Below are 228,300 nucleotides of genomic sequence, written 5' to 3'. Positions count from 1 at the left end.
CCGGTGGCGCCAGGCATGGCCGGTCCGTTACTGCGCTGGATCGTGTTGCATGAACCGGAGTCCGCGCGCCGCACCCGCTGGGCACTTCAACCAAAAGACTGGTTGCGCGTCGCGCTGGGCGGGGCGGTCGCAACCGATCCGTCGGACGCCTGCGCGACTGCGCTCGCCGATCCGGATGGCACGTGGGACGCGGCGCTGACCGAACGGCTCGGCATTCCGCACGAGTGGTTGCCGCCGTTGGGGCCGTCTTATGCCGCCGCCGGCGTGTTGTCGCAGAACGCGGCGCAAGCCTTGGGTTTGCGCGCGGGGATCGTGCTTGCTACGGGTGCCGCCGACACCCCATGCGCTGCGCTCGGCAGCGGCATTGCACGCGACGGCGACGCGCTTCTGACGACGGGCACCGGTGGCCAGATCGTCGTACTCGCCGAACATGAGCCGCAGGCGGCTAAAGGCTTGCATCGTTATCGCGCGGCGAGCGATCACTGGTATCGGATGGCGGCCATGCAGAACGTAGGCATTGCACTCGAGCGCGCGCGCGGATGGCTATGCTACGAATGGAGCGACGCCTATGCCGAAGCCTTCGGCGAGCACGCGAACCACGGCTCGCAGATCAACGTCAACGCCGCCTCAGCGGCAGCGCCGCTGACCTTTCTTCCGTACCTCACAGGCGAGCGCACACCGTGGCTCAATCCCGCGGCGCGCGGCGGCTGGCTCGGCCTTGCTCTCGATCACACGCGCGGCGCGATGATGCGTGCCGCGTTCGAAGGCGTCGCTTTTTCGCTGCGCGCCGGGCTCGATGCGATCCGCGCGAGCGGCGCAACAGTGACGTCGTTGAAGCTCGCGGGAGGCGGTTCCGTTGATGCCCGCTGGCGCCAGTTGCTCGCCGATGCGCTGGATGCGGAACTGCACGCGGTCGATTGTCCGAATGCCGCCCCGCGCGGCGCGGCTATTCTCGGTGGCATTGCAAGCGGTCACTGGCATGTGCACGATCTCGCTGCGCTCGCGCCCGGTGCGACACACGTGGCGAGCCCGCGAGGCGATCGCGCGCTCGCTGAACGCTACGCACGTTTTCTCGATCTATATGGTCGCGTCGAATCATGGTTCGACGCACCCCCCGGTGCCTGATGAGCAGAGCGGTAATGTCACCTGCTGACAATGCCGCGACGCACTTTGCAATACCATGACGCTTTTCATGCGTTAGCCTGTAGCTCGCGCGGCGCAGGCATTGGCCGCAGCATGATCCCCGTATATTCGCGCGTCGCCATGTTGCAGGCGGCGACTCGCGTCGCATTCACAGACTCACAGGAGCATTCACGATGAAGACCAAAGCAGCAATCGCATGGAAAGCCGGCGCACCGTTGACGATCGAAGAAGTCGATCTCGAAGGACCGCGCGCAGGCGAAGTCCTGATCGAAGTGAAAGCGACGGGCATCTGCCACACCGACTACTACACGCTCTCGGGCGCCGATCCCGAAGGCATTTTCCCGGCGATTCTGGGCCACGAAGGCGCGGGCGTGATCGTCGATACGGGTCCGGGCGTCGGCACGCTTAAGAAGGGCGATCACGTCATTCCTCTTTACACGCCGGAATGCCGTCAGTGCAAGTTCTGTCTGTCGCGCAAGACCAACCTGTGTCAGGCGATCCGCTCGACGCAAGGCAAGGGCCTGATGCCCGACGCCACGTCGCGTTTCTCGCTGGACGGCAAGCCTTTGTTCCACTACATGGGCACGTCCACCTTTTCGAACTACATCGTCGTACCGGAGATCGCGGTTGCCAAGGTGCGTGAAGACGCGCCGTTCGACAAGATCTGCTATATCGGCTGCGGCGTGACGACGGGTGTCGGCGCGGTCGTGTATTCGGCGAAGGTGGAAGCGGGCGCGAATGTGGTCGTATTCGGGCTCGGCGGCATCGGTCTGAATGTGATTCAAGGCGCGAAGATGGTGGGCGCGGACAGGATCATTGGTGTGGACATCAATCCGGGTCGCGTGGAACTCGCGAAAAAATTCGGCATGACGCACTTCATCAACCCGAACGAAGTCGAGAATGTGGTCGATCACATCGTGCAGCTTACCGACGGCGGCGCGGATTATTCGTTCGAATGCATCGGCAATACGAAGGTGATGCGCCAGGCGCTCGAATGCACGCATAAGGGTTGGGGCCAGTCGTTCATTATCGGCGTGGCGGCGGCGGGCGAGGAGATCAGCACGCGTCCGTTCCAGCTCGTCACGGGCCGCGAGTGGAAGGGCTCCGCGTTCGGTGGCGCGCGTGGTCGGACCGACGTGCCGAAAATCGTCGACTGGTACATGGAAGGCAAGATCAATATCGACGACCTCATCACGCACCGTCTGCCGCTCGAGCGCATCAACGAGGGCTTCGACCTGATGAAGAAAGGCGAGTCGATCCGCTCGGTCGTGCTGTATTAACTCCGGCTCAATGAAGGCGACCTACAAGGAGCTAGACGATGCTTGAGCTACTGTCGTCGCACGCCTGTCATGGCGGCGCGCAGCGCTTTTACCGGCACGAGTCGCAGACCGTCGGCCTGCCCATGCGCTTCTCGGTGTATCTGCCGCCGCAGGCCCTGCAGCCAGATGCGAAGGTGCCCGCGCTGTTTTATCTCGCGGGGCTCACCTGTACCGAAGAGACCTTCCCGATCAAGGCCGGCGCGCAGCGCTTCGCCGCGCAACATGGCGTTGCGCTCGTCGCGCCGGATACGAGCCCGCGCGGCGCGGGTGTGCCGAATGAGAGCGCCGCATGGGACTTCGGCGTAGGCGCGGGCTTTTACGTCGATGCAACGCAGGAGCCGTGGGCGCGGCACTACCGGATGTACTCGTACGTGCGCGACGAGCTGCGTGAAACGGTGTTGAAGGAACTGCCCGTCGACGGTTCGCGGCTCGGCATCTTCGGGCATTCAATGGGCGGCCACGGCGCGTTAATGATGGCGCTGCGCAATCCGGACATCTATCGCTCGGTGTCGGCCTTCGCGCCGATCGCGGCGCCCACGCGTGCCCCTTGGGGCGAGAAAGCGTTTAGCGGCTATCTGGGTGAGAACCGCGAGACGTGGAAGGAATACGACGCAAGCGAACTCGTGCGGCGCGCATCGCGCCAGTTCGCGGAGGGGATTCTGGTCGATCAGGGACTCGCCGACCAGTTTCTCGCCGAGCAGCTGTACCCGGACGTGTTCGAAGCCGCATGCCGTGAGGCGGGCCAACCGCTGACGTTGCGCCGCCATGCGGGCTACGACCACGGCTATTACTTCATCTCGACCTTCATTCAGGAACACATCGCGCATCACGCGAAGGTCCTGGTCGGCTGAATCTTTTGTGCCGATGGCGGCGCCGTTGCGGGCCGCCATCCCATCTAGCGCCCTTGCGTTTAGCGGCGCTTCAGCAGACTTCCGCCATACACCACCGCCGACAGCGCAGTGATCCAGAAGCTGGTCGGCCAATCGGTATAAAACGCGAGCGTCACGCCGAGCCACGCCTGCAGCAACGCGAACGCGGCGGCGAGCACGAGGCCGGCGGAAAGCCGCGTCGTCATGTTTTGCGCGGCGGCGGCCGGTCCGACCATCAGCGTGAAGACCAGCAGCACGCCGACGATCTGCGTGCACGCGGCCACTGCGAGCGCGGCAATCGCGAGAAACAGCACCGACACGAGACGCAACGACACGCCTTTTGCTTCGGCCAATTCAGGCTGCAGCGAAGCAAACAGCAACGGGCGCATGATCGCCGCGAGCGCGAGCAGGCTGACTACGCCCAAGGCCGCCAGCACAGCGAGCGTCGACTCGTTTACGCCGAGCACGTTGCCGAACAGCAGCGCTGTGACCTGCGTCGCGTAGGCGGTGAAAAAGTGCAGAAACAGCAGGCCGAAGCCGAGCGACAGCGACAGGATCACGCCGATCGCCACGTCGCGGCCGGCAAGGCGCTCGCCTAGTGCGCCCATGCCGACGCCGGCCGCGAGCGTGAAGCCGACCATGCCCCAGATCGGCGAAATGCCGATCAGCACGGCGCCGGTCGCGCCAGTGAAGCCGACGTGCGAAAGCGCGTGGCCGGCGAAGGTCTGTCCGCGCATCACGAGAAAATAGCCGACCACGCCCGCGAGCACCGCGACGATTCCCGACGCGGCGAACGCGTTCACCATGAAGTCGTATTCAAACATCGTGCTTATGTCCGTCGCGTGAGTCGTGCTGGTGTGAGTGGCCGTGCGCGGGTCCGTGCGAGGTTCCGTGCGAATGACCATGGGAATGCGAGTGGCCGCCGTTCCCGTCGTGTTCATGTTCGTGATCGTGCTTTTCTACTTCGACGCCGCCCGACATCACGAAGATGCGGCCGTTCACGCGCATCACGTCGATGGGCGAACCGTAGAGGCGCGACAGCACGGGCCGGGTGATGACCTCGTCGACGGTGCCGAGCGCGGCCACGCCGCTGCCGAGATACAGCACGCGATCGAGCGAGTTGAGCAGCGGATTCAGTTCGTGCGCCGAGAACAGCACGGCAATGCCGAGTTCCTGCTGCACGCGCCGCACGAGTTCGACGACGCTCTTCTGATGATGCGGGTCGAGGCTGATGAGCGGTTCGTCGAGCAGCAGCAGTTTCGGCGCGCCGAGCAGACATTGCGCGAGCAGCAGGCGCTGCCGCTCTCCGCCCGAGAGTTCGGACAACGGGCGCTCAGCAAGCTTTCGGCCGTCGACCAGTTCGAGCACGCGCTCGACGTCCGCGCGCGTCCTGGCGTCCGCGTGCGGTAGTCCCCAACGGTGGCCGTCGGCCGCCATTGCCACGAAATCGCGGCCACGCACGCGCCGTCCGGCGAGCGCGCTGCGCGTTTGCGGCATATAACCGATCGACGCGTTGCCGCGCTCCACCGGCTGCCCCAGCACGCGGATCGAGCCGCTTGCAGCCGGTACGAGGCCGAGCACCGCGCGCATCAGCGTGGTCTTGCCGGCGCCGTTCGGCCCCAGTACGCCGATGAATTCGCCCTGATTCACGACGAAGCCGGCATCGCGCAAGATCGTGCGGTCCCCGAGTTCGAGCGTGACGTGATCGACCTCGAGCACGGGCGCGCGGCTCGTAGCTGCGCTTGCTGACAGATTGGCTGGCGTGCTGCGGCCAGTGACATTCATTGCGTTTTTCCTTTGACGCTGGCCGCCGCCGCATTCGCACCGGCCGCGTCGCCTTGGGCGAGCGCTGCGCCGAGCGCGTCGAGCTGCGAGAGCATCCACGTCTGATACGTCTTACCCGCGGGCTCGGTCTCGGTGACGCTCATGGTCGGCACCTTCGATTGCTGCGCGAGCTTCAACATGCGTTTGGTCAGTGCCTCGGTTGCCTGGCTGTTATAGATCAGCACGCGCACGCGCTTTTCACGCAGATCGCGTTCGAACGCGGCGATGTCGGACGCGCTCGCTTCGGTTTCGTTCATTGCCGCCAGCTGAAAGCGCATGTTGCGCATGCTCAGCCCGATTGCGTCCGACATATAGCCAAACACCGGCTCCGTTGCCGTGACCGGCGTGCCCGTGTAACGCGCATGCAACTCGGCAACCTTCGCCTCCACCGGTTTCAGCGAATCCAGAAACTTCGCGAGATTCGCATCGTACGCCGACTTGTGCGCCGGGTCAGCCGCGACGAGCGCCTCGTTTACCGCGCGCGCCACCTTGGGCATGGTCGACGGGTCGTACCAGAGATGCGGATTGTCGCCGCTCTTCTTGCCGGTAAGGTCGGCCGCGACGATCGTCGCGCGCTTCGTGCCTTTCAAAGCCGCGAGCAGTTTCACCATCCACGGATCGTAGTCGGCACCGTTGTAGACCACGATGCTCGCGTGTTGCAACGCGCGAGCCGTCTTCGGGCTGGCTTCGAACAGATGCGGGTCCTGGTCCGGATTGCTGAGAATGCTGGTCACGTCGACGCGCTCGCCGCCGAGTTGCTGCACCACGTCGCCATAAAAATTTTCTGCGGCGACCACCGGGATTTTCGCATCCGCGGCAAATGCTGCCTGGCTTAACGCGAAGGCGGCTGTAACCGCGGCGACATACTTCGAGAACAACCTCGTGCCGGTCTTCTTCATTATGTGTCCTGCTGCGTGAGGGTTGAATGAATTGCAAACGTGAAGCGTTGGCTCATGTGGACGCAGTGGCGCGCGACGCGCGTGCGCACCGTGCGCAAAGACCGCTCAATTCGACGACCGCTCGGTGTACCTCGAAGCCGTGTGCCGGGGCGCTATGCGACAGCTGCCCGGTGAGGGCGTCGCCCGGAATCTCGACGGTCGCGCCGCAGCGGTCGCACATTAGAAACTGGCTGCAGTGCGGCACGCCGACCTCGCAGCAGGCGACAAACGCATTCTTCGACTCGATGCGATGCACGAAGCCATGCGCGAGCAGAAAATCGAGCGCGCGATAGACCGTGGTGGGCGGCACGCGGCCGCGCTGCGGTTCGAGCGCGGCAAGCAACTCGTAGGCGCCGACAGGCCGTTCGCTCGCGACAATCGCGGCATACACCTGACGCCGCAGCGGGGTCAGGGCCAAGCCATGCAACGCGGCATGCGCTTCGGCATGCGCGAGCCGCACAGCATGATGTTCTGCAGTCGAGGTAGCCATCAGCGCGAATCTCCTTATCGGTGACGTCAGGCGGATGTAAGGGCGGCTCGTGACGCGAGGTCGCAATGATATAACGTATCTAATTTTTTTGTCACCGGTCGGACGCAGGAGCGCCGCAACTGTCGGACGCGCTCGTTCCGCGCTGCACCATCGAAATCTGAGAGAGCGCCTTGACATGACCCGGTGCGTATCCGATCATTCGATCACAAACAGAGCAATTGATCGCGCAATGAGCGTTCGCTCACCGCGCCTCCAAAAAGCGAAACGAATCGGAGACAAAGCGTGTCGGCACGATTGCAAGACAAGGTGGCCATCCTCACAGGCGCAGCAAGCGGAATCGGCGAAGCCGTGGCGCGGCGTTATCTGGACGAAGGCGCGCAATGCGTGCTTGTGGACGTGAAGCCGGCTGACAGTTTCGGCGACACGCTGCGCGCCGCATACGGCGAGCGCGTGCTCGCGGTCAGCGCGGATGTCACTCGCCGCGAGGACATCGAGCGCATCGTGGCGAGCACGCTGGAGCGCTTCGGCCACGTGGATATCCTGTTCAACAATGCGGCGCTGTTCGATATGCGCCCGATCCTCGACGAATCCTGGGACGTGTTCGACCGCCTCTTCGCGGTCAACGTGAAGGGCATGTTCTTCCTCATGCAAGCCGTTGCACGGCAGATGGTCGAGCAAGGCCGCGGCGGCAAGATCATCAATATGTCGTCGCAAGCGGGGCGGCGCGGAGAAGCACTCGTGTCGCATTACTGCGCGACGAAAGCGGCCGTCCTCAGCTACACGCAATCTGCTGCATTGGCGCTCGCGCCGCACAAGATCAACGTGAACGGCATCGCGCCGGGTGTCGTCGATACGCCGATGTGGAAAGAAGTGGACGCGCTTTTCGCCCGCTATGAGAACCGGCCGCTCGGCGAGAAGAAGCGCCTCGTCGGCGAAGCGGTGCCGCTTGGGCGCATGGGCGTGCCCGACGATCTGACCGGAGCGGCACTATTCCTCGCATCCGCGGATGCAGACTACATCACTGCGCAAACCCTGAACGTCGACGGCGGAAACTGGATGAGTTGAGCGGCTGAACCCGCGTTATCCAGCGTCATTTTCGTAGAACAAACGCAGCATCACATAACGCACGAGAAAGGAGACAACACATGAAACCAGCCCTCAAATCCGCGCTCAAGGCGGTTAGCGCAGGCGCCGCTGCATGCTTCGCGCTGAGTGCGTCGGCGGCCACGGTGACGATCGCGACGCTGAACAATCCGGACATGATCGAGCTGAAGAAGCTGTCGCCCGAATTCGAAAAGGCGAATCCGGACATCAAGCTGAACTGGGTGATTCTCGAAGAAAACGTGCTGCGTCAGCGCGCCACGACGGACATCACCACCGGCAGCGGCCAGTTCGACGTGATGACGATCGGCGCGTACGAAACACCGCAGTGGGGCAAGCGCGGCTGGCTCACGCCGCTCACGAACCTGCCCGCCGATTACGATCTGAACGACGTCGTGAAGACGGCCCGCGACGGCCTCTCTGCCGGCGGCCAGTTGTATGCGCTGCCGTTTTACGTCGAAAGCTCGATGACGTATTACCGCAAGGACCTGTTCGCGGCGAAGGGCCTGAAAATGCCTGACCAGCCGACCTACGACCAGATTGCGCAATTCGCCGACAAGCTCACCGACAAGGCCAACGGCATGTACGGCATCTGCTTGCGCGGCAAGGCCGGCTGGGGCGAAAACATGGCGTATGGCACGACCGTGGTGAACACGTTCGGCGGCCGCTGGTTCGACGAAAAGTGGCATGCGCAACTCACTTCGCCGGAATGGAAGAAGGCGATCACGTTCTATGTCGATCTGTTGAAGAAGAACGGCCCGCCGGGAGCGAGCTCGAACGGCTTCAACGAAAACCTGACGCTGATGTCCTCGGGCAAGTGCGCAATGTGGATCGACGCGACGGTGGCCGCGGGCATGCTGTACAACAAACAGCAGTCGCAGATCGCGGACAAGGTCGGTTTTGCCGCGGCGCCAATCGCGGTTACGCCGAAGGGTTCGCACTGGCTGTGGGCGTGGGCGTTGGCGATTCCGAAGTCCTCCAAGCAGGCTGACGCAGCGAAGAAGTTCATCACGTGGGCCACGTCGAAGCAGTACATCGAGCTCGTCGCGAAAGATGAAGGCTGGGCGTCAGTGCCGCCTGGAACGCGCCAATCGACGTACGCACGCCCCGAGTACAAGCAGGCCGCGCCGTTCGGCGACTTCGTGCTCAAGGCGATCGAAACGGCCGATCCGGAGCATCCGACGGCGAAGCCCGTGCCGTACACCGGTGTGCAATTCGTTGGGATACCTGAATTCCAGTCGTTCGGCACCGTGGTCGGTCAAAGCATCTCCGGCGCGATTGCCGGTCAGATGACGGTCGACCAGGCGCTGGCGGCAGGCCAGGCCACCGCGGATCGCGCGGTGAAGCAGGCCGGGTATCAGAAGTAACGAAGAGTAGATCGGAAAGCTCGCCACTGGAGTTACGTGGCGCGTGCCGGCTGACGCCCGTCAGCCGGCTCACGCAGCACAGCGGGCCGTCACGGCCGCGCATACGCCGCAACGCCGCCTCGTCTTCATAGCGAAATGGCGATTCATGCGGTCCGTGCCGCCCGCGCATTACCGAACAGGTGGTCAATCATGCGTCCTCTGCGCCTGCCTCTCATGCATGCCCATCCCCAGACAGAAAAAGAACGCGAAGTCCGCAAAGCCAATTCCGCGCGCTGGCTCGTGTCGCCGTCGGTCGCGGTGCTGTTGCTGTGGATGACGATTCCGCTCGCGATGACGATCTGGTTCTCGTTCTCGCGCTACAACCTGCTGAATCCCGACCTGAAGGGTTTCGCCGGTTTCGACAACTATCAGTTTCTGGCCAGCGATCCGTCGTTCGGCCCGTCGATCGGCCATACGTTGCAACTGATCGTGTCGGTGCTCGTGATTACGGTGGTCGGCGGCGTGCTGATGGCGATTCTGTTCGACCGCAAGTTCTACGGGCAGGGCGTTGCGCGGCTGCTGGCTATCGCGCCGTTCTTCGTGATGCCTACGGTCAGCGCGCTGATCTGGAAGAACATGATCCTGCATCCGGTCTACGGCCTCGTCGCGAGCGGCATGCGCGCGATCGGCCTGCAGCCGATCGACTGGTTCGCCGAGTATCCGTTGACTGCGGTCATCATGATCGTCGCGTGGCAATGGCTGCCGTTCGCGTTTCTGATTCTCTTCACGGCGATCCAGTCGCTCGATCAGGAGCAGAAGGAAGCGGCGCGCATCGACGGAGCGGGTCCATTCTCCATGTTCTTCTACATCACGCTGCCACACCTGAAACGTGCGATTGCCGTGGTGGTGATGATGGAGACGATTTTCCTGCTGTCCATCTTTGCTGAAATCTATACGACGACCGGCGGCGGTCCCGGCACTGCGACCACCAACCTGTCGTACCTGATCTATTCGCTCGGCCTTCAACAGTTCGACGTCGGTCTCGCCTCGGCGGGCGGCATTCTCGCTGTCGTGCTGGCCAATATCGTGTCGTTCTTCCTCGTGCGGATGCTCGCGAAGAACCTCAAAGGGGAGTACGAAAAATGAGCCAGGTTGCCTCTACTCCGGCGTCTACCACGGCGCCCATGACCGTGCCGGCGAAGTCGCCGTTCGCCGCGATCCGTCGCGGCATTCCCGGCGTGCTCGCCTGGTTTGTCGCGCTGCTACTGTTTTTCCCGATCTTCTGGATGACGATCACCGCATTCAAGACGGAACAGCAGGCGTACTCGTCGTCGCTATTTTTTACGCCGACGTTCGACAGTTTTCGCGAGGTATTCGCGCGCAGCAATTACTTTTCGTTCGCATGGAATTCGATCCTGATCTCGGTCGGCGTGACGGTGCTGTGCCTGATTCTCGCCGTGCCGGCCGCCTACGCAATGGCGTTTTTCCCTACGCGTCGCACGCAAAAAGTGCTGCTGTGGATGCTCTCGACCAAGATGATGCCGTCGGTCGGTGTTCTCGTGCCGATCTATCTGCTGTGGAAAAACAGCGGCTTGCTCGATACGGTTTCCGGTCTCGTGATCGTCTATACGCTGATCAATCTGCCGATTGCGGTGTGGATGTCTTTCACGTACTTCGCCGAAATTCCACGCGACATTCTGGAAGCGGGCCGTATCGACGGCGCGGCGACCTGGCAGGAAATCGTCTATCTGCTGATGCCGATGGCGCTGCCGGGGCTCGCTTCCACCGCGCTACTGCTCGTGATCCTTTCGTGGAACGAAGCATTCTGGAGCATCAACCTGTCGAGTTCCAACGCAGCGCCACTCACGGTTTTCATCGCGTCGTATTCCAGTCCTGAAGGCTTATTCTGGGCCAAGCTGTCCGCGGCTTCGCTGCTTGCGGTCGCGCCGATCCTGATCGTCGGCTGGCTCTCGCAGAAGCAACTCGTGCGCGGCCTCACGTTCGGGGCGGTCAAATGACGGCAGGCACCAGTGCAGGAAATTTCGCGCTGATCTGCGATTGCGACGGTGTATTGATCGACAGCGAGGCGGTGGCTGCGCGCATGCTCGTGCATGAGCTCGAAGCGCGCTGGCCAGGCGCGGATATCGAACCGGTCGTGCTGCCGTTACTTGGATTGCGCATCGAAAAAGTGCTGGAGGGCACGGCGATGCAACTCGGCAAAAGCCTCGGTCTCGACGACATCGACGCGATTCGCCGCTCCGTGGAAGCGGCGGCGATGCAGGCGCCGGCAGTGCAGGGCATCGAGCAGGCGCTGGCGCAGGTCCCGCTCATCAAAGGCTGCGCGAGCAATAGTTTTCGGCCTTACGTGCAGACTGTTCTTGCGCGTACGGGACTCGTGAGATTTTTCGGCGACCGTCTGTTTTGCGCCGACAGCGTGCCCAATCCGAAGCCCGCACCCGACGTCTATCTGGCCGCGGCGGAAGGTTTGCGGCTCGCGCCGTCTGCATGCCTCGTGGTCGAAGACAGCGTGACCGGTGTCACGGCGGCGAGCGCGGCGGGAATGACGGTGCTGGGATTCATCGGCGGCGGTCATGCGAGCGACGCGCAAATCGACAAACTGCATGCGGCCGGTGCCCGGCATGTATTCGACGACATGCATCAGCTGCCGGAACTGGTCGCGCAGTGGACGTTGAGCGCGACGGCCGCGGCGCCGTAAGCGCGGGCGGCTCGGCGCACGATGCACGACGAACGTGCGACCAGCAAAGCTGGCAACGCGCAAATGCAACGCAAGCGCAAACGCAAACGCAAGCGCAAACGCAACGTGGCAACACACGAGCAACACACAGCATTACACGGAGACACATCATGGCAAGCGTAACTCTGCGCAATATCCGGAAGGCCTACGACGACACCGAAGTGATGCGCGACATCAACCTCGACATCGCGGACGGCGAATTCGTCGTGTTCGTAGGTCCGAGCGGTTGCGGTAAATCGACGCTGATGCGGATGATCGCCGGCCTCGAAGATATCAGCGGCGGCGACCTCACCATCGACGGCACGCGCATGAACGACGTGCCGCCTGCGAAGCGCGGTATTGCGATGGTGTTCCAGTCGTACGCGCTGTATCCGCACATGACGCTGTACGACAACATGGCGTTCGGCCTGAAGCTCGCCGGCACGAAGAAGCCGGAGATCGACGCGGCCGTGCGCAACGCCGCGAAGATTCTGCATATCGATCATCTATTGGACCGTAAGCCCAAGCAGCTATCGGGCGGTCAGCGGCAGCGCGTCGCAATCGGCCGCGCGATCACCCGCAAGCCGAAAGTGTTTCTGTTCGACGAACCGCTGTCGAATCTCGACGCCGCGTTGCGCGTGAAAATGCGGCTGGAATTTGCGCGCCTGCATGACGAACTGAAGACCACGATGATCTACGTGACGCACGATCAGGTCGAAGCGATGACGCTCGCCGACAAGATCGTCGTGCTGTCTGCGGGCAATCTCGAACAGGTCGGCAGCCCGACCATGTTGTATCACGCGCCGGCCAATCGTTTCGTCGCGGGTTTCATCGGCTCGCCAAAAATGAATTTCATGGAAGGCGTCGTGCAATCGGTCACGCACGACGGCGTGACGGTGCGCTATGAAACCGGCGAGACGCAACGCGTCGCGGTAGAGCCTGGCGCGGTCAAGCAGGGCGACAAAGTGACGGTGGGCATCCGCCCCGAGCACTTGCATGTCGGTATGACGGACGACGGTGTATCGGCCCGCACGATGGCCGTCGAATCGCTCGGCGACGCAGCGTATCTGTACGCGGAGTCGAGCGTCGCCCCGGACGGTCTGATTGCACGCATTCCGCCGCTTGAACGTCATGCGAAGGGCGAGACGCAAAAGCTCGGCGCGACGCCCGAGCATTGCCATCTGTTCGATAGCGAAGGCAAGGCGTTCCAGCGCAAGATCGTCGAAGTATTGGCGGCTTGACGTGGCGGGAAGGCGCGAGTGCGACCTTCCTGCTGTTTGTTCCAACGATACGGCGGCCTGCGCATGTGGGTGCGCGCTGAGCTAACGCCCCGCTCAAATACGCCGGGCGCTCTTTTAAGCTTCGAGAGCCGCCCGCGCGCACAGTTCGTCGGTAACGAGCCCCGACAGCCAGCCGCCCTTGAGCACTGCAATCAGTGCTTCACGCTTGCGCTTGCCGCCCGCAAAACCAATGGTAGGCCGCAGCGGCGGCGAATCGATTTCAATGCTCGTCACGCGCCGGCCAGTCGGCGATTCGACGCGGGCACCGGCCGCGTCGATGGGCAGCCCGAGCATTTCGGCCACCGCGCCGTTCTGCATCAGTTCCTTCACTTCCGCCGACGTAATGAAGCCGTCCTCGTGCAGCGGGCATTTCGGCCCGATATTGCCGATGCCGACGAACGCGACGTCCGCTTGCGCCGACAGCGATTCGACGATCCGATAGAGCCGGTGATTGCACCACTGCGCACGTTCGGCCTCGGTATCGGCAATCAACGGCGCGGGCAGCAGAAAATGCTTGCCTCCGGTCTTCTCCGAAATGTGCAGCGCGACGTCATAGCGGTTCGAGGAGCCGTCCTGAGCGATGGCTCCGACCATCGACACCAGCCGATGCTGCGGACGGTCTAGCTGGGCGATCTGATCGACCGCGGCTTTGAGTGTCCGGCCGCTGCTCACCGCAACTACCATCGGCTTTTCTTCGGCGAGGTAACGTTCCATGACCTGCGCGCCCGCGACCGCGAGTTTGCGATCGACTTCATCGGGCGTGTCGCTGTCGATCGGCACCACCTCGCACATGGCGAGACCGTAGCGTTTCGACAGCTGATCGGCGAGCGACAAACAATCCGCCAACTGGTGATCGACACGTACGCGGATCAGATTTTTTTCCACCGCGAACGCGACGAGCCGTTGCGCGACCGGGCGCGACACCTGCAGCTTCTCGGCGATCTCGTTCTGGGTATTGCCCGCGACGTAGTAAAGCCACGCGGCGCGAGTAGCAAGATCTAGTTTTTCTGTGGACTTGGGCACGGTGACGATTCGCTTGAAGGGCGCCGATAGTGGCAGCCGGCGCTCGCCTTCAGGCGCCGCCGGTTGCGGTTTGCGCTGTTGCTATGCGTTCAGGCGAGCCGCTCGCGCGCGGGGTCGAATAGCGGCCGCACATGACGGTACAGCGCACGATATGCATCGAGTCGCGTCCGCAATTCAGCGTGGCGGCGCGGGTTCGGTGTGAACTCCTTTTCGATCGGCGGTTTGCTGAGCACGGTCGCCGGATCGCCGCCCGCCGCGAGCCAGCCGAGACGCGCCGCGCCGAGCGCCGCACCCGTCTCGCCGCCGCCATGCTTGCGCGTGGCGGTGTCGAGCGCGTCGGCGAGCAGCTGTGCCCAGTAGTCGCTGCGTGCGCCGCCGCCGAGCAACGACAGCGCCTTTGCTTCGGTGCCGGCTGCGCGCAGCGCGTCGAGACCGTCGGTGAGTGCGAGTGTCACGCCTTCGAGCACCGCGTAGCCGAGCAGCGCACGATCCGTTGCGTGGTTCATGCCGAAGAACACGCCCTGCGCATACGGGTCGTTGTGCGGCGTGCGCTCGCCGGACAGGTATGGCAAGAAGAGCGGTGCGGTGGTGAGCGCTTCTGCGGGCAGTGCTTCTATTTCAGCGAGCAGCGTGGGTTCGTCGGTCGAGGTGAGCTTGCACACCCAACGCAAACAGCTTGCCGCCGACAAGACCACGCTCATCTGATGCCAGCGGTCTGGAATCGCGTGGCAGAACGCGTGCACAGCGGAAGCAGGATTCGGCCGGAAGCTGTCGCCGACCACGCACAATACGCCAGACGTGCCGAGCGATACGAAACCGTCGCCCGGCTGCGTCGCGCCGATGCCGATTGCGCTGGTTGCGTTGTCGCCGCCGCCCGCCGCGACGATCACGCCGTCGGCCAGACCGTATTCGCGCGCGAGTTCCGGCAACAACGTGCCGGACGGCGCACTGCCTTCGGCGAGGCTCGGCATCTGCGCGCGTGTCATGTTGCACGCTGCAAGCAGCGAATCGGACCAGTCGCGTTTTGCGACGTCGAGCCACAGCGTGCCGGCTGCATCCGACGGGTCGGACACCTTGCCGCCTGTCAGCTGCAAACGCAGGTAGTCTTTCGGCAGAAGCACGCACGCGGTGCGTGCAAAGATGTCGGGTTCGTGACGCGCGACCCACAACAGTTTCGGCGCGGTGAAACCCGGCATGGCGAGATTGCCTGCGACGCTATGCAGGTCGGGCGCGCGTTCCGTGAGTTCGGCGCACTCCTTGTCGCTGCGCATGTCGTTCCAGAGAATCGCGGGCCGCAGCACGCGGTCTTCGGCATCCAGCAGCACGGCGCCGTGCATCTGCCCGGAAAGGCCAATGCCGCGAATCTGGGCGAACTCGTCCGGATGTTTCGCGCGCAATGCGGCGAGCGCACTCTGCGTGCCGGCCCACCAGTCTTCGGGATTCTGTTCCGCCCAGCGTTGATGCGGACGCGAAACCGTGAACGGAGAGCCTGCGGTGCCGATCACGCGTCCGTTGGAGGCGAGCAGCAGGACTTTCACTTCGGACGTGCCGAGGTCGATGCCGAGATACATGGGCGGAAAACCTTCGTCGTAAGAGATGCGCTACTTTAGCCGCACACGGCGCGCGGTGCCATGCGCATTAAGCCTGGCACCGCGCGTGAATTCGAACGTGGATGTACGGTGTTTCTTACGCGTGCGCACGTTTGGCGAGCCAGACGTCGACACGCGCCAATGCACCGGCCAAAGCAGATTCCAGCTCCGGCGTTTGCGCCATGCTGCCCCACAGCAGGCGATCTGCCGCGAATGCCTGCAAAGGATCGGGAGCGGCGAAGAAGCCGCGCGCGACGCGCTCGTCCATCACGCCGTCCTGATACGTGTAAGGCAGCGTGCCCGCCTGCCAGCGCTCCAGGAAGCGGAAGAAGAGTGCCGGCAGCATCGCGGTGGCTGCGGGCGTTACGCCGCGCTCGAAACATTCGGCAAGCGTCGGCGCGATGAAGCCAGGCAGTTTGGAAAAGCCGTCGGCGGCGACGCGCTGGTTGGTGTCCTGGATATAAGGATTGCCGAAGCGTTCGAGCACGACATCGCGATAACGCTCCAGGTCGAGCGGACTCGGCGACAGGCAGGGAATCACGTCTTCGGTCACGTAGTCGAACGCGAACTTGCGAATGTCTGCGTCTTGTGTGCCTTCGTGGATGTAGTTCAGGCCCACCAGCGTCCCGGCCCACGCGATGCAGCTATGTGTCGCGTTGAGTATGCGGATCTTCGCTTCTTCGTACGGCAGTACCGAATCGACCAGTTCCGCACCGACTTTCTCCCATGCCGGGCGGCCCGCTATGAAGCGCTCTTCGATCACCCATTGAATGAACGCTTCGCCCATTACCGGGCACGCGTCGTCCACGCCCGTCGCGGCCTTCACACGTTCTCTCACGTCAGGTGTCGGGCGCGGCGTGATGCGGTCGACCATCGAGCTTGGACACGCGGTATTGTCGTCGAACCATTGCGCCAGTTCGCCCGCGCCGCGTAGTTCGAGAAACGCGCTCATGCCCGCATGAAAACGCTCGCCGTTGCGCCGCAGGTTGTCGCAGGTTTGCAGCGTGACCGGACCCGCGCCGTTTTTCATGCGCGCTTCGAGAATCGCCGCGAGCGCGCCGTAGATGGTGGTATGTCCGCCTTTGAGGTCGGTCGAGAGATCGGGGTTGGCCGTGTCGAGCTGGTCATGTTCGTCGAGGTAGTAGCCGCCTTCGGTCACCGTGAACGAGATGATCTTGCAGGCCGGATCGGCACCGGCTTCGATCAGCGCGTCGAGGCTTTCGGTCCACGGCACGACGCGCTCGATCGAGCGGATCATCTCGTACGCGCGTTCGCCCTGAGGCGTGACGGTTTCGAGTGTATAGACGCCATCTTGTGCTGCGAGCGCTTCGAGCACCGCGTTCATGTCGCTGCGGATATTGCCCACGGTGAGCGACCAGTGCGGTTCGCCCGGCAGTTTCGCTTCGTTCAACCTGTGGAGATACCACGCCTGATGCGCGCGATGAAACGATCCCGCGCCGATATGCAGGATTACGTGTGCGGCCGCGCCGCTATCTTGCCCGCTGCTCATGTGCGTCTCCATGTATCTGGCTCGCGCGGCTTGTCGCGCGCGTCTTTTCTTCAGTTAGAGCATTTGCTCTGTATGTGAGCGAATGATCGTACCCAGCGAAATGAAAGTCAAGGCGGCTGCACAGGGTTTTCGTGGCGCAGCGCGGCGGCGCGTGGCCGCCCGAAACGTTGAATGTCCGGGCGACGCGCTTCGTCGCGCGTTTTTGCATTGCATCATTCTTGACGTTGAACCCGCCAGGACTTACCCGAATGCAAAAAAGTATCGGTCCGCAGTCTCATTTTTAGTGGTGGCTTACGCGTTTGGAGGCTACTTTTCGCTGTACACGAAGAAGACGAGCGGCATCCTTGTGAGCCGCATCATGGAGGCAGACAGTGCAACCCGATCTGGAGATCGTGGCCGTACGCCGCGACGAGTCGTTCAAAGTGTGGTCGCACGGCTATCCGTATCGCACGGTGCGCTGGCACTTTCACCCGGAGTACGAGATTCATCTGATCGTGGCGACCACGGGCAAGATGTTCGTCGGCGATCACATCAGCAGCTTTGCGCCGGGCAACCTCGTGTTGATGGGCCCGAACCTGCCGCACAACTGGGTGAGCGACGTGCCCGAAGGCGAGAGCATCGCGCAGCGCAATCTCGTCGTGCAGTTCGGCCAGGAGTTCGTGTCGAGCTGCCTCGAAAGCTTCCCCGAGTGGCGTCAGGTCGAGGCGCTGCTCGCCGACTCGCGCCGCGGCGTGTCGTTCGGCGCCCGCACGAGCGCCGCGATCCAGCCGCTCTTCCTCGAATTGCTGGCGGCGCGCGGACTGCGCCGTCTCGTGCTCTTCATGTCGATGCTCGAAATCCTGATGGGCGCAGAAGATCGCGAGACGCTTGCGAGTCCCGCGTATCAGGCCGACTCAACGGGCTTTGCATCGACGCGCATCAATCATGTGCTCTCGTATATCGGCAAGAACCTCGCGAACGAGTTGCGGGAATCGGATCTCGCACAACTGGCGGGTCAGAGCGTGAGCGCCTTTTCCCGTTATTTCCGCCGGCATACGGGCTTGCCGTTCGTGCAATACGTGAACCGCATGCGCATCAATCTCGCATGCCAGTTGCTCACCGATAGCGAACTGAGCGTCACCGACATCTGCTTCAAAGCGGGCTTTAACAACCTGTCGAATTTCAACCGGCAGTTTCTCGCGGTGAAAGGCATGGCGCCTTCGAGGTTCCGCCGTTATCAGCAACTGAACGACGCGAGCCGCGATGCATCCGAAGAAGCCGCGGCACGCGGCGCGGGCATCGACGATGCGCCCGCCATCGTGCTCGCGCCGGGTCTGCCGCGTCCTGCCGCCTCTGCGTATCCGCCAACGTAACGCCTACGTTGTTCATACGCCTCGCTTGCCAGCAAGGCGTTCTGCTTCACCTGTGTTTCAACACGTATCGCGCTGCCCGACGGCAGCGTGACGGACGTGCTCACTTCAAGAACGGAGACAACCATGACGCAAACCACCTTCAAACACGCATCGTTGAACACTTTCGCGCGGCGCGGCGCGTTGTTCGCGAGCCTCGCATTCAGCCTGTCCATGATCGCGGCGCCTGCCGCGCAGGCCGCGCCGCTCAAGATCGGCATGACGTTTCAGGAACTGAATAATCCGTACTTCGTGACGATGCAGAAGGCGCTCAACGACGCGGCCGCGTCGACCGGCGCGACGGTGATCGTGACCGACGCGCATCACGACGTGAGCAAACAGGTGAGCGACGTCGAAGACATGCTGCAGAAGAAGATCGACATTCTGCTCGTGAATCCGACCGATTCGACCGGCATTCAATCGGCGGTGACGTCGGCGAAGAAAGCGGGCGTCGTGGTCGTCGCGGTGGATGCGAACGCTAATGGTCCGGTCGACTCGTTCGTCGGCTCGAAGAACTTCGACGCTGGACAGATGGCCTGTGAGTATCTGTCGAAGTCGATCGGCGGCAGCGGCGAAGTGGCGATTCTCGACGGCATTCCGGTCGTGCCGATTCTCGAGCGCGTGCGCGGCTGCAAGGCCGCGCTTGCGAAGTCGCCCGGCGTAAAGCTCGTGGATACGCAGAACGGCAAGCAGGAACGCGCGACGGCGCTCTCGGTGACCGAAAACATGATCCAGGCGCATCCGAATCTGAAGGGCGTGTTCAGCGTGAACGACGGCGGATCGATGGGCGCGTTATCGGCGATCGAGTCGTCGGGTAAAGACATCAAGCTGACGAGCGTCGACGGTGCGCCCGAAGCGATTGCCGCGATTCAGAAGCCGAATTCGAAATTCGTCGAGACGTCTGCGCAATTTCCTGCTGACCAGGTGCGTATCGCACTGGGCATCGCGTACGCGAAGAAGTGGGGCGCCAATGTGCCGAAAGCGATTCCCGTCGACGTGAAGATGATCGACAAGAGCAATGCCAAGGGTTTTAGCTGGTAAGCCGAATGCCCGCTGCCGCGCTTCGATTCCTGATGCGCGCGGTGGCGGGCAGTGATGGAGCACCCGATGGACACGATACTCAAGCTCGACAACATCACCAAGAGCTTTCCCGGCGTGAAAGCGTTGCAAGGCATTCACCTCGAGATCGCACGCGGCGAGATTCATGCGCTGCTCGGCGAGAACGGCGCGGGCAAATCGACGTTGATGAAAATCTTGTGCGGCATTTATCAGCCGGACGAAGGCACGATCACGATCGAAGGCGAGCCGCGCCACTTCGCGAACTATCACGATGCGGTGGCTGCGGGCGTCGGCATCGTATTTCAGGAGTTCAGTCTGATTCCGTATTTGAACGCCGTGGAGAACATGTTCCTCGGCCGCGAAATGAAGAATGGCCTGGGTCTGCTCAATCGCGGCGGGATGCGGCGCGCGGCTGCGGAAATTTTCGGGCGGCTTGGCGTTTCGATCGACCTGTCGGTGCCTATTCGCGAGCTCTCGGTCGCGCAGCAGCAATTCGTCGAAATCGGCAAGGCGTTGTCGCTCGAAGCGCGCATCCTTATTCTCGATGAGCCGACTGCGACGCTCACGCCTGCCGAAGCGGAGCATCTCTTTGCAATCATGCGCGACCTGAAAAAGCAGGGCGTCGCGATGATCTTCATCTCTCACCACCTCGAGGAAATTTTCGAAGTATGCGATCGCATCACGGTGTTGCGCGACGGCCAGTATGTCGGCATGACGGAAGTTGCGCAGTCCGACGTGGGCCGTCTCGTCGAGATGATGGTGGGGCGCCGCATCGAAAGCAGCTTTCCGCCAAAGCCGCCGTTGCGGCCCGACGCGAAAGTCGTGCTGGACGTGCAGAAGCTGCAGCTGCTGAAAGACAGCCCGATGCTGCAATTCACGCTGCGCGAAGGCGAGATTCTCGGCTTCGCCGGACTGGTCGGTTCGGGCCGCACCGAAACCGCGCTCGCCGTGATCGGCGCAGATCCGGCCTACGTGAAGGAGATTCGCATCAACGGCGAGGCTGCGAATCTGTCCGATCCGGCCGACGCGTTGCGCGCGGGCGTGGGGATTCTTCCTGAAAGCCGCAAGACGGAAGGGCTGATTACGGACTTCTCGATCAAGCAGAACATCTCGATCAACAACCTCGGCAAGTATCGCTCGCTGCGGTTCTTCATCGATCAGCGCAGCGAAGCGCGCGCCACCGCCGACATCATGAAGCGCGTCGGTGTGAAAGCGCCGACCATGCACACCGAAGTCGCGACGCTCTCGGGTGGCAACCAGCAGAAAGTGGTGATTGCGCGTTGGCTAAACCATCACACCAACATCCTGATCTTCGACGAACCGACGCGCGGCATCGACGTCGGCGCGAAGGCGGAGATCTATTTGCTGATGCGCGAACTCACTGCGCGAGGCTATTCGATCATCATGATTTCGTCCGAACTACCGGAGATCGTCGGCATGTGCGACCGCGTCGCCGTGTTCCGCCAGGGCCGCATCGAGGCACTGCTCGATGGCGACCAGATCGACTCTAACGCCGTGATGACCTATGCAACCGCCGGCACTCGTGGAGCCCAGCATGAACACGCCTAATCCTTCTTCTTCGCCGAAAACATCGACTGTCAGTAGTGACACGCCCGGCGCGCCGGTGCGCTTTACATGGGCCGCGTTGAAGCGCTCCACGCTGTTCTATCCGTTCATCGGCTTGCTCGTTGTCTGCATCGTCATGGTGTTCGCGAGCGATAGCTTCCTCTCGGGCGCGAACATCGAGAACGTGCTGCGTCAGGTGTCGATCAACGCAATCATCGCGGTCGGCATGACGTGCGTGATTCTGACTGGCGGCATCGATCTGTCCGTGGGCTCCGTGATGGCGCTGGCCGGCACGCTCGCCGCCGGCTTGATGGTGGCCGGCATGAATGCGCTCGCTGCGTTGGCGGTGGGCGTTGCGGTCGGCCTCGGCTTCGGCGCGGCCAACGGTTTCTTCGTCGCGTTCGCCGGCATGCCGCCGATCATCGTGACACTTGCGACCATGGGCATTGCGCGCGGTCTGGCGCTGATCTACACAGGCGGCTATCCGATCGACGGTTTGCCCGACTGGGTGAGCTTTTTCGGCAGCGGCAAGATTCTCGGCATTCAGGCACCTGTGGTGATCATGGCGGTGATCTATGTCATCGCGTGGGTGTTGCTGGAGCGCATGCCGTTTGGCCGCTACGTGTATGCCATCGGCGGCAATGAACAGGCGACGCGTCTATCCGGCGTGCGCGTAGCGCGCGTAAAGCTGATCGTCTACACGATCGCAGGTTTGACGTCCTCGTTCGCCGCCATCGTATTGACCGCACGTTTGATGAGCGGCCAGCCGAATGCGGGCGTGGGTTTCGAACTCGACGCCATTGCCGCCGTGGTAATGGGCGGTACTTCGATTTCCGGCGGACGCGGCTCGATCATCGGCACGTTGATCGGCGCGCTGCTGCTCGGCGTGTTGAACAACGGGCTGAACATGGTCGGCGTGAATCCGTATGTGCAGAACGTGATCAAGGGCGGAATCATTCTGCTCGCGATTTACATCAGCCGTGACCGTAGAAAGTAAGGCTCGAATTTCCATCTGATCTCCACTTCAGGCAGGATTTGCAATGACGAATCAATCTACTTCATCCGACCAGCAGAACATGACAGCGATTGTTTGCCACGCACCGAAGGACTATCGCGTGGAACAGGTAGCGAAACCGCGTGCGGGAGCGCACGAACTGGTGATCCGTATCGCCGCGTGCGGCATCTGCGCGAGCGACTGCAAATGCCATTCGGGCGCGAAAATGTTCTGGGGCGGTCCAAGCCCGTGGGTCAAGGCGCCGGTGATTCCGGGCCACGAGTTCTTCGGCTTCGTGCAGGAACTCGGAGACGGCGCGGCCGAGCATTTCGGCGTCAAGGTCGGCGACCGTGTGATCGCGGAACAGATCGTGCCGTGCGCAAAGTGCCGCTATTGCAAGTCGGGCCAATACTGGATGTGCGAAGTGCACAACATCTTCGGGTTCCAGCGCGAAGTCGCGGACGGCGGCATGGCCGAGTACATGCGTATTCCGCCGACTGCAATCGTCCACAAGATTCCCGACGGTATCTCACTCGAAGACGCTGCGATCATCGAGCCGCTCGCGTGCGCAATTCACACCGTCAATCGCGGCGAGTTGCAGCTGGACGACGTCGTCGTGATTGCCGGCGCGGGGCCGCTCGGATTGATGATGACGCAAGTCGCGCATCTGAAGACGCCGAAGAAGCTCGTGGTGATCGACCTCGTGGAAGAACGCCTCGCGCTTGCGCGCGAATACGGCGCGGATGTCACGATCAATCCAAAAACTGACGACGCGCTCGCGATCATCCATTCGCTTACCGACGGCTACGGCTGCGACGTATATATTGAAACGACCGGTGCGCCGATCGGCGTGAATCAGGGCATGGATCTGATCCGCAAGCTCGGGCGCTTTGTCGAGTTCTCGGTGTTTGGCGCGGATACGACGCTCGACTGGTCGGTGATCGGCGATCGCAAGGAACTCGACGTGCGCGGCGCGCATCTCGGGCCGTATTGCTATCCGATTGCGATCGACCTGCTCGCGCGCGGGCTCGTTACGTCGAAAGGGATTGTCACGCACGGCTTTTCGCTGGAAGAATGGGATGAGGCGATCAAGATCGCCAATTCGCTCGATTCGATCAAAGTACTCATGAAGCCGCGCGCCTGAGCCTGCGCCTGGGCGGAAACCGGAGCGGCATATAAACGGAGACTGTATGGATTACGTCATCGGCGTGGATATCGGCACGCAGAGCACGAAGGCACTGCTCGTGGATCAGCATGGCGCCATCGTCGCGCACCATGCGTCGAGCTATCAGCCGGATACGCCCAGGCCGCTATGGGCGGAACAGTGGCCCGCCGTGTGGTTCAAGGCGGTCACGGAATGCATTGCCGCGTGCGTTCGCAAGGCAAAGGAGGCGGGCGTCGCGGCAAATTCCATCAAGGCCGTGTGCGTGAGCAGTCTGTATGGCGGCTCGGGCATTCCTGTCGATAGCGATATGCGTCCGCTCTATCCCTGCCTGATATGGATGGACCGGCGTGCGACCGATCAGGTCGAGTGGGTGCGCAACAACGTCGACCTCGATCGGCTTTATACGATCACCGGCAACGGCGTGGACAGCTATTACGGCTACACGAAGATGCTGTGGCTGCGCGATCACGAGCCGGACGTATGGGCGCAAACACGTTATTTTCTTCCGCCGAATGCGTATGTGATCTACATGCTGACCGGCGAGATTGCCGTCGATCACAGTTCCGCGGGCAATATCGGCGGTATTTACGACATCGCGAAGCGCGACTGGTCGGACGAGGCGCTCGACATGCTCGGCATTCCCGCAACGATGATGCCGGAGCGCCTCGTTGAATCGTCCGAAGTCGTCGGAAGCCTGCTGTCGCAGTGGACCGAAGAACTGGGACTCGCCGCAGGCACGGCGATCGTCGCGGGTGGTGTGGACGCAGCCGTCGCAACGTTCGCGGCCGGCGTGAGCCGCGCGGGGCAGCATGTGGCGATGATCGGCACCAGCATGTGCTGGGGATACATCAATCAGACGGTGGACGCCCGCCACGGATTGATCAGCATGCCTCACGTTTTCAACGGCCAGCGCGACATTTATGTATTCGGCGGTGCGATTACCGCCGGGGCGTCCGTGACCTGGTATCGCGATCAGTTCTGCCACGCGGAGATCGAAGCCGCGCGCGCGACGCCTCACGGCGATCCGCATCGGCTGCTAGAAGACAACGCCGCGAAGGTGCCGGCCGGGTCCGACGGCGTGATGTTTTTGCCGTATCTGATGGGCGAACGCAGTCCGGTCTGGGACGCGAAGGCGAGCGGCGCATTCGTCGGCCTCAGTCTGTTCCATACGCGCGCGCATCTTTATCGCGCGGTACTGGAGGGCGTGTCGTTCGCGTTGAAGCACAACATAGAGGCAGGCCGCAAGGGCGCGCAGTCGCTGGAAGACAAGCTGGTGGTGGTCGGCGGCGCGGCGCATTCCGACTTGTGGATGCAGATCATCGCCGACATCACCGGCTATCCGGTCTACACCATCGAGCAGGAAGTGGAGGCGGCCATGGGCGCCGCATTGCTCGCGGCGCTGGGCGTCGGACTGGTTTCGCAGGAAGCGGCGCAGGGAGGATGGGTCACGCTGGTCGAGCGTGCGCAACCGGACGCCGCGCGAATGGCGCTTTACGAACAGCGCTTCGGCATCTACACGGATCTCTATCCGGCATTGAAGCCGGTCATGCATCGCTTGCAAACATCATGAATGCTACTTTCGATTTTTCTGGCCGCTCGATACTGGTGACGGGCGCTTCGAGCGGAATCGGCCGCGCGACGGTCGAGATGTTGTGCGCTTGCGGCGCGAACGTGGTGGCGGCGGCGCGCAATGTCAGCGAGCTTGCGCGCCTCGCTGAAGAGACCGGCTGCGAGCCGTTGATGCTCGATGTAAGCGATGAAGCTGCAATCGACGATGCGTTTGCGTCGCTCGGTCCCTTCGACGGTCTCGTGAATTGCGCAGGAATCGCGTTGCTCGAACGGGCAGTGGATACCACGGCCGCGAGTTTCGATCGCGTGATGGCAGTGAACACGCGCGGCGCAGTGCTGGTTGCGAAGCATGTCGCGCGAGGAATGATCGAGGCAAAGCGGGCTGGCAGCATCGTCAACGTGTCGAGTCAGGCGGCGCTCGTCGCGCTCGACGATCATCTGAGCTATTCGGCTTCAAAAGCGGCAATGGATGCGGTGACGCGGGCCTTGTGTATCGAATTGGGGCCGTTCGGAATTCGCGCGAATAGCGTTAATCCCACTGTGACGTTGACACCTATGGCCGTGCAGGCCTGGAGCGATCCTGTGAAGCGCGAACCTGCTCTCAAGGCTATTCCACTCGGACGGTTCGCCGAGCCCGCTGAAGTGGCTTCGGTCGTGGCGTTCTTGTTGAGCGATGCGGCTTCTATGGTGAGTGGGGTTTCGTTGGCTGTCGATGGGGGATTTACTGCGAGGTGATTGGGGGCTCGTGGCAATTGTTGTTCTTCAACCCTTGGCCCTTCCTTGATGTCACCGTGGTTTATGTGCGCTGCCCCGTGCGGGGCAGCGCACAGCGCCTACAACACAACTACAACATAGTCCTGACATGCCAAAGCTCAGGAAACAGCACCACGTCGAGCATTTTGCGCAGATACGGCGCCCCACTAGTCCCGCCCGTGCCCTGCTTGAATCCAATGATCCGCTCGACCGTAGTCACATGCCTGAACCGCCACTGCCGGAAAGCATCCTCGAGATCGACCAGTTCTTCGGCCATCTCGTACAACTCCCAGTGCTTCGAAGGATTGCGATAAACCTCCAGCCAGGCCGCTTCAACGGAAGCATCATGAACCGTCGGCTGCGTCCAGTCGCGCGCGAGCCGTGAAGGGGAGATCGCAAAGCCGCGACGCGCCAGCAGCTTCACTACTTCATCGTAGAAGGACGGGGACTCGAGAGACGCCTTCACCTCGGCGAGCACTTCAGCACGGTGCGCATGCGGCTTTAGCATCTGCTCGTTCTTGTTGCCAAGCAGAAACTCGATCTGCCGATACTGGTAAGACTGAAACCCCGACGAACTGCCCAGATAAGGACGCATCGACGTGTATTCGGAAGGCGTCATCGTTGCAAGTACGCTCCAGGCTTGCACCAGTTGCTCCATGATCCGCGAGACGCGGGCAAGCATCTTGAACGCCGGAGGCAACTCATCGCGATGCACAGCGCCCAGCGCGGCGCGCAACTCGTAGAGCGCGAGCTTCATCCACAGTTCGCTTGTCTGATGCTGAATGATGAACAGCATCTCGTTGTGATCGGGCGACAAAGGATGTTGCGCATCCAGCACCGTGCCGAGCGACAGGTAATCGCCGTAACTCATCGACTCGGAGAAGTCGAGTTGTGCGTCGTGCCAGCCATCGGCTGAAGCAGCTTCTGTAGCCGGCCCGTCAGCGGAAGCGGACGCAGCGCGCCCATGACCGAACGGGCAACCTTGCGCAGGTTTTTCTTCGGGCAAGCCCGGTGTTTGCATGTGATCGTTCATCGCGCGCTCCTCAGGTCACCGCGCCGCGCGCGGCGAATTCGGGTGCTCGCCAGGTCTCGCGCACGAGCACCTCGCGCAACGTTTCGACGGCATCCCATACATCGACGAAGCGCGTATACAGCGGCGTGAAGCCGAAGCGCAATACGTGCGGCTCGCGATAATCGCCGATCACGCCGCGCGCAATCAACGCCTGCATGACCTCGTAACCATGCGGATGTTCGAAGCTCGCATGCGAGCCGCGCTGTGAATGTGCGCGCGGCGTGACGAGCTTCAACGGAAATTCGCTGCAACGTGTCTCGACCAGTTCGATGAACAGATCGGTCAGCGCAAGCGACTTGCGGCGAATCGCCTGCATGTCGGTCTGCAGGAAAACATCGAGTCCGCATTCGACGAGCGCCATCGAGACCATTGGCTGCGTGCCGCACAGAAAGCGGCCAATGCCGTCATCGGGCTGATACGCGGGGTCCATTTTGAACGGCGCGCGATGCCCCCACCAGCCGGAGAGCGGTTGCGCAAACTCGTTCTGATGGCGCTGCGGCACCCAGACGAATGCGGGCGAACCCGGTCCGCCGTTCAGGTATTTGTACGTGCAACCCACGGCATAGTCGGCACCCACGCCGTTCAGATCGACCGGCACGGCGCCGGCCGAATGCGCGAGATCCCACAGCGCCAGCGCGCCCTGGTCGTGGATCAGTCTGGTCAACGCGGCCATGTCGTGCATGTAGCCGGTGCGGTAGTTGACGTGAGTGATCATCGCGAGCGCGGTGTCTTCGCCGATCGCCTCGGGTAACTCGGACGGGTCGTCGACGAGTCGAAGTTCATAGCCGCGGTCGAGCTGCTCGATCAAGCCCTGCGCGATGTAAAGGTCCGTGGGAAAGTTAGAGCGCTCCGAGACGATCACGCGGCGCTTCGGGTCGCGTGCGTTCGCGAGCCGCAGCGCGGCCGACAGCAGCTTGAACAGATTGATCGAAATCGTATCGGTGACGACCACTTCGTTTTCAGCGGCGCCGATCAACGGCGCAAGCTTGTTGCCGAGGCGCCGCGGCAACGCGAACCAGCCCGCGGCGTTCCAGCTGCGGATCAAACCCTCGCCCCATTCGGCGGCGATCACGGTTTGTGCGCGTTGCGCCGCTGCGGCGGGCGGCACACCCAGCGAATTGCCGTCGAGGTAAATAGTGGTCGCAGACAACGCGAACTGGTCGCGTAATGTTGCGAGCGGGTCGGCGCTATCGAGCGCCAATGCTTCTTCGCGGTGTTTCATGGTGGTCTCGTTCAGTCGGATGATGCGGATTCAACAATCAGTGCGCGTCTGGGAGCGCGCGAAGCACTGCGCGCACGGGGCTTGCGTCGAGCGTGGTCAGTTTCAGCGGCAGCGCGATCAGCTCGTAGTCGCCGGGAGCGACGTCGTCGAGAACGATGCCTTCAAGAATGGCCATGCCGTGCGCGCGAACGCGGTGATGCGCGTCCATCGTTTTCGATTCCTGTGGATCGAGCGAAGGCGTGTCGATGCCGATCAGCTTCACGCCGTTCGCCGCCAGCAGGTCGATCGTCTCAGGCGCGACGGCGCAGAAGCCGCTGTCCCACGCCGCAGTCGGCGCATTTCTGTAAGTTCGCAGTAAGACTCGCGGTGGCAAGTCGCCCTGCAAACCATCCAGGTGTTGTGGCGTCACAACAGGCGAGGCGCCGATGCAATGAATCACGCGGCATCGTCCGAGGTAGATGTCGAGCGGTACATGGCCAATCGCGGCGCCTGCTGCGTCGTAGTGCAAGGGGGCGTCGGTATGGGCGCCGGTGTGCGGCGAGAGAGTCAGGCGTGCGACGTTTACAGGCGACCCGGCCTCGATTCGCCAGACGCGCTCGATGCCAACGGGGGTGTCGCCAGGCCAGACCGGCGTTGCCGTATCGACGGCGGGGGTGATGTCCCAGAGTGTCTGCATGTCTCCATCTGCGGTTGATGTCTATAGGGAATGATAGGTGTCTGACCGCGAAATGTGATTGCGAAAAAATCTCCTTCCGAGCCGTGTCTTGGAACATAATTTGAGACAAATGGGAAAGGGAGACCGAATATGAACGCGATCTCGCTCGACGCCACCGATTGCCGTATTTTGGCGGTGCTCCAGCAAGAAGGACGAATCAGCAATCTCGATCTCGCGGAGCGCATCTCGCTGTCGCCGTCGGCGTGCCTGCGGCGCTTGCGTCTACTGGAAGAGCAGGGTGTCATCGAACACTACCGCGCGTGTCTGAACCGCGAGGTGTTGGGGTTCGAACTGGAAGCGTTCGTGCAGGTGTCGATGCGCAACGACCAGCAGAACTGGCACGAGCGCTTTGCCGATGCGCTGCGCGATTGGCCGGAAGTGGTCGGCGCCTTTGTCGTGACGGGGGAGACGCACTACCTGCTGCGCGTTCTTGCGCACAACCTCAAGCACTATTCGGATTTCGTCCTGGAGCGTCTCTATAAGGCGCCGGGAGTGATGGATATTCGCTCGAATATCGTGCTGCAGACTTTGAAGGAAGATTCGGGCGTGCCGGTGTCGCTGGTCACGAAAACCGGCGGGCACGGCGCGCCGCACAACGACCGTTGAGGCGCTGCCTCGCGTTGGCGCCGTTGCAGGCGCTAAAAACGGTTACAGCGGTTTGAGCCCGTGAAACTGGCCGTTCTGAAACACGAGCGGCGCGATCTCCGCCGCATTCTCATGCACCCCGCAACGCTCCACCTCGCCGACGAAAATCACGTGGTCGCCTTCTTCGTAACGGCTGCGGTTGTGGCACTCGAACCAGGCTAGCGCGCCGTCGAGTACCGGCATGCCCGTGTCGCCCGCCGCGTGCGATACGCCTTCGAACCGATCGCCTTTGACGGTGGCAAAGCGCTTGCATAGATCCAGTTGCGACGAGGCCAGCACATTGACGACGTAATGGCTGTTCGTGCGGAACACCGGCATGGACGCCGAGCGCGTTGCGAGGCTCCACAGCACGAGCGGCGGGTCGAGCGAAACCGAATTAAACGAACTGGCGGTGATGCCGATCAACTGCCCTGACGCCGCACGCGTTGTGATCACGGTGACGCCGGTAGCAAACTGGCTGAGCGCCTGCCGGAAGGCGGCCTGGTCGAAATTGGGCGGGCTGGCTCGCTTCATTGCGCGCAGGCCGTGGATGCACGTAGACGGGAGGCCGCGTTAAAGCGCTTGCCCGCACAGCGGGAAACAGATAATTCGAAAGTCATAGTGAAAATCGTCGATTTGCCCCAATTTTAACTGCAATCGCGATGCACCGGCCGGACACAGAACGGCGCATCGCAAAACCCGCTAAGCTGAACACTGCGCCGGCACCATAAGCGCTGTGGCGAAGCGGAAGCGGCATAGGCCGATCACGAGCTTGAAGGAGCGAGCAGCATGAGTCAGACAGGCGAAGTCGCCACCTTGGGTGGCGGGTGTTTCTGGTGCCTCGAAGCGGTTTATCTGGGCGTCGAGGGAGTGAACTCCGTGGAGTCGGGCTATGCAGGCGGCGAGACGCAGCGTCCGACATATGAACAGGTGTGCGATGGCGCGACGGGCCACGCCGAAGTCGTCAAGGTGGACTTCGATCCGGCGAAGATCGGCTATCGCGAGATTCTGGATATATTCTTCGCGATCCACGATCCGACGCAGTTGAACCGTCAAGGTAACGACGTCGGCACGCAATACCGCTCAGTGATCTTCACGCACTCCGACGCGCAGCGCGAGACGGCTTTGCAGGCAATCCGCGAGATCGGCGAGCAGGGCATCTACGACGGCCAGATCGTCACGCAGGTACTGCCGCTCGACGGCAACTACTGGCCCGCCGAGGCCTATCATCAGAACTATTTTGCGCAGCATCCGAATCAGGGCTACTGCTCGTTCGTGGTCGCGCCGAAGGTCGCGAAGTTCCGTCAGAAGTTCGCGCACCGCATCAAGGCGAGCTGACGGGGAGTGCGCCGAGATATTCGTGCTCGTGTGCAAGCCGCGCACAGGCTTCGACGATCTCGCGCGCCAGTTCCACACAACTGAGCGGCGCTGAGCCTTCAGCCTTGTTGTTGACCGCGATCACCACCGGCTGTCCGGCAAGCGCATAACGCGCGGCCAGTTCGGCGAGCGACGCGCGCGTCGCAGGGTCCTGATCGACGAGCCGGTCGAACGGCTCGTACTTCGCCTTTGCCTGCTCATACTTGAATCCGCCATGCAGGCTCCAGCGAACGATTAGCGGCCCGGCCGGTTCGCCGTCCAGCAGCGCGAGCGCCGCCGCCTGCCGCAGAGGGTCGGGCATCCGCGCATGGATGCCCACGCAGTAGCGCACGCCCGCCGCTTTGAGCGTACGAATGAAGCGAGGCGTGAGCAGACTGGCGTCGCGGATTTCGATTGCATAGCAGGTGCCTTGCGGCAGCTTCGGCAGCGCCATCAGAAAGTCGCCGAGCCGTTCTATGAACGCGGCCGGCTGCGCGAGCATCTGGTCGGGCAGCGGCGACAGCTGGAACACCAGCGCCCCGGCCTTTTCGCCGAGACCTTCCAGACACGGCGTGACGAAGTCGTCGATCGCCATCTGCGCGTTGAGAAAGCATGGGTTCAGCGATACCGGCTCGCCGCGTTCGGCGCGCACGGTTGCGTCGGTGATCGTCATCGGCGCTTTCACGATAAAGCGGAAATGCTCGGGCACCTGCTGCGCGTAGCGCAGGTATTCGGTGACCGTGAGCGCCTGATAGAACGACCGGTCGATGCTGACTGTCTTCAGCAACGGATGCGCGCCGTAAGCGGTGAGGCCGTCACGCGAGAGCTTGCTGTTGCTGTACTCATCGCCGTAGACAATGCCGTTCCAGCCGGGAAACGACCATGTCGATGTGCCGAGGTGCACTTGCGGCGGCAGTTGCGCGGCGAGTGCGAGCACCTCCGGCGAGGGCGGGGCGGCGAGGATCTCCTTCGTGCGCCGCTTCTTTGGCGTATCGGCTGGCGGCGGGTTTGCAGCGGCGGATGTCGGCGCTTCTTCCTGCAGCCGGTCCTGCAGCCGGTCCTGCTGCTCGTCCTGCTGCCAGAGCGACGCGGCGGCGGCTTTCTCCCGCGCACCGCGCCGGCTCGCGGGCTTCGGCACGGGGGCGGAGTTGGCGGCCGGAGACTGAGAGGCGGCCTCTTGCGCGTGTGGCAATGGATCGCCGGACACAGTGCGCGAGGACTTCGCCCGCGCTTCGGTTTCCGCCGATGCAACCGCCAATGCGACCGCCGGTTCCACCGGCATTCCGAATAGATCGAACTGTACCGCTTCGCTTTGCACGTCCGCCTGGAGTGGCGCTTCCGGCTCGCCCGGCGCCTGTTCCACTTCGCTTGTCCCGCTCTGGCCCATCGAGATTCGACCTGCTGTTCAGTAGTTTGCGCCGCGGCGGCACGCTGGTGCACGACGCTGCGGCGCTCACGTCACAGCGGCTTCTCGTACATGTAGCGGCGCGACCACGGCAGGGTTTTAGCGCTGCGGCCGGCCTTCCGGCATACGACCTGATAGATGGAGACGTCGTCGTTTTCGAATGCGTACGCACAGCCGGCCAGATAGACGCGCCAGATGCGGAATTTTTCGTCGTCGACGAGCTTGCGGGCTTCTTCCGCATGCGCCTCGAAATTCTCCGCCCAGATGTCGAGCGTGTGCGCATAGTGACGGCGCAGGCTTTCGACGTCAACCGCTTCGAGCCCGCCGCGCTGCATCGATTCGAGCGCGAGGCTGATGTGCGGCAACTCGCCGTCGGGAAACACATAACGGTCGATGAACTCGCCGCCGCCAAGCGCTGTTTCGCCACTATCCGAGTCGCTCGACGTGATGCCGTGGTTCATCGCGACGCCGTCGTCGGCGAGCAGGTCGTGCATCTTCCTGAAATAACCCGGCAGATTTTTGCGTCCGACGTGCTCGAACATGCCCACACTCGTGATGCGGTCGAACTGCCCTTCGACGTCGCGGTAATCCTGCAGACGAATCTCGATCTGATTTTCGAGGCCCGCAGCTTTCACACGCGCCGTGGCGAGATCGAACTGGTTCTGCGACAGCGTCACGCCCACGCATTGCGCACCGAATTTCTGCGCCGCGCGCAGCACCAGCGCGCCCCAGCCGCAGCCGATGTCGAGCAGGCGCTGCCCCGGCTGCAACTGGATCTTGGTGAGGATGTGGTCGATTTTCTTGATCTGCGCGGTCGCCAGATCTTCATTGCCGTTCTCGAAGTACGCGCACGAGTACACCATGTTCTCGTCGAGCCACAGCTTGTAGAACTCGTTCGAGACGTCGTAGTGATACTGGATCGCCTTCCGGTCCGACGCTTTCGAATGCTGGAAATAGCGCCGCATGCGTGCGAGTTTGCTCGCACTCGTGACGGTATTGCGCGCGAGCTGATAGCCCACGTTGATGATGTCCGAGAGCTTGCCCTCGATGTCGATCTTGCCCTTGACGTACGCCTCGCCCAGATTGTCGAGGCTCGGTTCGAGCAGGTAAGGCAGCGCCGTCGCGCTTTTCACATGCAACGTGACCTGAGGCGCGGCGAACCGCCCGAAGTCGTGTTGCTGGCCGTCCCACAGCACGAGCCGTGCTGGTAAGTCAGCCTTGGTCTTTACTTCTTCCACCCACTGCGCCAGCTTTTTCTCCCAGAACATGCGATCTCTCCGTGTCCGTTGAACTAAAGCGAAGCTTGTGTGGAGCGCAAATCAATGCGGCGCGACTCCCATGCCGCGAGATGCGATCCGTGCGCCGCGCGCTGCTGCGTTGGCTGCGCGCTGGCGGCATTGTTTGTGTCGATTCACGGCGAGAGACGGGAGATCTGCCAGTTGCTGTTCTCGCTTACGCGCGTGTAAAGCAGGCGGTCATGCAGACGCGACGGCCGACCTTGCCAGAATTCGATTGCTTCGGGCACCAAACGATAACCGCCCCAATGCGGCGGACGGGGAGGTTCATCGCCATATTGCAGGCGCATTTCGCGTTCGCGCGTTTCGAGCTGCGATCGGCTTTCAATCACCTGACTCTGATTCGATGCCCATGCGCCGATTCGCGAACCGGCCGGACGAGACGCGAAATACGCGTCGCTTTCTTCCGCGCTCGTTTTGGCGACGCGCCCTTCGATGCGCACCTGCCGCTCGAGCTCGATCCAGTAGAACAGCAGGCTCGCGTACGGATTGGTGGCTAGCTCGCGGCCTTTGCGGCTTTCGTAGTTGGTGAAGAACACGAAGCCCCGTTCGTCGACGCCCTTGATCAACACGATGCGCGCCGAAGGCCGGCCGCGCGAGTCGACGGTGGCGAGCGTCATCGTGTTCGGTTCGGGCAGCTTCGCGTCGACAGCCTGTTGAAACCAGACGTCGAATTGCCGGAACGGGTTGCGATCTGCGTCGCCGATGTCCAGAGAACCCAGCGAATAGTTTTTTCGAAGTTCGGCGAGTGAGGTCATGTTGTTATGCGAACGCTACAGTCAGGGCAGTATAGCTAAGGCATTAATTTTTTGCGCGCGACTGGGTCAAGCGCGACGCAGGCCCGGCGTGCATGATCGGGTAATGCCCCGGAGCGCGACAGGGTGATTGCGGCGGCAATGCTCATGCAGGCGTTCAGGCAAAATACGGCTGCGCGATCTAGAAGCGCGTCCGTTTCCTGCCTGTTCAATGAGTCCCATCATGTCGACCACCGCGCAATCTGATCTTACTACCAGCCTCGACGGGAGTGAAACCGCCGACCGTGCGCGGCGCTTCGGCGGCATTGCGCGTCTGTACGGCGCGCCGGCGCTCGCCGCTTTCGAAAGCGCGCATGTCGCGGTGATCGGCATCGGCGGAGTCGGGTCGTGGGTGGCCGAAGCGTTGGCGCGCAGCGCTGTCGGCACACTGACGCTGATCGATCTCGACAATGTCGCCGAGAGCAACACGAACCGGCAGATTCACGCGCTTGACGGCAACTACGGAAAACCGAAAGTCGAAGCGATGGCTGAGCGCATCGCGGCAATCAATCCGTTCTGCGACGTGCGCCTCGTCGAAGACTTTGTCGAGCCCGACAATTTCGCGGCGACGCTCGGCGGCGGCTTCGACTATGTGATCGACGCGATTGACAGCGTGCGCACCAAAACCGCGCTGATCGCGTGGTGCGTCGAGCGCAAGCAGCCGTTGATCACGATTGGCGGCGCGGGCGGCCAGCTGGATCCGACGCGCATTCGCATCGACGATCTTGCGTTGACGATTCAGGACCCGTTGCTGTCCAAGGTGCGTGAGCAGTTGCGGAAACAGCATGGGTTTCCGCGCGGGCCGAAAGCGAAATTCAAGGTGAGCGCGGTGTATTCGGACGAGCCGCTCATCTACCCGGAGGCGGCGGTCTGCGATATCGATGCGGAAGCGGAGCACGTCACCACGTCGCCCGGTCATACGGGGCCGATCGGCCTGAACTGTGCGGGCTTCGGTTCGAGCGTTTGCGTGACGGCGAGTTTTGGTTTCGCCGCCGCCGCGCATGTGCTGCGTGCCTTGGCGAAACAGGCGGGGTGATGCGTTTCTGGCGCGGCAAGCGGCGTGCGGCACGAGCCGGAATTCAGCCCGACGCCGCACGCGAGGTGCGGGTGCCTAGACTCGCTTCAGTACAGCGCCGCGCTTAGCTTGCGCCGCCATTGCGACACCAGCTCCGGCTGATGCGCGGCGAGATCGAACACGGAGAGCATGGTCTTACGGCCAATGTCGTCGCGGAACGTGCGGTCGCGCTGCACGATGCCCAGCAGATGTTCCAGCGCGCCCTCGTATTTGCGGCGTGCGATCAGCGCGCTTGCCAGATCGAAACGCGCCTCCAGATCGTCCGGATGACTTGCGACGCGCGCTTCCAGTGCGTCGGTGGGCGGCAGGTCGGCTGCGGCATCCACGGCGTCGAGCCGCGTCTTGATCGCGTTGAAGCGCGCGTCGATGCCTTGCGTGGTTTTCGGCGACAGCAGATCGACTTCGTTGCGCGCCTCGTCGATGCGGTTGTCGTCGAGCAGCATCTCGATGCGATCCATGCGTGCTTCGTCGAAGCCCGGGTCGTAGGCGAGCGCGGATTCCAGCGCATCGTAAGCGTCTTCGCGGCGACCTTCTTCGAGCGCGGTCTGCGCCTCGAGACGCGCGGCATCCGCGCCTTGCGGCACGAGCCGCTCGATGAATTCGCGCAGCTGGCCCTCAGGCAGCACGCCGATGAACTGATCCACCGGTTGGCCGTCGGCAAACGCCATGACGTGCGGGATGCTGCGCACCTGGAAGTGCGCGGCGAGTTCCTGATTCTCGTCTACGTTCACCTTGACGAGCTTCCATTTGCCGGCGGCTTCGGCTTCGAGCTTTTCCAGCATCGGGCCAAGCGTCTTGCAGGGGCCGCACCACGGCGCCCAGAAATCGACCAGCACAGGGGCCAGTGTCGACGCCGTGATGACGTCCTTTTCAAATGTGGCCAAAGTGGTGTCCATTGCGTCCTCGTCGATAAAAACGGTTTGTCTGCTAGTTGGGGCCGAACGGCGTGGATTCAATGTTCAATGCGCGCCGCGCCGTCGCCGGGACTGGCCGTCATTGCTTTTGCGGCAGCGGAATCCATTCGGTTTCGCCCGGCACTTTGCCCATCTCCTGATTGGTCCATGCCACTTTCGCGGCTTCGATCTTCTCGCGCGAACTCGCGACGAAATTCCATTCGATAAAGCGTTCACCGTCGAGTTTCTCGCCGCCCAGCACCATCACGCGCGCACCGTGCGTGCTCGCGAGGGTGACGGTCTCGTCGAGCGCGAGCACTGCCATCTGGCCGACTTCGAGCGGCGTGCCGTCGATTTCCAGATCGCCGTCGACAAGATACACGCCGCGTTCCTCGTGCTCCGGTTCCAGCGCGAAGGCGCTGCCCGGCGCGAACTCGCCGGCGACATACAACGTGCCGGAAAACGTCGTGACAGGCGAGGTTTCGCCGAAGGCCGTGCCGGCGATCACGCGCAGCGTGACGCCGTTGCGCTCGACCACCGGCAGCGTGTCGGCGGCGTGATGCGCGAACGACGGCTCCACCTCTTCGTCTTCGAGCGGCAGCGCGACCCACGTCTGAATGCCGTGGATGGTCTGGCCGTTCGCGCGGTCCTCGGCGGGCGTGCGCTCGGAATGGACGATGCCGCGCCCGGCCGTCATCCAGTTGACGTCGCCGGGGATGATTTTCTGCTCGGAGCCGAGACTGTCGCGATGCATGATCGCGCCTTCGAACAGGAAGGTCACCGTGGCAAGGCCGATATGCGGATGCGGACGAACGTCGAGGCCGACGCCCGGTTCCAGCGTCGCCGGTCCCATGTGGTCGAAAAAGATGAACGGTCCGATCAGCCGCGCGGCCATTGCAGGCAGCACGCGCCGCACAGTCAGACTGCCGACATCGCGCAGATGCGGTTTGAGAACTGCTTTGATCGAAGAGGACATGGCGGGCTCGGCTGAATAAGGAGGAAGAAATTTCTCAATGGACGATTCTACTGCGGAGGGCGCAACGACGACGTTTCGCAGCACAGTCCTGCTCCGAAAATCCGTAGCACGAACAATCACGTGTCCCGCCACCCTCCGCTAAACTGGCAGGTTCAATAATCAATTGGAGACTGGGATGTCACCCAGGGACCTGCTGCTCGCGCTGATCGTGGTGATCGCGTGGGGCGTCAATTTCGTTGTAATCAAGGTGGGCTTGCATGGCGTGCCGCCCATGCTGCTAGGCGCGCTGCGCTTCATGCTCGCCGCGTTTCCGGCGATATTTTTCGTCAAGCGTCCGCAATTGCCGTGGCGCTGGCTGCTGGCATACGGCGTGACGATCTCCTTAGGGCAGTTCGCCTTCCTGTTCTCGGCCATGTACGTCGGCATGCCTGCGGGGCTCGCGTCGCTCGTATTGCAGGCGCAGGCATTTTTCACGCTGATCTTTGCGGCGTTTTTCCTGCACGAACGCTTCCGCTTGCCGAACGTCGCCGGTTTGCTGATTGCAGCTGCCGGGCTCGCCGTGATAGGCATGCAAGGCGGTCACGCCATGACGCTCGCCGGTTTCCTTCTCACGCTGTGCGCCGCGTGTTCGTGGGCGCTCGGCAACATCGTCACGAAGAAAGTCGGCAAGGTGGATCTGGTCGGCCTCGTGGTGTGGGGCAGCCTGATTCCGCCGCTGCCGTTCCTGGCGCTGTCGTATGCGTTGGAGGGCCCGCAGCGAATCGCTGCGGCGCTGTCGGGTATCAGCGCCATGTCGATCTTCGCGATCGTTTATCTCGCGTTCATCGCCACGCTGATCGGCTACGGTTTGTGGAGCCGTCTGCTGTCGCGCTATCCGGCGAGCCAGGTCGCACCGTTTTCGCTGCTCGTGCCGATCGTCGGCCTGGCGTCTGCATCTCTCTTTCTCGATGAACGGCTTTCCGGCGCGCAGATCGCCGGCGCGGTACTGGTAATGGCAGGTCTCGCGGTCAACGTGTTCGGCGGATGGGTCGCTCAGCGCCTGTCGCCGGCGCGTTGAATCGCGCTACTGAACGAGAAGGGAAGGAAAAACGGCCGCATTGCTGCGGCCGTTTTTTTTCGTCGTCGTATGCGTCGTCGTATGCGTCGTCAAATGACAGCGCACTATACGCGCGTCACGTCATGCGGTTCTTCGCGAGCGGCGGGTTCGCCGCAAAGTAACGCTTGATGCCCGTCATGATCGCGTCCGCCATCTTGTCGCGGTACGCGTCGTCGTTCAGGCGGCGTTCTTCGTCCGGGTTGCTGATGAACGCGGTTTCCACGAGGATCGACGGAATATCCGGCGCCTTCAGCACCGCAAATCCCGCCTGTTCGACCGAGCCCTTGTGCAGCTTGTTGATTCCGCCGATCTCCTTCAGCACGAAGTTGCCGTAGCGCATCGAGTCGCGAATCTGCGCGGTGGTGGACATGTCGAACAGTGCGCGGTTGACGGTCGCGTCGGCGGACTTGATGTTGATGCCGCCAATCTGATCCGACGAGTTCTCCTTGTTCGCCATCCAGCGCGCGGCTGCGCTCGACGCGCCGTGCTCCGACAGCGCAAACACCGACGAGCCCCGCGCCTCGGGCGTGGTGAACGCGTCCGCGTGGATCGACACGAACAGGTCTGCGCCAACGCGCCGCGCCTTTTGCACGCGCACGTTCAGCGGCACGAAGAAGTCGGCGTCGCGAGTCATCATGGAGCGCATGTTCGGCTGCGCGTCGATCTTCGCGCGCAGCTTCTTGGCGATGTCGAGCGCGACGTGCTTTTCGTAAGTGCCCGAGCCGCCGATTGCGCCCGGATCTTCGCCGCCATGTCCGGGATCGATCGCGACAGTCAGTAGGCGGACCGTGTTGCTCTTGCCCGGCTTCGGCGTGGTGAACGCGTAGGTGTCGTCGCTCGCGTCGTCGTCGTTGCCGAGGCTGCTAGCGCTGTTGCCACCGTTACTACCGTTACTACCGCTGCCTTTATTGCGCGCGATTGCGCTGGGCGGTGACGCGGGAGCGCCCGGTGTCGCCGGCTTCGCGATGATCGGCGGGATCGGCGGCAGTGGCGTGGGTGCGCCGTGCGCGGGTGGACGTGGCACGCTCGGCGCCGACCCGCTGCCGCCGTTTTGCGCATAACGCTCGAAGAACGCTTCGCTGTTGTCGGCGACCGGCGGCGTCGTGCCCGGGCCGCTCAACGTGGCCGGCGGCGCGTTGTTTTCTTCGTTCAGCGTTTGCTGCTTGCGCTCGCTCTGCGCGAGCAGTTCCATCAGCGGATCGGGTGCGACGGCGGGATACAGGTCGAACACGAGCCGGTACTTGTACGCGCCGACAGGCGGCAGTGCGAACACCTGTGGCTTCACCGAGCCCTTCAGGTCGAACACCATACGCACGACGTGCGGCTGAAACTGGCCGACTCGCACCGACTGGATCTGCGGATCGTTCGGCGTGATCTTCGAGACGAGGTCCTTCAGCGCCTGGTCGAGATCGAGGCCGCTGAGATCGACCACGAGCCGGTCCGGACCCTGAAGCAACTGCTGCGCGTTTTGCAGCGGCTGATCGGATTCGATCGTCACCCGCGTGTAGTCGCGCGCGGGCCATACGCGCACGCCGAGCACCGAACTGGCGAGTGCAAGACGCGGTGCGACGAGACCGAGCACAAGCGTGGATGCGCCCGCGCACAGAATCTGCCGGCGCCGCCAGTTATGCGTTGCGGTTGCCGCTGATTCAATCGAGCGGAACGGTTTGATCAACATCTTTCGAGACATGCCTTTCCTGTTTCGCTGTATGCCCGTGCGACGAGTACGCGGCCGTCGCCCTCGCTATCCAGGTCGAGCGAGAAGACGAGATCCGGCACGCCGAGAAGACGCCCCGCGCGTTGTGGCCATTCGACGAGGCAGACCGCGCCGCTGTCGAAATACTCGCGAAAGCCGGCGTCGGCCCATTCGGCCGGATCGGTGAATCTGTACAGATCGAAGTGATAAAGCGCGAGTTCCCCGGTGGGTCGCTCGAGCACGTAGGGCTCGACGAGCGTGTACGTGGGACTGCGCACGCGGCCCGTGTGACCGAGGCCGCGCAACGTGGCGCGCACGAGTGTGGTTTTGCCGGCGCCGAGATCGCCGACCAGTTGTACTTGTAGACCGTGGAATGCCTGAGCAGCCTGGCCGCTGACCTGGCCTTGTGCTGCGACGGCGACGCTTTCGATGGCCCGTGCGAAGCGCTCGCCGAATGCGAGCGTGGCGGCTTCGTCCGCGAACGCGAAGGCGCGTTCGAGCAGAACTTCGGCGGGCGGCGCGATCGCGCGATCGGGATGGTCAGGCATTCTCGTAAAATGGCGTGATGAACCGAAGTCCGGAGTCTCCCGTGTCCCCTGCGCCCAATGCGCCGACGTCTTGCGACGAGGCGCGCGCCGAGCGTCAATTCGATGAAGCGGCGCTGCGTGCGCTCGCGCGAAACATCAAGACGTGGGGCCGTGAACTGGGTTTCGGGGCGATCGGCATTAGCGACACCGATCTCTCCGCTGCCGAAGCGCCGCTTGCAGCCTGGCTGGAAGCGGGGTGCCACGGCGAGATGGATTATATGGCGAAACACGGTATGAAACGCGCGCGGCCTGCCGAGCTTGTGGCCGGCACGCTACGTGTGATTACCGCTCGCATCGCCTATTTGCCCGCCCATGCAATGAGCGGAAAGCCGGACGAAAGCGAACCGCAGGAAGTGCCGCCCAGCGAGGACTGGCGGGCTGTCGAGCACGCGCGCCTGGCCGATCCGTCGGCCGCGGTGGTGTCGATTTATGCGCGCGGCCGCGACTATCACAAGGTGATGCGTAACCGTCTGCAACATCTGTCAGAGAAAATTCAGGTGGAGATCGGCGCGTTCGGTTATCGCGTGTTTACCGACTCCGCGCCGGTGCTCGAAGTGGAGCTTGCGCAAAAGGCCGGCATCGGCTGGCGCGGCAAACATACGCTGCTGTTGCAACGCGATGCGGGTTCGCTGTTCTTCCTTGGCGAAATTTATGTCGATGTGCCTTTGCCGACCGACGCGGAGACGTCGCCGGAGCACGCGCCCGAAACGCCGGGCTCGCATTGCGGCAGTTGCGCGCGCTGCATCGGCGCATGTCCGACAGGCGCGATCGTCGCGCCTTACAAGGTGGATGCCCGCTTGTGCATCTCTTATCTGACCATCGAACTGAAGGGCAGCATTCCCGTCGACATGCGTCCGCTGATCGGCAATCGCGTTTACGGCTGCGACGATTGCCAGCTCGTGTGTCCGTGGAACAAGTTCGCGCAGGCTGCGCCGGTCGCCGATTTCGACGTGCGGCACGGGCTCGATCGCGCGTCGCTGGTGGAACTGTTCGGCTGGAGCGCAGACGAGTTCGACACGCGCATGCAGGGCAGTGCGATCCGCCGTATCGGCTACGAAAGCTGGCTGCGCAATCTCGCCGTGGGCATGGGCAACGCGCTGCGTGCACCGCGCGAGAGTTTGAGTGCGGACGCCCGCAAGGCGATTGTAGAGGCGCTCGAGCGCCGCGCCGACGACTCGTCTCACGTGGTGCGCGAGCACGTGCAATGGGCGCTCGAAGCGGTATGAAAAGCGGCGTAAAGTATCGGCAATCCGCGAGTCTGTTGTACGTCTCGAATCATCGTCGCGCGAGTCAGGAGGCGCCATGTTCAACGCAGTGATCGACGCGCCGTTCGGCAAGGTCGGCATTCGCCTCGAAGGCGAGGCCGTGCGCGAGATCGTCTATTTGCCCGAGTCGATGCAGAACGTCGCGCCTGACACGCCGTTGGCGCGACAGGCGGTCGAGCAGATCGAGCGGTATTTCAGCGAGGCGTCGGCGACATTCGAACTGCCGCTCGCGCCGGTCGGTACCGCTTTCCAGCGACGCGTGTGGCAGGCAATTTGCAAGATTCCGCCGGGTGCCGTGGTGACCTACGGCCAGCTTGCCCGGCAACTCGGCAGTGTGCCGCGTGCGGTCGGCCAGGCGTGCGGCGCCAACTACTTTCCCATTGTCATTCCATGTCATCGCGTGGTGAGTTCGAGCGGCATCGGCGGATTCGCGCATCACGCCGAAGACGGTTTCTTTCGCAACGTCAAGCGTTGGCTGCTGACGCATGAAGGCCTTCCCTACGCATGAGCGATACCCTGGTTGAAGACGCGAGCGCGCAATCGCCGTCGCCGCTATCGTCGCCTTTGTTCGCGACGAGTTCCGCGTCGATCGACGCATTCTGCGACGCGCTCTGGCTCGAACACGGTCTGTCGCGGAACACGCTCGACGCATACCGCCGCGACCTGCGTCTCTTTAGCGAATGGCTCGCGCAAACGCGCAACGCGTCGCTCGACACCGCCAGCGAGGCCGATCTGAACGCGTACAGCGCCGCGCGTCAGAAAGACAAATCGACGTCGGCGAATCGGCGACTCTCGGTGTTTCGACGCTACTACGGGTGGGCCGTGCGCGAGCATCGCGCGAAAGTCGATCCGACGTTACGCATCCGTTCGGCGAAACAACCGCCGCGTTTTCCGTCGACGCTCAGCGAAGCGCAAGTCGAGGCGTTGCTCGGCGCGCCCGACATCGAGACCGCCCTGGGTCTGCGCGATCGCACGATGCTCGAACTCATGTACGCGAGCGGCTTGCGTGTTACCGAACTCGTCACGCTGAAGACGGTGGAAGTCGGTCTGAACGAAGGCGTGGTTCGCGTAATGGGTAAGGGCTCGAAAGAGCGGCTGATTCCGTTCGGCGAAGAGGCGCACGCCTGGATCGAGCGCTACCTGCGCGACGCACGACCGGCGCTGCTCGGCGCGCGCGCGGCAGACGCGCTGTTTGTCACGAGCCGTGCCGAGGGCATGACGCGCCAGCAGTTCTGGAACATCATCAAGCGACATGCCGCGGTGGCCGGTGTGCACGCTCCGTTGTCGCCGCACACGTTGCGGCATGCGTTCGCAACGCATTTGCTCAATCACGGCGCCGACTTGCGCGTGGTGCAATTGCTGCTTGGGCACACCGATATTTCGACCACGCAGATCTACACGCACGTGGCGCGCGAGCGGCTGAAGTCGCTGCATGCGCAGCATCATCCGCGTGGGTGACCGTGGTTATGCGCCGGCCGTTGCCGCTGTCGCTGTCGTCCGTTGCGGCTTCAGAGGAATTCGCGCAGCCGGTGCTTGAGAATCTTCCCCGTCGATGCAGCCGGTAACGCGGCAAGCACCTTCACTTCGGCGGGCCGCTTGTAGGGCGCGAGGCGCTCGACGCACCAGGCAATCAGTTCAGCCGGCGTCACGCTTGCATTCGCCGCCAGTTCGACGAACGCAATAACCTCTTCGTTGCCCTCGACGGGGCGTCCGATCACCGCCGACTGAACGACCTGCGGATGCGCGTTGAGCACGTGCTCGACCTCGGCGGGATACACGTTGAAGCCGGAGCGAATGATCAGATCCTTGCTGCGTCCGACGATATGCAGCGCGCCGTCGGCGTCCTGCCGCGCCAGGTCGCCGGTTTTCAGCCAGCCGTCCTGGGTCACGGCGGCGCGCGTTTGCTGCGGGTTGCGATAGTAGCCGAGCATCACGTTCGGGCCGCGCACCCACAGCTCGCCGGTTTCGCCGACTGCGACATCGGCGCCGTCGAGGCCGACGAAACGCACTTCAACGCCCGGAATGACCTGGCCCACCGAGCAGTCGCGGCGCGGCGCGTCGAGCATGGTCTGTGAGACCGTGGGACTGCTCTCCGTCATGCCATAGCCGTTATGCAGCGGCAGACCGTAGACGCTTTCGACGTGCGCTTTCAGCGCGGCGTCGAGCGGCGAGCCTCCTGAATAGATGAAGCGCAGATGCGGCGCGTGCCACGCATGCCCGTGCGTCTGCAAATGTTCGATCAATTTCGCATGCATGGCCGGCACGCCCTGGAAAATCGACACGCGTTCGTCGGCAAGCGCGCGCCGCACCGCTCCCGGCGCGAAGCGCGGCGCGAGGCGCAAGGTCGCGCCAGCGTACAGGCTGCCGAGACACACAGACGCAAAGCCGTACACATGCGAGATCGGCAGCACGGCGTAGACGACATCGTCGGGACGGACCTGGCGCAGGCGGCTCGATACCGCGGCGATGAACAGCAGATTGCGATGCGAGAGCATCACGCCTTTTGGCGCGCCGGTCGTGCCGGTCGTGTAGATGAGCGCCGCGCATTGACGGCCGTTCGCGGCTTCCACCGGTTCGGCTTGCGCGGACGTGTCCACCGTGAAGGACCACGCGCCGATACCCGGCGCGACGTCTGGCGCTGCGCTTGCTCCATGACGCTGCGCGTGCTGACCGGCGTCGGCTGAGCTTTCCACCACGTAGGCCGTCACGCGCGGCTGCGCGTGCGCGCGAATCGCATCAAGCTCGGACGCCGACAGGCGCGCATTCGACACGAGCGCCCAGGCGTCGAGCCGCGCGGTCGCGAAGAGCAGCACGATCTGCGCGATGCTGTTTTCCGCCACTATCATGACCCGGTCGCCGCCACGCACACCCCAATCGCGAAGCAACGCAGCGGTGGCCTCGACGGCCTGAACCAGTTGGGCGTTGGTGAGACGGCGTCCGTCTTCGATCAACGCGACGTGTTGCGGATCGCGCCCGGCCGCCAGCGCGGGAATATCGGAGATGCGCGCGGGCAGGGCAGCCAGCAGAGCGGGAACGTCGATCGTGGAGCGTAAAGGCGAAGCGGTACTCAAGGGCGTCTCCTGAATGCAATTGCGCGCCCGGCGTGCATCGCGCCGGAAGATTTTCGAACGATCGTGCCACAATGCATCGAGCCGCACAATTGACCATTCGGCAAATAGCCGTTGCGCAAACTCGCCATTACAATGCGCCGATGAGCAAATCCAGACACGTATCCGAAACGCCTGCCACGCAGTTCCTGCGCCGTCACGGCGTCGTTTTCGGCGAGCATCCATACGATTATGTCGAGCATGGCGGCACAGGTGAATCGGCGCGCCAGCTGGGCGTGGACGAACATCATGTGGTGAAAACGCTCGTCATGGAAGACGAGCATGCCAAGCCACTCATCGTCCTCATGCATGGCGACCGTACTGTCAGTACCAAGAACCTCGCGCGGCAGATTGGCGCGAAGCGCGTCGAGCCGTGCAAGCCCGAGGTGGCGAATCGTCATTCCGGCTATCTGATCGGCGGAACCTCGCCGTTCGGCACGCGCAAGCAGATGCCGGTGTACGTGGAGTCGAGCATTCTCGAGATGGAAAGAATCTGGCTGAACGGCGGCCGGCGCGGCTTTCTCATCAGCATCGAGCCGAAGGTGCTCACCGACCTGCTGGCAGCGAAGCCGGTGCAGTGCGCGAGCGTCGATTGACGTTTGCTTGAATGTTCGTAGCGAGCGCGCGTTCGGTAGAATGTGCGCCGCTCGGTCCGCCTCTTTGGTCCGCTGCATTGCGTCACGTTCCGTTGCGATTTTCGTTCCCCGAGCGGTTGAGGTATCCAGTTGCAGACCGCCGATCCTTTTAAGAGTCACAGATGCAAAACCTGATCGTTGCTGTCGTTGCCTACCTGATCGGTTCGGTGTCGTTCGCCGTGATCGTGAGCGCCGCGATGGGGCTCGACGACCCGCGCTCCTACGGCTCGGGCAACCCCGGTGCGACGAATGTATTGCGCAGCGGCAGCAAGAAGGCCGCGATCCTGACGTTGATCGGCGACGCCTTCAAAGGCTGGCTGCCGGTGTGGTTCGTCGTGCATTTCGGCGCCCATTACGGGCTCGACGATACGTCGGTGGCGATTGCGTGCGTCGCCGTGTTTCTGGGTCACCTGTATCCGGTGTTCTTCCGCTTCAAGGGCGGCAAGGGCGTGGCAACGGCAGCCGGCGTGCTGCTCGCGATCAACCCGATCCTGGGCGTGGCAACGCTGCTGACGTGGCTGATCGTGGCGTTCTTCACGCGCTATTCGTCGCTCGCCGCGTTGGCAGCGGCAGTATTCGCGCCGATCTTCGACGGCTTCCTGTTCGGGCCGCACATCATTGCCCTGGCCATTGTCGTGATGAGCTCGCTGCTCGTGTGGCGTCATCGCGGCAACATCGCCAAGCTGATGCGCGGCGAGGAAAGCCGCATCGGCGACAAGAAAAAGGCGGCTGCGGCTGCGAGCGCAGGGGCGGGCGAGGATCGTTGAGCGGCTGGGTTGCGGCCGCGCGCGGCTGCGTCCTGCGGGTGCCATGCCTTTGCAACTGTTGCTTGCGTTTGCAATGCGCTCGCTCGCCGCTGCAGCGCCCGCCAAGGCTTACGCGCCGTCGCGCTTCTTGAACAAACGCTCAGTCGCGGAAGTTGTTGAAATCGAGCGGCGTGTCGGTCACGTCCTTGCGCAACATCGCGATCACGCTTTGCAAATCGTCGCGCTTTGTTCCGGTGACGCGAACCGCGTCGCCCTGAATGCTCGCCTGAACCTTGATCTTGCTGTCTTTCACGAGTCGCACGATTTTCTTCGACAGATCGCCGGACACGCCTTTCTTGATCTTGATGACCTGCTTGACCTTGTCGCCGCCGATTTTCTCGATCTTGCCGTAGTCGAGAAAGCGCACGTCCACGTTGCGCTTCGCCATTTTCGACAGCAGCACGTCTTTCACCTGGCCGAGCTTGAAGTCATCGTCCGCGTAGGCGGTGATTTCGTTTTCCTTGTGTTCGACGCGCGCGTCGGACCCTTTGAAGTCGAAGCGGGTTGAGATTTCCTTGTTGGACTGCTCGATCGCGTTCTTGACTTCGATCATGTTCGCTTCGCAGACGACGTCAAACGATGGCATTGCATTCTCCCAATAGTGCGGCGGTGCGCGACGCAGCCGGTCGGCTCGTCGTGTGGCACTCGCTATAATCACGGACCGATGTCATTTTACCGACGCCGCCCCCATTTGCCTAAGGCCGCCGCGCGGCCGCAGCCCGAAGCCGTTTTCGGCTCGTCGCCCGATAGTTCTCATCCAATGTCTCACACCGATTCCGCCGATTCCGCCGAGTTCGTTGCCGGCTATCCGCTCAAGGCCCACAACACTTTCGGCTTCGATGTCCGCTCGCAGTGGGCTTGCCGCATCGAGCGCGAAGCGCAATTGCTCGCCGCGGTGCGCGACCCGCGCGCGGCCGGCTTACCGCGTCTCGTGCTCGGCGGCGGCAGCAATGTCGTGCTGACAGACGACTTCGCTGGACTGGTGCTGCTTGTGGCCTTGCGCGGGCGCCGGATCGTGCGCGAAGACGCCGACGCCGTGTATGTCGAAGCGGCGGCCGGCGAACCGTGGCACGACTTCGTTGCATGGACTCTCGCTCAAGGGCTACCCGGTCTCGAAAATCTTGCGCTGATTCCCGGGACGGTGGGCGCGGCGCCGATCCAGAACATCGGCGCGTACGGCCTCGAGATGTGCGAGCGCTTCGCGTCGCTGCGGGCCGTCGAGCTTGCGTCGGGTAAGACGGTCGAGTTCGATGCGCAGGCCTGCGCGTTCGGCTACCGCGACAGCTTTTTCAAGCGCGAAGGGCGCGATCGTTTCGTCATCACGTCGGTCGTTTTCCGCTTGCCGAAGGCGTGGCAACCGCGCGCGGGTTATGCAGACCTGGCGCGTGAACTCACCGCGAACGGCTATGCCGCCAATGGCGAGCAGCCCGACGCAAAGGCGATCTTCGACGCCGTCGTCGCGGTGCGGCGCGCCAAATTGCCCGATCCGCTTGAACTGGGTAACGCAGGGAGCTTCTTCAAGAATCCGGTGATTGACGCCGCGCAGTTCGAGGCGCTGAAAAGCAGCGAGCCGGACGTGATTTCGTACGCGCAGCCCGACGGGCGCGTGAAACTTGCGGCAGGGTGGATGATCGACCGTTGCGGGTGGAAGGGCCGTGCGCTGGGCGCCGCCGGCGTTCATGAGCGCCAGGCGCTCGTGCTGGTCAATCGTGGCGGTGCGAGCGGGGCGGATGTGCTGGCGCTTGCACGAGCAATTCAACGCGATGTGCAGGCGAGATTTGGCGTCGAACTGGAAGCCGAGCCCGTTTGCGTGTGATTACGGGCGGCGCGTCGCTGGCTTAAGTGGCCGGCGTGAGCCGGTCTGACAAGCCGCTGACTGTCTGACGGTAAGGAAAAAATAAAGGCGCCGGGGCTTTTTGGCCCCGGCGCCTTTTTGTATGCCTGCGTTGCGGCGTCAGCCGCGCTTTCAGCACATCATGCGTCGATCGCGGCTCAGGTCGTCGCCGTCCGCTACCGTGCGCCGCGCCGAGTGCATGTCTCGGCGCTGAACTTCACACGGCGCGAAGTGGCCCTCGCCGAAGCTTCTGGCTTAGCCGCGCTGACGGCGGGCGTTCTCCGCGATGCGCATACGCAAAGCGTTCAGCTTGATGAAGCCGCCAGCGTCGGCCTGGTTGTAGGCGCCGCCGTCGTCGTCGAACGTTGCAATGGTCTTGTCGAACAGCGTTTCCTTCGAATCGCGAGCGACCACCGACACGCTGCCCTTGTACAGCTTCACGCGCACCCAGCCGTTGACTTTCTCCTGCGTGTGGTCGATCAGCACCTGTATCGCGCGACGCTCCGGGCTCCACCAGTAGCCGTTATAAATCAGCGACGCGTAGCGGGCCATCAGGTCGTCTTTCAGGTGCGCGACTTCACGGTCGAGCGTAATCGACTCGATGCCGCGGTGCGCCTTCAACATGATCGTGCCGCCCGGCGTTTCATAGCAGCCGCGCGACTTCATGCCGACATAGCGGTTTTCCACCAGGTCGAGACGGCCGATGCCGTGCTTGCCGCCGAGACGGTTTAACTCGGTGAGCATTTCCGCTGCCGAGAGGCGCTTGCCGTTCAGCGCGACCGGGTCGCCGTGCTCGTATTCGATATCGACGTATTCGGCCTGATCCGGCGCCTGTTCGGGCGACACGGTCCAACGCCACATGTCGGCTTCGGCTTCCGCTTTCGGGTCTTCCAGATGACGGCCTTCGAACGAGATGTGCAACAGGTTCGCGTCCATCGAGTACGGCGCGCCGCCTTGCTTGTGCTTCATTTCGATCGGAATGCCAGCTTTTTCCGCATAGGCGAGCAGCTTTTCGCGTGACAACAGATCCCATTCACGCCACGGCGCGATCACCTTGATGCCCGGCTCGAGCGCGTAGTAGCCGAGTTCGAACCGAACCTGGTCGTTGCCCTTTCCGGTTGCGCCATGCGATACCGCCTCCGCGCCGGTGGCGCGCGCGATTTCGATCTGACGCTTGGCAATCAGCGGACGCGCGATCGACGTGCCCAGCAGGTACTCGCCTTCGTAAATCGTGTTCGCGCGGAACATCGGGAACACGAAGTCGCGCACGAATTCTTCGCGCAGGTCTTCAATGAAGATGTTTTCCTGCTTGATGCCGAGTTGCAGTGCCTTCTTGCGCGCCGGTTCCAGCTCTTCGCCCTGGCCGATGTCGGCCGTGAACGTGACGACTTCGGCGTCGTAGTTGTCCTGCAACCACTTCAGGATGACGGAGGTGTCGAGGCCGCCCGAATAGGCGAGCACGACTTTCTTGATATCGCTCATGGTGAACTCGTAGCTGGAAAAAGCGGGAAAACAAGGCGCGCCGGCGGTCCCGGAGCGCGGAAAACAACTATTTTGACACTAAACGGCTGCGTGGCCGCATTTTGCGGCTTCTGCGACAGAGTGGCGGCGCATTTGCGCGCTCACTTGCGGCCTGATTGTCGACTGGAAGTGCAGCGGCGCATTGGGTGCTGTGCGAGGCCCCGGCGCCGATGCCTTGCCGCTCAGTCGACGCCCGGCCGCGCCTCACGCAGTGGCTGCAAAGCGGTCGGCTCAGTGATTGAGCTTGCCCAGCAGCAGATATTCCATCAACGCCTTCTGCACGTGGAGACGGTTTTCGGCCTCGTCCCACACGACGCTTTGCGGGCCGTCGATCACTTCCGCGCTCACCTCTTCGCCGCGGTGGGCTGGCAGGCAGTGCATGAAGAGGGCGTCCGCATTGGCGCGCGACATCATCTCCGCGTCGACGCACCAATCGGCAAAGGCCTTCTTGCGCGCTTCGTTTTCCGCTTCGAAGCCCATGCTGGTCCACACGTCGGTAGTGACCAGATCGGCACCTGCACAAGCTTCGTTCGGATCGTCGAACTCCTGGAAGAACGGCGCGCTCTCCGCTGCGACCAACGCGCGGTCGAGCTTGTAGCCCGGCGGCGTAGACAGGCGCAGCTTGAAGCCGAGAATCTGCGCGGCTTCAATCCATGTGTACAGCATGTTATTGGCGTCCCCGACCCACGCAACCGTTTTTCCGCGAATCGGACCGCGATGCTCGAAGTACGTGAAAATGTCGGCCAGCACCTGACACGGGTGATATTCGTTTGTGAGACCGTTGATCACCGGCACGCGCGAATTTTCGGCAAAGCGCTGAATAATGTCCTGACCGAACGTGCGGATCATGATGATATCGACCATGCGCGAGATCACTTGCGCTGCGTCTTCGATCGGTTCGCCGCGACCCAATTGCGTGTCGCGCGTGCTCATGAAGACGGCATGGCCGCCCAACTGGAAAATACCGGCTTCGAACGAGAGGCGTGTGCGAGTCGAATTCTTTTCGAAGATCATCGCCAGCGTGCGGTCGTGCAGCGGATGGTAAGTCTCGTAGTTCTTGAACTTGCGCTTCAGAATTCGCGCGCGTTCCAGCACGTACTCGTAGTCGTCTAGCGAGAAATCCTTGAACTGCAGATAGTGGCGAATTTTCTTGGCGGTCATGAAACAAATACGGCGGTCTCACCCGGCAGGATTGCCGGACGGCGCCGCCGTCGTTATGTGGTAACTCAATGCAGCATAAAGGATTTCGCCTCGTTTGACGAGTCGGCGAAAAGGCCGGAAAAGCGCTTTGAAAGGTTCGGTGTGCTGTCGGACCGAGCTTGTGTGCAGTGCGGAAAAAGGCCTGCTGCGCTATAATCTGCGGGTTATTCCAAGGCCCAGCAGGCCGGTGCTTCGCTTCGGCGGGGGCACGGCTCGTATGGCTCGCGCGGTTCGGAAGGGCAGTTCGCGGTGCGCAGTCTCCACGTGCGTCACAGCGGCTCAACCCGCCTCACGGTCTCCGCCGGCGCGGCGCTCTGGAGCGGCTCACACGCGAGGCTCAGGGTTTCAAAATCCGTTTTCGCTTGCTGTCGCCGTCGTCCGCTGGGCAGTCACACAGGTATTCCTACATGGCCGAAGCAGCTCCAACCGAATATTTCATTCAGGGCATCACGTCGACGGGAAAGAAATTCCGGCCGAGCGACTGGTCGGAGCGGCTCGCGGGTGTGATGTCATCTTTCGGGCCGGGCGCGCGGAAAGGTCCGCACGCCTACATGCAGTACTCGGTGTACGTCCGGCCAACCATGATTGGCGACCTCAAGTGCGTGATTCTCGATTCGCGCTTGCGGGACATCGAGCCCATGGCGTTCGACTTCGTCATGAACTTCGCGAAAGACAACGACCTCGTGGTGACCGAAGCGTGCGAACTCGAACTCGAGCATGCTCCGCCGCCGCAAACCAAGCGACACTTCATTTGAGGCGCGCTGCGCTGGCTTTTCAGAATGCAAAAAACCCGCTGCTCGCGGGTTTTTTTGTGTCGGCGTTGGGGCAGAGCCGCGAGCCCTTCTCTAGTCTCGCGCAGCCAACAAAAAAGCCCGCCAAAGCGGGCTTTCATGCGCAGCGGAAACAGGAGGTAGCCCGCCGAAGCGGGCTGACCGGAATTACTGTGCTGCGGACGCCTGCAGACCCTTGATGGCTGCGGCGAGGCGGCTCTTATGGCGAGCTGCCTTGTTTTTGTGAACGATTTTCTTGTCGGCGATGATGTCGATGGTCTTCGACGATGCCTGGAAGATTTCAGCGGCCTTGGCCTTGTCGCCGGCGTCGATCGCCTTGCGCACTGCCTTGATAGCCGTGCGGAACTTCGAGCGCAGTGCCGAGTTGTGCGAGTTTGCCTTGGCGGCCTGGCGGGCGCGCTTGCGTGCTTGTGCGGAGTTAGCCATGACGGTTCCTTATCCTGTTCCTGTTTCCAGTACCTGACCTTCAAGTGGTGAGGCGCTGCTTTTAGATCCGAACTCTTGGAAGCGATTGCCCAAGAGCGCAAAAGTGTCGAAAAACGGTCGAACTACGCGAAGGCGGGCCGATGTTTGCGGCGCCATGTTCCGGCGTATTGCAGACTGGTAGCAGATAACCTGGTGCCAGCCTCAGCCCTATCCGGAAGCCGTCCGCGAACTGAGCGAGCTTCGAAACCGGCGATTATAGCAACAAAATCATGGACGTGGCAACGGGAATGCGCTGCCTGCGTGCCGCGCCTTGGTCGGCAGGATTTCGTGACCCGAGGCCCCAACGCTGTCCGCGGACGTACGTCATTTGCAACCGCCCGTGCGCGACGCAACAAAAAACGACGCAATTCGCCGCCGCGCCGCGAACGTCTGCCGGGTAAATCGGTCCGAATCGCTTCCGGCTCGTCGTCCGCATCTGCGGCACCCTTATAATAAGCGCCCCATGAATCTATTCCGAGCCCTGCTGACGGTCAGCGGCTTCACGCTGTTGTCGCGCGTGACCGGACTGGCCCGCGAAACGCTGATCGCCCGCGCGTTCGGCGCCAGTCAATACACTGACGCGTTCTACGTCGCCTTCCGAATTCCGAATCTGCTGCGCCGCATTTCCGCCGAAGGCGCGTTCTCGCAGGCCTTCGTGCCGATCCTCGCCGAGTTCAAGAATCAGCAGGGGCACGACGCCACCAAGGCGCTCGTCGACGCCACTTCGACGGTGCTCGCCTGGGCGCTCGCCGTGCTGTCGCTGATCGGCGTCCTGGGCGCGTCGGGCGTCGTATTCGTGGTTGCCTCGGGTCTCGCCCACGAAGGCCAGGCCTACGCGCTCGCCGTAACGATGACCCGCATCATGTTCCCGTACATCATCTTCATTTCGCTCACGTCTCTCGCGTCGAGCGTTCTGAACACGTACAAGAACTTTTCGCTGCCCGCGTTCGCGCCGGTTTTGCTCAACGTCGCGTTCATCGTCGCCGCGGTGTTCTTTGCGCCGCGAATGCACACGCCGGTCTATGCGCTCGCGTGGGCCGTGATCGTGGGCGGTCTGTTGCAGTTCCTCGTGCAGTTGCCCGGTCTGAAGAAGATCGACATGGTGCCGCGCATCGGCCTCAATCCGGTTCGCGCGCTCGCGCATCGCGGCGTGAAGCGCGTGCTTTCGAAGATGGTGCCGGCGATGTTCGCTGTGTCCGTCGCGCAGATCAGCCTCATCATCAACACGAATATCGCGTCGCGCATCGGGCCGGGCGCCGTTTCGTGGATCAACTACGCCGACCGGCTGATGGAGTTCCCCACGGCGTTGCTCGGGGTGGCGCTTGGGACGATCCTGCTGCCGAGTCTCTCGAAGGCGCATGTCGACGCCGACCCTCACGAATATTCGTCGCTGCTCGACTGGGGCTTGCGCGTCACGTTCCTGCTGGCCGCGCCAAGCGCAGTCGCGCTCTTCTTCTTCGCTGAGCCGTTGACGGCCACGCTGTTCCACTATGGCAAGTTCGACGGCAACTCGGTCGTCATGGTGGGGCGTGCGCTCGCCGCCTACGGCGTCGGCCTGATCGGCCTGATTCTGATCAAGATTCTCGCGCCGGGCTTTTACGCGAAGCAGGACATCAAAACGCCGGTGAAAATCGGCATCGGCGTGCTGGTCCTCACGCAGTTGAGCAACTATGTGTTCGTGCCGATCTTCGCTCATGCAGGCCTCACGCTGAGTGTCGGGCTCGGGGCTTGCGGCAACGCGCTGTTGCTGTTTCTCGGATTGCGTAAGCGCGGTATCTATACGCCGTCGAGCGGCTGGCTCAAGTTTTTCGTGCAGTTGCTCGGTGCGTGCCTCGTGCTGGCCGGCCTGATGCATTGGCTCGCTCAGAGCTTCGACTGGATCGGCATGCATGACCGGCCGATCGACCGTATCGCGCTACTGGGCGCCTGCCTCGTGCTGTTCGCCGCGCTATATTTCGGTATGCTTTGGCTGATGGGCTTCAAATACGCGTATTTCAAAAGGCGAGTGAAGTGATTACGATGACGCGGGTTCTCGACTATTTCAGCACGCTCGTCGCCGAAGACGAAAGCTTGCCGCTGACCGAGGCGGCGCTCTCGCTCGCGCAAGATGCTTACCCCGACCTCGACTTGCAAGGCACGCTGGCCGAGATCGACGAACTCGTGGTGCGCCTGCAGCGCCGCATGCCGGAGGACGCCGACATCCGTCAAAAGGTCGGCGTGCTCAACCGGTTTTTCTTCCGCGAGCTCGGATTCGCGAGCAATCTGAACGACTATTACGACCCGGACAACAGCCACCTGAACGCTGTGCTCAAGCGTCGCCGCGGCATTCCGATTTCGCTGGCCGTCCTGTATCTGGAGATGGCGGAGCAGGTTGGCATCCCGGCGCGCGGCGTGTCGTTTCCCGGACACTTCCTGCTACGCGTAACGACACCTGACGGCGACGTGATGCTCGATCCGACTAGCGGACATTCGCTGTCAGAGTCGGAAATGGTCGACATGCTGGAGCCGTATGTCGCTTCGGCTGGAGAATCGGTGAGCAGAGCGCTGCGCATGCTGCTCCAGCCGGCCACACGACGCGAAATCATCGCGCGTATGTTGCGAAATCTGAAGTCCACGTATCTGCAGACGGAGCGCTGGCAGCGGCTGCTTGCCGTCCAGCAGCGCCTCGCCATATTGCTGCCCGAGAGTATCGAAGAGATTCGCGACCGCGGATTCGCGTACGCGCGTCTCGACTATCTGCGCCCGGCGCTCGAAGACCTCGAACGCTATCTGGGCGAGCGCCCGGATGCCGAAGACGCCACGGTCGTCGAGTCGCAGTTGCAGGAACTGCGTCAGCGCACGCAGCATAACGATCGCGACTAGCAGGTAGGAAATAGCGAACGGCGCTCGCGAGCGCTTCAAAATAAAACGCCTGCACATGCGTCATGTGCAGGCGTTTTTCGTTGTCGCCGCCGGAATTCGCGGCGCGCACGGTTGTTACTTCGGCTGCATGCGAATGGCGCCGTCAAGACGGATCACTTCGCCATTGAGCATCGGATTATCGAAAATCTGCTTGGCAAGCATTGCGTATTCCGCCGGCTTTCCGAGGCGCGGCGGGAACGGCACCATTGCGCCGAGCGCGTCCTGCACCTCTTGCGGCATGCCGAGCAGCATCGGCGTTTCGAAGATGCCCGGCGCGATTGTCATGACGCGGATCGCATTGCGCGACAGGTCGCGCGCGATAGGCAGGGTCATGCCGACCACGCCGCCCTTCGACGCCGCGTAAGCCGCCTGACCGATCTGACCGTCGTATGCGGCGACCGAGGCCGTATTGATGATCACGCCGCGTTCGCCGTTGGCGTTCGGCTCGTTCTTCGACATGGCCGTAGCCGCGAGCCGGATCATGTTGAACGTGCCGATCAGGTTGATCGAGATCGTGCGCGTGAACGAGTCGAGCGGATGCGGGCCGTCTTTGCCGACTGTTTTGACGGCGGGCGCAACGCCCGCGCAATTCACGAGGCCGCGCAGCGTGCCCAGCTTCGTTGCAGCGGCAACCGCTTGCGTCGCGTCGTCTTCGCGGCTCACGTCGCATTTGACGAAAATGCCGCCGAGTTCTTTGGCAAGGGCCTCGCCGGCATCCTGATTGAGGTCGGCCAGCACGACCTTGCCGCCGTTCTCCGCGAGAAGGCGCGCGGTGGCGGCCCCGAGACCCGATGCACCGCCGGTGATCAGGAATACGTTGTCGCGAATCTCCATGTTTCCTCCTTTGCTCGATATGGTAGGTAAGTCAGATTGGATCGGCTTTCAATTATTGATAATCCCACAACGCAATGGGCGGAGATCAAATAAAAACGTCCGTGCGGAAACGCAATAAAAAACCCGCCGAAAGGGGCGGGTTTTCTGTGTCAGCGAATGCTAGGAGGCCGATTACTTTAGCGCGTCAAACACGCGGTCGCGGATTTCCTCGACCGTGCCGAGGCCCGAAATGCGACGGTATTGCGGTGCCCGCAGCGGCGTGCTTGCGTCGCCGTTCTTCGCCCAACCGTTGTAATAGTCGATCAACGGCTTGGTCTGCGCTTCATACACTTGCAGACGCTTCTTGACCGTTTCTTCCTTGTCGTCCTCGCGCTGGATCAGCGGCTCGCCGGTGACGTCGTCGATTCCTTCGACCTTCGGCGGGTTGAACTTGACGTGATATGTGCGGCCCGACGCCGCGTGCGAGCGGCGGCCGCTCATACGTACGATGATCTCGTCGAACGGCACGTCGATTTCCAGCACGTAGTCGATTGCGACGCCTGCCTGCTTCATCGCCTCAGCTTGCGGAATGGTGCGCGGAAAGCCGTCGAACAGATAGCCGTTGGCGCAGTCCGGTTGTTGCAGACGCTCTTTCACCAGGTTGATGATCAATTCGTCTGTGACCAGTTCACCTGCGTCCATAAAGCGCTTTGCTTCCAGGCCAAGTGGTGTGCCAGCTTTGACGGCCGCGCGCAGCATATCACCGGTGGAAATTTGCGGAATGCCGAATTTTTCCTTGATGAAGTTTGCCTGAGTGCCTTTACCCGCGCCGGGCGCACCCAAAAGGATCAAACGCATGTGTATCTCCAGATCTATGTGAATTCTTTGGGGCGCTGCAGGCATCCCATGAGGGCGAGGGACCCGCGTCGGCTACCGTCTGGTCCCGCGCTGCACGTCGAAGACGGCGCTGCAAGAAACACACACGGCGCGACCGGGCAAACCCAGGCTCTCGCGAATAAAACGGGAGGCGCGCACAAGCGTCCGATTATGCCATGGGTTTTTGCGCTCAAGACCCGAATAAAGCCCGCACGCGCGCCAGATCCGCGGGCGTGTCCACGCCCGGAAGCGGCACCTCGGGCGTGATCAGGACCGCGATACGCTCGCCATGCCACATCGCGCGCAATTGCTCGAGCGCTTCGACCTGTTCGATAGGCGAGATGGCGAGATCGGGATACGTGCGCAGGAACTTGGCGCGATACGCATACAGCCCGATGTGCCGATGAACCACCGCGGGCGCGGGCGGCACGGGCATCGACGCGACGTCGGGCCAGTGCGGCTGATAAGCGTCGCGCGCCCAGGGAATCGGCGCGCGCGAGAAGTACAGTGCCACGCCGCGCGCATCGAGCACGACCTTGACCACGTTTGGATTGAAAATCTCCGCCGCGTCGACGATCGGATGCGCGGCAGTAGCGATCGCGCAGTCGTTTCTTGCCGCGAGGTGCGACGCGACGCCGCACACGAGCGCCGGATCGATCAGCGGTTCGTCGCCTTGCACATTGACGACGATCGTCTCGTCGCTCCAGCCAAATTGCGACGCGACCTCGGCAAGGCGGTCCGTGCCCGACGGATGGTCGGCGCGCGTCAACACGGAATCGAACCCATGCTCGCTGGCCGCATCGAGCACCGACTGCGCGTCCGACGCGATCAACACCTGCTGCGCGCCCGACTCGCGTGCGCGTTCGGCGACCCGCACCACCATCGGCTTACCGCCGATATCGGCGAGCGGCTTGTTGGGTAATCGGCTCGACGCCAGACGCGCGGGCACAACGGCGATGAACGGGGGCGTGGCGGGGTTGGTGTGATTCATCGGAGAGATGCGCGCAAGGGTAGAGAGGACGGGAGCAGGGACGCGGTGGGAGTGAGCCAGCAAACGCGGCTTGCGAAGGAGATAAAGCCCAAGACAAGGCCGATACGCGGAGTCGACATCGCCGGCGGCAGATCGACAATGCAACGGGCACAGAAACCAGCCCGCCGTGCATTCGCGCTCACGGCGCGGTTTGCGCTACCTGCTGCCTTGCATTGACCAAAAACGCGGTCTGCGTGATATGCCCTTCGCTAGCCTGACCCGCGTTAGGCGACCGAACCCGGATTCAGGTCGACCGGCGTGCCTTCGACAGTTTGACGCGCCTCGTCGACCAGCATCACGGGGATGCCGTCGCGGATCGGATACGCGAGCTTGTCGGCGTTGCAGATCAGTTCCTGCGCGGCACGGTCGTAGCTGAGCGGGCCCTTGCAGATCGGGCAGACGAGAATTTCAAGCAGGCGAGCGTCCACGGACTTTCTCCACAACTAATGCAATGAGGCGATGATCGAGCGCGGCTTCCACGGGAACGACCCAGATGCGCGCGTCGCGCCAGGACCCTAATTTTACCGCATCCTTTTCGGTTATCAGGATGGCATCGGCTTCAGCGTCGGTGAAAGGATTGCGCTCGAAAGCGTAGTGATCCGGCAGCGCGCGAGTTTCAGGCGCAAGGCCCGCGGCGCGCAGCGTAGCGAAGAAACGTTCTGGCGCACCGATGCCCGCGGCGGCCAGCACCCGCTCGCCGCTGAACTGCGCGAGGGGCCGGCGCAGCGCGGGATTCTCGAGATGCCACGCGTCGGCCGGTGCGAGTTGCAGCGAGAAGGTGTTGGGCCACGCAGGCAGCGTTTTCGCGTACGGGTCGTTGATCAGCGTGGCGTCGCGACGACGCGAGAGCGGCTCGCGCAGCGGTCCTGCCGGCAGCAGAAAACCGTTGCCGCCGAGTCGGTGATCGAATACGACCAGTTCGGCGTCGCGTGCCAGCCGGTAGTGCTGGAGGCCGTCGTCGCTGACAATCACGTCGACGTCCCGATGCGCCGCGCACAGTGCCTGCGCAGCTGCCACGCGATCCGGGCACACCCATACCGGCGCGCCGGTGCGGCGCGAGATCAGCAGTGGCTCGTCGCCGCCGACACTTGCTGCCGATGCAGGCGTCACCGGCGTCGGAGCTTTCACGCGTGCGCCGTAACCGCGCGACACGACACCAGGGTTGAAGCCGACGCCGCGCAACGCTTCGACTAGCGCGATCACTGTCGGCGTCTTGCCGGTGCCGCCGACGGTCACGTTGCCGACCACCACCACAGGCACGCAGACGCGCACCGACTTGAGCCAGCCGAGCGAGAATGCGGCGCGGCGCATCGCGGCGATTGCGCCGAACATGCAGGCAAGAGGCGTCAGCGACCATGCGAGCGGCCCGCGGTGCTGCCACTCGCGGGCAATCCGCGTTTCCAGGCGATCGAAAACTCCGCTCATCGGCAAAGCGGGCGAGCGAGCGGCGCGCCGCTCGCGGGTCGGTTGAGGTGCAGCAGCGGCGTGGAAGCGCCAGGGGCAATGCGCGGGACAGGCATGAACGCGATTCTCCGGACGGTCGAAGTGTGGAGCACGAGTTGAGCACAGGTCGAGCGCGAAAGGGCGCAGGCGGGTCGACATCGCGCCTGCGCGCCGCTCGGGTGTACTGTGCTGTGCAACCCGCCACTCTAGCGCGCACGCGTCCCGGCCCGCAAGTCGCGGGCACTGGATCCTACGCCCCCATTTCGTTTAGCCGGTTATTTGCGGCCTGTGGATAACTTTGTGGAGAACTGCCCCGCCATCGGGCCGCGAGGGCCGTTGCAAGCGCTTCGCATCGGCAATCATTCTCATTGCCCATCAGTAAAATTCATATAAATCAACAAGATGGTTCGGATTTCCGTAGTGCTGCGGCCTCTTTGGCGGCATCGTCCTGGAAAGTCCCGACATGTGGACACTTTTGACAATTTGCGCGGCCCGCTGGACGCCGATGGCTGCTCGGTCTATCGTCTGTCCGGCCAGTCCCAACAGGTTTCCTTGCATGAATTCCGATAGTTCTTTTAATTCGCCGACGCTGCCCGGCGGCGAAGTCGTCGTTCCAGTTTCCGCTTTGAACCGAGCGATCGGCACCATGCTCGAACGCTCGTTTCCGCTCGTGTGGGTCGCGGGAGAAGTGTCGAATTTCACGCGTGCCGCGAGCGGTCACTGGTACTTTTCAATCAAGGACGCGCAGGCGCAAATGCGTTGCGTGATGTTCCGCGGCCGTGCGCAGTACGCGGAGTTCATGCCAAAGGAGGGCGACCGTATCGAAGTGCGGGCCCTTGTCACGATGTACGAGCCGCGCGGCGAGTTGCAGCTCAATGTGGAAGCGGTGCGGCGGACCGGGCAGGGGCGTCTTTACGAGGCGTTTCTGCGGCTCAAGGCGCAGCTGGAGGCCGAAGGACTTTTCGCCGCAGAGCGCAAGCGCGCGTTGCCTTCGCATCCACGTGCAATCGGCATTGTCACCTCGTTGCAGGCGGCGGCGCTGCGCGATGTCCTTACAACGCTGTTACGTCGCGCGCCGCATATTCCGGTGATCGTCTATCCGGCGCCGGTGCAAGGCGTGGGCGCGAGCGCAAAGCTGGCGGCGATGGTCGATGCGGCCAGCGCGCGGCGCGAAGTGGACGTGTTGATCGTATGCCGTGGCGGCGGATCGATAGAAGATCTGTGGGCCTTCAACGAAGAAGTGCTGGCTCGCGCGATTGCAGAAAGCGCGGTGCCGGTGGTCAGTGGCGTCGGTCACGAGACCGATTTTACGATTGCCGATTTCGCCGCCGATATGCGCGCGCCGACACCCACGGGCGCCGCCGAACTCGTCAGCCCCCAACGCGTGCTGTTGTTGCGCGAACTCGATCATCGGCACGCCGCGCTCGCTCGCGGCTTTGGCCGGATGATGGAGCGGCGCGCCCAGCAACTCGACTGGCTTGCGCGCCGGCTCGTGTCGCCAGCCGAGCGTCTTGCGCGGCAACGCATGCACCTGCAGCAGTTGAGCGCGCGGCTTTCGTCGGCGGGCGCGCGACCAGTGCGCGACGCTCGAGCGCGTTTTTCGTTGCTGCACATGCGTTGGCAGCGCTGGCGTCCCGACCTCGCCGCGCATCAGGCGAAACTCGACAATCTCACGCAGCGGCTCGATGCCGCGCTGTTACGCCAACATGAGCGTCAGGTCGCGCGCATCTCGACACTGGCCGCACGGCTCGAAGTGCTGAGTCCGCAGCGCACGCTCGAACGCGGCTATGCCGCGGTGCTCGATGCGCAAACCGGTCGTGCGTTGCGAGCGCCGTCGTCGTTAAAGCCTGGCCGCCGCCTCACCGTGCATCTCGCAGAAGGCACCGCTGATGTTGCGCTCGCCGATGTGCAACCGCGTCTTGCGGACGGTTTCTGACATTGCGCTGACACCTTGCCGCGTGCGTACTTTTGACTGTGCCTGGCAGCGAATTCGGGTGTAACGCGAGCAGTAATTACGCGGTTTTGCAGGCAATTCGCCGATGCCGGACATAAAGTCCGTTCGTTTGCGGGGTTATTCCAAGTCGCCTACAATCGAGTGCTCTGAAGCGTTATCCGCAGACTCCCCACAACAGATACAGACTGAAGGAAAGCACCATGGAACATACGCTCCCGCCGCTGCCGTTCGCGAAAAACGCACTCGCTCCGCACATGTCGGAAGAGACGCTCGAGTTTCACTATGGCAAGCACCACCAGACCTATGTGACCAACCTGAACAATCTGATCAAGGGCACGGAGTTCGAGAACCTGTCGCTCGAAGAAATCGTGAAGAAGTCGTCGGGCGGCGTGTTCAATAACGCGGCTCAAGTGTGGAATCACACGTTCTTCTGGAACAGCCTGTCGCCGCAAGGTGGCGGCGCTCCGACCGGCGCGCTGGCCGACGCGATCAACGCCAAGTGGGGTTCGTTCGACAAATTCAAGGAAGAGTTCGCGAAGACCGCTATCGGCACGTTCGGCTCGGGCTGGGCATGGCTCGTGAAGAAGGCAGACGGTTCGCTCGACCTGGTGTCGACAAGCAACGCAGCTACGCCGCTGACCACGGACGCTAAGGCGCTGATTACGATCGACGTGTGGGAACACGCGTACTACATCGACTACCGCAACGCACGTCCGAAGTTCGTTGAAGCTTACTGGAACATCGTCAACTGGGAATTCGCGTCGAAGAATTTCGCGTGAGTCGACAGTGAGCGTAGCACCATCCCGCGGATCAGTTAATGAACGGCGGTGTCGGTGTGCTCAGGCTCTAAGCTGGTTGCGATTCGAGCCTTAAGCGTAAGCACAAATAAAAGCCCTCCATGTGAGGGCTTTTGTTTTTATCGCAGGCTGAGATATACGGCTCGCGTGCTTACAGCAACTTTGTCACCGTTCGTAACCGCGCGAGTATAAAAGGGGCGCTGCTTGGGCCACTTGCGCGGCTTTGTGTGTCGGCGCAAAACATACGGTAACTGTTCGGTAAACATCGCGTGCGCCGATTGGTCTAACGTGTGTTCTCCCAATTCCCTGTTACTCGCGCCATCATGATTTCAAGTCTAAAACCGGTGCGCGCCGCGCTGCCTCTCGGGGCCGTTGCACTCGCGCTTGTGCTGCTGGGCGGTTGCGCCGTCGTGCCGCCGAGCGGTCCCTCGGTGGTGGCTCTGCCGCGTAGTGGCGAGCCGCTCAGTCAGTTCCAGCAAGACGATTACACATGCCGTGACTACGCGTTCCATTCGTCCGATGTAGCCGGCGCCTCGCAGAGCGCGACCACGAGCAGTGTTAACAGCGCAGCGATCGGCACGTTCGGCGGCGCGGCAGTCGGCGCACTGTTGGGTGCGGCGGCGGGCAACCCCGGCGCGGGCGCGGCCATCGGCGCGGGCAGCGGTTTGCTGATCGGCGGTGCTGCCGGCGCGAATGGCGCGCAGTACTCGGCGAACAGCCTCCAGGCACGGTATGACGCAGCCTACGCGCAGTGCATGACGTCAAAAGGCAACACCATCTCGCAGCCTCAAGTGCCGGTCTACGCGCCGCAGCCCGTGTATGCGCCGCAGCCTGTCTACGTCGCTCCGCCGCCGCGTTATTACGGGCCGCCGCCGGTCATGTACTCGCCTTATCCGTACTACTGACTGTAGGTCATGCATACGCGCGCATGAGCCGCGTCCGGCACATGCGCACATGGACGAATGGCGCGACCTATTCCGCGTCGCCGCTCCCCGCCGTCTTGCGCGGCCGACGGTTGCGTGACGACGCCGTTTTTCGCGCGGCTCTCTTCTTCGGCGCTGGCGTTTCCTCCGCGACGGCTGACGTTTCCGCAACTGGCGGCGCAGTTTGCGCGGCGCTGTCCGATTTTTGTGCTGCAGTCTTTCTCGCTTTCTTTGCGGCTGGTTTGCGGGGCTCGCGCGGCCGACGACGTTGAGTCTGCGTGTCGTCTGCCTGCTCCGCCTCGGTATTCGCGACTGCGTCAGCTTCTGTAGTCGTCACGTTGCCCGGTGGCGCGGCGGGTGCCTGAGGCAACTCAGACGAAAAATCCGCATGTGCCTGCGCGGGTGCCTGCCTCAAGTCGGCGTCCGGATCGCTTTGACTGGCTGCGCCGTAGTCGTCTTGTCGATCAGCGGCTCCGGCGGATTCGTATGGGCTTTCCGGTGCGGGTTCGCGCGTGACTTGCTGACTCGCTCCTCCTTTCCGGTTGCCACGGCCACGACGACGCTGATCATGCTTACCGCCTGTCTCGGCTGTCACCGTTTCAGCCGCCTGAGGCTCGACAAGCTGTTCACCCATCTGCGCGGTATCGGCACGTTCGCTCGCATGTTCGGTCGCCTGCTCGCCCGCACTCTCTCCGAGCACGTTCGAGACCGTGCTCCGGTACACATAGGCGCCTGACTTCTCGTCGCGGCCGAATTCCAGCAGTCCGCGCGCGTGCGCCTCCTCCAGCAGATTGCCGAACGCGCGAAAGCCATAGTAGGTCTCGTTGAAATCAGGCTTGCGACGCTTGATGGCGTTTTTCAACACTGACGCCCAGATTTTTCCGCTGTCGCCGCGCTCGGAAGCGAGCGCGTCGAACGTTTGCACTGCAATCTCGACGGCTTTAGTGCGACGCTTTTCGAGGTCTTCCTTGCTGCGGCTTTTATCTTCTTCCTGCGATGGCTTGCCGGTCGGCTGAGCCGCCTTCTGCGGTCGCGACGACTCCCGCTTTGCAACCGTCCGTTGACTTTCCCGGACGAGGTCGTCGTAAAAAAAGAACTCGTCGCAGTTTGCGATTAGCAGGTCTGACGTGGATTGCTGCACGCCGACGCCAATCACCTGTTTCGCGTTTTCGCGCAGTTTTGACACAAGCGGTGAAAAGTCCGAGTCGCCGCTGATAATCACAAACGTATTGACGTGCGATTTGGTGTAGCAGAGGTCGAGCGCGTCGACGACCAGCCGGATATCCGCGGAGTTCTTGCCCGATTGGCGCACGTGCGGAATTTCGATCAATTCGAAGTTGGCCTCGTGCATTGCGCCTTTGAAACTCTTATAGCGATCCCAGTCGCAATACGCTTTCTTCACGACGATGCTGCCCTTGAGCAGCAGACGTTCGAGCACCAGCTTGATATCGAACTTGTCGTACTTCGCGTCGCGCACGCCCAGCGCGACATTTTCGAAGTCGCAGAAGAGCGCCATGCTGACGGTTTCATTGGATGACGCCATGTAAATCTCCATTGAAGCGCTCGTCGATGTCGACGAATCGCGACCATGATAGCGATTCCAGCGAAGCTGATCAGCTTTTGTCCAAACAACGCAGTTCAACGCGCCGACCTACAGATCGTGACGTCTGTCTGGCGCCGCAGGAAACGGGCTTAGTGCCGCCCGTGTTTCCAATACCTCGTCCACCAGGCCATAGGTTTTTGCCGCGAGGGCTGACATGAAATTGTCGCGGTCTGTGTCACGCGCGATTTCCTCGATGCTTCGCCCCGTCCGTTCGGCCATCATCGCGTTCAGGCGTTCGCGCAGATAGAGCACTTCCTTAGCCTGAATGTCTATATCTGCCGCCGTGCCTTGGCTACCGCCCGAGGGCTGGTGGATCATGATGCGGGCGTTAGGCAATGCGTACCGTTTGCCGCGTTGGCCGGCGCACAGCAGGAACGTGCCCATGCTTGCAGCAAAGCCGGTGCATAGCGTCGACACTTCCGGCTTGATGAACTGCATGGTGTCGTAAATGGCGAGACCGTCGTAAACCGAGCCGCCCGGCGAATTGATGTAAAACGAAATATCCTTGTCGGGGTTCTCGGATTCGAGAAATAGCAGTTGCGCCACGATAAGACTGGCCGACTGCTCGTTCACGGGCCCCACGAGAAACACGATGCGCTCGCGCAACAAACGAGAATAGATGTCGTAGGCGCGCTCACCGCGACCGGACTGCTCTATGACGGTTGGGACGAGCCCGAGATCTGTGACGGATGCGTAACTGGAATGCATTTTTGCCTCGCTGAAGTGGGCTGCTGTCCCTATGACGATCCCGCTGCCGGTGGCGTGACATAAATATTTTTTGGCGCGCCTGTCACGCAACGTATCGCCCGAGCGTCAAGCTGCAATGGATGCCCTTTTTGCGGTGAGCCGCGCCGGAGCATCCTGCATATCAGCGCACGCGCTTTTCATCACGCACGATCTGGAGGTCAACGCATGACAGAACACGAAATCGACAAGGCATCCAGCTTCGGTGCGGTGCGCGCCCGTCTTATCGCGTTGGCGTACCGCATGCTGGGCAGTCGCGCGGAGGCAGAAGACATCGTGCAGGACGTCTGGCTGAAGTGGCATCTTGCCGACACGCGTGAAGTGCAAACGCCGGCAGCGTGGCTGACTACACTGACCACACGCACGGCGATCGACCGTCTGCGAAATGTGCAGCGCGAGCGGGAATCGCAGACCACCGGCTGGTTGCCGGAGCCTTGGCTCGACGAAGTCGCACCATCCGCTGAAGAACTCGCCTTGCGTGCCGCGGAAATGTCGTATGGCGTGATGCTGTTGCTTGAGCGTCTCAAACCCGACGAGCGCGCGGCGTTCGTGCTGCACGAAGCGTTCGATTGTGACTATGCCGAGATCGGCAAGATCCTGGAGCGTACGCCTGCAAGTTGCAGGCAGATTGTCCACCGGGCAAGAGTTCGTTTGCAGCGTGCGGGCGCGCCGCTGCAAAGGCCCGACGCGCAGGCGCACGCGCGGATCGTCGAGCGTTTGCGCAGCGCGCTGGAGGCGCAAGACCGGGCAAGCTTGCTCGACCTGTTTAGCGACAGGCCGGTAGTCGTCAGCGACGAGCCGGAGTTCGGGGCGCTGAATGTCGTGGCGAGTTCGCCCGCGCCTTTGGTTACGCCTTCAGTCGCGCCTTCAGTTACACGTCGAGGTGCGGACGCTGTAACAAACTCGCCGGGAATACCGGCACAGGCGAGTGCCCAAGCACCTGGCTGCGAGCACGAATCTACATTCGGCTCTACATTCGGCGATTGGATCGAGAAGGTGACGTCGCTGGCGGGGCAGGCGAGCCATGTCGAACTGGTGTCGGTGGGCGGAGTGCCGTCCATCGCTTTCCTTATCGAAGGCGATGTCGTCGCGCTGATCGACGTCTCTACAGAAGACCCGTACAACAGCCTCACAAGCGCCGAAAGGCGCAGTCGGGGACAGGGCCCGGTCTGCAACGCGACCAACAGCGCTCAGAAGATCGTTTCGTTGCACGCGGTAACGAGCGCGTCGCGACTTCAGGCCGCCAACCGCGTTTTAGGCCGCGCAGCGGTCACTGAGTTGCTGGCGCGAATCACGCGCAACCCGGCGCAGTCAGTTGCGATGGGCCGCGACTTCCCAGTTGATGTCTACGCATAGCACTTGTGTGCCCTTCGGCGTATGCGCGGCGATTGAGGCAGTCACACACAAGTGCGCTTCGTTGATCGAAAGATAGGGAGGTGTTAGATGCACCTGACCCGGCACACGCATTGCCTGGATGAAATACGGCCGCCGCTCCCAGCTCGCGCCCTCCGAATGCAACAGTGGGCGGAAGCGTTTGGCGCGTTGCGAAGCGCGCCCTGGAGGCAGCACGTTGTCGCCGATCTGCCGTCCTGAGCCGTCCAGAATGAAGCAGCGTGCTGTCTCGCCGAGTTTCAGTAGCGGGGCAGTCGCCTCGGCGGCAGGTCGCCCTGCTACAAGCTCTGCGGCTGCTGTTTGGAGCGCAGTCACGTACGGCGCGAGGCGCGTCGCCTGCGCGCGCTCACGCGCTGCAACCCGCTCACGCAACGCTGCCGAAAGCGAGTCCATCAAACCTGCGGCGGTTTGCGGCTTGACCGCATCTACGCTCGGACCTGCAAAGAAGGCGCCCTGCACGAAGTCGACGTTGCATTCGAGAGCGATCAAGGCATCGCGTTCAGTAGTGAGGCCACCCATCAACACCAATTGGCCGGACTCATGCAACAGCGAGACGAGGCCGGGCAGCACGCGTTCAATGTGCGAATGCTCGCTGGCTTGCGCGAGAATGCAGCGATCGAGCGTGACAATGTCGGGGCGCAGGTTCCAGACGCGGTCAATGTTCGAATGCTTGGCGCCGAAGCCATCGAGCGCTATCAGGAAGCCTGACTTGCGGAGTGCGTCGATGATCTCGGCAAAACGGGTTGTTTCGCCGCCCGCCTGTTCGGACACTTCCAGGACTACGCGTTGTGGCGGCAAACCCAACGCCTTGAGGCCGGCCAGAAGTGCGTCGCCATAACTGGTGTCCATCAGTGCGGCCGGGTGAAGGCTTAGGAAGAGCCATTCATCGTGACTGTCGAACGCGTTGAAGTTGCCAAGGTGAAGTGATTCGGCCAGCCGACCCAGCTCCAGCAGGTCGCCGCGGCGCGCGGCCTGGGTGAAGACCTCGTGCGAGGGTACTTGCACCGCTTGCTCGTCGTGCGCGCGCAGCGACGCGTGATAACCGATTGCACGCCGGTGCGATACCGAGAAAACCGGCTGGAACACGCTGAAGACGGTGTAGCCGCCGTATAGAACGGTGCGCCGGGAGCCTTCGTCACCGGCCATCGGGCGGGGAGGCTGGAAACCGGGAGGATCGAGTTCGATCATGCTCATCATGTCAGTCGTGTGAAGGGCGGCGCGATCGCATGCTCGATGTGGGTGTGCATGCGCGATACGTAAGTTTACAGGATTGAAGAGCAAGATCCATGCGCGTGCAGAGATGCTGCATGCGCGCGCGATTGCCACGAGGGATCGGCAACATTGTGCGCCAACCCGGGCGCTCACGCGATAGTTCGCACATTGCTGGTGCGGGGAGCGCCCTGCGGCAGAGCCTACGTTAGCAGCCACGCTGCCGCTGAGACAGCATGGCAGGCGCTCTGCGTGGAGTTGTGTCAGGTGCTCCGACTGCCGTCGGCGACCAACAGCTAACGTCGCTGACTGCCATCAACTATCGCCCCCGAGCGACAGCCAACGCCCCGACGAACGCCTCAACCAACGCCCGACGAACGCCTCAACCAACGCCCCAACCAACGCCGCAACCGACCCCCAGCCCCCGCCAGTCAACCCAAAAAACTCACGTGCGCTCAGAAGGGTCCGTCTTCTTCGCGGGCGTCCGGATATCAGGCGACAACTGCGCGAAGATCCACGCCGAACCCGCGGTGATAATGCCGACGCACAGGAAAGTCGCGTGGAACGCGGGCAGCGAATTAGCGGCTGTCACGCGTGGCAAGAGGCCCGTGAACGTGGCGAGCAGGGCGCCGGCCACCGTCACGCCGAGGCTCATCGACAGCATCTGGACAAGCGAGAACAAGCTGTTGCCGCTGCTTGCGCCGCCGGTTCCGAGGTCCTTCAGCGTCAAGGTGTTCATCGCGGTGAATTGCATCGAGTTGACTGCGCCGAACAATGCCAGTTGCACAAGCCTCAACCATAACGGCTGGCCCGCGCTGGTGAGCGAGAAGCTCGCCATCGTCAAGCCGACAAGAATTGTGTTGATCATCAATACGCGGCGATAGCTGTATCTAACGATCAGCGTCGTCACGAGGCGCTTGGACGCCATGCCCGCAGCCGCGACGGGCAGCATCATCATTCCGGCTTCAAAAGCGCTATAGCCAAGGCTCACCTGCAATAGCAACGGAATCAGATACGGCATCGCGCCGCTGCCTATCCGCGCGAATAGATTGCCAAGCAGTCCGACGCTGAAAGTGTGGATCTTGAACAGATCGAGCGGAAAAATAGGCGATGGCTCACGCACCGCGTGCAAACCATAGGCGACAAAACACGCCAGGCTCAGGATCAGCAGCACGAGCACGGTCGCGTGTTGAATGCCGAATTCGGTGCGTCCGTCGAGCGCGGACGAAATCGCCACCATGCCGGCCACGAGCAGAAGGTAGCCTTTGACGTCGAACTTGCCGACCTGTTCGTTACGGCTATCCGGCATGAAGATGAATGTGGCGATGCATCCGGCGATGCCCACGGGCACGTTGATCAGAAAGATCCAGTGCCAGGATGCGATCTTCACCAGCCAGCCGCCAAGCGTCGGGCCAATCAACGGACCGATCAGTCCGGGGATGGCAACGAATGACAGCGCCGGCAAATAGCGCTCGGCCGGAAACGTCCGCAGCACGGCAAGCCGCCCGACCGGCAGCAGCATCGCGCCGCCCACGCCCTGCACGATGCGGAACACCACCAGTTGGTTCAGCGTATGAGCGTTCGCGCACAGCAACGAGCCGACCGCGAAAACCAGGATCGCGCTGAAGAACACGCGTCGCGTACCGAGTTTGTCGGCGAGCCAGCCGGACACGGGGATCATCACGGCCATCGTCAGTGAATAGGCGATGACGACCGACTGCATGCGCAACGGGAGTTCGCCGAGGCTCGTTGCCATCGCTGGGAGAGCGGTGTTGACGATCGTCGAATCGAGCGTTTGCATGAAAAAGCCGGTCGCGACGAGCCACAGCATCACTGTCAGTGAGCGGGCGGAAGGGGCGCTGGCTGCGACGGTTGCCGAGGCGGGCGGAGTTGGCGGCGTGGACATGAAGTAGCGGCTAGGCGCAAGGACGGCAGGGACCCGCTATTCTAGGGAAAAGCAGCCGACGACGCAGGGAGGTCAAGGCCCGAGCCACGCACGGAGGACAGGTCGTGACGTGCTGATGTGCGCGGCGCGGTTAGATGCAACGCAGCGAGGCCGCGGAGCCAGACGCGACAAAACCACGCCAGCCACGCATCGAACCTCAGCCAACAACCCCAACCCCGCAACCGCCCCTCACCCCCGCAACGCTGCCGCCGCCCGAAAAAACGCTTGCGCCCTCGGCTCGTTTCCGAACGCGGCGTGAATCCGGATCCACGGACTCTGCTCCATCCCCGGCCGGAAATAGCTGCCCGGCGCAACGGTCACGCCCAAAGGCGCACCGCACTCCACCAGCCGCTCCGCATTGTCCACATGCGGCACGCGAGCCCACAGAAATTTGCCTCCGACCGGTTTCTCGAACACCTCCCAGCCGGCATCTTCGAGCGTTTGTATCGTCGAACCCAGCGCATCGCGCATACGACGTCGCAGTCGCTCGAGATATTTGCGGTATGCGCCGCGCTCGAGCAGGGACGCCGTCACCGTCTCTGCAAAGAGCGACCCACCGATGCTGGTCAGCATCTTGATATCGACGAGATCCTTGATGATTGCGTGGCTCGCCACGACACAGCCGATGCGCAACGACGACGACAGCGTCTTCGACAATCCGCCGATATAAATCACGTGTTCCAATTGATCGAGCGTCGCGAGGCGGTCCGTGATGTCGGCCTGAAAGTCGGCGTAAATGTCGTCTTCGATAATCGTGAAGTTGTGCTCGCGCGCGAGTTGCAGCAGACGGAACGCCACCGGCGGGGCAACGGTCGTCCCGGTCGGATTGTGGAACACGGTGTTAATGAAGAATAGCTTCGGCCTATGCCGCTTCAACTGCGCCTGCATGACGTCGAGGTCCGGGCCGCTCCGCGTACGCGGAATGCCGATCAGCCGGACGCCGTGCAACTTCAGCAGGCCATACAGGTTGTAGTAGCCGGGATCCTCGACGAAGATCGTGTCGCCCGCCTTCAGCATGTAGCGCATCAGCAGATCGAACGCCTGGCTTGCGCCGTTCGTAATGAGAATCTGCGAAGTGTCCGCGCGGATACCCAGTTGCGCGATTCGTGCCTGCAAGTGCTCCCGCAAGCTCAAGTTGCCGAGCGGCGTCGCATAGTCGACCATGCTGGCCGGATCGGTGCGCAACACGTGTCGTATCGCCTGGGCGATGTTGTCGGTGTCCCGCCACGGCTCGGGAATGAAGCCGCTGCCAAGCTTCAGCGTTTCGCCGGGATGGTTGAATTGCTGGAGCAGGTGGTCGGACTCGTCCTCGGCGCGGCGCGGGTCCGACGTGCCGTCGCACTGCGAGCCGCCCGGCGGCCGGTCGGCCACGTAGAAGCCCGAGCCGTGGCGCGAGTCGACGTAACCGAGCGACACGAGCCGGTCATAAGCCTCGATCACCGGAAAGCGGCTCACGCCATAGTCGGCTGCGAACTGGCGGATCGACGGCAATTTCGAGCCGGGATGCGCGGCGCGCGAGCGGATCCACGCGGTCACGCCCGCGACGATCTGCTCGGTCAGCGGCACACCATTGTCTCTGTCCAACTGAATTTCGAGTCGCATACGGTTTCCTTCCGCGAACGCGTTGTGCGGGCCAACAGAGCCGTCGCGCGCCAACTGTTCGGTTTTTCAACTGCACAGTTCCGACGAAAGTGTTCGGAAGTGTGCATGGGTATTCGATCATCGCACGTCAATAATCGATACAACAGAGAAGCCCTTTTGAAGGAGAACGGCAATGCGTGAAGTGCGGATTTTCGAACTGGAACATGAAGAGCCGGCCGCGGCCTGGCATGTCGCGCGCCCGTCTACTTTCAAGGTGATCTCGGGTGAGATCTGGCTGACGGTCGAAGGCGACAGTGAAGACTACTGGCTTGCCACGGGTGAATCGATCGAGTTGCCCCGCCGGGCCGTGGCGTGGATCAGCGCCGGGCGTGATGGTGCGCGCTTCGCGCTCGCAAGCGGATCGGAGCGCGGAACCATCAAGCCGGTGCTCGGCGTGCCGACACCGAACTGGCTGCCGCGCTGGCTCGGCGCTGCCTGACAATACCGGCAGAAGTACCGGCAGAAGTACCGGCGCGACGGGCGGCTGCCTGCTCAAGCCTCGAGCTCGCCAACATAACGTGCTCGCGGCCGGATCAGACTGCCGTCGCGCGCCTGTTCCATTGCGTGCGCAATCCACCCGACCACTCGCCCCACTGCAAAGAGCGTGAAGGCGGCGCCCGTCGGCAAGCCGAGCACACGCTCGATGGCCGCAAGCGCGAAGTCGACGGTCGGCTCCGCGCCGGTCGTATCGCGCACCGCTCGCGCGAGCGCCAGCACCTGAGGGAGCGGCGAGCGGGCCGGCGCACAGTCTTGCAACAAGTCCAGCAGAAGCCGCGCGCGCGGGTCGCCTTCCGGATAAAGCGGATGCCCGAAGCCCGACAGCACCGGCCCTTGCGTGCCTTGCTCGTGACGCGACAAACGGGTAGCCAGGTAACGATCGAGATCGGCGGCGCGTGAGGCTTCGTCCAATAGAGCGGCAATGCGCACGGTTTCTCCGCCGTGACGCGGGCCCGCGAGCGCGGCGAGACCGCCCGCGACCGCGCCGAACAGATGAGTGCCCGTCGACGTGATGCAGCGGACCGTGAACGTCGACGCGTTCAGTTCGTGATCCGCACACGCGACAAGCGCCGCGCGCAGCAGGCCCGCTTGCTGGCGGCTGCGCACCTGCCAGGCCGATGCCAGTTGCCGATGCAGTGGTGCATTCGACGGCGGCGCCGAGATCATTGCGGCGGCCAGCAGCCGCATCACGGCGCAGGCGCTGTCCAGCTGCGCATCGCGACCGAGCGCCCACACCCGCGGCATTTGCGCCGCCGCCGCAGGCAACAGCACCAGCGCGCGATCGAGCGGCGTATTGTCGCCCCACAGCTTCAGCCAGGCCGCCCATTGAGCGGCGGCGATCGGCACAGCCGGCGCATCCGCAATGCGCGCCGCGCTGCACTCCCACAACAACGCGGCGATGTCTTCCAGCGACTCGGTGCGCGCGAGTGCCGTCGCATCATGCCCGCGATACAGCAGGCGGCCTTGTGCAACCAGCGTGATCGACGATTCGAGCACCGGCACGCCCCAGTCCAACACTTTCTGCGCGACTTTGCCCGCGCGTTTACCGTCTTCCTTGCGCCGCGCGAGCCGCCGCACCTCGCGCGCGTCGTAGCGGCGATGCTTGCCTTGTGCGTCCGGCGATGAGCTCAGCAAGCCCCGGCTCACATACGCATATAGCGTGGCGAGGCTGATGCCGAGTTCGGCGGCGGCTTCGCGGGCGGTCAACGAGTCGGGCAAAGGCATAGGAATGCGCGGCAAAAGTAGAGTTCAACCAAAGAAATCAATATATGTTGATTATCATAATCAAGATTGATTAACGCAAGGCGCGATTCTAGACTCGATCGCATCCCCGTTACTCGACTGTGAACAACATGACGCCCGAACTCGCGCTCGACCACATCTGGAGCCTCGCGAACTGCGAGCCAGCCGCGCTTCGTTCCGTACATTTCACCGGCTCGGAGCCGGGCTTGCCGTCGGTATTTCGCGTCGGGGCGCTGGCGTCCGCGACCATCGCAGCGGTGGGTTTGGCGGCGGCTGAGTACCATCGGTTGCGCACGAGGCACGGCCAGCGAGTGACGGTGGACATGCGGCGCGCGCTGGCTTCGTTCCGCAGTGAACGTTACCTGCGCGTCGACGACGGGCCGCCGCCTGCGCTGCGCGATCCGGTGACGGGTTTCTACGAGACGGGAGATGTCCGCTGGATCCAGCTGCATACGAATTTCGCGCATCATCTGAACGGCGTGTTGAAGGTGCTCGGTTGCCAGAACGATCGTGCCGCAGTCGCGGCGGCAATTCGCGGCTGGGACGGCGCCACGCTCGATCAGACTCTCGCCGATGCGGGCCTGTGCGCCGCGCTGATCCGCACGCCCGGCGAATGGGCCGCGCTCGACCAGGCTAAAGCAATCGCGGGTTTGCCGCTCTTCGAAATAGAGCGGATCGGCGATGCGCCGCCGGCATTGCCCAAGTCCTCGCCGTCGTTCGAGCCGTCATCGCGCAATACTGGCAGCCGGCCGCTGTCCGGCGTGCGGGTGCTAGACCTGTCGCGCATCATCGCGGGGCCGGTGGCTGGGCGAGCGCTTGCGCAGCATGGCGCTCAGGTGCTGATGATCAACGGGCCGCATCTGCCGAACATTGCGCCGCTCGTCATCGACAACGGGCGCGGCAAACGCTCGGCCGTGGTCGATCTGCGCGACGCGGCGGGGCGCGAGACGTTGCGCGGTTTGACGCGCGACGCCGACGTCTTTTTGCAGGCGTATCGGCCTGGAGCGCTGGCCGCGCGCGGATTCAGTCCCGAGGACGTGGCGCGCTTGCGGCCCGGCATTGTCTATGTGTCGGTGTGTGCGTATGGATACGAGGGACCATGGGCCTCGCGACGCGGTTTCGATAGTCTCGTGCAGTCCGCGAGCGGCATCGCGATGACCGACCAATCCGCAGCCGGATCGACCGAGCCGAGACATCTGCCGTGTCAGGCGCTCGATCACGCGACTGGTTATCTCGCCGCTTTCGGTGCCATGGCTGCGTTGGCGCGACGCGCCACCGAAGGCGGAAGCTGGCACGTCAAAGTTTCGCTCGCGCAGACGGGCCAATGGCTGCAATCGTTCGGCAAGATCGCCGACGGGTGGCAAGCACCCGATGTTTCGCTCGATGACGTGCGCGACTGCCTCGTCACAGTGGACTCCGAATTCGGTCGCGTACAGGCCGTGCAACCGGCCGAACAACTGGAGGAGACGCCGGCTTTCCTCGGGCTGCCGCCGTCGCGCATCGGCGCGCACGACGCGAAGTGGCTGTAACGGAGCTGCCTCGCTGCGTCGGCCCGCCCGCGACACGCCCGCCTATTTGCGCAGTTCCGCGACGAAATCGTAGTAGTCGTTGCGGCAATACGTGTCGGTCAATTCGATAGCGCGCTGGTCGGCCGTATATCCGACGCGCGTAATCAGCAGAAGCGCTTCGTTCGGCGCGATGCTCATTTGCTGCGCGATCTCCTCGCTCGCATTCACCGCGCGGAAATGCTGCAGTGCGCGGACGATCGTCAGTCCGCGATTCTCCAGATAGGTGTAAAGCGAATCGCCGATCGCCTGTGGATCGGGAATCACCGCAGCGGGGAAGGTGGAGTTTTCGACCGCCATCACGATGCCGTCGGCGAGACGCAAACGCCGCAGCCGCGTCACGGCCGCAGCCGGCGAAAGCCCGAGTTGGATTACCTCTTCGCGATTGGCCGGCAGAATTTCGCGCGACAGCCATTTCGAACTTGGCGTAAAACCTCGCCGCCGCAACATTTCGCTGAAGCTCGACAGACGCGACAGCGGATCTTCATAGCGTGGTGTGATGAAACTGCCGGCGCCTTGCGTGCGTCGGATCAATCCCTGCTCGACGAGTAGCGCGATAGCCTTGCGTGAAGTGATTCGCGAGACGCCGAGCGCCTCCGAAAGCACGCGCTCCGACGGCAGTGCCTCGCCGGCGTTCCAGCGGTTCTCGTGAATGGCCGTGCCAAGCTTGCGGGCAAGTTGAAGATAAAGCGGTGTGTCGTTTTCCGGGTCCGGGCGCAGATCGCGCCAGCGGTCTTCCGAGGCAGAGGTCATGGGGCTTACGCTAGAAGGGCGAGGAGCAATTCTAAGACATCGGCGCGCTACGTTATAGCGGGCTTTTGCCTGATGGCCTGTCGGCCGGTCTCACAACCGCTAAACTCGTCGATACGCTTTCTCGCACCGCCGCGCGTTGGTTCGACGCCGGCGCGTGGTCACACGTTCGGCCACAGTCCACACTCAGTCACCTCAGGAGTCAGCATGACGACCGATATCGCAAGCGTGAGCCTGCCCGACGGCGAGCGCATCCCCAAACTCGGGCAAGGCACGTGGGAAATGGGCGAGCAGCCGGCACGCCGCGCGGCCGAGATCGCCGCAATCCGCCTGGGCGTCGAGCTTGGCATGACGCTCGTCGATACCGCGGAAATGTACGGCGACGGCGCAACCGAACTGTTGTTGGGCGAAGCGCTCGCGGGGCTGCGCGATCAGGTGTTCCTCGTTAGCAAGGTCTATCCGCATAACGCTAGCAGGCGGGGCGTGATTTCTGCTTGCGAGCAGAGCCTCAAACGTCTGAAGACGGATCGGCTCGATCTGTACCTGCTGCATTGGCGCGGTTCGATCCCGCTCGAAGAAACGGTGGCCGGGTTCGAAGCGCTGCGCGACGCGGGGAAGATCCGTCACTGGGGCGTGAGCAACTTCGATACCGAGGACATGGAAGAACTCATCGCTACGCCCGGCGGCACGGCGTGCGCGACGGACCAGATTCTCTACAACGTTGCGCGGCGCGGGCCCGAATTCGATCTGCTGCCGTGGCTCGCCGAGCGCAATATGCCGGCAATGGCCTACAGTCCCGTCGATCACGCACGTCTGCCGAAACGCTCGCCGCTCGACGACATCGCCAGCGCGCGCGGCGTGTCCGTGTTTCAGGTGGCGCTCGCGTGGGTGCTGCAGCAGCCGGGCGTGTTCGCCATTCCGAAGACGGGCCGCGTCGAGCACGTGCGCGACAATCATCGTGCGCTGCAACTGCAGCTCGACGCTCAGGAACTCGCGGCCATCGACAGCTATTTCAAGCCGCCACGCGGCAAGCGCCCGCTTGAAATGCTCTGAGCCAGGCGCGCGCCGCAGAGGTATCGCGGCGCAGTGAGCGCCCGGCGGCGTTCAGAGCATTCTTGACGCGCCGCGTACTACGCACACGAAGCCGCGGCAGGAAAATCGCCGTGCGCGACGCCGCTCAGTGTCGTCAATTGCAATTGTGATGCAGGTGCACAGAGCCCAGCACCGCGACTTCGGCGGGCGTGTGCTTGAGCGAATCTTCGTTGACCTGGCCCGCGTCCGCGACGAATTCGTCGACGATCGAAGAAACCGGTGTATTGCGCAGACACAGCGACACACGCTGGGTTTCGTTGGCCGGCAAGGACGCGCGCTGGCCGAGGAACAGCACACCGTACTGATAACCGTGGATGATGCCGCGGATCGCGCCGACGCATTGACCGTGCGCGACGTTGTCGTTCTTCTGCTTGCAGGCTTGCGCAAGCGAGTAAGCAGAGAAGGTGGGGTCCACAGGCGGCGCGGCTTGCGACATCGTGGGCGACAGCGGTTGCGCCGTCGGTGCCGTGCTTTGCGCGCCGGTCTGCGCATTGGCGAGCGAGGCGAAGCTCAGAGCAGCGGCCGCTGCGAAGCCGACGACCGCGCGTGCCGCGGAGCAGGGGACGTTTCGTTGCATGTTGTGGTGCCCTCATATCGAACGTAGAAACTGATATGAGGCAATTGCCGCGCTTTGGTTCCGGACGTATGCGCCGCGCCGGCTCGTGGCATTTGTCGCGCATGCCGGCGTGCAGGCGAGAAAGCGGAGGTGGCACCAGCGCATTCGCCGCAGTGCGTTACTTCCGAAGCAAACGCAGAAAGCCGCAATGCGTGAGCTTCGACAATGGGCAGCAGCACGGCCGCGAACAATGATTGTGAAGTAGCGCTATGAGTCGCGTCCGGCACCGCTGGCGGGATTTGCGGGCTTGTCGCGGGCAACGTCGCTCGCTTCGTCGCGTGCCTGGTCGTTTGCCTGGTCGCGCGACGCGGTTTGTAGTGCACGCAGTTCGTCGGCCGGAATGTGGCAGCGGATCAGATGCTTGCGGCCGATGCCGCTCGTAGCCTCGCGTGCTAAACCGGTCGCTTGAGACACATATGCCACATCGGCCGCCTCGGCAAACGGCGGGTCCTGCTGTTCGCAGATCGCGCCGAGCTTGCGCGGACAACGTGTGTGAAACACGCAGCCGGACGGCGGCGACGCGGCGCTCGGCAGATCGCCCGACAGCCGAACGCGGGCCACGCTCGCGTGGCCGTCGAGTGTCGGCACGGAAGACAGCAGTGCTTCCGTATAAGGATGCTGCGGCCCGTCGAATACCGCCGCGGCCGGTCCGATTTCCAGCAGTCTGCCGAGATACAGCACGGCGATGCGATCGGACAAATATCGTACGACGTGCAGATCGTGCGAGATGAACACGTAGCTGACGCCACGCTCGCGCTGCAAATCGGCAAGCAGATTGAGGATCGCCGCCTGCACGGAGACGTCGAGCGCGGAAGTGGGTTCGTCGCACACCACCACGCGCGGCTCGCCGGCGAACGCGCGCGCAATGGCCACGCGTTGCTTGAGTCCGCCGGAAAGCTGGCGCGTGCGCGAGCCGAGATAGCGCTCCGGCAAACGCACGGCGGCCGTCAACGTAGCAAGCCGTTCGTCGATGGCGGCACCGCGCAGCGCCGCAAGACGCGACAACGCGCGGCCAATCAGCCGCTTCACAGAATGCGCGCGGTTAAGCGCCGAGTCGGGATTCTGGAACACGATCTGCAGCGACTTGACCTGCTCGTCGTTGCGCCGTGTGACGCGTGCGGCGAGCGGAGCGCCGTCGAGTTCGAGCACGCTGCCTGCGTCCGGTGCGAGAAGGCCGAGCATCAGTTTCGCGAGCGTCGTCTTGCCACTGCCCGATTCGCCGACGAGACCCAGCGTTTCGCCGGCCGCGAGGTCGAGCGAAACCTTGTCGACGGCGCGCAGCGCTGTGCCGGACACATGGAAAGTCTTCGATAGATTCTCGGCGCGCAAGACGAGTTCTCGCGGGTTCTTGTCCGCATTCGCAAGGCCATGCTCGGGCAATGCTTGCGCGAGCGCACGCGGCAACTCGATCGCACGTTCGTGATAGTGACAGCGTGACATCTGATCGCCATGCGCCGCGCTGACGCGGTACGGCGGCGGCGCTTCGCGGCGGCACCGGTCGTCGGCGAGACGACAGCGCTCTGCGTAGATGCAGCCTTGAGTCACCGAGCCAGGCGAGGGCAGGCCGCCTGCAATGGTATCGAGCCGCTCGGTATCCTTGCTGCGTCCCACGGTGGGCAGACAGCGCAACAGTCCCACGGTGTACGGATGACGCGGCCGCGTGAAAACGTCTTGCGTCGCGCCCTCCTCGACGAGCTTGCCCGCGTAAAGCACGCCGACGCGCTCACACATTCGCCCGATCACCGCGAGGTTGTGACTGATAAACAGCACGGCGGTGCCGAGTTCCGCGCGCAGTTGTGCGACCAGGTCGAGCACTTCCGCTTCGACGGTGGCGTCGAGCCCGGTGGTCGGCTCATCGAGAATCAGCAGTGCCGGGTTCGACGCGAGCGCCATGGCGATCACCACGCGCTGCTGCATGCCGCCCGACAATTGATGAGGATAGCTGTCCATCACCCGTTCCGGCGATGCAATGCGCACGCGCTGCAGCATCTCGAGCGAGCGTTGCAATGCTTCATCGGGCGCGACACCGGCGGCTTCGAACGCTTCGGACACTTGCCGCGCGATGGTCAACGACGGATTCAGCGCGCGCGCCGGGTCCTGATAGACCATTGAAATGGTGTTGGCGCGCATCGTGCGCAAAGCGTCGGCGTCGAGCTTGTTGACGTCGGCGCCGGCGATGACGATCTTGCCCGCCTTCACCTTGCCGTTGCGCGGCAGATAGCGCAGCGCCGCCATCGCGACGGTCGACTTGCCGCAGCCAGATTCGCCGACGAGCCCGTATGCTTCGCCGCGACGCACACGAAACGATACGTCCTGCAACACTTCGCGATCGCGACCGCGCATCCGGTATGTGACCGTCAAGCCGACGACGGTCAGCGCATCCGTGCGGTCGCTCTTCGACACGTCGAAGGCGGGGAACGAGGAGGGCGGAGGTCCGTTCATCGGTCGAGCACGCCTTGTACGCCGTCGGCGATAAGATTCACACCGACGACCAGCGTGGCAATTGCGCCCGCCGCGAATACGACGGTCCACCACGCGCCGCCCGCCATCAGCGTGTACGACTCGGAAAGCGCGAGGCCCCAGTCGGCTGACGGCGGTTGAATGCCGAAGCCGAGAAACGACAGCGTGGCCACGGCGAAGATCGCATAACCGAGCCGCACGGTCGCCTCGACGATGATCGGCGGCAGCACGTTCGGCAGAATTTCCGCGAACATGATGTAGGGCGCGCGTTCGCCACGCAGTTGCGCGGCGGCGACGTAGTCGAGATGCCGCTCGGCGAACACGGCGGCGCGCACGGTGCGCGCGGTAATCGGCGTGAAGGTGATGCCGATCACGAGTATCACGGTCAGGTTCGACGCGCCCACCGCAGCAAGCGCGAGCAGCGCGACGATCACGAGCGGCAGCGCGAGTACCGCGTCGATCGCGCGGCCCACGACGTTATCGACCCAGCCGTCGAAGTAACCGACAACGAGACCTAGCGACGTACCCGCCACTGTGCCGAGCAGTGTGGCGAGCGGCGCAATCGTGAGAATGTCGCGCGCACCGACGATCACGCGCGAGAACACATCGCGGCCCAACTGGTCAGTGCCGAACCAGTGCGTACGGTCGGGCGGCATGAGCGAATTGAGCGGGTCGGACGCATACGGATCGACAGGCACGAACCATTGCCCGGCAATCGCGCATACGATCCACCACACGACGATCAGCACGCCCACCACGAACGTCGGCGAGCGCAGCAACACACGCAACTGATCGAAGCGCGGCTCGCTTGCGGCGCGCGGCGCGGCTGGCGGAACAATGGTGCTCATTCGGCGCTCCTCACGCGCAGGCGCGGATTGAGCAGCACGTGCAACGCATCCGCGACGAGATTGGCGACGGTATAGACCACGCCGACGGTCAGTACACCTGCCTCCAGCATCGGGAAGTCCTTCGCCTTCGCGGCGTTGTAGATCAGCGAGCCGATGCCCTGATAGTGGAACAGTGTCTCGACCACCACGAGGCCGCCAATCATGTAGCCGAGTTGAGTGGCGGCCACGGTGATGGTCGGCAGCAGCGCGTTGCGCAACACGTGCCGCCAGATCACGGTGTGACGCGGCAAGCCCTTGAGGATCGCGGTGCGCGTGTAGTCGGCGTCGAGCGCTTCGACCGTGCCGGCGCGCGCCATCCGCGCGATATAGCCGAAGAACACCAGCACCAGCGGCAGCACCGGCAGGATCAGATGACGCAGTTGTTCGAGCGCGCCGGCGTCGGGCGCATACGCCGCTTCGATAGGCAGCCAGCGTAGCCACACGCCGAACACGAGAATCAGCACGATCGACGACACGAATTCCGGCACGACGGTCGCCGACAAGCCCGCAATGCTGATCGTGCGATCCAGCCAGCGTCCTGCGTGCATTGCGGACCACACGCCGCCCGCAATTCCCAGTGGCACCACGACGATGAACGCGAGCAGGCCGAGCTTCGCGGAATGCGCAAGTGCATCGGCGATAAACGGTCTCACCGGCTCGCGATAAGCGTACGAAAGTCCCATGTCGCCTCGCACGAAATGCGAAATCCACTCGACGTATTGCGTCATCAGCGGACGGTCAGCGCCGAGTTGATGATTAAGCGCCGCCACCGCGCGCGCGTCGGCGAGCGGCCCGAGCACCGCACGCCCGATATCGCCGGGCAGCAGTTGCCCGCCGGCGAACACGATCACGGACAGCAGCCATAGCGTGATCAGCGACAGCCCCACGCGCGTCGCAAGGAAACGCACGACGCGGCCGGCGTTGCCTTTCGGGGTCGAGGCGGGAGAACTCACTGTGGTCGACATCGTGAACGCTTGCCGAAGAATTGCGCGCCGATGCGAGACGCTTACGCGCTCAACACCGCGCGGTCGAAATAGAGCTGCGCGAGCGCGGTGAAGCGCACGCCGTTCACGCCCTTGCGCATCGCGATCAACTGATCGTAGAAGAACGGGATGATGATCGGCGTTTCGTCGAGCAGCAGCGTCTGAATCTGGCCGGAGATTTTCTTCTGCGATGCGAGGTCGATGGCTGCGACGAATTGCGCGACCAGTTGATCGTATTGCGGGTTCTTGAAGTGCGCGGCATTCCACGTGCCGCTGCTCGTGAGCGGCGCATTCAGAAACACGTTCGGTACGCCGCGATGACCGTAGTCGGTGATGCCGAGCGGCGAGTCGAGCCAGTCTGATTTGCCCGGCGTGCCCGCGCCGTAATACAGCGACTGGCTCTCCACCTTCAGATTGATGCGCACGCCGATCGCCTTGGCCGCGTTCTGCACCACGACCGCCAGGTCGGGAATCTCCATGTACTTTTCAGTGGTGAGCGTCACGTCGAAACCGTTGGGCACGCCCGCTTGCGCAAGCAGTTGCTTCGCTTTCGCTACGTCGATCTTGCGCTGCGCAACACCCGCATCGGACGACGGAAACACCGGCGCAAAGGGACTGTCGTTGCCGAGTTGCGCGCGGCCCTTGAAGAGGCCGCGCACCAGCACCTCGCGATCTATCGATAGCGCAAGCGCCTGACGCACGCGCTTGTCCTTGAAGAGCGGGTTGTCGTTGCGCATGTGAATCTGCCGATGCGCGCTCGACTTCACGCCGATTGCCTTGTAGTCGGGATTGTTCAGAATGGCCGCGCCGCCTTGCACGGTGAAGGTGCCCATTACGTCGGCCTGATGGCCTTGCAATGCGAGCAGTTGCGCTTGTTGGTCCGCGTAGAAGGAGAACTGTACGCGTTGCGGTAACGCTTTCTCGCCCCAGTAGTCGGGGTTGCGCACGAACGATGCGCCGACCTTCGGCTGATACTTTTCGAACTTGAACGGACCGGTGCCGATGAAGCTCTTTTCATAGCCGCCCGCGTAGTTCGCGGGCAAGATCACGGCGTTGTAATTGTCCGAGGAAACGTAGTACGGGAAATTGCCGTTCGGTGCGTCCAGGTGGAACGCGACGGTGTGATCGTCAACCACCTTCGCGCCGCCCTTCGACAACACGCCCTTCAGCACAGAGAGCGCCGCCGAGCCGGTCGCCGGGTCGGCGAGACGGTCGAATGTCGCGACCACGTCTTTCGCCGTGAAGGGCTGGCCGTCGTGGAATTTGACGTTCTCGCGCAGCTTGAACGTCCACACGTCGCCCTTGTCGTTCGGCTTCCAGGACAGCGCGAGGGCCGGCTTTAGCATGAGCTTTTCGCCGTCGTCGTCGATCAGGAATTCGCCGGTCTGATTCAGCAACGCGAGACTCGCGGCATCGGTCACTGTCAATGGGTCGACGGCGCCCGCAGGCGTCAGATGCGCGACCCGAATCGTCTGGTTCGACGGACCGCCCGCGCTTGCCTGACCTTGTGCATGCGCTGCCGGAAGATTCAGCACGCCGCCGCCAACGAGCGACAAGCCGATCACGCTCGCGTAGCGCAGCAGATCGCGGCGAGTGATACGGCCGGCGAGAAATTCGTCGATGGCGTGATTGCCGTACGCGTCGGCGGTGCTGCGGGCGAGGTCGAGAGCGGGGAATCGGTCAGCGGGAGTCTTCATCGATGGAATGTCCAGTCCGTTCGGTTGCCGGTTCTGAGAAGCCGCGCCGGATGCGCGACAGTCAGGCTGCGAGGCGGCACGATTGCGGCGATGCTTGTGACGATATTAGGCGGCTTCAGTTTAAGCGATTGCTCGCGGATTGGAGCGCTTGCGGCGATGTCGTGTTGGCGATCCGCGAATAAAAGGGCCGGTGTGTGTCGTCATCACAACGGTCGGCGCGACATCGCTGTGGCACGTTCGGCGCCTCTCGCGCGGCGCGCCTGCGACTGTCGGCGCTGCAGTGGACGAACCGGCGCGGTAGCTATGGAAAGCTTACCGGCCGCAGCGCACACGCGCGTCGATGCGGACGCAATTACCGCGCCGCGATGGCTGGACGCTTCCAGCGATGAAACAGCACCGAGCCGATCCAGCACGCCATGAACGCCGCGACGATGCCGTAGCCGAGCACGCCGAGCTGCTCATTGGCGTTCGTCACCGCATCCCATATCCCCCCGTTCAGACCGAGCTTGTCAGACAGCAGTCCCAACGCTTCTACGCCGCCGATCACGATCGCGACGACCGCCGACACGAAGGTAATGCTCGCGTTGTAGTAGAGCTTGCGTTTGGGGTCGTCCATGGCCCAGCCGTATGCATGGACCATCAGCACGTTATCCGTCGAATCGACGAGCGTCATGCCTGCGGTGAAAAGCGCTGGAAAGACCAGGATCGAATACAACGGCAAACCCTTGCCGGCTTCGGACGCGGCAATTGCAAGCAAGCCGATCTCGGTTGCCGTGTCGAAGCCCAGTCCGAACAGCACGCCGACCGGGTACATATGCCAGCTTTTGGTCACGAGGCGGAACAGCGGCCGCAACGCGCGGGACAACAGGCCTCCAGGACCGGCTGCATGGTCAGTGTCCAACGCAGCAGCAGCCAGTTCGCCGTCACGTTGGATATGACGGTAACGCCGCCACACGTCGCGCAGAATCACGAGGTTCACGGCCGCGAGCGTGAGCAGGAATGTTGCCGAAACAAGGGTGCCGATGGTCCCGCCCACGGCCTTGAACGTCTCGAAGCGGCCGTGCAGCGAATGCGCGGTCCACGCGATGCCGAGCGTCGCGAGAATTACGATGCTCGAATGTCCGAGCGAGAACGACAGGCCCACGCCGAGCGGCCGCTTGCCGCTCTGCATCAGTTTGCGCGTGACGGCGTCGATAGCGGCGATGTGGTCGGCGTCGACTGCATGGCGCAGACCGAAACCGTACGCCAGCAGCGCCGTACCGAGCAGCAGCGGATAGTGGCGAAACGCAATCAGCGCCCATGCCCATGCGCCCAGATTGGCCGCGATCAGAACCGTGTACAGCGTGAGAAGGCGAGGGCGCAGCGAAGCAGTCGGCGTCATGAGTCGCGTCAAAGTGATTAGTGATCGTGCGGATGTTTGTGAATCGGATCGACCCAATACACCGCTTCCGGTTGTTCGACTGCGTCGATATTCAGATTGACCACGACCGCTTCGTTGTCGCTGCGCACGAGCACGCATTCGAGCGGATCGTCGGTGCTCGCATTGATTTCCTGATGCGGCACATACGGCGGCACGAAGATGAAGTCGCCAGGACCGGCTTCGGCGGTGAACTCCAGATGCTCACCCCAACGCATCCGCGCCTGGCCGCGCACCACATAGATCACGCTTTCGAGCGCGCCGTGATGGTGAGCGCCGGTCTTCGCATTCGGATGGATCGTCACCGTGCCGGCCCAGATTTTTTGCGCGCCGACGCGTGCGGCATTGATCGCGGCCGCGCGATTCATGCCTGGCGTTTGCGCGGTGTTGGTGTCGAGCTGATCGCCCCGAATCACCTTGACGCCGTGCTCGCGCCAATCGACGGGTGCGGCCTCCTGCTTGTCGCGCTCGTCGTTGTAATGCGGATGTTCGTGATCCTGGCTCATCGCATGTCTCCTCGTGGCTTGCGTTGACATTCGTCGTGGAAAGGGCCGCGGCGCCGTTTGGCATTTTTACACGTTAAAAAACGTCCGTGGGGCGAGTGACCGCCTGCGTATTCGTGGTCGAAAAAAAAGCCCGTCCATGAAGGACGGGCTTTGGCCGGTCAGCCTGAGTGGCCATGCTGCGGCACGCAGGCTTGTTTCATTAGCGCAAGCGCCTACTTGTGCTTCGCGTTGATCACGGCTTCGGCGACATTGCTCGGGGTTTCAGCATAGTGCTTGAACTCCATCGTGTAGGTAGCGCGGCCTTGCGTGGCCGAGCGCAGCGACGTGGAGTAGCCGAACATTTCCGCGAGCGGCACTTCGGCGCGCACCAGTTTGCCGCCGCCGCCCGCAATGTCTTCCATGCCTTGAACGAGGCCGCGGCGGCTGGACAGATCGCCCATCACGTTGCCCATGAAGTCTTCGGGCGTTTCCACCTCGACGGCCATCATCGGCTCGAGCAGCACGGGCTTCGCCTTGCGCATTGCTTCCTTGAACGCCATCGAACCGGCCATGCGGAACGCGTTTTCGTTCGAGTCGACGTCGTGGTACGAACCGAAGGTCAGCGTCACTTTGACATCGACTACCGGATAGCCCGCGAGCACGCCGGCCTTCAGCGTTTCCTGGATGCCCTTGTCCACTGCCGGAATGTATTCGCGCGGAATCACGCCGCCCTTGATCGCGTCGACGAACTCGTAGCCCTTACCCTGCGGCGCCGGCTCGAGCGTCACCACCGCGTGGCCGTACTGACCGCGGCCACCCGATTGCTTGACGAACTTGCCCTCGACGTCTTCGACCTTGTTGCGCACCGTTTCGCGGTAGGCGACCTGCGGCTTGCCGACGGTCGCTTCCACGCCGAATTCGCGCTTCATACGATCGACGAGAATTTCGAGGTGCAGCTCGCCCATGCCGGAAATGATCGTCTGGCCGGACTCCTCGTCCGTTTGCACGCGGAACGAAGGATCTTCCTGCGCAAGACGATTGAGCGCGATGCCCATCTTTTCCTGGTCGACCTTGGTCTTCGGCTCCACGGCCTGCGAGATCACGGGCTCGGGGAAGATCATTTTTTCGAGGATGATCACGTTGTTCGGATCGCACAGCGTGTCGCCGGTAGTCGCTTCTTTCAGGCCGACGGCCGCAGCGATATCGCCCGCGTACACTTCCTTGATTTCCTTGCGCTCGTTCGCGTGCATTTGCAGAATGCGGCCGAGACGTTCCTTCTTTTCCTTGATCGCGTTGTAGACGGTGTCGCCCGAATTCACGACGCCCGAATACACGCGGAAGAAAATCAGCTGGCCGACGAACGGGTCGGTCATGATCTTGAAGGCGAGTGCCGAGAACGGATCGGTGTCGTTCGGGTGGCGCTCGATTTCCTTGTCGTGTTCGTCGTGACCGGTAATCGCGGGCACGTCGACTGGCGACGGCAGATAGTCGATCACCGCGTCGAGCATTGCCTGCACGCCCTTGTTCTTGAACGCGCTGCCGCACAGCATCGGCACGATCTCGTTGGCGATGCAACGCGCGCGAATGCCATGCTTGATTTCCTCTTCGGTCAGCGTTTCGCCGCCCAGATATTTATCGAGCAGTTCTTCGTTCGCCTCGGCGGCGGCCTCGACCATCTTGTCGTGCCATTCCTTCGCGGTGTCAGCGAGCTCCGCCGGAATGTCGCGGTATTCGAACTTGATGCCCTGGTTCTCTTCGTCCCAGAAAATCGCCTTCATCTTGACGAGATCGACCACGCCCTGGAAGTGTTCTTCCGCGCCGATTGGAATCTGGATCGGCACCGCGACGCCCTTCAGCCGCTCGCCGATCTGCCGCTGCACGCGGAAAAAGTCTGCGCCGACGCGGTCCATCTTGTTGACGAACGCGATGCGCGGCACCTTGTACTTGTTCGCCTGACGCCAGACGGTTTCAGATTGCGGCTGCACGCCGCCCACCGAGTCGTAGACCATGCAGGCGCCGTCGAGCACGCGCATGGAGCGCTCGACTTCAATTGTGAAGTCGACGTGCCCCGGCGTGTCGATGATGTTGATCCGATGCTCGGGATAGTTGCCAGCCATACCTTTCCAGAAGGCGGTGGTGGCTGCCGACGTAATCGTGATGCCGCGCTCCTGCTCCTGTTCCATCCAGTCCATCGTCGCCGCACCGTCGTGAACCTCACCGATCTTGTGGGTCACGCCGGTGTAGAACAGGATGCGTTCGGTGGTGGTGGTTTTGCCGGCATCGATGTGAGCGCTGATGCCGATATTCCGGTAGCGCTCGATGGGAGTCTTGCGGGGCACGTGAACCTCCTTGGAATAGCGCGCCTGAAACGGTTGGCGGGCGGCAGTCTGTGCCGCCCGGACCGCGGGATGCTGCATTGCTAAGAATACTAGGATAGCGCGTCGGCCCGTCTTTTGCAGGAATCTTGCCAGGCGAGGGCTGGCCGGGCGGGGCGGGGGGCGGCGGTGCCGCGATGCAAGAATGACAGGGAGTGCGCGGCAAGAATGACAAAAGCCGCCGCCTTTGGAAAGGCGACGGCTTCAAGGTGGTCGATCTGGCGAAAGCGGCTGGCTTTTCAGGCGCGCTGCCGCTGCGGAACGGGGCGGTGTTTGCGGCGGAGCACTGCGCAATGACGACGCGCGGACTGCCGCGCAAACTCGTGCGCCAGTTGCGCTGGTTACTGCGCAGCCGGCAGCCCCTGAATCTTCATTCCGGGCTTGATACCCTTCGACGTGAACCAGCCCTTGCTCATCTCGAGCGCGTAGACACCGTTATTCTTCGGGCAGTGGTTGTTGGTCGTCTCCGCCTGCATTTCGTCGATGTCGGTCACGGTCCCGTCGGCTCTGATAAATGCAATCGACAACGGGATCAACGTGTTCTTCATCCAGAAGCAATGCACGGCATTCTCGTTGAAGACGAACAGCATGCCTTCGTTCGGCGCCAAATTCGTGCGGTACATCAGACCTTGCTCGCGATCCGCGTCGTTGGCGGCGACGGCCGCGTCGATCACGAACATGCCGGCGGTGAGCTTCGCGCGCGGAAATTCGCCAGGCTGTTTCGCGCCGGCCGGCATTTGCTGCGCATGAGCGGGGGCCGCATTCAGAGCGGCAAACGACACCGCCGACACCGCCGCGAACGGCAGGATTGCGGCAACGGCGAAACGCGCCACCAACGAGCGCATGGAAAATCGCACGGCATGACTCCTTGCTGAGATTAACCGGGGAATGTTACGCGAGCGCGTCAAAAACAAAAAGGCAGATCGCCTTGCGGTGATCTGCCTTTCAACGCCGTAAGAACGGCAATGAAGCTAGTTCTTGACTGCGTCTTTACAACAAACTTACTCCGAAGCGCCCGAAGCTGCAGCAGCAGCTGCTGCCTTCTTGTGCGACTTCTTGTGAGCGTGCTTCGTGGTCTTCTTAGCCGACGAAGCAGCAGCTGCCGGAGCTGCCGAAGCTGCTGCCGGTGCCGAAGCTTGTGCGAATGCTGCCGTTGCGAAGAGGCCAGCGACCAGAGCGGCGATCAGTTTGTTCATTTTGCAAATCCTCAGCTTTAGTTAATTAACCAAATGACCCGGTTATGTTTGAGTCATGTCGGTAAACGTGCCATCCACCTTTCGGTTGACAGGTGCGTCGAACAAATTTTCGACGCGCCCGCCTAGCGCTCAGACTGCCCGCACGGACCGCGCATGCGGCTTGTACAAAGGCCCTTAAGGCTGAATGCCGGACGGCTTAGAGCGGCATCTGCGTCGAATAACGCGTGAGCTCGCGCACCGGTTGACGTAAATTTTCCGGAAAATTTCGATGTGGGACGTTGAGGTGAACCAGGCTTTCGACGAGTTGCGCGTATGCCGGTGTTTCACGGTTTTTCAGTCGCGAGTTTCACGCGCCGTTTTGCTCACGCAGACAATGACTTAGCGATTCAGGCGTAGCCTTCCCAAGGTGCTTTCAGCGGCAGATCGAGGCTTTCTCCCGGCTGCAGACCCAGCGAAAAAATATCGAGCGCGCCGATGCCGACGCGCACGAGACGCAGCGTCGGAAAGCCGACCGCGGCCGTCATGCGGCGCACCTGGCGATTCTTGCCCTCGGTGATCGACAACTCGATCCACGTGGTGGGAATCGCGGCGCGATAGCGGATCGGCGGCGTGCGGGCCCAAAGCGTATCGGGCGGTTCGACATAGTCGGCGCGGCAGGGCTGCGTCACGTAGTCGCCCAGATCGACGCCGCGCGCGAGCTTATTCAACGCGACGGAATCGACGGCGCCTTCCACTTGCGCCCAATAGCGCTTGACGAGCTTATGACGCGGTTCGGCGATACGCGCTTGCAGCGCGCCGTCGTCGGTGAGAAGCAGAAGGCCCTCGCTGTCCGAGTCGAGACGCCCGGCTGGATAGACGCCGGGCACCTTCACCCAGTCGGCCAGCGAAGCGCGCGTCTCGTGCGCGGAAAACTGGCAGATCGTGCCAAACGGCTTGTTCAGGGCGAGAAGGCGCATAAGAAATGATGGAGTCGTGCGACGCCCGTCGCGGCGTGAAGCGCCGATGCGCAAAACAGAACACGCCCGGGCCTGTAGTCGATGGCGCGATCATAAAGCATAGCGCGTGTCCGAAAGCGCTGAGTCCTATGTAAGACACGACGTTCGGCCATGGCGCTCGTGGGCGCTTCATGTTGGAAAACCCCGAGCCGCTCTCGCCTCGGTGCAGCGCCCGCGTGGGCTAGAATAACGGCCAGGCCGCTTGCGGGCGTCCGGCATTGCGCGTAGCGAGGAGCGCCCATTTTCGCAGTCTCCCATCAGCTTTCAGCACAGCCTTCACTGGAGTCCGATCATGCCGTATCAGCACATCAACGTTCCGACCGGTGGTGACAAGATCACCGTCAATGCGGATTTCTCGCTCAACGTGTCCGACCAGCCGATCATTCCGTTTATCGAAGGCGACGGCACCGGTGTCGACATTACGCCGGTCATGATCAAGGTCGTGAACGCCGCCGTGGAAAAAGCCTACGCGGGCAAAAAGAAAATCCACTGGATGGAAATCTACGCGGGCGAGAAGTCGACCAAGGTCTACGGTCCGGACGTGTGGCTGCCGGAAGAAACGCTTCAGGTGCTGAAGGAATATGTCGTGTCGATCAAGGGGCCGCTCACCACGCCCGTCGGCGGCGGCATCCGCTCGCTGAACGTCGCGCTGCGTCAGGAACTCGACCTGTATGTGTGCTTGCGTCCCGTTCAGTACTTTAAAGGCGTGCCTTCGCCCGTGCGCGAGCCGGAGAAAACCAACATGGTGATCTTCCGCGAGAACTCGGAAGACATCTACGCGGGTATCGAATGGCCAGCCGAATCTGAAGAGGCGAAAAAGGTCATCAAATTCCTGAAGGAAGAGATGGGCGTGAAGAAGATCCGCTTCCCCGACACATCGGGAATCGGTATCAAGCCGGTGTCGCGCGAGGGCACGGAGCGTCTGGTGCGCAAGGCGATCCAGTATGCAATCGACAACGATCGCCGCTCGGTCACGCTCGTGCACAAAGGCAACATCATGAAGTACACGGAAGGCGCCTTCCGTGACTACGGCTATGCGCTCGCGCAGAAGGAGTTCAACGCCGAGCTGATCGACGGCGGTCCGTGGATGAAGGTCAAGAATCCGAAAACGGGCGGCGACATCGTCGTGAAGGACGTGATCGCCGACGCGTTCCTGCAGCAGATCCTGTTGCGCCCCGCCGAATACGACGTGATCGCGACGCTCAATCTGAACGGCGACTACGTGTCGGACGCGCTGGCCGCGCAGGTCGGCGGAATCGGCATCGCGCCGGGCGCGAACATGTCGGATTCGGTCGCAATGTTTGAGGCCACCCATGGCACGGCGCCGAAATACGCGGGCAAGGACTACGTGAATCCGGGCTCGGAGATTCTTTCCGCGGAAATGATGCTGCGCCATATCGGCTGGCTGGAAGCGGCGGATCTGATCATCAAGTCGATGGAAACGTCCATTTTGCAAAAGCGGGTCACTTACGACTTCGCGCGTCTGATGGAAGGCGCGACGCAGGTCTCGTGCTCGGGTTTCGGTCAGGTGATGATCGAAAACATGTAAGCGGTGCGTGGCGTGCCGCTCGGCCGGCATTGCAAGGAAACCCGGTTGCGCTTCAGAGGCGGCCGGGTTTTTTTACGCCATTTAGGCGGTATGAGGTCTCGTTACTGACGTGTACCGGCTGAAAACGGAGCGCGCGATGGCACGATGCGAGGCACAGTGGGGGGCTTGCATGATCATCTGCCCGTTATTTGGGACGTCGATGTATTTGCAACGGACCTCGAATTAACAGAAAGCGACGACCAAAAAGAAACCCGGCGCGAAGCCGGGTTTCAAAAGGACGGGTACCGAACAGGTGTCAGGCGGGTGCCTGGATGTTCGATGCCTGCTTGCCTTTCGGGCCTTGCACGACCTCGAAGGTCACTTTTTGGCCTTCCTTGAGGGTCTTGAACCCATTCATCTGGATGGCCGAGAAGTGTGCAAACAGATCCTCACCACCTTCGTCAGGCGTGATGAATCCGAAACCTTTTGCGTCATTGAACCATTTGACCGTACCAGTTGCCATTCCAACTTCCCCTGTAACTCATGTCACTACCACGAGCCCTCGAAAAGCTCGACGACCGCGCGATGCAGCCGCTCCCTCCTCACAAGCTCACCATCGGCATTTTTTCGAATTTGGCGCAGTGAAAAAAGTGCCAGCTTGATTGTTGAGGCTCTTTATTCGAGTGTCAAGAAAATTTTGAGACGGGGTTACACGCGTTGCCAATAGGCGGTTTCCAGGGTTTTTCCCGCTTTTGTTATGTGCGGTTGCGCAAGCGGGGCGTCTTGAAAAGTCGCATAATCGACTCACTTGCTGTTCTGCGGGTCGCTCGCCGCGAGATGGGCGAACGAGTGGCGGTCAGCTAGCTCCGGCAGGTTGTGCGATACTCGATCCGACTGCGGCGCAGCACGGCCGCGACGCATGATCTGGATAGGGGGCCGGCTCCGCAATCGGCTCGTCGAATGGCGCATGCAGGCGGTGAGTTTCCGCCGGGCGGCGGCGTTCGGGTGAACCGGCCGGTTGGCCGGGTTTTGACAGGATTGCGGGCCTGTCCTAGATGTTTAGAATGGGTGTATGGCGATTATCCCGGACAAGCAGGACGGCACCGTACTGGAGCGGCAGGAGAAAAAGCTCAAGCCGCCATCCATGTACAAGGTGGTGCTGCTGAATGACGACTTCACGCCAATGGAATTTGTCGTGATGATCGTGCAGGAATATTTCAATAAAGATCGTGAAACCGCAACACAGGTTATGTTGAAGGTGCATCGCGAGGGCAGGGGAGTTTGTGGGGTCTATACGCGGGACATCGCGTCGACCAAAGTCGAGCAAGTCGTTACCCACGCACGGCAGGCCGGGCATCCGCTGCAGTGTGTGATGGAGGAAGCATGATTGCCCAGGAACTGGAAGTCAGCCTGCACATGGCGTTCATGGAAGCACGCCAGGCGCGGCACGAGTTCATAACGGTCGAACATCTTTTGCTGGCACTGTTGGACAATCCGACAGCGGCGGAAGTGTTGCGTGCATGCGCGGCCAATATCGAGGATCTGCGCCAGAACCTGCGCAACTTCATTCATGACAACACGCCTACCGTGCCCGGCACGGACGACGTCGACACGCAGCCCACGCTGGGTTTCCAGCGTGTGATTCAGCGCGCGATCATGCATGTTCAGTCCACCTCGAATGGCAAGAAGGAAGTGACCGGCGCGAACGTGCTGGTTGCGATCTTCGGCGAGAAGGACTCGCATGCGGTCTACTACCTGCAACAGCAGGGCGTGACACGTCTGGACGTGGTCAATTTCATCTCGCACGGCATCGCCAAGACGAGCAGCACCGACGCCGCGAAAGCGAGCGACGCGAATGCCGAGTCTGACGAAGCCGCCGCGCAGAAAGAAACTCCGCTCGCCCAGTTCACGCAGAATCTGAATCAGATGGCGAAAGACGGTCGCATCGATCCGCTGATCGGGCGCGAGTCGGAAGTCGAGCGCGTGGTCCAGGTGCTGTGCCGCCGCCGCAAGAACAATCCGCTGCTAGTCGGCGAGGCGGGGGTCGGCAAGACGGCGATCGCCGAAGGTCTGGCGTGGCGAATTACGCGCGGCGAAGTGCCGGATATTCTGGCCGACGCTCAGGTGTATTCGCTCGACATGGGCGCGCTGCTGGCCGGTACCAAGTATCGCGGCGATTTCGAGCAACGCCTGAAGACGGTCCTGAAGGAATTGAAGGAACGCCCGCACGCGATTCTTTTCATCGACGAAATTCATACGCTGATCGGCGCTGGCGCCGCGTCGGGCGGTACGCTGGACGCGTCCAACCTGCTGAAGCCGGCGTTGTCGTCGGGTACGCTTAAGTGCATCGGCGCGACCACGTTCACCGAATATCGCGGCATCTTCGAAAAAGACGCGGCATTGTCGCGCCGTTTCCAGAAGGTCGACGTGACTGAGCCGTCTGTCGAACAGACGGTGGCGATTCTGCGCGGCCTGAAGTCGCGTTTCGAAGAGCATCACGGCGTGAAGTATTCGTCGGGCGCGCTGTCGGCGGCAGCAGAATTGTCGGCACGCTTCATCACGGATCGTCATTTGCCGGACAAGGCGATCGACGTTATCGACGAAGCCGGTGCGGCGCAACGCATCCTGCCGAAGTCGAAGCAGAAGAAGACGATCGGCAAGAACGAGATCGAGGAAATCATCTCGAAGATCGCTCGCGTCCCGCCGCAAAGCGTGTCGCAAGACGATCGGAGCAAGCTGCAAACGCTGGATCGCGATCTGAAGAGCGTGGTGTTCGGGCAAGACCCGGCTATCGACGCGCTGTCGGCCGCAATCAAGATGGCGCGTGCGGGTCTCGGCAAGCTGGATAAGCCGATCGGCGCGTTCCTGTTCTCCGGTCCCACGGGCGTCGGCAAGACAGAAGTGGCCAAGCAGTTGGCGTTCACGCTCGGTATCGAGTTGATCCGCTTTGACATGTCCGAGTACATGGAACGTCACGCGGTCAGCCGTTTGATCGGTGCGCCTCCGGGCTATGTCGGTTTCGACCAGGGCGGCCTGTTGACCGAGGCTGTCACCAAGAAGCCGCACTGCGTGCTGCTGCTCGACGAAATCGAGAAGGCGCATCCGGACATTTACAACGTGCTGCTGCAGGTCATGGACCACGGCACGCTGACGGACAACAACGGCCGCAAGGCGGATTTCCGTAACGTCATCATCATCATGACGACGAATGCGGGCGCCGAAGCAATGGGCAAGTCGGTGATCGGCTTCACGAATCGTCGGGAAACCGGCGACGAAATGGTCGACATCAAGCGCATGTTCACGCCGGAGTTCCGCAACCGTCTGGACGCGACAATCAGTTTCCGTGCGCTCGATGAAGAAATCATCATGCGCGTGGTCGACAAGTTCCTGATGCAACTGGAAGATCAGTTGCATGAGAAGAAGGTCGATGCGCTCTTCACCGACGCGTTGCGCAAGCACCTCGCGAAGCACGGTTTCGATCCGTTGATGGGCGCGCGGCCAATGCAGCGTCTGATTCAGGACACGATTCGTCGTGCGCTGGCCGACGAGCTGCTGTTCGGCAAGCTGATGAGCGGCGGCCGTGTTTCGGTCGACGTCGATGCGGAAGACAAGGTCCAGTTGACCTTCGACGAGCATCCGGCGCCGCGCAATCCGAATCCGGAAGCGGTCGAAGTCGAGTAAGCGTCGAGCGTACTCGCCACAGAAAAAACGGCGTGGACCGCAAGGTCCACGCCGTTTTCATTTGCGCCGGTTCAGTTCAGTGCTTGCCGGTGCTGCCGAAGCCGCCTGCGCCGCGCTCGCTTTGCTCGAAGTCATCGACGATATTGAATTCGGCCTGCACGACCGGCACGATCACGAGTTGCGCGAGACGCTCCATCGGATTGAGCACGAACGTGGTCTCGCCGCGGTTCCATGTCGAAATCATCAGTTCGCCTTGATAATCCGAATCGATCAGGCCGACCAGATTGCCGAGCACGATTCCGTGCTTATGTCCCAGACCCGAGCGCGGCAGGATCAGCGCGGCATAGCCGGGGTCGCCCACATGTATCGCGAGTCCCGTCGGCACGAGTGCGGTTTCGCCGGGTTTGAGCGTCAACGGCTCTTTCAGACACGCGCGCAAGTCGAGCCCCGCGCTACCGCTCGTCGCGTAGGCAGGAAGCTGGTCGCGCATGCGCGCATCGAGAATCTTCAGGTCGAGTTTCATGCAGGTTCGAAGGTTTAAGAAGTTGAAGCCGGGCGCCCGAGATCGAACGCTTCGGCCAGGAGTTCATAGGAACGCAAGCGCGCGCGATAGCTGCCTGCGACGGTAAGCACGATCAGCTCGTCGGCCTGGAATTGTTCCTGTAATGCATGAAGGCGCTCGGTCACGACTTCTGGCGTGCCGATGATACTGCGCGGCTTCTCACGGTCGATCACCAGTCTTTCGCGCTCGCCATACTCCTGCGCGACGCCCTGTTCGATATTCGGGATCGGTTCGTTCAAACCATAAGCCATTTGCACGCGACGCAGATCGACGGCTTTTGCCAGATCAGCGGCTTCCTGTTCGGTGTCCGCGCAAATCACGAACACAGCGGCGGCCAGATACGATTGCTGCGTTTCCTCGCTCGGCTTAAAACGCTCGCGATACGCATGCGCGACCTGATGCCCGAAATGGGCGTTGATGAAATGCGCAAACGCGAAGCGGATTCCGAGCTGCGCTGCGAGCAACCCGCCGAATTCGCTCGAACCGAGCATCCACAGTTGCGGACGCGTGGCAACTTGCGGTTGCAGCAGTACGCCTCGCGCGACGTGATCGGCAGGCAGCGTGCCGTGCATCAGGCCGAACAGATCGGCCACCTGTTGCGGGAAGATTTCGCCGCGGTTGTAGTCGCCCGCGGCAACCGCCTGGGCGGTGCGCATGTCGCCGCCGGGCGCGCGTCCTACGCCGAGATCGATGCGGTTAGGGAACAGCGCCTCCAGCATCATGAATTGCTCGGCGACCTTGAACGGGCTGTAGTACGGCAGCATGATGCCGCCGGAGCCCAGCCGGATGCGCCGCGTGACGCTGCCAAGGCGCGCGAGCATCACTTCGGGACACGGGTTCGACACGCCGCGCAAGCCGTGATGCTCAGCGCACCAGTAGCGCGTGTAGCCGAGATCGTCAGCGAGTTGCGCGAGTTCTACCGTGGCGGCAATCGCGTCCGCCACCGAGTGCCCTGAAATGACGGGCGTTTGATCGAGCACGGAAAGTAGCGTCATGTCAGTGTGCTCCAGATGGGTCATTCGCTTCGCCGCGTTGCTTGCGGCGACTGCATGCCGGCGCCGGACCGCCGGCTCAGCGAATCAAACTCGTGTCGGGCAGACGCTTCGCGATCTCCGCGATCAGCGCGCGCGCGAGCGTCTGCTTGTCGGCGCGCGGCAGCCTGGTTGCGCCGCCTGCTTCGAACAGGATGACCTCGTTATCGTCCATGCCGAATGTGAGCGGTCCGAGATTGCCGATCAGAAGCGGCACGTTTTTGCGCACGCGTTTTTCCTCGCCATGCACTTCGAGATCGCCGCTTTCCGCGGCGAAGCCGACGGTGAACGGGGGATGCGGCAACTTCGCGACCGAGGCCAGAATGTCCGGATTTTCGACGAACGAAAAAGTGGGCAGCGCGCGATCCGCGCTTTTCTTGATCTTGTGGTCGCTCGGGTGATCGACGCGCCAGTCAGCGACCGCGGCTACGCCGATGAAAATGTCCGCATCTGTCACCGCGCGCATCACGGCATCGTGCATCTGCTGGGCGGTTTGCACGTCTTCGCGGAACACGCCCCACGGTGTTTCGAGCGCGACAGGACCGGCCACGAGGTGCACGTCGGCGCCCGCCTGTTGCGCGGCGCGGGCCAGCGCGAATCCCATCTTGCCACTCGACCGGTTGGTGATGCCGCGCACCGGATCCAGCGGTTCGAACGTCGGCCCGGCGGTCAGCAACACGCGCCGGCCGGACAGAATTTTCGGCGCAAAAAACGACGCGATCGCCTCATAAGTTGCCGCGGCTTCGAGCATGCGGCCGTCGCCGATTTCGCCGCAAGCCTGAGGACCGGAGTCCGGCCCGAGCACTTCGATTCCGTCCGCGCGCAGTTGTGCGACGTTGCGCTGCGTGGCCGGGTTTTGCCACATCTGCCGGTTCATCGCGGGCACGACGAGCAGCGGACAATCGCGCGCGACGCACAGCGTAGCGAGCAGGTCATCGGCCATGCCGTGTGCGAGTTTGGCGAGGAAGTCGGTGGAGGCGGGCGCGATCACGATCGCGTCGGCTTCGCGCGACAGATCGATATGCGCCATGTTGTTCGCAATACGCGCGTCCCACTGGCTCGTGTAGACGGGGCGGCCCGACAGCGCCTGCATGGTCACCGGCGTGATGAACTGCGTGGCCGCTTCGGTCATGACGACCTGCACGGTTGCGCCGGCCTTGGTCAGCAGGCGCGTGAGTTCGGCGATCTTGTAGCAGGCAATGCCGCCCGTCATGCCGAGGACGAGGTGTTTCCCTGCGAGTTCTGCGGTTGCCAACGAAAGCCTCCGACAAAGCGTGGTGGCCGAGCGCGGCGCGCTTGCACCGTTGCCGGCCGTCAAAGCGGACTTCTGGCGCGAGGCGAGCGGTCGAAAGCCGACCACGGCCTCGCGCGGTGAGGCGACCTTGTTGAGCCGACCTTAACGCGAGCCGCGTACGCGCCGCAACTCGTCGACTACGAGCAGGATCGCGCCGACCGTGATCGCGCTGTCGGCCAGATTGAACGCCGGCCAGTGCCACGCGCGCACGTGGAAATCCAGGAAGTCGATCACGTGGCCGTACGCGAGCCGGTCGATCACATTGCCGAGCGCGCCGCCGAGTATCAACGCAAGCGCGGTGCAGAACATTTTTTGCCCGCCGTGGCGCTTGAGCAGATAGCAGATCACCAGCGCGGCGACCACGCCGAGCGCGGTGAATGCCCAGCGTTGCCAGCCGCCAGCCATTGCGAGGAAGCTGAATGCGGCGCCGCGGTTGTACACGAGAATCAGGTTGAAGAACGACGTGACCTCATGCGCGACGCCATAGGCAAACACCTTCTGCACCGCGATTTTCGTCAACTGATCGAACAGGATCACGATCAGCGCGACGCCCAGCCAGGGCGCCAGCGAACTGTTTCCGGCGGAAGCTTTCGATGTGGTTTTCGCCATGGTTCTCGCCATTATGCCGCGCTCCTCGCTTCACCGTTGCCGAACAGGTTGCTGACACAGCGGCCGCACAGCGTGGGGTGTTCGGCGTCCGCGCCCACGTCCGCGCGATAGTGCCAGCAGCGCTCGCATTTCAGATATTTCGACGTGATCACTTCGACGCCTTCTTCCGCTTCGCTCTCGACCTTGACGACGCTCGCAGCCGACGTGATCAGCACGAACTTCAGATCGTCGCCGAGGCTTTTCAGCGCGTCGTAACGTGCGCCGCTCGCCCGGATTTCCACTTCCGCCTGCAGCGACGAGCCGATCAGGTTCGCGACGCGCGCTTCTTCCAGCGCCTTCGTCACGTCGCCGCGGGCAGCGCGCAACAAAGTCCATTTGTCGAGCAGCGCGCCGGCGTCCGGCACCGCCGGGAACGCGTGGTACGTCTCGGTGAAAATGGTCTCGCTGTTCGGCTGGAACACCTTCCACGCTTCTTCGGCTGTGAACGACAGGAACGGCGCCATCAGACGCAGCAGGCCTTGCGCGATGTGATACAGCGCGGTTTGAGCCGAGCGGCGCGCGACGGAATCCGCAGCGGTGGTGTAAAGGCGGTCCTTCAGCACGTCCAGGTAGAAGCCGCCGAGGTCTTCGGAGCAGAACGTTTGCAGCTTGGCGACGACCGGGTGGAACTCGTACTTGTCGTAATGCGAGAGGATGTCGTTTTGCAGATTCGCCGACAGCGCCACCGCGTAGCGGTCGATCTCGAGCCAGTCTTCAACTGGGCGCGCGTTCTTCTCGAAGTCGAAGTCCGACAGATTCGCGAGCAGGAAGCGCAGCGTGTTGCGAATGCGGCGATAGCCTTCGGTCACGCGCTTCAGGATTTCTTCGGAGATAGCGAGTTCGCCCGAGTAATCGGTCGACGCGATCCACAAACGGATGATTTCCGCGCCGAGCCGGTTCGCCACTTCGTGCGGATCGATACCATTGCCGAGCGACTTGCTCATCTTGCGGCCTTCGCCGTCGACGGTGAAGCCGTGCGTGAGCAGCGCGTTGTACGGCGGACGGCCGTCGAGCATCGACGCGGTCAAAAGCGACGAGTGGAACCAGCCGCGATGCTGGTCCGAGCCTTCCAGATACAGGTCGGCCGGGAATTGCAGCTCGTCTTTATGCGAGCCGCGCAGCACGTGCCAATGCGTGGTGCCGGAATCGAACCACACGTCGAGCGTGTCGCGGTTCTTTTCGTACATGTTCGCGTCGTCGCCGATCAATTCGCGCGGGTCGAGTGTTTGCCAGGCTTCGATACCGGCCTCTTCGACGCGCTTTGCGACTTCCTCGAGCAACTCCAGCGTGCGCGGATGCAGTTCGCCGGTTTCCTTGTGCACGAAGAAGGCCATCGGCACGCCCCATTGGCGCTGACGCGACAGTGTCCAGTCGGGACGGTTCGCGATCATGCTGAAAAGGCGCTGCTTGCCCCACGACGGATAAAACGCCGTGTTTTCGATGCCTTCGAGTGCGGTTTCGCGCAGAGTCTTGTCGGTATCGTTCGGCTTCACGTCCATGCCGGCGAACCATTGCGACGTGGCGCGGTAGATGATCGGCGTCTTGTGACGCCAGCAGTGCATGTAGCTGTGCGTGTACTTCTCGGTGCGCAACAGCGACCCGGCGCCTTGCAGCGCTTCTACGATCTGCGGATTGGCCGCCCAGATCGACAGACCGCCGAACAGCGCGAGCGATTCGATGTAACGGCCGTCGCCCATCACCGGATTGATGATGTCGGAATCGGCCATGCCGTGAGCCTTGCAGGACACGAAGTCTTCCACGCCATAGGCCGGCGACGAATGCACGACGCCCGTGCCGGTTTCGGTCGTGACGTAGTCGCCCAGGTAGACCGGTGCCGTCCGCTTGTAGCCGGGATGAGCGGACGCGAGCGGATGGTTGAAGCGCAGATTGACGAGCTTCGCGCCGGGCGTGGTCGCGACGACCGAGCCTTCCAGGCCGTATGCGTTCAGACATGCTTCGACGCGTTCTTCGGCGAGGATCAGCAGCCCGCGCGGCGTGTCGACGAGCGCGTAGACGATTTCCGGATGCAGGTTCAGCGCCTGGTTGGCGGGGATCGTCCACGGCGTGGTGGTCCAGATCACGATGCCGCCTTCATTGCGCGGCAGCGCGGCGAGGCCGAACGCCTGCGCGGTCTTTTCCGGCTCGGCGAAGCTGAACAGCACGTCGATGGTCGGATCGGTCTTGTCCTTGTACTCGACTTCTGCTTCAGCGAGCGCCGAGCCGCAGTCGAAACACCAGTTGACCGGCTTCAGGCCGCGGAACACGTAGCCCTTTTCCATGATCTTCGCGAGCGCGCGCATTTCTCCGGCTTCGTTTGCGAAGTTCATCGTCTTGTACGGGTTGTCCCACTCGCCGAGCACGCCCAGACGACGGAAGCCGACCTTCTGCTTTTCGATTTGCTCGGTCGCATAGGCACGCGCCTTCTGCATCACTTCGGCGGCGGGCAGCGACTTGCCGAACTGCTTTTCGATCTGGATTTCGATCGGCATGCCGTGGCAGTCCCAGCCCGGCACGTAGACCGCGTCGAAGCCCGCCATGTTGCGCGCCTTGACGATCATGTCCTTCAGAATCTTGTTCACCGCGTGCCCGAGGTGAATGTCGCCGTTCGCATACGGAGGGCCGTCGTGCAGGATGAATTTCTTGCGGCCCTTGCTGGCGGCGCGGATCTTCTCGTAGACCTTGCGTTCCTGCCATTCCTTGACCCATTGCGGCTCGCGCTTGGGCAGATCGCCGCGCATCGGGAACGGCGTGTCGAGCAGGTTCACGGGATAACGTGACGGCGGTTTCGAATCGGCTTTCTTGTTGCTCATGATGTGGTCGCGGTGAATTCTTTATAAGCGCAGCGGGGCGCGGGTTGCGCACGATGCGCGAGAGCGTGGGGCGCGCCCGGCAGGCATGTCGCGCGGTGCACGGACGCCTTTCGAAGCGCGAGAGCGGCGGTCCTTGCGGCAATCAGCGCGCATGGACCGCGGCGGCTATCTAATTCGGTCGGTGGCCGACGTGGCGAAACCGGTGGAACGGCTGCCCGGCGAACCGGCGCCGACGGCCGCGAACCATGCGCGCGCGTTGGCGACGTCGCGCGCAATGGCGGCCGTGAGCGTTTCGAGGTCGACGTACTTTTCCTCGTCACGCAGCTTCTTCAGGAATTCGACGCGCACGAGCTTGCCGTATGCGTCGCCGTGCCAGTCGAGCAGATGCACTTCGAGCAGCACGCGGCCGGAATCGTCGACGGTCGGACGCAGGCCGAGGCTCGCGACACCCGGCAGCGGTTCGTCCGCCACGCCATGCACGCGCACGACGAAAATGCCCGCGAGCGCCGGACGCTTGTGCGCGATCGGCAGGTTTAGCGTGGGAAAGCCGAGATCGCGGCCGAGCTTCATGCCGTGCACGACGTGACCGCTGATCAGATAATCGCGGCCCAGCGCGGCGCGCGCCGCGTCGAGATCGCCGGCCACCAGCGCGGCGCGCACTCCTGAGCTGGATATACGCGCGCCGGACGGATCGGCGACCGTTGCCATTTGTTCGACTTCGAAGCCGTAATGCTGGCCCGCGGCTTTCAGCGACGCGAAGTCGCCCGCGCGCTTTGTGCCGTAGCGGAAGTCGTCGCCGATCATCACCCAGCGCGCGTGCAGCCCGTTGACGATGATCCGTTCGACGAACGCATCCGGCGACTGGCTCGCGAATGTGTGATTGAAGTGCTCTACGACGACGCGGTCAACGCCGTTGGTGCGCAGCGCCTCCAGCTTGTCGCGGAGCATCGCGATGCGCGGCGGCGCGCCGGCGGGATTGAAGAACTCGCGTGGGTGCGGCTCGAAGGTCATCACGCAGACGGGCAGGCCGCGCGCGTCGGCCGCCGCGCGCACGTGCGCGAGCAAAGCCTGATGGCCGCGGTGGACACCGTCGAAGTTGCCGATGGTCAGTGCGCAGGGCGCACGGCTTTCAGCATTGGGAAGACCGCGGAAGACTCTCACGATAGCGCGTCGGGATAGAGCGGGCGAGGTGCCGCAAAACAAATGATTATAAACGCTCGGCGCATGGGACGGCGGCGCGTCGCGGTTTGGGTGCCCTCGAATGATAAAATCCGCGCATGAAAAAACTCGTCATCCTGATTTCAGGGCGGGGAAGCAACATGGAAGCTATCGTTCGAGCCTGCTCGGACGAAGGCTGGCCGGCGCAGGTCGCTGCCGTGATTGCCAACCGTCCGGATGCCGCGGGCCTTGCGTTCGCGGCGTCGCACGGCATTGCCACGGCGGTGGTCGATCACCGCCAGTTTCCCGATCGCGACAGCTTCGACTCCGCGCTCGCTGAACAAATCGATCGCTTCTCGCCCGATCTGGTAGCGCTCGCAGGCTTTATGCGCGTGCTGACAGACGATTTCGTCGACCGTTATGCGGGGCGCATGTTGAACGTGCACCCGTCGCTGCTGCCGAGCTTTCCGGGACTGAAAACGCATCAGCAGGCGCTCGACGCCGGCGTGCGCCTGCACGGCGCGTCGGTGCATTTCGTTACTTCGCAGCTCGATCACGGGCCCATCGTCGCGCAGTCGGCGGTGCCCGTCGAGGCTGGCGATACGCCAGCCACGCTCGCCGAGCGCGTGCTTGCAACCGAACACACTATTTATCCACGCGCGGTGCGCTGGTTCGTCGAAGGGCGTCTCGCTCTGGATGGCCTGCGCGTCACGCTTACGCCGCCGGAGCCGCAATGGCTCTTTGCCGGTCACACCGCCGGAGAGGGCGCATGAGATTACATGGTTTTCTGATTGGACAAACTGAGACTTTGCTGGCCGAAGTCCTTCGACTGAACGGTCCTGCCGACGCTACCACGAGCCGTTTTTTTCGTGCGCATCCGAAGCTCGGGCACGGCGAGCGCGGCGTGATTGCCGAGGCGGTTTTCGCAGTGCTGCGTCGCCGGATGGAGTTTGCGCACCTTGCCGAAAGCGGCGCGGGCAGCCCCGCCCGCCGCATGGCCTTGCTCGGCCTGATGCAGACGGCCGGCCGCACGGCGCTCAAGCCGTTCGTGTCCGACTCGGAGTCGAAATGGCTCGAACACGTCGCGATGATCGATCCGGAAAGCTTGCCGCTGCGGATTCGCCTGAACCTGCCCGACTGGATCTATCAGGCGCTCGCGAAGCGTTTTGAACCAGCCGAACTGGCTCAACTGGCCGCCGCGTTGAACTACCCGGCGCCGTTGGATCTGCGCGCGAACCCGATCAAGGCGAGCCGCGACGACGTACTGAACGCGCTGTCGAAAGCCGGCATCGAAGCCGGCGCAACGCCGTTCGCGCCGTTCGGCGTGCGGGTAGTGGGCAAGCCGCCGCTCACCAAGCTCGACGCGTTCCAGCACGGTTGGGTCGAGGTGCAGGACGAGGGCAGCCAGTTGCTGTGCTCGCTGGTTGCGCCCAAGCGCGGCGAGATGATCGTCGACTTCTGCGCGGGCGCGGGCGGCAAGACTCTGGCGCTGGGCGCGGCGATGCGCTCCACCGGGCGTCTCTATGCGTTCGACATCTCCGAGCGGCGTCTCGCCAAGCTCAAGCCGCGACTTGCGCGCAGCGGTTTGTCGAACGTGAATCCGGTACTGATCGACAGTGAACACGACGCCAAGATCAAGCGGCTCGCCGGCAAGATCGACCGCGTGCTGGTCGACGCGCCCTGCAGCGGTTTGGGCACGCTGCGCCGCAACCCCGACCTCAAATGGCGCCAGTCGCCGGAGTCGGTCGCCGAACTCGCGCCCAAGCAGGCGTCGATTCTGGCGAGCGCGGCGCGTCTGGTGAAGAAGGGCGGTCGCCTCGTGTATGCGACCTGCTCGATCCTTGAAGCGGAAAACGAAGCGGTCGTCCAGCAGTTCCTCGCAGATCATCCGGACTTCGCGCTCGTCCCCGCGCGCGAGGTGCTGGCCGAGCAGCGCATCGATCTCGAAATGGGCGATTACCTGTCGCTCTGGCCGCACCGCCACGCGACCGACGGCTTTTTCGCCGCCGTGCTCGAACGTCAGAGCTGAGCCCGCAATAGGCCAGCCGGCTCGCGGATCGACTACCCGAACCGCGAGCCGCACCGTGAGCCGGTCATTCCGGCAACATCATGCAAAACCGTATCTTTTCTCATCTCTTCGGCGATCTCGCGCGCGACTTCGGTCAGCCCGTCATGCTTTGGCAAGTCGGGGTGCTGAGTGCCACGCTCGCGCTCGCCTGGCTGCTCGCCCGCCTGTTGCGCCGGGCGCTCGATTTGCGCCGTCAAACCCGCTATCAGACGCTGCGCTTTGGCGCGGAAAGCCTGAACCGGGCGTTTTTCCCGCTGATCGGCGCCGTGCTGGTGTGGATCGCACGGGCGATCGCCGGGCGGTTCATCCACACGTCGCTGCTCGATCTTGCATTGGTGCCGCTCTTCGGCATCGGCTTGATTTACATCGTGTTTTTCTTCGCGCGGCGCGTCTTCAGCCATGACGGGGAGACGCACCCGTGGCTTTTCCTCGTCGAAAAGATCGTTTCTCTGGGCGTGTGGGTCGCCATGGCGCTCACCGTGATGGGCATTCAGGACGACGTGATCGCGTGGATGGCGAGCGTGCACTTTCGTGTCGCCAACGCGCACATGACGCTGCTCTCGCTCGTCACGGGCCTGCTGTGGGTCTGCGTGACGATGATCGTTGCAATGTGGCTCGGCTCGGCGTTCGAAGACCGTCTGATGCGCGCCGCGACGCTCGACGCGAATCTGAAAGTCGTGGTGGCGCGCGTCGGCCGCGCGGCGTTTGTACTGGCGGCGGTGTTGATCAGCTTGTCGCTGGTTGGCATCGACATCACCGTGCTCGGCGTATTCGGCGGTGCTCTGGGCGTGGGGCTGGGGTTCGGTTTGCAGAAGATTGCCAGCAACTACGTGTCGGGTTTCATCATCCTGATCGACCGGTCGCTGCGAATCGGCGACACGATCAACGTGAGCGGCCTGCAAGGCATGGTCACGCAGATTCGCACCCGATATACCGTCGTGCGCGGTCTTGACGGTATCGAAACGCTGATTCCCAACGAAAAACTGATTACCGACGTCGTGCAGAACCAGTCGTCGTATCTGACGCGTGGCTATGCGAAGGCGGCCGTGCAGATCGCCTACACCGCCGATGTCGAGCAGGCCATGGCGCTCCTCGCGCAAGCAGCGGACGGCGTGCCCCGCGTACTGACGGACCCGGCGCCTACGCCTTATCTCGTAGGCTTTGGCGCCGATGGCATCAACCTGGAGCTAGGCTTCTGGATTGCCGACGCGGCAACGGGCACATCGGCCGTCCGCTCGGCGGTCAATCGCAACATCTGGCAGCTTTTTTCTGCACACGGCATCTCCATTCCTTTCGCGCAACGCGAAGTCCGCATTGTCGGGAATGCGACTGACGTAGCAAATCTCGAAGGCGTGGTGTCCAAGCCGGTAAATGTGACCGACGGGATGGCAAATCAGGCTGGCAACGCTATTTAGCGGGCACTCGCACGGCACTGATGAGTCTAAGAGGGCTTGCTGCGGGTGTGTTTGAGTTGATGCTGCACAAAAAATCCCTATTTGTTACAAACACTTGGAACGCTTCCAGTAGAATGTCGTCCAATCCCGCTGTATGCTTTCACTTTCTTGACACGCGCAGTTCGCGGGTGTCTCGTGTCTCTCGTTCCACAGGTAAATTGCCTTGTTGAATTCTTTGCTCGATTTCCTTGCCCACGGTCTGATGCGCTTCTCGTGGTGGCAACTTGTTCTGTACACGCTCGCCGTGACACACGTCACGATCATCGGTGTGACGGTCTATCTGCATCGCTGCCAGGCGCACCGCGCGCTGGAGTTGCACCCTGTCGTCAGTCATTTTTTCCGATTCTGGCTGTGGATGACCACGGGCATGCTGACCGGTCAATGGGCGGCTATCCACCGTAAGCACCACGCCAAGTGCGAGACGGAAGAAGATCCGCATAGTCCGCAAACGCGCGGCATCTGGAAGGTGCTGCTCGAAGGCGCGGAACTGTACCGCACCGAAGCGAAAAACGAAGAGACGATGCGCAAGTTCAGTCACGGCACGCCGAACGACTGGATGGAACGCAACGTCTACACGAAGTACCCGATTCTCGGCGTCAGCCTGATGATGGTGCTGAACGTCGCGCTGTTCGGCGTAGTCGGCTTGACCATCTGGGCGGTGCAAATGGTGTGGATCCCGTTCTGGGCAGCCGGCGTGGTGAACGGTCTCGCGCACTTCTGGGGTTATCGCAACTTCAATTCGTCGGACGCCAGCACGAACATTTTCCCGTGGGGCATCATCATCGGCGGTGAGGAGCTGCACAACAATCACCACACGTACGCCACCTCGGCGAAGCTGTCGAACAAGTGGTACGAATTCGACATCGGCTGGATGTACATCCGCATCATGTCGGCTTTCCGCCTTGCCAAGGTGAAGAAGGTCGCGCCCACGCCGCGTCTGACCACGGGCAAGATGGTGCTCGATCAGGACACGTTGCAGGCCGTGCTGGCTAACCGGTACGAAGTGATGGCGCGTTACGGCAAGGCGCTCAAGCGTGCGTACCGTCAGGAACTCGCGCATTTGAAGGAAGTGGGCGCGCGCGAGAAATATCAGGTCATGCGCGGGGCGCGCAGCTGGTTCCACAAGGAAGAAGCGGGGCTCGACGAGCCGCAGAAGCGTCTGTTGCCGCAAATTTTCGCGAACAGCCAGAAGTTGAAGACCTACATCGACATGCGTAACGAACTTGCGTCAATGTGGGAGCGCTCGAACGCGTCGCGCGATCAGTTGCTGGTGCAGTTGCAGGACTGGTGCCATCGCGCTGAAGCGAGCGGCATCAAGGCGCTGCAGGAATTCGCAATGCGACTGCGCCGTTATGCTTAGTCACGAAATCCATTAAAATTTCGTTACGTCACAAAACCCCGCGTTGGCGGGGTTTTGCTTTTTGGGCCGCGGAATTTGCATGACGCGATGGGTATTCCACGGCGGCAAAGCGAGGGCAGAAGAGATCATGGATCAGCAGGCGATCAGGGCCGTGGAATACGACCGGCCGCAGGCGCAGGGGACATCCTGCGGGATCGGGCAGGCGTGGGCGAAGGTGCCCGAGGTGCCGTCGGCGCAGGAAAAAGTGGCGCTGAAAGAGCGCATTCGCGCATTGCTCAAGCGCGAGAAGGCCGTACTCGTCGCCCACTACTATGTCGACGCCGAATTGCAGGAGCTGGCCGACGAAACCGGCGGCTGCGTGGCCGATTCACTTGAAATGGCCCGCTTCGGGCGCGATCACGAGGCCCAGACTCTCGTGGTGGCGGGAGTGCGGTTCATGGGCGAGACGGCAAAGATTCTCAGCCCGGACAAGCGCATTCTGATGCCGGATCTCGACGCAACATGTTCGCTGGACCTCGGCTGTCCGGTAGATGAATTTTCGGCTTTCTGCGACGCACATCCGGACCGCACGGTGGTCGTTTATGCGAATACGAGCGCGGCCGTTAAAGCCCGCGCAGACTGGATGGTGACATCGTCGATTGGACTGGAGATCGTGGCCGACCTTCACGCGCGCGGCGAAAAGATCATTTGGGCGCCTGACCGTCACCTTGGCGGTTACATCCAGAACAAGACCGGCGCGGACATGCTGATGTGGCAGGGTTCGTGTCTCGTACACGACGAATTCAAGGGTATTGAACTCGACTTGCTGCGCGCCGAATATCCGGGCGCGAAAGTCCTGGTTCATCCGGAGTCTCCGGCCAACGTGGTGGCTCAAGCGGATGTCGTCGGCTCCACCACTCAGTTGATCGATGCCGCGCAGAAGTTGGATGCGACGCACTTCATCGTGGCAACGGACCTCGGCATCCTCCATAAGATGCAGCTCGCTGCGCCCGGCAAGACGTTGATCGCCGCGCCTACTGCCGGCAACAGCGCGACGTGCAAGAGCTGTGCGCACTGCCCGTGGATGGCTATGAACGGTCTCGCGAATCTCGCCGGCGTCCTCGAACGCGGTCATAACGAGATTTTCGTCGAACGCGCTGTTGGCGAGCGTGCACGTGTGCCGATCGACCGTATGTTGGACTTTGCCGCGCGCCATAAAAAGCGCGTGCAAGCGAGCGGCGACCTGGCGCGCGACGCGCAGTTGTATTCGAACGTGGGAGCTGCCTGATGACCGCGGCAGCGCAGAGTTCAGCAGTGCCCCGTTCGGCGCCATACAGTCACGCCGAAGCCGTGTCGCCACTCTTCGTCGAGATCCATGCGCAATACGGCGCGGCGTTCGACGCAGCGCTCGCGCGCAACGTCGCCGACGCGCTTGCGGAAGACGTCGGCACGGGTGACCAGACCGGCCGCCTCGTCCCTGCCGATGACGTGCGCCGCGCGCGTGTCGTCGTCCGTGAGGATGCGGTGTTATGCGGCGTGTCGTGGTTTAACGCGGTCTTGCGGCAAGTGGACTCGCGGATCGAGGTGCAGTGGCTTTACCGCGAAGGCGACCGGATGACAGCGGACACTCCCGTGTGCGAACTGCGCGGGCCGGTCCGTGCGCTGCTCACTGCCGAGCGCAACGCGCTTAACTTCCTTCAACTTCTATCAGGCGTGGCGAGCGCGACGCGCCGGTATGTGGATGCGGTCGCTCATACGCGTACCCGCATTCTCGATACGCGCAAGACCTTGCCCGGCTTGCGGCTCGCGCAGAAATACGCGGTGCGCGTGGGCGGCGGAGCGAATCAACGGCTCGCGTTGTATGACGGCATTCTGATCAAGGAAAACCACATTGCCGCTGCCGGCGGAGTGGGGGCGGCTATGGACGCCGCGCTCGCGCTCAACGCGGGCGTCTCTATCCAGATCGAGGTCGAGACGCTCGAGCAGCTGGAAACGGCATTGGCGCATGGCGCGGAGTCTGTTCTGCTCGACAACTTTTCGTTCGATTCGATGCGGGAAGCAGTGCGGATCACCGCGGGGCGCGCCGTACTGGAAGTGTCGGGCGGAGTGAACTTGGAAACAGTGCGGACTATTGCCGAAACGGGCGTCGACCGTGTGTCGATCGGCGCCCTGACGAAAGACGTGCGAGCGACCGATTACTCTTTGCGGATCGTCTGACGGAAGTTCTTGCTTGTAAAACGCCGCCGCCAGCCCGGAGTCGACGGTGGCGTTTCGCCTTTGATCACACGTTGCGGTTTCGGACGTGCTCGGGCGAGAGCACAGTCGGCAGCGCTTTCGGCAAAGTTGCCGGCCAGTCGCGGCTGAAATGCAGGCCGCGGCTTTCGCGCCGCGAGCGCGCGCCGTCCACGATCAACGAGGCTACGTCCACCAGATTGCGCAACTCCAGCAAATCGCGGCTCACCTTGAAGTTCGCGTAATACTCGTGGATCTCGTCGCGCAATAGCGCCAGCCGGTGTTTGGCTCGCGCGAGGCGTTTGTCCGTGCGCACGATGCCGACGTAGTTCCACATGAGCCGGCGAAGCTCGTCCCAATTGTGGGCGACGACCACTTCTTCGTCGGGGTCCGAAACGCGGCTCTCGTCCCAGTCTGGCAATGGCGCGTGGACGGCGCCGCAGAATCCCTCTTCTTCGATCGCGCGTGCCGCCGAGCGGCCAAGCACGAGGCACTCGAGCAGCGAATTGCTGGCAAGGCGGTTCGCGCCGTGCAATCCAGTGCAAGATGTTTCGCCGACTGCATAGAGCCCTGCGAGATCGGTGCGGCCGGCCAGGTCGGTTACTACGCCACCGCACGTGTAGTGTGCCGCCGGGACCACGGGGATCGGTTGCTTCGTGATGTCGATACCGAATTCGAGGCACCGAGCGAGGATCGTCGGAAAGTGCTCGCGAAGAAAGTCCGCCGGCTGATGGCTGATATCTAGATACACGCAATCTATGCCGCGTTTCTTGATCTCGAAGTCAATCGCGCGCGCCACGATGTCGCGCGGCGCGAGTTCAGCGCGTTCATCGTGATTCGGCATGAACCGCGTGCCGTCCGGCAGCTTCAGGACGCCCCCCTCGCCGCGCACCGCTTCAGAGATCAGGAACGACTTTGCGTACGGGTGGAAGAGGCAGGTGGGATGGAACTGGATGAATTCCATATTCGAGACCCGGCAGCCTGCGCGCCATGCCATCGCGATGCCGTCGCCCGTCGCGGTATCGGGATTTGTCGTGTACAGATAGACCTTGCCGGCGCCCCCGGTGGCAAGCACCGTATGCGGCGCCTCGATTGTGACGGTGCGTCCGCTTTCTACATCGAGCGCGTACAGGCCATGGCAACGGCGGCCCGGCAGTCCGAGCCGGTCAGACGTGATCAGGTCGATGGCATAGTGATCTTCCAGCAGCGTGATGTTCGGATGCTGCCGCACGCGTTCGCTCAGCGTGGCCACTACCGCATGGCCCGTCGCATCCGCCGCATGAATGATCCGTCGATGGCTATGACCGCCTTCGCGAGTCAGATGGAAGCCGAGTTCCGCGGAGTCGTCTTTGGTGAACGGCACGCCTTGTTCGATCAGCCATTCGATCGCAGCGCGCCCGTGCTCGACGATGAAACGCGTAGCGGCTTCATCACACAGGCCGGCGCCTGCAACGAGCGTATCGCGCACGTGATTTTCGATGCTGTCCGCCGAATCGAGCACCGCGGCAATGCCGCCTTGCGCCCAATCGCTCGCACCCTCGGTTATCGACCGCTTGGCGATCACCGCGACCCGCCGCGTCTGCGCGAGGTTGAGCGCGACGCTCAGTCCCGCAAGACCGCTACCGACAATCGCCACATCGAATTCCATTGCTCGCATCTCCGTCTTTCGTTTTGCTGTAGCAGCTTGCGATTTACGCGCTGCTAAAACGGGAAAGGATACGCGCCGCGACGGTCGAGGGAAAGCTGGCTGAACGTTATAAGGCTATGTATCGCCGACGATGGCGACTCATCAGGGTTAGCAGGTTTGGTTAGTCCAAAACAAAAAGCCTCGCACGAGTGCGAGGCTTTTTGTGTATGTCTTGCCGTCGTCAGGCGGCAGGAGCCAAGATTTATTTAATCTTGGTTTCCTTGTACTCAACATGCTTACGGACGACCGGATCAAATTTCTTGATCAGCATCTTTTCCGGCATGTTGCGTTTGTTTTTCGTCGTCGTGTAGAAGTGACCCGTGCCTGCGGTCGATTCCAGCTTGATCTTGTCGCGTGCGCCTTTCGCCATGATTTACTCCTTAGGCTTCACCGCGTGCGCGCAGATCTGCGAGCACAGCGTCGATACCGTTCTTGTCGATCAGGCGCAGGCCGGCGTTCGAAATACGCAGACGCACCCAACGGTTTTCGCTTTCCACCCAAATACGGCGGCTTTGCAGGTTCGGCAGGAACCGGCGCTTGGTTTTGTTGTTCGCGTGGGAAACGTTGTTGCCGCTCATCGGCGCTTTCCCAGTTACTTGGCATACGCGTGCCATGAGAGCACTCCTAATACGCTAATTCTGAGTTCGAACGCCGTGAAAGTTTCCCGAAAAGAGTCGCGCTGAAATTCAGGCACGTATCCTTTCCGGAACGCCTTGGTGGCTTCGGAACAGGGGGTTGGAAACAGGCAAACCGGAATTCTAGCAGAAAAAAAGCCGCAAAATCAAACCTTATTTGCGGCAGCAAGACAAGGCGCGGGGCCCTTTCCTTTGCCGTTCGTGCTTTTTCCATACCGTTTCGGGACGGGCTGCGGGCGCCGACGCATGGTCCAACGTCAGGGCCAGCCGTCGCGGGCAAAGGAGTATACGCTGTCCGAGCCGATCACCAGATGATCGACCAGTTGAACGTCGATCAGCGCAAGCGCTTCGCGCAGTGCGCGCGTCAGACTGCAGTCGCTCGCGCTCGGCCGCACAGCGCCAGACGGATGATTATGCGCGACGATCAGGCTTGCCGCATTGAGCGTCAACGCACGCCGCACGATCTCGCGCGGATACACCGCCATACGCGTGAGCGTGCCGCGCGCGCTTTCCTCGCTGCGGATAAGCCGGTGCCGGGCGTCCAGAAACAGCGACACGAACACTTCGTGCGGACGGCCGCCTATCAGCAGGCGCAGGTAGTTTTCGACCGCTTCCGGAGAATTCATGAGCGACCGGCGGCGCATTTTATCGACCAGCGAGCGCCGCGCCATTTCCATGATCGCGAGCAATTGCGCTTTTTTCGCGGGCCCGATGCCGCGCAGCCCGTCGAAGTCCGTGTAAGTGGCGTCGAGCATTGCCCGCAGTGAGCCGAAACGGTCGAGCAGCTCGCGAGCCACGCTGAAAACATCGTGGCCCGGCAAGCCGGAGCCCAGTACCAGCACGATCATCTCGGTGTCTGACAGTACGCCGGGGCCTTGGTCGATCAGCCGCTCACGCGGCATGTCACGTTTGGGCCATTTGCGCCTGCGACGCAATCCATCCGCCGCGGGAGCCGGAGCACCCGGCGGCGAACGAGCGAAATCCAACATTGGTTCGTCGATCGTCGACGCATAATCAGACATATACAGACAATTCCTCCGCTTGGGGTTCGGCCCGGTGCGCGCGATGGACGCAAGCCGAGGCCAGCCATGTGGCTTACAATAGACGCTTTGCGCACGGCACGCCGACGGTTTGCCGCACGCGTCAGCTGCGCCCCGCGGCGCACGCGTGAGAGCGCGCTTCGACTGAGCGAGCATTGCATGAGCATCATCGACATTTCCGAAGTGAAGGCCGGTTCACACGTGACGCTTCACTACCGGCTTTCCCTTGCCGATGGCGCCGAAGTCATCAATACCTTCAACGACAAGCCCGCCACGCTGCTGCTCGGTGCGGGACAGCTCGCACCGCCGCTGGAAGACATTCTGATGGGTTTAAAGGTCGGCCACCATTCGACCTTTCAGCTAGCCCCCGGGGCCGCCTTCGGTCCCCGTAATCCAGAGTTGATCCAGCGGGTGTCTCTGGCCACGCTGCGGGAAAACAGCATGATCGGCGAGGATTTTTCGCCAGGCGACCTGGTCGAATTCAACGCGCCGGGCGGCGGCCGCTACGCTGGCGTTCTGAAAGAAGTGAACGAAACGTCGGCCCTGTTCGATTTCAACCACCCGCTTGCCGGCCAGGCGCTGGCATTTGAAGTGAAAATCATCGGGATTCTTTAAACATGATCATCGCGGATACGACCCTTGCCGAAACGGAGATCCTGCTGGCTCAGCCGCGCGGGTTCTGTGCCGGCGTCGATCGGGCTATCGAGATCGTCGAGCGGGCCATCAAGCTGCACGGCTCGCCGATCTACGTGCGCCACGAAATCGTCCATAACGCCTACGTCGTCGAAGATCTGCGCAAGAAGGGCGCTATTTTCATCGAGCGTCTGGAAGAGGTGCCCTCCGGCAATACGGTCATTTTCAGCGCGCACGGTGTCTCGAAAGCGGTGCGCAGCGAGGCCGAATCGCGCGGGCTGCGCGTCTACGACGCCACCTGTCCGCTCGTCACCAAGGTGCACATCGAAGTGGCGAAGATGCGGCAAGACGGCTTTGACATCGTCATGATCGGTCACAAGGGCCATCCAGAAGTGGAGGGCACGATGGGCCAGGCGGGCGAAGGCATGTACCTCGTCGAAGACATCGAAGACGTGCAGGCGCTGCAACTGGCTCACCCAGATCGGATTGCGTTCGTCACGCAGACCACGCTTTCCGTCGACGACGCAGCGGAGATCATCGGCGCGCTCAAGGCGAAATATCCGTCCATTCGCGAGCCGAAGAAGCAGGACATCTGTTACGCCACGCAGAACCGCCAGGACGCCGTGAAGTTCATGGCGCCGCAGTGCGATCTGGTGATCGTGGTCGGCAGCCCCAATAGTTCGAACTCCAACCGGCTGCGGGAACTCGCTGAAAAGCTCGGCGTGCCTTCCTATATGGTGGATTCGCCCGACCAGATCGATCCAGCATGGGTCGAGGGCAAACGCCGGATCGGCGTGACTGCCGGTGCCTCGGCGCCTGAGGTGCTTGCGCAGGCCGTGATTGCCCGTCTGCGCGAACTCGGCGTGCGCAACGTGCGCGCGCTCGAGGGCATTGAGGAAAACATCGCGTTCCCGTTGCCGCGTGGCTTGGGTCTGCCAGCCTGACCTTTCTGAGATAGTCAAAAAGTGCGCGCCCTCGGGCGCGCTTTTTTTGTCCGTGGCTAGCGAGTGCGGCCCGCAATTGGTGCCACATCGCCCAAGGCGCCCGCTTTTCGCCTCCCGTTTCGATATTTTTTCGCGAATTCGATCCGACATTTATTGAAATTTGATGACTGTGGCCCCGTTTTATGAGGCCTGATCTGGCCGCAAACTATTTTGACGCACTAACATGGTGCCGAGAGAGAGGCAGTGCCGTTTAAATATGATTTAAGCGAAAGCGCGCTGCGACCGGGCCTTGAACCAACCGTCCGCAACACTTGATGCAAGCGGATCCCACGCTGGTGCAACTGATGCACGAAAATCAGTCGCAACCGGGTTGCGCCTCCGGCTTCGATGCGGTCTTGAAAAGCGGTTGCAATGCAGGAAAACCCTGCCGGTTCAACAATATTGCCCGTCGCAAAATTGGAGTTACAATGCGCGCGTTCTCAAGGCCTTAGGGTCCCGAACAATAGATTTTGCAAGGCGCGGGAGACCTATTTAATGCGAGTCAAGTTTGCTTACGCCGTGTCCATCGCGGCCGCGGTTGCGATGCTGACCGCGTGCGGCAAAAAACAGGATGGCGAGGCGGGAGCAGGAGCATCGGCGGCAGTGGCGGCATCCGCTGCGCCGGCGAGCGAAGCAATCGTTGTGAAGATCGGCCATGCAGCCCCGCTGACGGGCGGCATCGCGCATCTGGGCAAGGACAATGAAAACGGCGCGCGTCTCGCGGTCGAGGAAATCAACGCACAAGGACTGACGATCGACGGTCACAAGATCGACTTGCAGCTCGACGCGCAAGACGACGCGGCGGATCCGAAGGCCGGTACGGCGGTCGCGCAGAAGCTCGTCGACGATCACGTGGTGGCGGTGGTCGGGCATCTGAATTCGGGTGTGTCGATTCCGGCATCGAAGATTTATAGCGACGCAAGCATCGTGCAGATCTCGCCTTCGTCGACGAACCCGGCGTACACGCAGCAAGGTTTCAAGACGACCTATCGCGTCGTCGCGACAGACGCGCAGCAAGGTCCGGCGCTCGCCAATTACGCCACGAAGGCGTTGGGCGCCAAACGCATCGCCGTCGTGGACGATGCAACCGCCTACGGTAAGGGGCTCGCGGACGAATTCGCGAAGACCGTCGAGGCGAGCGGGGCGAAGATCGTCGCGCGGGAAGCGACGAACGACCGGGCCACGGACTTCCGGGCCATCCTCACAAAGATCAAAAGTGTTCATCCGGACGCCATCATGTTCGGCGGCATGGACGCGACGGGCGGGCCGTTTGCCAAACAGGCGGCGGCGCTCGGTATCAGGGCAAAAATCCTTGGCGGCGACGGCGTGTGTACCGACAAGGTGGGGGAGCTGGCGGGAACCGCCGTGCAAAACCTGGTCTGTTCGGAAGCGGGACTCGCGCTTTCGAAAATGGACAGGGGAGCGGACTTCGAAAAGAAGTACGTGGACCGCTTCCACACGCCGGTGCAGATTTACGCACCGTTCACGTATGACGCTGTGTACGTGATTGTCGATGCAATGAAGCGCGCTAATTCGATCGAGGCGCCCAAGGTGCTGGCTGCGATGCCGTCCACCGATTACAACGGGGTAATCGGCCGCATCGCGTTCGACGACAAGGGTGATTTGAAAGAGGGCGCCATTACGCTTTACGACTTCAAGGACGGCAAGAAAGCGGTTCTCGACGTCGTGAAGATGTAATGACGGGACGTTCAGCCTGACGGCACCGAACCACCCAACGGTGCCGTTTTTGCATCCGCTGAAGGCGAGCCTGCGACTGTGACCCAGTCGTCTGGGCAAACCGGCGGCGGATAAACCCTTACCGGTCTTTTACATCAGTACCCGCAGTGCCGTTGAGATTCCGTAACGCATCACCGCCCACCGGCTGATGAAGAGCGCGAATCCAGTCGCACGGGCTAAGGAGCATTAAATGGATATCTTCATCCAGCAGATCCTAAACGGACTGGTGCTGGGCAGCGTTTATGCCATCATCGCACTGGGCTATACGATGGTTTACGGCATTCTTGGCATCATCAACTTCGCTCACGGCGATGTGTTGATGGTGGGCGCGATGGTCGCGCTCTCCGCCATAGGCGTGCTGCAAAACCACTTCCCTGGCCTCGGCAATGTGCCGACGCTGTGCATCGCGCTGGCAATTGCCGCCGTGGTTTGCGCGGTGGTGGGCTACACGATCGAGCGCGTGGCTTACCGGCCGCTGCGCAAGGCGCCGCGTCTCGCCCCGCTGATCACCGCGATCGGCGTGTCGATCCTGCTGCAAACGCTCGCCATGATGATCTGGTCGCGCAACCCGCTGCCTTTCCCGCAGCTTCTGCCCACCGATCCGCTGAACGTGATCAAGGCCACGGTCACGACGCCTGGCGCCGTGATCTCGATGACTGAAATCGTGATCATCGTCGTCGCGTTCCTCGTCATGGCAGGCCTGCTGCTGCTCGTGCACAAGACCAAGCTCGGCCGCGCGATGCGCGCCATCGCCGAGAACCCGGGCGTCGCCTCGCTGATGGGCGTGAACCCGAACTTCGTGATCTCGGCGACCTTCATGATCGGCTCCGCGCTTGCTGCGCTCGCCGGCGTGATGATCGCATCCGAATACGGCAACGCGCACTTCTACATGGGCTTCATCCCCGGCCTGAAGGCCTTTACCGCGGCGGTGCTCGGCGGTATCGGCAATCTCGGCGGTGCGATGGTGGGCGGCGTGATTCTGGGGCTCATCGAACAGTTGGGCGCCGGCTATATCGGCAACCTGACCGGTGGCGTGTTCGGCAGTAACTATCAGGACGTGTTTGCGTTCATCGTGCTGATCATCGTGCTGGTGTTCCGTCCGTCGGGTCTGCTCGGCGAACGCGTTGCGGATCGCGCTTGATCCAGGCCAAGGAGTAAATCAAATGACCTCAATTCAACCGATCGAGCCGTCCACGACGCTCATTCCCGAGAAGAACCTGGCGAAGACGCTGACCGTCGGCATCATCACTGCGTTCTTCGTGATCGCTGCGCCGATGATCATCGGCACCGCCGGCGGCAACTACTGGGTTCGCGTGCTCGACTTCGCGATGCTGTACGTGATGCTGGCACTCGGTCTCAATGTCGTGGTCGGCTTTGCCGGCCTGCTCGACCTGGGTTATATCGCTTTCTACGCGGTGGGCGCCTATACCGCGGCGCTGTTGTCTTCGCCGCATCTGACCTCGCAGTTCGAGTGGATCGCGCATCTCGCACCGAACGGGCTGCACGTGCCGTTCCTCATCATCGTGCCGTGCGCGATGGCGGTGGCGGCGTTTTTCGGCGTGATACTCGGGGCGCCGACGCTGCGTCTGCGAGGCGACTATCTCGCCATCGTGACGTTGGGCTTCGGGGAAATCGTCCGGATTTTCCTGAACAACCTCGACCGTCCGGTGAACATCACCAACGGCCCGAAAGGCATTACCGGGATCGATTCGGTGCACCTTGGCGACTTCAGTCTCGCGCAGACGCACTCGCTGTTCGGCTTCCAGTTCCCCTCGGTGTACTCGTACTACTACCTGTTCGTGCTGGCCGCGCTGCTCGTGATCTGGGTCTGTACGCGTTTGCAACACTCGCGTATCGGCCGTGCATGGGCCGCGATCCGCGAAGACGAAATCGCCGCCAAGGCAATGGGCATCAACACGCGTAACGTGAAACTGCTCGCGTTCGCGATGGGCGCGTCGTTCGGCGGCCTGTCGGGCGCGATGTTCGGAGCGTTCCAGGGCTTCGTGTCGCCGGAATCGTTCACGCTGCCGGAATCGATCGTCGTGCTGGCGTGCGTGGTGCTGGGCGGCATGGGCCACATTCCTGGCGTGATTCTCGGCGCGGTGCTGCTCGCCGTGCTGCCGGAATTCCTGCGCTCGACGATGGGTCCGCTGCAGCACATGCTGTTCGGCCATGAAATCGTCGACACGGAAGTGATCCGCCAGCTGGTCTACGCACTCGCGATGGTGCTGATCATGCTGTATCGCTCGGAAGGCTTGTGGCCGTCGCCGAAGCACGAAGACAAGATTGCGAAACTGTCGAAGCGTGGCGGCAAGAAGCCGGTGCGCGCCTGACGGACAGGGAGAAAAAACATGAGCGATAACATTCGACTGTCGGTGAAGGGCGTCAACAAGCGCTTCGGCGGTTTGCAGGCACTGTCCGACGTCGGCCTGGAAATCAAGGCCGGCCAGATTTATGGTCTGATCGGCCCGAACGGCGCCGGCAAGACAACGTTCTTCAACGTGATCACGGGCCTGTACACGCCTGACTCGGGCGACTTCAAGCTCGACGGCCAGAACTACACGCCGACCGCGGTGTATCAGGTGGCGAAGGCGGGCATTGCCCGTACGTTCCAGAACATCCGTCTCTTTGGCGGCATGACCGCTCTGGAAAACGTGATGGTCGGCCGGCACGTACGCACGAAACACGGCTTGCTGGGCGCGGTGTTCCAGACGCCGGCCGAGCGCAAGGAAGAGCGCGAGATCAAGGAACGCGCGATCGAACTGCTGGAGTACGTCGGCATTGCGCAGTACGCGGACTACACGTCGCGCAATCTGTCGTACGGCCACCAGCGCCGCCTCGAAATTGCGCGTGCGCTTGCAACCGATCCGAAGCTGCTCGCGCTCGACGAACCCGCCGCCGGCATGAACGCAACGGAAAAGGTCGAACTCACGCGACTGCTCGACAAGATCCGCGCCGACGGCAAGACGATCCTGCTGATCGAGCACGACGTGAAGCTCGTGATGGGTCTGTGCAACCAGATGACGGTGCTCGACTACGGCAAGGTGATTGCGCAAGGACTGCCGCAAGACGTGCAGAAGGATCCGAAGGTGATCGAAGCTTATCTGGGTGCAGGAGTCCACTGATGTCCACGACGCAAGCAATGTTGAAAATCAAGGGCCTGCAGGTCAATTACGGCGGCATCCAGGCAGTGAAGGGCATCGACCTCGAGGTCGGCCAGGGCGAGCTGGTCACGCTGATCGGCGCGAACGGTGCGGGCAAGACCACGACGATGAAGGCGATCACCGGGCTCAAGCCGTATGCCGCAGGCGACATCGAGTACATGGGTCAGTCGATCAAGGGCGTGCCGCCGCATGAGCTTCTGAAGCGCGGCCTCGCGATGGTGCCGGAAGGCCGCGGTATCTTCGCGCGCATGTCGATCGTCGAGAACATGCAGATGGGTGCGTATCTGCGCAGCGACAACGACGGCATCAAGGCCGACGTCGACCGCATGTTCGGTTTCTTTCCGCGTCTGAAAGAACGCGCCACACAATACGCGGGCACGCTCTCGGGCGGCGAACAGCAGATGCTGGCCATGGCGCGCGCGATCATCTCGCGTCCCAAACTGCTGCTGCTCGACGAACCGTCGATGGGCTTGTCGCCGATCATGGTCGAGAAGATCTTCGAAGTGGTGCGCGCAATTTCGGCTGAAGGCATGACCGTGCTGCTCGTCGAGCAGAACGCGCGTCTCGCGTTGCAGGCGGCGAACCGCGGCTATGTGATGGACTCGGGTCTCGTCACGATGTCGGGTGATGCGAAGCAGATGCTGGACGATCCGAAGGTCCGGGCGGCTTATCTGGGTGAATAAGCTGGGTGAATGAGTTGGGTAAGTAGCCCCTCAAGCTGAACCACCGATGAAAAAAGGCCGCATGCGTGAGTCAAACGCATGCGGCCTTTCTCTTTTTACGACGCATGAAGCGCCTGCAAACTAAACCGGCGGCGAGTCCGCCAACTCACCAAGACGTTTGCCGAAACTGACCACCGCATCCGCGCGATAACCCAGCGCCTCGTAAAACGCGCGGACGTCGCTCTTTGCGGACAACACCTGCAGGTTCAGCTTCGGACAGCCCAAAGCCGTCAACGCGTCTTCGACGTGTGCGACCAGACGCGAGCCGATGCCATGTCGCCGCACCGACTCGTCCACCGCGAGCGAATAAAGCCAGCCGCGATGACCGTCGTAGCCGCCCATCACCGTGCCAACCACTCGCTCACCGAGCACCGCTACAAAGAACAGCTCGGGCTGCGTCGCGAGCTTGTTCGCAATCGACAGATGCGGGTTGCGCTGCGGCTTCGTCACGTCCCTGTATTCCGGGAAGGCCTGCTGCCACAGCGCGACCACGGCGTCGGTGTCGCTCGCGTCGAAGCGGCGGATAGAGAGTGTTGCGGTCGCGGTCGTCGTCATACGCGTTCTGTGCAATTACAGCGTGTCGAGGATCGAACGCAGCATCGCCATCATCTGGTCGATCTCTTCGTTCGTGACGTTCAGCGCAGGCATGAAGCGCAGCAGGTTCGGACGCGCAGCGTTCAGCAGGAGGCCGTCGGGCTGCATGTCACGCGCCTTTTCGACGATCTGGTTGCCGATGTCCTTACCGAGCAGCAGTGCACGCAACAGACCTTCGCCGCGCTCTCCCTTGAAACCGCGCTCTTCCGACAACTCGAGCAGTTTCGCGCGCAAATACTCGCCGCGAGCACGCACGCCTTCGAGGAAGCCCGGCGCGGTGAGTTGCGAGATCACCGAGTAACCGACCGCGGTCATCAACGGATTGCCGTTGTACGTGCCGCCCTGGTCGCCTGCTTCGAACACGGCGACTTCGGCTTTCGCGAGTAGCGCCGCGAGCGGCACGCCACCGCCAATACCCTTGCCGAGCGTCATGATGTCCGGCTCGATGCCCGACAGCTCATACGCGAACAGCGTGCCGGCACGGCCGCAGCCGCTTTGCACTTCGTCGACGATCAGCAGCACATTGTGCTTGCGCGTCAGCTCACGCAGTTGCTGCATGAATTCGCGCGTTGCCGGAATCACGCCGCCTTCGCCCTGGATCGGTTCGAGCATCACCGCGACCGTCTTCGCGTTGATGAGCTTTTCCACCGACGCGATGTCGTTCAGATCCGCTTTCGGGAAGCCGGGCACTTGCGGCGCGTAGATCGTGTCCCAGCCCGGCTTGCCGCTTGCCGACATCGTGGCGAGCGTGCGGCCGTGGAAGCTGTGATCGAACGTGATGATTTCGAATGCGCCGTCCTTGAATTTCTTGCCCCACTTGCGCGCCAGCTTGATCGCGCCTTCGTTCGCTTCGGCACCGCTGTTCGCGAAGAACACCTTGTCGAAGCAGCTATGTTGCGTGAGCAGCGCCGCGAGCTTCGCCATCGGCTCGTTGTAGAAAGCCGGCGACGGATTGAAGAGCAGCTTCGCCTGCTGGTTCAGCGCTTCGATCATGCCTTCGTTGCAATGACCGAGGCAATTGACCGCCCAGCCCTGAATGAAGTCCAGATATCGCTTGCCGTTGTTGTCGTAGAGCCACGAGCCCTTGCCGTGCGTGAAAACGATTTCGGGCCGGTTGGTGATGTACATCAGCGACTCGATCGGATATTCATTGAAATTCATGACGGCAGGCTCCAGACAGCGGGTAAGAGGTGGATAAGGCGTTGGCGCACGTCAGCCGATGAGCAAACGGGCCGGAAAAACAAAAAAGCCACGGCATGCCGTGGCTTTCATGATTCGAACAGCTTGCGCTTTGTTGTAGCGCGAATCCGTGACGAAGCCGGCGGCGTCCCTAGGGAAGCGGCGAGCGGCGACGTCGAAGTTCGGATTGGATGCGGTTCATGCGCGAAAGAATACGACAATAAAAGCGCTGGTGTAAACCTTGAATTTGCACGAATTCATCGCGATGGGCGCGTCTGGCAGTTTTTGCGCGCCTGTCTTCATGCTGACATGTTGTCTCAGGCACGGCTCGCACGTTGTTGCGAGCGGGCCGTTTCTTTCAGCGGGCTTCGAGTTAAACCGCGTTCGCCAGGTCAGCGGCGCTCGTGAACGAGTCCGCGTAGAACTCGTCTTCGGGCAGGCTGTGATGTTGCGTGAAATCGCGCTGTGCCGACTCGACCATGACCGGCGCGCCGCACGCATATACCTGATACGCGGACAGGTCGGGAAGGTCTTCGATCACTGCCCGATGCACGAAGCCGACACGGCCGGTCCACGCATCGCTCGCGTCTGGCTCCGAAAGCACCGGCACGAACTTGAAGTTCGGAATTTCGCGCGCCCATTGTTCGGCCAGTTCGAGCAGATACAGATCTTTCTTGCGACGCGCGCCCCAGTACAACGTCATCGGGCGGTTCAGGTTCTTGAACACCGCATGTTCGACGATTGCCTTCAATGGCGCGAAGCCGGTGCCCGAGGCAAGCAGCACGATCGGCTTGTCCGACTCTTCGCGCAGGAAGAACGTGCCGAGCGGCGCTTCGAAGCGCAGGATATCGCGCTCCTTCATGGCGTTGAACACGTGGTCGGTGAACGCGCCGCCGGGCATGTGGCGAATGTGCAATTCGATCGGGCCTTCGACGTGCGGCGCATTCGCCATCGAATAGCTGCGGCGCTTGCCGTCCTTCAGAATGAATTCGAGGTATTGGCCGGCAAGATATTGCAGACGTTCGTTAGCGGGCAATTGCAGCTTGAGCACGACGACGTCGTCGGCCTTGCGCTCGATCGCATTCACACGGCACGGCAGTTTCTTTACCTGCACGTCGCCCACACCTGCCACTTCGCGGATATCGATCTCGAGATCGGAGCACGCCGTTGCGCAGCAGAAGAGCGCCATGCCGCGCGTTTTTTCTTCGTTCGACAAAGCCGACGACGAATGCGCGCGCTGTTCCACCTGGCCGCTGACCACAGCGCCTTTGCACGAACCGCACGCGCCGTTCTTGCAGCCGTACGGCAGACCGATGCCTTGACGCAAGGCGGCGTTCAGCACCGGCTCGTCCTGTTCTACCTGAAACTGCCGGCCGCTTTGCCGGAGCGTGACGTTGAATGCCATAAAGTTTTCGAAGTCGAAAAGTCGGTAATCGTTAAACGGAGGGGCGGGGCACGCAAAGCCGGGATCGTCGGAGCCAGCGGTATTGTCGCCCCGCGCCCCGCGAGCTTGACGGCTACAATGCGTGCACCATGAAAGCCACACAAAACTTCCGCCGTCCGCGCGTGCTGATCGTAGGTTGCGGCGATGTCGGCATGCGCTGCGTACCGCTGTTGCACCGCGCTCACGTCTTTGCACTGACAAGCCATGCGGAGCGCACCGCCGAGTTGCGTGCCGCGGGCGTTTCGCCGCTGGTCGGCGATCTCGACGAACGCCGCAGCCTGAAACGGCTCGCGGGCCTCGCACCCACGGTGCTGCATCTCGCGCCGCCGCAGAAAACCGGCGACGACGACCGCCGCACTCGCGCGTTGCTATCAGCTCTTGCGATGCGCCGCGCTCGCGCGGTGTCAGGCACGCATGGGACCCGCGCCACCGTCGCGCCGGTCGGGCGCTTGCGCCGCGCGCGCGCTTCATGGGCACAAGCACGGCCACTCCCGGAACCAGCCGATATTGTACCCGACGGCCTTCGCCGCGCCGCCGCTTCACGCGCGCCGCTGCGCTTCGTGTATGCAAGCACGACAGGCGTCTATGGCGATTGCGGCGGGGCGTGGATCGACGAGACGCGCGTCACTGAACCCGCCAATGCGCGTGCGAAACGCCGCGTGTCGGCCGAGCAGCAATTGCGACGCGCGACGGCTCGCGGGTCGATTGCCGCGAGCATCGCGCGGATTCCGGGCATTTATGCAGCCAATCGCCTGCCGCTCGCGCGGCTTGAAAAACGCACGCCGGCGCTCGTCGATGCCGACGACGTCTACACCAACCACATTCATGCGGACGACCTCGCCGCGATCCTCGTGCGCCTCGCCACTCATGGCAGGCCGGCGCGCGTGATCCACGCGTCCGACGACTCGTCGCTGAAAATGGGTGAGTACTTCGATCTCGTCGCCGACACGTTCGGTTTGGCACGTGCGCCGCGCATCACGCGGGCTCAGGCTGAAGAGCAGATCGAGCCGACCTTGCTGTCGTTCATGCGCGAGTCGAGACGGCTCGTGAACCGCCGCCTGAAAGAAGAGCTAGGTGTACGCCTGCGCTATCCGAGCGTCGAAGATTTTTTGCGTGAAGCGGCAGGCGCTGGGGAAGTGAGTAAAGACGCGCCGTGAAGGCCCGGCAGAGGTATCTCGATGCCTTAAAAGCCCGGCGCCGCAGCGGCAAAGAAATTCCGCCGGACATCGGCCGGACAACTTCGTTAAGCGTCGCCGCGCGGCACACCACAGCACCGCATAGCAGCGCGCCTCGTGCCTCAGGTCAGCGCGGGCAGTGCTTCGAGCAGCAGGAAACACAACATCCCGCCGATCAATGCGCCGATCAGATTCGGATCGTATTTGTGCCGCGACCGCATGGCGATCAGCAGTCCGCCGATCACCAGCAACCCGACACACACGAACGCCGGCAACACGTACGAGAGCATGACTCCGTTATGGACGATCATGGCCGCTCCTTGAACTCTTTGTAGTCTTTGTTTAAACGAGTATAGGGCGCGGCCTGATGAAGAGCATGCTGCAGCGCAGCGTCGATTGCATGCACGGTCGCGCGAATGTGCGCCTGCGCACAGGGCTTTCCTAATCTTGTCAGATGGTTGCGCGCGACCTACCGGTTTACCCGCTCCGTAAAGATCCGAGGTCGGTTTCGTCGAGCCATTGCCACGCGCCCGGTGCAAGGGTCGCAGGCAAAGCGAGTCCGCCGACGCGCTCGCGATGCAGCGCTTCGCAACGGTTGCCGGCCGCCGCGATCATCCGCTTGACCTGGTGATACTTGCCTTCCATCACGGTGAGCGCCAACGTGTGCTCGCCGCGTGCATTGGCCGCGACCGCCGCGACCGGCTTCGACTCGCCGTGCAATAACACGCCATGGCGCAGCGCGCTCAACTGCGCGTCGTCGATCGCATGACGGGTTGTCGCGACATACACCTTCGGGACTTTGCGTTTGGGCGACGTGAACATGTGGACGAACTTGCCGTCGTCGGAGAGCAGCAGCAAGCCGGTGGTGTCCTGGTCGAGCCGGCCGACGCATTGCACGCCCCGCCCGGCGAACTGCGGCGGCAGCAGACTGAATACGCTCAGATGATGCTGCGGATCGCGCGAGCACTCGTAGCCGGCCGGCTTGTTGAGCAGCAGATACGCGCGCTCCCGGTACGGCCAGACCACGCCGTCGACGCTGAAGCAGAACGAAGCATCGTCAGTCGGGAAATCGGCGTCGGCGTCGGTGCACAGCGTTCCGCCGATGCTCACGCGAGCGTCGTTTATCAGCGCGCGGCATTGGCGGCGCGAGCCGAAGCCCTGGGTGAAGAGAATGCTTTCGAGATTCATGGCGAGCGAAGAATAACACCGCAAGAAGCGAGGCGTCCCGCGATGCGTTCGCGGCCACGATGGTCGCTCCTGTTTCGTTGCCGGAGCCATCGATGCACGCCTCGCCGTCTTCAACCCGTGTCCGTTTGCCGGCCGCTTTCCAGCGGCTCGCGTGGTCTAACCTCGTCGCGCAATCCGCCGAGCAGATCAGCCTCGCCGCCGCGCCGCTCGTCGCCGTGTTCGCGCTCGGCGCCGACGCACGCGGCACGGGACTTCTGCAGACAGCGCAGACATTGCCTTTCCTGCTGCTGTCGATCCCGCTCGGCGTATGGGCCGACCGCCGCTCGCGCCGCACCTTGATGGCGCTCGCCGAGAGTGTGCGCGTCGTCGCCATGCTATGCGTGCTCCTGCTGCTGATGACCCATGCGCTCAGCCTGCCGTTGCTCGCCGCGCTCGGCTTCGTGGCCGCGACTGGCACAGTGGCCTACAACGTCGCGGCGCCTTCGCTCGTGCCGTCGCTAGTCTCGCGCGAAGCGTACGCCAGCGCGAACGGCCGTCTGGAACTTGCGCGCAGTGTCGCGTATTCGGCTGGGCCAGCGCTGGGCGGCCTGCTGGTCGGCTGGATCGGCGCTGGATGGGCATACGGCTGCGCGGCCGCATTGTCCGCGCTCGCGGTGGGCTTGCTCGCGGGACTGCGCGAACCGTCGCGCGCGGCGACGCCTGCGCGTCACTTCATGCTGGAGTTGCGCGAGGGTACGCGCTTCGTATTGCGCGATTCACTGCTGCTTCCCATGCTCGCGACCGCCGTCTTTTTCAACCTCGGCTTCTTCGTGCTGCAAGCGGTGTATGTGCCGTACGCAGTGCATCGTCTGGGACTGAGCGCCTCGGCGGTAGGCATCACGCTGGGTGCGTATGGCGTCGGCATGGTGTGCGGTGCGTTGGCCGCACCCGCCGTCGCGCGACGCCTCGCGTTCGGCCGTGTGCTCCTGATCGGCCCGTCGTGCGGGCTGCTCGCGTCGCTCGTGATGGTGGGGACGCTCGTCGCGCCGTCGTTCTGGCTTGCGCTGCTCAGTTTCTTTCTGCTCGGCGCCGGACCGATCCTGTGGGTGGTCGGCTCGACCACGCTGCGCCAGGCCATCACGCCGCAACGGATGATGGGCCGCGTCTCCGCGCTGAACAGCACCGCGACCTATGGCGCGCGGCCGGCGGGCGCACTGCTCGGCGCGGCGATCAGCGCGCGCTGGAACATGGACGCCTGCCTGATCGCCGCCGCAGCGGCCTTTTTCGTGCAGGCGTCGATCATCGCGATGTCGCCTGCGGCGCGGCTCGCGCGCATTCCCGACGAACGCGTCACAGCTTGCTGAAGATCAACTTCATTGCACGATGAGCGCCAGGGCAAACCCCCAAAAAATGAAAATGAATTTTTTCTCGGACCAATTCCATGTAAATATACTTTCATCCAATTTGCTTACACCCTCTACGCACTGCCGCGCTGACACGCCGCTTCGCTCGCATGATTCATCAACCGTCCGTTGCATCCAATCCGGCCGAGCAGGCCATCGCTGCGCGCATCGAGGCGGCCATGCCTACGCTCACGCCGATTCATCGGCGCATGGGCGAGTACGTGCTGGCCAATCTGTTCCGCGCGGCCACCATGCGAATCGACGAACTGGCGAGCGTGGTCGGCGCGTCGGTTGCGACCGCGAATCGCTTTGCCCGCGCGCTCGGTTTCGACGGCTATCCGCAGTTCCGTGAGGCGCTCGTGCGCGGCTTCGAGGCGACGCTCGCGCCGGTCGAACGTCTGCGCAGCGCGCAGGAGTCGCTCGCTGCGGGCGATGACGTGGTCGACGCGTCGCTCGAACAGGCTGCCAACAACCTGCACCTGACCCGCACGGCGATCGACAGCGCCGCCGCCGAGGCCGCGGTCGAAGCGATCCTCGCCGCGCGGCGTGTGTTCGTGCTCGGCGCGGGTACGAGCGCGTTCCTGGCCGGGCTGATGGAGCACGGCCTGATGGCGTATCACGACAACGTGCAATCGCTCGCGTTCATCGGCGGACCGTCGCATGCGGCGCGGCGCCTGTTCAACTGCGGCAAGGGCGATCTCGTGATCGGCATTGCGTTTCCACGTTATGTCGACGACACCATCGAACTTGCGCGCCGGGCGGCAACTCGCGGCGCGCGCGTGCTGGCGCTGACCGACGGACCGCGCTCGCCGCTCGCGCAATTCGCCGATCTCTCGTTATACGTGCGCTCTGAACGCCGCCTCGCGGCGAACGCGGATGCCGCTGTTCTTGCTGTGATCGAAGCGCTATGCGACGCGGTCGCTTATCGGGCGAAGCGCTCGGTGAAGGCAGCCGCCGACGTTACCGAGTTCGTATTGCCATGGCTCACCGATCCGCTGTCCGCATCCGCGAGTGGGGCGGGTGAAGCCGTGCGCGAACCGGCGCGCACTGCGCGTACGTCAGTAGGCGCAGTACCGAACCCTCGCACCACCCAGGCAAAATCTAAACTCAAACGATGAACGACAACGCAGTCATTGCCATTCATGGCGGCGCGGGCACGATCCTGCGCGCGTCGCTGTCGGCCAGTGCCGAAGCCGAATACCACGCCGCTCTGCACGCGGTGCTCGCCGCCGGCCAACGCGTGCTTGCAGACGGCGGCAGCGCGCTCGACGCAGTCAGCGAGGCAGTGCGATTGCTCGAAGACTGCCCGCTATTCAACGCGGGCCGGGGTGCGGTCTACACGGCAGCGGGCACGCATGAACTCGACGCGGCGATCATGGACGGCAGCACGCTCGAGGCCGGTGCGATCTGCTGTGTGAAGCGCGTGCGCAATCCGGTTCTGGCCGCGCGCCGCGTGCTCGAGCGCAGCGAACATGTGCTCTTCACCGGCGAAGGCGCGGAAAGTTTCGCGGCCGCGCAGGGACTCGAATTCGTCGAACCGCAGTACTTCGATACGGAAGCGCGTCATCGTCAATGGCTGCTCGCGCGCGATCAGCAGCGCGCAATGCTCGATCACGACGGCGCGTCGCTCGCCTCGTCGGCATCGGCTACAGACAACAGCGATCCCGTGCCGCACGAGCCGATCGATCCGAATCGCAAGTTCGGTACTGTCGGCGCGGTCGCACTCGACAGGCACGGCCACGTTGCGGCGGCGACGTCGACGGGCGGCGTCACCAACAAGCAGGTCGGGCGCGTGGGCGATACGCCGCTGATCGGCGCGGGCTGCTATGCGGACGACGCAACCTGCGCGGTCTCGACCACCGGCTCGGGCGAAATGTTCATGCGCATGGTCGCGGCTTACGACGTCGCCGCGCAAATGGCCTACCGCAACGTGTCGTTGCAGGAAGCCGCGCACGACGTCGTGATAAACCGCCTGCCGAAGATCGACGGCCGCGGCGGCCTGATCGCCGTCGACGCACTCGGCAATATCGCGTTGCCGTTCAATACCGAGGGTATGTACCGCGGTTTCGCGCGTATTGGCGAGGCGCCGACGACGGCGATCTACCGTTAGTTCGTTACCCTGAACATTGCTGAAGACCGCTAGCGCGTTCGAATTAAAAGGAATCATTGTGCCGACTTCATCGCACACCGCCAGCCCGCTTACCGAAAACCTGCCGACGCAACGCGTGCTCGCAGTCGACAACCTGTCGGTCGCGTTTCGCAGCGGCGAGACCACCTTCAACGCGGTGCGCAATCTGTCGCTGACGGTCGAGCGCGGCGAGACATTGGCGATAGTAGGCGAATCGGGTTCAGGCAAATCAGTGACATCGCTCGCGTTGATGCGGCTGATCGAGCATGGCGGTGGGCGCCTTGCCGGCGGCAGCATCGCATTCCGGCGCCGCGACGGCAGCGTGCTCGACCTCGCGAAAGCGTCGTCCGGCACGATGCGCTCGATTCGCGGCGCCGACATCGCGATGATTTTTCAGGAGCCGATGACCTCGCTCAACCCAGTCTTTACGGTGGGCGACCAGATCAGTGAGGCGATCTCGCTGCATCAGGGCAAGAGCCGCTCGGCGGCCTTCGCGGAAACGCTGCGACTGCTCGAACTCGTGCGCATTCCCGAGGCGCGGCGCGTGGCGGCGCGGTTTCCGCATCAACTGTCGGGCGGAATGCGCCAGCGCGTAATGATCGCGATGGCGCTGTCGTGCAAGCCCGCGTTGCTGATCGCGGACGAACCGACCACCGCGCTCGACGTGACCATTCAGGCGCAGATCCTGCAACTGATTCGCGGCTTGCAGGACGAGATGAACATGGGCGTGATCTTCATCACGCACGACATGGGCGTGGTCGCCGAAGTGGCGGACCGCGTGCTGGTGATGTATCGCGGCGAGAAGGTGGAAGAGGGTGTGTCGGACGTGCTCTTCGCGGCGCCGTCGCATCCTTATACGAAGGCGTTGCTCGCCGCCGTGCCGCGTTTGGGCGCAATGCAAGGCACCGATCAACCCGCGAAATTTCCGATCCTGACGGTCGAGCAGGCGGGCGCGAGCGGTGCCGATGAACCCGTGCGCCCGGCAGCCGCCGTCGCGAAGGAAGCGCAACCGCATGTCGACGAAAGCACGCCGCCGATTCTGCGCGTGCGCGATCTGGTCACGCGCTTTCCGGTCAGGACCGGGCTTTTTGGCCGCCTGACGGGCCGCGTGCATGCAGTCGAAAAAGTCAGTTTCGATCTGCGGCCCGGTGAAACGCTCGCGCTAGTCGGCGAGTCGGGCTGCGGCAAATCGACCACGGGCCGCTCGCTGTTGCGGCTCGTGGAAAGTCAGAGCGGTTCGATCGAGTTCGACGGCAAGGAAATCAGCTCGCTCACAGGACCTGCGTTGCAGGCACTGCGTCGCGATATCCAGTTTATTTTTCAGGACCCGTTTGCGTCGCTCAACCCGCGGCTGACGGTTGGCTTCTCGATCATGGAGCCGCTCCTCGTGCACGGCGTCGCGCAAGGCGCCGAGGCGCAGGCGCGGGTCGCGTGGCTGCTCGAAAAAGTGGGCTTGCCGCCCGAAGCCGCGCGCCGTTACCCGCATGAATTTTCCGGCGGCCAGCGGCAACGCATCGCGATTGCGCGCGCGCTCGCGTTGAATCCGAAAGTCGTGATTGCCGACGAATCCGTTTCTGCTCTCGACGTCTCCGTGCAGGCGCAGATCGTCAATCTGATGCTCGATCTGCAGCGCGAGCTCGGCGTCGCGTATCTGTTCATCTCGCACGATATGGCGGTGGTGGAGCGCGTCAGTCATCGCGTTGCAGTGATGTACCTCGGCCAGATCGTCGAGATCGGTCCGCGCCGCGCAGTGTTCGAAGCGCCGCAGCATCCGTACACGAGAAAGCTGATGGGCGCGGTGCCCGTTGCCGATCCCGCGCGACGTCACGCGAAACGGATGCTCGCCGCCGATGAGATCCCGAGCCCGATCCGCTCATTGAACGATGAACCGGCCGTGGCGCCGCTCGTCGCCGTGGGGCCGGGTCACTTCGTCGCACAACATCGCGTCGGCGGCGCGTATTGAACGGCAACAAAGCCAGACAACAAGCCGGACAAAAAGCCCGATGCAGCAACCTAAAACAACGTAAAGCAACCTAAAGCAACTTAAAGCAAATCGTCCCGCAGCAACTTAAACCATTTCATTTTCGCAGCCTGGAGCACACTCATGAACCTGCCGGTCCCGTCTTCCACGTTCCGTTTGCGCGCGCTGATCAGCGGCGGCGCGGTAATGTTCGCGATGCTCGCGGGCAATATGGCGCACGCCGAAACCACCGCGGTGATGGCCGTCGCCTCGACCTTTACCACGCTCGATCCGTACGATGCGAACGACACGCTGTCGCAAGCCGTAGCGAAGTCGTTCTACCAGGGGCTCTTCGGCTTCGACAAGGACATGAAGCTCGTCAACGTGCTCGCCGATAGCTACGAAGCGAGCCCGGACGCGCGCGTCTACACCTTCAAGCTGCGCCACGGCGTGAAGTTCCAGGACGGTACCGACTTCAATGCCGCCGCAGTCAAAGCGAACTTCGACCGGGTGACGGATCCGGCGAACAAGCTGAAGCGTTACAACATGTTCAACCGCATCGAGAAGACGGAAGTGGTCGATCCGTACACGGTGAAGATCACGCTGAAGGCGCCGTTCTCGGCCTTCGTCAACGTGCTTGCGCATCCGTCGGCGGTGATGATTTCGCCGGACGCGCTGAAGAAGTACGGCAAGGACATTGCGTTCCATCCGGTCGGCACGGGCCCGTTCGAATTCGTGAAGTGGGACCCGGCAGGTGACCTGACGGTGAAAAAGTTCGGCGGCTACTGGAAGAAGGGCTATCCGAAGGTCGACGCGATCGACTGGAAGCCGGTGGTCGACAACAACACGCGCGCCGCGCTGATGCGCACGGGCGAAGCCGACTTCGCGTTCCAGGTGCCGTTCGAGCAGGCCGCGCAATTGCAGTCGAGCCCGAAGGTCGATCTGATCGCGTCGCCGTCGATCATTCAGCGCTACATCAGCCTGAACATGAATCAGAAGCCGTTCGACAATCCGAAGGTGCGCGAGGCGCTGAACTACGCGGTCAACAAGGAGGCGCTGACCAAGGTCGTGTTCGCCGGATACGCAACGCCTGCCGACGGCGTCGTGCCGCAGGGCGTGGACTATGCGGTGAAGCTCGGGCCCTGGCCGTATGATCCCGCGAAAGCTCGCGCGTTGCTGAAGGAAGCGGGTTACCCGAACGGTTTCGAAACCACGCTGTGGTCCGCGTATAACTACTCGACTGCGCAGAAGGTCATTCAGTTCGTGCAGCAGCAACTGGCGCAAGTCGGCATCAAGGCTCAGGTCGAAGCGCTCGAAGCCGGCCAGCGCGTAGCCAAGGTAGAAAGCGCCCAAGACGCGGCGACCGCGCCGGTGCGCATGTACTACGCGGGCTGGTCGTCGTCCACAGGCGAAGCCGACTGGGCGATCACGCCGCTGCTCGCGTCGGTCTCGTTCCCGCCGAAGATGGTCAATACCGCTTACTACAAGAACGATACGGTCGACGGCGACCTGAAGCAGGCGCTCGAAACCACGGATCGCACGCAGAAGGCCGCGCTTTACACGGACGCGCAAAAACGCATCTGGGCCGACGCGCCGTGGATTTTCCTCGTCAAGGAAAAGGTCGTGTATGCGCGCAGCAAGCGTCTGTCGGGTGCTTATGTCGCGCCGGACGGCTCGTTCAATTTCGACGAGATCGCGGTCAAGTGATGATTTGACCTTGCGGCGCTGCCTGTTGCATCAGGACACGCAGCGTCGCGCGCCGTATCGCTGCCCTACATGACACCTCGTTGCCCGCTTCATTGCCGGATTGAGCTTCAATGCTGAACTTCCTCGTCAAACGTCTCTTTGGCTTGCTACCAACGCTCTTTATCGTCGCGGTGCTGGTCTTTCTGTTCGTGCATCTGTTGCCGGGCGATCCGGCGCGGCTCGCCGCCGGTCCCGATGCCGACGAAGCGACCGTCGCACTGGTGCGCGCCGACCTCGGACTCGACAAGCCGATGCCGCAGCAGTTCGCGCACTTCTTCGTGAAGATCGCGCACGGCGATTTCGGCACGTCCACGCGCAGCAAGCGGCCCGTTAGCCAGGAGATCGGCGAGCGTTTCATGCCGACGCTGCTGCTCACGCTCGCAAGCATGGTGTGGGCGGTCGTGATGGGCATGGGCATCGGCATCGTGTCGGCGGTGTGGCGTAACCGCTGGCCTGACCGGCTCGGCATGACGCTCGCGGTGTCGGGTATTTCCTTTCCCGCATTTGCACTCGGCATGCTGCTGATGGAGATTTTCTCGGTGAAGCTCGGCTGGCTGCCCATTGTCGGCGACGGCTCGTGGCAGAGCTACATACTGCCTTCGCTCACCCTTGGTGCGGCTGTCGCCGCGGTGATGGCGCGCTTCACGCGCGCATCGTTCGTCGAAGTGATGAACGAGGACTTCGTGCGCACCGCACGCGCGAAGGGCGTGCCCGAGCGGCTCGTGATCGTCAAACACTGTCTGCGTAACGCAATGATCCCCGTCGTCACGATGATGGGTCTTCAATTCGGCTTTCTGCTCGGCGGCTCGATCGTGGTCGAGGTCGTGTTCAACTGGCCGGGCCTCGGGCGCTTGCTGGTGGATGCGGTGTCGATGCGCGACTATCCGGTGATTCAGGCCGAGGTGCTGCTGTTCTCGCTCGAATTCATCATCATCAATCTGGTCGTCGACGTGCTGTACGCCGTGATCAATCCGACCATCCGTTTCAAGTGAGGCCTGCATGAGCACGACAGCCACCGGGCCCGATGCGGCCAAACCTTCTGGCGCAGAGCGCGCGATCCGCACGCCATGGAGCGAGTTCTGGCGCAAGTTTCGCAAGCAGCACGTCGCGCTCGCGGCGGGTATTTTCGTGTTGCTGCTGGTCGTGATCGCGATTGCGGCGCCGCATATCGTGCCCTACGACCCTGAGAATTTCTTCGACTACGACGCGTTGAATGCGGGGCCTTCAGCCGCGCACTGGTTCGGCGTGGATTCATTGGGCCGCGATATTTTCAGCCGTATTCTCGCGGGCTCACGCATTTCACTCGAAGCCGGCTTTTTGTCCGTAGCCATCGGCGCGGTGATCGGCACATTCTTCGGGCTGCTCGCGGGCTACTACGAAGGCTGGTGGGATCGCATCACCATGCGCGTGGCCGACGTGCTGTTCGCTTTCCCCGGCATTCTGCTTGCAATCGGTGTGGTCGCGATTCTCGGCAACGGCATGATCAACGTGATCTGCGCGGTGGCGATCTTCAGCATTCCAGCCTTCGCGCGGCTCGTGCGCGGCAATACGCTGATGCTCAAGCAGCTAACGTATATCGAAGCGGCGCGTAGCATTGGCGCATCGGATTGGACCATTATCGTGCGTCATATCTTGCCGGGCACGATCTCGTCGGTGGTCGTGTACTTCACGATGCGTATCGGCACCTCGATCATCACCGCCGCTAGTCTGTCGTTTCTCGGACTGGGCGCTCAACCGCCAACGCCCGAGTGGGGCGCAATGCTCAACGAAGCACGCGCGGATATGGTCACGGCTCCGCATATCGCGCTGTTTCCGAGTCTCGCGATCTTCCTGACCGTGCTCGCGTTCAATCTGCTGGGTGACGGCTTGCGCGATGCGCTCGACCCGAAGCTCGATCGCCCATGAGTTCGACGCAGTTGCCGGGTTTGCACAACTTGCCGGATGTGCCGCATATCGGCGAGTTGCAGTGCGGCCCGCTGGGCACGATTGCCGACGTGCATGGCGTGAGCGTCGGACACTGCACGCTCGATGAAGGTGCGCTACAAACCGGCGTGACCGTGATTCGTCCGCATGCGGGTGATCCGTTTGTCGACAAGGTGCCGGCGGCGGCGTCGGTAATCAATGGATTTGGCAAGAGCGTGGGCCTCGTGCAGGTGGAAGAACTGGGCACGCTCGAAACGCCTATCGCGCTGACCAATACTTTCGGCGTGGGTGCTGTGGCGCAGGCGCAGATTCGCGCGGCCATACGCGCCAATCCGGGCATCGGCCGCGAGTGGCCGACCGTTAATCCGCTGGTGTTCGAATGCAACGACGGATACCTGAACGATATCCAGGCGTTAGCCATCGGCGAGCAGCACTTCAATGAGGCATACGACGCGACGAGTACGCTCGTTGCGAGCGGGTCGGTCGGAGCGGGGCGCGGCATGTCGTGCTTCGATCTGAAGGGCGGCATTGGCAACGCTTCGCGTGTGGTGCGGATCGGTCAACGTGAATACACAGTGGGCGCGCTCGTGCTCGCCAACTTCGGCCGTTTGCCGATGCTGATTGTCGACGGAACTCCGCTCGGGCGAATTCTTGCCGGGCGTGCGGCAACAGAGAAGGCGGAATCGGCTGGCAAACGTGCGGACGTCGCGAAGCCCGAGCAAGGCTCGATCATCATGGTCGTCGCAACCGATGCACCGCTCGACGCGCGTCAACTCAAGCGCCTTTCTTTGCGCGCGGCCGCGGGTCTTGCGCGCACGGGTTCCGTCTATGGTCACGGTAGCGGCGATATTGCGCTCGCTTTTTCAACCGCCTATACGGTGCCGCATATCGCCGAATTCATCGCGCTCCCGCCTCTGCTCGCCGATCAACACATGGACCCGCTCTTTCGCGCCTGCGCCGACAGCGTCGAACAGGCGATTCTCGATGCGTTGTGGAGCGCGGAGTCCGTGACCGGCCGCGACGGGCATCGACGTTTATCACTGGGCGAGAGCGCTCCCGATCTCGCGCATTTACTGAAAAGAAAGTCCTGATGAAAGTCCTTATTTCCGCCGACATCGAAGGGATTGCCGGCGTGTTTCATCCCGAACAAACGCGCGCGGGCAACGGCGAATACGAAGCTGCGCGCCGCTGGATGACGCTCGAAGCGAACGCGGCGATTGAAGGTGCGTTCGCCGGCGGCGCGACTCAAGTGTGGGTCAACGATTCGCACGGCGGGTTCCGCAATCTGCTGCCCGACCTGCTCGACCCGCGAGCTCAGGTGGTGCTCGGCAAGCCGCGCACGCTCGGCATGATGGCTGGTCTGGAATACGGCGCCGCGCTGGTCTTCATGATCGGGTATCACGCAATGTCGCAAACGCGCGGCATCCTCGCGCACACCATCAACAGTTTCGCGTTTGCACGCGTGTCGCTGAACGGGGAAGAGGTGGGCGAGGCGGGGCTCTACGGCGCGCTGGCGGAAGAATATGGCGCACAGGTAGCGCTTTTATCCGGCGACGACGTTTTCGCCGACGAAACCGCGCCGCGCTTTCCCGGCGCGCGCTTTGTCGTGACGAAGAGTGCGACCGGACACGCGAGCGGCGTCACGCAGTCGCCGGCCAGCGCTCGCGCAGCTATCGAAAGCGCTGCACGCGAGGTGGTGCAGCAGCATCTCGCCAACGGTCACCCTTCGCAAGCAACACGCGGCGCGACCAAGCCTGTCGAGTGCGAATTGCGCGTGCAGACAAGCGCGCTAGCCGATCTGTTTTGCCAGTGGCCGACTATCACGCGTGTCGATGCCGTCACATTGCGCTTTGGCGCGGAATCGGCTGAACATGCGGTGCGCATGCTCAACTGTTTATCCGCGATGTCGTTCATGCTGCGCTAGCGTTTGCGTTCTGCATCTTGCGTCTTGCATTTGCGTTTGCGTTGCAGGACGCGCCGCGAGTCATTGAACGGCTGTACTACTGCTGCCTGCTCAATTCGCGCGCGGCACGGTCTATCACGTCGGCAATCGCGCCCGCATGCGACACCGGCGCGAGATGGCTCGACGCCATCGGCACGATCTTCGCGCCCATCCGCTCCGCCATGAATCTTTCGACGTCCGGCGACACTGCGCGGTCTTTTGTCGTCACCACGTACCACGACGGCTTCTCTTTCCACGCGACCTGGCTCACCGTTTCGCCGAAAGCCTTGGCGGCGATCGGTACTTGCGCGGCGGACAACACACGCGTCAGATTTTCGGGGACGTCGGCGGCGAAGTCGGCGTGGTATTTGCTGCGGTCCAACCACAGAAAACCGCTCGCGTCCTTGATGATGCTCTGACCCGAGGGCATGGGCGCGCCGCGCTTCAGCAGGTCCATTGTCGACTCGTGCAGATCGGGCGCGATTGCCGCGATGTACACGAGCCCCGCGACGTTCGGCGCATTCGCCCCCGCTTCGGTAATCACGACGCCGCCCCATGAGTGGCCGACGAGCATCGTCGGGCCTTCCTGGCGAGCAAGCACGCGACGTGTCGCGGCGACGTCGTCGGCGAGCGAGGTCAGCGGGTTTTGCACCGAACTCACGTGATAGCCTTTCTGCTGCAATTTCGCGACGACGCCGTTCCAGCTCGAGCCGTCGACGAACGCGCCGTGAACCAGCACGACATTGCGCACCGGCCCTGTCATCGTCGCGATGGCGGGCTTGGCGGCCGAGGCTGTAGCTGGCGCCCCGGAGGCGCCGGAAGGCACCGTAGAGGGGCTGGCTTCGGCTGCCGGCGGAGCAACCGGCTCGGCGGACTGGGCGGGTTCGGGCGTGCGCTCCGCGGCCGGTGCCGCAGGTGCCGTGTTCTGTGCGACGTTTTGCGCAAAGACGCCGAGGCTTTCGAAACCGAGACAAAGGACCGCGGCGCAAAACAGGTGTTTGGGCGACATGTTGCATCTCCTCAGGCATCGAACCCGACTACGGCAACATACAGAAGCGACGCGGCAGTGACAACCGCTATCCTCCCGTGCCGGTGCGGTGCGAAACAAAGCGCGGGTTGGTACCAGTATTTGGGCAATATCGGCCGAGGTAAAATTTTCGGTTCTGCCGGGGCGGACCACAAGTCCGGTCGGGCGATCGAAATCCATACACTGGGGCGCAATTTGGACAATGCACTACAGCAAGACGGCTTGAAGCGCGGGCTGAAGAACCGCCACATCCAGCTCATCGCATTGGGCGGCGCGATCGGCACGGGACTCTTTCTCGGCTCGGCAAGCGTACTGCAGGCCGCGGGCCCTTCGATGATTCTCGGCTATGCAATTGGCGGTGTCATCGCGTTCATGATCATGCGGCAGTTGGGCGAAATGGTCGCGCAGGAACCCGTGGCCGGCTCGTTCAGCCATTTCGCGTACAAGTATTGGGGCGACTTTCCTGGCTTTCTGTCTGGCTGGAACTACTGGGTGCTGTACGTGCTCGTCAGCATGGCCGAATTGACGGCGGTCGGCACATACGTTCATTACTGGTGGCCAGGCGTGCCGACGTGGGTGTCGGCGCTGGTGTGCTTCGCGGGCATCAACGCGATCAACCTCGCGAACGTCAAGGCGTACGGCGAGACGGAATTCTGGTTCGCGATCATCAAGGTCGTCGCGGTCATCGGCATGATCCTGTTCGGCGGCTATCTGCTCGTCAGCGGGCATGGCGGCCCGCAGGCGTCGATCAGCAATCTCTGGAGTCACGGCGGATTTTTCCCGCATGGGTTCCACGGACTCTTCACGATGCTCGCGGTCATCATGTTTTCGTTCGGCGGGCTGGAGCTGATCGGCATCACCGCGGCGGAAGCTGACGAGCCGCAAAAGAGCATTCCGAAGGCCGTGAATCAGGTCATCTACCGGATCCTGATTTTTTATATCTGCTCGCTCGCGGTGCTGCTGTCGCTGTATCCGTGGAACGAAGTCGCGGCCGGCGGCAGCCCGTTCGTGATGATCTTTTCGCAGATCGGTTCGACGCTGACCGCCAACGTGCTGAACGTCGTGGTGCTGACCGCGGCGCTGTCCGTGTACAACAGCGGCGTCTATGCGAATAGCCGCATGCTGTACGGTCTCGCGGAACAGGGCAATGCGCCCCGTGCACTGATGAAGGTCGACCGGCGCGGTGTGCCGTATATGGCGATCGGCTTATCGGCGCTGGCCACGTTCACCTGCGTGATCGTCAACTATCTGATTCCCGCCGAGGCGCTCGGCTTGCTGATGGCGCTTGTCGTCGCTGCACTCGTGCTGAACTGGGCGCTGATCAGCCTGACGCATCTGAAGTCGCGCCGGGCGATGGTCGCAGCGGGCGAGACACTGGTCTTCAAGTCGTTCTGGTTTCCCGTCAGCAACTGGATCTGCCTCGCGTTCATGGCGCTGATCCTCGTGATTCTCGCGATGACCCCTGGCCTGTCGGTTTCCGTGCTGCTCGTGCCTGTGTGGCTCGTGGTGATGTGGGCGGGTTATGCGTTCAAGCGTCGTCGCGCGGCGGCGCATGTTGCCGCGCGGGTGGTGGGACGCTAGGAGGATGAGGCGAGCACGGCGAGAGCCGTGCTCGCCCAAAAGCAAAAACCCGCGAAGCGTTTGGCTTGCGCGGGTTGGCGATACATCTTGCGGCTGACTTACCGCTGATTTCGTGCTGACTACGAAAATGTTTGGTGCCCAGGGCCGGAATCGAACCGGCACGCCTTGCGGCGGGGGATTTTGAGTCCCCTGCGTCTACCAATTTCACCACCTGGGCAGATCTTGCAGCGCACGCGCGAGATGCTGGCGCGTCGCGAAGACGCAGATTATGGCCGAAAATTCGACGACGGGCAAGCCGGTTGCAGCCGCCGCCCGCCATGCCGTCAAACAGTGCGCGAGAAACGTTCGAGCGTCTGTTGGCCGAGATAGCGGTCGAACACCATTGCGATGTTGCGCACGAGCATGCGCCCGGCCGTCTGAACTTCCAGCTTGCGCTCGGTCAACGACACGAGGCCGTCCCGCTCGAAGCCGCGCAAGCGGTCGAGTTCGAGCTCGAACGTATCGGCGAAGCGGATGCCGTACATCGCTTCGAATTCGTCGAACCGCAATTCCAGATTGCACATCAACTGGGTGATGATGTCGCGGCGTAGACGGTCGTCGGCGGTGAGGCGGACACCGCGTGCAATTGCCAGCTTGCCGGCGCTGATCGCCGCGCCATACGCGGGCAGGTCTTTCGCGTTCTGCGCGTAGACGTCGCCGACCTTGCCGATCGACGACGCGCCGAAGCCGATCAGGTCGCATTCGGCACGCGTGCTGTAGCCCTGGAAATTGCGGTGCAAGGTTCGCTGTGCCTGCGCGCGCGCCAGTTCGTCGGTGGGCAGCGCGAAGTGATCCATGCCGATGTAGACGTAGCCCGCCGCCGTCAGACGCTCGACTACCCGTTGCAAGATAGCGAGCCGCATTGCAGGCGAGGGCAGCGTGGCCGCGTCCATCTGACGTTGCATTTTAAAGAGCTGCGGCATATGCGCATACGCGAACACGGAGAGGCGATCAGGCGCGAGTTCGATCATCGTATCGAGCGTGCGAGTGAAGCTTTCCACCGTTTGATGCGGCAGCCCGTAGATCAGATCGACGCCGATCGAATGAAAGCCTGTATGCCTCGCGGCCTGCATGACAGAGGCGGTCATATCGAGCGGCTGAATGCGGTTGATAGCGCGCTGCACGAGCGGCTCGAAGTCCTGCACGCCGAGACTCAGTCGATTGAAGCCGAGATTGCGTAGATGCGCGATGGTCTCGGGCGAAGCCTCGCGCGGATCGACTTCGATCGAATATTCGGCTTCGTCGTCGGGCAGCAAGGTGAAGTGCTCGCGGGCCGCGCTCATCAGTTCGGCCAGTTCATCGTTCGACATGAACGTGGGCGTGCCGCCGCCCAGATGCAATTGCGATACTGGTCGGCGCGTATCGAAACACGCTGCCTGCAAGGCCATTTCGCGCTTCAGCTGTTCGAGGTAGGGGCGGGCGCGCGCGCGGTTTTTCGTCGCGATCTTGTTGCAGCCGCAGTAGAAGCAAACTGTGTCGCAGAACGGAATATGGAAGTACAGCGAGAGGTCCGCGGCCGATGCGCCGGGGTCCGCTGCGGCGCGTAAATAGTCGGCAACGGAGAAGTTGTCGCGGAACTGAAGGGCAGTGGGATAGGACGTATAGCGCGGGCCGTTCGCGCTGTACTTGGCGAGCAGATCCGGGCGAAACAGCGAATTGGCGGTGGTCATGAAGGGCTCGTTGTGATGGCCACCGGCAAAGAGGCGGGAACTCCGCTGTTTCCCGCATTGATGAACGGAACTCGCGGCGCCTCACGAGCGTGGCCTTGAGGGTCAGTCGAGTTTACGTGAGCGGTCTCGCGCCGGATTGTGTAAAAAGGTCGCACGCGACGCAGTGGCACAATGCGGGTCGGGTGGCGATACGCCGCTCTTCGATTTAAGGACAATGTGTAGTGAGTGATGTGCGCGATCGCGTGACGAACCGCGACTTCCCGTTTGATGTGGCAGATCATGCGTGCCGCCCCGATTGCGGCGCGTGTTGTATCGCGCCGTCGATTTCGAGTCCGATTCCGGGCATGCCGAACGGCAAGCCGGCGGGCGTGCGCTGCGTGCAACTAGGCGAAGACTTGCGATGCGCGATCTTCGGCCGGCCCGAGCGGCCGGCATGCTGCTCGGGGCTGCAGCCGCAGCTGGAAATGTGTGAACCGGACAGAGAAAGCGCGCTTGCATGGCTCACGCTGCTCGAAGCGCAGACCCGGCCGGAAGTTGGATAAAGCAAGTACCTGGACCGAGGCAGGCTCTCAATGGTGGTTGATCGGAGATTGTGTATGACTGGACTTGTCGCGCCCACCAGGCGCCGTTTTCTACTCGCAGCGCTGGCCGGTGCCGGCGCGCTTGGCGTTGTCTCGCTCACGGCCTGCGCCGCGTCGATCTTTCCGTTCATTCCGTCGCACTACACGTTCTCGCAGCAGCAAGTGCAGGACGCTGTGCAGCGCAAATTCCCGTATCAACGCACTGTCTCACAAGTATTCGACGTCGCGCTGAGCCATCCGGTGGTCGGCTTGCTGCCCGACGCGAACCGTGTTTCTGTGAAGCTCGATGCGCACCTCGCGAGCCCGTTCATGCCGCAGCCGGTCGACGGCGTCTTCACGTTGTCGAGCGAACTCGCGTACGACGCCGCGAGCAAATCCGTCGTGCTGAAATCGCCCAACGTCGACAACGTCAGCGTGAGCGGCGAGGCGCAGGCTTATACGCAACAGATCAACGCCGCCGCCGCCGTGCTCGCCACGCAGTTATTGAGCAATTACCCGATCTATACATTCAAGCCGGAACAACTTCAATTTGCCGGAGTTAATTACGAACCCGGTACAATCACCATCCTTACAAACGGTATACGCGTGCAAATCGTCGAGAAATGACGTTGCGCGTGGCCGGCAGGGCCGACAAACGAAAACGATGAGGGGCACGGATGGACTGGTTATTGGCTTGCAAGGCGTTGATTCTGGGCGTCGTAGAAGGCTTGACGGAATTTTTGCCAGTGTCGAGTACGGGGCACCTGATCGTCGCGGGGAGTCTCCTGAACTTCACCGACGAACATGCTAAGACCTTCGACGTCGTCATTCAGCTCGGCGCGATTCTCGCGGTGTGCTGGGAGTTTCGCCGCCGTATCGGCAGCGTGGTGACTGGCCTGCCGAGCCGTCCGGAAGCGCGGCGCTTTACGTTGAACGTGATCATCGCGACCATTCCGGCGGTCGTGCTCGGTCTGCTGCTGGAAAAGTCGATCAAGGCTGCGCTGTTTTCGCCGGTGCCGGTGGCGTTCGCGCTGGTGGTGGGCGGCGTCGTCATCTTGTGGGCAGAAGCGCGCCAGCGCGCGCAGGCTCGCGAAGGCGGACAAGCCAGGGTTGCGCGCGTGACCAGCGTGGACGACCTGAGCGCAATGGACGCGCTGAAAGTCGGCCTCGCTCAATGTTTCGCGTTGATCCCTGGCACGTCGCGCTCGGGCTCGACAATCATCGGCGGGATGTTGTTCGGACTCGACCGGCGCGTGGCCACTGAGTTTTCGTTTTTCCTCGCGATCCCGATCATGTTCGGCGCGACTGCCTACGAGTTGTACAAGGACTGGCATCTGCTGTCCGTCGACGCGCTCGGCGTTTTCACGATCGGCTTCGTGGCCGCGTTCGTCAGTGCCTTTCTGTGTGTGCGATGGTTGCTTCGCTACATTGCCGGACACGATTTCACGGCGTTCGCGTGGTATCGCATTGGCTTTGGATTGCTGATCCTGCTAGTCGGCTATAGCGGCGCGCTGAGCTGGACGGAGTAAGTCTCCCCGCTTTTCGCAGGCCGGAAAAAAAGGTCCGTCACTTGAGGTGGCGGACCTTTTTGTTTTATGCGACGTCGCGTTTGCGGAACACGAGATCCCACACACCGTGGCCGAGGCGCAGGCCGCGTCGCTCGAACTTCGTCACCGGACGATATTCGGGGCGCGGCGCATAGCCGTCGACGGTGTTTTGCAACGTCGGCTCGGCGTTGAGCACTTCAAGCATCTGCTCGGCGTAGTTCTGCCAGTCGGTCGCGCAATGCAGATAGGCGCCGGGCTTCAGGCGCGACGCGAGCAGCGCGACGAACTTCGGCTGAATCAGGCGACGCTTGTGATGGCGCGCCTTGTGCCACGGGTCGGGAAAGAAGATGTGCACGCCGTCGAGACTGTCCGGCGCGATCATCTGCTCGAGCACTTCCACGGCGTCGTGCTGAATGATGCGGATGTTGGTCAGCGCCTGCTCGCCCATCAACTTCAACAATGCGCCGACGCCCGGCTCGTGCACTTCGACGCCGAGAAAATCGTCAGTTGGACGGTGCGAGGCGATTTCCGCAGTGGTCGCGCCCATGCCGAAGCCGATCTCCAGCACGCGCGGCGCTTCACGGCCGAATACGGCGTTCCAGTCCGGCTGCTGCGGCGTGAACGGAACGACGAAGCGCGGGCCGAGCTCGTCCATCGCGCGGCGCTGACCGGTCGACACGCGGCCGGCGCGCGTGACAAAGCTGCGAATGCGCCGGCGATGCAACGCTTCGCTGTGCGGCGCGAAGTCGTCGGCAGCGGCGGCGACATCGTCTGTTTCGTTGGAGGACGTCGGAAGGTCGTCGGGCAAGCCGGCGTTGTTGGGATCGTGGATCATGGTCGATGCTGCTACAAGGATGAAGGCTTCGCGGCTTGCTCGGCGCGGGTTGGCAAAATTGGCGCTAGTTGGCGCTGATCGGCGCTCGCTGACAACGACGCGGCGCACCGCGTCAGCACGAGCCGGTTGTCATGCCGGCAAGCGGATTGCGATCAGTCGCCGCGCGGGCTAGCCGTCGCCACAAAAAAGCCGCCTTCGTAGAGGCGGCTCGTGCCTGATTAGTGCCTAAGGCTCGGCAACAAGGTGGAGCGGGCGTTGCAAGTGCGCGTAAGGTAGCACAACGCGAAAGGGTGCGTCCAGACAGCGCGCCGTTCGCCGCGGCCGCAGGCAGCGCACATTACGTTTTAATAACGGTGCAGGTCTTGTATGATTTAATCGTTCTGTAAGCCAGCCCTTTTCAACGATTAAACTACGCGAATACCGTTATGAGTAAGTACACACACAATCACCGCGAAGCAAAACGAGCGAAAACCGGCTGGAGCCCGATTAAGCCGACCAAGATTCCCGCTACGTCCGTGAATGCGCTTCGGGAAGCGATGTCGACTGAAGGTGTGCCGCTGACTCAATTCAATGATCTGCTGTGGCTCATGGCGCAGGAGTCGGGCGGCGCGGTGAATCTGCGCAATCCTAAATCCGGCGCGCGTGGGCTGTTTCAATTGCTGCCGTCGCAATATGAATTGAATCCGGATGGCGTCAAGTCTTTTGGCAAGGCAGTGGAAGAATGCCGCGGCGGAATTCGATATATTCTCGGCCGCTATCACAATGCGGCGTCCGCCCGTTTGGCGTGGAAAGCCAATCAGTGGATTTGACGTATCGGGCGTGTTCTGCTTTGCGTAACTGAACTTCAGTGCGGTGAATGCAGATACTTTCTTCGAAGCAGCAGTTGCGAGCGGGTTGCAAAACTGCCGGAAAGTATCTGGAGCGGGCGATGGGAATCGAACCCACGGCTCTAGCTTGGGAAGCTAGGGTATTACCATTATACGACGCCCGCAGAGCGCGCTATTTTACTCGCGAAAGGGCAGCGAGCGCAAACTGCGCCGCTGCTCTTCCTTATGCCGCACTGTGCGCGGCGACATCGTCCGGCATTCCGCTTTGCTTCAGATCACGAAGTAAGTCAGTTGGACAGCGGCGCGCGTGACCACCATCAGCAGCACCTGCACGATCACGAACAGAAGAATCGGCGAGAGGTCGATGCCTCCCAGATGCGGCACGACGCGTCGCAGCGGATTCAGAAACGGCGCGGTCAGTTGATAAAGGATCGGCATTGCCGGCGAACGCGGATTCAGCCAGGACAGCAGCGCCATCAGGATCGTCATCCAGATGATCAGATTCAGCGCCCACTTGATCACGGTCAGCACCGCGACGATCAGCAGCGTCGGCACCAGCGTGAGCGGGTCGGCGCCGGTCAGGACCACCATCAGCACGACGTAGACGATCGCGGCGATCAGCGCCGCGACGAGGCTCGCCCAGTCGACGTTGCGCGTGCTCGGCAGAATGCGGCGCAGCGGCAGAACGATCCAGTTTGTCGCTTGTAGCACTGCGTTCGTGACCGGGTTGTACGGCGGCATGCGCACGACCTGCAGCCAGGCGCGCAGCAGCAACGCCGCGCCGAAGAGGGTGAAGACGGTATTGAGCAGAAAACGGGCGATATCGCCAAACATCGTGTGTCCTTATGCTTCTGATGACAGCCGTGGAACGGCATGGGCGCCGGTGCTTTTCGGTCTGGAGCACAGGCGGGTCAGTAATTGGCATCGACCGCCGACGCGGCCGCATGCATTGCCAAGCGGATGATACGGGTCATGCAAGGCTCGCATTTCAACGACGGACGAAGAGCCGCCCCCGCATCAACTGCGGCCAGTCACACGGAAACCTTGATTTCGCTGATGAGAATGGCGCCGTTGCCGCCGTCGGTGTAGTTCGGAATGTCGGCCAGCAGGCGTTCGGATGCCGGCTTGAAGACCTTGTAAAAGTCATCCGTGCTGTCGAACAGGAAGTGACCCGCGGCCACATAAGGCGGCGGCGTACCCGGCGGGCCCGCGTTGATGCCCACGTCGACGGACCATCCCTTCAGCGAGGGGCCAAACAGTTCCGCCGCGAGCGGCATGTGGGTGACGCAGTAATAGTCCACGTCGAAGTGGCCGTTTTCCCGATACGGATAGAGGATGCTGACCTTGATCATTGTGCGTTCTCGTCTGTTGGTCCCGAAGCGAGGCGCCGGCGGATTGCGCGCGGCGCCGGACGTCACATTATCACGGCTTACTTGACGCTTGCACCTGCTGCCGCCTGATTCAGCGAGCGGCTCAACGAATCTTCCACCGCGTCGGCGATTGCGGCGATTGCCGCCGGCGGCGTGGCGCGGCGTTGCGCCAGCTCGACCGCGCGCCGTGACAGCAAACCGTACAACGCAGCGTGATCTCCGCCGAGGCTTTCCATCAACGCCAACTGCTTTTGCACGACACCGGTGTCGCCGCGCGAGACCGGCCCCGCCAGCGCGTTGGGCAGTCCCTTGTCGCGAGCGGTCTGAATGGTGCCCGCGAGCATCGGCAACAGCGCGCGCAATGCTTCGTCCTCGGCAAAACCGAGCGTGCGCCACAGCGCGACGCATTCGGCCAGGCTGCAGAGCGCGAAACTCGCCGCATAGTGCGCGGCGCCGTGGTACAGCATGCGGCCGCCCGGCGGAATCGACAACGGATGACAGCCCAACGCGACGGCCAACGCCGTCAGCGTGTCTTTCAGGTCGCCGTCGGCCTCGATCGTCACCGAGCAGCCGGCGATACGGTCGAGGTCGGTCAGTTCGCCGCTGAACAGGTAGAGCGGGTGAAAGCCGCCAATCGCCGCTCCCTGGTCCCGTGCGCCCGCCAGCAACTCGACCGGCGACGCGCCGCTGCAATGCACGAGCGCCTTGCCATAGACTGCATCGGGGGCGAAACGCAGTGTGTGCGCTGACGTACCGATGCTGTCGTCGGGAACGGCTAAAAAGACAACATCGGCGCCGTCGACGACTTGCTGAGGATCGTCGAGCGCCACGCAGTTGGGAATTTGACTGGCGAGCCGGCTAGTGGAAGCCGGCGTGCGGCTCGCCACTGCCGTCACCGGATAGCCTGCGCGCGAAAAACTCAGCGCGAGGCAGCGCGCGAGCCGGCCCGCGCCGATAAAGCCGAGGCGTGGCAAATGGGAGTCGGGCTGGGACTGGGACTGGGACATGTCGACGTGCTCCAGACGGGGCGTGATAGGGAACAAGCAGTATCGCGCATCGGCAGGCGCGCAGCGCGTGCAACGGTCGTCAGATGAGTTTGCCTGCGATATGACGCGAGCTGCTGATCATGGCGTCGCGCGCGCCCTGCGGGCTTGAAAACTGCTCACAATTTCCGGATGGCCGGTCGGCCGTGGCTGTCTATGGGTATTCGCTTCGCAATTTCGCAATCGGATTCGGGGAGGCTACGATGAATATTTTTTCTTACCGGAAGCACTTGCGGTTCTTGACCCACGCTCAGCGGCGTCGCTGGTGGGATCAGAAGAAGCGTCTGAGCCCGCGCGTGCGCATCAGCGCCGCGTACGTGCCACCGAACGTGTCCCGCGAATTCGCCTACGTGAAGGTCGGCTGACCGACACCCGTTTCGAGCCTTAACAAAGCCCGGCCTCTGCGCCGGGTTTTTTATTGGCCGTGGCTCTGCGCCGTCAGCATTGAAGCTAATTTGTAATTAAAGATTACCGACGCGGCGTCCGTTTAACTCGCCATTGCCTCGCGACACCTTCGTGTCCACCGCGAAGAGTCCTAATCCGTTGATTCCTCAGGCCGTTCGCGCTTTTCAAGCGATGCTGCTTTCCAGGCGACAGCGCAAAACCTTTTCGCGTATTGCAATTTGCAACAAATGCGAACAGCGTCGCGCGGGCTTTTTGGATAAATTGGTTTCGTAGCATGCATGGCATGCGAAGTTGGCGACCTTCAATGGGCCGCGCCAGGAGAACAAAAGTGAAGAAGATCGTTCCGTTCGTCGTTGCCGCCGCACTCGGCGTGGGGCTTGCCGCCACCGCGCAGGCACACGTCTCTGTCGGTATCGGTATCGGGGTACCGGTCGCGCCGGCTTATCCTGTCTATGCCGCGCCCGTCTATGCCCCGCCGCCGCCGGTGTACTATTCGCCGCCGCCTCCCGTCGTCTATGCGCCGCCGCCTGTGGTCTACGGCCCGCCGCCCGTCGTAGTGGGTGGGTATTACGGTTACGGTCGCCCTTATTATCGCCACGGCTACTACGGTGGTGGTTATGGCCACGGTTACTATCGGCGCTAATTCTGCCTGACCCACGAGTTGTGATCGACACCTGCCTGGTTGGCGCCTCGCTGTAGGCGGGCAGAGAGTCTGAACGGCGTAACGCCGGCTTGATCGCCGCGTTACGCCGTTTTGTTTTTTTCGGCATTGAGTGAGTTGTTGCGGAAGTTTCAAAGCGTCGGCGAAGCTGGGAGAATGGCTGTTTCGCCACCGCTCTGGAGAACTCCGCCAATGCAGCCGATGCACCCACTTCCCGCTCCCACGTTCGACGACGTGCTCGACGCCGCTGCGCGACTCGAGGGCGTCGCGCACCGCACGCCAGTTCTGACATCGAGCACGTTCAACGAGCGCACCGGAGCGTCTGTATTCTTCAAATGCGAGAACTTCCAGCGAATGGGCGCGTTCAAGTTTCGCGGCGCCTATAACGCGATCTCGCATTTCGACGCAGAGCAGCGCAAGGCCGGCGTGCTGACCTATTCGTCCGGCAACCATGCGCAGGCTATTGCGCTGTCGGCGCGCCTCGCCGGCATCCGCGCGACGATCATCATGCCGCACGACGCGCCCGCGGCCAAAGTGGCCGCCACCAAGGGCTATGGCGGCGAGGTAATCACCTACGACCGCTATAAGGAGAACCGCGAGGAAATCGGCCGACGGCTCGCCGAGGAGCGCGGCATGACGCTGATTCCGCCATACGATCATCCCCATGTGATCGCGGGGCAGGGTACGGCGGTAAAGGAATTGATCGACGAAACGGGGCCGCTCGACATGCTATTCGTGTGTCTGGGCGGTGGCGGGCTGATTGGCGGCAGCGCTTTGTCGGCGGCGGCCTTGAGCCCGGACTGCACGGTAATCGGCGTGGAGCCGCAAGCAGGCAACGACGGTCAGCAATCTCTTGCGCGCGGCGAGATCGTGCATATCGACACGCCGCGCACCATCGCCGATGGCGCGGCCTCGACGCATCTGGGCGACTACACCTTCGCGATCATCCGCAAGCTCGTTGCGCGGATCGAAACCGTCACCGACGAGCAGTTGATCGACACCATGCGCTTTTTCGCCCAACGCATGAAGATCGTCGTTGAGCCGACCGGCTGCCTCGCGGCGGCGGCCGTGCTCAACGGCGTGGTGCCAGTGAAGGGCAAGCGTGTGGGCGTGGTGGTGAGCGGCGGTAACGTCGATCTCGAGAAGCTCGCGCAGTACCTGGCCTGATTGTTTCCGGCCAGAAGCCGGCTGACGTGTAGGAAGACGGCCCGCCTCCAGGTTCATAGGGCGGGCCGTTGCATGTCAGCTCGCCGCTTGTGCGACTGGCGAGCGCTCTGCCGTTTGCAGAATCAGATCGCGGTAACCGTTCACGATCACGCTGTATGAGAAGTAGGCGAACAGCAGCGCGGACAACACATGGCACGCACGCAGCAAACCGGTGCCAGCGCGCTTGCGGCCGTGGCTGCCGAGGCCGCAGATGAACACCGTCCAGCACAAGCCGCCAAGAAAGAAACCGCCGAGAAATACGGGCGCCGTCTTGGCGCTCGTCGCGCCGGCTTTGGCGATCAGCGCGCCCCCGACTGCGGCAAACCACAGAATCGCCGACGGTGACGACACCGCCAGCAACACCCCGCGCAGGAAGCCGCGCCACGCAGACAGATGCGGCGAACTGGCGTCCGCCTCGCCGGCAACAGGCGGTGCCGACGCCGGAAACATCGCTTCGCGTGCCATCTTCCAGGTAAGAAACAGCAGGATGACCGCGCCGCCAATCCACACGACCCAGCGCACCGACTCGAACTGCAGCAGCGCAGCCATGCCCGCTAGCGCAAGCGCCGCATAAATTAGGTCGCCGACGCACGACCCAAGGCCGAGCCAGAAGCCCGGCTTGAATCCGTGCGACAGCGCCAGCGAAATCATCGCGACGTTCACGAGGCCGATGTCGAGACACAACGACAAAGACAGGAAGAACCCGTCCGACATCATCGAGAAGGCATGCATGCCTGCAACTGCTCCATCTGTTCGTTATGCGGCCGCGCGCTCGGTGCGCTCGACTCGCTCGACGCGCTCACAGTCCCAGTTCGTTCCACAAACTGTCGATTCGCTGCTTCACCGCCGGGTCCATTTCGATAGGCCGGCCCCATTCGCGATCGGTCTCGCCAGGCCATTTATTGGTCGCGTCGAGTCCCATCTTCGAACCGAGGCCCGCGACCGGCGACGCGAAGTCGAGATAGTCGATCGGCGTGCGGTCGACGAGCACCGTATCGCGCGTCGGGTCCACTCGCGTGGTGATCGCCCAGATCACTTCTTTCCAGTCGCGAATGTTGACGTCTTCGTCCACGACGACAATGAACTTCGTATACATGAACTGTCGCAGGAAGCTCCAGACGCCGAACATCACGCGCTTGGCGTGACCCGGGTAGCTCTTCTTCATCTGCACGATCGCCATGCGGTAGCTGCATCCTTCTGGCGGCAGATAGAAATCGGTAATCTCGCTGAACTGCTTCTGCAGAAGCGGCACGAATACTTCGTTGAGCGCGACGCCGAGCACGGCGGGCTCGTCGGGCGGTTTGCCGGTGTACGTGGAATGATAGATCGCGTCGCGGCGCATCGTGATGCGCTCGACCGTGAACACCGGGAACCACTCCTGTTCGTTGTAGTAGCCGGTATGGTCGCCATACGGGCCTTCCAGCGCGTGCTCATAGGCGGCCGAGGCGCCCTTGACCGGCCGCGGCGGCGCGCCGGCCGGAGCGGGCGAGGGCGCACCTTCCTGCGGATAGATGAAGCCTTCGAGCACGATTTCAGCGCGCGCGGGTACCTGCAGACCGTCGACGCCCGGCGTAATGCATTTGGCCAGCTCCGTCCGAGCACCGCGCAGCAAGCCTGCGAACTGGTATTCGGACAGCGTGTCGGGCACTGGCGTCACCGCGCCGAGAATGGTTGCCGGATCCGCACCCAGCACGACCGCTACCGGATACGGCTGGCCGGGATTCTTCAACGCGAACTCGCGGAAGTCGAGCGCGCCCCCACGATGTGCGAGCCAGCGCATGATCAGCTTGTTGCGTCCGATTAACTGCTGGCGATAGATGCCGAGATTTTGTCGGCTCTTGTTCGGGCCTTTTGTGACGGTCAGGCCCCACGTGATCAGCGGGCCGGCGTCCCCGGGCCAGCAAGTCTGGATAGGCAGCTTTTCCAGGTCGACGTCATTGCCTTCCCACACGATTTCCTGGCAAGGTGGCGCGCTCACAGTTCGTGGCGCCATGTCCCACACCGCCTTTGCAAGCGAGAACAGTTTGCCCGCGTCCTTCAGCCCTTTTGGTGGTTCCGGTTCCTTCAACGCAGAGAGCAGCCGGCCGACGTCGCGCAGAGAATCGAGCGCGGCGCCGTCGCCTTCGCCGGCTTCAGCGTCGATGCCCATACCGAGCGCTACCCGGCGCGGCGTACCGAACAGGTTGCCAAGCACCGGGAACACATGCGCCTCCTGGTTCTCAAACAGCAGAGCCGGCCCCCCGGCGCGCAGCACGCGGTCGCACAGTTCGGTCATTTCCAGGACAGGCGATACCTTTTGCGGGATACGGCGCAGTTCTCCAATCGTCTCGAGACGGCCGATGAAGTCACGCAGGTCTTTGTATTTCATCTGATGCGGTTGTGTGCCGCGAGCGGCGATAGAGGAAGCGCGACTGCGGAGGAGGCGCTGGAACGATTGTCGATTTTACCTGCGTTGGCTAGCGCACGTAGATCGGCCGAACGTCATAGGGCGAGCGGCAATCGCCAAAATGCCGAAAAACCGCCCCGTACGGCCCTTTGAGCGGTCGGAACCCTTGTCGTTATTACAATTAGTTATACTTTCGCGAGTTTATAGTGTTGACGATCTATAAAACCGTGCCCTAGAATCCGTCCACGTTGGTTGCAGGGCGTGAACCTTTTACCACTGCCCCGGTCCCATTAGACGCAACGCGTCACCGCTTACCGAAGCCCTGCACGGTATTCGTCGGTCTTATCGATGTCCTTGCCAGCGCCAACTGACGCTGGTTTTTCGCGTGGGAGCCACCGCCCGCATGTTTTCGGCATGCCGCGGACCGCTTTTCAGGAAGGCTCCCCACAAACGGTATTTGCCGTTTTCCCGACGTCGCTGCTGCCCTAACCAGACAGAGCGCGCGATGTCTTGACTCTGCGAATGTGTGGTACCGCCTGTTTTTCCGGTGGGGTTCGCGGATCATGCAACATGGGAGATCTGAATGAACGCCTGGTTATCGTGGCGTCCCGACGAACGTATCGCGCAAGTCGTGCGCGGTGCAGTCCGTCGCGGGACGCAATTGAGTCATCACCTGTTCAGCATTGTCGGCGGCATTGCCGTGGTGCTGGCAATCGCGCTGTGGCTGATGCCCACGTGGCGCGGCACCCTCGCGGCGAAGCTGATGCCGGTCCTTTCCGCGGCTGTGCAAGCAGGCCCCGCGCGCCTGCTGCAAGGCAACCCGCTGCCTGCTTTCGGGCCGCCGGGGCGTACTTCGTCGGACGAAACGCTGTCCGCGAACTCGAACCCAAACAGCGCTGACGCAGCAAGCGTCGGCAATAACGTGGGCGTGAGCGTCAGCAACACCAGTTATGACGGCGCGTTCGACGGTTCCGGCTCCGCAGGCATGGGGATCGCGGCGCTCAACGGTCTCGATCCGCGCACGATGCAAAGCGTTTCGGCGTTGGCGCGGCTGATTCCTGCGCAACGCGTGTCCGCCGACGCGCGCGACGATCGCGTGCTGATTTCGTCGCGTGAACAGGCTCTCGTGGCGTCGTACCTGGCTCGTCGCTACCGCGTCGCCCAGGAGCCTGTCGGCGAGCTGGTGAAGGCTGCGTTCGACACCGGTCGCGAAGTCGGTCTCGACCCGCTGCTGTTACTGTCGGTCATGGCGATCGAATCGGGCTTCAACCCGTACGCCGAGAGCGGCGTGGGCGCCCAGGGCCTGATGCAGGTGATGTCCAAGGTTCATTCGGACAAGTTCCAGTATTTCGGCGGCGAGAGCGCTGCGCTTGAGCCGGTCGCGAACATCAAGGTCGGCGCGCTGGTTCTGAAGGATTGCATCGCGCGCGGCGGTTCGCTGCCGGGCGGACTACGGCTGTATGTCGGCTCGACGTCGCAGGACGACGGCGGCTACGGCGCCAAGGTGATGGCAGAACGCGCGCGTCTGCGTGACGTGGCCCGCGGCCGCAAGGTGCCGATCAACGCGCCGCAGGCGCCGGTTATCACTGCATCGAATAATGTGTCGTCGTCATCCTCGTCGTCGTCCGCTGCTGCGAACAACAGCAACGGCAAGCGGGTGCAGGTCACGCTGGAAGGAAGCCATCCGTTGAGCGCCGCTGCGCCTGGCAAGACGCCGGTCTCGGAACAGGACGATGCCAGCACGAGCGCTCCAAAACACGTGGCGTCTGCCGCGGAACTGGGCGCCTGAATCGCTCGCAAAGCCAGCCTCATGCTGATCGCCTGACACGAACGCGAACGGCAAGAAAAAGGACACCCTCGGGTGTCCTTTTTTGCTGTTGGGAAGGCAGCGCCGCCGAAAGACAAAAAGACAGCAGCGTCCTGGGTCCGGCTGTGCCTGGCTCCAGGCAGCTCTCGCTAGGCACGAGACGCTCGTCAGGCCCGGCTGCCTTGCGCTCCTACTGCCGTTGGCCGAAAAGCCGCGCCAGGCGTTCCACCGCCTCTTCCAGCTTCTCGTAGGCGGTTGCGTACGACAGCCGGATATATTGTTTTGGCGCGTGGCTGCCGAAGTCCATTCCTGGCACGAGCACGACACCTGCCTCGTGCAGCATCGCTTTCGTGAGCGCCGAACTGTCGCCTGCGGCAGGGTGAGCGACGCTCCGGCAGTCGGCGTAGACGTAGAACGCGCCGTCAGGCATGACGGGCACTGTGAAGCCCAACGATTCGAGCGCCGGCGCGATGAAGTCACGCCGACGTTTGAACTCGAGACGGCGTGCCTCGTACGTTGCGATGGTCTGCGGTTCGAAGCACGCGAGCGCCGCGTGCTGAGCGAGCGCTGACGCGCAGATGAAGAGGTTCTGCGCCAGTTTCTCGAATGCGCTCACCATGCCCGGCGGGACCACCAGCCAGCCGAGGCGCCAGCCCGTCATGTTGAAGTACTTCGAGAAGCTGTTGACCGTAATGACGTCGTCGCCATAGGACAGCGCCGACACGGGTTTAGCGTCGTAGCTCAAGCCTTGGTAAATCTCGTCGACGATCGTGAAGCCTCCACGCGCGCGCACCGCTTTGACGATGCGTTCCAGTTCCGCCGGCTCGATGGATGTGCCGGTCGGGTTGGACGGCGACGCTAGCAGCACGCCGCGCGTGCGCTCGTTCCAGAGCCGCTCGACGTCGGCGGCAGTCAGTTGGAAGCGTTCGGCAGGGCCGCTTGGCACCATCACCGGTTTGCCTTCGGCGGCGATCACAAAATGGCGGTTGCACGGGTAGCAGGGGTCCGGCATCAACACTTCGTCGTCGCGATCTACCAGTGCAGCGCAGGCCAGCAGCAATGCGGCCGATGCGCCCGCGGTCACCACGATCCGGGCGGGATCCACGTTGACGCCGTAGACCTCTGCGTAGTGCGCCGAAATTGCTTCGCGCAGTGCGTGCAGGCCAAGTGCGCTGGTGTATTGCGTGACGCCGCGGCGCAGCGCGTTCGCTGCTGCCTCGATGACAGGTTCGGGGGCGGTGAAATCGGGCTCGCCGATTCCCATGTGAATGATGTCGCGTCCGTCGCGCTCAAGAAGCGCAGCCTCTTTTGCCAGCTCCATCACGTAGAACGGCTGGATGGAATCGACGCGTGCGGCGAGCCGCATAAGAGGTTCGGTCACGGAGTTCATACGGTCAAATCCAGTTCAAATGCGAAAGCGCGACCGCCATTCGCGCGGTTCTCGCGCGCGGCAGCGTTGTGACGAGCGATGCATTTCGTTGTGTCGGCGTCGCGCACATTTGCGACGGTTTTGCCGCCGTGTTGCGCGAGCCGACCACACGCATGCCTAGCCCTTCTTGCGAGCGGCTTCGATTTCGGCGACGCGCAGCTTGGCCGCCAGCTTGTCGAGCACGCCATTCACGTACTTGTAGCCGTCGGCGCCGCCGAAGGTCTTGGCCAGTTCAACCGCTTCGTTGATCACCACGCGATAAGGAATATCGAGGTGATTCTTCAGTTCAAACGCGGCTACCAGCAGCACGGCGCGCTCGACTGGCGAAAGCTGCTCGATCGGACGGTCCAGGCAAGGCGCGATATCGGTGGACAGCGCCTGCGAATCGCGGATCACGCCGTGCAGAACGGCGTCCAGATGCTCATGGTCCGCTTTGTCGAAGCCCTGCGCGCCGCGCAGTTGCGCGTCGATCTCACCGCCGGGCGAACCCGACAGCAGCCACTGATAAAGCCCCTGCGTGGCCAGTTCGCGGGAGCGTCGGCGTGCGCTCTTCATGCCTCTTCCTCTTCTTCGTCTTCTTCTTCGTCGCCGCCGAGTTGTTCCAGCGCGACCGCGAGGTTCGCCATTTCGACCGCCACGCGTGCCGCGTCGCGACCTTTCTCGGTCATGCGAGCGACGGCTTGTTCGTCGTTCTCAGTGGTCAGCACCGCATTTGCAACAGGAATGCCGAAGTCGAGGCCGATGCGCGTGATGCCCGCGCCGCTTTCGTTCGACACCAGTTCAAAGTGGTACGTTTCACCGCGGATGACCGCGCCGAGCGCGATCAGCGCGTCGAACTGCGCGCTCTCAGCAAGCTTTTGAAGCGCCAGCGGGATTTCCAGTGCGCCCGGCACGGTGACGAGCAGCACGTCTTCGCCGGTCACGCCGAGGCGTTCGAGTTCTTCGATGCACGAGTCGGCGAGGCCGTTGCAGACGGGTTCGTTAAAACGCGCCTGAACGATGCCGATGCGCAGTCCGTCGCCGTCGAGGTTCGGTTGGTATTGTCCGATTTCCATGTGAATTCCGTAGTGTTTTTGGGTGAGCGCGAGGCGCGTGAATGACCGGATCAGCGTTATTGCGGAGGCTGCGCGACACTGCCTGGCATGGGTATGAAGCCTGTGACTTCGAGGCCGTAACCCGACATGCTGCCCAGCTTGCGCGGATTCGACAGCACCTGCATCTTGCCGACGCCCAGCTCGCGCAAAATCTGCGCGCCGATGCCGTAGGTCTTGAAGTCGACGGGCCGGCGCTTGAGCGCGTCTGCTTTTTCTTTCGAATCGAACGCCTTGAAGACGTCGATCAGATGTTCCTTCGAGTCGCCGCAATTGAGCAGCACGATCACGCCGACTTCGCGCGAGGCGATCTCTTTCATGGCTGCGTCGAGCGTCCACGAATGAGTGGATTCGCCGACTTCGAGCAGGTCGAGCACCGACAGCGGCTCGTGCACGCGCACCGGCGTGTCGTGCTCGGGGTTCGGTGTGCCGCGCACGAGAGCAATGTGCGGCTGACCGCTCGGCTGATCGAGATACATGACCGCGCGGAAAGCGCCGTGCGCCGTCTGCATGGTGCGCTCGCAAATACGCTCGACGATCGATTCGGTGCGGCTGCGATAGTGGATCAGATCCGCGATCGTGCCGACCTTCAGATCGTGCTCTTTTGCGAACTCCATCAGGTCGGGCAGGCGCGCCATGGTGCCGTCGTCGTTGATGACTTCGCAGATCACTGCAGCCGGCGTAAGGCCTGCCAGCGCGGTGAAGTCGCAGCCTGCCTCCGTGTGGCCGGCGCGCACGAGCACGCCGCCCGGCTGGGCCATGATCGGAAATACGTGGCCCGGCTGCACGATGTGCTCCGCCTTCGCGTCCGGTGCTACTGCCGCGGCGATCGTGCGGGCGCGGTCGGCGGCCGAAATGCCGGTCGTCACGCCCTCCGCCGCCTCGATGCTGACGGTGAACGCGGTTCCATACTGCGTGCCGTTGCGGTACGTCATGAGCGGCAGGTTGAGCAGCTTGCAGCGTTCCTGCGTGAGCGTGAGACAGATCAGGCCCCGGCCGTAGCGCGCCATGAAGTTGATCGCTTCCGGCGTCACGAATTCGGCGGCGAGCACAAGATCGCCCTCGTTTTCGCGATCTTCTTCGTCGACGAGGATCACCATCCGGCCGGCTTTGAGTTCGGCGATGATCTCTGTAGTGGAGGCGAGCGTCATGTTGGCGAGTTTTTCGGGAAAGCGCGTATTTTACGCCACGCGCGGTCCCAAGTCGCCTCCGCCAGACGGCATATGCCGTTTGGCCGACTGGCGTTGCGTCGCCGGCCGTTGATATGCTCGGCAGAACGATAGACGCATGGACTGATGAAAAGCGGCAAGGCGCCGCCTGCGTGGGCGCCCGGCGGCGGCTGCCGCTTTGAGTTGTTGCCGGCTTGCTGGTGTTGCTGTCGGCGTTGTTGCTGGTGTTTTCGCCGGCTACTTCGGTGCGTTGAGCATGCGCTCCACGTAGCGAGCGATCAGATCGATTTCCAGATTCACCGGCGTGCCTTCGCGCAGATGCTTGAGCGCGGTGACTTCCACCGTGTGAGGAATCAGATTGACCGAAAACTCGCAACCGTCGTCACGATCTTTAACCGAGTTGACGGTCAGACTCACTCCGTTGACAGTGATAGAGCCCTTGTACGCCAGATAGCGGCCGATCTCGCGCGACGCCAGCACGCGAAGTTCGTGCGATTCGCCTACCGGCGCAAAGTGGGTGACCGTGCCCAGGCCGTCCACGTGACCCGAGACGATATGGCCGCCCAGCCGGTCGTGCGCGCGCAGTGCCTTCTCCAGGTTGACTTCGCCCACTTCGCCAAGCCCCGCGGTGCGATTCAGGCTTTCGCGCGACACGTCCACTTCGAACGAGTGGTCGGTCTTCGCGACCACGGTCATGCAGGCGCCCTGAATGGTGATGCTGTCGCCGAGTTGCACGTCGGCGAGATCGAGGCCGCCGGCTTGCACGTTCAGGCGCACGCCCGCGTCGCCGTCCGTGCCGAGAGGCCTGACTGACTCGATGCGGCCCACTGCCGCGACGATTCCTGTGAACATCGTACTAATCCTCAAAACGAAACGGGTTGGGACGCGGTGTCGGTTCCGGCTGCGGTTACGCCCGCCGGCACGAGGCGCGCGAGAATCCGAAGATCTTCGCCGATTCGCTCGACGTTATGAAAAGCGAGCTTGACGCGTCCTTCAAGTGTTTCAGGCGCGCTCAGGTTGAACATGCTCATCGAGTCGATGCCGAGCAGGCTGGGCGCGAGATAGACGAGTAGTTCGTCCACGCAACCTTCGCGCAGCAGCGAGCCGTTCAGCTTGTAGCCGGCTTCAACGTGTAGTTCGTTGACCTGGCGCTCGCCCAGCACTTTTAGCATGGCCGGAAGGTCCACCTTGCCGGCCGCGTTGGCCAGCTGGACGATCTCGGCGCCGCGCTCGCGTAGTGCTTGCGCACGGTCGCTATGCCGTTGATCCAGATTGCCGCAAAAAATCAGCGTGGGCGCGCCGGCCAGGATCTGCGCCTGTGGCGAGACTTCCAGCTGACTGTCGATCAACACGCGTTGCGGCTGACGCGGCGTGTCGACAGCGCGCACGGTCATGCGCGGATCGTCTTCCCTGACTGTGCCGATGCCGGTGAGTACCGCCGACGCGCGGGCGCGCCATGCATGTCCGTCGGCCCGGGCGGCCTCGCCGGTGATCCATTGGCTGACGCCGGAGGGAAGGCCGGTGCGACCATCGAGCGAGGCTGCCACTTTCATGCGCACCCAAGGCCGGCCGCGTGTCATGCGCGACACGAAGCCGATGTTCAGTTCGTGTGCCTCATTGGCGAGCAGCCCGCAGCGTACTTCGATCCCGGCGTCACGCAGCACCGCGAGACCGCGTCCGGACACTTGCGGATTGGGGTCTTCCATCGCGGCCACCACGCGCGCGACTTGCGCTTCGATCAGCGCGTTCGCGCACGGCGGCGTGCGTCCAAAGTGGCTGCACGGTTCGAGCGTTACGTAAGCGGTGGCGCCGCGCAGATCGTGACCGCGCGAACGCGCGTCTTTCATCGCGCGGATTTCCGCGTGGTCCTGGCCGGCCGGCTGCGTGAAGCCTTCGCCGATCACTTCGCCGTTCTTGACGAGCACGCAACCCACGCGCGGGTTCGGGTCGGTCGTGTACATGCCGCGCTTGGCCAACGCAAGCGCGCGTTCCATATGGACGAAGTCGGTTTGCGAAAACATCGGTGTGTGGTTAGGTCCGGTGGCAGGGTGGCGACGGTTTCGGGACGCTCGGTCGCTCAGGCGCTCAGCGACGCGAACGCGCCACGGGCGGCATCCACAGTTGCGTCGACGATCGCGTCGTCGTGCGCAATCGAAACAAAGCCTGCTTCATATGCCGACGGTGCGAAGTAGACGCCCGCGTCGAGCATCTTGTGAAAGAACGCGTTAAAGCGCGGCACGTCGCTCCTGGTCACTTCGGCGAAGCTTGTCGGAATCGACTCGGTGAAGTACAGGCCGAACATGCCGCCGAGCGAGTCGGCCGCGAACGGCACATTGGCTTCGCGAGCGACTTGGGCGAGACCCTTCGCAAGACGGGCAGTGCGCGCGGCGAGTGTTTCGTAAAAGCCCGGCGCCTGGATCAATTGCAGCGTCTTCAGCCCCGCGGCGACCGCGATGGGGTTGCCGGACAACGTGCCCGCCTGGTAGACGCCGCCGAGTGGCGCGAGGTGAGCCATGATGTCGCGCCGTCCGCCGAAGGCGGCCGCCGGCATGCCGCCGCCGATCACTTTGCCGAGACACGTCAGATCCGGCGTGATGCCGTAGACCTCTTGCGCGCCGCCGAGCGCCACGCGGAAACCGCACATGACTTCGTCGAAGATCAGCACCGAGCCGTATTCGGTGCACAGGCGTCGCAGTGCCTGCAAAAACTCGGGCGTGGCACGCACCAGATTCATGTTGCCCGCCACCGGCTCGACGATCACCGAGGCGATTTCGTTGCCGAAGGCTTTGAATGCCTCTTCGAGCGCGGCGACGTTGTTGTATTCCAGAACCGTGGTGTGCTTTGCGATGTCGACCGGCACGCCCGCCGATGTCGGATTGCCAAACGTGAGCAGGCCCGAACCGGCTTTCACGAGCAGGCTGTCGGCATGGCCGTGATAGCAGCCTTCAAACTTGACGATACGGCTGCGGTTCGTGAAGCCGCGCGCGAGACGCAGCGCGCTCATGGTCGCTTCGGTGCCGCTCGACACCATGCGCACCTGTTCGATCGACGGCACGAGCTTGCAGATTTCCTCGGCGATTTCGATTTCCGACTCGGTAGGTGCACCGAACGAAAAACCATTGGCCAGCACGCGCTGCACCGCTTCCAGAACTTCCGGGTGCACGTGCCCGAGAATCATGGGTCCCCAGGAGCCGATGTAGTCGATATAACGTTGGCCATCGGCGTCCCAGAAATAAGGACCCTGTGCGCGTTCGATGAAACGCGGCGTGCCGCCGACCGAGCGGAATGCGCGGACCGGCGAATTCACGCCGCCGGGAATGGTGCGTTGCGCGCGGTCGAAGAGGGTTTGATTGTTGGACATGACGATGCCTGGAATTGGGTTGCGCAGCGGCGCGGCTTGCCTGCGAGCGGTTCGCGCGACGCCGGGATAGATGAGAGAAATTGTACCGGAGTCGGTGTGAACAGGTTTTGCGGAGCCACGTGGCTTTCAGACGCATTCTCAGCGCCGGGGCGCGCGCTTCCTTGCGGGCGTCTTCACGGAGGCCTTAACTGGCGATGCGCCGGTGGGCGATTGCGCCGCGTGCGCTGTCGCTTTGGTGGAGCGTGCCGGGCCAACCGGCGCGTCCAGTTGCGGCGGCTTGCGTTTGCCCGTGAGTTCAGCCCAGCGTTTTTCTAGCGCGCCTTCCGCGATCGGTTTGATTACCGTGCCTGAACTCTGCGCGTCCCAGGTCTGCACCGAAAATGGATGCACGCGCAACATGTCGCGAGGGATCACCACGCTTTCATGCGCATCGACGAGCCAGTCGTAGACGAAATCGATGCACAGGCGGTAGCCGCGCTTCGTGGCTGGGTCCGGGACCTCATACGGTGCGCGTGTCACGTAGCCCGAGCCAAAGATGCCTTTCGGCTCCGTGGCGACACGATGCAAAAACACGCGGTCGCCAGGCAGAATGCCGCGCGCGAATCCACAACCCCACACGTCGGCTACGGCGACGCCCGCCGCAACGCGCTTGGCCACATCGGGCAGTTCTGGCCACGGCCATTTCTTGGGGCTCCAGATCAGCAGGAAGGCAGTCATCGCAACGTTGCGCAGAAAGGTATGAGGGACGCGCGCCGCTGGCATCTTCGCGCGACGCTGAACGGCCGAAACGGTTCACGCGGCAGCTTAACCGATCAGCGGCGCGCTTGCCCTGCAAGCCTGCAACGGCCTCATGCTGCGGCTCGCGTTCGCTGCTGGCGAAGTCGATGCCTTAACCGTCGCGTACAATCGATGCGACCAACTGCAGTCTTTTTGTGTCCCCGCGCGCCCGTTTTCCGAGGACGCGCTTCACCTGGATTCCCATGTCTCACGTCACCGGACGCCGGCCAGATGGCCGGCTGATTCTGTTGCTCGGTGCGCTTGCCGCGTGCGGGCCGATTTCCATCGACATGTATTTGCCGAGCTTGCCGACCATCGCGCAGGCGTTCGCGATCGGAACGGGCGCCGCGCAAACCACGCTGACCAGTTTTATGTTCGGCTTCTCGATCGGCATGCTGCTTTATGGGCCGCTGTCCGACACATATGGCCGCCGGCCTGTGCTGCTGGGCGGCATCATCATGTATGCGCTGGCGAGCATTGCGTGCACGCTGTCGTTCTCGATCGGCGCGCTGGTCACGTTCCGTTTCGTGCAGGCGCTCGGTGCGGGCGCGGCATCGGTGCTGGCTCGTGCCATTGCCCGCGACGCGTATGGTCCGACCGACGCTGCGCGCGTGTTGTCCATGCTCGCCATCGTCACGTCGATCGGACCATTGCTCGCGCCGTTGATCGGCGGACAGTTGCTGCTGCTTGGCGGCTGGCGCGTCGTCTTCATTGCGTTGACGCTGTTCGGCATGGTGTGCGCGATAACCGCGTTTCTCAAAGTGCCGGAAACCTGGCCGCGCGAAAAGCGTGCGCATTCGGCGCTACTCAAATCGTTCGCTGCATACGGCCGGCTGTTACGCGATCCGGTTGCCTGGGGGCATATGCTGTGCGGCGGCATGGCATTCGCGTCGATGTTCGCGTACATCACGGCGACGCCGTTCGTCTATATCCAGTACTTCCACGTGTCGGCGCAGCATTATGGCTTTCTGTTCGCGCTGAACATCGTCGGGATCATGCTGGGCAACTTCATGAATACGCGGCTTGTCGGCAGGCTTGGGTCGCTGCCGATCATTTCGTTCGCCGCGAGCGTGAGCTGTATTGCGTCGTTGTTCGTCTGTCTTGTCTCGTTGACGGGTTGGGGCGGGCTGTGGTCGATCGTTGCCGGCCTGTTCTTTGTCGTTGGCGTGGTGGGTTTGCTGTCCGCCAATTGCACGACGGATCTGATGCATCGCTATCCGGTGAATGCGGGTGCGGCAGCTGCCGTGTTCGGCGCGGTGCAACTGGCGCTCGGCGCGCTGTCGAGCCTCGCGGTCGGACTCTGGCAGGACGGCTCGCCGAAAGGCATGGGCGTGGTGGTGGGCGTCGCAGGATCGCTGTGCTACGTCGGCCGTATCCTGGTCGTCAGATGGCACGGGACGAAGGCGCCGGTGGCTGTCGTCTAAGGACGGTGTGATGGAGATGCGCAATAAAGGCGGCGGAGCAGGGACGCCGTAAAGAGAGCGCTCCGGGTTCCTGCACCTGGTGCGTACTCGCATTTCCGGTGCACGGAGCGCTTCTACCGGAAAACACCAGGTGTTGCGCGCACGCGACCTTGTCTTTGAATTGGCATTGCTATGATGGGATCACTGTTCCTCGGAGCGGCAATCATGGCGATCAGAGATTTGATGAACGGCGAGCGGCAACATGCTGCTTTCGCCGAAGCGCGGAAGCTGGCCGACAGCGGCGCCTATCACGATTACACGGACATCGAATACGTTTTGCGCTTTGATTACGGCTTGACCGATGTGTCCGCGCTACTCGACAGCCAGTTGATGCATCGCGATCTGAACCGGCGTTGCGCCGACGCACGCGAGAAGCTTGACGCGGTAAGTGTGTGACGCGGGGCGGGGGCGTTGTTTGTCGTCGTGCTGTCTTTATGGCGCGTACGGGCAATCGCATACCTGTTCCGCAAGTTCGTACGGCTTCAAGGTCGAAGCCAGGCGCCGGCGCGGGTGTAGTGTGCGGGGCGAGTACAAACAAAAACGGGCCTTGCGGCCCGTGGATGTGTACAGAGATTTGGCGGAGGCGTGACCGCCTTAATCAGTTCCGCAGCGATTGCACTGCATTGCCTATGCAGCTTATTCGGACCGGCAATTTACCACTGCCTGCCGGACTGCCTTGCACGGTACTTCTTCGTTATTACACCGCCAACGACTGCAAGCAGAAGGCCGAAAACTAAGCCACAACGCAAGGCAAACACCAGCGCTCGCGTACCGCACGCGTCTCCGCATTCGAGGGTTTGTGACGGTAGGGCTATATAAAGCCCCACAAGGCCGCCCCCTACGGCGCCAATGACGAACAAGAGCGCGAAAACGAACGCCTTCTTCATTTGATTTCCCAGAATAGGATCGTCTTCGAGTCAGCAAGATTGGAGTATAGGTTTTCCGGACCGACGCCTAAAACGGATAGCGGATTCCACACCTTGTTTATACCGAACGTGAACCGAAGAGTCGTTTCGGAGCTCGGCGTAAGGCTATCTACGTTCCACAAGTCAATGTGATCGCCAGTCGGATCTTTGTCTTTCAAGTTGCGTCGCCAGTAACTCCCGAAGAAGATAACTCCCGTTTTCCCTTTCACCCTATCTTGCCAGCCTGTGCCTGTAATTGGTACTGGAACAGGGCAACCAGCGAAAGGGCGACGCTGAAGCCATTCCGCCACTTCCTTGGCCCGAAGCATGTGACTTGGTGGGTGACCGTGAAACCAGCACTTCTCGCCTTTGAACGACTTATTGGTGATGCCCACATTAGCGAGACATGTGCCGAAGCGAATGGCACACTCATCCTCAAAAGCTGGCTTTCCTGTGGACGGGTCCGTACACGGATCGGAGTGGGGATATGCCGACCACAACGCGGCAAAAGTAACAGCGTTCAACTGCACTTCTTTGATGGAGTTAGGCGTTGAGTTGGTTCTGACTAATGTCTTTCTGTTCGGCATCATTCAGTCTCCCTGTTTTGCAAGGGCTTCATCGCCCCAATACACTGTGTAGTCGCCGCGACTCTCGCCGGTGTGAATGCGAGGTAGCAGTCCATCCGCATCGAGGCGTCCCGCGCGCATCTGGCCGTCTGGCGTCTCGATGACATACGGACACCCTTCGAGCGTCATGCCCGCAGCAGCGGCGCGGACCTGTTCGTCGTATATCGCATTGACTACCGATGAGGCGATCGCAGCAGCCGCCTCGCTGCTTACGCCCGCTGTGCTTTCGTCGGTCCAGTAGAAGCAACCCGGATTGGGACTAGCCATCACGCGATTCTGTCCGCAGGGACACAGCACCAGATCGCCTTCGACGACGCCGGGCTTTCCTCGGTAACATCTGCGTGTAGCCGTACCGGATATCCTGAATGCGCCCTTGCACTTGCCACACGTTGCTTCGTCACCGTGCAGCGCGAATGGCCTGCCGTGATCCGTCATGTGAGTAGCAGACCCGCCGGTTACAACGCCACCTGTCGTCGTCGGGCTGCCTTGCACGACGAGCGCCTTACGCATGGGTGTCGCCTCTCGCATCGGCAGGCTCAGCGGCAGGCAGCACGTATCCGGAATTGAACGGGAGGTGAGTCGTTTCGCCGTTACTTTGACGCGAACCGATCAGCGCAGGCGGCTTACCCTTCCATGTGGCGGCATAAGCCGCGCCGTCTATAACGGTAGTTTGACCGCCGTCGTCATACGCGTCGATATCTACGACGCGAGCGAATGCCTTGCCTTTATACTCGGCGCTGGTCAGTACCCGGCTCGCGTATCGGCCGCGCCTGGTACGAGTACCAATAATTGCAAACAGGTTTGTCGTTTGGTTCTGCTGCTGTTCCGGCATTTCTACGTCTCCTGTCCTGGTTGAGTTGCTCCGATGCATCGCGCGAAAACTGGCCCGCTGACGCGGCAAGGCATTACCCCGCAGGACAGGCCGACAGCCATATCGGACAACTCTGAAAACAGGTGACTTGCTGCTGTTTGGTGACGTGGGACAGTATTTTCCCGCTCGCATTCCAGTGGGATAGTGACAATGCATTAATTCAGGCATGCGTAGCATCCTTGTGATGCTGTCAACAAAAATTCGATCAGAGCAGTCGGCTTCAGGTCACTACGGCATCCCGAATATGCGACTAGATATCGTGAGCTAACCCTGCGCTCACGTCGACAAGGCGATGCCCGACCAGGCCAAAGATCAAAGCCTGTCCCGGCAGCGACAGACCGGCGAACTCTTCGGCCATGGCCTCAGTCGCGACAGACTGGTCAGCGCATGTAACTGGTCGATGCGGATTGCGGCGATATCCAGCGCGGCAGTATTGTGACCGCTATCGGTACATAGAGATTTGGCTATGACGGGCCTTCATTGTTCTGTCGAGGTGCTTCAACAAAGGCAAGCACCATCGCACGGCTGGCGGCGCGTAAGGAGGTTTGGTTTTTTCTGATAGATCACGCCGCCCAGCTTTGACGGCTTGGCGCAGACTCCTGCCCAGTTGTCATCACCATCCTGCGCGTTTCCAGCACGTCGCAGCGTTAATAGGCCGCCTCATTGCATCGCCCCGGGTGCGCGCGAACGCCACCTCGGCCAGCTCGCGCGGATAGTTTGCGTACCCGCTGGCCCTGTCTCAGAAGTTGGGCGAAACCCTTCCGGTGTGGCCCCCAGGCGCTATCGACGCATCAACTCCGGCGGTGACATGTTAGGGTGCGCGCGGCCCGATCACGCTGATTGCCGGCCAAGACGGTCCGCAGAACCCATGGTCGCGAGCCTTCGCTCGCGCCCTTGAGATACAGCCATTCCGCGCCGCCCAAGGGGTGCTGTCCCGGCGTCCCACAATGAAACTAGAGAAATAATGTCGGGTCTTTTGCGCTGAGAGCCTTAGCTGGTAAGGCTCAGCGCGGTTGAATCGGATTGATTCGGATGAGAGGCGAGGGGTGTCCTGGCGGAGGCGGTGAGATTCGAACTCACGGAAGGATCACTCCTTCGCCGGTTTTCAAGACCGGTGCCTTAAACCGCTCGGCCACACCTCCAAGCCGCAAATTGTAACCTGAAAAAACCTCGCTGCGGCGCTCTCTTGATCCGCATTCACTGCGGATCTTTCAGAAACAACGCCTGTAGATCGTTGAGGAACGCTTGTCCAAGCGGCGTAGGCGCAATCTTTTCGTGGTCTCGCGTAATCAGTTTGCGGCGCTCCGCCTCCTGCAAAGCCGGCTCGATAGAGGTCATCGACAAACCCGTGCGTTCGATGAACCGATGCACCGGAAAGCCTTCCACCAGTCGCAGCGCATTCAGCATGAACTCGAACGGCAGGTCGCGCGGTCCGACTTCGTGTTCTTCCTGCACCGCCGCGCCGGCCTTGGCGTGCTCGATGAACGCGGTCGGATGCTTGTAGCGCGCCTGACGCAACACACGATTCGGAAACGACAGCTTCGTGTGCGCGCCGGCGCCAATCCCAAGATAGTCGCCGAAACGCCAGTAGTTCAGGTTGTGCTTGCTTTGCCGATGCGGCCTGGCATACGCGGACACTTCGTAGCGCTCATATCCCGCCGCCGACGTGCGCTCGTGAATCCAGTCGTGCATGTCGGCGGACGCGTCGTCGTCCGGCAGCGCAGGCGGGAATTTCGCAAACAGCGTGTTTGGCTCGAGCGTCAGGTGATACAGCGAGAGATGCGGCGGCGCGAACGACAACGCAGTCTCGACATCGGCCTGACACTCGGCAAGCGTCTGCTGCGGCAGCGCGAACATCAGGTCCAGATTGAAATTGTCGAACGTAGTGGCGGCCACTTCCACCGCATGGCGCGCTTGCGTCGAATCGTGAATCCGGCCGAGCGCCTTCAGATGCGCCTCGTTGAAACTCTGTATGCCCACCGACAGCCGGTTCACGCCGCTCGCGCGAAACTGCGCGAACTTCGCCGCCTCGAACGTGCCCGGATTGGCCTCGAGAGTGATCTCCGCATCCGCGTCGAGCGGCAAGAGGGCTCGTACGTCCGACAGCATGCGGTCGAGTCCGGCCGCTGACAGCAAGCTCGGCGTACCGCCGCCGATGAACACCGTATGCACCTGCCGTCCCCACACGAGCGGCAACGCCATCTCCAGGTCGGCACGCAATGCGTCGAGATACTCGTTCTCGGGGAAGCTATCGCCTTTCCATTCATGCGAGTTGAAATCGCAGTACGGACACTTGCGCACGCACCACGGAAAATGCACGTACAACGAGAGCGGCGGCAGCGACGTCAGACGGATGCTGCCCGGCGACGTGAATGCCTTGATCACGCCATTGCCGATATCGGCGGGAGTGGGCTTGATCGGAATCACGCTTCCTCCGTCAAACGCGCAAGCAGCTGGCGCAATGCAATCGCGCGATGACTGCTGGCGTTTTTCAGCGCCGGCTCGAGTTCCGCGGCGCTCGCGTTCAGCGACGGCAGAAAGAAGTACGGGTCATAACCGAAGCCGTTCGCGCCGCGCGGCGCATCGAGAATCTCGCCATGCCAGCGGCCTTCGGCGATCAGCGGCTCGGGATCGTCGGCGTGACGCACCAGTGCCAGCACGCAGTAGTAGTACGCGCGGCGATCGCTCTCGCCTTGTAGCGCGGAGACGAGCCGCGTGTTGTTTGCCGCGTCGCTCTTTTCGCCGCCGGCCAGTTGCGCGTAACGCGCCGAATAGACGCCCGGTGCGCCGCGCAGCGCGCGCACGCAAAGACCGGAGTCGTCGGCGAGGGCAGGCAGCCCGGTGAGCTTCGCCGCATGCCGTGCCTTGGTCAGCGCGTTTTCGACGAAAGTGGGATGCGGTTCTTCCGCTTCCGGCACACCCAGTTCGCCCTGCGCAATCAACTCGATGCCGGCCGCGCCGAGCAGCGCCGCGAACTCGCGCAGCTTGCCGGCGTTATTCGACGCCAGCACGACCTTGTTCAACGGCGATCCCGATAGAGGCGCGCCATTGCCTTCACGAACTTCACTCACCTCGGTACTCCAATGCTTCTTTCTGTTTCGCGATCAGCGTGGCGATGCCGTCGCTCGCGAGATCCAATAGCGCGTTCATTTCATCGCGCGAAAAAGGCACGCCTTCTGCGGTGCCCTGAATTTCGACGAAGCCACCCGCGCCCGTCATGACCACGTTCATGTCGGTGTCGCATTGCGAGTCTTCGTCGTAATCGAGATCGAGCACCGGCACGCCGTCGTACACGCCGACTGAAATCGCCGCGACGTAGTCGGTGATCGGCGAACTCTCGATGCGCCCCGCAGCCAGCAGTTTGTTCACCGCGTCATGCGCGGCGACAAAAGCGCCGGTGATGCTCGCGGTGCGTGTGCCGCCGTCGGCCTGGATCACGTCGCAGTCGATATGCAGCGTGCGCGCGCCGAGCTTCTCCAGATCGAACACGGAGCGCAGCGCGCGGCCGATCAGACGCTGGATTTCCTGGGTGCGCCCGGTCTGCTTGCCGCGCGCAGCCTCGCGGTCGCTGCGCGTATGCGTGGCGCGCGGCAACATGCCGTATTCGGCGGTGAGCCAGCCCTGGCCGCGATCGCGCAGGAACGAGGGCACGGTCTCCGCGATGCTCGCCGTGCAGATCACCTTGGTGTCGCCGAATTCGACCAGCACCGAACCCTCCGCGTGCTTCGTATAGTGGCGCGTGATGCGCACGTCGCGCAGCTGATTGGCGAGACGGCCGCTAGGGCGTTGAGTGGTGTCGGTCATGTCGATTGGGTCGGGAAGGAAGCGGGAGGGGAAAGCACGATTTTACAGCCGATCCGCGCAGGGATGCGCCCCGTCGGCGCGCCGCGTCGGCCGGGGCTCTCCAAGGGGTCCCATCGCCAAAAATGGGATAATGCCGTTTCCCCGCCTCGCGTCTCGTACACGCCGGGCGATTCGACTCTTCGGCCAGCGTCTCACGCATGGCCACCATCGCGAGAAATACGATGATCTACAGCATGACTGGCTATGCGAGCGCGACACGCGAACTCGTCGCGGCCTCCGGCACGGGCGGCGTGAGCGTGTCGGTCGAACTGCGCACGGTGAATTCGCGCTTTCTCGACCTGAACTTCCGTATGCCCGAGGACGTGCGCGTGTGCGAACCCACACTGCGCGAAATGCTGATGAACAAGCTGTCGCGCGGCAAGGTGGATATTCGTATCAATCTGCAGCGTAGCGAACAGACGGCAAACGCCGGTTCGATCAATCATGACGCGCTGACGCAGCTTGCATTGCTGGAGCGCACCGTGCTGGCGACGTTTCCGGAAGCGGGCCGTCTGCGCTCGGGCGAAATTCTGCGCTGGCCCGGCGTGCTCGCCGAGACGGGCGTGGCGCCGGACGTGCTGCGCGACGCAGTGCTCGCATGCGGCAAGCAGGCCATTACGGATCTGATCGACGTGCGCGCTCGTGAAGGCGCACAACTGGCCACGATGCTGCTCGCCAACGTCACCGAGATGGAAGCGATCGTCACGAAGATCACGCCGCTCGTGCCGGAACTGATCACAAAGCATCAGCAGAAGATCGTCGAGCGACTGCAGGAAGCGCTCGGCATTGCCGCGCCCGAAACGGCGGCGACCACCGTGTCGCGGGAAGAGATCAACGAGCGGATTCGCCAGGAAGTGACGATGTACGGCATCCGCATCGACATCGCCGAAGAACTGTCGCGGCTCACCGCTCACCTGAACGAAACGCGTCACGTGATCCAGAAGGGCGGCAAGGTCGGCAAGCGGCTCGACTTCATGATGCAGGAACTCAATCGCGAAGCGAACACGCTCGGCTCGAAGGCGGCGGCGAAGGAACTGGCGGATTCGTCGATGACCTTGAAGCTGCTCATCGAACAGATGCGCGAGCAGGTACAGAATCTGGAATAAGGCTGGAGCATCACAACATGACCGATCACCACACACGCGAAAGCGGCGCACCGCGCAACCCGTATGCCGGAGCGTATCCGGGCAACCTGTTCATGGTCGTCGCGCCGTCGGGCGCCGGCAAGTCGACGCTCGTGAACGCGCTGCTCGCCGGCGACGACGCAATTCGTCTCTCGATCTCGTACACGACGCGCCCGCCGCGCCCGAAAGAGCAGGACGGCGAGCATTATCACTTCACGTCCGTCGACGATTTCATGCGGCGTCACGACGAGGGCGAGTTTCTGGAAAGCGCCGAAGTGCACGGCAACTACTACGGCACCTCGCGCGTGTGGATCGAGGAGCAGATGAAGAGCGGCCATGACGTGCTGCTCGAAATCGACTGGCAGGGCGCGCAACAGGTGAAGAAGCAGTTTCACAACGCAGTGGAAATTTTTATCCTGCCGCCATCGCTCGAAGCGCTCGAAGAGCGTCTGAAAAAGCGCGGCCAGGACGAGCCGAATGTGATTACGCGCCGGCTTCTCGCTGCAGGCAGCGAGATGGCGCACGCGGCCGAAGCCGAGTATGTGGTGATCAACGAGAACTTCGATCGCGCGCTCGGCGAACTGCAGTGTCTCGTGGCTGCCACGCGTTCGCGCTTCGCCTCGCAATACGCGCGTCATACGCAGCTTTTCGTGCAGCTCGGCATTCACCTTCCGCACCCCTGAGCGCGGCGGCGATTCGAGCACATAAGGTAGAATAAGCAACATACTGAGAAGGAACTCAACATGGCCCGCATTACCGTCGAAGACTGTCTCAAACAGATCCCGAATCGTTTCGAACTCGCGCTCGCTGCAACGTATCGCGCGCGTCAGCTCGCTCAAGGCCACACGCCGAAAATCGAAAGCCGTGACAAGCCCACGGTCGTCGCGCTGCGCGAAATCGCGGCCGGCCAGGTCGGCGTCGAAATGCTGAAGAAGGTGCCGGTTTAAGGCGCACTGTTTCTGTTTTCGGTTGGCAAGCATTTTTGCCATAGTTTTTGCGTCACCTGATTGCATCAACGTGCAGACCGGCGTCAACTCTCAACCGCTACGGAGGCGACCATGAGTACTACCCCGCCCACCGCCACGGAAGCGGAGCATGACGCCGACTCGCCCTCGTCTGCACGCAAGTACATCGACGCGGTCCTCGAACAGTCGTTTCGCCATCTGTTCGGGCCGACCGCCACGCCGGAGCAGCCGCGCCGGCATGACGTCGTATCGATTGCCAAGCTGACGTCCGCGTTGTCCGGCTATCTGCAGCCGGAAGAGATCAAAGACGTCAAGGCGGCCTTCCATTTCAGCGACGAAGCTCACCTCGGCCAGTATCGCCAGAGCGGCGAGCCCTACATCACGCACCCGGTTGCCGTTGCGGAAATCTGCGCCGGCTGGAATCTCGACGGCCAGGCAATCATGGCCGCGTTGCTCCATGACGTGATGGAAGACCAGGGCGTGACCAAGGCCGAGCTCGCCGAGCGTTTCGGCGCGAAGGTCGCGGAACTGGTCGACGGTTTGTCGAAGCTCGACAAGATGGAGTTTCGCAATCGCGAGGAAGCGCAGGCGGAAAACTTCCGCAAGATGCTGCTCGCCATGGCGCGCGACGTCCGCGTAATCCTCGTGAAGCTGGCCGACCGGCTGCACAACATGCGCACGCTCGGCGCGGTGCCGCCCGAAAAGCGTCGTCGCGTGGCGCGCGAAACGCTGGACATCTACGCGCCGATTGCGCACCGGCTCGGCTTGAACAATACGTATCGCGAGCTACAGGACCTGAGCTTCGCGAACTTCAATCCGCATAGGTATGCCACGCTCGAGAAAGCCGTGAAGGCGGCGCGCGGCAACCGGCGGGAAGTGGTCGGCAAGATTTTGGAATCGGTGCAGCGCGCAATCGCGGACGCGAAGATCGACGCGGAAGTGACCGGTCGCGAGAAAACCATTTTCAGCATCTACAAGAAAATGCGCGACAAGCAGTTGTCGTTCTCGCAGGTGCTGGACGTGTACGGCTTTCGTGTGGTGGTGGACAGCGCGCTCGAGTGCTACACCTGCATCGGCGCATTGCATGCGCTCTACAAGCCGGTGCCGGGCAAGTTCAAGGACTACATCGCGATCCCGAAGGTCAACGGCTATCAGTCGTTGCACACTACGCTCGTCGGTCCGTTCGGCGCGCCGATCGAGTTCCAGGTGCGTACCCGCAAGATGCACGAGATCGCCGAAGCCGGCGTGGCGGCGCACTGGCTGTACAAGAACGGCAGTGCGGACCTGAACGATGTGCAAAAGCGCGCGCATCAGTGGCTGAAGTCGCTGCTGGACATTCAGAGCGAAGCCGGCGACTCGAGCGAATTCCTCGAGCACGTAAAGATCGACTTGTTCCCGGACGCGGTCTACGTCTTTACGCCGAAGTCGAAGATTATGGCGCTGCCGCGCGGCGCCACGGCGCTCGACTTCGCGTATTCGATCCACAGCGACCTGGGCAACCAGTGCGTCGCGGTGAAGATCAATAACGAATTGCTGCCGCTGCGCACCGAGTTGAAGAGCGGCGATATCGTCGAAGTCATCACGGCGCCGTATTCGAAGCCAAATCCGGCGTGGCTGGGTTTCGTGCGCACCGGCAAGGCCCGTTCCGCGATCCGCCATTATCTGAAAACGATGCGGCTGAACGAATCGGTTCAGCTTGGCGAGCGTCTCGTCGATCAGGCTTTGAAGGGCTACGGCCTGGCGCTGTCGGACGTGACGCCCGAAGCTTGGGAAAAGCTCGTGCAGTGGACGGGCAACAAAAATGGCCAGGAAATTTTCGCGGACATCGGTCTCGGCCGACGCGTCGCGGCGGTCATGGCGAAGCGTATCGAAGTGTTGATGAGCGGCCGCGATGCCGACGACGACGGTTCGCGCTCCGAGTCCGGTTCCACGCCGCATGCGCCGCCGGTCGTGATCACCGGCACCGAGGGCATGTCGGTGCAACTGTCCGCATGCTGCCGTCCGATTCCGGGCGACGACATCATGGGCTATATCGGCATTGGCCTCGGCATGGCCATCCACACTACCGACTGCCGCGTTGCGCAGCGAATCCACCGGCGCGATCCCGGCCGCTGGATCGACGTGGCGTGGGCGCCGCAACCGGGGCGTCTGTTCGACGTCGCAATCAAGGTGCTGGTCAAGAACACGAAGGGCGTGTTCGCCCGCGTGGCCGCAGACATTACTTCTGCAGACGCGAACATCGTGCATATCGCGATGGACGAAGACCTGTCGCAGGAATCCACGATCTTGCGCTTCGTGATTCAGGTCAGCGACCGCGTTCATCTGGCCAACGTCATGCGCCGCGTGCGTACAAATCTCGACGTAATGCGCATCGCGCGTGAGCGGCCGAGCGACGACGGGCATCATCGGCATGACGGCGGCATGCGAATCGACCGCGAGCGGGCTGATTACTGACCTCCGCCGCCCATCGGGCGGAGAAGTGCCGTTTCTTTCTGCCGGAACGCCGGCGCCGCTAGCGAGTCTCACCTGAAAACCCAGGGAGAACGCTGATGAAAGTAGCTGACCTCGAAGGCATCGCACTGGATTATTGGGTGGCCCGCAGCCTGCACGATTTCGTGCGAGAAATCCACTTCACCGATAGCGGCGAGACCGTCGCCATCCGCGGGAACGATCGTGGCCGTCCGTGGGATGGCCGTTTCACACCGACCACCTCATGGGACGCCGCTGCGGCAGTGATGGAGCGCGCGCGTCGGCTCGAAATGCGCGAGCGTAGCGGGGAAAGCCCCGCGCACTGCGTGGCGGAATTCGAAGGCGGCCGCGGTGAGGTGGAAGGGCGTGGCGACTCGTTGCGCGTGGCGTTGCTGCGGGCTTTCGTGGAAAGCCGGTTCGGCGATAGCGTGGGCGAAATGCTGCACGAGTCGCAGATGCTGGTCGACGATACGGCTCGGCGCATAGCCGAAGCGACAGCAGGCGATACTTTTGGAGAGGTTCCGAGCCCGGACGGGCATATCGGCGATATTCAGTCTCCGCCACGGCCATGACGGCAACACGGCGATCACCGTGCTGTCGCGAGCGGTTGACGCAGAAACGCGCCCGAAAGACAAAGGGCCTTCCAACTGGAAGGCCCTTTAAAGGTGGTGCGGCTGGCAGGATTCGAACCCACGACCCCTTGGTTCGTAGCCAAGTACTCTATCCAACTGAGCTACAGCCGCACGCGAAACAGGTGGTGCATTACTTCACAAAAACTGGGTAAAACATAAGGGCCTCCCCAGAGGGAGGCCCTCGAATAAGTGGTGCGGCTGGCAGGATTCGAACCCACGACCCCTTGGTTCGTAGCCAAGTACTCTATCCAACTGAGCTACAGCCGCACGCAGAAACGAGATTATAGCAAAGGTTTCAAAAAAGGGAAGCGTGTAACTGCGATTTGTCTCATTGTCATGATCGTGTACCCTAGTGGAGCAGCCGTTTGCTGCAGCTTATGGATCATCATGAACAAGGCCTTTGTCAAAGAGTCGAGCGACGATAATGACGACGATCTCGACGTCGCGCAGCCGGAAATCCCCGCCGGAACCAAGAACTACATCACGCCTGCCGGTTACCACCGCATGCGCGATGAACTGCTGCATTTGATCGACGTCGACCGGCCAGAGGTCGTGAAGCTCGTGTCATGGGCTGCGTCGAATGGCGACCGCTCCGAGAACGGCGATTACATCTACGGTAAGCGCCGCCTGCGCGAGATAGATCGGCGCATCCGCTTTCTGACCAAGCGTCTGGATCTCGCCGAGGTTGTCGACAGCAGCAAGCAGGAGAACGTCGATCAGGTTTTTTTCGGGGCGACTGTCGAATATGCGACAGAGGACGGTGAAGAGCACACCGTGACGATTGTCGGCATCGACGAGGTAGATCTCGATATCGGACATGTGAGCTGGATATCGCCGATCGCACGGGCGTTGCTGAAGGCGAAGGTGGGTGACACCGTGACGTTGTACACGCCGGCCGGTCCGCAGCCAATCGACATTCTCGACGTCAAATATCCGTCTGCAAATAGCGGCGGCTAGTCTGTCACCTCGTGCAGATTTGTCCGCACGGAGCGTCTCCAGGCAATAAAAAAGGCGCCGCGAACGGCGCCTTCCATGCTGCGAGTCCTGCTAGCAATGTTAGAAGCGGTGACGCAGACCTGCCGTGACCGCAACCTGCTTGTTGTTGCTCGAAGCACCCAGACCGTTGATGTCTGCACCAACGATCGCGCCTTCGTTGACCTGCTGGTATTCACCCTGCAGATAAACGTCCGTGCGCTTGGACAGTGCGTACGCCGTTTGCAGATTGAACTGATTCCAGTGCGGACGGGTGCCCGCGAGGCTCGCGCGCGTGTACGTGTACGAACCGGCAATGCTGACAGCCGGCGTCAGAGCGTAACGAGCGTTTGCTTCGTAGTTCTGGAAGTGCGCGCTGTTGTTCGGCAGGCCGATGCCGCCGGGTTGACCCGATGCACCTGCGCCGATGCCGACGAGACCCGACAGGTTCGTCTGTGAATAGACGAGGCCGACGGTTGCCGGACCAAACGCGTAGCTGGCGCCTGCGCCCCACGTCTGCTGACGGCCAGCGAAGAAGGTGTTGTCGCTGGACACTGCACCACCGGAGTTGAACGCTGCAGCCGCGCCGGTCGCGCCGTTGCTGTTCAATTGCAAATACGCTGCGCCGACGTTCAGCCCGCCCCAGTTGTACGACGCGCCCGCGCTGTAGGCGCGGTTGTTTGCGAAGCCGTCAGCCTGGTTCGAGAAGCCATACAGGCCGCCGAACTTGAAGCCGCCGTAGTTCGCGCTCGTGTATTTGACCGAGTTGTTGATACGGAACGAGTTGTTCAGGTTGTCGTTGTCGAACGGGTGGGCGAACTGCGTGCCGCCGTATTGCGTACCGGTCAGCGCCAGCGGGCCAACGTAGTCAACCATGCTGTCGTATTGACGGCCGAGCGTAACGGCGCCGAACTGGTTGCTCGACAAACCAACGAATGCCTGACGGCCGAATTCGCGACCGCCTTGTTTCAGCGAGCCGTCATTGATGCCGAAGCCGTTTTCCAACGTGAAGATCGCCTTCAGGCCGCCACCAAGGTCTTCCGCACCGCGCAAGCCCCAACGGCTGCCATTCACCGAACCGCTCGTCTGTTGCCAGTTGCTGTGGCCGTGCTGGTTGTTGGTGTACGTGATGCCGGCGTCGATCAAGCCGTAGAGCGTGACGCTGCTTTGAGCGTGCGCCGCAGTTGCAAAAACGCCCGTCAGGGCCGCGACCATGAGAGTCTTTTTCATTTTGTTACTCCGAAAGCGAGAGTGAGCGGTGAATCGTGCTTCGGAAACCTTCACGCGGGCGCTGCGAGAGGCGTATCCGTGTCAAGGTGCGCTTGAAGGTAGAGCGCTGATTTCCGGTTACGCAAAGTGTAGAGAGAGCGTTGATTCAATGGACGTTTCGATTCTCGCAATAAAGAATTACCTGATTCGAAACGATGAAAGAATTCCGCCAAAGCCTTGCTGGTCAATGGCTGCGGGCATGCCAGCAAGTATCCGAACTGATGAATGCGAAGTGGCGTTGCGAAATCGCGACGGTAATTCGATGCGAAAAAACAACGAAATCCAGCCGTCAACTTATTGTTGTCGTTCTAGCAACAGACGATTGTATTTTGTGTGAATAATCGGATTGGGATTAAACGCTATACTGAAAGTTCTGCTTTCCGAAGCGGACTTTTTCGTTGACGAAAAAGATCTCCAAACCTTTGTCGGCGCGACTTCCCAGTCGCGCTTTTTTTTCGTCCGCTAATCGGCGAGTCGGCCGCGAGTCGGCCGCGAGTTGGCGTTATGGCGCCGGGCGATGATCAGTGCGCAGATGCGGCGCGGTCCGCACTCCACTCATCCGCTGTGGTCGCGCTCCAATCTTCCATGACGTAGCGTCGGGCGTCCATTGGGGAGGACAGCAGGTTCTGCCAGTGGTCGCCGTGCCACATCGGATCGAATTCCAACGCCGATGGCTGACTTGGCTCAGGCGGGAGAGGTGAGGCGGCGGGCGATCGTTCCAGATGAGGAATCAGATTAGAAAGGATTCGGCGGATTTCACTGAACTGCATGGCAACCTCCTGATGCGCATTACCGCAAACGCTGGTTTCATGATCCGATTGCGTCGGTCCGCGAACAAGTCGGAGAAACACTTATCAACGTTGCAGAGCGTTACAGGCACTGGCGGTCGGAAAATACTTCTTTCTTTTTATTCAATCGTTATTCGGTCTGAGTAATATTGACGTAAGCGCGTGGAGCGATGCGATTACGCGGTAGATATGAACGCCCATCTATCGCATCGCAGAAAAAAGTGCGTATCGCCGGACTTTCATTGGACCTATTTAAATAAAGGGCGCCAAATCCATCCGGCGAATAATTTGTTAAGCGCACAAGAAAAAGAATTTCCAAATGCCTTACGAAACCTGCGACTCAATTACTCACGGTCGATATAACGCGCGTACTTTTCAAGCCCCCCGCCGCGTTGCGAGATGAGACTGCCGCCGACTCCCGGAGACCCTTTGCCGACGAAGGACGGACAAGGCCTTGCCCATGCCCGCAGGTCACCGGCCGCTAACTAGTGCATACTTGGCGCAAAGTCACGCGTCCAAGCATTCCTTTCATGTCTGAACAGTTTTTGTCCGAACCGGCCCTTAGCGATCCCATCGTCTTTGTCGATCTGGAAACCACCGGCGGCTCGACTAACGAGCACCGTATTACCGAAGTCGGCGTCGTCGAAGTAGGGCCGGCCGGCGTCTCGCGCTGGAGCAGCCTCGTCGATCCGCAGCAATCGATCCCGTCGTTCATCCAGCAGCTCACCGGCATCACGAACGCGATGGTGCGCGGCGCGCCGACGTTCGACGCCATCGCGCCCGAACTGTTCGCCCGACTCAACGGCAAACTGTTCATCGCGCATAACGCCAGCTTCGACCGAGGGTTTCTGCGCGGCGAGTTCCGCCGTGCCGGCCTGTCCTTCGACCCGGACGTGCTGTGCACCGTGCGCCTGTCGCGCGCGTTGTTCCCGTCTGAGAAGCGCCACGGGCTCGATGCGCTGGTTGAGCGGCACTCGCTGGTGCCGTCCGACCGGCATCGCGCGCTTGCCGACGCCGATCTGATCTGGCAGTTCTGGCAGCGGCTTCACGGCCTCGTGCCGCTAGACGTTCTGCGCGCGCATATCGAGCGCACGACGCGGCGCTACCGGTTGGCAGGCGACATCACCGAAGATCTGCTTGAGACCGCACCTGCCGGATGCGGTGTCTACGCATTCTATGGAGACGACGACTTGCCGCTGTACGTCGGGCGGAGCGTGCGTGTCCGTCAGCGACTTCGTGCGCATCTGACAGGCGAACGACGTTCGTCGAAAGATATACGGCTTGCGCAGCAAGTGAGGCGCGTAGAGTGGCGCGCCACCGGCGGCGAATTGGGTGCGATGCTCGCCGAGGCGCAGTGGATCGCGACGCTGCGGCCGGGGCACAACCGTGTGCCGCGCGTGTCGAAGAGCGATCCTGCGGGCGCGCCGTGGCCGTTCCAGGGGCCTGTCGTTTTCGAGGAACATGAAGAAGCGTCGCAGGCGCGCGCTTTCCATGTCGTCGACCAATGGTGCTACATCGGTCATGCGCCGTCGTTGGCGCAGGCGACCGAACTGCATGCGGCCAGTCTGGCCGGCGGCTTCGAAGCGTCGACCTACAAGATTCTTCAGAGCCACCTTGCGCGCGGGTTGCGGATCATGCCGCTCAGCGTGCTGGCCGCCGCGCCCGTCGTAGGCGTCGTTTGACCGCTCTCGCCTGATTGCGCGGCTGCTACGCGTGACCAGGGGGATCTCGTTATTCCTCGCGGCGCAACGTTCTTCCTTCGCCCGCTTCTTGCGTCTACCGAACCGTCAGCCGGTTGCGCCGACGCCACCGCTTTCGCATACGTGCCCAAGCGCGCGATTCAATGCAGTTGAGCGCGCGGAATCATAGCGAGTCATAGACTTCCAGCTAGCCAGCGATTGCGCGACGCGCGACGGACAATCCGGCGCCCCGCGCAGCGGTTGCACGCGAGCAAGGCCGGCGACGAGCGATTGCGTCAAGCGATCCAGTTGTGGGCGCGTGCTCGTTGCGAGGTCGGGAGCCGGCTCCTGCGGCGGCTGCGTTGCGCGCCAGCTCGCAAAAAGCGCGTTCTGCACATCTTTGCTCGCGTCGATCTGATCCTGGAAGAACGCGCGCGCGAACGCCGGATCGACATTGGCGGCTGCCGCTCGTTTCTCCACATCAGCAAGCAACGCCTGCTCGCGTGGCGTGTCGGTGATTGCCTGGTGATTAGCCCACTTCCAGCGCGCGACCGGTTCCGCGAGGGCGAGTCGCTGCGACGCGAGCGCGATCAGATTCGTGAGCGCGGTATCGTCGCCGTCGGCGAGGGCAGAACCAGGGGCAGCCAGGAGTGATGCGAGAAGGGCGAGCGCGCACGGCGCGGCGAAGCGAAACAGGCGATTCATAAGGTGGACGATGGCCGGGCGGCTGTGGGAGGAAAGCTGAAGCATAGACGATGCTTCATTGCCCAAGCGTTTTCGCCGGCATCAAAGCGGTGCTGCCGGTCGCGGCAGAACAGCCAGTTCACGCGAGCAGAGGCGGTCGCAGGCTCGAGTGCGAGCGTCAACGCCAGTCAGCGCTAGTCGGCCTGGTGAGAGTGATCCAAAGAAATCAGCGAGCCGCGCGGTACCGCGCCTCGTGCCATAAGCACAAGGACCGCTACCGAGTCGCGCCGCTGCACAATTACTTTGCGTCGCAAGACTTACGTTGTTCGTCGAAGAAGGCGCGCACATGCTCCGGCAATTCCGCCCCGAGAAACTCGACGCCGACAGGTTCCGGATCCGGGCTAAAGACTTTGTCCGGGGTCGGGATCTTCGGTGGTTTGGCATCCATGATCGTTCTCCTTTACAAACCGATTATCGGCCTCGTGCCCCGTTTCGCACCAGTGTCCGATTAGCATCACACCATCTTTGTTGCTTTAACGGCACAGCGCACCATTTCAGCAGAGCTTCTGATGAAATTTATAGGTTTGCTTGTGTCGTCGTTCGTGGTCTTGCGTACAGTTTCGACGTCGAATGTTTCAAAATTCTCTCGCGAGCCTTATCCGGCGGGCTGTTGCGAAGGTGAGCGGCACCCTCGCGGTATAAGTCGTCAGTATGGTCCGGGTATTCCCGATTGGCGATCAATTGGTGCATTGCGATATCGGCATAATCTTCCCGGTAAAAAGCGAACGTTCGTTTATTGCCGATCGGACATTTATTCTGTCGTAACCGCGGTGATTACTTTGTAAACGATTTATTTGTCACCTCGTTGACGAGGCGCCAAATTTTAAAGCGCGATGCGCCATAAGGCTCTCCTCGCATGCGAGTGCGTTAGCCGTGTCGTGTTTGCCGGCATCGACGTCGCGCACTTTGCGCCAAAACTTCGTCTGCTTGAGTGACGAGCCTCGCCGCATCAGCGTCGAATCCTATGATGAAGGTGGCTGGTTTCGGTCGGCCACAGTGCGGTGGACAACTGATCCCGGCCAGCCAACGCGGAAGATGGTTGTCTTCGCCTTCAGAGGGTTCGTCATGGAAAACGGTGTGTACTGGAATGGACGGCAGGTCGGAATCGAATGCGATGGCCGCATCTCGTGGTTTCCGTCAGCGCCGAAGGAAGCAGTCGCTGCGTACGGCGACGCTAAACGCACGGAAGGCAAAGACGCCGTTCAGATTCAGATGAGCGACACGATCGTCGCGCGCAACCTGGGAACAGTCGCGCAATTTGGTAGACCTGACTTGCGGGGCTAGGAAGCGAGGGGGATAGGTCGGCGAAAAGCAAAAAAGGTCGACGAAAAGCAAAAAGCCCAGTCACGAGGACTGGGCTTTTTGCTTGAATCTTGATGGTGCCGGAAAGAGGAATCGAACCCCCGACCTTCGCATTACGAATGCGCTGCTCTACCGTCTGAGCTATTCCGGCATCAGGAGAAACGAGATTATAGGGACTTCTTTATTGGCTTGGCAAGCCCTCGAGTCACTTTTTTGTTTCGAGATGGTAGCGGGTCACGCGGTCCACTTCGTTCTTCGATCCAAGGAACACCGCAACGCGCTCATGCAAGCTCTTGGGCTGAATGTCGAGGATGCGCTTTTCGCCGTTGGTTGCAGCGCCGCCCGCCTGTTCGACGATGAACGCCATCGGATTCGCTTCGTACATGAGCCGCAGCTTGCCCGGCTTCTCCGGCGTGCGCTTGTCGGCCGGATACATAAAGATGCCGCCACGATTCAGGATACGGTGCACGTCTGCCACCATCGACGCGATCCAGCGCATATTGAAGTCACTCTGACGCGGGCCGTCTTTACCCTGTTTGAGCTCGCCGATGTACTGCTCAACCGGCGGATACCAGTGACGTTCATTGGACGCATTGATTGCGTACTCCCGCGTTTCGACAGGAATGCGCATGTCGCTTTGCGTGAGCACCCACGAACCGAGTTCACGGTCGAGTGTGAAGCAGTTCACGCCATTGCCGGTGGTCAGCACCAGCACGGTTTGCGGTCCGTACACCGCATAACCCGCAGCAACCTGTTCTGTGCCTGGCTGCAGGAACGACTGTTCGGTGGGCTGCTGGCCATCTGGGCAGCGGAGCACCGAAAAGATCGTGCCGATAGAAACGTTCACGTCGATGTTCGATGAGCCGTCGAGCGGATCGAACACCAGCAGGTACTCGCCCTTCGGATAGTTCGCGGGGATAGGGAAGAACTGCTCCATTTCCTCCGACGCCATGCCCGCCAGGTTGCCGCCCCATTCGTTGGCTTCGAGCAGAATTTCGTTCGACAGAATGTCGAGCTTCTTCTGTACTTCACCCTGAACGTTCTCGCTGCCCGCCGTGCCGAGTGCGTCGCCCAACGCGCCTTTGCTAACGTGATAGCTGATCGCCTTGCATGCGCGCGCGACAACTTCGATCAAAAGCCGCAGGTCGGCCGGCAGGTTATTGGTTTCCCGCTGCTGCTCGATCAGGTACTTCGTGAGAGTGGTACGACGTTGCAAGGACATTGCTGTACTCCAGGAGGCTTGAGGAATATCCCGATTTTAACCGCTCGGTGTGTCCGCTCTGTGCTTTTGACATCGGAGCGCGCATGCAATGGCGCCCGATTGGTGCCAGCGGCTTTGCGTGAGCGAGCCGATCAGCCTTTGCGCCGGGCCTTTCCGCCCGTTGCGTTGCCGCTCACGCTTGCTGCGAGCGCCGCAGCCCGGGCGTGTTCCGCCGATACCTTCGGCAGCTTCGGGCGGTCCGCCTTAGGCATGGGTTCTATCTCGCGTTCGATCTGCTCGCCCGCTGCCGCCGTGGCAACGCGCAGGTCGTATGCGATTTGCAGGTTGAGCCAGAACTGCGCGCTCGCGCCGAAATAGCGCTCGAGGCGCAGTGCAGTGTCGGCGGAAATCGCGCGCTTGCCGCGGACCACGTCGTTGATGCGCGGCGCCGGTACGCGCAACGCGAGCGCAAGCGCGTTGACTGACATGCCGAGCGGTTCCAGAAACTCGCTGCGCAGAATCTCACCCGGATGGATCTCCTCGATGCTGTTCCCCGCGTCGATGTCGGAGAAATCGATACTGTCCAGATCGGAGCGTTTGATGACCATGCCGGTCTCCCAATAATCAGTGATAGTCGACAATCTCAACATTCAGCGCCTCGCCTTCGATAAAGTGGAAGCAGATGCGCCACTGCGCGTTGATCCGAATGCTCCATTGCCCGCTGCGCTGGCCTTGCAGTGCTTCGAGCCGGTTGCCGGGCGGCGTGTGCAAGCTGTGGATGCAGTCTGCAGCGTCGATCATCAGTAACTTGCGGTACGCGAGCGCCTGGATATGACGCGGCAACGTATGCACGAACTTGCCCTGAAAGATTCTCGCCGTAGACTTGTCGCCAAATGTCGTGATCATGGGATGATATAACGCATCGCGTTAAACGTAAACCGTTAAATGGATGCGTTTACTTTCACCCGTCGGGACGCGGCCGACCAGTCAGCCAGACGGCTAACGTCGATGCGCGCCTGAGACCCGAAGTCGTCGCTAAACAAAGGGCGAAAAAAAAGCCGGCAACGTGTGCCGGCTTTTCGATACGGAGGACCGCGTCAGAGGAGCGTCATGCGAGCGCTTTCTCGACAATCTCACGCACGTCGCGCGATTTGACCTGCGACGCCACTTTCTCCAGCGCCGCGCGCATGCCTTCGCGCAGCGTCGGCGTGAAGCGGCGCCACAATTCGAGCGACCGCGCGAGGCGGGCGGCCACTTGCGGGTTGATCGCGTCGAGTGCGATTACCTGGTCCGCCCAGAACGCGTAACCCGATCCGTCTTCGGCGTGGAATTGCGCAGGGTTGGCCGCGCAGAAGCTGAAAATCAACGAGCGCGCGCGGTTCGGATTTTTCAGATTGAAGGCCGGATGCGTCATCAGCTTGCGTACGACGTCGATGACCGGACGCTGCGCGCTGCCGCGCTGCGTGGCCTGCAAAGCGAACCACTTGTCGATTACAAGCGGCTCCTTCTCGAAGCGCCGGTAGAAGTCGTCGAGCGCATGCTGCGCTTCCGCGCTGCCGCCGTTTGCCGCCGATGCATTGAGCAACGCGGACAGCGCCGCCGCGCGGTCCGTCATGTTGTTCGCCGCATCGTATTGCGCGGACGCGAGCCGCACCGTTTCCGACGGATCGTCGAGTTCAGTGAGATAAGACAACGCCAGGTTCTTCAACGCGCGGTGGCCTGCCGCCGCCGGCGTGGCTTCGTACGGGCCGGGCGTGCGATGTTGCTCGTAAATCTTGAGCCAGTCGTTCTTGAGTGCATTGGCGAGGCGCTTGCGCACGAACTGCCGCGCCGCATGCACGGCCGCCGGATTGGATTCGGCCATCTGCTCGGCGAGATACGCTTCGGACGGCAGCATCAATGCAAGTTCGCGGAAGGCTGGAGAGAGCGACTCGTCCGTGAGCACGCGTGCGAACGCGGCCGCCACCGAGTCGTCGAGCTGTAGCTCCTCGCCGCTCGCGGCCCGTCCGGCTAGCGTCAGCAACTCGCGCGTGGCGAGCCGTTGACCGGCTTCCCAGCGGTTGAACGGATCGCTGTCGTGCGCGAGGAGGAACGCCAGTTGATCCGCCGAGTAATCGTATTCGACGATCACCGGCGCCGAGAAATTCCGCAGCAGCGATGGCAACGGTTCCTGCGCCACATTGACGAACGTAAAGGTCTGTTCGGTCTGCGTGAATTCGAGCACGCGTGTGGTCGAGTCCGAAGCCTTCGGCTCACTCTCCAGTTGCAACGGCAAGTCCTTTCCGTCTTTGCCGATCAGGCCGATCGCAAACGGAATCAGCAGCGGGCCTTTTTGCGTTTCGCGTGCGGCCGGTGCCGCGTCGCCATAACCTTGCGTGAGCGTTACGCTGTAGCGCTGCTGCGCGGCGTCATAACGCGTGCGCACCGACACTCGCGGCGTGCCCGCCTGGCTGTACCAGCGCTCGAACTGCGCGAGGTCGCGGCCGTTCGCGTCGGCGAGCGCGTGACGGAAGTCGTCGCAGGTCACGGCCTGGCCGTCGTGCCGCTTGAAATACAGGTCCATGCCCTTGCGAAACCCTTCGCGGCCGAACAGCGTCTGATACATCCGCACGACTTCGGAGCCTTTCTCGTAGACCGTCATCGTGTAGAAGTTATTGATCTCGACGTAGCTTTCGGGACGCACCGGGTGGGCCATCGGTCCGGCGTCTTCGGCGAACTGCATCTGGCGCAGCACGCGCACGTCTTCGATGCGCTTGGTGGCGCGCGCGGCTTCGTCACTGCCGTCGGCCTCGCCGGCGGCCATGTCGGCCGAAAATTCCTGATCGCGAAATACTGTCAGGCCTTCCTTGAGGCTCAACTGGAACCAGTCGCGGCAGGTCACGCGATTGCCGGTCCAGTTGTGGAAATACTCGTGGCCGACCACCGCCTCGATATTCGCGAAGTCGGTGTCGGTCGCCGTTTCGGGGTTCGCCAGCACATACTTCGTGTTGAAGATGTTGAGCCCCTTGTTCTCCATCGCGCCCATGTTGAAGTCGCTCACGGCGACGATCATGAAGCGGTCCAGATCCAGTTCAAGCCCGAAGCGCTCCTCGTCCCAGCGGATCGAGTGAATCAGCGAATCCATTGCGTGACGCGTCTTGTCGAGATCGTGCGGCTCGACCCATACCTGCAGCAGCTTTTCCTTGCCCGAACCCGTCTTTACTCGCTCTTCCAGCGCAACGAGCTTGCCGGCGACAAGTGCGAACAGATAGCTCGGCTTTCTGAACGGATCTTCCCAGCGCGCGAAATGGCGGCCGTCCGGCAGATCGCCTTCTTCGAGCAGATTGCCGTTGGACAGCAGCACGGGGTAATCGGCCTTGCTGGCCCGCAGCGTAACCGTGTAAGTGGCCATGACGTCTGGCCGGTCGAGGAAGTACGTGATGCGGCGAAAGCCTTCGGCCTCGCACTGCGTGAAGAAATTCCCACTCGAAACATACAGGCCGGAGAGCGTGGTGTTCGCGGCCGGATTGCAAATGTTCGTGAGCGTGAGCTCGAACTTCTCCGGCACATTGTCGAGGACCAGCCCGTGTTCGTGCGCATGCGCGTTGGCGAACGGCTGGCCGTCGAGCGTAGCGCTGACGAACTCAAGCTGTTCGCCCATTAGCTCGAGATGCGCGGCGCGCGACGCGTCCGGATTGCGGCGCACGCGCATTGTGTTCTTCACGACCGTGCGTTCCGGCAGCAGGTCGAATTCGAGTGCGACGGTGTCGATCAGGAAAGCGGGCGGCGCATAATCGGCGCGGCGGATCACATTGGGCGTTGCGGTATCGGCCATGGCGTTCTGTAGTGATGGGACTCGAGCGGCCGGCGCACGAAGGCGTGTGAGCCGGGCTTGTCGAGCCATTGTACAAAGCCTCGGGGAATCGTGCGGAGCGAACTTTCGACCGTTCCCAACGCGCCGCAAGGCCGGCGCGCGACCGGCCGTCCAGACAAACATAGGGCCACGCGGCGGGGCCCGGAACGTGAGGCCTGGCCTACGGTCTACGTACAATACGAACCCGAGCCGACCCAAACGCTTCACGAGGTAGACCATGAAAACGAATCGATGGACGCGCCGCGCCATGCTGCTGCTGGCGGCGCTGACCGTGCTGCTGTCCGGCTGCACGACTTATGTGACGACGCAAGTCACCGCGTTCTCCGACTGGAGCGGCGGCGACGCGACGCGCACCTACGCGTTCATGCGCGAACCCGATCAGCGGAACAATCTCGAACTGACCACGTATGAGCACATCGTCGCCAATGAACTGGCCACGCACGCGTTTCGCCAGGTGGACGGCGCGCAGGCGCGCTATCTGGTCGGACTCTCGTATGGAATTCGTTCGGACGTGGTGACAGTGGCCGAGCCGGTCTATTACAACCCGTGGCCGGCGCCTTACTGGGGGTGGGGGCGTCCGTACGATCCGTGGGGGCCGTGGGGACCGTTTCCCGCCGGATACGTGAACCAGAGCTATCCGATCTTCACGCATCTGCTCGGTGTTCGGATCACGGAGCGCGCGACCGGCAAGGAGGTCTACAACGTGACCGCGCGCAATTCGGGCGGCGAGTCGTCGCTGGTGAGGGCCATGCCGTATCTCGCTCGCAGCGCGCTCGCAGACTTCCCGCTCGGCAATGGCGTTGTGCGTACGGTCAAGATTCCGCTAGGCACCGGCGCAGGCGCTCCAAACGAAACGCCTGTGCCCGCCGCTGCCCCGGCATCGGCAATGGCGCCCGCGCCCGCGTCCGGCGCGAAAGCCGCGCAGTGATGCAGCGGTGACGGAGCAGTGACAGGGCGGTGAAGCGCGGCGGCGCGCAATCCGGCTGGCGCCCGGATCGCGCGGTTCGCTTCAGATTCCTGCGCCGAACAACGCCATTGTCCCGAGAACGACGAACAGCACGGCGGCGATGCCATGCACGACGCCGGTCGGCAGACGATGAGCGAAACGGTCGCCGAGCAGGATCGCCGGCACGTTGGCGATCATCATGCCGAGCGTGGTGCCGGCCACCACGCCGAAGAAATCGTGAAACCGCGCGGCCAGCGCCACCGTCGCGATCTGCGTCTTGTCGCCCATCTCCGCCAGGAAAAATGCCACGACAGTTGCGCCGAAGACGCCGAGGTGGGTGCGGTTCGTGTTGGCCTCGTCATCGGCTAGCTTGTCGGGCACGAGAATCCACAAACCCATGCCGATGAACGAAATAGCCAGCGCCCAGCGCATCACGGTCGGCGTGAGCAGCGAGCCGAGCCACGCGCCAAGTGCGCCCGCGCCCGCGTGATTGACGAGTGTCGCCGCCAGCACGCCCAGAATAATTGGCACCGGCTTCCGATAACGCGCGGCAAGCACGAGCGACAGCAATTGCGTCTTGTCGCCGATCTCGGCGAGCGCGACCGCTCCGGTCGAAATGAGAAAAGCGTGGATCACGTTGTTTTGGATTCCCGGGCCGAGATTGAACGAGCGACGACCCACGACACGCCGGGCCCAATTGCGGCGGGGTGTGGGTCATCGGTCTCGCCAGGCCAGAGGCTGCGGCTGCCATGGCCGTGACGGCCAAGTCTGTTGACAGGCGCCCCCGCGAGTTCGCGTTCCACGAGCCCGGCCTGCTTGCCGGACGAACGCGCTGCGGGGCGGCTACTCCCCAATGAGGGGCGGATTATAGCAGGCGAGGCATGACGGCCGCAGCGCCGACCCTTGCATCGGCCGGCAAAACGAATGTATTGAAGTGCAACAGCCTTCGCAGAAAGTTTATTGAAAGTTTCAAGCTGCTTTCAACGTAAGCCGCGTCGCGCAACACTGCAATCCGACAGGAAAACACACCGCCATAGGTAGATTCCCAAGCGTCCCTTGAAACGTCCGCGAAATCTAATATCGCCTGAACGGCACCGTGGCAATCGCGACACGGATACAGATGGATACGTCTTTTTTGGCTGATTTAAACGAAAATCTTCAGTATGATTCCGGCCACTGCGGGAGCCGGAGCCAATTTATAAGGTCGATTGTCAGAGGCACCTAAATAATCTGGCCGATGTGCCGTTAATTTCGGTGAACCTACAAAAAGACTGATCGACCCGCGGCTGGAGTTGCCGGTCCGCGCGGCGCGCATACGCTATGAAGGCTGCGTGTTCCGTCAGGCGCTTCAACCTCTCCCTGCTTCTACGCGCGAACACCGATATGCCCGATCCGCACTGGACCATTCCGGTCGCTCGCTGGTCTAGCTGGCCTGCCGCCGCTTCTGCCGCACCCGACATCGGCTTTATCGAGCCGATCGTGCGGCGGCGTCTCAGCACTCTGTCCAGAGTCGCGCTGAAGGTTGCGCACGATTGTGTCGGCGCCGGCGAGGCCCGCGTCGTGTTCGCCTCGCGGCACGGGGAATTGCGCCGCACTACCGACATCCTCCGCGCAATCAGCTCCGGCGAGCCCGTCTCGCCGACCGCCTTCAGCCTCTCGGTGCTCAACGCCATGACGGGCGTGTTCGGCATTGCGCGCGGCGACCGCTCGGCGGCGAGCGCGATCTCCGCCGGGCCCGAAACGCTCGGCTATGCGCTCCTCGAAGCCTATGCGCAATTCGCGACGCAGCCTGCGTCGCCGGTATTGCTCGTCTACGCGGACGAGCCCGCTGATCCCGCATACGGCACCATCGAAGACGAAGTCCAGGGCGGCGCGATCGCTATTCTGCTGAGCAGCGAAGGCGCGTTGGGCCACCTCGTGTGCGCGCGATCCTCGGCGGTCGCCCCGGATACCGCGCGCGCAGTCGGCCAGCGCGACCCCGGCCCGACGGCTGAAACGGCAGCATCGGCAACAAGCACAGCAGCCGTTGCAGCCGCTGAAAAAAGCGTAGCGCCGGGCCACAGCGCGGCAACAGGTGCAACTGGCGCGGCGCAACCGCCCGATACCGCCGAAGCGGAAACGCGCTTCGCCACGCAAAGCCAGGCGCTGCTGCACTGTCTCGAAACCGGCAAGCCGGCGGCCTGGCAGGGCGCCGGCGGCCTCTGGCATTGGGGATGGCATGACTGCGCGGCTTGATTACGCCTGGCGACTCTTTGCCACCGGCATGGCGTTCGTCGTGTTCGGCATTTGCGGCGTGCTATTTTCTGTGCTCGTGTTTCCGCTCGCGTGGCTGTGGCCGCATCGCGCGTCGCGACAGTTTGCGGTGACGGGCGTGATCCACTGGTTCTTCCGCGCGCTTGTCGCCGTACTGCAGCGGATCGGCGTAATGGAGCTCGAAGTGTCGGGCGTGGATGCGTTGCGCGCGCGCACACCGTCCATCGTGGTCGCGAATCACCCCACATATCTCGACGTGATGGTGCTGCTCTCGCTCACGCCGCATGCATGCTGCGTCGTGAAAAACGCGCACTGGAGCAATCCGTGTTTCTGGGGCATCGTGCGCTCGGCGGAATATGTCAGCAATGTCGATCCCGCCGAACTGGTCGAGGCCGGCGCGAGGCAGCTGGCCGCGGGCTATACGATGATCATATTTCCGGAAGGCACGCGCAGCCCCGCGCCGAACCGGTTGCATGCGTTTTCGCGCGGTTTCGCGCATATGGCGTTGAAGGTCGGCGCGCCGATCGTGCCTGTGCTGATGGATTGCGATCCGCCCGCGTTCACGAAGCAGATGCGCTGGTACCACGTGCCCGCGCGAGCGTTCCGCATGCGCGTGAACGTGCTGGAACCATTGGGCGTGGACCAGCTCAAGGCAGACGACACCACACCGGCTCTCGCTGCGCGCAGCGTGACGAGTGCCGTCGAAGCACACATTACTCAGCACCTGTTCGATTATGGATTCTTTAAAACTGGAAATTAAGCAGCTCCTCATCGAAGCACTCGATCTGGAAGACCTGAGTCCCGCCGATATCGACGACGACGCGCCGTTGTTCGATACCGACGGCATCGGTCTCGATTCGATCGACGCGCTCGAAATCGGCATCGTGCTGCGCAAACAATACCAATTGACCATTGCGGCAAACGACGAACGCACGCGCGAACACTTCCGCTCGATCAGCACGCTGGCCGCGCTGGTCGAGAGTCAGCGCGAAGCGGCGCACGCTGCGAACGAAACCAACAGAAAAGGGGAATAAATCGTGTCCGAGGCAGAGATTCTTGAACGCATCCGCGCCATCTTCAAAGAGAACTTCGCAATCGAGCCCGAGCGCGTGACGCCCGACGCCCATCTGTTCGAAGACCTCGATCTGGATAGCATCGACGCCGTCGATCTCGCGATCAAGCTGCAGGAAATGACCGGCCGCCGAATCAAGCCGGAAGAGTTCAAGTCGGTGCGCACGGTCGGCGACGTGATCGGTGCTGTCGAATCCCTGCTGGCGGCCCAAGGCTGATGCCGGCAGTGCGCTCGGGAACGCCGGCGAACGCGGCTGAAGCGCCTGCTTCCGGCGCCTCGTCCACCGGCGGGCGTCATTGGGTCAAGGCAGTCGTGCAAGTGCTGGTGAAGCTCGCCTATCCGGCGTTGATCCTGTGCGCGTGGCGGTGGGACACGCCGCGTTACGTCGGCTGCATGCTGTTCGCGATCCTGTGGTTGCAGCGCTGGGCCGGCAGCGGTCCGGTCGCGACATCGCTGCGCCGCCTTTCCGGAATCGACTGGACTGTGGTCGGCTTGCTGAGCTGCGCGTCGGCGGCAATCGTATTGACCAACAGCGAGCTGTTGTTGCGCCTGTATCCATCGCTCGTCAATCTCGGACTGCTGATCGCGTTCGGCGCGACGCTCGTGCACGGGCCTTCGATGATCGAAAAGTTCGCGCGCCTCGGCAACCCCGATCTGCCACCGGGCGCAGTGCGCCATACGCGGCGCGTTACTCAGGTGTGGTGTGTGTTTTTTCTGCTGAACGGTGCTTTCTCCGCTTATACCGCGCTCTACTGGAGCCGCGCGAGCTGGTCGCTCTATAACGGCGCGATTGCTTACGTGCTGATCGGTGTTTTGCTGATCGCCGAGGTCATATGGCGCTACCTCGTGGTGCTGCCGCGCGCAGCACGTTCGGAGGCGGCATGATCGCGTTGCACGACCTGTTGTCGACTCCGTTGAGTACAGCGGCTGCCGCTACGCCCGTATGCCGCGATCGCGGTTTGCTGCTCGATCGCGCCGCGTTTCGCGCGCGCGTTGCGACGCTCCGGGCGGCCGTGCAATCGCAGGCCGCGCAACGCTACGCATTGTGTATCGACGATCCATTCGATTTCGCCTGCGCCTTATTTGCGCTGTTCGCATGCGGCAAGGAGCCGGTGATTCCGGCGAACGCGACGCCCGGCTATCTCGCCGACCTCGCCGATGCGTACGACGTCGTGCTCACCGACGCCACGCTGGCGCCGCATGTGCAAGCCGCCGCCGACGCCGCTCAAGCTCTGGGCACACATATCGACCCGCAAGCACCGCTCACGCTCTATACGTCGGGCAGCAGCGGCCGGCCCAAGCCGATTCGCAAAACGCTCGCGCAGTTCAACGCCGAGGTGCATACGCTAGAAAAGCAGTGGGGCGCGCTGGTCGGCGACGCGACGATGCTTGCGAGCGTCCCGCATCATCACATCTACGGTCTGTTGTTTCGCGTGATGTGGCCGCTCGCCGCCGGCCGCGCATTCGACCGTGAGATCAGCATCGAACCGCTGCATCTGCAAGCGCAACTCGCGCAGTGCGGCGCGGCGGTGATCGTGTCGACGCCCGCGCAGTTATCGCGCTGGCCTGCGCTGCCTGGCTTCACCGGATTGACGCCCGCACCGCGCGCTTTTTTCTCGTCGGGCGGTCCGCTCGCGCTCGAAGCCGCGCACGAATATGCGGCGGCTTACGGCGCCGCGCCGCTCGAAATCTATGGCAGCACTGAGACCGGTGGCATTGCGTGGCGCCGCCAGGATCAGACGGATGCATGGCAACCGGTGACCGGCATCGAAGTGCGCCGCGACGAAGACGGTGCGCTCAGCGTGCGCTCACCGCATCTGGACCACGACGGCTGGCATCGCACCGACGACCGGATCGCTTTCGACGAGCAAGGCCGCTTCCGTTTGCAAGGCCGCCTCGATCGCGTGATGAAGCTCGATGGCAAGCGCGTGTCGCTGCCGGAACTGGAAGCGCGACTCGCGCTGCATCCGTATGTCACACAAGCGGCAATCGTGCCGCTCGAGGGTGGCGTGCGTGAGCGCGTCGGCGCTGTCGTCGCGTTGACCGAAGCGGGTAATAAAGCATTGCGCGACGAAGGCCGCGTGCTGCTCGCGAAAACCCTGCGCCGACATCTCGCCGATTATTTCGATGTCGTCGTGTTGCCGCGTCACTGGCGCTTTCGTCTCGCGTTGCCGTTCGACGCACGTGGCAAGCTGCCGGTCTCGGCGGTCGCAGCGACGTTCGAGCCGCGTGCCGAAGGCGTCGAAGTGCTGGCCGAAGCGCGCGGTGGGGACACTGGGGAGACACTGCATTACGAGTTGCGCGTGCCCGCCACGCTCACGCATTTCGCCGGCCACTTTCCGGGCTTGCCGATTCTGCCGGGCGTTGTACAGATCGATTGGGCGATGCGTCTGGCCGCGGAGCAACTGCCTTGCGTGCGCGGTTTCACGTCGATCGATCGATTGAAGTTCATGGCGCCGGTTGGGCCGGGCGCGGTGCTCAAGCTCACGCTCGCGCACGATCCCGCACGTCAGCGCGTGCAGTTCGCGTACCGGGCGAACGAGCGCGAATGCGCGTCGGGCGTGATCGTTTATCGGGCGGACGCATGATGAACTTCGCTCCCTGCATCGTGATCCCGATCTACAACCACAAAGACGCAATTGGCGCGACCGTCGCGCATCTCGCGGTGCACGGCTTGCCGATTTTTGTCGTCGACGACGGCAGCGACGAGGCCACCCAGCAGGTGCTCGCGCAACTCGCGCGCGAGTACGCGGTGCAGCTCACGTTACTGCGCCTGCCCGTCAACGGCGGCAAAGGCGCGGCGGTGATGGCGGGGTTGCGCGCCGCGCGCGACGCCCACTACACGCACGCGTTGCAGATCGACGCCGACGGCCAGCACGACGCCACCGACGTGCCGCGCTTCATCGAAGCGGCGCGCGCCGAACCGGGTGCGGTGATTCTCGGCCGTCCCGTCTACGACGAGAGCGTGCCGAAAGCGCGTCTCTACGGCCGTTATCTGACGCATGTCTGGGTGTGGATCGAAACGCTTTCGCTGACCATTCGCGATTCCATGTGCGGCTTTCGCCTGTATCCGCTTGCGCTGGCTGGCGATCTGATCGACAGCGTGCAGTTGCCCACGCGGATGGACTTCGACATCGAAATTCTCGTGCGCCTTTACTGGCGTCGCGCCGCATTCCACTCGATTCCCACGCGCGTCACCTACGCGAGCGACGGCGTTTCGCATTTCGACGTGCTGTGGGACAACGTGCGCATCAGCCGCAGCCACACACGGCTCGTGTGCGGCATGCTGGCGCGTCTGCCGATGCTGCTCGCGCACAAGTTCATGCCACGGCGTGCCGCGCCCGCCGGTGCACGAAGCAAACAAAGCGGCGGCGCCGAGGCTCAGGACTGGTGGCGTATTGCCGAACGTGGCAGTCATCTGGGCATGTCATTGCTCGCGCTCAGCTGCAAGCTGTTCGGCCGCCGCTTCACCGGGCTGTGGCTGCATCCGATCGTTGCATATTTCCTTTTGACGGGACGTGCCGCGCGCGAGGCGTCGGCGAATTACTTCAGGCGTCTGCGCGAGGCCGAACCGCGTGGCGATACGCCTCGCCCAGGCTGGCTCTCCGCGTATCGTCACATGCTCGCATTCGCCCAATCGGGCTTCGACAAGCTCGCCGCATGGTCCGGGCGCGTCAACAATGCGGACGTCCAGTTCGAAGATCCTTCGGCGTTCGAAGCATTGGTTGCGAGCGGCAAGGGCGCGCTGGTTATCGGCGCGCATCTCGGCAATCTGGAGATGACTCGTGCGCTCGCCGCACAGGGCGCGTATGCGAAAGTCACGGCAGTCGTCTATACCGAACATGCGCGCCGCTTCAACAGCGTGCTGGCCTCCGCGAATAGCGAGTTCACGCGGCACCTGCTGGAAGTCGCGGACTTCGGGCCCGAAACCGCGATGATGATGCAGGAGCGCGTCGACGCGGGCGAGTTGCTGGTGATCGTCGGCGACCGTGTGCCTGCGCACGAAGCCGGCCGCACCACCGAGGCGCGTTTCCTCGGCGCGACTGCGCCTTTCGCGCAAGGTCCATATGTGCTCGCGCATGCACTCGGCTGTCCGGTCTACCTGTTCTTCTGTCTGAAAGAACACGACGGTTATCGTCTTTATTTCGAGCCGTTCGCCGAGCGCATCGAATTGCCGCGCCGCGAACGCACGCAGCATCTCGCCGCCTGGGCGCAGCGTTATGCAGTGCGTCTCGAACATTACTGTCGCAAGGCACCTTATCAATGGTTCAACTTCTTCGATTTCTGGGCTCGCCCCAAGCGAGACGCGAATGGCCGAACATGACCTGATCGACGCGCCGGATGCCGGCGCGCATGCGGCTTCCAACGGCGATAGCCACGCGGCTCACGTCGTGATCGGCGGGCGCAAGCTGAGTATCGAAGAAGTCGTCGCGATTGCTCAGCATCGCGCGCCGGTTGCGTTGAACGCAGACCCGGCATGGCGCGCCCGTATTCAACGCGGCGCGGATTTTCTGCGCCGCCATCTTGCCGCGGGCGAGACGGTCTACGGCGTCAACACGGGTTACGGCGACGCCTGTGTGGTGGACGTGCCGATGGAGCTCGTCGAAGCTTTGCCGTTGCAACTCACGCGTTACCACGGCTGCGGCATGGGCCAATATCTCGACGATGCACAGACGCTCGCCGTCATCGCCGCGCGTCTGAATTCGCTCGCCTATGGTTTTTCAGGCGTGCGCCCGGTATTGCTCGAACGCCTCGCGGATCTCGTCAATCATCGCGTGCTGCCGCGCATCCCCGCCGAAGGTTCGGTCGGTGCGAGCGGCGATCTGACGCCGCTTTCGTATGTCGCCGCAGCACTCGCGGGCGAACGGGAAGTCATGTTCGAAGGACGTCTGCGCGACGTGCGTGAAGTGTGGAACGAACTCGGACAAACACCGCTTACGCTCGCGCCGAAAGAAGGTCTCGCACTGATGAACGGCACAGCCGTGATGACCGGCCTCGCGTGTCTGGCGTTCGCTCGCGCGGATCATCTGACCCGGCTCACTGCGCGCCTGACCGCGCTTTGCACCGTCGCGCTCGACGGCCGCGCCGCGCATTTCGACGCCACGCTCTTCGAAGTGAAGCCGCACGCCGGCCAGGCGCAAGCAGCCGCATGGATACGCGAAGATCTGGAAGGCCGCGACGATACGCCCGGCCACCGTTTGCAGGACCGCTATTCGATCCGCTGCGCGCCGCATGTGATCGGCGTTGCGCGTGATGCGCTGAGCTGGGTGCGTCGCGATATCGAAAACGAATTGAACAGCGCAAACGACAACCCGCTGATCGATCCCGACAATGAGCGGGTACTGCACGGCGGCAACTTCTATGGCGGTCATATCGCATTCGCGATGGATTCGCTGAAGGTCGCAGTCGCCAATCTCGCCGATCTGATGGACCGGCAACTGGCGCTCCTCGTCGACGTCAATTTCAATAATGGCCTGCCGCGTAACCTGACTGGCGCCGCGCCCATGCGCGCCGCGATCAATCATGGCTTCAAGGCCGTGCAGATTTCGTCGTCCGCGTGGACTGCCGAAGCGCTCAAGAACACGATGCCCGCGAGCGTATTCTCACGCTCGACCGAGGCGCACAATCAGGACAAGGTCAGCATGGGCACTATCGCCTCGCGCGACTGTTTGCGCGTGCTGGAGTTGACCGAGCAGGTTGCCGCCGCGCATACGCTTGCAGCGGTTCAGGCTGCGCGTTTGCGTTTGCGCATCGACAGCGCGACGCCGGTGCCTGCGGCGTTGCGAACGTTCATGGAAAACGTCGGCGCGCAATCGCCTTTCGTCGACGAAGACCGCGCGCTCGAACACGATTTGCGCGCGCTGACTGCGCGCATCGCCGCATGCGGGTTGTTGCAGGATTATCGCGGAGGGCCGCAAGCATGAGCGTGACGGAAAGCGCGACCCGCAAGGTACTGAGCGCGAGTGCAATGGTGGAAGTGCCGTTCCACGACGTGGATGCGATGAATGTGTGCTGGCACGGCCATTATCTGAAGTACTTTGAGATCGGCCGTGCGGCGCTGCTGCGCGCATTCGATTACGACTATCGCGAGATGCAGGCGTCCGGTTATCTGTGGCCGATCGTCGAAGCGCATCTCAAGTACGTTCGCCCGGCTACGTACGGTCAGAAGATCGACGTGCGCACCCAACTGCTCGAACACGAAAACCGCCTGAAAATAGGCTACGAAATTATCGATTGCGAATCGGGCACGCGGCTCACCAAGGGCTATACGATCCAGGTGGCGGTCGACGCCGCCACGCAAGAGTTGCAGTTCGTGTCGCCGCCGGTGGTCTTCGAGAAACTGGAGCGCGTATGGCGATAACGAATTCCGGCGTGCGATGGTTGAGCGGGCTGCGTGCCTGTGCATTTTCGTTTGCGGTGGCCAGCGCGGTGAGCGTGCCGGCGCGGCCGGTGTGTGCCGCGTCTACAGACGGCAATCCCGCGTTGGTCTCGCAGGTCGCATCGCATCTCGCCCAAGCCAAAGGCGTGCGCGCGCAATTCACGCAAACGCAGACGCTGGCCGCAATGAAGCAGCCGCTCGTCAGTACCGGTTCCTTGTTGTTCCTGCGTGAGCGCGGCGTGATCTGGCATATCGACACGCCGTACAAAGCCACTTATGTCATCACCGATGCAGGCGTCGCCGAAATTAATGCCAACGGTCAGCGCGTCACGGCGCACAGCGCGCAAGGCACGCGCGGCGTCGCGCAAGTTTCGAAGATGATGCGTGCAATGCTCGGCGGCGATCTGTCCGCGCTGTATTCCCAATTCGACGTGCAGGCCGAGGGCAGCGCCGCGCACTGGCGCATGCAGCTGACGCCGAACCAGCCGCAGCTTGCGCAGTCGATCAAAGGCTTGCAGATGAGCGGCGGAGACTTCCTGCAGAGTTTGCGTATCGCGCTCGCCAACGGCGATACGACGCAACTCGAATTCAGCAAGAGCGAGGCGGTGAGCGAACCGGCCGCGGCCGAACGCAGTCTGCTCGGGGCGCCCTGATGGACCTCCTGCAACACAGGTCCGCGAAAAACGCGTGGGGCATGCGCGCCGCGTGGCTGCTGCTCGCGCTCGTCGCGGCGCTGTATTGCGGCTGGCGTTTTTCCGGACCGTCGCCGTTGCAGACGAATCTGCTTGCACTGCTGCCGGCAACTGAAGCCGATCCTGTCGCCGAGAAAGCAGTCGATACGCTGGCGAGCGCTCTGGGCGACCGCACGGTTTTTCTCGTCACCAGTCACGACGATGCGCACGCCAAAGCGGCGGCAAAGCAACTCGGCGCTTCGCTGCAAAAAAGCGGGGCGTTCGCTTCGGTGACGGCGGAGTTGCCGCCATTCGATCTGTCGCAGATTGCGGCGCTGTATCTGCCATATCGTTTCGGCTTGCTGACGCCTGCCGACCGCGCGGCAATCGCGGGCAGTAAGGCGCCGGACGCCGCGTTGCGCGACGCGCTCGCCCAACGCATCTATAGCCCATTGCGCGGCGGGCTCACCACGTCGCTCGCCGACGATCCTTTCGGCTGGCTCGAACACTGGCTCGGCAATCTGCCGCTTGCGACATCGAATCTCGAACTCGAAGACGGCTTGCTGGTATCGCATCAAGACGGGCAACAAGGCACTGCGACGAGCGTACTGATCGTGGCCACCTTGCCAGGCTCCGCATACGAAACCAAAACGCAGCACGCGGTGCTCGCGGCGCTGTCGCAAGGCGAAAGCGCGTTGAAGCGGGCATTCCCCGACGTGTCGGTCGCACGAACCGGCGCCGTGTTCTATGCCGAGTCGGCGCGCAGCGCATCGGAACGCGAAGTGCATCTGATCGGCGTCGCGTCGCTCGTCGGCATCGCGCTGTTGATGATGTGGGTGTTCCGTTCGCCGCGTCTGCTCCTGCTCGGCTTCGTCTCGACCGCGCTTGGCATCGTCTGCGCGCTTGCGGTGACGCTGCTCGTATTCGGCAAGCTGCATCTGCTGACGCTCGTATTCGGCGCAAGTCTGATCGGCGAAGCTGTCGACTATTCGATCCAGTATTTTGTCGTCTATCTCGGTGCCGGGCGCGATTGGGACGCGCGACGGGGCGCACGTGCGGTGCGTCCCGCGTTGAGCGTAGCGCTTGCCACGAGCCTGCTTGGTTACGCGATTCTCACTTGGGTACCGTTTCCCGCGCTCAAGCAGATCGCATGTTTTGCGATGGCGGGCATCGTGACGGCGTTCGCCTCGGTGATGTGGCTGTTGCCCGCGTTGCTGCCGCATGCGCCGAAGCGCAGTCCCCGGCGACTCTTCGAACGCTCGGCGCGTTTGTTGAGCGCGTGGCATCGGTTGATCGGCGGCAAGCGCGCCTGGATCGTCGCGGCGCTGTTGCTGATCGTCGCGATTCCCGGCTGGTTGCGTCTCACGAGCGACGACGACGTTCATCTGCTGATCCAGCGCGACCCGTCGCTCGTCGCGCAAGAGGACAAGGTGCGTAACGCGGTGGGGATCGACAACAGCGCGCAGTTTTTCGTCGTGCGCGGTGACACGCCAGAGCTCGTGTTGGAGCGTGCCGAAGCGCTGGGCGCAAAACTCGACGCACTTGGCGGCACGCCGAACGGGGTGGGCGGTTATCAATCGGTCGCGCAGTTCGTGCCGTCCGCGCAGCAGCAGAACAGAGACCGCGCGTTGCTCGCGCAGCATGTATTCGACGACACGGCGGTATTGCGCGCCACGCTGCTGCAAGCGGGCTTCAAGGACGAAGTCGCCGACGCGTGGATCGCAGCGGAAAAGAATGCGCAAACGAAACCGCAATCTCTTCTGACCGTCGACCAGTGGCTTGCCGCGCCGTGGTCGCAACCATACCGACATTTGTGGCTCGGCCAGGTCGATGCGGCGACGAAAGCGTATGCCGCCGTCGTGATTCCGCAAGGCGTGACACCGCGCAACGAGGCCGCCTTGATCGCGACCGCGCGTTCAGTGCCAGGCGTGGCTTTCGTCGACAAGGCCGCGAGCGTGTCGAAGCTGTTCGGTGCGTATCGCGTGGACAGCGGCTGGTGGCTCGGCGGCGCGCTGACATTGGTGCTGATTCTGCTGATCGTGCGCTATGCCCGAAAGCAACCGGACTCGGGGCATGCCGCGAACGAAGTGCCGCTCGCACACCGCATGCGCGGCGGCATCGCCGTGACGCTGCCCGTACTGCTCGCAGTAGGCGTCACGCTAGCGGTATTCGGCTACGCCCGTGTGCCGCTCAATCTGTTCAACTGGCTGGCGCTCATGCTCGTGCTCGGCGTCGGCGCGAACTACGCCGTATTTCTGCGTGAAGGGTGCCTGCGCACGGACGCGGATCTCGGCGCGGTGTGGACGGGCGTGCTGCTTTCGGCCGCCACCACGCTGCTGTCGTTCGGCATGCTTGGCATGAGCGCAATGCCTGCGCTAAAGAGTTTTGGCGCGACGCTCGCGCTCGGCATTGCGGTCTCGGTGCTGCTCGCGCCGATCGGCATGCCATCGGAATCCAGGAGGGCCGCATGAAAGCGCCACCAGTTTATTTACACGCGCTCGGCATGATCAACGCGCTCGGCGGCGACCTCGACAGCATCGTGCCGGCGCTCGCCGCGAGCCACGCACGAGGCATGGCGGCCGTGCATACGGGCATCGGCGACGCGTTTGTGGGCAGCGTCCTGACGCCGCTCGATCTCGCTCCGCCCGCCGATCTCACGCGCTACGACTGCCGCAATAACCGCTTGCTGCTCGCCGCGCTCGCGCAGATCTCGCCTGCCGTCGACGCCGCGCGCGAGCGCTACGGCGCGCATCGGATCGGCGTGGTGCTCGGCACCAGCACATCCGGTATCGAAGCGGCTGAGGCCGCGTTCGTCTATCAGGCGCAAGCGGGCGACTTGCCGGCGAACTTCAACTACCGGCAGATGGAAATCGGCACGGCCGCGCCCTTCGCGGCGGCGGCACTCGGCTTGAAGGGCCCGGCGTTTACGATCTCGACGGCCTGCACGTCGAGCGCGAAAGCGTTCGCGTCGGCCCGGCGTCTGTTGCAATTGCAGATGTGCGATGCGGTGGTGGTGGGCGGCGTCGATTCATTGTGCGAACTGACGGTGCAAGGCTTTGCGTCGCTCGAATCGACCAGCGGCGAGCGCACCAATCCGATGAGCCGCAATCGTTGCGGCATCAATGTCGGCGAAGGCGCGGCCGTATTTCTGATGAGCCGCGACGAAGCAGCGGTGCGCGTTGCGGGTGTCGGCGAATCGAGCGACGCGCATCATATTTCGGCCCCCGATCCGCAAGGCGTGGGTGGCGAAATGGCACTGCGCGAAGCGATCGCGGATGCGGGCATCGCGCCGTCGTCGATTGGTTATGTGAACCTGCACGCCACGGCCACGCGCAAGAACGACGAGATGGAAGCGAACCTGATGTCGCGTGTGTTTCCCGACGGCGTCGCGACGAGCGGCACGAAACCGCTGACCGGCCATCAACTGGGCGCGGCGGGCGCGACCGAACTCGGCTTCGCCTGGCTCACGCTCGCACGCGACGACGTTGCACTGCCACGCCATATCTGGGACGGTGAAGCGGACCCCGCGCTGCCCGCGCTGGAACTTGTCGAAAGCGAACAGTTTTTGCGGCGCGGCGAGGGCGCTCAATACGTAATGAGCAACTCGTTTGCGTTCGGCGGCAGCAATGTCAGTCTGATTCTTGCACGGTAAGGCGCGATGAACTCGACACGAAGCATTGACGAACTGCTGCAGCAACCTATCGAAGCGATCATCCCGCATCGCGGCACCATGCTGCTGATCGACGCCGTCACCGCGTTCGACGAACAGACACTGAGCGCGCGCGCAACCGTGCATGCCGATGCCTGGTATGCGGACGCGCAAGGCGCGATGCCCGCGTGGATCGGCATCGAGTTGATGGCACAGTCGATCGCCGCGCATGTCGCGTTGCTCGCCATGCGTGGCGGTGGCCGCGCGCGGCCCGGCGTGCTGCTCGGTTCGCGCAGCTACAAGGCGTTGCAGCCGTCGTTCGCAGGCGGCGCGCAACTGCTGATTCACGCAACGGAATTACTGCGCAGCGACGAAGGCCACGGTGCATACGAATGCACGATTCATCACGACGACGTGTGTTGCGCCGAGGCGGTGATCAAGGTCTTCCAGCCGTCCGATTTTCAGTCATTCATCGAAGGGAGTTTCAATTCATGAGCCGGCGTGTTCTCGTTACCGGCGCAAGCCGCGGCATTGGCCGCGCGATTGCGTACCAGTTGGCCGCCGACGGCTTTGCAGTGTCCGTGCACTGCCGCACGGGGCGCGCCGAAGCCGAGGCAGTGGCGTCGGGCATCGCCGCTCAGGGCGGCACTGCGCGGGTGCTGCAGTTCGACGTGCGCGAGCGCGCAGTGTGCCGCGATGTGCTCGAAACCGATGTGGCGGCGAACGGACCGTACTACGGCATCGTATGCAGCGCAGGCGTGACGCGCGACGCCGCGTTCCCCGCGCTCACCGACGAAGACTGGGACGTCGTGATCGAAACCGGTCTCGACTCGTTCTATAACGTCGTTCATCCGCTGACCATGCCGATGGTGCGTGCCCGCAACGGAGGGCGCATCGTGACTATCGCGTCGGTATCGGGCGTGATGGGCAATCGCGGTCAGGTCAACTACAGCGCGGCAAAGGCCGGCCTGATCGGCGCGACCAAGGCGCTCGCGGTGGAACTCGCGACGCGCAACATCACCGTCAACTGCGTGGCGCCCGGCCTCATTGAAACCGGCATGCTCGATGAGATGCCGCTCGAACACGCATTGAAGACGGTGCCGATGAACCGCGTCGGCCAGCCTGCCGAGGTAGCGTCCGTGGTCAGCTTCCTGATGTCGGATGCGGCCTCGTATGTGACTCGTCAGGTGATCGGCGTCAACGGCGGGATGGTCTGATGAAGCGAGTCGTCATTACCGGCATGGGCGGCGTCACGGCGCTCGGCGATAGCTGGGACGTAATCGAAGCGCGTCTGAAAAGCGGCGTGAACGCAGTGCGGCGCATGCCCGAGTGGGACTACTTCGAATCGTTGCATACGCGGCTCGCATGTCCGTTGCCGCAGTTCGTCACGCCCGCGCATTATCCGCGCAAGAAGACACGTTCGATGGGCCCCGTGTCGATGTATTCGGTGCGCGCAAGCGAACTCGCGCTCGCCGATGCGGGCCTCGCCGACGACGCGAGCATCAAGGACGGCCGCATGGGCGTCGCGTACGGCTCGTCGTCGGGCTCGGTGCAGCCGATCCGCGCGTTCGGCACGATGCTCGAAAGCGGCTCGATGAGCGACGTCACGTCGAACAGCTACGTGCAGATGATGCCGCACACAACAGCCGTCAACGTCAGCCTGTTCTGGGATCTGAAAGGGCGGATCATTCCCACGTCGTGCGCATGCGCGTCGGGCAGCCAGGCGATCGGCTACGCATATGAAGCAATTCAGACGGGCAAGCAGACGCTGATGCTGGCGGGCGGCGCGGAAGAATTGTCAGGTCCGGCGGTCGCCGTATTCGATACGTTGTACGCAACCAGCACGCGCAACGACGAGCCTCATCTGACGCCGCGTCCATTCGACGCCGCGCGCGACGGCCTCGTGGTCGGCGAAGGCGCCGCCACGCTCGTGCTCGAGGAATACGAGCATGCGGTGGCGCGCGGTGCGCGGATTCACGCGGAGATCGTGGGCTTCGGCTGTAACTCGGACGGCGCGCATATGACGCAGCCCACGGCGGAAACCATGGCGTTCGCGATGCAGCTTGCACTGAAAGACGCCGCGCTTCCGCCCGAAGCGATCGAGTATGTGAACGCGCATGGCACGTCCACGGATCGCGGCGATGTCGCGGAGAGCCACGCAACCGCGCAGACATTCGGCGAGCGCATGCCGATCAGTTCGCTGAAAAGCTATGTGGGCCACACGCTGGGCGCGTGCGGCGCGCTCGAAGCCTGGTGGACCATCGAGATGATGAAGCGCAACTGGTACGCGCCCACGCTGAATCTGCAGGACGTGGACCCGGCCTGCGCGCCGCTCGATTACATCATCGGGACGGGGCGCGAGATCGACGCCGAACTGGTGATGAGCAACAACTTCGCGTTCGGCGGGATCAACACGTCGCTTATTTTCAGGCGTGTTCAATGAGCGTGGCGTTACAACGCGTGGTCGTTACCGGCATGGGCATCGTGTCGTGCCTCGGCAATTCGCTCGACGAAGTGTCGGCTGCATTGCGCGCGGGGACATCGCGCATCGAGCGAGTCGAAGCATGGCGTGAGCGCGGCTTTGCGTCGCAAGTCGCGGGCGTGGCGTCGGTCGCTAATGAAGCGCCTTTCGAGCGCAAGCTGGAGCGCTTCATGGGCGATACCGCGCGCTTTGCCTGCCATGCCGCGCGCAAGGCGATCGACGATGCCGGGCTCGATGCGGCGATGCTGCGCTCGCCGCTTGCCGGCACCGTGATCGGGTCGGGCGTCGGCACGATGTCGAGCTACGACGCCGCGATGACCGTTGCCAACACGCGCGGCGTCGATAAAGTGCCGCCTTACACGGTGCCGCATGCAATGAGCAGCACAGCCTCCGCGAACGTCGCGCAGGTGTTCGGGCTCGAAGGCGTCGGCTATTCGCCGTCGTCGGCATGCACGACGTCCGCGCTCGCCATTGGCCAGGCGATGCAACTGATTCAGACCGGCCGCCAGCAGATCCTGCTCGCGGGCGGTAGCGAGTCGCTGCACGACAACATGACGCTGATGTTCGACGCGATGGGCGCGTTGTCGCGCCGCTCCAACGATGCGCCCGAGCGCGCGTCGCGTCCTTACGATACGGCGCGTGACGGCTTCGTGATCGCGTCGGGCGGCGGCGTGCTCGTGCTCGAAGCGCTGGACCACGCAGTGGCGCGGGGCGCGCGCATCTACGCGGAACTCACGGGGTTCGGCGACTGCACGGACGCCGGCATGGTCACGCCGCGCGCGGCAGGCATCGCCCGCGCCGTGCGCGGCGCGCTGGACGAAGCGGGCAAGCGTCCGGACTACATCAACACGCATGCGCCTTCCACGCCGCTTGGCGACGTCGAGGAACTGCATGCGTTGAGGCAGGTGTTCGGTGCCGCATCCGAGCGCGGCGTGCCCGCGTTTTCGTCGACCAAGGGCATGACCGGGCATCCGCTTGGCGCATGCGGCGCACACGAGGCGATCTATACGTTGCTGATGATGCGCGACGGGTTTATTGCGGGCACCACGGGGATCGATTCGGTGGAGCCGGAAATCGACGGCATGCCGCTCGTGCGTGAGACGCGTGACGCGCGCATCGGCTCGGCGATGTCGGTGTCGTTCGGCTTCGGGGGAAGTTGCGCGAGCCTGATGTTCGAGGCATGGCAGGGCGGCTGAAACGGTCGCGATTCTAAAAACGAGGGTGATAAAAATGAAAAGAACATTGGTGCTGGGTGCATTGACGATTGCAGCCGCGACGCTGACGGGTTGTGCGACACAGGTGAAGTCGCTGCCGCTCGCGGCCGCGGGCGGTGAATCGCGCGGCGGCGTTCCCGTGTATTTCGGTGAGCAAAGCCATCCGGCCGTGAAGCGCGGGTTGGGCGACGTCTCGTACTCGGTGCGCATCGCGCGCAAGGTCGCGGGCCCCGACGACGCATGCCGCGAGGCGCTCGCCGAAGCAATCGGCAAGCTTCGCGCAGCGGCGCGCGAGCGCAATGCGAATGCGGTGATCGACGTGACGACGCGCTTTCACAGCAGCGAAAGCAATTCGTCCAGCGAGTTCACTTGCGGCGTGAGCCCGAGTGCCGCCGCAATCGCGATCAGCGGCCGGCTCGCTGTGCTCGAGGCGAACTGATTTGCAGGGCAGTGAATGCGGGAATCGTAAAACCCATAACAACCAGGAAGGAGTATCAATGAAACGTCATCTGATGTTCGTCACACTCGCCGCTTCTTTTTCGATGCTGAGCGCCGCACCGGCTTTTGCGCGGGACTCGGTGGGCACCTATCCGATCAATGAAGCGTTGCATAGCGAGCCTGGCAAGGTCGGCGACGACATCCAGTTGTATTTCGCGGGCCAGCGGCATCCGGCCGTTGCGAAAACGATCGGCGAATTTGCGACGAACAAGAAGACCAACGCGTTCGGCAAGAGCGATGAGGCCGCATGCCAGCACGTGTTCCTGTCGGCGGTGATCGAGTTGCAGGATCGCGCGCGCAAGGAAGGCGGCAACGCGGTGATCAACATCAAGAGCAACTACAAGAACGAAGTGCGAGAAAGCGCGACCGAGTTCACCTGCGGCGCGGGTGCGGTGATTGCGGGCGTGGCGCTGAAGGGCGACGTCGTCACGCTGCGCAAGTAACGCAACCTGGGCCGGCTCAGACGGTCTTCACCGCCGCGACATTGACGAGCGTCTCACGGCGCTTGCCGGGTTGCGGACGGTAAAGGCCGAGCCGTTCGAGCAGACCGAAGTCTTTCGCGCGGCTCCACCAGAGGTACGGCAGGGACACGTTGCGTTCGGTAAAGCTGAAGCCGCCGCGACGAATCATGTCGAGATAGCCGTCCGCGCTTTTTTGCACGTGCATTGGATGACGAAACAGCAGCCGGATCACCCACGACCTGATGTACGCGTCGGTCGATTCGGCGAACAGCAGCACGCCGCCGGGCTTCAACACGCGGCGGAACTCGGCGAGCGCGCGGTCCTGCTCGACGAGATGATGGAAAGTCTGATGGCAGAACACGATGTCTGCGCTCGCATCGGGCAGCGGCAGCGCCGCGCAGTCGCCGTGCAGCAGTTCGATGTCGGCGACCTTGTCGCGGCAGGAGTTCGCCGCATTGGCCGCGAGCGCAAGCGACGGTTCGTGATAGTCGATGCCGACGATGCGGCGCGGCTCGAACGCATCGGCAAGCAGGCGAAACGAAATGCCTTGTCCGCAGCCAACGTCGACGATGACGGGCGCTGCGGGCAACGGCGTATCGATCAGGCGCTTGAGGTCGTTGATCGCGACGCGCAACACATGATGTTCCCATGTGTGAGTACGCAGGAACCAGATTCCAAATGCCGTTTCCGGCACGAACGGCACACTGGATGTTTGAGACGGCGGCACGCTGGACTCCCCGGTGAAATATTTACTGCTGCTAGAGATGCAATGTAACAGGACGTAAGGATGCAGCGTATTGCTGCGTCGGGCAAGCAAACGATTGAGGCGAACTTGAGTACACATGACATGAAGCACACGGCGAAACACACGACGGTCGACGTCGCGATCATCGGCGCCGGCCCGGCCGGTGCAGTCGCGGCCGCGTTGCTGCGCAAAGCGGGCCGCTCGGTGCTCGTGCTGGAGCGCCAGCACTTTCCGCGTTTTTCGATTGGCGAAAGCCTGCTGCCGCAAAGCATGGCTTATCTGGAAGAAGCCGGCATGCTGCAAGCGGTGATCGAGGCCGGATTCCAGTACAAGAACGGCGCGCAGTTCGTGTATCGCGGCCAATCTTCGTCGTTCGACTTCCGCGACAAGCACACGGCGGGGTGGGGCACGACGTATCAGGTGGAACGCGCGGTGTTCGACGAGATCCTGATTCGCTGCGCAGCGGAACAAGGTGCGGATGTGCGCTTCGGGCATACGGTGCAGGCCGTGCATACCGGCGAGGGCACGGGTGCCGCGCCGCGCGTCGACGTAATCGACGAGGCCGGTCATGCGTATCAGGTCGAAGCGCGTTTCATATTCGATGCAAGCGGCTTTGGCCGTGTGCTGCCGCGTCTGCTCAACCTGGAGGCGCCCACGCGCATGCCCACGCGCGCCGCGCTCTTTTCGCATGTCTACGACGGCCTCCCCGCGGGCGCCCACGACCGCAACAAGATCTGCGTGGCAACGCATCCCGAGCGCCGCGACGTGTGGTTCTGGATGATTCCGCTTGCGGGCGGACGGTCGTCGGTGGGATGCGTCGCCGAGTCGAGTTTTCTCGACGTGCCGCCAACGGAGCGCGAGCCGAAGTTGCGTGCACTGATCCAGAAGGAACCGACGTTTAACCGGCTGATCGGCGACGCGCCTTTCCTGCTGCCTGTGCGGCATATCGGCGGCTACTCGGCGAATGTCGAGCGTCTGCACGGACCGGGTTATGCGCTCCTTGGCAACGCGGGCGAGTTTCTCGACCCCGTGTTCTCGTCGGGCGTGACGATCGCACTACGCTCGGCGCATCTGGCGGTGCAGACGTTGAACCGTCAACTGGATGGCGAGCAGGTTGACTGGTCCGCGAATTACGACGTGCCGTTGCGCAAGGGCATCGACACATTCCGCGCGTTTGTCGAGCGCTGGTACACGGGCGAATTGCAGGACATCATTTTCTATCCCGACCAGACACCGTCGATCCGCCGCATGATCAGCGCGGTGCTAGCGGGCTATGCGTGGGACGAATCCAACCCGTATGTCGCCGACCCGGTGCGCAGGCTCAATGCCTTGCATGAGGTTTGCACGCAGCGCTGAGTCCCCGCGGGTGGGGCATGCATTGAACGTAGAAATTGAAACGGCGCTTCCTCGTCATGCAAGGAAGCGCCGTTTTTATTTAGAAGCAGCGAAGACCATCAGGCCGCATTCGGGCGGCAATCAGGCCGCGAATCGAGCGACGCGCGGCGCGTGCTGCCGCACGTCGTCGCGGCGATGCACGCGCTTGCCGGCCGCATACGTTTCATAGACCGCGCGATCGTCGCCGAGCAGCGCGAAGGCGAACAGCAATTCTTCGAGCGACTCCGTGCGCGCCGTGCGGCGGGCGAGCAGCGGCGTTGCTTGAGGATCGAGCACGACGAAGTCCGCTTCCGACTTCGGCCTGAGCGTGCCCACCTTGTCTGCGAGATCGAGCGCTTCGGCCGCGCCCGCTGTCGCGAGATAGAACATGCGCGTGGCCGTCAAATGGTGGCCCGTCAATCGCGCGACCTTGTGCGCTTCATTCATTGTCTGCAGCATCGAGAACGACGTGCCGCCGCCGACGTCCGTGGCGAGTGCGATCGGCATGTTAGCTTCGTCGGCCTTGTCGAAATCGAATAGACCGCTGCCGAGGAACAGGTTCGACGTCGGGCAATGCGACGCGACCGCGCCGGTTTGAGCCATGCGTTGCCGGTCTTGCGCGTCGAGATGAATGCAATGCCCGTACACCGCGCGGCGGCGTAGCAGGCCGTAGTGGTCGTAGATGTCCAGATAGCTGCGGTGACCGGGGAAGAGACTGTTGACCCATTTCACTTCGTCGGTGTTCTCGGCGACGTGACTCTGGATGAACACATCCGCATGCTTGCCCGCCAGCACGCCGCAAGCTTCCAGTTGCGCTTCGGTCGAAGTCGGCGCGAAACGCGGCGTGAGCGCGTACATCTGACGGCCGCGGTTGTGCCAGCGGCCGATCAGCTCGGCGCTGTCGTCGTAACCGGATTGCGCGGTGTCGCGCAGGAACTCCGGACAGTTGCGATCCATCAGCACCTTGCCTGCCACCATGCGCAGATTGCGCGCCTCGCTTTCGGCAAAGAGCGCGTCGGCCGACTCCTTGTGCACGGTGCAATAGACAAGCGCGGTGGTCGTGCCGCAAGACAGCAGTTCTTCGAGGAAGAAGCTTGCTGTATCGCGTGCATAGGCCTGATCGGTGAAACGGCGCTCGGTCGGAAACGTGTATGTGTCGAGCCACGGCAACAGGCCAGCCGCAGGCGACGCGATCATGTCCGTTTGCGGGTAATGAATGTGCGTGTCGATGAAGCCCGGCACGATCAGCTTGTCGCGCATGTCCTGAACGGGCGTGCCCGGCGCGAGTCGAGACGCGAGCGCCGCGTACGCGCCCGCTGCGACGACATGGCCGTCTTCGACGATCAGAAGGCCGTCCTCATTGAAGATCGCTGCGTCGGGCGAGCGCGACGGATCGCCGTTGAAAGTCAGCAACTGCGCGCGGAATGCGGATTGGGCCGGGTTAGCCGTTGTAGCCGGGTGAGTCATGAGAAAACCGTCTCCGAATGTGAAAAGCTGAGCAGCGTGGAGGGCCGTGTTGCGATGCCCGCGCTGCAATACGTCGGCCCTTTAATGTGGGCCGCTTTGATTCCAGTGCGCGTCGAGCTTCGCGATCAGTTCCGCGCGCTCTTGCGGCGTAACGAACGACGCTTCGAAACCGTTGCGGATGATCGTGTAGACCTCGGCATCGTCGAGCTTCAATGCGTCGATGGTCGCCGCATAGTTGGCGTTCACATAGCCGCCGAAATACGCCGGATCGTCGGAATTCACCGTGACGGCGACGCCGCGATCGAGCAGGTCCTTCAGCGTGTGTTTTGTCATGTCGTCGAACACGCAAAGCTTGAGGTTCGACAGCGGACACACCGTCAACGCGACGCGCGTGTCGGCAAGACGCGCGACGAGCGCCGGGTCTTCGATGCTTCGCACACCATGATCGACGCGGTCCACCTTGAGCAGATCGAGCGCTTCATAGATATACGACGGCGGCCCTTCCTCTCCCGCGTGCGCGACGAGCTTCAAACCGAGTGCACGCGCTTTTGCGAAGACACGTTCAAACTTCGACGGCGGATGGCCGCGCTCCGACGAATCGAGCCCCACGCCGATCAGGCGATGCTTGTACTGGTCGAACAGCGGCCGTGCTTCTTCGAACGTTGCAAGTGCGTCTTCTTCGGACAGGTGACGCAGGAAACACAGAATCAGCTTGCTCGACATGCCGCGTTTTTCCGCGTCGGCGAGCGCGCGCTCGATGCCGGCCACCACCGTCGCGATGGGCACGCCGCGCTCGGTGTGCGTCTGCGGATCGAAGAAAATCTCGCTATGAATCACGTTGTCGGCGAGGCAGCGCTCGACATACGCCATCGTCATGTCATAGAAGTCCTGCTCGTGCAGCAGCACGCTCGCGCCGGCGTAATAGATGTCGAGAAACGATTGCAGATCGGTGAATGCATAGGCCGCGCGCAGCGCTTCGATCGAGTCGTAAGCGAGCTTCACGCCGTTGCGCTCGGACAGCGCGAAAATCAGCTCGGGTTCGAGCGAGCCTTCAATGTGAATATGCAGTTCGGCCTTCGGTGCGAGCATGGCCTTTTCGATGAGGGACGTAGCGGTTGTTGTGTTCATGGTCGGTCAGAAGTTTGTTGGTGTCGTTGTGCGCCGGATGCGTAAGCGTAATGTCGACTCGCTTCGTCAAACCGTCTGCGCCGCGCGATGCACACTCGCGTTCGCTTCGACAGCTTGCAGCAGTTGCGCGGCCGCGGAAATCGCAATGATCTCCGGCGACTTGTCGACGATGCCATCCACGCCGAGCGGGCACTTCATCCGCGCAATCCGCGAAGGATCGATGCCGCGCGCGGCGAGCCGGTGTTCGAACTGTTTGCGCTTGCTGTGCGAGCCGATCATGCCGAAGAACGCAAAATCGCCACGCCGCAAAATGCGCTCGGCCAGTTCCAGGTCGCGCGTATGGTTGTGCGTCATGACGATGAAGTACGTGTTGGGCGCAGCCGTGTCGACGGCTTCGTCAGGCGCGTCGTTCGCGTCGATCTTTACGTTATGCGCGTGCAGCGATTCAACGGGCGGAAACTGGGCATCGCGTTCGTCCACCCAGCGTACCGTGCAAGGCAGCGTGGCGAGCACGCGAACCAAAGCGGCGCCCACGTGCCCCGCGCCAAACAGCACGACCGGGAAGTCGCCTGGCGCAATCGTCTCGGTGAGCAGCGCGCCGCTGTCGTCGAAACCGGCGCCGTCCCACAGCAGGCAGTCGGCGGCATCGACGCCCGGCTCGGGGTCGGACAGCATCACCGCATCCGGTGCGGGGCCGAATGATACGCTACGCACCGTCGATTGACCTGCGGCCACGCGCTTCGCAAGCGACGTGATCCAGCCGAGATCGCCGATGTCGAGCCGTTCGAACGCGAGTATCACGGCGCCGCCGCAGCATTGCCCGAGGCTCGGGCCAAGCGCGAAACGCTCGAGCCGGCGCATATGCGGCGAGCGCATGCCGTCGCGCAGCACCTGGCGCGCGGTCTCGATCGCTTTCCATTCGAGGTGTCCGCCGCCGATCGTATGTTTCGCCGAATCGCGCGTCACGATCATCTTGGTCCCGGCCTCGCGGGGCGCCGAACCTTCGACGCGCGCGACCGTCACCAGCACGGCGGCGTCGCCGTGCGCGAGCAGTTGTTGCAGGTCAGGTAGCCATGCTTGCATCCGACGAATCTCCGTACAGTGCCGCTCGGGGTTTCCGTGCGGCCGGTTGAACCTGGTGCGAGGCGATCGTGTCGCGCCGGGCGTATCTGCAAGTCACTTGCGTTCGCTGCGCTGCGCCCGGATCTGAGCTTGAGTTGTCTGTTTCGCGCATGTCAGGCAGTCGTGTCGCTGGTCGACGCCTCTGTGCTCGTTCCTTGCCCGGATGCCGGCTCGCTCGCGCTTTGTGCGTGCAGCGCATCCAGTGCATCGAGGATCGCTTCGGGCGTCGCGGGCGCGCGCAACATCGGCGCATGCAGTGCGCAGGGTACCGCGGCCGCGATCGCGTCGCGAATCGCGAGGAACACGGAGAACGGCAACAACAACGGCGGCTCGCCGACAGCCTTCGAGCGGAACACAGTCGGCTCTGCATTCGGGTTTGGGTAAAGCCGCACGTGGAAAGCGGCGGGCGTGTCGTTCACAGCCGGAATCTTGTACGTGGACGGTGCATGCGTCATCAGACGGCCATCGCGGTTCCACCATAACTCTTCGGTCGTAAGCCAGCCCATGCCCTGAATGAAGCCGCCTTCGACCTGACCCAGATCGATCGCCGGATTGATCGACTGACCAGCGTCGTGCAGTACGTCGGCGCGCAGCAGTTTCCATTCGCCGGTCAGTGTGTCGATCACCACTTCGGACACGGCGGCGCCATACGCGAAGTAATAAAACGGATGACCGGTCAGCGTTTTCGCATCCCAATGCACTTTCGGCGTCGCGTAAAAACCGTCCGACCACAACTGCACGCGCGCGAGGTAAGCGGCGCCGACCAGTTGATCGAAGGGCATCGCACCGCCGTTCACCGCTACCTCGCCGTTCGCGAACAGCACGTCGTCTGCGTCGCCGCCGAGTTGTTTCGCCACGAGTTCGGCAAGCCGCGCACGAATGGTTCGCGCGGCGTCTTGCGCGGCCTTGCCGTTCAGATCGCTGCCGGTGGAAGCCGCGGTCGCCGACGTGTTGGCGATCTTCGAGGTATCGGTTGCGCTCACACGCACGCGCGAGAGCGGCAAGCCGAACTCGTTCGCGACGACTTGCGCGACCTTCGTGTTGAGGCCCTGGCCCATTTCGGTGCCGCCGTGATTAACGAGCACCGAGCCGTCCTTATACACATGCACCAGTGCGCCGGCCTGATTCAGAAAGGGCACATTGAACGAGATGCCGAACTTGACCGGCGAAAACGCGAGGCCGCGCTTGAGTACCGGGCTTCTGGCGTTGAACGCGGCGATCGCAGCGCGGCGCGCGCGATAGTCGCTGGAGTCCAGCAGATCGTCGGTCAACGGCGCGATGATGTTGTCTTCGACCAACTGTCCATACGGAGTCGTATTGCGCTCGCCTACGCCGTAGTAGTTGGCGAGGCGTACGTCTAGCGGATCGTGGTTCAGTTGACGCGCAATGCTGTCGAGCATCACTTCCATCACGAGTGCGCCTTGCGGGCCGCCGAAGCCGCGGAACGCGGTGTTCGACTGCGTATTCGTTTTGCAGCACAGCGCGACGATGTCGACGTCGGACAGGTAGTACGCGTTATCGAAATGACATACGGCGCGCGTGGCGACGGCGCCGGAGAGGTCGGCGGAATAGCCTGCGCGCAACGCAATTTCTACGCGCGCGCCGAGAATGCGGCCATTGTCGTCGAAGCCCGCTTCGTATTCGTAGATCGCGTCGTGCCGCTTGCCGGTGATCATGAAGTCGTCGTCGCGATCGGCGCGCAGTTTGACCGGACGACGCAGCAGCTTCGCCGCGAGCGATGCCACGCAGGCAAAGAGCGCCGATTGCGATTCCTTGCCGCCGAAGCCGCCGCCCATCCGGCGGCACTCGCACACCACGTTATGCGCGGGCCAGTCGAGCATATGCGCGACGACCTGCTGCATCTCGCTTGGATGCTGCGTCGAGCTGTAGACGAGCATGCCGTCCATCTCTTTCGGCACCGCATACGCGACCTGGCCTTCCAGATAGAACTGCTCCTGCCCGCCGACTTCGAACGTGCCGCGAATTTTATTCGGAGCGGCCGCGATCTTCGCGTCCGGATCGCCGCGCTTCAGATGCAGCGGCGGCAGCACGAACTGTTTGGCGGCCTTCGCGTCCGCCGGCGTGAGAATCGCGTCGAGCGGCTCATAGCGGATCACGTCGTCGCTTTTCGCGAGCGCCGCGGCGCGGCGCGCGAGCTCGTGGCTCTGCGCAATCACGGCGAACACAGGCTGACCGAGGTACAGCACTTCATTGACGGCGAGAATCGGGTCGTCGTGCAGCACGGGGCCGCAATTGTTTTCACCTGGGATGTCTTCGGCGGTCAGCACCGCTATGACGCCGGGCGCTTTCCTCACCGCGTCGAGATCCATCGACACGATGCGCGCGTGCGCATGCCGCGACAAGCCAAGCGCCGCGTGCAGCGTGCCTTGCAGTTCGGCGATGTCGTCGGTGTAGGTCGCCTCGCCGCTCACGTGCAGCGCGGCCGATTCATGCGGCAGCGCGACGCCGATCGCGGCTTCGGGTCGATGCAGATCGGCGGGGTTTCCAGCCGGGCCTTCCGCCTGTTTTGCAGCGCGTTCGACAAAAGCATCGGTGCGATTCATCACGACGGCTCCTTCACGATCGCGTCCGGCGTGCCGGCTTCGAACGCGAATGCATTCACGTCGAAGAGCGCGAGCGGCGCGTCCTCGCGCGTTTCCAGATGGAAGCGCCACAGCAGGTTGCGCGCCACCTTCAGCCGATAGGCGCTCGATGCGCGCATGTCGGTGAGCGGCTGGTAGTCGGCGGCAAGTGCGTTCATGGCCTGTCGCGCGGTGCTTTCGTTCCACGTCGCGCCGCTCAGCACAGCTTCGGTTTGCGTGGCCCGCTTCGGCGTTGCAGCCATGCCGCCGAATGCGACGCGAGCGTCGACGATCGTGCTGCCTTCGTCGATATGCAGAGCGAATGCCGCGCAGACCGCCGAGATGTCCTGGTCGTAGCGCTTGGACACTTTGTAGGTGCGAAAGCGCAGATTGCCCGCCGGCCGCGGCACGCGCAGCGCGGCGACGAATTCGCCCGCCGCGAGCGCGGTTTTCTGGTAGCCGAGATAGAACCCGTCGAGCGGGAGCGTGCGCGTTTTCGTGCCGTGGCGCAGCACCACTTCGGCACCGAGCGCAAGCAGCGCGGGCATCGAATCGCCGATCGGCGAGCCGTTCGCGACATTGCCGCCGAGCGTGCCGGCATTGCGGATCGGCAGCGACGCAAAGCGCGTCCAAAGTTCGGCGAGTTCGGGGTAGTCGGCGGCAAGAGCCGCATACGCGTCTTCAAGCGTGACGGCCGCGCCGATAGTGAGCGTCTGCGCATCGCGCTCGATCGTCTTCAGTTCGCGCACATTGCCAATGTAGAGAACGTCGCCGAGATCGCGGAACTGCTTGGTGACCCACAGGCCGACGTCAGTGCTGCCGGCCACGAGCCGGGCTTGCGGATGTTCGGCGCGAAGCCGCGCGAAAGCGTCGAGCGTGAGCGGCGCGTAAAACGCTGGCGCACCGAAGGCGGCGCCGCGCGTGTCGGGCGCGCGGTACTCGAAGGTGTCGTTGCGTTGCAGTGCGCGCAGCGTTTCTTCGACAGCCTTGCGATCGAGCGTCACGCGCGGATATTGCGCGTAGTCGAACATTTTCTGCGATGCGTCCACGATCGGCCGGTAGCCGGTGCAGCGGCACAGGTTGCCGGACAGCGCGGTGTTGATTTCGTCGCGCGTCGGCAGGCCGGCAGCCGCCGGCTGGTTTTCGTAGAGTGCCCACATCGACATCACGAAGCCTGGCGTGCAGAAACCGCACTGCGAGCCGTGACAGTCGACCATTGCCTGTTGCACGGGATGCAGCGTGCCGTCCGCGGCGCGCAGGTCTTCGACCGTGAACAGGGCTTTGCCGTCGAGCGTGGGCAGGAACTGGATGCAGGCGTTGACCGCTTTCAGCGCGAGCGCGCCTTGCGCGTCGAGTTCGCCGATGACGACCGTGCAGGCGCCGCAGTCGCCTTCAGCGCAGCCTTCCTTGGTGCCGGTGCAATGCAGGTCTTCGCGCAGATGCTGGAGCACGGTGCGCGATGCGGGTACGCCGGAGACCTCGTGGACGGACCCCTGGCGATAAAAGCGGATGGTTTGCGTTGTCATGGCGAATCCAGAAGACAGTGCGGACCGGGCGCGCGTTACGCATGGGGTCGCGCCAAAGCCGGCCTCGCGCACGTAGATCGCCATCCATATCCGAAGATAGCATTACGGCGCCCCAAAAATATTTCCGATGTCGCATGAAGCTTATTCGGAAGATGCAATGAGATCAGTCCGATTTGAGTCGGATTCGCTTCGTGCGGGGAAGTTGCGTCGGGCGGGAAGGAGGCGCACCGGCGGAAGCTGGCGCGAAACAGGCGAACGGGCAGGAGTTGGAACTGCGGACCAGGCGAAGCGCCGTCCCTGCGGTTCAAAACCGCCGGAAGCCGGGGCGCGACGGCGGAAGTAAGAAGATCGGCAGAAAGGAAAGCGGCAAAAAACCGACACAGCGCAGAGGCGGCCCGATCCACATAGGCGGTATCACTGCGCCGGTGTCCGCCATGTCGCCGCGCCGCTAGGCGCGGGATAGATGCCCGCGCCTTATGAAACCGGCAAATTCCCTCAAGCAATCCGTCTGCGATTGCGCACGAGGCTAATCGCCAGCGGAACAAAAGCCAGCACGAAGCCGACCAGTGCCCACATCGGCAGCGTCAGCCCCAGGATCGGCGGATAGGCGGTTTCGCATAGCCCGGCCACCTTGAACACGCCCGGCAGCCAATGCGCAGGCGGCAGACTGTCGACGATCGGCTGCAGCGCGTCGAAGCCACAGCTAAAGCCCGGATTCGCCTGCACATACACGTGCCGGGCCGCGGTCACGATACCCGCCAGCGCCGACAGTGCCGCCATCGTTTCGAGCAGACGCACGCCGCGCCAGCTGTTGAACCGCGCGCCGAGGAACGCGAAGATTGCGATCAGCAGGAAGAAATAGCGCTGGATGATGCACAGCGGGCACGGGTCCTCGTGCTTGACGTACTGCAGATACAGCGCGCCGGCAACGAGGCCGACGCAGATCAGGCCAAGCAGGACCAGCAGGGAGCGCTCGCGGCGCAGCATCGCATTGTCGTTGTTCATGGATCGTGTGGCGGTTGTGTAGCTGTTGTGTGGCCGCTAATCAGCGGAAACGGCGAGTGCCCGCGATTTTAGCGCGAACCCCCGCCCACACGACGCCACACCCGCACGCAAACCGTGACGCCGCTCAGCGAATCGCGTTAAGCACCGCTTCGGCGCCCCGGCCAATGGCGAGAAGCGCGTCGTCGGCGTGCGGCGCGCCTGCCAGCATCAGGCCGACCGGGGCGTCGCCTCGCAGGTGGCAGGGCAGCGACAGCGCGCAGGCGTCGAGGAAGTTGAACACGCCGGGGTTGCGCAGCATCAGTGCGTTGGTGCGGCCGAAAAGGTCGTCGTCGGAAACGAGTTCGGCGACGCGCGGCGGCAGCATCGGCACGGTCGGCGCCACTACCGCGTCGAAGCGCTGCCACAGCGTGCGGGCCGCTTCGGCGAGCATCGCGTCGCGTTCGGCGAGCAGGTCCAGATAGTCGGCGGCGCTCGCCGGCTGGCCCTTGAGAATGCGCACCAGCACGCGCGGATCGTATTGTTCGCGGTGTTTCTCCAGCAAAGGACGATGCCACGCATACGCTTCGATCGGCGAAAAGCCGAAGCGGTTGATGTCCGGCAGACGGTCGAGCGGTGCAAAGCGCACTTCGCTGACAATCGCTCCGGCTGCTTCGAGGTGCTTCAGCGCGGTGTCGACAGCGGTCGCGACCTCGGGCTCGACGCCGTCGGTAACGTAGTTGGTCAGCACGCCGAGGCGCACGCCTTCGAGCGGCCGCGCCGCCGGCACGCGCGGTTCGAGCCCGGCGAGCATGCGGTCCACCAGTGCGCAGCACGCCACCGAGACGCCGATCGGACCGAACGAATCGAGCGTCGGCGAAAGCGGCACGCCGCCTTGCTTCGGAACGCGCGCGGCGGTCGGCTTGAAGCCGGTCAGACCGCACAGCGCGGCCGGAATGCGAAGCGAGCCGCCCGTGTCGGTGCCGAGCGCGACGGCGGCCATGCCGTCCGCGACGGAAGCCGCCGCGCCCGACGACGAACCACCCGAGATGCGCTCGTCGCCCTTTACGTCGCGCCGGTACGGCGACAGCGGGTTGCCGTAGTGCGGATTGAGTCCGAGCCCGGAAAACGCGAATTCGCTCATATTGGTTCGTCCGACGATCACCGCGCCCGCCCGCTTAAGGCGCGCGACGGCCACGGCGTCCTGCGTGGCGGCGGGTGCGTCGGCAAGAACCGTCGAGCCGGCGCGGGTCGGCTGTCCTTCGATGTCGAACAGATCTTTCACCGAGACCGGGATGCCGGCGAGCGGCGAGAGTACTGTGCCGGCGGCGCGCAAACGGTCGTGCGCGTCGGCGGCCTGGCGTGCGCCGTCGGCATCGACGTGCATGAAGGCGACCGCGCCCTGGCCGGCCGGATCGGCGATCCGTTCGAGCGCGGTTTCGACGAGCGCGCGGCTCGTGGTCCGCCCCGCGGCAAGGTCGGCGGCGAGTTGGGCAAGCGGCGGGAAGGGCGTGAATTCAGTGGCCATGATGTCGTTCTATCCGGTTGGTCTGCATGAAGCCGCTTACGTAACGTTTCTACATGCGGGTTCTACATGCGGTTGAAAAGCGTCGCGCGGAATGCCTCGATATGTTTCTGCACCGAGCGTTTCGCGCCTTCGGCGTCGCGCTCGCGCAGCAGGCGGAACAGTTCGAGGTGTTCTTCGTGCACGTCTTCGAGATGATGCGGCTCGGAGAGTGAAATGAACCAGAAGCGCAACGAGCGCTCATGCAGTCCGCGCAGAATGTCGGCGAGCACCGCGTTGCGCGAGGCGGCCGAAATAGCCAGATGGAACTCGCGGTCAATGTCCATCATGCCTTCTATGTCGTGCGCGGCGACGCACACGGCCGAGCGCTCCAGCAGCGTCTGCATCGCGTCGTAGTCGTGCTGCTGCGCGTGACGCGCGGCGAGTTCGACGCAGTAGCTTTCATTGACGAGGCGCACGTCGATGATCGCAAGCACGTCGTCGAGTGAAACCGGACGCACCATGATGCCCTTGCGCGGCATGATGGTCAGCATCCCTTCGTGCACGAGCCGGTGCAGCGCCTGGTGCACCGGCGTCCTGCCGATGCCGGTCAGCGCCATCAACTCCGCTTCGTTGAGCACCTCGCTCGGCCGCAAACGCATCGTGATGATTTCGCGCTTGACGAACGCATAAGCCTGTTCGGCGAGACTCGCGTTGGCGGTCGCTCGGGTGGGCCGTGGAGGGCGGGCGGTCTGCAAAAGCGTCATGTGAAGAAGGAGCGGACGATGTCGTCCGCGCATTGTAGAGCAAGGTCGAGCGAGCTTTTCGCGGGCGTGGTGGGCGCGGGCTTCGGTCCGATGCAACCTGCGCGAGCCTGGCCTGTCAGGGTGGCTCGTGCCCGCCACGCCACACCAACTATCGATATGTCACGCGCTGCCCGCCACCGTTGTCGCGGCGTGTTGAACTCTGACACGCGGCATCATCAGCGTGACGAGGCCGCCCACGATCAGCGCGCCCGCTATCAGCACGAGCCCGAACGTCACGCTATGCGTCGCGTCTTTCACGATACCGAGTACATACGGGCTGACATAACCGGCGAGGTTGGCGATCGAATTGATCACCGCAATGCCGGCGACCGCAGCGGTGCCTTGCAGGAAGCTCGTCGACATCGACCAGAAGATGCCGAAGCCCGCGAGAATGCCGATATACGCAATCGACAAACCGGTGACGGCTAGCGGAATCGAGTTCGTAACCGACGCGCTGCCGAGCAGGCCCGCCGCGCCGATGAAACAGCACACGGCGTAGTGCCAGCGGCGCTCGCCGGTCACATCCGACGAACGGCCGATCAGAATCATGCCGATACCGGCAGCCAGATACGGAATTGCGGTAACGAAGCCATTGGTCACGAGATTCGTCACGCCGAGGTCTTTGACGATCTGCGGCAGCCAGAACGAAAAACCCGCATTGCCGGTGACGAGGCAGAAGTAGATCAGCGTGAGCAGCCAGAAGCGGCCCGAACGCAATGCGACCGAGAGGCTATGTTCGGCGCCTTCCGCAGCAGCCGCCGCATTCTCGCGCGAGATGCGGGCGAGGATTACGCGTTTTTCGTCGTCGCTCAGCCACGGGGCCTCGGCGGGCGTGTTGCGCAACACGGCGAGCGCCCAGAAGCCGGCGAGAATCGACGGAATGCCTTCGATCAGGAACATCCACTGCCAGCCGCGCAAACCGTGTGCTTCGTGCAGCGCCGACATCAGGAAACCCGACAACGGCGCGCCGATGATGCCCGCTACCGGAATTGCAGCCATGAACACGGCGACCATGCGCGCGCGGCGGTCGGACGGGAACCAGAAAGTCAGATACAGCACGACGCCCGGCACCAGTCCGGCTTCGGCGACGCCGAGGAAAAAGCGCAGCACGTAGAACATGGTCTCGCTGCGTACGAACATCATCAGACACGACAGCAGGCCCCACAGCATCGTGATGCGGGCGATGGTGGCGCGCGCACCGAATTTCTTCAGCAGCAGGTTGCTCGGCACCTCGAATACGAAATAGCCGAAGAAGAAGATTCCCGCGCCCAGTCCGTACGCGGCGTTGGAAAGTCCGAGATCGCCGGTGAACTGCAGCTTCGCATAACCGATGTTGACGCGATCCAGATACGACAGCACGTAGACAAGGAACAGGAACGGCATGATGCGCCACGTGATCTTGTGGATGGCGGCGGCTTCGAGCGAGGCGTCGGAGGACGCGTCGGCGGCGGATGGCAATGGGGTGCTCATGAATGCCTCATTGAACGATAGCTCATTCGACAACAGGTAACGCGCGCACGCGGTAGGCGTGGCGCAGCGTGCGGTTCAGTACGGGGTCGTGCAATTCGAGTTCGAGCGCGTCGCCGTCGACCATACCGACAATGCCGCCTTGAACCGCGAGCGTGCCGCAGAACATGGCCGCGCCTTGTGCGAGCGGGGCGCGTGCGAGCAGGTCGGCGGCGGGGAGCAGCGAGGCGACGCTGCCTTGCTGATACACGCGGCGCTCACCGTTCGCGACCGCGTAGGCGCGCAGTTCGAGCTGATCCCAATGGTCGGCGACGTCTTCGAATCGCCACGCGTCGCGCGCGACCGGCTTCGGACACACCTGCTTGGAGACGGTCACGCCGTAGGCCTCGACTTCGCGGTCGGTGTGATCGGAGCCGACGGTGACGAGCAGTCCCGCACTGGAATGCACCAGCACGCATTCCGCTTCACCGCTCGACTTCGTGCCGACAACGTCGATCTGTTCGGCTTGCGTCAGCAGTTCGGAGCCCAGACGGTAAAAGCACGGCGTAGTGGACGGACGCTTCACGCCGAGTTCGGCAAGCTCGGCAATGTGGTGCTCGATTGCGGCCTGATCGCGGCCTGCCCAGCCGGCGATCGTGAGGCGGTTTACATCGGTTGAAATGGCGCGCTCGGCGCCGGAACGGTCTACAACCTTGAAAGACACCTGCTGCATGAGTGAACTCCGGAACGATATGCGGCAAATATTATTGTGATATTTCACAGGCGTCCAGCGTGTCAAAAAGATTGGCTCCCGATCGCCGACGGGCGCGCAAGCCGCGGCGCCGAAGATGGTTTGTTACACTGCGCTTCTTTGAACATTACTTTTTGTAAGGAAAGACGCATGCACGAAGGCATCGGCTTCATTCAGGATCTGGCGGTCGTGATGGCGCTCGCCGGCGTCGTTACCGTGCTGTTCCATCGCCTGAAGCAGCCGGTGGTGCTCGGCTATATCGCGGCGGGCGTGATCATTGGGCCGTACACGCCGCCGTTCCAGCTGATCCACGACGAAGAGACCATCAAGACGCTGGGTGAACTGGGCGTTGTGTTCCTGATGTTTTCGCTCGGTCTCGAATTCAGTCTGCGAAAACTTTTCAAGGTGGGCGCGACCGCGATCGTCGCGGCGCTCTCCGAAATCGTGCTGATGCTGTGGCTAGGCTATGAGATCGGCAGCGCATTCGGCTGGAGCCCGATGGATTCGTTGTTCCTCGGCGCGATACTCGCCATTTCGTCGACGACCATCATCGTCAAGGCGTTGTCTGAGCTTGGCCTGAAGCGCGAGAGTTTCGCGCAACTCGTATTCGGCATTTTGATCGTCGAAGACATTCTCGCCATCGCGATGCTCGTGCTGCTGTCCGGCATCGCGCAGACAGGGCAGTTGAGCGCGGGCGTTGCAGCTGTGACGCTGGGCAAGCTGTTGCTGTTCATGACGGTGTCGCTGGTTGTCGGCATTCTCGTCGTGCCGCGCGCGCTGAACTATGTCGCGCGTGCCCGCAGCGACGAGATGTTGCTCGTCGCCGTGCTCGGGTTCTGTTTCGGTTTCTGCCTGCTGGTAGTCAAGCTCGACTACAGCATTGCGCTGGGCGCGTTCCTGATCGGCGCGATCATGGCCGAATCGCGTCATCTGCATCGAATCGAGCATTTGATTGCGCCGTTGCGCGACGCGTTTTCTGCGATCTTTTTCGTCACCATCGGCTTGATGCTGAATCCCACGGTGCTCGTCGACTATGCCTGGCCGATTGCCGTCATCACGGTCGCGGTCATCGTCGGCAAGATCGTCTCGTGCGGGCTCGGCACTTTTCTCGCGGGCAAAGATGGCCGCACGGCGATGCGCGTCGGCATGACGGTCTCACAGATCGGTGAGTTCTCGTTCATCATCGCGTCGCTCGGTTTGACGCTGAAGGTGACGAGCGCGTTTCTTTATCCGATTGCGGTGGCCGTATCGGCTTTGACGACGCTTTTCACGCCTTATCTGATACGCGCTGCAGATCCGCTCACGCGGCGTTTCGCCGACGCGATGCCGCGCACGCTCGTCAATGTGTTCGGCATGTATAGCCAGTGGTTGAGCAGCCTCAGCACAGAAAGCGGCGAGCCGACGCTTTTCAGCATGACGCGGCGAATCATCCTGCAGATCGCGGTGAATCTCGCGTTGGTTGCCGCGATTTTTCTGATTGTGTCCTACGGCGCGCCTTACATCAGTACGGTGTTGACCCGTTGGGTCAGTTCCGAGCCCATGCAGCGCGTCGTGCTGTGGAGCGTCGCACTGCTCGTGTCGATGCCGTTTCTGGTGGCGGTTTATCGCAAGACCAAGTCGCTTGCGTTGCTGCTCGCCGAAGTGAGCGTGCAGCCGGCGACCGCCGGGCGCTTTACCAGCGCGCTGCGTTATGCGATCTCCGATCTCGTGCCGGTGGTGTGCATGGTCGGCGTGTTTCTGCTCGTCGCAGCGCTTTCGGGCGGTATCCTGCCGCCGACCGGCCTGCTCGCCGCGGTGCTGATCTGCGCGGCGCTGCTGCTCGCGCTCGTGTGGCGCTGGTGCGTGAAGATTCACGCGGCAATGCAGATCGCGCTGCGCGAAACTTTTGACGAGCAGCCGGATCCCTAAGTTAGACGGAACTGCGCGAGGCGGCCCGACAATGTGAGCAATTGTGTGCGGGTTTGCCGGGTCAGGCACGCTGGCGGATAATCAGGGCATATTCATTCGTTCGCGTGGAAGGCGCCTGTCCAACAGTCATGAGCGAAAACAAACCCGAAAACGCTGGTCAACCCGGCAGTTCAACGCCGCCTGCGGCATCGCCGGAAAGGCTCAGCCAAACGCCGGCCGAGCCGACCACAACGTTACCCCTCTCGCATGAAGACGCCATTCAGTCGCCCGTGAAAGATCCGGTCGCGTCGAAGGCGGCGCCGTCGTCTGTGCCCGTTACGGCATCGGTTTCGGCGCCGGCCACTTCGTCGGAGGCGGCTGCGAGGTCATCGACCGACGACCCCGAAAGCGCGTCCACCGTTACGCCAGTCGTCAAGCGGACCGCCCAGCAACGCGACGCGGCCGAGGCGCGCAGTTCCGCTGCGGCTTCCACCGCGAAGCAGGAGGCAGCGGTTCATGAGCGCGACGCGCGCCCGGTTCGCGGGCGCGAAGTTCCGTCCACTCATAGCGCGACGCCGCTGACGAGTGAACCGATTCAAGGCGAACTCATCACTTCGGCCGACGACGTGCTCGCCGCCGAAGACGCCGCCGCATCCACCGCGCGTCCGGCAGGTTCGCCGCCGCCGGGCTTCGGCGCCGCGCCCGATTTCACCGCGACCAACCCGCCACCGCCGAATGCGTTGCCGCCGTCGCCACCGCGCTATCTCAAGCAGACGGACTCGGCGTGGTCCGTGTTTGGCCGCATCATCGCGGCGCGCGCGCGGCAGCTGTTCGATCGGGCCGGTCAGCGGATCACGCAGCGCACGCTGCGCATCGGCGTATCGGCGCGAATCTTTCACCCGGAGCCGGGGGCGAAAGGGCTGCGCGGCAAGACGCTGCAATATCTCGAGGAGTCAATTGCGCACTGGGTGATGTCGCGCGACGTGCTGGTCTTCATGATCCCGACCGTCGGGCACCAGGGCATGCTGCATCCCAGCAACATCCGTTTGCGCGACTACGCGAAGCATCTCGACGGCCTGTTGCTGCAAGGCGGCGCGGACGTTTCGCCCCAATCGTATGCGGAGGCGGCGACAAGTCCCGAATGGCCCGGCGACCGCGTGCGCGACATGTACGAGCTCGAACTGCTGCATGAATTCATCGAGTCTGGCAAGCCGGTGCTCGGCGTGTGCCGCGGTTGCCAGCTGATCAACGTGGCGTTCGGCGGGACCCTGTATCAGGATATCGCCACCGACGTGCCGACCGCCGGTGCGCACGTGAACGAAGATTACGATCAGCATCGGCACGCCATCCATTTCCCCGACGGCTCGACGCTCGCCAATATGTTCCCCGCCCGGCGCGATGCGATCGTCAACTCGATTCACCATCAGGCGGTCAAGACGCTCGGCCGCGATCTGAATATCGAGGCGGTGTCGGCATCGGACGGCATTATCGAAGCCGTGCGCTACCGGCGCGCGCCTTTCGTGATGGGCGTGCAATGGCATCCCGAGTTTCATCGCGCGGGCGGTCCGGAACTGCTGGATTGCACGCCGTTGCTCGATACATTCCTGCGAGTGGCGCGCGAAACGCGCTTCTAGGCATGGGGTGACGGCAGTTCGCGCTTGCGGATTGCCGGCGTGGCCCGGTGCTGGAAAATGTGATTCGTCAGAGGCGCCACTGCGTAAGTGGCGCCTCGTTATTTATGCGCTCGCCGTTATCACTTGCGCGTGGCGTCTGGGCGTAACGTCTTGTCGATGGACGCCATATGTCTCCTGCGTCTCAAGCCTTATCCAGATATGTTTTATTTCGTGATAGGCGGGCATGTCATGTCTTTCGGACAACGTAGTTTTATCTCAATTTAAAGTCGAATTTTGCGATGCTTCAATGCTTCGCTTAAGCGACAATCCGCGCGATAATCCAAAGCTGTTTTCTGGATCCGCATGGAGCATGCACGTATGAAGTACACCTTATTGATACGGCGCGCCATGCTGCTCGCGACCTCGTGTGCGCTGTTGCAGCATGGCGGGTTCGTGCTGGCCGCACAAGGCGAAATGGCCGCACCCATGGTCGGCACGCGGCCGGCCATGAACACTCTGACGCCGCAGCCCGTCGTCGCTGCGCTGCGCAACGCGGCGTCGGGGGGCGCCTCGGCCTCGGCTGTGTCGCTTGCGCCAGGTGCCTCGGGTTCGTCAGCTTCATTAGCTCAGTCCGCTGCATCGCCCGAGTCGCCGATGTCTGGTGACGCGCAAGGCAACGTGGCCGAGTTAATGCAAATGATTCAGGACACGAAGCTGAGCGAATTGCGCACCACGTACAACGGCAGTTATGGCGCGAGCCTTTTCTTTTATCCTCGCGAGATGACGTACTACGTCGCGTTGTTTCAGGACAAGCATTTCTGGCGGGTAATCAAGTCGGCGGACGCGGGCCGGGCTGAAGCAATCTACGCAGGCTTCGTACAGCAAACCGCGCAGTTGGCTGAGGTGGAGATTCACCGGACGCAGCTGCAGGCGCAGAAGGCGTACATAGAGGACACTATCGCGTTATCCGAAGATCGTGCGAAGCGTCTGCAAGCCGACCTCGAAGTCGCCCGCACCCAGCAGGCCAAGGTCAACGACTACCAGCGTCAAACGCTAAACGAAGCGGCCGCGTTACGCGAGGAAAAGGAGCGGGCGCAGGCGCAACTGCGGCAGGTGCAAGGTCAGGTCATGCAATTGCAACGGCAGACCGAAATGGGCTTGGCAGGCCAGAAGTAAAAGCGCTTGAATGCGGAAGAAGCCCGGCTTTGGTAGCCGGGCTTTTTTATGCCGCCGTTCCCGCGGCTATCTGATGAATTGATCTGGGGCTTCCGTCACTCGCCGATGTGTGAGACGGGCGCTCCACTGCTGCCCGGCGCTCCCGTCCAGATTCGCTGATGGTGCCTGCTGCGCCTGCTGAGTCGAGCTGCCATGCCGAATGCTCGCGGACATGTCGACAAACGTGTAGTCGCTCGTGTCTGGCTGCGTTGGCACGGGCGGCGAGTATGAGCCCGCAACCGATGGTTTGACGAACATCCGCGTTACAGGCGCTGACGTTGCGATAGTGGACGCGCTGTCGACTGCATGCCGGCGATGGTTCACAGCGTCAGCTGTCGGGCGATGTCCATACAGGGCCCGGCGATCGCCGTCCTTCCTCACGGCAACCGGCGAGCGTGTGCGGACGATGGTTGCTGAGCGGTGCGTTTCGATCGACGCGGTTGTCGGCGGGTGCAACGTCAAGTTGCCCGGAGCAACGGTCCGGGCCATGCCGGACGCAGATGCAGTTTGCGCATGCTGCCGTACAGAAACAGCGCTTGCACCGCTCATGTTTGCTATTTCGGCGACCCTGTTCGAAACGTCAACGGTATCGCGCCGCAGAATCTGCGCGGCCGGCGACTGGCGCTCAACCACAGCTATGTCAGTCCGCTTCGTAGGGTTGCCATTGCGCGGACCTCGGACGTCGACATGACCGAACGCCGTCCATGCGAGCAGTGCCGCGCCGCTCAACGCGCAGGCGCCGCCCGCCAGCGCCCATCGCGGCAAGTGGGGCGCGCGTGCCGCGGGTCCTGCGACACGCGCTTTCACTGGCGCAAAGGCATGCTGAAAAGGGGAAGCCTCAGGCGCAGCCAGACTGTTCGCGAGAACGGAGTGCCCCGGAGGCAAGCCGCCCCGAAGTGGCAACGCGTCCGCCTCATGCTCGCCCACTGCCTCCGGTATCCTGGCGCCCATCGCCAATCCCATCATGGCCGCCGCGGAAGCGTCGGTAATCGGATAATTCGGCGCCACCCATCGACAGAACGAGCGAATAGGCTGGTCGCGTAAGTCAAATGTCTTGAGGACCGCTCCGTAAAGCCCGTGCAGCCCTTTATCCAGGCGGTGGCTTGGCGCGAGCAACGTCCACCCGCGGCCGAAGGGCGCCGGCACATCATTGAACGGGCGGGAGCGGGGCAACGCCATCGCGCCGTCAATTATGGTTAAAGGTGTGGTGGGCATCGATCTCTTCCAGCGCCTCGGGGACGGACGCCGCCTGGCGTCCCGTAGGTCGGAGAGACGATGGCCTCGGAGCAGTACGCGAAGCGGAAAACGCTTCATGCGTCCACGCGCAAAAGCGCAGGGACGCGCATGAGCCTCCGCGAATGCATCAGCACTTCAACAGGAAAGCCATCGTCGGGAAGAAAGCATGATGCGCCCGAACGAAACCGGCAACGCTCAGACGCTTCGCAACGTGAGTGCAGATCTGTCCGGGATTGCAGCGCTCAAGACGCAGTTCAACGCGCAGCTCAAGACGCAACTCAAGCGCTCGACTTGTCCAACCGATAAATATAGCGCAGCGCCGTGATATCCGCGCCGCCCATGCGATCCGGCTCTGCGCCGACATACTGCCAGCCTTGCCGTTCGTAGAAGCCGATAGCCGGCAGATTGCCCTCTAGCGCGAACAAATAGAGTTGGGTCTCGCCTTGCGCGCGAGCCCAGTCTTCGGCGGCGCGCATCAGCAGTTTGCCGACGCCAATGCCCTGATGCTCCGGCAGTGCATGCAGGTTATCCAGCAGCACGCCCCACGCGGATTCCGGTTGACTCTCCACGCATACGAAGCCAACGGGCGCGCCGCCCAGTTCTGCAATCGCCACCATGCGACGCTCGCCGCCCGGCGCGCTCATGCGGGCTTCCCAATAGGCCGCGCGCTCCTGAGTGACTTCACCGTCCAGAAAAGCGTCGGGCAACAAACCACGATAAGTGGCGCGCCAGCTCGTGCTGTGAATAGACGCGATAAGCGCTGCGTCGGCGATGGTTGCGGGGCGCAGCGAAAGGGCAGAGGCGGTTGGCATCGGGAAGGGCATCACGGCAATGACGAGTTGCAATTCTAACGGTCGCGAATGGCGCAGCCGGCTGTAATGAAAATGTAGGGAATACGCAACAGCAGGATCGACGGTAACATGCTGTGGCGCGGTTTCCGGCGGACCTCAACGTTTACCCTGATACCGCTAAAGTGTATTGGGTCGCAGAATTCAGCGCCCCCGGCGCGGCCCAACCTGCGGCCAACCATTTGCCTGTGGCATCCGCATTCTCACCGGGCGCGGATCGTTTCAACTGCCAGATCGCCGCGGCTCGCCGGGCGTCGGCTT

At 62.6% G+C, this 228,300-nt stretch carries 210 protein-coding genes, 6 tRNA genes and 1 riboswitch (1 of these 217 cut by a window edge); of the genes, 104 read left to right on the top strand and 112 right to left on the bottom strand.

Annotated features, from left to right (window positions below):
• The 3 genes from J2W46_RS08460 to fghA all read left to right on the top strand — a co-directional run.
• Positions 1-1,125 carry the 3' portion of a xylulokinase gene (locus J2W46_RS08460; RefSeq protein WP_310352803.1) on the top strand. 342 nt of this gene lie to the left of the window's left edge, so 1,125 of the gene's 1,467 nt are visible here — the last part of the coding sequence; its start codon lies off the left edge, out of view; its stop codon occupies positions 1,123-1,125.
• Between the two features lie 191 nt (positions 1,126-1,316).
• On the top strand, positions 1,317-2,423 hold the full coding sequence (locus J2W46_RS08455) for an S-(hydroxymethyl)glutathione dehydrogenase/class III alcohol dehydrogenase (RefSeq protein ID WP_310352800.1): 1,107 nt from the start codon (positions 1,317-1,319) through the stop codon (positions 2,421-2,423).
• 38 nt (positions 2,424-2,461) lie between these two features.
• A complete protein-coding gene (gene fghA / locus J2W46_RS08450) occupies positions 2,462-3,313 on the top strand; it encodes an S-formylglutathione hydrolase (protein ID WP_310352798.1) in 852 nt (283 codons plus the stop codon).
• A gap of 59 nt (positions 3,314-3,372) precedes the next feature.
• Here the strand turns inward: fghA and J2W46_RS08445 are convergent, their stop codons facing one another.
• Genes J2W46_RS08445 through J2W46_RS08430 form a run of 4 tightly spaced genes read right to left on the bottom strand, consistent with a single transcriptional unit; the run spans position 3,373 to position 6,583 of the window.
• A complete protein-coding gene (locus J2W46_RS08445) occupies positions 3,373-4,155 on the bottom strand; it encodes a metal ABC transporter permease (protein WP_020069204.1) in 783 nt (260 codons plus the stop codon).
• Positions 4,148-5,116: an ABC transporter ATP-binding protein gene (locus J2W46_RS08440; RefSeq protein ID WP_288825256.1), complete on the bottom strand. Its 969-nt coding sequence runs from the start codon at positions 5,114-5,116 to the stop codon at positions 4,148-4,150. Before J2W46_RS08440 ends, J2W46_RS08445 begins: the two co-directional genes overlap by 8 nt.
• Complete coding sequence (locus J2W46_RS08435) at positions 5,113-6,054, bottom strand: metal ABC transporter solute-binding protein (RefSeq protein ID WP_310352795.1); 942 nt, start codon at positions 6,052-6,054, stop codon at positions 5,113-5,115. Before J2W46_RS08435 ends, J2W46_RS08440 begins: the two co-directional genes overlap by 4 nt.
• A gap of 52 nt (positions 6,055-6,106) precedes the next feature.
• Positions 6,107-6,583 (bottom strand): Fur family transcriptional regulator, encoded by a 477-nt coding sequence (locus tag J2W46_RS08430; RefSeq protein ID WP_087752923.1) that lies wholly within the window; start codon positions 6,581-6,583, stop codon positions 6,107-6,109.
• 282 nt (positions 6,584-6,865) lie between these two features.
• On the opposite strand from J2W46_RS08430, the gene J2W46_RS08425 reads away from it, so the two are divergent.
• The 6 genes from J2W46_RS08425 (at position 6,866) to J2W46_RS08400 (ending at position 13,005) form a co-directional block, all read left to right on the top strand.
• Positions 6,866-7,648: an L-iditol 2-dehydrogenase gene (locus J2W46_RS08425; RefSeq protein WP_310352792.1), complete on the top strand. Its 783-nt coding sequence runs from the start codon at positions 6,866-6,868 to the stop codon at positions 7,646-7,648.
• Between the two features lie 80 nt (positions 7,649-7,728).
• On the top strand, positions 7,729-9,051 hold the full coding sequence (locus J2W46_RS08420) for an ABC transporter substrate-binding protein (RefSeq protein WP_020069199.1): 1,323 nt from the start codon (positions 7,729-7,731) through the stop codon (positions 9,049-9,051).
• Positions 9,052-9,240: 189 nt separating this feature from the next.
• Positions 9,241-10,176: a carbohydrate ABC transporter permease gene (locus J2W46_RS08415; protein WP_020069198.1), complete on the top strand. Its 936-nt coding sequence runs from the start codon at positions 9,241-9,243 to the stop codon at positions 10,174-10,176.
• Between the two features lie 38 nt (positions 10,177-10,214).
• The gene (locus J2W46_RS08410; RefSeq protein WP_020069197.1) at positions 10,215-11,048 is read left to right on the top strand and encodes a carbohydrate ABC transporter permease; all 834 of its coding nucleotides are present in this window, start codon (positions 10,215-10,217) and stop codon (positions 11,046-11,048) included.
• Positions 11,045-11,746, top strand: coding sequence for an HAD family hydrolase (locus J2W46_RS08405; RefSeq protein ID WP_020069196.1), 702 nt, complete (start codon positions 11,045-11,047; stop codon positions 11,744-11,746). Before J2W46_RS08410 ends, J2W46_RS08405 begins: the two co-directional genes overlap by 4 nt.
• Positions 11,747-11,895: 149 nt before the next feature.
• A complete protein-coding gene (locus J2W46_RS08400) occupies positions 11,896-13,005 on the top strand; it encodes an ABC transporter ATP-binding protein (protein WP_288825263.1) in 1,110 nt (369 codons plus the stop codon).
• Positions 13,006-13,119: 114 nt separating this feature from the next.
• Here the strand turns inward: J2W46_RS08400 and J2W46_RS08395 are convergent, their stop codons facing one another.
• From J2W46_RS08395 to dalD, 3 genes are all read right to left on the bottom strand, one after another.
• Positions 13,120-14,067, bottom strand: a complete 948-nt coding sequence (locus tag J2W46_RS08395) for a sugar-binding transcriptional regulator (protein WP_020069194.1) — start codon at positions 14,065-14,067, stop codon at positions 13,120-13,122.
• 89 nt (positions 14,068-14,156) lie between these two features.
• On the bottom strand, positions 14,157-15,638 hold the full coding sequence (gene xylB / locus J2W46_RS08390; protein WP_020069193.1) for a xylulokinase: 1,482 nt from the start codon (positions 15,636-15,638) through the stop codon (positions 14,157-14,159).
• 115 nt (positions 15,639-15,753) lie between these two features.
• Positions 15,754-17,166 (bottom strand): D-arabinitol 4-dehydrogenase, encoded by a 1,413-nt coding sequence (dalD, locus tag J2W46_RS08385; protein WP_310352784.1) that lies wholly within the window; start codon positions 17,164-17,166, stop codon positions 15,754-15,756.
• Between the two features lie 371 nt (positions 17,167-17,537).
• Here dalD and J2W46_RS08380 point away from each other — a divergent pair, with 371 nt between their 5' ends.
• The 7 genes from J2W46_RS08380 to J2W46_RS08350 all read left to right on the top strand — a co-directional run bounded on the left by J2W46_RS08380 (position 17,538) and on the right by J2W46_RS08350 (position 25,642).
• Complete coding sequence (locus J2W46_RS08380) at positions 17,538-18,518, top strand: AraC family transcriptional regulator (RefSeq protein ID WP_020069191.1); 981 nt, start codon at positions 17,538-17,540, stop codon at positions 18,516-18,518.
• A 123-nt stretch (positions 18,519-18,641) separates the two neighbouring features.
• Entirely contained in the window at positions 18,642-19,595 is a 954-nt protein-coding gene (locus J2W46_RS08375) for an ABC transporter substrate-binding protein (RefSeq protein ID WP_087752921.1), read from the top strand.
• A 66-nt stretch (positions 19,596-19,661) separates the two neighbouring features.
• Complete coding sequence (locus J2W46_RS08370; protein ID WP_310352777.1) at positions 19,662-21,182, top strand: sugar ABC transporter ATP-binding protein; 1,521 nt, start codon at positions 19,662-19,664, stop codon at positions 21,180-21,182.
• Positions 21,169-22,176 (top strand): ABC transporter permease, encoded by a 1,008-nt coding sequence (locus J2W46_RS08365; protein WP_020069188.1) that lies wholly within the window; start codon positions 21,169-21,171, stop codon positions 22,174-22,176. Before J2W46_RS08370 ends, J2W46_RS08365 begins: the two co-directional genes overlap by 14 nt.
• A 43-nt stretch (positions 22,177-22,219) precedes the next feature.
• Positions 22,220-23,317, top strand: a complete 1,098-nt coding sequence (locus J2W46_RS08360; RefSeq protein WP_020069187.1) for an erythritol/L-threitol dehydrogenase — start codon at positions 22,220-22,222, stop codon at positions 23,315-23,317.
• 46 nt (positions 23,318-23,363) lie between these two features.
• Complete coding sequence (locus J2W46_RS08355) at positions 23,364-24,908, top strand: FGGY-family carbohydrate kinase (RefSeq protein ID WP_020069186.1); 1,545 nt, start codon at positions 23,364-23,366, stop codon at positions 24,906-24,908.
• Positions 24,905-25,642: an SDR family oxidoreductase gene (locus J2W46_RS08350; protein ID WP_214877802.1), complete on the top strand. Its 738-nt coding sequence runs from the start codon at positions 24,905-24,907 to the stop codon at positions 25,640-25,642. The genes J2W46_RS08355 and J2W46_RS08350 overlap by 4 nt, the downstream gene beginning before the upstream one ends.
• Before the next feature lie 109 nt (positions 25,643-25,751).
• Here J2W46_RS08350 and kynA read toward each other — a convergent pair whose 3' ends face one another.
• From kynA to kynB, 3 genes are read right to left on the bottom strand one after another with little or no spacing between them, the layout of a single operon-like run.
• Positions 25,752-26,693 (bottom strand): tryptophan 2,3-dioxygenase, encoded by a 942-nt coding sequence (kynA, locus tag J2W46_RS08345; protein ID WP_087752917.1) that lies wholly within the window; start codon positions 26,691-26,693, stop codon positions 25,752-25,754.
• Positions 26,694-26,703: 10 nt separating this feature from the next.
• On the bottom strand, positions 26,704-27,954 hold the full coding sequence (kynU, locus tag J2W46_RS08340; protein WP_087752916.1) for a kynureninase: 1,251 nt from the start codon (positions 27,952-27,954) through the stop codon (positions 26,704-26,706).
• Positions 27,955-27,991: 37 nt separating this feature from the next.
• Positions 27,992-28,630 carry an arylformamidase gene (kynB, locus tag J2W46_RS08335; RefSeq protein ID WP_020069182.1) on the bottom strand — a complete coding sequence of 213 codons (639 nt, stop codon included), beginning with the start codon at positions 28,628-28,630 and terminating at the stop codon, positions 27,992-27,994.
• Positions 28,631-28,759: 129 nt separating this feature from the next.
• On the opposite strand from kynB, the gene J2W46_RS08330 reads away from it, so the two are divergent.
• On the top strand, positions 28,760-29,275 hold the full coding sequence (locus J2W46_RS08330; protein ID WP_020069181.1) for an Lrp/AsnC family transcriptional regulator: 516 nt from the start codon (positions 28,760-28,762) through the stop codon (positions 29,273-29,275).
• A gap of 42 nt (positions 29,276-29,317) precedes the next feature.
• Here J2W46_RS08330 and J2W46_RS08325 read toward each other — a convergent pair whose 3' ends face one another.
• A complete protein-coding gene (locus J2W46_RS08325; RefSeq protein WP_027804823.1) occupies positions 29,318-29,827 on the bottom strand; it encodes a flavin reductase family protein in 510 nt (169 codons plus the stop codon).
• Between the two features lie 255 nt (positions 29,828-30,082).
• Here J2W46_RS08325 and msrA point away from each other — a divergent pair, with 255 nt between their 5' ends.
• Complete coding sequence (msrA, locus tag J2W46_RS08320) at positions 30,083-30,631, top strand: peptide-methionine (S)-S-oxide reductase MsrA (RefSeq protein WP_020069179.1); 549 nt, start codon at positions 30,083-30,085, stop codon at positions 30,629-30,631.
• Here msrA and J2W46_RS08315 read toward each other — a convergent pair.
• The 3 genes from J2W46_RS08315 to pdxH form a co-directional block, all read right to left on the bottom strand.
• Complete coding sequence (locus tag J2W46_RS08315) at positions 30,618-32,036, bottom strand: DUF72 domain-containing protein (protein WP_310352772.1); 1,419 nt, start codon at positions 32,034-32,036, stop codon at positions 30,618-30,620. The genes msrA and J2W46_RS08315 overlap by 14 nt on opposite strands.
• Positions 32,037-32,107: 71 nt before the next feature.
• Positions 32,108-33,322, bottom strand: coding sequence for an SAM-dependent methyltransferase (locus J2W46_RS08310; protein ID WP_020069177.1), 1,215 nt, complete (start codon positions 33,320-33,322; stop codon positions 32,108-32,110).
• 143 nt (positions 33,323-33,465) lie between these two features.
• Positions 33,466-34,107, bottom strand: a complete 642-nt coding sequence (gene pdxH, locus J2W46_RS08305; protein WP_310352769.1) for a pyridoxamine 5'-phosphate oxidase — start codon at positions 34,105-34,107, stop codon at positions 33,466-33,468.
• 220 nt (positions 34,108-34,327) lie between these two features.
• On the opposite strand from pdxH, the gene tcdA reads away from it, so the two are divergent.
• Complete coding sequence (tcdA, locus tag J2W46_RS08300; RefSeq protein ID WP_310352767.1) at positions 34,328-35,179, top strand: tRNA cyclic N6-threonylcarbamoyladenosine(37) synthase TcdA; 852 nt, start codon at positions 34,328-34,330, stop codon at positions 35,177-35,179.
• Between the two features lie 86 nt (positions 35,180-35,265).
• Here the strand turns inward: tcdA and trxA are convergent, their stop codons facing one another.
• Both trxA and J2W46_RS08290 read right to left on the bottom strand, forming a co-directional pair.
• Positions 35,266-36,114 carry a thioredoxin gene (trxA, locus tag J2W46_RS08295; RefSeq protein ID WP_020069174.1) on the bottom strand — a complete coding sequence of 283 codons (849 nt, stop codon included), beginning with the start codon at positions 36,112-36,114 and terminating at the stop codon, positions 35,266-35,268.
• Between the two features lie 97 nt (positions 36,115-36,211).
• Positions 36,212-37,087, bottom strand: a complete 876-nt coding sequence (locus J2W46_RS08290; protein ID WP_087752913.1) for a pirin family protein — start codon at positions 37,085-37,087, stop codon at positions 36,212-36,214.
• Positions 37,088-37,262: 175 nt separating this feature from the next.
• Here J2W46_RS08290 and J2W46_RS08285 point away from each other — a divergent pair, with 175 nt between their 5' ends.
• Positions 37,263-38,144 (top strand): O-acetylserine/cysteine exporter, encoded by an 882-nt coding sequence (locus tag J2W46_RS08285; RefSeq protein ID WP_020069172.1) that lies wholly within the window; start codon positions 37,263-37,265, stop codon positions 38,142-38,144.
• A 115-nt stretch (positions 38,145-38,259) separates the two neighbouring features.
• Here the strand turns inward: J2W46_RS08285 and J2W46_RS08280 are convergent, their stop codons facing one another.
• Together J2W46_RS08280 and tsaE are read right to left on the bottom strand one after the other, a co-directional pair.
• Positions 38,260-39,873, bottom strand: coding sequence for an N-acetylmuramoyl-L-alanine amidase (locus tag J2W46_RS08280; RefSeq protein WP_087752912.1), 1,614 nt, complete (start codon positions 39,871-39,873; stop codon positions 38,260-38,262).
• Positions 39,855-40,427 carry a tRNA (adenosine(37)-N6)-threonylcarbamoyltransferase complex ATPase subunit type 1 TsaE gene (gene tsaE / locus J2W46_RS08275; protein WP_087752911.1) on the bottom strand — a complete coding sequence of 191 codons (573 nt, stop codon included), beginning with the start codon at positions 40,425-40,427 and terminating at the stop codon, positions 39,855-39,857. Before tsaE ends, J2W46_RS08280 begins: the two co-directional genes overlap by 19 nt.
• A 17-nt stretch (positions 40,428-40,444) precedes the next feature.
• Between tsaE and queG the strand changes: the two genes are divergently transcribed.
• The 3 genes from queG to xerD all read left to right on the top strand — a co-directional run bounded on the left by queG (position 40,445) and on the right by xerD (position 43,189).
• A complete protein-coding gene (queG, locus tag J2W46_RS08270) occupies positions 40,445-41,692 on the top strand; it encodes a tRNA epoxyqueuosine(34) reductase QueG (RefSeq protein WP_087752910.1) in 1,248 nt (415 codons plus the stop codon).
• Positions 41,693-41,768: 76 nt separating this feature from the next.
• Positions 41,769-42,239, top strand: coding sequence for a methylated-DNA--[protein]-cysteine S-methyltransferase (locus J2W46_RS08265; RefSeq protein ID WP_310067629.1), 471 nt, complete (start codon positions 41,769-41,771; stop codon positions 42,237-42,239).
• On the top strand, positions 42,236-43,189 hold the full coding sequence (gene xerD, locus J2W46_RS08260; RefSeq protein ID WP_087752908.1) for a site-specific tyrosine recombinase XerD: 954 nt from the start codon (positions 42,236-42,238) through the stop codon (positions 43,187-43,189). Before J2W46_RS08265 ends, xerD begins: the two co-directional genes overlap by 4 nt.
• 50 nt (positions 43,190-43,239) lie before the next feature.
• Here the strand turns inward: xerD and J2W46_RS08255 are convergent, their stop codons facing one another.
• A complete protein-coding gene (locus tag J2W46_RS08255; RefSeq protein WP_310352759.1) occupies positions 43,240-44,802 on the bottom strand; it encodes a class I adenylate-forming enzyme family protein in 1,563 nt (520 codons plus the stop codon).
• A gap of 140 nt (positions 44,803-44,942) precedes the next feature.
• Between J2W46_RS08255 and ybaK the strand changes: the two genes are divergently transcribed.
• Both ybaK and plsY read left to right on the top strand, forming a co-directional pair.
• Positions 44,943-45,434 (top strand): Cys-tRNA(Pro) deacylase, encoded by a 492-nt coding sequence (gene ybaK / locus J2W46_RS08250; protein ID WP_310352756.1) that lies wholly within the window; start codon positions 44,943-44,945, stop codon positions 45,432-45,434.
• 161 nt (positions 45,435-45,595) lie between these two features.
• Positions 45,596-46,240 (top strand): glycerol-3-phosphate 1-O-acyltransferase PlsY, encoded by a 645-nt coding sequence (gene plsY, locus J2W46_RS08245; RefSeq protein ID WP_027778936.1) that lies wholly within the window; start codon positions 45,596-45,598, stop codon positions 46,238-46,240.
• Between the two features lie 139 nt (positions 46,241-46,379).
• Here the strand turns inward: plsY and J2W46_RS08240 are convergent, their stop codons facing one another.
• Positions 46,380-46,865 (bottom strand): YajQ family cyclic di-GMP-binding protein, encoded by a 486-nt coding sequence (locus tag J2W46_RS08240; protein ID WP_020069163.1) that lies wholly within the window; start codon positions 46,863-46,865, stop codon positions 46,380-46,382.
• Positions 46,866-47,039: 174 nt separating this feature from the next.
• Here J2W46_RS08240 and murB point away from each other — a divergent pair, with 174 nt between their 5' ends.
• Positions 47,040-48,095, top strand: coding sequence for a UDP-N-acetylmuramate dehydrogenase (gene murB, locus J2W46_RS08235; protein ID WP_310352754.1), 1,056 nt, complete (start codon positions 47,040-47,042; stop codon positions 48,093-48,095).
• A 273-nt stretch (positions 48,096-48,368) separates the two neighbouring features.
• Here the strand turns inward: murB and J2W46_RS08230 are convergent, their stop codons facing one another.
• A complete protein-coding gene (locus J2W46_RS08230; RefSeq protein WP_027778938.1) occupies positions 48,369-49,595 on the bottom strand; it encodes an argininosuccinate synthase in 1,227 nt (408 codons plus the stop codon).
• 270 nt (positions 49,596-49,865) lie between these two features.
• Complete coding sequence (gene argF, locus J2W46_RS08225; protein WP_020069160.1) at positions 49,866-50,795, bottom strand: ornithine carbamoyltransferase; 930 nt, start codon at positions 50,793-50,795, stop codon at positions 49,866-49,868.
• Positions 50,796-51,241: 446 nt separating this feature from the next.
• Between argF and J2W46_RS08220 the strand changes: the two genes are divergently transcribed.
• On the top strand, positions 51,242-51,589 hold the full coding sequence (locus J2W46_RS08220; RefSeq protein WP_020069159.1) for a DUF3579 domain-containing protein: 348 nt from the start codon (positions 51,242-51,244) through the stop codon (positions 51,587-51,589).
• Positions 51,590-51,772: 183 nt separating this feature from the next.
• On the opposite strand, the gene rpsT is transcribed toward J2W46_RS08220, so the two are convergent.
• On the bottom strand, positions 51,773-52,051 hold the full coding sequence (gene rpsT, locus J2W46_RS08215) for a 30S ribosomal protein S20 (RefSeq protein WP_020069158.1): 279 nt from the start codon (positions 52,049-52,051) through the stop codon (positions 51,773-51,775).
• Positions 52,052-52,553: 502 nt separating this feature from the next.
• Here rpsT and murJ point away from each other — a divergent pair.
• Together murJ and J2W46_RS08205 are read left to right on the top strand one after the other, a co-directional pair.
• Positions 52,554-54,104: a murein biosynthesis integral membrane protein MurJ gene (murJ, locus tag J2W46_RS08210; RefSeq protein WP_310352748.1), complete on the top strand. Its 1,551-nt coding sequence runs from the start codon at positions 52,554-52,556 to the stop codon at positions 54,102-54,104.
• A 5-nt stretch (positions 54,105-54,109) separates the two neighbouring features.
• On the top strand, positions 54,110-54,952 hold the full coding sequence (locus J2W46_RS08205) for a SirB1 family protein (protein ID WP_027778942.1): 843 nt from the start codon (positions 54,110-54,112) through the stop codon (positions 54,950-54,952).
• Positions 54,953-55,066: 114 nt separating this feature from the next.
• On the opposite strand, the gene J2W46_RS08200 is transcribed toward J2W46_RS08205, so the two are convergent.
• From J2W46_RS08200 to J2W46_RS08175, 6 genes are all read right to left on the bottom strand, one after another.
• Positions 55,067-55,825, bottom strand: a complete 759-nt coding sequence (locus tag J2W46_RS08200; RefSeq protein WP_087752903.1) for a 3-hydroxyacyl-CoA dehydrogenase — start codon at positions 55,823-55,825, stop codon at positions 55,067-55,069.
• A gap of 171 nt (positions 55,826-55,996) precedes the next feature.
• Positions 55,997-56,662 (bottom strand): adenylate kinase, encoded by a 666-nt coding sequence (gene adk / locus J2W46_RS08195; RefSeq protein ID WP_020069154.1) that lies wholly within the window; start codon positions 56,660-56,662, stop codon positions 55,997-55,999.
• Between the two features lie 208 nt (positions 56,663-56,870).
• On the bottom strand, positions 56,871-57,671 hold the full coding sequence (gene kdsB, locus J2W46_RS08190; RefSeq protein WP_087752902.1) for a 3-deoxy-manno-octulosonate cytidylyltransferase: 801 nt from the start codon (positions 57,669-57,671) through the stop codon (positions 56,871-56,873).
• Between the two features lie 263 nt (positions 57,672-57,934).
• On the bottom strand, positions 57,935-58,138 hold the full coding sequence (locus J2W46_RS08185; protein WP_007180583.1) for a Trm112 family protein: 204 nt from the start codon (positions 58,136-58,138) through the stop codon (positions 57,935-57,937).
• Positions 58,119-59,135, bottom strand: a complete 1,017-nt coding sequence (lpxK, locus tag J2W46_RS08180) for a tetraacyldisaccharide 4'-kinase (protein ID WP_310352743.1) — start codon at positions 59,133-59,135, stop codon at positions 58,119-58,121. The genes J2W46_RS08185 and lpxK overlap by 20 nt, the downstream gene beginning before the upstream one ends.
• Positions 59,136-59,528: 393 nt before the next feature.
• Positions 59,529-59,801: a hypothetical protein gene (locus J2W46_RS08175; RefSeq protein ID WP_310353109.1), complete on the bottom strand. Its 273-nt coding sequence runs from the start codon at positions 59,799-59,801 to the stop codon at positions 59,529-59,531.
• Here J2W46_RS08175 and xseA point away from each other — a divergent pair.
• The 3 genes from xseA to J2W46_RS08160 all read left to right on the top strand — a co-directional run bounded on the left by xseA (position 59,710) and on the right by J2W46_RS08160 (position 62,809).
• Positions 59,710-61,089, top strand: a complete 1,380-nt coding sequence (gene xseA, locus J2W46_RS08170) for an exodeoxyribonuclease VII large subunit (protein WP_310352740.1) — start codon at positions 59,710-59,712, stop codon at positions 61,087-61,089. The genes J2W46_RS08175 and xseA overlap by 92 nt on opposite strands.
• 218 nt (positions 61,090-61,307) lie before the next feature.
• Complete coding sequence (gene sodB, locus J2W46_RS08165; protein WP_006050063.1) at positions 61,308-61,886, top strand: superoxide dismutase [Fe]; 579 nt, start codon at positions 61,308-61,310, stop codon at positions 61,884-61,886.
• 341 nt (positions 61,887-62,227) lie between these two features.
• Positions 62,228-62,809 carry a glycine zipper family protein gene (locus J2W46_RS08160; RefSeq protein WP_310352738.1) on the top strand — a complete coding sequence of 194 codons (582 nt, stop codon included), beginning with the start codon at positions 62,228-62,230 and terminating at the stop codon, positions 62,807-62,809.
• Positions 62,810-62,876: 67 nt separating this feature from the next.
• Here the strand turns inward: J2W46_RS08160 and J2W46_RS08155 are convergent, their stop codons facing one another.
• The gene (locus J2W46_RS08155; RefSeq protein ID WP_310352735.1) at positions 62,877-64,370 is read right to left on the bottom strand and encodes an NYN domain-containing protein; all 1,494 of its coding nucleotides are present in this window, start codon (positions 64,368-64,370) and stop codon (positions 62,877-62,879) included.
• Between the two features lie 108 nt (positions 64,371-64,478).
• Positions 64,479-65,138 (bottom strand): ATP-dependent Clp endopeptidase proteolytic subunit ClpP, encoded by a 660-nt coding sequence (clpP, locus tag J2W46_RS08150; RefSeq protein ID WP_087752897.1) that lies wholly within the window; start codon positions 65,136-65,138, stop codon positions 64,479-64,481.
• 204 nt (positions 65,139-65,342) lie between these two features.
• Here clpP and J2W46_RS08145 point away from each other — a divergent pair, with 204 nt between their 5' ends.
• Positions 65,343-66,530 (top strand): sigma-70 family RNA polymerase sigma factor, encoded by a 1,188-nt coding sequence (locus J2W46_RS08145; RefSeq protein ID WP_310352733.1) that lies wholly within the window; start codon positions 65,343-65,345, stop codon positions 66,528-66,530.
• Here J2W46_RS08145 and J2W46_RS08140 read toward each other — a convergent pair.
• From J2W46_RS08140 to J2W46_RS08130, 3 genes are all read right to left on the bottom strand, one after another.
• The gene (locus J2W46_RS08140; RefSeq protein ID WP_310353092.1) at positions 66,486-67,760 is read right to left on the bottom strand and encodes an EAL domain-containing protein; all 1,275 of its coding nucleotides are present in this window, start codon (positions 67,758-67,760) and stop codon (positions 66,486-66,488) included. The two genes, J2W46_RS08145 and J2W46_RS08140, sit on opposite strands and share 45 nt — an antisense overlap.
• A gap of 460 nt (positions 67,761-68,220) precedes the next feature.
• On the bottom strand, positions 68,221-69,681 hold the full coding sequence (gene mdtD, locus J2W46_RS08135; protein WP_310352729.1) for a multidrug transporter subunit MdtD: 1,461 nt from the start codon (positions 69,679-69,681) through the stop codon (positions 68,221-68,223).
• A 228-nt stretch (positions 69,682-69,909) separates the two neighbouring features.
• Positions 69,910-71,322, bottom strand: coding sequence for an aminotransferase-like domain-containing protein (locus tag J2W46_RS08130; protein WP_288825326.1), 1,413 nt, complete (start codon positions 71,320-71,322; stop codon positions 69,910-69,912).
• Positions 71,323-71,494: 172 nt separating this feature from the next.
• Between J2W46_RS08130 and J2W46_RS08125 the strand changes: the two genes are divergently transcribed.
• On the top strand, positions 71,495-71,800 hold the full coding sequence (locus J2W46_RS08125) for a DUF2917 domain-containing protein (protein WP_088177051.1): 306 nt from the start codon (positions 71,495-71,497) through the stop codon (positions 71,798-71,800).
• Positions 71,801-71,853: 53 nt separating this feature from the next.
• Here the strand turns inward: J2W46_RS08125 and J2W46_RS08120 are convergent, their stop codons facing one another.
• Complete coding sequence (locus J2W46_RS08120) at positions 71,854-73,083, bottom strand: citrate synthase family protein (RefSeq protein WP_310352726.1); 1,230 nt, start codon at positions 73,081-73,083, stop codon at positions 71,854-71,856.
• 128 nt (positions 73,084-73,211) lie between these two features.
• On the opposite strand from J2W46_RS08120, the gene J2W46_RS08115 reads away from it, so the two are divergent.
• A complete protein-coding gene (locus J2W46_RS08115) occupies positions 73,212-74,630 on the top strand; it encodes a CoA transferase (RefSeq protein ID WP_310352724.1) in 1,419 nt (472 codons plus the stop codon).
• Between the two features lie 42 nt (positions 74,631-74,672).
• On the opposite strand, the gene J2W46_RS08110 is transcribed toward J2W46_RS08115, so the two are convergent.
• Complete coding sequence (locus J2W46_RS08110) at positions 74,673-75,419, bottom strand: GntR family transcriptional regulator (RefSeq protein ID WP_020069137.1); 747 nt, start codon at positions 75,417-75,419, stop codon at positions 74,673-74,675.
• Positions 75,420-75,623: 204 nt separating this feature from the next.
• Between J2W46_RS08110 and J2W46_RS08105 the strand changes: the two genes are divergently transcribed.
• Positions 75,624-76,469, top strand: a complete 846-nt coding sequence (locus J2W46_RS08105; protein ID WP_310352722.1) for an aldo/keto reductase — start codon at positions 75,624-75,626, stop codon at positions 76,467-76,469.
• Positions 76,470-76,602: 133 nt separating this feature from the next.
• On the opposite strand, the gene J2W46_RS08100 is transcribed toward J2W46_RS08105, so the two are convergent.
• From J2W46_RS08100 to J2W46_RS08050, 11 genes are all read right to left on the bottom strand, one after another.
• On the bottom strand, positions 76,603-77,085 hold the full coding sequence (locus tag J2W46_RS08100) for a hypothetical protein (protein WP_020069135.1): 483 nt from the start codon (positions 77,083-77,085) through the stop codon (positions 76,603-76,605).
• Between the two features lie 246 nt (positions 77,086-77,331).
• Complete coding sequence (locus J2W46_RS08095; protein WP_310352721.1) at positions 77,332-79,566, bottom strand: ABC transporter ATP-binding protein; 2,235 nt, start codon at positions 79,564-79,566, stop codon at positions 77,332-77,334.
• Positions 79,563-80,432 carry an ABC transporter permease gene (locus J2W46_RS08090; protein WP_020069133.1) on the bottom strand — a complete coding sequence of 290 codons (870 nt, stop codon included), beginning with the start codon at positions 80,430-80,432 and terminating at the stop codon, positions 79,563-79,565. Before J2W46_RS08090 ends, J2W46_RS08095 begins: the two co-directional genes overlap by 4 nt.
• On the bottom strand, positions 80,429-81,436 hold the full coding sequence (locus tag J2W46_RS08085) for an ABC transporter permease (RefSeq protein ID WP_310352716.1): 1,008 nt from the start codon (positions 81,434-81,436) through the stop codon (positions 80,429-80,431). The genes J2W46_RS08090 and J2W46_RS08085 overlap by 4 nt, the downstream gene beginning before the upstream one ends.
• A gap of 41 nt (positions 81,437-81,477) precedes the next feature.
• On the bottom strand, positions 81,478-83,151 hold the full coding sequence (locus J2W46_RS08080; protein ID WP_020069131.1) for an ABC transporter substrate-binding protein: 1,674 nt from the start codon (positions 83,149-83,151) through the stop codon (positions 81,478-81,480).
• Between the two features lie 352 nt (positions 83,152-83,503).
• Positions 83,504-84,532, bottom strand: a complete 1,029-nt coding sequence (locus tag J2W46_RS08075) for a HoxN/HupN/NixA family nickel/cobalt transporter (RefSeq protein WP_310352714.1) — start codon at positions 84,530-84,532, stop codon at positions 83,504-83,506.
• Between the two features lie 17 nt (positions 84,533-84,549).
• Entirely contained in the window at positions 84,550-85,074 is a 525-nt protein-coding gene (locus tag J2W46_RS08070) for a cupin domain-containing protein (RefSeq protein ID WP_020069129.1), read from the bottom strand.
• Positions 85,075-85,286: 212 nt separating this feature from the next.
• Entirely contained in the window at positions 85,287-87,392 is a 2,106-nt protein-coding gene (fusA, locus tag J2W46_RS08065; RefSeq protein ID WP_027804816.1) for an elongation factor G, read from the bottom strand.
• A gap of 377 nt (positions 87,393-87,769) precedes the next feature.
• Positions 87,770-88,285 carry a DUF192 domain-containing protein gene (locus J2W46_RS08060; protein ID WP_027804815.1) on the bottom strand — a complete coding sequence of 172 codons (516 nt, stop codon included), beginning with the start codon at positions 88,283-88,285 and terminating at the stop codon, positions 87,770-87,772.
• 144 nt (positions 88,286-88,429) lie between these two features.
• A complete protein-coding gene (locus tag J2W46_RS08055) occupies positions 88,430-88,624 on the bottom strand; it encodes a hypothetical protein (RefSeq protein ID WP_011489640.1) in 195 nt (64 codons plus the stop codon).
• Between the two features lie 386 nt (positions 88,625-89,010).
• Positions 89,011-89,580: a pseudouridine synthase gene (locus tag J2W46_RS08050; protein WP_310352709.1), complete on the bottom strand. Its 570-nt coding sequence runs from the start codon at positions 89,578-89,580 to the stop codon at positions 89,011-89,013.
• A 331-nt stretch (positions 89,581-89,911) separates the two neighbouring features.
• Here J2W46_RS08050 and icd point away from each other — a divergent pair, with 331 nt between their 5' ends.
• The gene (gene icd, locus J2W46_RS08045) at positions 89,912-91,168 is read left to right on the top strand and encodes an NADP-dependent isocitrate dehydrogenase (RefSeq protein WP_204522353.1); all 1,257 of its coding nucleotides are present in this window, start codon (positions 89,912-89,914) and stop codon (positions 91,166-91,168) included.
• Between the two features lie 295 nt (positions 91,169-91,463).
• Here the strand turns inward: icd and J2W46_RS08040 are convergent, their stop codons facing one another.
• A complete protein-coding gene (locus tag J2W46_RS08040) occupies positions 91,464-91,670 on the bottom strand; it encodes a cold-shock protein (RefSeq protein ID WP_007180614.1) in 207 nt (68 codons plus the stop codon).
• Between the two features lie 549 nt (positions 91,671-92,219).
• On the opposite strand from J2W46_RS08040, the gene clpS reads away from it, so the two are divergent.
• Together clpS and clpA are read left to right on the top strand one after the other, a co-directional pair.
• Entirely contained in the window at positions 92,220-92,534 is a 315-nt protein-coding gene (gene clpS / locus J2W46_RS08035) for an ATP-dependent Clp protease adapter ClpS (RefSeq protein WP_006050100.1), read from the top strand.
• A complete protein-coding gene (gene clpA, locus J2W46_RS08030; protein WP_020069123.1) occupies positions 92,531-94,828 on the top strand; it encodes an ATP-dependent Clp protease ATP-binding subunit ClpA in 2,298 nt (765 codons plus the stop codon). Before clpS ends, clpA begins: the two co-directional genes overlap by 4 nt.
• A gap of 76 nt (positions 94,829-94,904) precedes the next feature.
• Here clpA and dut read toward each other — a convergent pair whose 3' ends face one another.
• The 6 genes from dut to J2W46_RS08000 all read right to left on the bottom strand — a co-directional run bounded on the left by dut (position 94,905) and on the right by J2W46_RS08000 (position 102,334).
• Entirely contained in the window at positions 94,905-95,351 is a 447-nt protein-coding gene (gene dut / locus J2W46_RS08025) for a dUTP diphosphatase (protein ID WP_087752882.1), read from the bottom strand.
• Between the two features lie 14 nt (positions 95,352-95,365).
• Entirely contained in the window at positions 95,366-96,385 is a 1,020-nt protein-coding gene (locus J2W46_RS08020; RefSeq protein ID WP_087752881.1) for an LLM class flavin-dependent oxidoreductase, read from the bottom strand.
• A gap of 76 nt (positions 96,386-96,461) precedes the next feature.
• Complete coding sequence (gene coaBC, locus J2W46_RS08015; RefSeq protein WP_027804813.1) at positions 96,462-97,676, bottom strand: bifunctional phosphopantothenoylcysteine decarboxylase/phosphopantothenate--cysteine ligase CoaBC; 1,215 nt, start codon at positions 97,674-97,676, stop codon at positions 96,462-96,464.
• Positions 97,677-97,817: 141 nt separating this feature from the next.
• Entirely contained in the window at positions 97,818-98,324 is a 507-nt protein-coding gene (gene lspA / locus J2W46_RS08010) for a signal peptidase II (protein WP_251031403.1), read from the bottom strand.
• Positions 98,325-98,335: 11 nt separating this feature from the next.
• Entirely contained in the window at positions 98,336-101,173 is a 2,838-nt protein-coding gene (ileS, locus tag J2W46_RS08005) for an isoleucine--tRNA ligase (protein WP_310352702.1), read from the bottom strand.
• A 165-nt stretch (positions 101,174-101,338) separates the two neighbouring features.
• Positions 101,339-102,334, bottom strand: a complete 996-nt coding sequence (locus tag J2W46_RS08000) for a bifunctional riboflavin kinase/FAD synthetase (protein ID WP_020069117.1) — start codon at positions 102,332-102,334, stop codon at positions 101,339-101,341.
• Between the two features lie 116 nt (positions 102,335-102,450).
• Between J2W46_RS08000 and purN the strand changes: the two genes are divergently transcribed.
• The 6 genes from purN (at position 102,451) to nadC (ending at position 109,409) form a co-directional block, all read left to right on the top strand.
• Positions 102,451-103,104 carry a phosphoribosylglycinamide formyltransferase gene (gene purN, locus J2W46_RS07995; protein ID WP_310352700.1) on the top strand — a complete coding sequence of 218 codons (654 nt, stop codon included), beginning with the start codon at positions 102,451-102,453 and terminating at the stop codon, positions 103,102-103,104.
• Positions 103,101-104,360, top strand: coding sequence for an RsmB/NOP family class I SAM-dependent RNA methyltransferase (locus J2W46_RS07990; RefSeq protein WP_020069115.1), 1,260 nt, complete (start codon positions 103,101-103,103; stop codon positions 104,358-104,360). The genes purN and J2W46_RS07990 overlap by 4 nt, the downstream gene beginning before the upstream one ends.
• A gap of 80 nt (positions 104,361-104,440) precedes the next feature.
• A complete protein-coding gene (locus J2W46_RS07985; protein WP_310352697.1) occupies positions 104,441-105,814 on the top strand; it encodes a mechanosensitive ion channel family protein in 1,374 nt (457 codons plus the stop codon).
• Between the two features lie 202 nt (positions 105,815-106,016).
• On the top strand, positions 106,017-107,213 hold the full coding sequence (locus J2W46_RS07980) for a DesA family fatty acid desaturase (protein ID WP_027778980.1): 1,197 nt from the start codon (positions 106,017-106,019) through the stop codon (positions 107,211-107,213).
• A gap of 127 nt (positions 107,214-107,340) precedes the next feature.
• Positions 107,341-108,480: a quinolinate synthase NadA gene (nadA, locus tag J2W46_RS07975; RefSeq protein ID WP_088175412.1), complete on the top strand. Its 1,140-nt coding sequence runs from the start codon at positions 107,341-107,343 to the stop codon at positions 108,478-108,480.
• The gene (gene nadC / locus J2W46_RS07970) at positions 108,480-109,409 is read left to right on the top strand and encodes a carboxylating nicotinate-nucleotide diphosphorylase (RefSeq protein ID WP_310352694.1); all 930 of its coding nucleotides are present in this window, start codon (positions 108,480-108,482) and stop codon (positions 109,407-109,409) included. Before nadA ends, nadC begins: the two co-directional genes overlap by 1 nt.
• Positions 109,410-109,473: 64 nt before the next feature.
• Here nadC and nadB read toward each other — a convergent pair whose 3' ends face one another.
• From nadB to radC, 4 genes are all read right to left on the bottom strand, one after another.
• Positions 109,474-111,072 carry an L-aspartate oxidase gene (gene nadB / locus J2W46_RS07965; RefSeq protein WP_088175222.1) on the bottom strand — a complete coding sequence of 533 codons (1,599 nt, stop codon included), beginning with the start codon at positions 111,070-111,072 and terminating at the stop codon, positions 109,474-109,476.
• 241 nt (positions 111,073-111,313) lie between these two features.
• The gene (gene rpmG, locus J2W46_RS07960) at positions 111,314-111,481 is read right to left on the bottom strand and encodes a 50S ribosomal protein L33 (RefSeq protein ID WP_007180630.1); all 168 of its coding nucleotides are present in this window, start codon (positions 111,479-111,481) and stop codon (positions 111,314-111,316) included.
• A gap of 10 nt (positions 111,482-111,491) precedes the next feature.
• Positions 111,492-111,725: a 50S ribosomal protein L28 gene (gene rpmB / locus J2W46_RS07955; RefSeq protein ID WP_006050117.1), complete on the bottom strand. Its 234-nt coding sequence runs from the start codon at positions 111,723-111,725 to the stop codon at positions 111,492-111,494.
• Positions 111,726-112,003: 278 nt separating this feature from the next.
• Positions 112,004-112,768, bottom strand: a complete 765-nt coding sequence (gene radC / locus J2W46_RS07950; protein WP_310352691.1) for a RadC family protein — start codon at positions 112,766-112,768, stop codon at positions 112,004-112,006.
• A 177-nt stretch (positions 112,769-112,945) separates the two neighbouring features.
• Here radC and J2W46_RS07945 point away from each other — a divergent pair, with 177 nt between their 5' ends.
• From J2W46_RS07945 to J2W46_RS07915, 7 genes are all read left to right on the top strand, one after another.
• Entirely contained in the window at positions 112,946-113,401 is a 456-nt protein-coding gene (locus J2W46_RS07945) for an FKBP-type peptidyl-prolyl cis-trans isomerase (RefSeq protein WP_020069108.1), read from the top strand.
• 2 nt (positions 113,402-113,403) lie between these two features.
• A complete protein-coding gene (gene ispH / locus J2W46_RS07940; RefSeq protein WP_020069107.1) occupies positions 113,404-114,363 on the top strand; it encodes a 4-hydroxy-3-methylbut-2-enyl diphosphate reductase in 960 nt (319 codons plus the stop codon).
• A 534-nt stretch (positions 114,364-114,897) separates the two neighbouring features.
• The gene (locus J2W46_RS07935; protein WP_020069106.1) at positions 114,898-116,100 is read left to right on the top strand and encodes a branched-chain amino acid ABC transporter substrate-binding protein; all 1,203 of its coding nucleotides are present in this window, start codon (positions 114,898-114,900) and stop codon (positions 116,098-116,100) included.
• A 229-nt stretch (positions 116,101-116,329) separates the two neighbouring features.
• Positions 116,330-117,280: a branched-chain amino acid ABC transporter permease gene (locus J2W46_RS07930; RefSeq protein ID WP_310352688.1), complete on the top strand. Its 951-nt coding sequence runs from the start codon at positions 116,330-116,332 to the stop codon at positions 117,278-117,280.
• A gap of 22 nt (positions 117,281-117,302) precedes the next feature.
• Entirely contained in the window at positions 117,303-118,472 is a 1,170-nt protein-coding gene (locus tag J2W46_RS07925) for an ABC transporter permease subunit (protein WP_088175224.1), read from the top strand.
• An 18-nt stretch (positions 118,473-118,490) separates the two neighbouring features.
• Complete coding sequence (locus J2W46_RS07920) at positions 118,491-119,264, top strand: ABC transporter ATP-binding protein (RefSeq protein ID WP_013340264.1); 774 nt, start codon at positions 118,491-118,493, stop codon at positions 119,262-119,264.
• A 17-nt stretch (positions 119,265-119,281) separates the two neighbouring features.
• Positions 119,282-119,986, top strand: a complete 705-nt coding sequence (locus J2W46_RS07915) for an ABC transporter ATP-binding protein (RefSeq protein WP_027804809.1) — start codon at positions 119,282-119,284, stop codon at positions 119,984-119,986.
• 120 nt (positions 119,987-120,106) lie between these two features.
• Here J2W46_RS07915 and J2W46_RS07910 read toward each other — a convergent pair whose 3' ends face one another.
• From J2W46_RS07910 to J2W46_RS07900, 3 genes are all read right to left on the bottom strand, one after another.
• Positions 120,107-120,580, bottom strand: coding sequence for a GNAT family acetyltransferase (locus J2W46_RS07910; RefSeq protein WP_204522342.1), 474 nt, complete (start codon positions 120,578-120,580; stop codon positions 120,107-120,109).
• Between the two features lie 15 nt (positions 120,581-120,595).
• Positions 120,596-121,780, bottom strand: a complete 1,185-nt coding sequence (locus J2W46_RS07905) for an acetylornithine transaminase (protein ID WP_087752873.1) — start codon at positions 121,778-121,780, stop codon at positions 120,596-120,598.
• A 391-nt stretch (positions 121,781-122,171) separates the two neighbouring features.
• Positions 122,172-123,203, bottom strand: a complete 1,032-nt coding sequence (locus J2W46_RS07900) for a CDP-6-deoxy-delta-3,4-glucoseen reductase (protein WP_087752872.1) — start codon at positions 123,201-123,203, stop codon at positions 122,172-122,174.
• Between the two features lie 128 nt (positions 123,204-123,331).
• On the opposite strand from J2W46_RS07900, the gene J2W46_RS07895 reads away from it, so the two are divergent.
• Positions 123,332-124,399: an NAD-dependent epimerase/dehydratase family protein gene (locus J2W46_RS07895; RefSeq protein WP_310352685.1), complete on the top strand. Its 1,068-nt coding sequence runs from the start codon at positions 123,332-123,334 to the stop codon at positions 124,397-124,399.
• Positions 124,400-124,539: 140 nt separating this feature from the next.
• On the opposite strand, the gene J2W46_RS07890 is transcribed toward J2W46_RS07895, so the two are convergent.
• Together J2W46_RS07890 and J2W46_RS07885 are read right to left on the bottom strand one after the other, a co-directional pair.
• Complete coding sequence (locus J2W46_RS07890; protein ID WP_310352680.1) at positions 124,540-124,728, bottom strand: hypothetical protein; 189 nt, start codon at positions 124,726-124,728, stop codon at positions 124,540-124,542.
• Positions 124,729-124,894: 166 nt separating this feature from the next.
• Positions 124,895-125,605: a pseudouridine synthase gene (locus J2W46_RS07885; RefSeq protein ID WP_310352678.1), complete on the bottom strand. Its 711-nt coding sequence runs from the start codon at positions 125,603-125,605 to the stop codon at positions 124,895-124,897.
• A gap of 92 nt (positions 125,606-125,697) precedes the next feature.
• Here J2W46_RS07885 and J2W46_RS07880 point away from each other — a divergent pair, with 92 nt between their 5' ends.
• From J2W46_RS07880 to J2W46_RS07840, 9 genes are all read left to right on the top strand, one after another.
• Positions 125,698-126,948 (top strand): MFS transporter, encoded by a 1,251-nt coding sequence (locus J2W46_RS07880; protein ID WP_088175228.1) that lies wholly within the window; start codon positions 125,698-125,700, stop codon positions 126,946-126,948.
• A 149-nt stretch (positions 126,949-127,097) separates the two neighbouring features.
• On the top strand, positions 127,098-128,105 hold the full coding sequence (locus J2W46_RS07875) for a MurR/RpiR family transcriptional regulator (protein WP_020069095.1): 1,008 nt from the start codon (positions 127,098-127,100) through the stop codon (positions 128,103-128,105).
• Positions 128,102-129,097, top strand: coding sequence for an isoaspartyl peptidase/L-asparaginase family protein (locus tag J2W46_RS07870; RefSeq protein ID WP_310352674.1), 996 nt, complete (start codon positions 128,102-128,104; stop codon positions 129,095-129,097). The genes J2W46_RS07875 and J2W46_RS07870 overlap by 4 nt, the downstream gene beginning before the upstream one ends.
• A gap of 58 nt (positions 129,098-129,155) precedes the next feature.
• Positions 129,156-131,078, top strand: coding sequence for a dipeptide ABC transporter ATP-binding protein (locus tag J2W46_RS07865; RefSeq protein ID WP_310352672.1), 1,923 nt, complete (start codon positions 129,156-129,158; stop codon positions 131,076-131,078).
• A gap of 141 nt (positions 131,079-131,219) precedes the next feature.
• Positions 131,220-132,782, top strand: a complete 1,563-nt coding sequence (gene gsiB / locus J2W46_RS07860; RefSeq protein WP_088175231.1) for a glutathione ABC transporter substrate-binding protein GsiB — start codon at positions 131,220-131,222, stop codon at positions 132,780-132,782.
• Positions 132,783-132,892: 110 nt separating this feature from the next.
• Positions 132,893-133,813 (top strand): glutathione ABC transporter permease GsiC, encoded by a 921-nt coding sequence (gsiC, locus tag J2W46_RS07855; RefSeq protein WP_020069091.1) that lies wholly within the window; start codon positions 132,893-132,895, stop codon positions 133,811-133,813.
• A gap of 7 nt (positions 133,814-133,820) precedes the next feature.
• Positions 133,821-134,726 carry a glutathione ABC transporter permease GsiD gene (gene gsiD / locus J2W46_RS07850; protein ID WP_020069090.1) on the top strand — a complete coding sequence of 302 codons (906 nt, stop codon included), beginning with the start codon at positions 133,821-133,823 and terminating at the stop codon, positions 134,724-134,726.
• The gene (locus tag J2W46_RS07845) at positions 134,723-135,835 is read left to right on the top strand and encodes a DmpA family aminopeptidase (protein ID WP_310352668.1); all 1,113 of its coding nucleotides are present in this window, start codon (positions 134,723-134,725) and stop codon (positions 135,833-135,835) included. The genes gsiD and J2W46_RS07845 overlap by 4 nt, the downstream gene beginning before the upstream one ends.
• Positions 135,835-136,668 carry a M55 family metallopeptidase gene (locus J2W46_RS07840; protein WP_310352665.1) on the top strand — a complete coding sequence of 278 codons (834 nt, stop codon included), beginning with the start codon at positions 135,835-135,837 and terminating at the stop codon, positions 136,666-136,668. Before J2W46_RS07845 ends, J2W46_RS07840 begins: the two co-directional genes overlap by 1 nt.
• Positions 136,669-136,744: 76 nt before the next feature.
• On the opposite strand, the gene J2W46_RS07835 is transcribed toward J2W46_RS07840, so the two are convergent.
• The gene (locus tag J2W46_RS07835) at positions 136,745-137,695 is read right to left on the bottom strand and encodes an alpha/beta fold hydrolase (protein ID WP_310352662.1); all 951 of its coding nucleotides are present in this window, start codon (positions 137,693-137,695) and stop codon (positions 136,745-136,747) included.
• A 213-nt stretch (positions 137,696-137,908) separates the two neighbouring features.
• Here J2W46_RS07835 and J2W46_RS07830 point away from each other — a divergent pair, with 213 nt between their 5' ends.
• Entirely contained in the window at positions 137,909-139,294 is a 1,386-nt protein-coding gene (locus J2W46_RS07830; RefSeq protein ID WP_020069086.1) for an amino acid permease, read from the top strand.
• A 132-nt stretch (positions 139,295-139,426) separates the two neighbouring features.
• Here the strand turns inward: J2W46_RS07830 and J2W46_RS07825 are convergent.
• Together J2W46_RS07825 and hemN are read right to left on the bottom strand one after the other, a co-directional pair.
• Positions 139,427-139,511: transfer RNA gene (locus J2W46_RS07825), tRNA-Leu, on the bottom strand.
• A 106-nt stretch (positions 139,512-139,617) separates the two neighbouring features.
• Entirely contained in the window at positions 139,618-141,003 is a 1,386-nt protein-coding gene (hemN, locus tag J2W46_RS07820; RefSeq protein ID WP_310352653.1) for an oxygen-independent coproporphyrinogen III oxidase, read from the bottom strand.
• Positions 141,004-141,224: 221 nt separating this feature from the next.
• Between hemN and J2W46_RS07815 the strand changes: the two genes are divergently transcribed.
• From J2W46_RS07815 to J2W46_RS07805, 3 genes are read left to right on the top strand one after another with little or no spacing between them, the layout of a single operon-like run.
• Positions 141,225-141,545 carry a YkgJ family cysteine cluster protein gene (locus J2W46_RS07815; RefSeq protein ID WP_310352650.1) on the top strand — a complete coding sequence of 107 codons (321 nt, stop codon included), beginning with the start codon at positions 141,225-141,227 and terminating at the stop codon, positions 141,543-141,545.
• Between the two features lie 54 nt (positions 141,546-141,599).
• Positions 141,600-142,190 carry a DUF1439 domain-containing protein gene (locus tag J2W46_RS07810; RefSeq protein ID WP_288825420.1) on the top strand — a complete coding sequence of 197 codons (591 nt, stop codon included), beginning with the start codon at positions 141,600-141,602 and terminating at the stop codon, positions 142,188-142,190.
• 50 nt (positions 142,191-142,240) lie between these two features.
• Positions 142,241-143,092 carry an undecaprenyl-diphosphate phosphatase gene (locus tag J2W46_RS07805; RefSeq protein ID WP_310352647.1) on the top strand — a complete coding sequence of 284 codons (852 nt, stop codon included), beginning with the start codon at positions 142,241-142,243 and terminating at the stop codon, positions 143,090-143,092.
• A 64-nt stretch (positions 143,093-143,156) separates the two neighbouring features.
• Here the strand turns inward: J2W46_RS07805 and trmB are convergent, their stop codons facing one another.
• The gene (trmB, locus tag J2W46_RS07800) at positions 143,157-143,945 is read right to left on the bottom strand and encodes a tRNA (guanosine(46)-N7)-methyltransferase TrmB (RefSeq protein WP_310352644.1); all 789 of its coding nucleotides are present in this window, start codon (positions 143,943-143,945) and stop codon (positions 143,157-143,159) included.
• Between the two features lie 551 nt (positions 143,946-144,496).
• On the opposite strand from trmB, the gene J2W46_RS07795 reads away from it, so the two are divergent.
• The gene (locus J2W46_RS07795) at positions 144,497-144,754 is read left to right on the top strand and encodes an aggregation-promoting factor C-terminal-like domain-containing protein (RefSeq protein WP_310352642.1); all 258 of its coding nucleotides are present in this window, start codon (positions 144,497-144,499) and stop codon (positions 144,752-144,754) included.
• Positions 144,755-144,862: 108 nt separating this feature from the next.
• Here J2W46_RS07795 and J2W46_RS07790 read toward each other — a convergent pair.
• The 4 genes from J2W46_RS07790 to J2W46_RS07775 form a co-directional block, all read right to left on the bottom strand.
• A tRNA-Gly gene (locus tag J2W46_RS07790) sits at positions 144,863-144,936 on the bottom strand.
• Positions 144,937-145,042: 106 nt separating this feature from the next.
• Positions 145,043-145,606 carry a YggT family protein gene (locus tag J2W46_RS07785; RefSeq protein WP_027776334.1) on the bottom strand — a complete coding sequence of 188 codons (564 nt, stop codon included), beginning with the start codon at positions 145,604-145,606 and terminating at the stop codon, positions 145,043-145,045.
• A 197-nt stretch (positions 145,607-145,803) separates the two neighbouring features.
• Entirely contained in the window at positions 145,804-146,124 is a 321-nt protein-coding gene (locus J2W46_RS07780) for an EthD family reductase (RefSeq protein WP_020069078.1), read from the bottom strand.
• A gap of 77 nt (positions 146,125-146,201) precedes the next feature.
• On the bottom strand, positions 146,202-147,149 hold the full coding sequence (locus tag J2W46_RS07775) for a Rossmann-like and DUF2520 domain-containing protein (RefSeq protein WP_310352639.1): 948 nt from the start codon (positions 147,147-147,149) through the stop codon (positions 146,202-146,204).
• 239 nt (positions 147,150-147,388) lie between these two features.
• On the opposite strand from J2W46_RS07775, the gene J2W46_RS07770 reads away from it, so the two are divergent.
• The 3 genes from J2W46_RS07770 to J2W46_RS07760 all read left to right on the top strand — a co-directional run bounded on the left by J2W46_RS07770 (position 147,389) and on the right by J2W46_RS07760 (position 149,418).
• Positions 147,389-147,550: a hypothetical protein gene (locus tag J2W46_RS07770; RefSeq protein WP_164701921.1), complete on the top strand. Its 162-nt coding sequence runs from the start codon at positions 147,389-147,391 to the stop codon at positions 147,548-147,550.
• A gap of 368 nt (positions 147,551-147,918) precedes the next feature.
• A complete protein-coding gene (locus J2W46_RS07765; RefSeq protein WP_020069074.1) occupies positions 147,919-148,233 on the top strand; it encodes a hypothetical protein in 315 nt (104 codons plus the stop codon).
• A 219-nt stretch (positions 148,234-148,452) separates the two neighbouring features.
• Positions 148,453-149,418, top strand: a complete 966-nt coding sequence (locus J2W46_RS07760) for a threo-3-hydroxy-L-aspartate ammonia-lyase (protein WP_087752961.1) — start codon at positions 148,453-148,455, stop codon at positions 149,416-149,418.
• 75 nt (positions 149,419-149,493) lie between these two features.
• On the opposite strand, the gene J2W46_RS07755 is transcribed toward J2W46_RS07760, so the two are convergent.
• Together J2W46_RS07755 and J2W46_RS07750 are read right to left on the bottom strand one after the other, a co-directional pair.
• Positions 149,494-150,189 (bottom strand): LysE family translocator, encoded by a 696-nt coding sequence (locus J2W46_RS07755; RefSeq protein WP_020069072.1) that lies wholly within the window; start codon positions 150,187-150,189, stop codon positions 149,494-149,496.
• 67 nt (positions 150,190-150,256) lie between these two features.
• Entirely contained in the window at positions 150,257-151,825 is a 1,569-nt protein-coding gene (locus J2W46_RS07750) for a UbiD family decarboxylase (protein WP_310352637.1), read from the bottom strand.
• Positions 151,826-152,426: 601 nt separating this feature from the next.
• Between J2W46_RS07750 and J2W46_RS07745 the strand changes: the two genes are divergently transcribed.
• Complete coding sequence (locus J2W46_RS07745) at positions 152,427-153,632, top strand: lytic transglycosylase domain-containing protein (protein WP_310352636.1); 1,206 nt, start codon at positions 152,427-152,429, stop codon at positions 153,630-153,632.
• A 208-nt stretch (positions 153,633-153,840) separates the two neighbouring features.
• Here J2W46_RS07745 and J2W46_RS07740 read toward each other — a convergent pair whose 3' ends face one another.
• From J2W46_RS07740 to J2W46_RS07705, 8 genes are all read right to left on the bottom strand, one after another.
• A complete protein-coding gene (locus J2W46_RS07740) occupies positions 153,841-155,040 on the bottom strand; it encodes a pyridoxal phosphate-dependent aminotransferase (protein ID WP_027804805.1) in 1,200 nt (399 codons plus the stop codon).
• A 156-nt stretch (positions 155,041-155,196) separates the two neighbouring features.
• Positions 155,197-155,634, bottom strand: a complete 438-nt coding sequence (gene nusB, locus J2W46_RS07735; RefSeq protein ID WP_310352633.1) for a transcription antitermination factor NusB — start codon at positions 155,632-155,634, stop codon at positions 155,197-155,199.
• Positions 155,631-156,134: a 6,7-dimethyl-8-ribityllumazine synthase gene (gene ribH / locus J2W46_RS07730; protein WP_020069066.1), complete on the bottom strand. Its 504-nt coding sequence runs from the start codon at positions 156,132-156,134 to the stop codon at positions 155,631-155,633. Before ribH ends, nusB begins: the two co-directional genes overlap by 4 nt.
• A gap of 56 nt (positions 156,135-156,190) precedes the next feature.
• The gene (ribBA, locus tag J2W46_RS07725) at positions 156,191-157,321 is read right to left on the bottom strand and encodes a bifunctional 3,4-dihydroxy-2-butanone-4-phosphate synthase/GTP cyclohydrolase II (RefSeq protein WP_310352631.1); all 1,131 of its coding nucleotides are present in this window, start codon (positions 157,319-157,321) and stop codon (positions 156,191-156,193) included.
• Between the two features lie 255 nt (positions 157,322-157,576).
• Complete coding sequence (locus tag J2W46_RS07720; protein ID WP_310352629.1) at positions 157,577-158,191, bottom strand: riboflavin synthase; 615 nt, start codon at positions 158,189-158,191, stop codon at positions 157,577-157,579.
• An 11-nt stretch (positions 158,192-158,202) separates the two neighbouring features.
• The gene (gene ribD, locus J2W46_RS07715; protein ID WP_087752848.1) at positions 158,203-159,360 is read right to left on the bottom strand and encodes a bifunctional diaminohydroxyphosphoribosylaminopyrimidine deaminase/5-amino-6-(5-phosphoribosylamino)uracil reductase RibD; all 1,158 of its coding nucleotides are present in this window, start codon (positions 159,358-159,360) and stop codon (positions 158,203-158,205) included.
• Between the two features lie 56 nt (positions 159,361-159,416).
• Complete coding sequence (hemL, locus tag J2W46_RS07710; RefSeq protein ID WP_310352628.1) at positions 159,417-160,700, bottom strand: glutamate-1-semialdehyde 2,1-aminomutase; 1,284 nt, start codon at positions 160,698-160,700, stop codon at positions 159,417-159,419.
• A gap of 138 nt (positions 160,701-160,838) precedes the next feature.
• Positions 160,839-161,417 carry a hypothetical protein gene (locus tag J2W46_RS07705; protein WP_310352625.1) on the bottom strand — a complete coding sequence of 193 codons (579 nt, stop codon included), beginning with the start codon at positions 161,415-161,417 and terminating at the stop codon, positions 160,839-160,841.
• Between the two features lie 263 nt (positions 161,418-161,680).
• Here J2W46_RS07705 and J2W46_RS07700 point away from each other — a divergent pair, with 263 nt between their 5' ends.
• On the top strand, positions 161,681-162,901 hold the full coding sequence (locus tag J2W46_RS07700) for a Bcr/CflA family multidrug efflux MFS transporter (protein WP_131317061.1): 1,221 nt from the start codon (positions 161,681-161,683) through the stop codon (positions 162,899-162,901).
• A 204-nt stretch (positions 162,902-163,105) separates the two neighbouring features.
• Positions 163,106-163,336: a hypothetical protein gene (locus J2W46_RS07695; RefSeq protein WP_088175265.1), complete on the top strand. Its 231-nt coding sequence runs from the start codon at positions 163,106-163,108 to the stop codon at positions 163,334-163,336.
• 487 nt (positions 163,337-163,823) lie between these two features.
• Here the strand turns inward: J2W46_RS07695 and J2W46_RS07690 are convergent, their stop codons facing one another.
• The 7 genes from J2W46_RS07690 to rph form a co-directional block, all read right to left on the bottom strand.
• Positions 163,824-164,435: a T6SS effector amidase Tae4 family protein gene (locus tag J2W46_RS07690; protein ID WP_310352621.1), complete on the bottom strand. Its 612-nt coding sequence runs from the start codon at positions 164,433-164,435 to the stop codon at positions 163,824-163,826.
• Positions 164,436-164,981, bottom strand: coding sequence for a PAAR domain-containing protein (locus J2W46_RS07685; RefSeq protein WP_310352618.1), 546 nt, complete (start codon positions 164,979-164,981; stop codon positions 164,436-164,438). It lies immediately after the preceding gene.
• A complete protein-coding gene (locus tag J2W46_RS07680; RefSeq protein WP_310352615.1) occupies positions 164,974-165,303 on the bottom strand; it encodes a hypothetical protein in 330 nt (109 codons plus the stop codon). Before J2W46_RS07680 ends, J2W46_RS07685 begins: the two co-directional genes overlap by 8 nt.
• A gap of 1,091 nt (positions 165,304-166,394) precedes the next feature.
• Positions 166,395-166,484 (bottom strand) — tRNA-Ser (locus J2W46_RS07675).
• 55 nt (positions 166,485-166,539) lie between these two features.
• Complete coding sequence (hemW, locus tag J2W46_RS07670; protein WP_310352613.1) at positions 166,540-167,769, bottom strand: radical SAM family heme chaperone HemW; 1,230 nt, start codon at positions 167,767-167,769, stop codon at positions 166,540-166,542.
• The gene (rdgB, locus tag J2W46_RS07665; protein ID WP_310352611.1) at positions 167,766-168,413 is read right to left on the bottom strand and encodes an RdgB/HAM1 family non-canonical purine NTP pyrophosphatase; all 648 of its coding nucleotides are present in this window, start codon (positions 168,411-168,413) and stop codon (positions 167,766-167,768) included. Before rdgB ends, hemW begins: the two co-directional genes overlap by 4 nt.
• Positions 168,406-169,146 (bottom strand): ribonuclease PH, encoded by a 741-nt coding sequence (rph, locus tag J2W46_RS07660; protein ID WP_088175272.1) that lies wholly within the window; start codon positions 169,144-169,146, stop codon positions 168,406-168,408. The genes rdgB and rph overlap by 8 nt, the downstream gene beginning before the upstream one ends.
• Before the next feature lie 221 nt (positions 169,147-169,367).
• On the opposite strand from rph, the gene J2W46_RS07655 reads away from it, so the two are divergent.
• From J2W46_RS07655 to J2W46_RS07635, 5 genes are all read left to right on the top strand, one after another.
• Positions 169,368-170,291: a YicC/YloC family endoribonuclease gene (locus tag J2W46_RS07655; protein WP_027776353.1), complete on the top strand. Its 924-nt coding sequence runs from the start codon at positions 169,368-169,370 to the stop codon at positions 170,289-170,291.
• A 17-nt stretch (positions 170,292-170,308) separates the two neighbouring features.
• The gene (gene gmk / locus J2W46_RS07650; RefSeq protein ID WP_020069050.1) at positions 170,309-170,992 is read left to right on the top strand and encodes a guanylate kinase; all 684 of its coding nucleotides are present in this window, start codon (positions 170,309-170,311) and stop codon (positions 170,990-170,992) included.
• Between the two features lie 60 nt (positions 170,993-171,052).
• The gene (gene rpoZ, locus J2W46_RS07645; RefSeq protein WP_006025620.1) at positions 171,053-171,256 is read left to right on the top strand and encodes a DNA-directed RNA polymerase subunit omega; all 204 of its coding nucleotides are present in this window, start codon (positions 171,053-171,055) and stop codon (positions 171,254-171,256) included.
• Positions 171,257-171,367: 111 nt separating this feature from the next.
• Positions 171,368-173,728, top strand: a complete 2,361-nt coding sequence (locus tag J2W46_RS07640; RefSeq protein WP_020069049.1) for a RelA/SpoT family protein — start codon at positions 171,368-171,370, stop codon at positions 173,726-173,728.
• A 95-nt stretch (positions 173,729-173,823) separates the two neighbouring features.
• Positions 173,824-174,315 (top strand): phage protein NinX family protein, encoded by a 492-nt coding sequence (locus J2W46_RS07635; RefSeq protein WP_310352606.1) that lies wholly within the window; start codon positions 173,824-173,826, stop codon positions 174,313-174,315.
• A 94-nt stretch (positions 174,316-174,409) separates the two neighbouring features.
• Here J2W46_RS07635 and J2W46_RS07630 read toward each other — a convergent pair.
• Positions 174,410-174,486: transfer RNA gene (locus J2W46_RS07630), tRNA-Arg, on the bottom strand.
• A gap of 79 nt (positions 174,487-174,565) precedes the next feature.
• Positions 174,566-174,642 (bottom strand) — tRNA-Arg (locus J2W46_RS07625).
• Between the two features lie 120 nt (positions 174,643-174,762).
• On the opposite strand from J2W46_RS07625, the gene greB reads away from it, so the two are divergent.
• Positions 174,763-175,332, top strand: coding sequence for a transcription elongation factor GreB (gene greB, locus J2W46_RS07620; protein ID WP_193610972.1), 570 nt, complete (start codon positions 174,763-174,765; stop codon positions 175,330-175,332).
• 99 nt (positions 175,333-175,431) lie between these two features.
• Here the strand turns inward: greB and J2W46_RS07615 are convergent, their stop codons facing one another.
• Complete coding sequence (locus J2W46_RS07615; protein ID WP_087752786.1) at positions 175,432-176,577, bottom strand: porin; 1,146 nt, start codon at positions 176,575-176,577, stop codon at positions 175,432-175,434.
• Positions 176,578-177,137: 560 nt separating this feature from the next.
• Positions 177,138-177,386 (bottom strand): hypothetical protein, encoded by a 249-nt coding sequence (locus tag J2W46_RS07610; RefSeq protein ID WP_033379632.1) that lies wholly within the window; start codon positions 177,384-177,386, stop codon positions 177,138-177,140.
• Positions 177,387-177,934: 548 nt separating this feature from the next.
• On the opposite strand from J2W46_RS07610, the gene J2W46_RS07605 reads away from it, so the two are divergent.
• Positions 177,935-179,086, top strand: a complete 1,152-nt coding sequence (locus J2W46_RS07605) for an exonuclease domain-containing protein (protein ID WP_310352601.1) — start codon at positions 177,935-177,937, stop codon at positions 179,084-179,086.
• Positions 179,087-179,191: 105 nt separating this feature from the next.
• On the opposite strand, the gene J2W46_RS07600 is transcribed toward J2W46_RS07605, so the two are convergent.
• Complete coding sequence (locus J2W46_RS07600; RefSeq protein ID WP_310352599.1) at positions 179,192-179,788, bottom strand: chorismate mutase; 597 nt, start codon at positions 179,786-179,788, stop codon at positions 179,192-179,194.
• A 277-nt stretch (positions 179,789-180,065) separates the two neighbouring features.
• Positions 180,066-180,215 carry a hypothetical protein gene (locus tag J2W46_RS07595; RefSeq protein ID WP_006050185.1) on the bottom strand — a complete coding sequence of 50 codons (150 nt, stop codon included), beginning with the start codon at positions 180,213-180,215 and terminating at the stop codon, positions 180,066-180,068.
• A 677-nt stretch (positions 180,216-180,892) separates the two neighbouring features.
• Here J2W46_RS07595 and J2W46_RS07590 point away from each other — a divergent pair.
• Positions 180,893-181,111 carry a hypothetical protein gene (locus J2W46_RS07590; RefSeq protein ID WP_020069042.1) on the top strand — a complete coding sequence of 73 codons (219 nt, stop codon included), beginning with the start codon at positions 180,893-180,895 and terminating at the stop codon, positions 181,109-181,111.
• Positions 181,112-181,204: 93 nt separating this feature from the next.
• Here J2W46_RS07590 and J2W46_RS07585 read toward each other — a convergent pair.
• From J2W46_RS07585 to pepN, 5 genes are all read right to left on the bottom strand, one after another.
• Positions 181,205-181,280: transfer RNA gene (locus tag J2W46_RS07585), tRNA-Thr, on the bottom strand.
• Positions 181,281-181,334: 54 nt separating this feature from the next.
• On the bottom strand, positions 181,335-182,351 hold the full coding sequence (locus J2W46_RS07580) for a class 1 fructose-bisphosphatase (RefSeq protein ID WP_020069041.1): 1,017 nt from the start codon (positions 182,349-182,351) through the stop codon (positions 181,335-181,337).
• Positions 182,352-182,482: 131 nt separating this feature from the next.
• Positions 182,483-182,938 (bottom strand): HigA family addiction module antitoxin, encoded by a 456-nt coding sequence (locus J2W46_RS07575; protein WP_087752783.1) that lies wholly within the window; start codon positions 182,936-182,938, stop codon positions 182,483-182,485.
• A gap of 16 nt (positions 182,939-182,954) precedes the next feature.
• Positions 182,955-183,236 carry a type II toxin-antitoxin system RelE/ParE family toxin gene (locus J2W46_RS07570; RefSeq protein ID WP_310352591.1) on the bottom strand — a complete coding sequence of 94 codons (282 nt, stop codon included), beginning with the start codon at positions 183,234-183,236 and terminating at the stop codon, positions 182,955-182,957.
• 202 nt (positions 183,237-183,438) lie between these two features.
• The gene (gene pepN / locus J2W46_RS07565) at positions 183,439-186,144 is read right to left on the bottom strand and encodes an aminopeptidase N (protein WP_310352589.1); all 2,706 of its coding nucleotides are present in this window, start codon (positions 186,142-186,144) and stop codon (positions 183,439-183,441) included.
• A 256-nt stretch (positions 186,145-186,400) separates the two neighbouring features.
• Between pepN and J2W46_RS07560 the strand changes: the two genes are divergently transcribed.
• Positions 186,401-187,111 carry a DUF4136 domain-containing protein gene (locus J2W46_RS07560; RefSeq protein ID WP_310352586.1) on the top strand — a complete coding sequence of 237 codons (711 nt, stop codon included), beginning with the start codon at positions 186,401-186,403 and terminating at the stop codon, positions 187,109-187,111.
• Positions 187,112-187,192: 81 nt separating this feature from the next.
• Here the strand turns inward: J2W46_RS07560 and J2W46_RS07555 are convergent, their stop codons facing one another.
• Positions 187,193-187,765, bottom strand: a complete 573-nt coding sequence (locus J2W46_RS07555; protein ID WP_027804801.1) for a TMEM165/GDT1 family protein — start codon at positions 187,763-187,765, stop codon at positions 187,193-187,195.
• Positions 187,766-187,776: 11 nt separating this feature from the next.
• Positions 187,777-187,993, bottom strand: a riboswitch (yybP-ykoY riboswitch).
• Positions 187,994-188,512: 519 nt separating this feature from the next.
• On the opposite strand from J2W46_RS07555, the gene J2W46_RS07550 reads away from it, so the two are divergent.
• Genes J2W46_RS07550 through J2W46_RS07465 form a run of 18 tightly spaced genes read left to right on the top strand, consistent with a single transcriptional unit; the run spans position 188,513 to position 205,790 of the window.
• Entirely contained in the window at positions 188,513-189,364 is an 852-nt protein-coding gene (locus J2W46_RS07550) for a beta-ketoacyl synthase chain length factor (RefSeq protein WP_310352584.1), read from the top strand.
• A complete protein-coding gene (locus tag J2W46_RS07545; RefSeq protein ID WP_020069034.1) occupies positions 189,348-190,142 on the top strand; it encodes a lysophospholipid acyltransferase family protein in 795 nt (264 codons plus the stop codon). The genes J2W46_RS07550 and J2W46_RS07545 overlap by 17 nt, the downstream gene beginning before the upstream one ends.
• Complete coding sequence (locus J2W46_RS07540; protein WP_020069033.1) at positions 190,117-190,416, top strand: phosphopantetheine-binding protein; 300 nt, start codon at positions 190,117-190,119, stop codon at positions 190,414-190,416. Before J2W46_RS07545 ends, J2W46_RS07540 begins: the two co-directional genes overlap by 26 nt.
• 3 nt (positions 190,417-190,419) lie before the next feature.
• Positions 190,420-190,671, top strand: coding sequence for an acyl carrier protein (locus J2W46_RS07535; protein WP_020069032.1), 252 nt, complete (start codon positions 190,420-190,422; stop codon positions 190,669-190,671).
• On the top strand, positions 190,671-191,339 hold the full coding sequence (locus J2W46_RS07530; protein WP_131317082.1) for a COG4648 family protein: 669 nt from the start codon (positions 190,671-190,673) through the stop codon (positions 191,337-191,339). Before J2W46_RS07535 ends, J2W46_RS07530 begins: the two co-directional genes overlap by 1 nt.
• The gene (locus J2W46_RS07525) at positions 191,336-193,042 is read left to right on the top strand and encodes an AMP-binding protein (RefSeq protein ID WP_310353088.1); all 1,707 of its coding nucleotides are present in this window, start codon (positions 191,336-191,338) and stop codon (positions 193,040-193,042) included. Before J2W46_RS07530 ends, J2W46_RS07525 begins: the two co-directional genes overlap by 4 nt.
• A complete protein-coding gene (locus J2W46_RS07520; protein ID WP_310353086.1) occupies positions 193,042-194,778 on the top strand; it encodes a glycosyltransferase family 2 protein in 1,737 nt (578 codons plus the stop codon). Before J2W46_RS07525 ends, J2W46_RS07520 begins: the two co-directional genes overlap by 1 nt.
• Positions 194,765-196,378, top strand: a complete 1,614-nt coding sequence (locus J2W46_RS07515) for an HAL/PAL/TAL family ammonia-lyase (RefSeq protein ID WP_310352581.1) — start codon at positions 194,765-194,767, stop codon at positions 196,376-196,378. The genes J2W46_RS07520 and J2W46_RS07515 overlap by 14 nt, the downstream gene beginning before the upstream one ends.
• The gene (locus tag J2W46_RS07510) at positions 196,375-196,815 is read left to right on the top strand and encodes an acyl-CoA thioesterase (protein ID WP_310352579.1); all 441 of its coding nucleotides are present in this window, start codon (positions 196,375-196,377) and stop codon (positions 196,813-196,815) included. The genes J2W46_RS07515 and J2W46_RS07510 overlap by 4 nt, the downstream gene beginning before the upstream one ends.
• Complete coding sequence (locus tag J2W46_RS07505) at positions 196,806-197,486, top strand: LolA family protein (RefSeq protein WP_310352576.1); 681 nt, start codon at positions 196,806-196,808, stop codon at positions 197,484-197,486. Before J2W46_RS07510 ends, J2W46_RS07505 begins: the two co-directional genes overlap by 10 nt.
• Positions 197,486-199,975, top strand: a complete 2,490-nt coding sequence (locus J2W46_RS07500) for an MMPL family transporter (protein WP_310352574.1) — start codon at positions 197,486-197,488, stop codon at positions 199,973-199,975. Before J2W46_RS07505 ends, J2W46_RS07500 begins: the two co-directional genes overlap by 1 nt.
• Positions 199,972-201,156: a beta-ketoacyl-[acyl-carrier-protein] synthase family protein gene (locus J2W46_RS07495; protein WP_310352571.1), complete on the top strand. Its 1,185-nt coding sequence runs from the start codon at positions 199,972-199,974 to the stop codon at positions 201,154-201,156. Before J2W46_RS07500 ends, J2W46_RS07495 begins: the two co-directional genes overlap by 4 nt.
• Before the next feature lie 6 nt (positions 201,157-201,162).
• Positions 201,163-201,648 carry a hotdog family protein gene (locus tag J2W46_RS07490; RefSeq protein WP_087752772.1) on the top strand — a complete coding sequence of 162 codons (486 nt, stop codon included), beginning with the start codon at positions 201,163-201,165 and terminating at the stop codon, positions 201,646-201,648.
• Positions 201,645-202,370 (top strand): 3-ketoacyl-ACP reductase FabG2, encoded by a 726-nt coding sequence (locus J2W46_RS07485; protein ID WP_020069022.1) that lies wholly within the window; start codon positions 201,645-201,647, stop codon positions 202,368-202,370. The genes J2W46_RS07490 and J2W46_RS07485 overlap by 4 nt, the downstream gene beginning before the upstream one ends.
• Positions 202,370-203,596, top strand: a complete 1,227-nt coding sequence (locus J2W46_RS07480; protein ID WP_020069021.1) for a beta-ketoacyl-ACP synthase — start codon at positions 202,370-202,372, stop codon at positions 203,594-203,596. The genes J2W46_RS07485 and J2W46_RS07480 overlap by 1 nt, the downstream gene beginning before the upstream one ends.
• Entirely contained in the window at positions 203,593-204,831 is a 1,239-nt protein-coding gene (locus tag J2W46_RS07475) for a beta-ketoacyl-[acyl-carrier-protein] synthase family protein (protein ID WP_310352566.1), read from the top strand. Before J2W46_RS07480 ends, J2W46_RS07475 begins: the two co-directional genes overlap by 4 nt.
• Before the next feature lie 34 nt (positions 204,832-204,865).
• Positions 204,866-205,288, top strand: a complete 423-nt coding sequence (locus tag J2W46_RS07470; RefSeq protein WP_027804797.1) for a hypothetical protein — start codon at positions 204,866-204,868, stop codon at positions 205,286-205,288.
• 58 nt (positions 205,289-205,346) lie between these two features.
• The gene (locus J2W46_RS07465) at positions 205,347-205,790 is read left to right on the top strand and encodes an excinuclease ABC subunit A (RefSeq protein WP_020069018.1); all 444 of its coding nucleotides are present in this window, start codon (positions 205,347-205,349) and stop codon (positions 205,788-205,790) included.
• Between the two features lie 16 nt (positions 205,791-205,806).
• Here J2W46_RS07465 and J2W46_RS07460 read toward each other — a convergent pair whose 3' ends face one another.
• A complete protein-coding gene (locus J2W46_RS07460; RefSeq protein ID WP_310352563.1) occupies positions 205,807-206,535 on the bottom strand; it encodes a class I SAM-dependent methyltransferase in 729 nt (242 codons plus the stop codon).
• Positions 206,536-206,655: 120 nt separating this feature from the next.
• Between J2W46_RS07460 and J2W46_RS07455 the strand changes: the two genes are divergently transcribed.
• The gene (locus J2W46_RS07455) at positions 206,656-207,909 is read left to right on the top strand and encodes an NAD(P)/FAD-dependent oxidoreductase (protein ID WP_310353083.1); all 1,254 of its coding nucleotides are present in this window, start codon (positions 206,656-206,658) and stop codon (positions 207,907-207,909) included.
• Positions 207,910-208,029: 120 nt separating this feature from the next.
• Here the strand turns inward: J2W46_RS07455 and guaD are convergent, their stop codons facing one another.
• From guaD to J2W46_RS07405, 10 genes are all read right to left on the bottom strand, one after another.
• A complete protein-coding gene (gene guaD / locus J2W46_RS07450; protein WP_310352561.1) occupies positions 208,030-209,394 on the bottom strand; it encodes a guanine deaminase in 1,365 nt (454 codons plus the stop codon).
• A gap of 81 nt (positions 209,395-209,475) precedes the next feature.
• Positions 209,476-210,522 carry an adenosine deaminase gene (locus tag J2W46_RS07445; RefSeq protein ID WP_087752766.1) on the bottom strand — a complete coding sequence of 349 codons (1,047 nt, stop codon included), beginning with the start codon at positions 210,520-210,522 and terminating at the stop codon, positions 209,476-209,478.
• A 66-nt stretch (positions 210,523-210,588) separates the two neighbouring features.
• The gene (gene xdhC, locus J2W46_RS07440) at positions 210,589-211,605 is read right to left on the bottom strand and encodes a xanthine dehydrogenase accessory protein XdhC (protein WP_020069013.1); all 1,017 of its coding nucleotides are present in this window, start codon (positions 211,603-211,605) and stop codon (positions 210,589-210,591) included.
• 152 nt (positions 211,606-211,757) lie between these two features.
• Positions 211,758-214,208 carry a xanthine dehydrogenase molybdopterin binding subunit gene (gene xdhB / locus J2W46_RS07435; protein WP_310352556.1) on the bottom strand — a complete coding sequence of 817 codons (2,451 nt, stop codon included), beginning with the start codon at positions 214,206-214,208 and terminating at the stop codon, positions 211,758-211,760.
• A complete protein-coding gene (xdhA, locus tag J2W46_RS07430; RefSeq protein WP_310352553.1) occupies positions 214,208-215,752 on the bottom strand; it encodes a xanthine dehydrogenase small subunit in 1,545 nt (514 codons plus the stop codon). The genes xdhB and xdhA overlap by 1 nt, the downstream gene beginning before the upstream one ends.
• A gap of 495 nt (positions 215,753-216,247) precedes the next feature.
• Positions 216,248-216,757 (bottom strand): disulfide bond formation protein B, encoded by a 510-nt coding sequence (locus J2W46_RS07425; RefSeq protein WP_020069009.1) that lies wholly within the window; start codon positions 216,755-216,757, stop codon positions 216,248-216,250.
• Between the two features lie 124 nt (positions 216,758-216,881).
• Positions 216,882-218,261, bottom strand: a complete 1,380-nt coding sequence (locus J2W46_RS07420) for an amidase (RefSeq protein ID WP_310352550.1) — start codon at positions 218,259-218,261, stop codon at positions 216,882-216,884.
• A gap of 62 nt (positions 218,262-218,323) precedes the next feature.
• Positions 218,324-219,004: a GntR family transcriptional regulator gene (locus tag J2W46_RS07415; RefSeq protein ID WP_020069007.1), complete on the bottom strand. Its 681-nt coding sequence runs from the start codon at positions 219,002-219,004 to the stop codon at positions 218,324-218,326.
• Between the two features lie 159 nt (positions 219,005-219,163).
• Positions 219,164-220,513, bottom strand: coding sequence for an MFS transporter (locus J2W46_RS07410; protein WP_027804793.1), 1,350 nt, complete (start codon positions 220,511-220,513; stop codon positions 219,164-219,166).
• Between the two features lie 22 nt (positions 220,514-220,535).
• Positions 220,536-221,222: a DUF2848 domain-containing protein gene (locus J2W46_RS07405; RefSeq protein WP_087752760.1), complete on the bottom strand. Its 687-nt coding sequence runs from the start codon at positions 221,220-221,222 to the stop codon at positions 220,536-220,538.
• A 168-nt stretch (positions 221,223-221,390) separates the two neighbouring features.
• On the opposite strand from J2W46_RS07405, the gene J2W46_RS07400 reads away from it, so the two are divergent.
• The 3 genes from J2W46_RS07400 to J2W46_RS07390 all read left to right on the top strand — a co-directional run bounded on the left by J2W46_RS07400 (position 221,391) and on the right by J2W46_RS07390 (position 225,916).
• Positions 221,391-223,148 (top strand): cation:proton antiporter, encoded by a 1,758-nt coding sequence (locus tag J2W46_RS07400; RefSeq protein WP_088175298.1) that lies wholly within the window; start codon positions 221,391-221,393, stop codon positions 223,146-223,148.
• 128 nt (positions 223,149-223,276) lie between these two features.
• Positions 223,277-224,761, top strand: coding sequence for a gamma-glutamyl-gamma-aminobutyrate hydrolase family protein (locus tag J2W46_RS07395; protein ID WP_310352548.1), 1,485 nt, complete (start codon positions 223,277-223,279; stop codon positions 224,759-224,761).
• Between the two features lie 357 nt (positions 224,762-225,118).
• Positions 225,119-225,916 carry a DUF2968 domain-containing protein gene (locus tag J2W46_RS07390; protein ID WP_310352546.1) on the top strand — a complete coding sequence of 266 codons (798 nt, stop codon included), beginning with the start codon at positions 225,119-225,121 and terminating at the stop codon, positions 225,914-225,916.
• A gap of 1,553 nt (positions 225,917-227,469) precedes the next feature.
• On the opposite strand, the gene J2W46_RS07385 is transcribed toward J2W46_RS07390, so the two are convergent.
• Positions 227,470-228,003, bottom strand: a complete 534-nt coding sequence (locus tag J2W46_RS07385) for a GNAT family N-acetyltransferase (protein ID WP_310352543.1) — start codon at positions 228,001-228,003, stop codon at positions 227,470-227,472.
• Positions 228,004-228,300 lie beyond the last annotated feature (297 nt).

It is taken from the genome of Paraburkholderia strydomiana, from assembly GCF_031456815.1.
GTDB lineage: Bacteria > Pseudomonadota > Gammaproteobacteria > Burkholderiales > Burkholderiaceae > Paraburkholderia > Paraburkholderia caledonica.
The sequence above is the reverse complement of the archived record's forward strand: the minus strand, read 5'-3'. Positions and strand labels throughout refer to the sequence as shown.

Bases quoted from the DNA above. Each gene is read 5' to 3' on its own strand.
- J2W46_RS07805 (WP_310352647.1), top strand. From the start codon at position 142,241: ATGGACTGGTTATTGGCTTGCAAGGCGTTGATTCTGGGCGTCGTAGAA.
- clpP (WP_087752897.1), bottom strand. From the start codon at position 65,138: ATGCATTCCAGTTACGCATCCGTCACAGATCTCGGGCTCGTCCCAACC.
- fghA (WP_310352798.1), top strand. From the start codon at position 2,462: ATGCTTGAGCTACTGTCGTCGCACGCCTGTCATGGCGGCGCGCAGCGC.
- guaD (WP_310352561.1), bottom strand. From the start codon at position 209,394: ATGACTCACCCGGCTACAACGGCTAACCCGGCCCAATCCGCATTCCGC.
- J2W46_RS07775 (WP_310352639.1), bottom strand. From the start codon at position 147,149: ATGTCCCAGTCCCAGTCCCAGCCCGACTCCCATTTGCCACGCCTCGGC.
- J2W46_RS07835 (WP_310352662.1), bottom strand. From the start codon at position 137,695: ATGTCGCCCAAACACCTGTTTTGCGCCGCGGTCCTTTGTCTCGGTTTC.
- nadB (WP_088175222.1), bottom strand. From the start codon at position 111,072: ATGGAATTCGATGTGGCGATTGTCGGTAGCGGTCTTGCGGGACTGAGC.
- rpmB (WP_006050117.1), bottom strand. From the start codon at position 111,725: ATGGCACGCGTATGCCAAGTAACTGGGAAAGCGCCGATGAGCGGCAAC.
- J2W46_RS08360 (WP_020069187.1), top strand. From the start codon at position 22,220: ATGACGAATCAATCTACTTCATCCGACCAGCAGAACATGACAGCGATT.
- dut (WP_087752882.1), bottom strand. From the start codon at position 95,351: ATGAAACTCGACCTGAAGATTCTCGATGCGCGCATGCGCGACCAGCTT.
- J2W46_RS07480 (WP_020069021.1), top strand. From the start codon at position 202,370: ATGAAGCGAGTCGTCATTACCGGCATGGGCGGCGTCACGGCGCTCGGC.
- trmB (WP_310352644.1), bottom strand. From the start codon at position 143,945: ATGATCCACGATCCCAACAACGCCGGCTTGCCCGACGACCTTCCGACG.
- J2W46_RS07635 (WP_310352606.1), top strand. From the start codon at position 173,824: ATGAAAGTAGCTGACCTCGAAGGCATCGCACTGGATTATTGGGTGGCC.
- J2W46_RS08375 (WP_087752921.1), top strand. From the start codon at position 18,642: ATGACGCAAACCACCTTCAAACACGCATCGTTGAACACTTTCGCGCGG.
- J2W46_RS08290 (WP_087752913.1), bottom strand. From the start codon at position 37,087: ATGTCCTCTTCGATCAAAGCAGTTCTCAAACCGCATCTGCGCGATGTC.
- rph (WP_088175272.1), bottom strand. From the start codon at position 169,146: ATGACCGACACCACTCAACGCCCTAGCGGCCGTCTCGCCAATCAGCTG.
- J2W46_RS07915 (WP_027804809.1), top strand. From the start codon at position 119,282: ATGTTGAAAATCAAGGGCCTGCAGGTCAATTACGGCGGCATCCAGGCA.
- greB (WP_193610972.1), top strand. From the start codon at position 174,763: ATGAACAAGGCCTTTGTCAAAGAGTCGAGCGACGATAATGACGACGAT.
- J2W46_RS07465 (WP_020069018.1), top strand. From the start codon at position 205,347: ATGAAACGTCATCTGATGTTCGTCACACTCGCCGCTTCTTTTTCGATG.
- J2W46_RS07505 (WP_310352576.1), top strand. From the start codon at position 196,806: ATGGCGATAACGAATTCCGGCGTGCGATGGTTGAGCGGGCTGCGTGCC.
- J2W46_RS07520 (WP_310353086.1), top strand. From the start codon at position 193,042: ATGAACTTCGCTCCCTGCATCGTGATCCCGATCTACAACCACAAAGAC.
- kynU (WP_087752916.1), bottom strand. From the start codon at position 27,954: ATGAAACACCGCGAAGAAGCATTGGCGCTCGATAGCGCCGACCCGCTC.
- J2W46_RS07945 (WP_020069108.1), top strand. From the start codon at position 112,946: ATGAGCATCATCGACATTTCCGAAGTGAAGGCCGGTTCACACGTGACG.
- radC (WP_310352691.1), bottom strand. From the start codon at position 112,768: ATGTCTGATTATGCGTCGACGATCGACGAACCAATGTTGGATTTCGCT.
- J2W46_RS07750 (WP_310352637.1), bottom strand. From the start codon at position 151,825: ATGAAATACAAAGACCTGCGTGACTTCATCGGCCGTCTCGAGACGATT.
- J2W46_RS08095 (WP_310352721.1), bottom strand. From the start codon at position 79,566: ATGAACGGACCTCCGCCCTCCTCGTTCCCCGCCTTCGACGTGTCGAAG.
- J2W46_RS07560 (WP_310352586.1), top strand. From the start codon at position 186,401: ATGAAAACGAATCGATGGACGCGCCGCGCCATGCTGCTGCTGGCGGCG.
- J2W46_RS07705 (WP_310352625.1), bottom strand. From the start codon at position 161,417: ATGACTGCCTTCCTGCTGATCTGGAGCCCCAAGAAATGGCCGTGGCCA.
- J2W46_RS07500 (WP_310352574.1), top strand. From the start codon at position 197,486: ATGGACCTCCTGCAACACAGGTCCGCGAAAAACGCGTGGGGCATGCGC.
- lpxK (WP_310352743.1), bottom strand. From the start codon at position 59,135: ATGAGCGGAGTTTTCGATCGCCTGGAAACGCGGATTGCCCGCGAGTGG.
- xerD (WP_087752908.1), top strand. From the start codon at position 42,236: ATGAGCGATACCCTGGTTGAAGACGCGAGCGCGCAATCGCCGTCGCCG.
- plsY (WP_027778936.1), top strand. From the start codon at position 45,596: ATGCAAAACCTGATCGTTGCTGTCGTTGCCTACCTGATCGGTTCGGTG.
- J2W46_RS07410 (WP_027804793.1), bottom strand. From the start codon at position 220,513: ATGAGCACCCCATTGCCATCCGCCGCCGACGCGTCCTCCGACGCCTCG.
- J2W46_RS07655 (WP_027776353.1), top strand. From the start codon at position 169,368: ATGATCTACAGCATGACTGGCTATGCGAGCGCGACACGCGAACTCGTC.
- J2W46_RS07910 (WP_204522342.1), bottom strand. From the start codon at position 120,580: ATGACGACGACCGCGACCGCAACACTCTCTATCCGCCGCTTCGACGCG.
- kynB (WP_020069182.1), bottom strand. From the start codon at position 28,630: ATGCAGACACTCTGGGACATCACCCCCGCCGTCGATACGGCAACGCCG.
- trxA (WP_020069174.1), bottom strand. From the start codon at position 36,114: ATGGACACCACTTTGGCCACATTTGAAAAGGACGTCATCACGGCGTCG.
- J2W46_RS07605 (WP_310352601.1), top strand. From the start codon at position 177,935: ATGTCTGAACAGTTTTTGTCCGAACCGGCCCTTAGCGATCCCATCGTC.
- gmk (WP_020069050.1), top strand. From the start codon at position 170,309: ATGACCGATCACCACACACGCGAAAGCGGCGCACCGCGCAACCCGTAT.
- J2W46_RS08265 (WP_310067629.1), top strand. From the start codon at position 41,769: ATGTTCAACGCAGTGATCGACGCGCCGTTCGGCAAGGTCGGCATTCGC.
- msrA (WP_020069179.1), top strand. From the start codon at position 30,083: ATGAGTCAGACAGGCGAAGTCGCCACCTTGGGTGGCGGGTGTTTCTGG.
- J2W46_RS07425 (WP_020069009.1), bottom strand. From the start codon at position 216,757: ATGAACAACGACAATGCGATGCTGCGCCGCGAGCGCTCCCTGCTGGTC.
- J2W46_RS07525 (WP_310353088.1), top strand. From the start codon at position 191,336: ATGATCGCGTTGCACGACCTGTTGTCGACTCCGTTGAGTACAGCGGCT.
- J2W46_RS07575 (WP_087752783.1), bottom strand. From the start codon at position 182,938: ATGGTCATCAAACGCTCCGATCTGGACAGTATCGATTTCTCCGACATC.
- J2W46_RS07875 (WP_020069095.1), top strand. From the start codon at position 127,098: ATGATTCATCAACCGTCCGTTGCATCCAATCCGGCCGAGCAGGCCATC.
- J2W46_RS07840 (WP_310352665.1), top strand. From the start codon at position 135,835: ATGAAAGTCCTTATTTCCGCCGACATCGAAGGGATTGCCGGCGTGTTT.
- adk (WP_020069154.1), bottom strand. From the start codon at position 56,662: ATGCGTTTGATCCTTTTGGGTGCGCCCGGCGCGGGTAAAGGCACTCAG.
- J2W46_RS07925 (WP_088175224.1), top strand. From the start codon at position 117,303: ATGACCTCAATTCAACCGATCGAGCCGTCCACGACGCTCATTCCCGAG.
- J2W46_RS07550 (WP_310352584.1), top strand. From the start codon at position 188,513: ATGCCCGATCCGCACTGGACCATTCCGGTCGCTCGCTGGTCTAGCTGG.
- xylB (WP_020069193.1), bottom strand. From the start codon at position 15,638: ATGTATCTCGGCATCGACCTCGGCACGTCCGAAGTGAAAGTCCTGCTG.
- J2W46_RS07580 (WP_020069041.1), bottom strand. From the start codon at position 182,351: ATGTCCTTGCAACGTCGTACCACTCTCACGAAGTACCTGATCGAGCAG.
- ybaK (WP_310352756.1), top strand. From the start codon at position 44,943: ATGAGCAAATCCAGACACGTATCCGAAACGCCTGCCACGCAGTTCCTG.
- J2W46_RS08370 (WP_310352777.1), top strand. From the start codon at position 19,662: ATGGACACGATACTCAAGCTCGACAACATCACCAAGAGCTTTCCCGGC.
- J2W46_RS08355 (WP_020069186.1), top strand. From the start codon at position 23,364: ATGGATTACGTCATCGGCGTGGATATCGGCACGCAGAGCACGAAGGCA.
- kynA (WP_087752917.1), bottom strand. From the start codon at position 26,693: ATGAACGATCACATGCAAACACCGGGCTTGCCCGAAGAAAAACCTGCG.
- J2W46_RS07890 (WP_310352680.1), bottom strand. From the start codon at position 124,728: ATGATCGTCCATAACGGAGTCATGCTCTCGTACGTGTTGCCGGCGTTC.
- J2W46_RS07610 (WP_033379632.1), bottom strand. From the start codon at position 177,386: ATGCAGTTCAGTGAAATCCGCCGAATCCTTTCTAATCTGATTCCTCAT.
- xseA (WP_310352740.1), top strand. From the start codon at position 59,710: ATGAATTCCGATAGTTCTTTTAATTCGCCGACGCTGCCCGGCGGCGAA.
- hemN (WP_310352653.1), bottom strand. From the start codon at position 141,003: ATGACCACCGCCAATTCGCTGTTTCGCCCGGATCTGCTCGCCAAGTAC.
- J2W46_RS08440 (WP_288825256.1), bottom strand. From the start codon at position 5,116: ATGAATGTCACTGGCCGCAGCACGCCAGCCAATCTGTCAGCAAGCGCA.
- J2W46_RS08310 (WP_020069177.1), bottom strand. From the start codon at position 33,322: ATGTTCTGGGAGAAAAAGCTGGCGCAGTGGGTGGAAGAAGTAAAGACC.
- mdtD (WP_310352729.1), bottom strand. From the start codon at position 69,681: ATGTCCACGCCGCCAACTCCGCCCGCCTCGGCAACCGTCGCAGCCAGC.
- J2W46_RS07810 (WP_288825420.1), top strand. From the start codon at position 141,600: ATGACTGGACTTGTCGCGCCCACCAGGCGCCGTTTTCTACTCGCAGCG.
- J2W46_RS08115 (WP_310352724.1), top strand. From the start codon at position 73,212: ATGACGCCCGAACTCGCGCTCGACCACATCTGGAGCCTCGCGAACTGC.
- J2W46_RS08040 (WP_007180614.1), bottom strand. From the start codon at position 91,670: ATGGCAACTGGTACGGTCAAATGGTTCAATGACGCAAAAGGTTTCGGA.
- xdhB (WP_310352556.1), bottom strand. From the start codon at position 214,208: ATGAATCGCACCGATGCTTTTGTCGAACGCGCTGCAAAACAGGCGGAA.
- gsiD (WP_020069090.1), top strand. From the start codon at position 133,821: ATGAGCACGACAGCCACCGGGCCCGATGCGGCCAAACCTTCTGGCGCA.
- J2W46_RS07700 (WP_131317061.1), top strand. From the start codon at position 161,681: ATGTCTCACGTCACCGGACGCCGGCCAGATGGCCGGCTGATTCTGTTG.
- J2W46_RS08080 (WP_020069131.1), bottom strand. From the start codon at position 83,151: ATGAAGACTCCCGCTGACCGATTCCCCGCTCTCGACCTCGCCCGCAGC.
- J2W46_RS08050 (WP_310352709.1), bottom strand. From the start codon at position 89,580: ATGCGCCTTCTCGCCCTGAACAAGCCGTTTGGCACGATCTGCCAGTTT.
- nadA (WP_088175412.1), top strand. From the start codon at position 107,341: ATGGATCAGCAGGCGATCAGGGCCGTGGAATACGACCGGCCGCAGGCG.
- J2W46_RS08140 (WP_310353092.1), bottom strand. From the start codon at position 67,760: ATGAGCATGATCGAACTCGATCCTCCCGGTTTCCAGCCTCCCCGCCCG.
- J2W46_RS07590 (WP_020069042.1), top strand. From the start codon at position 180,893: ATGGAAAACGGTGTGTACTGGAATGGACGGCAGGTCGGAATCGAATGC.
- J2W46_RS07985 (WP_310352697.1), top strand. From the start codon at position 104,441: ATGCAAAACCGTATCTTTTCTCATCTCTTCGGCGATCTCGCGCGCGAC.
- sodB (WP_006050063.1), top strand. From the start codon at position 61,308: ATGGAACATACGCTCCCGCCGCTGCCGTTCGCGAAAAACGCACTCGCT.
- xdhC (WP_020069013.1), bottom strand. From the start codon at position 211,605: ATGCAAGCATGGCTACCTGACCTGCAACAACTGCTCGCGCACGGCGAC.
- gsiB (WP_088175231.1), top strand. From the start codon at position 131,220: ATGAACCTGCCGGTCCCGTCTTCCACGTTCCGTTTGCGCGCGCTGATC.
- J2W46_RS07895 (WP_310352685.1), top strand. From the start codon at position 123,332: ATGAAAGCCACACAAAACTTCCGCCGTCCGCGCGTGCTGATCGTAGGT.
- J2W46_RS07445 (WP_087752766.1), bottom strand. From the start codon at position 210,522: ATGAACACAACAACCGCTACGTCCCTCATCGAAAAGGCCATGCTCGCA.
- pepN (WP_310352589.1), bottom strand. From the start codon at position 186,144: ATGGCCGATACCGCAACGCCCAATGTGATCCGCCGCGCCGATTATGCG.
- J2W46_RS07600 (WP_310352599.1), bottom strand. From the start codon at position 179,788: ATGAATCGCCTGTTTCGCTTCGCCGCGCCGTGCGCGCTCGCCCTTCTC.
- J2W46_RS08445 (WP_020069204.1), bottom strand. From the start codon at position 4,155: ATGTTTGAATACGACTTCATGGTGAACGCGTTCGCCGCGTCGGGAATC.
- J2W46_RS08155 (WP_310352735.1), bottom strand. From the start codon at position 64,370: ATGGCGTCATCCAATGAAACCGTCAGCATGGCGCTCTTCTGCGACTTC.
- J2W46_RS07615 (WP_087752786.1), bottom strand. From the start codon at position 176,577: ATGAAAAAGACTCTCATGGTCGCGGCCCTGACGGGCGTTTTTGCAACT.
- J2W46_RS07870 (WP_310352674.1), top strand. From the start codon at position 128,102: ATGAACGACAACGCAGTCATTGCCATTCATGGCGGCGCGGGCACGATC.
- J2W46_RS08330 (WP_020069181.1), top strand. From the start codon at position 28,760: ATGAACGCGATCTCGCTCGACGCCACCGATTGCCGTATTTTGGCGGTG.
- ileS (WP_310352702.1), bottom strand. From the start codon at position 101,173: ATGAGCAACAAGAAAGCCGATTCGAAACCGCCGTCACGTTATCCCGTG.
- lspA (WP_251031403.1), bottom strand. From the start codon at position 98,324: ATGGCGAAAACCACATCGAAAGCTTCCGCCGGAAACAGTTCGCTGGCG.
- J2W46_RS08410 (WP_020069197.1), top strand. From the start codon at position 10,215: ATGACCGTGCCGGCGAAGTCGCCGTTCGCCGCGATCCGTCGCGGCATT.
- J2W46_RS08400 (WP_288825263.1), top strand. From the start codon at position 11,896: ATGGCAAGCGTAACTCTGCGCAATATCCGGAAGGCCTACGACGACACC.
- J2W46_RS07530 (WP_131317082.1), top strand. From the start codon at position 190,671: ATGCCGGCAGTGCGCTCGGGAACGCCGGCGAACGCGGCTGAAGCGCCT.
- J2W46_RS07405 (WP_087752760.1), bottom strand. From the start codon at position 221,222: ATGCAGCAGGTGTCTTTCAAGGTTGTAGACCGTTCCGGCGCCGAGCGC.
- murB (WP_310352754.1), top strand. From the start codon at position 47,040: ATGTCTCACACCGATTCCGCCGATTCCGCCGAGTTCGTTGCCGGCTAT.
- ribD (WP_087752848.1), bottom strand. From the start codon at position 159,360: ATGTTTTCGCAAACCGACTTCGTCCATATGGAACGCGCGCTTGCGTTG.
- J2W46_RS07470 (WP_027804797.1), top strand. From the start codon at position 204,866: ATGAAAAGAACATTGGTGCTGGGTGCATTGACGATTGCAGCCGCGACG.
- J2W46_RS08415 (WP_020069198.1), top strand. From the start codon at position 9,241: ATGCGTCCTCTGCGCCTGCCTCTCATGCATGCCCATCCCCAGACAGAA.
- ribBA (WP_310352631.1), bottom strand. From the start codon at position 157,321: ATGACGCTCGCCTCCACTACAGAGATCATCGCCGAACTCAAAGCCGGC.
- J2W46_RS07395 (WP_310352548.1), top strand. From the start codon at position 223,277: ATGAGCGAAAACAAACCCGAAAACGCTGGTCAACCCGGCAGTTCAACG.
- J2W46_RS07545 (WP_020069034.1), top strand. From the start codon at position 189,348: ATGACTGCGCGGCTTGATTACGCCTGGCGACTCTTTGCCACCGGCATG.
- J2W46_RS07935 (WP_020069106.1), top strand. From the start codon at position 114,898: ATGCGAGTCAAGTTTGCTTACGCCGTGTCCATCGCGGCCGCGGTTGCG.
- J2W46_RS08435 (WP_310352795.1), bottom strand. From the start codon at position 6,054: ATGAAGAAGACCGGCACGAGGTTGTTCTCGAAGTATGTCGCCGCGGTT.
- J2W46_RS08125 (WP_088177051.1), top strand. From the start codon at position 71,495: ATGCGTGAAGTGCGGATTTTCGAACTGGAACATGAAGAGCCGGCCGCG.
- J2W46_RS08365 (WP_020069188.1), top strand. From the start codon at position 21,169: ATGAACACGCCTAATCCTTCTTCTTCGCCGAAAACATCGACTGTCAGT.
- J2W46_RS08020 (WP_087752881.1), bottom strand. From the start codon at position 96,385: ATGACGCTACTTTCCGTGCTCGATCAAACGCCCGTCATTTCAGGGCAC.
- J2W46_RS08200 (WP_087752903.1), bottom strand. From the start codon at position 55,825: ATGGAGATTCGCGACAACGTATTCCTGATCACCGGCGGTGCATCGGGT.
- J2W46_RS08130 (WP_288825326.1), bottom strand. From the start codon at position 71,322: ATGCGACTCGAAATTCAGTTGGACAGAGACAATGGTGTGCCGCTGACC.
- J2W46_RS08070 (WP_020069129.1), bottom strand. From the start codon at position 85,074: ATGAGCCAGGATCACGAACATCCGCATTACAACGACGAGCGCGACAAG.
- murJ (WP_310352748.1), top strand. From the start codon at position 52,554: ATGAATCTATTCCGAGCCCTGCTGACGGTCAGCGGCTTCACGCTGTTG.
- J2W46_RS07495 (WP_310352571.1), top strand. From the start codon at position 199,972: ATGAAAGCGCCACCAGTTTATTTACACGCGCTCGGCATGATCAACGCG.
- J2W46_RS07785 (WP_027776334.1), bottom strand. From the start codon at position 145,606: ATGTTTGGCGATATCGCCCGTTTTCTGCTCAATACCGTCTTCACCCTC.
- J2W46_RS07570 (WP_310352591.1), bottom strand. From the start codon at position 183,236: ATGATCACGACATTTGGCGACAAGTCTACGGCGAGAATCTTTCAGGGC.
- J2W46_RS07390 (WP_310352546.1), top strand. From the start codon at position 225,119: ATGAAGTACACCTTATTGATACGGCGCGCCATGCTGCTCGCGACCTCG.
- gsiC (WP_020069091.1), top strand. From the start codon at position 132,893: ATGCTGAACTTCCTCGTCAAACGTCTCTTTGGCTTGCTACCAACGCTC.
- rpmG (WP_007180630.1), bottom strand. From the start codon at position 111,481: ATGGCGAAAGGCGCACGCGACAAGATCAAGCTGGAATCGACCGCAGGC.
- rpoZ (WP_006025620.1), top strand. From the start codon at position 171,053: ATGGCCCGCATTACCGTCGAAGACTGTCTCAAACAGATCCCGAATCGT.
- clpA (WP_020069123.1), top strand. From the start codon at position 92,531: ATGATTGCCCAGGAACTGGAAGTCAGCCTGCACATGGCGTTCATGGAA.
- J2W46_RS07385 (WP_310352543.1), bottom strand. From the start codon at position 228,003: ATGCCAACCGCCTCTGCCCTTTCGCTGCGCCCCGCAACCATCGCCGAC.
- J2W46_RS07640 (WP_020069049.1), top strand. From the start codon at position 171,368: ATGAGTACTACCCCGCCCACCGCCACGGAAGCGGAGCATGACGCCGAC.
- J2W46_RS08285 (WP_020069172.1), top strand. From the start codon at position 37,263: ATGTCACCCAGGGACCTGCTGCTCGCGCTGATCGTGGTGATCGCGTGG.
- J2W46_RS08420 (WP_020069199.1), top strand. From the start codon at position 7,729: ATGAAACCAGCCCTCAAATCCGCGCTCAAGGCGGTTAGCGCAGGCGCC.
- J2W46_RS08430 (WP_087752923.1), bottom strand. From the start codon at position 6,583: ATGGCTACCTCGACTGCAGAACATCATGCTGTGCGGCTCGCGCATGCC.
- ispH (WP_020069107.1), top strand. From the start codon at position 113,404: ATGATCATCGCGGATACGACCCTTGCCGAAACGGAGATCCTGCTGGCT.
- J2W46_RS08160 (WP_310352738.1), top strand. From the start codon at position 62,228: ATGATTTCAAGTCTAAAACCGGTGCGCGCCGCGCTGCCTCTCGGGGCC.
- J2W46_RS08085 (WP_310352716.1), bottom strand. From the start codon at position 81,436: ATGTCGACCACAGTGAGTTCTCCCGCCTCGACCCCGAAAGGCAACGCC.
- J2W46_RS07755 (WP_020069072.1), bottom strand. From the start codon at position 150,189: ATGCATGCCTTCTCGATGATGTCGGACGGGTTCTTCCTGTCTTTGTCG.
- J2W46_RS08240 (WP_020069163.1), bottom strand. From the start codon at position 46,865: ATGCCATCGTTTGACGTCGTCTGCGAAGCGAACATGATCGAAGTCAAG.
- pdxH (WP_310352769.1), bottom strand. From the start codon at position 34,107: ATGACCTCACTCGCCGAACTTCGAAAAAACTATTCGCTGGGTTCTCTG.
- J2W46_RS07515 (WP_310352581.1), top strand. From the start codon at position 194,765: ATGGCCGAACATGACCTGATCGACGCGCCGGATGCCGGCGCGCATGCG.
- J2W46_RS07780 (WP_020069078.1), bottom strand. From the start codon at position 146,124: ATGATCAAGGTCAGCATCCTCTATCCGTATCGGGAAAACGGCCACTTC.
- J2W46_RS07885 (WP_310352678.1), bottom strand. From the start codon at position 125,605: ATGAATCTCGAAAGCATTCTCTTCACCCAGGGCTTCGGCTCGCGCCGC.
- J2W46_RS07745 (WP_310352636.1), top strand. From the start codon at position 152,427: ATGAACGCCTGGTTATCGTGGCGTCCCGACGAACGTATCGCGCAAGTC.
- J2W46_RS07880 (WP_088175228.1), top strand. From the start codon at position 125,698: ATGCACGCCTCGCCGTCTTCAACCCGTGTCCGTTTGCCGGCCGCTTTC.
- tcdA (WP_310352767.1), top strand. From the start codon at position 34,328: ATGTCGACCACCGCGCAATCTGATCTTACTACCAGCCTCGACGGGAGT.
- hemL (WP_310352628.1), bottom strand. From the start codon at position 160,700: ATGTCCAACAATCAAACCCTCTTCGACCGCGCGCAACGCACCATTCCC.
- J2W46_RS07455 (WP_310353083.1), top strand. From the start codon at position 206,656: ATGAAGCACACGGCGAAACACACGACGGTCGACGTCGCGATCATCGGC.
- J2W46_RS07920 (WP_013340264.1), top strand. From the start codon at position 118,491: ATGAGCGATAACATTCGACTGTCGGTGAAGGGCGTCAACAAGCGCTTC.
- J2W46_RS08280 (WP_087752912.1), bottom strand. From the start codon at position 39,873: ATGTCTCGAAAGATGTTGATCAAACCGTTCCGCTCGATTGAATCAGCG.
- rpsT (WP_020069158.1), bottom strand. From the start codon at position 52,051: ATGGCTAACTCCGCACAAGCACGCAAGCGCGCCCGCCAGGCCGCCAAG.
- J2W46_RS08405 (WP_020069196.1), top strand. From the start codon at position 11,045: ATGACGGCAGGCACCAGTGCAGGAAATTTCGCGCTGATCTGCGATTGC.
- J2W46_RS07510 (WP_310352579.1), top strand. From the start codon at position 196,375: ATGAGCGTGACGGAAAGCGCGACCCGCAAGGTACTGAGCGCGAGTGCA.
- J2W46_RS08120 (WP_310352726.1), bottom strand. From the start codon at position 73,083: ATGCCTTTGCCCGACTCGTTGACCGCCCGCGAAGCCGCCGCCGAACTC.
- xdhA (WP_310352553.1), bottom strand. From the start codon at position 215,752: ATGACAACGCAAACCATCCGCTTTTATCGCCAGGGGTCCGTCCACGAG.
- J2W46_RS08315 (WP_310352772.1), bottom strand. From the start codon at position 32,036: ATGGGCCAGAGCGGGACAAGCGAAGTGGAACAGGCGCCGGGCGAGCCG.
- J2W46_RS08145 (WP_310352733.1), top strand. From the start codon at position 65,343: ATGACAGAACACGAAATCGACAAGGCATCCAGCTTCGGTGCGGTGCGC.
- J2W46_RS08230 (WP_027778938.1), bottom strand. From the start codon at position 49,595: ATGAGCGATATCAAGAAAGTCGTGCTCGCCTATTCGGGCGGCCTCGAC.
- dalD (WP_310352784.1), bottom strand. From the start codon at position 17,166: ATGAGCAGCGGGCAAGATAGCGGCGCGGCCGCACACGTAATCCTGCAT.
- J2W46_RS07720 (WP_310352629.1), bottom strand. From the start codon at position 158,191: ATGTTCACAGGAATCGTCGCGGCAGTGGGCCGCATCGAGTCAGTCAGG.
- clpS (WP_006050100.1), top strand. From the start codon at position 92,220: ATGGCGATTATCCCGGACAAGCAGGACGGCACCGTACTGGAGCGGCAG.
- J2W46_RS08175 (WP_310353109.1), bottom strand. From the start codon at position 59,801: ATGGTGCCGATCGCTCGGTTCAAAGCGGAAACTGGAACGACGACTTCG.
- kdsB (WP_087752902.1), bottom strand. From the start codon at position 57,671: ATGAATCACACCAACCCCGCCACGCCCCCGTTCATCGCCGTTGTGCCC.
- J2W46_RS07990 (WP_020069115.1), top strand. From the start codon at position 103,101: ATGAGATTACATGGTTTTCTGATTGGACAAACTGAGACTTTGCTGGCC.
- J2W46_RS08205 (WP_027778942.1), top strand. From the start codon at position 54,110: ATGACGCGGGTTCTCGACTATTTCAGCACGCTCGTCGCCGAAGACGAA.
- icd (WP_204522353.1), top strand. From the start codon at position 89,912: ATGCCGTATCAGCACATCAACGTTCCGACCGGTGGTGACAAGATCACC.
- J2W46_RS07845 (WP_310352668.1), top strand. From the start codon at position 134,723: ATGAGTTCGACGCAGTTGCCGGGTTTGCACAACTTGCCGGATGTGCCG.
- J2W46_RS07485 (WP_020069022.1), top strand. From the start codon at position 201,645: ATGAGCCGGCGTGTTCTCGTTACCGGCGCAAGCCGCGGCATTGGCCGC.
- J2W46_RS07540 (WP_020069033.1), top strand. From the start codon at position 190,117: ATGGATTCTTTAAAACTGGAAATTAAGCAGCTCCTCATCGAAGCACTC.
- nusB (WP_310352633.1), bottom strand. From the start codon at position 155,634: ATGAAGAGCGCACGCCGACGCTCCCGCGAACTGGCCACGCAGGGGCTT.
- argF (WP_020069160.1), bottom strand. From the start codon at position 50,795: ATGACCGCCAAGAAAATTCGCCACTATCTGCAGTTCAAGGATTTCTCG.
- J2W46_RS07760 (WP_087752961.1), top strand. From the start codon at position 148,453: ATGCACCCACTTCCCGCTCCCACGTTCGACGACGTGCTCGACGCCGCT.
- J2W46_RS08220 (WP_020069159.1), top strand. From the start codon at position 51,242: ATGGCCGAAGCAGCTCCAACCGAATATTTCATTCAGGGCATCACGTCG.
- J2W46_RS08350 (WP_214877802.1), top strand. From the start codon at position 24,905: ATGAATGCTACTTTCGATTTTTCTGGCCGCTCGATACTGGTGACGGGC.
- J2W46_RS07680 (WP_310352615.1), bottom strand. From the start codon at position 165,303: ATGCCGGAACAGCAGCAGAACCAAACGACAAACCTGTTTGCAATTATT.
- tsaE (WP_087752911.1), bottom strand. From the start codon at position 40,427: ATGCCTGACCATCCCGATCGCGCGATCGCGCCGCCCGCCGAAGTTCTG.
- J2W46_RS07490 (WP_087752772.1), top strand. From the start codon at position 201,163: ATGAACTCGACACGAAGCATTGACGAACTGCTGCAGCAACCTATCGAA.
- J2W46_RS07740 (WP_027804805.1), bottom strand. From the start codon at position 155,040: ATGAACTCCGTGACCGAACCTCTTATGCGGCTCGCCGCACGCGTCGAT.
- J2W46_RS07475 (WP_310352566.1), top strand. From the start codon at position 203,593: ATGAGCGTGGCGTTACAACGCGTGGTCGTTACCGGCATGGGCATCGTG.
- nadC (WP_310352694.1), top strand. From the start codon at position 108,480: ATGACCGCGGCAGCGCAGAGTTCAGCAGTGCCCCGTTCGGCGCCATAC.
- purN (WP_310352700.1), top strand. From the start codon at position 102,451: ATGAAAAAACTCGTCATCCTGATTTCAGGGCGGGGAAGCAACATGGAA.
- J2W46_RS07770 (WP_164701921.1), top strand. From the start codon at position 147,389: ATGAATATTTTTTCTTACCGGAAGCACTTGCGGTTCTTGACCCACGCT.
- J2W46_RS07595 (WP_006050185.1), bottom strand. From the start codon at position 180,215: ATGGATGCCAAACCACCGAAGATCCCGACCCCGGACAAAGTCTTTAGC.
- J2W46_RS07690 (WP_310352621.1), bottom strand. From the start codon at position 164,435: ATGATGCCGAACAGAAAGACATTAGTCAGAACCAACTCAACGCCTAAC.
- J2W46_RS07695 (WP_088175265.1), top strand. From the start codon at position 163,106: ATGGCGATCAGAGATTTGATGAACGGCGAGCGGCAACATGCTGCTTTC.
- J2W46_RS08325 (WP_027804823.1), bottom strand. From the start codon at position 29,827: ATGAAGCGAGCCAGCCCGCCCAATTTCGACCAGGCCGCCTTCCGGCAG.
- J2W46_RS08055 (WP_011489640.1), bottom strand. From the start codon at position 88,624: ATGAACAAACTGATCGCCGCTCTGGTCGCTGGCCTCTTCGCAACGGCA.
- J2W46_RS08455 (WP_310352800.1), top strand. From the start codon at position 1,317: ATGAAGACCAAAGCAGCAATCGCATGGAAAGCCGGCGCACCGTTGACG.
- J2W46_RS07905 (WP_087752873.1), bottom strand. From the start codon at position 121,780: ATGAATTTCAATGAATATCCGATCGAGTCGCTGATGTACATCACCAAC.
- J2W46_RS07415 (WP_020069007.1), bottom strand. From the start codon at position 219,004: ATGACGCTTTTGCAGACCGCCCGCCCTCCACGGCCCACCCGAGCGACC.
- J2W46_RS08100 (WP_020069135.1), bottom strand. From the start codon at position 77,085: ATGCAACGAAACGTCCCCTGCTCCGCGGCACGCGCGGTCGTCGGCTTC.
- J2W46_RS07930 (WP_310352688.1), top strand. From the start codon at position 116,330: ATGGATATCTTCATCCAGCAGATCCTAAACGGACTGGTGCTGGGCAGC.
- J2W46_RS07900 (WP_087752872.1), bottom strand. From the start codon at position 123,203: ATGGCATTCAACGTCACGCTCCGGCAAAGCGGCCGGCAGTTTCAGGTA.
- J2W46_RS08110 (WP_020069137.1), bottom strand. From the start codon at position 75,419: ATGACCTCTGCCTCGGAAGACCGCTGGCGCGATCTGCGCCCGGACCCG.
- J2W46_RS08090 (WP_020069133.1), bottom strand. From the start codon at position 80,432: ATGAGCACCATTGTTCCGCCAGCCGCGCCGCGCGCCGCAAGCGAGCCG.
- J2W46_RS08075 (WP_310352714.1), bottom strand. From the start codon at position 84,532: ATGACGCCGACTGCTTCGCTGCGCCCTCGCCTTCTCACGCTGTACACG.
- ribH (WP_020069066.1), bottom strand. From the start codon at position 156,134: ATGGAAATCGGACAATACCAACCGAACCTCGACGGCGACGGACTGCGC.
- queG (WP_087752910.1), top strand. From the start codon at position 40,445: ATGAACCGAAGTCCGGAGTCTCCCGTGTCCCCTGCGCCCAATGCGCCG.
- J2W46_RS07685 (WP_310352618.1), bottom strand. From the start codon at position 164,981: ATGCGTAAGGCGCTCGTCGTGCAAGGCAGCCCGACGACGACAGGTGGC.
- J2W46_RS07400 (WP_088175298.1), top strand. From the start codon at position 221,391: ATGCACGAAGGCATCGGCTTCATTCAGGATCTGGCGGTCGTGATGGCG.
- J2W46_RS08105 (WP_310352722.1), top strand. From the start codon at position 75,624: ATGACGACCGATATCGCAAGCGTGAGCCTGCCCGACGGCGAGCGCATC.
- J2W46_RS07420 (WP_310352550.1), bottom strand. From the start codon at position 218,261: ATGGCCACTGAATTCACGCCCTTCCCGCCGCTTGCCCAACTCGCCGCC.